Source organism: Halomonas sp. McH1-25 (assembly GCF_022348165.1).
In the GTDB taxonomy this organism is placed as follows: domain Bacteria; phylum Pseudomonadota; class Gammaproteobacteria; order Pseudomonadales; family Halomonadaceae; genus Modicisalibacter.
Window position 1 is genome coordinate 284,526 of sequence record NZ_JAKRFI010000003.1, and the last position, 169,521, is coordinate 454,046.

159 protein-coding genes and 2 tRNA genes (1 of these 161 cut by a window edge) are annotated in these 169,521 nt (G+C 61.5%); 59 read left to right on the plus strand and 102 right to left on the minus strand.

The genetic code is table 11. From position 1 onward, the window contains the following. Positions 1–818: the 3' portion of a RimK family protein gene (locus MHM84_RS10815; RefSeq protein ID WP_239265922.1), read on the plus strand. The gene continues 667 nt to the left of window position 1, outside the view; 818 of the gene's 1,485 nt are visible here — the last part of the coding sequence; its start codon lies off the left edge, out of view; it ends in the stop codon at positions 816–818. A gap of 27 nt (positions 819–845) precedes the next feature. On the opposite strand, the gene MHM84_RS10820 is transcribed toward MHM84_RS10815, so the two are convergent. The 7 genes from MHM84_RS10820 to MHM84_RS10850 all read right to left on the minus strand — a co-directional run bounded on the left by MHM84_RS10820 (position 846) and on the right by MHM84_RS10850 (position 6,403). Continuing rightward, positions 846–1,262, minus strand: a complete 417-nt coding sequence (locus MHM84_RS10820; RefSeq protein ID WP_239265924.1) for a GFA family protein — start codon at positions 1,260–1,262, stop codon at positions 846–848. 112 nt (positions 1,263–1,374) lie between these two features. After that, entirely contained in the window at positions 1,375–2,259 is an 885-nt protein-coding gene (locus tag MHM84_RS10825) for a glycine betaine ABC transporter substrate-binding protein (RefSeq protein WP_239265926.1), read from the minus strand. 52 nt (positions 2,260–2,311) lie between these two features. Beyond that, on the minus strand, positions 2,312–3,109 hold the full coding sequence (locus MHM84_RS10830; RefSeq protein ID WP_239266268.1) for a DUF2797 domain-containing protein: 798 nt from the start codon (positions 3,107–3,109) through the stop codon (positions 2,312–2,314). Between the two features lie 29 nt (positions 3,110–3,138). Beyond that, on the minus strand, positions 3,139–3,402 hold the full coding sequence (locus tag MHM84_RS10835) for a DUF1315 family protein (RefSeq protein WP_239265928.1): 264 nt from the start codon (positions 3,400–3,402) through the stop codon (positions 3,139–3,141). A gap of 24 nt (positions 3,403–3,426) precedes the next feature. Next, complete coding sequence (locus MHM84_RS10840; protein WP_239265930.1) at positions 3,427–4,272, minus strand: rhomboid family intramembrane serine protease; 846 nt, start codon at positions 4,270–4,272, stop codon at positions 3,427–3,429. A 243-nt stretch (positions 4,273–4,515) separates the two neighbouring features. Beyond that, positions 4,516–5,520 (minus strand): metallophosphoesterase, encoded by a 1,005-nt coding sequence (locus tag MHM84_RS10845; RefSeq protein ID WP_239265932.1) that lies wholly within the window; start codon positions 5,518–5,520, stop codon positions 4,516–4,518. Position 5,521: 1 nt separating this feature from the next. Next, positions 5,522–6,403, minus strand: coding sequence for an NAD(+) kinase (locus MHM84_RS10850; protein ID WP_239265935.1), 882 nt, complete (start codon positions 6,401–6,403; stop codon positions 5,522–5,524). 150 nt (positions 6,404–6,553) lie between these two features. Between MHM84_RS10850 and MHM84_RS10855 the strand changes: the two genes are divergently transcribed. After that, positions 6,554–7,516, plus strand: coding sequence for a DUF1853 family protein (locus MHM84_RS10855; protein WP_239265937.1), 963 nt, complete (start codon positions 6,554–6,556; stop codon positions 7,514–7,516). A gap of 16 nt (positions 7,517–7,532) precedes the next feature. Here the strand turns inward: MHM84_RS10855 and MHM84_RS10860 are convergent, their stop codons facing one another. Then, entirely contained in the window at positions 7,533–8,402 is an 870-nt protein-coding gene (locus MHM84_RS10860) for a carboxylate/amino acid/amine transporter (RefSeq protein WP_239265939.1), read from the minus strand. Here MHM84_RS10860 and MHM84_RS10865 point away from each other — a divergent pair. Beyond that, positions 8,401–8,934 carry a DUF6314 family protein gene (locus MHM84_RS10865; protein ID WP_253574125.1) on the plus strand — a complete coding sequence of 178 codons (534 nt, stop codon included), beginning with the start codon at positions 8,401–8,403 and terminating at the stop codon, positions 8,932–8,934. The two genes, MHM84_RS10860 and MHM84_RS10865, sit on opposite strands and share 2 nt — an antisense overlap. Positions 8,935–9,004: 70 nt before the next feature. On the opposite strand, the gene MHM84_RS10870 is transcribed toward MHM84_RS10865, so the two are convergent. Then, complete coding sequence (locus tag MHM84_RS10870; protein WP_239265943.1) at positions 9,005–9,166, minus strand: YqaE/Pmp3 family membrane protein; 162 nt, start codon at positions 9,164–9,166, stop codon at positions 9,005–9,007. 46 nt (positions 9,167–9,212) lie between these two features. Beyond that, positions 9,213–9,461 (minus strand): hypothetical protein, encoded by a 249-nt coding sequence (locus MHM84_RS10875; RefSeq protein ID WP_239265945.1) that lies wholly within the window; start codon positions 9,459–9,461, stop codon positions 9,213–9,215. A gap of 429 nt (positions 9,462–9,890) precedes the next feature. On the opposite strand from MHM84_RS10875, the gene MHM84_RS10880 reads away from it, so the two are divergent. The 3 genes from MHM84_RS10880 to MHM84_RS10890 all read left to right on the plus strand — a co-directional run bounded on the left by MHM84_RS10880 (position 9,891) and on the right by MHM84_RS10890 (position 11,103). Further along, a complete protein-coding gene (locus tag MHM84_RS10880) occupies positions 9,891–10,295 on the plus strand; it encodes a CBS domain-containing protein (protein ID WP_239265947.1) in 405 nt (134 codons plus the stop codon). A 267-nt stretch (positions 10,296–10,562) separates the two neighbouring features. Then, positions 10,563–10,638: transfer RNA gene (locus MHM84_RS10885), tRNA-Gly, on the plus strand. Between the two features lie 168 nt (positions 10,639–10,806). Beyond that, positions 10,807–11,103 (plus strand): hypothetical protein, encoded by a 297-nt coding sequence (locus tag MHM84_RS10890; RefSeq protein WP_239265949.1) that lies wholly within the window; start codon positions 10,807–10,809, stop codon positions 11,101–11,103. 106 nt (positions 11,104–11,209) lie between these two features. Here the strand turns inward: MHM84_RS10890 and MHM84_RS10895 are convergent, their stop codons facing one another. Next, the gene (locus tag MHM84_RS10895; protein ID WP_239265951.1) at positions 11,210–11,416 is read right to left on the minus strand and encodes a hypothetical protein; all 207 of its coding nucleotides are present in this window, start codon (positions 11,414–11,416) and stop codon (positions 11,210–11,212) included. 178 nt (positions 11,417–11,594) lie between these two features. After that, positions 11,595–11,777, minus strand: coding sequence for a hypothetical protein (locus tag MHM84_RS10900; protein WP_239265953.1), 183 nt, complete (start codon positions 11,775–11,777; stop codon positions 11,595–11,597). 207 nt (positions 11,778–11,984) lie between these two features. Between MHM84_RS10900 and MHM84_RS10905 the strand changes: the two genes are divergently transcribed. The 5 genes from MHM84_RS10905 (at position 11,985) to putP (ending at position 19,302) form a co-directional block, all read left to right on the plus strand. Further along, positions 11,985–12,971 carry a tripartite tricarboxylate transporter substrate binding protein gene (locus tag MHM84_RS10905; protein ID WP_239265956.1) on the plus strand — a complete coding sequence of 329 codons (987 nt, stop codon included), beginning with the start codon at positions 11,985–11,987 and terminating at the stop codon, positions 12,969–12,971. Positions 12,972–12,973: 2 nt separating this feature from the next. Further along, complete coding sequence (locus MHM84_RS10910; RefSeq protein WP_239265959.1) at positions 12,974–13,351, plus strand: hypothetical protein; 378 nt, start codon at positions 12,974–12,976, stop codon at positions 13,349–13,351. Positions 13,352–13,438: 87 nt separating this feature from the next. Further along, entirely contained in the window at positions 13,439–14,227 is a 789-nt protein-coding gene (locus MHM84_RS10915) for an AraC family transcriptional regulator (RefSeq protein WP_239265961.1), read from the plus strand. 212 nt (positions 14,228–14,439) lie between these two features. Beyond that, positions 14,440–17,631, plus strand: a complete 3,192-nt coding sequence (gene putA, locus MHM84_RS10920) for a bifunctional proline dehydrogenase/L-glutamate gamma-semialdehyde dehydrogenase PutA (RefSeq protein WP_239265963.1) — start codon at positions 14,440–14,442, stop codon at positions 17,629–17,631. A 180-nt stretch (positions 17,632–17,811) separates the two neighbouring features. After that, positions 17,812–19,302 (plus strand): sodium/proline symporter PutP, encoded by a 1,491-nt coding sequence (gene putP / locus MHM84_RS10925; RefSeq protein WP_239265965.1) that lies wholly within the window; start codon positions 17,812–17,814, stop codon positions 19,300–19,302. A gap of 119 nt (positions 19,303–19,421) precedes the next feature. Here putP and MHM84_RS10930 read toward each other — a convergent pair whose 3' ends face one another. Next, a complete protein-coding gene (locus MHM84_RS10930) occupies positions 19,422–19,706 on the minus strand; it encodes a hypothetical protein (RefSeq protein ID WP_239265967.1) in 285 nt (94 codons plus the stop codon). Positions 19,707–19,945: 239 nt separating this feature from the next. Here MHM84_RS10930 and MHM84_RS10935 point away from each other — a divergent pair, with 239 nt between their 5' ends. Next, positions 19,946–20,527 (plus strand): OmpW family outer membrane protein, encoded by a 582-nt coding sequence (locus MHM84_RS10935; RefSeq protein WP_239265969.1) that lies wholly within the window; start codon positions 19,946–19,948, stop codon positions 20,525–20,527. Between the two features lie 164 nt (positions 20,528–20,691). Beyond that, positions 20,692–21,306 carry an OmpW family outer membrane protein gene (locus MHM84_RS10940; RefSeq protein ID WP_239265971.1) on the plus strand — a complete coding sequence of 205 codons (615 nt, stop codon included), beginning with the start codon at positions 20,692–20,694 and terminating at the stop codon, positions 21,304–21,306. A gap of 76 nt (positions 21,307–21,382) precedes the next feature. Here MHM84_RS10940 and MHM84_RS10945 read toward each other — a convergent pair whose 3' ends face one another. Together MHM84_RS10945 and MHM84_RS10950 are read right to left on the minus strand one after the other, a co-directional pair. Continuing rightward, the gene (locus MHM84_RS10945) at positions 21,383–21,883 is read right to left on the minus strand and encodes a gamma-glutamylcyclotransferase family protein (protein ID WP_239265973.1); all 501 of its coding nucleotides are present in this window, start codon (positions 21,881–21,883) and stop codon (positions 21,383–21,385) included. Then, positions 21,883–22,209 carry a YqcC family protein gene (locus tag MHM84_RS10950; protein WP_239265975.1) on the minus strand — a complete coding sequence of 109 codons (327 nt, stop codon included), beginning with the start codon at positions 22,207–22,209 and terminating at the stop codon, positions 21,883–21,885. The genes MHM84_RS10945 and MHM84_RS10950 overlap by 1 nt, the downstream gene beginning before the upstream one ends. Before the next feature lie 293 nt (positions 22,210–22,502). Between MHM84_RS10950 and MHM84_RS10955 the strand changes: the two genes are divergently transcribed. The 4 genes from MHM84_RS10955 to MHM84_RS10970 all read left to right on the plus strand — a co-directional run bounded on the left by MHM84_RS10955 (position 22,503) and on the right by MHM84_RS10970 (position 25,526). Then, positions 22,503–23,531, plus strand: coding sequence for a DUF3549 family protein (locus MHM84_RS10955; RefSeq protein ID WP_239266270.1), 1,029 nt, complete (start codon positions 22,503–22,505; stop codon positions 23,529–23,531). Positions 23,532–23,555: 24 nt separating this feature from the next. After that, positions 23,556–23,993 (plus strand): RimK/LysX family protein, encoded by a 438-nt coding sequence (locus tag MHM84_RS10960; RefSeq protein ID WP_239265978.1) that lies wholly within the window; start codon positions 23,556–23,558, stop codon positions 23,991–23,993. Between the two features lie 38 nt (positions 23,994–24,031). Then, complete coding sequence (gene rimK, locus MHM84_RS10965) at positions 24,032–24,952, plus strand: 30S ribosomal protein S6--L-glutamate ligase (protein WP_239265980.1); 921 nt, start codon at positions 24,032–24,034, stop codon at positions 24,950–24,952. A 127-nt stretch (positions 24,953–25,079) separates the two neighbouring features. Further along, entirely contained in the window at positions 25,080–25,526 is a 447-nt protein-coding gene (locus MHM84_RS10970; RefSeq protein ID WP_239265983.1) for a hypothetical protein, read from the plus strand. 27 nt (positions 25,527–25,553) lie between these two features. Here the strand turns inward: MHM84_RS10970 and MHM84_RS10975 are convergent, their stop codons facing one another. From MHM84_RS10975 to MHM84_RS11010, 8 genes are all read right to left on the minus strand, one after another. After that, on the minus strand, positions 25,554–26,759 hold the full coding sequence (locus MHM84_RS10975) for an alginate lyase family protein (RefSeq protein ID WP_239265986.1): 1,206 nt from the start codon (positions 26,757–26,759) through the stop codon (positions 25,554–25,556). A 92-nt stretch (positions 26,760–26,851) separates the two neighbouring features. Next, complete coding sequence (locus MHM84_RS10980) at positions 26,852–27,478, minus strand: ElyC/SanA/YdcF family protein (protein WP_239265988.1); 627 nt, start codon at positions 27,476–27,478, stop codon at positions 26,852–26,854. A gap of 184 nt (positions 27,479–27,662) precedes the next feature. Then, positions 27,663–28,232: a putative Fe-S cluster assembly protein SufT gene (gene sufT, locus MHM84_RS10985; protein WP_239266273.1), complete on the minus strand. Its 570-nt coding sequence runs from the start codon at positions 28,230–28,232 to the stop codon at positions 27,663–27,665. Between the two features lie 23 nt (positions 28,233–28,255). Continuing rightward, positions 28,256–29,497, minus strand: a complete 1,242-nt coding sequence (locus MHM84_RS10990) for a cysteine desulfurase (RefSeq protein WP_239265990.1) — start codon at positions 29,495–29,497, stop codon at positions 28,256–28,258. A 3-nt stretch (positions 29,498–29,500) separates the two neighbouring features. Beyond that, positions 29,501–30,877 carry a Fe-S cluster assembly protein SufD gene (sufD, locus tag MHM84_RS10995; RefSeq protein ID WP_239265992.1) on the minus strand — a complete coding sequence of 459 codons (1,377 nt, stop codon included), beginning with the start codon at positions 30,875–30,877 and terminating at the stop codon, positions 29,501–29,503. Then, positions 30,874–31,626, minus strand: coding sequence for a Fe-S cluster assembly ATPase SufC (gene sufC, locus MHM84_RS11000; protein ID WP_239265994.1), 753 nt, complete (start codon positions 31,624–31,626; stop codon positions 30,874–30,876). The genes sufD and sufC overlap by 4 nt, the downstream gene beginning before the upstream one ends. Positions 31,627–31,823: 197 nt before the next feature. Beyond that, positions 31,824–33,266: a Fe-S cluster assembly protein SufB gene (sufB, locus tag MHM84_RS11005; RefSeq protein ID WP_239265996.1), complete on the minus strand. Its 1,443-nt coding sequence runs from the start codon at positions 33,264–33,266 to the stop codon at positions 31,824–31,826. A 57-nt stretch (positions 33,267–33,323) separates the two neighbouring features. Continuing rightward, the gene (locus MHM84_RS11010; protein WP_239265998.1) at positions 33,324–33,791 is read right to left on the minus strand and encodes an SUF system Fe-S cluster assembly regulator; all 468 of its coding nucleotides are present in this window, start codon (positions 33,789–33,791) and stop codon (positions 33,324–33,326) included. Between the two features lie 436 nt (positions 33,792–34,227). On the opposite strand from MHM84_RS11010, the gene MHM84_RS11015 reads away from it, so the two are divergent. The 8 genes from MHM84_RS11015 to MHM84_RS11050 all read left to right on the plus strand — a co-directional run bounded on the left by MHM84_RS11015 (position 34,228) and on the right by MHM84_RS11050 (position 47,073). Beyond that, positions 34,228–35,610 carry a UDP-glucose/GDP-mannose dehydrogenase family protein gene (locus MHM84_RS11015; protein ID WP_239266000.1) on the plus strand — a complete coding sequence of 461 codons (1,383 nt, stop codon included), beginning with the start codon at positions 34,228–34,230 and terminating at the stop codon, positions 35,608–35,610. A gap of 311 nt (positions 35,611–35,921) precedes the next feature. Next, a complete protein-coding gene (locus MHM84_RS11020) occupies positions 35,922–37,850 on the plus strand; it encodes a glycosyltransferase (protein WP_239266003.1) in 1,929 nt (642 codons plus the stop codon). 38 nt (positions 37,851–37,888) lie between these two features. Then, the gene (locus MHM84_RS11025) at positions 37,889–39,427 is read left to right on the plus strand and encodes an alginate biosynthesis protein Alg44 (RefSeq protein ID WP_239266006.1); all 1,539 of its coding nucleotides are present in this window, start codon (positions 37,889–37,891) and stop codon (positions 39,425–39,427) included. A gap of 214 nt (positions 39,428–39,641) precedes the next feature. After that, a complete protein-coding gene (locus tag MHM84_RS11030) occupies positions 39,642–40,508 on the plus strand; it encodes a polysaccharide lyase (protein ID WP_239266009.1) in 867 nt (288 codons plus the stop codon). Positions 40,509–40,569: 61 nt separating this feature from the next. Beyond that, a complete protein-coding gene (locus MHM84_RS11035; RefSeq protein ID WP_239266013.1) occupies positions 40,570–41,847 on the plus strand; it encodes an alginate lyase family protein in 1,278 nt (425 codons plus the stop codon). Positions 41,848–42,013: 166 nt separating this feature from the next. Further along, the gene (locus MHM84_RS11040; protein WP_239266016.1) at positions 42,014–43,255 is read left to right on the plus strand and encodes an alginate lyase family protein; all 1,242 of its coding nucleotides are present in this window, start codon (positions 42,014–42,016) and stop codon (positions 43,253–43,255) included. A 29-nt stretch (positions 43,256–43,284) separates the two neighbouring features. Beyond that, on the plus strand, positions 43,285–44,355 hold the full coding sequence (locus MHM84_RS11045; protein ID WP_239266019.1) for a tetratricopeptide repeat protein: 1,071 nt from the start codon (positions 43,285–43,287) through the stop codon (positions 44,353–44,355). A 60-nt stretch (positions 44,356–44,415) separates the two neighbouring features. After that, positions 44,416–47,073, plus strand: a complete 2,658-nt coding sequence (locus MHM84_RS11050) for a tetratricopeptide repeat protein (protein ID WP_239266022.1) — start codon at positions 44,416–44,418, stop codon at positions 47,071–47,073. A gap of 81 nt (positions 47,074–47,154) precedes the next feature. Here the strand turns inward: MHM84_RS11050 and MHM84_RS11055 are convergent, their stop codons facing one another. The 11 genes from MHM84_RS11055 to MHM84_RS11105 form a co-directional block, all read right to left on the minus strand. Continuing rightward, positions 47,155–48,450 (minus strand): adenylosuccinate synthase, encoded by a 1,296-nt coding sequence (locus MHM84_RS11055; RefSeq protein ID WP_239266024.1) that lies wholly within the window; start codon positions 48,448–48,450, stop codon positions 47,155–47,157. A 71-nt stretch (positions 48,451–48,521) separates the two neighbouring features. Continuing rightward, entirely contained in the window at positions 48,522–49,718 is a 1,197-nt protein-coding gene (locus MHM84_RS11060) for an ATP phosphoribosyltransferase regulatory subunit (RefSeq protein ID WP_239266026.1), read from the minus strand. A gap of 107 nt (positions 49,719–49,825) precedes the next feature. Next, a complete protein-coding gene (gene hflC / locus MHM84_RS11065; RefSeq protein WP_239266028.1) occupies positions 49,826–50,722 on the minus strand; it encodes a protease modulator HflC in 897 nt (298 codons plus the stop codon). After that, positions 50,719–51,951 carry an FtsH protease activity modulator HflK gene (gene hflK, locus MHM84_RS11070; RefSeq protein ID WP_239266030.1) on the minus strand — a complete coding sequence of 411 codons (1,233 nt, stop codon included), beginning with the start codon at positions 51,949–51,951 and terminating at the stop codon, positions 50,719–50,721. The genes hflC and hflK overlap by 4 nt, the downstream gene beginning before the upstream one ends. 80 nt (positions 51,952–52,031) lie before the next feature. Then, positions 52,032–53,363, minus strand: a complete 1,332-nt coding sequence (gene hflX / locus MHM84_RS11075; RefSeq protein WP_239266033.1) for a ribosome rescue GTPase HflX — start codon at positions 53,361–53,363, stop codon at positions 52,032–52,034. Positions 53,364–53,377: 14 nt separating this feature from the next. Next, positions 53,378–53,626: an RNA chaperone Hfq gene (gene hfq / locus MHM84_RS11080; protein WP_019017249.1), complete on the minus strand. Its 249-nt coding sequence runs from the start codon at positions 53,624–53,626 to the stop codon at positions 53,378–53,380. A gap of 125 nt (positions 53,627–53,751) precedes the next feature. After that, positions 53,752–54,693 carry a tRNA (adenosine(37)-N6)-dimethylallyltransferase MiaA gene (gene miaA / locus MHM84_RS11085; RefSeq protein WP_239266035.1) on the minus strand — a complete coding sequence of 314 codons (942 nt, stop codon included), beginning with the start codon at positions 54,691–54,693 and terminating at the stop codon, positions 53,752–53,754. A gap of 14 nt (positions 54,694–54,707) precedes the next feature. Further along, positions 54,708–56,723: a DNA mismatch repair endonuclease MutL gene (gene mutL / locus MHM84_RS11090; protein ID WP_239266037.1), complete on the minus strand. Its 2,016-nt coding sequence runs from the start codon at positions 56,721–56,723 to the stop codon at positions 54,708–54,710. 30 nt (positions 56,724–56,753) lie between these two features. Then, a complete protein-coding gene (locus tag MHM84_RS11095) occupies positions 56,754–58,151 on the minus strand; it encodes an N-acetylmuramoyl-L-alanine amidase (protein WP_239266039.1) in 1,398 nt (465 codons plus the stop codon). Positions 58,152–58,251: 100 nt separating this feature from the next. Further along, positions 58,252–58,728 carry a tRNA (adenosine(37)-N6)-threonylcarbamoyltransferase complex ATPase subunit type 1 TsaE gene (gene tsaE / locus MHM84_RS11100; RefSeq protein ID WP_239266041.1) on the minus strand — a complete coding sequence of 159 codons (477 nt, stop codon included), beginning with the start codon at positions 58,726–58,728 and terminating at the stop codon, positions 58,252–58,254. An 8-nt stretch (positions 58,729–58,736) separates the two neighbouring features. Next, a complete protein-coding gene (locus MHM84_RS11105; RefSeq protein WP_239266044.1) occupies positions 58,737–60,245 on the minus strand; it encodes an NAD(P)H-hydrate dehydratase in 1,509 nt (502 codons plus the stop codon). A 101-nt stretch (positions 60,246–60,346) separates the two neighbouring features. On the opposite strand from MHM84_RS11105, the gene queG reads away from it, so the two are divergent. After that, positions 60,347–61,462, plus strand: a complete 1,116-nt coding sequence (gene queG, locus MHM84_RS11110) for a tRNA epoxyqueuosine(34) reductase QueG (RefSeq protein WP_239266275.1) — start codon at positions 60,347–60,349, stop codon at positions 61,460–61,462. A gap of 17 nt (positions 61,463–61,479) precedes the next feature. On the opposite strand, the gene orn is transcribed toward queG, so the two are convergent. Continuing rightward, a complete protein-coding gene (gene orn, locus MHM84_RS11115; RefSeq protein WP_239266047.1) occupies positions 61,480–62,067 on the minus strand; it encodes an oligoribonuclease in 588 nt (195 codons plus the stop codon). Between the two features lie 113 nt (positions 62,068–62,180). On the opposite strand from orn, the gene rsgA reads away from it, so the two are divergent. The 3 genes from rsgA (at position 62,181) to asd (ending at position 65,073) form a co-directional block, all read left to right on the plus strand. Then, a complete protein-coding gene (gene rsgA / locus MHM84_RS11120; protein ID WP_239266050.1) occupies positions 62,181–63,194 on the plus strand; it encodes a small ribosomal subunit biogenesis GTPase RsgA in 1,014 nt (337 codons plus the stop codon). A gap of 81 nt (positions 63,195–63,275) precedes the next feature. Continuing rightward, entirely contained in the window at positions 63,276–64,106 is an 831-nt protein-coding gene (locus tag MHM84_RS11125) for a rhodanese-like domain-containing protein (protein WP_239266052.1), read from the plus strand. A 121-nt stretch (positions 64,107–64,227) separates the two neighbouring features. After that, positions 64,228–65,073, plus strand: coding sequence for an archaetidylserine decarboxylase (asd, locus tag MHM84_RS11130; protein ID WP_239266054.1), 846 nt, complete (start codon positions 64,228–64,230; stop codon positions 65,071–65,073). Between the two features lie 11 nt (positions 65,074–65,084). On the opposite strand, the gene epmA is transcribed toward asd, so the two are convergent. Further along, the gene (gene epmA, locus MHM84_RS11135) at positions 65,085–66,056 is read right to left on the minus strand and encodes an EF-P lysine aminoacylase EpmA (protein WP_239266056.1); all 972 of its coding nucleotides are present in this window, start codon (positions 66,054–66,056) and stop codon (positions 65,085–65,087) included. Between the two features lie 194 nt (positions 66,057–66,250). After that, a complete protein-coding gene (efp, locus tag MHM84_RS11140) occupies positions 66,251–66,817 on the minus strand; it encodes an elongation factor P (RefSeq protein WP_239266058.1) in 567 nt (188 codons plus the stop codon). 99 nt (positions 66,818–66,916) lie between these two features. On the opposite strand from efp, the gene epmB reads away from it, so the two are divergent. After that, the gene (epmB, locus tag MHM84_RS11145; protein ID WP_239266060.1) at positions 66,917–67,948 is read left to right on the plus strand and encodes an EF-P beta-lysylation protein EpmB; all 1,032 of its coding nucleotides are present in this window, start codon (positions 66,917–66,919) and stop codon (positions 67,946–67,948) included. Between the two features lie 19 nt (positions 67,949–67,967). Here epmB and MHM84_RS11150 read toward each other — a convergent pair whose 3' ends face one another. The 7 genes from MHM84_RS11150 to MHM84_RS11180 all read right to left on the minus strand — a co-directional run bounded on the left by MHM84_RS11150 (position 67,968) and on the right by MHM84_RS11180 (position 76,280). Continuing rightward, on the minus strand, positions 67,968–69,119 hold the full coding sequence (locus MHM84_RS11150; protein ID WP_239266062.1) for an MFS transporter: 1,152 nt from the start codon (positions 69,117–69,119) through the stop codon (positions 67,968–67,970). A gap of 40 nt (positions 69,120–69,159) precedes the next feature. After that, positions 69,160–70,869, minus strand: a complete 1,710-nt coding sequence (leuA, locus tag MHM84_RS11155) for a 2-isopropylmalate synthase (protein WP_239266064.1) — start codon at positions 70,867–70,869, stop codon at positions 69,160–69,162. A 372-nt stretch (positions 70,870–71,241) separates the two neighbouring features. Beyond that, positions 71,242–71,490, minus strand: a complete 249-nt coding sequence (locus MHM84_RS11160; protein WP_239266066.1) for a TIGR02647 family protein — start codon at positions 71,488–71,490, stop codon at positions 71,242–71,244. Positions 71,491–71,705: 215 nt separating this feature from the next. After that, entirely contained in the window at positions 71,706–72,041 is a 336-nt protein-coding gene (locus MHM84_RS11165; protein ID WP_239266069.1) for a protealysin inhibitor emfourin, read from the minus strand. Further along, positions 72,038–73,099 (minus strand): M4 family metallopeptidase, encoded by a 1,062-nt coding sequence (locus MHM84_RS11170; protein WP_239266072.1) that lies wholly within the window; start codon positions 73,097–73,099, stop codon positions 72,038–72,040. Before MHM84_RS11170 ends, MHM84_RS11165 begins: the two co-directional genes overlap by 4 nt. Positions 73,100–73,156: 57 nt before the next feature. Further along, entirely contained in the window at positions 73,157–74,089 is a 933-nt protein-coding gene (locus MHM84_RS11175; RefSeq protein WP_239266074.1) for an alpha/beta hydrolase-fold protein, read from the minus strand. A gap of 16 nt (positions 74,090–74,105) precedes the next feature. Continuing rightward, the gene (locus MHM84_RS11180; RefSeq protein ID WP_239266076.1) at positions 74,106–76,280 is read right to left on the minus strand and encodes a TonB-dependent siderophore receptor; all 2,175 of its coding nucleotides are present in this window, start codon (positions 76,278–76,280) and stop codon (positions 74,106–74,108) included. Between the two features lie 187 nt (positions 76,281–76,467). On the opposite strand from MHM84_RS11180, the gene MHM84_RS11185 reads away from it, so the two are divergent. Continuing rightward, positions 76,468–77,463 (plus strand): AraC family transcriptional regulator, encoded by a 996-nt coding sequence (locus MHM84_RS11185; protein WP_239266078.1) that lies wholly within the window; start codon positions 76,468–76,470, stop codon positions 77,461–77,463. A gap of 13 nt (positions 77,464–77,476) precedes the next feature. Here the strand turns inward: MHM84_RS11185 and MHM84_RS11190 are convergent, their stop codons facing one another. From MHM84_RS11190 to pgi, 6 genes are all read right to left on the minus strand, one after another. Further along, complete coding sequence (locus MHM84_RS11190; RefSeq protein WP_239266080.1) at positions 77,477–79,153, minus strand: HD domain-containing phosphohydrolase; 1,677 nt, start codon at positions 79,151–79,153, stop codon at positions 77,477–77,479. A 93-nt stretch (positions 79,154–79,246) separates the two neighbouring features. Then, positions 79,247–80,452 (minus strand): phosphoserine phosphatase SerB, encoded by a 1,206-nt coding sequence (serB, locus tag MHM84_RS11195; protein ID WP_239266082.1) that lies wholly within the window; start codon positions 80,450–80,452, stop codon positions 79,247–79,249. 86 nt (positions 80,453–80,538) lie between these two features. Then, a complete protein-coding gene (gene parC, locus MHM84_RS11200; protein ID WP_239266084.1) occupies positions 80,539–82,791 on the minus strand; it encodes a DNA topoisomerase IV subunit A in 2,253 nt (750 codons plus the stop codon). A 178-nt stretch (positions 82,792–82,969) separates the two neighbouring features. After that, a complete protein-coding gene (parE, locus tag MHM84_RS11205; protein ID WP_239266086.1) occupies positions 82,970–84,850 on the minus strand; it encodes a DNA topoisomerase IV subunit B in 1,881 nt (626 codons plus the stop codon). Positions 84,851–84,875: 25 nt separating this feature from the next. After that, positions 84,876–85,535 carry a YqiA/YcfP family alpha/beta fold hydrolase gene (locus tag MHM84_RS11210; protein ID WP_239266088.1) on the minus strand — a complete coding sequence of 220 codons (660 nt, stop codon included), beginning with the start codon at positions 85,533–85,535 and terminating at the stop codon, positions 84,876–84,878. 28 nt (positions 85,536–85,563) lie between these two features. After that, entirely contained in the window at positions 85,564–87,231 is a 1,668-nt protein-coding gene (gene pgi, locus MHM84_RS11215) for a glucose-6-phosphate isomerase (protein ID WP_239266091.1), read from the minus strand. 122 nt (positions 87,232–87,353) lie between these two features. Here pgi and cmoA point away from each other — a divergent pair, with 122 nt between their 5' ends. From cmoA to MHM84_RS11230, 3 genes are all read left to right on the plus strand, one after another. Continuing rightward, positions 87,354–88,097 carry a carboxy-S-adenosyl-L-methionine synthase CmoA gene (cmoA, locus tag MHM84_RS11220; protein ID WP_239266093.1) on the plus strand — a complete coding sequence of 248 codons (744 nt, stop codon included), beginning with the start codon at positions 87,354–87,356 and terminating at the stop codon, positions 88,095–88,097. A 1-nt stretch (position 88,098) separates the two neighbouring features. Further along, the gene (gene cmoB, locus MHM84_RS11225; protein ID WP_239266096.1) at positions 88,099–89,091 is read left to right on the plus strand and encodes a tRNA 5-methoxyuridine(34)/uridine 5-oxyacetic acid(34) synthase CmoB; all 993 of its coding nucleotides are present in this window, start codon (positions 88,099–88,101) and stop codon (positions 89,089–89,091) included. A gap of 117 nt (positions 89,092–89,208) precedes the next feature. Then, positions 89,209–90,174: a hypothetical protein gene (locus tag MHM84_RS11230; protein WP_239266099.1), complete on the plus strand. Its 966-nt coding sequence runs from the start codon at positions 89,209–89,211 to the stop codon at positions 90,172–90,174. Positions 90,175–90,259: 85 nt separating this feature from the next. Here MHM84_RS11230 and MHM84_RS11235 read toward each other — a convergent pair whose 3' ends face one another. The 7 genes from MHM84_RS11235 to MHM84_RS11265 all read right to left on the minus strand — a co-directional run bounded on the left by MHM84_RS11235 (position 90,260) and on the right by MHM84_RS11265 (position 96,212). Next, complete coding sequence (locus tag MHM84_RS11235) at positions 90,260–90,748, minus strand: 20S proteasome subunit A/B (RefSeq protein ID WP_239266101.1); 489 nt, start codon at positions 90,746–90,748, stop codon at positions 90,260–90,262. Between the two features lie 233 nt (positions 90,749–90,981). Next, complete coding sequence (cysN, locus tag MHM84_RS11240; protein ID WP_239266103.1) at positions 90,982–92,424, minus strand: sulfate adenylyltransferase subunit CysN; 1,443 nt, start codon at positions 92,422–92,424, stop codon at positions 90,982–90,984. A gap of 76 nt (positions 92,425–92,500) precedes the next feature. Beyond that, complete coding sequence (cysD, locus tag MHM84_RS11245) at positions 92,501–93,412, minus strand: sulfate adenylyltransferase subunit CysD (RefSeq protein ID WP_239266105.1); 912 nt, start codon at positions 93,410–93,412, stop codon at positions 92,501–92,503. Between the two features lie 192 nt (positions 93,413–93,604). After that, the gene (locus tag MHM84_RS11250) at positions 93,605–94,339 is read right to left on the minus strand and encodes a metallophosphoesterase (RefSeq protein WP_239266107.1); all 735 of its coding nucleotides are present in this window, start codon (positions 94,337–94,339) and stop codon (positions 93,605–93,607) included. A gap of 35 nt (positions 94,340–94,374) precedes the next feature. Beyond that, a complete protein-coding gene (locus MHM84_RS11255) occupies positions 94,375–94,818 on the minus strand; it encodes a DUF1249 domain-containing protein (protein WP_239266109.1) in 444 nt (147 codons plus the stop codon). A 3-nt stretch (positions 94,819–94,821) separates the two neighbouring features. Continuing rightward, a complete protein-coding gene (locus MHM84_RS11260; RefSeq protein ID WP_239266111.1) occupies positions 94,822–95,451 on the minus strand; it encodes an NUDIX domain-containing protein in 630 nt (209 codons plus the stop codon). Positions 95,452–95,573: 122 nt separating this feature from the next. After that, on the minus strand, positions 95,574–96,212 hold the full coding sequence (locus MHM84_RS11265) for a hypothetical protein (RefSeq protein WP_239266113.1): 639 nt from the start codon (positions 96,210–96,212) through the stop codon (positions 95,574–95,576). A 127-nt stretch (positions 96,213–96,339) separates the two neighbouring features. Here MHM84_RS11265 and greB point away from each other — a divergent pair, with 127 nt between their 5' ends. Beyond that, entirely contained in the window at positions 96,340–96,873 is a 534-nt protein-coding gene (gene greB / locus MHM84_RS11270) for a transcription elongation factor GreB (protein ID WP_239266115.1), read from the plus strand. 10 nt (positions 96,874–96,883) lie between these two features. Here the strand turns inward: greB and MHM84_RS11275 are convergent, their stop codons facing one another. Both MHM84_RS11275 and MHM84_RS11280 read right to left on the minus strand, forming a co-directional pair. Beyond that, positions 96,884–97,879, minus strand: coding sequence for a class I SAM-dependent methyltransferase (locus tag MHM84_RS11275; protein ID WP_239266118.1), 996 nt, complete (start codon positions 97,877–97,879; stop codon positions 96,884–96,886). Next, entirely contained in the window at positions 97,876–98,655 is a 780-nt protein-coding gene (locus tag MHM84_RS11280) for a methyltransferase domain-containing protein (RefSeq protein WP_239266120.1), read from the minus strand. Before MHM84_RS11280 ends, MHM84_RS11275 begins: the two co-directional genes overlap by 4 nt. A gap of 148 nt (positions 98,656–98,803) precedes the next feature. Here MHM84_RS11280 and MHM84_RS11285 point away from each other — a divergent pair, with 148 nt between their 5' ends. Then, positions 98,804–98,992: a hypothetical protein gene (locus tag MHM84_RS11285; protein WP_239266122.1), complete on the plus strand. Its 189-nt coding sequence runs from the start codon at positions 98,804–98,806 to the stop codon at positions 98,990–98,992. A gap of 67 nt (positions 98,993–99,059) precedes the next feature. Then, positions 99,060–99,136, plus strand: a tRNA-Arg gene (locus MHM84_RS11290). A 394-nt stretch (positions 99,137–99,530) separates the two neighbouring features. Here MHM84_RS11290 and MHM84_RS11295 read toward each other — a convergent pair. Next, positions 99,531–100,547 carry a zinc-binding alcohol dehydrogenase family protein gene (locus tag MHM84_RS11295; RefSeq protein WP_239266124.1) on the minus strand — a complete coding sequence of 339 codons (1,017 nt, stop codon included), beginning with the start codon at positions 100,545–100,547 and terminating at the stop codon, positions 99,531–99,533. A 507-nt stretch (positions 100,548–101,054) separates the two neighbouring features. Between MHM84_RS11295 and MHM84_RS11300 the strand changes: the two genes are divergently transcribed. The 7 genes from MHM84_RS11300 (at position 101,055) to MHM84_RS11335 (ending at position 105,770) form a co-directional block, all read left to right on the plus strand. Then, positions 101,055–101,651, plus strand: coding sequence for an exopolysaccharide biosynthesis protein (locus MHM84_RS11300; RefSeq protein ID WP_239266126.1), 597 nt, complete (start codon positions 101,055–101,057; stop codon positions 101,649–101,651). Between the two features lie 542 nt (positions 101,652–102,193). Further along, positions 102,194–102,547: a general stress protein gene (locus tag MHM84_RS21580; RefSeq protein WP_343218285.1), complete on the plus strand. Its 354-nt coding sequence runs from the start codon at positions 102,194–102,196 to the stop codon at positions 102,545–102,547. 335 nt (positions 102,548–102,882) lie between these two features. Continuing rightward, positions 102,883–103,140, plus strand: coding sequence for a hypothetical protein (locus MHM84_RS11315; protein ID WP_239266128.1), 258 nt, complete (start codon positions 102,883–102,885; stop codon positions 103,138–103,140). A 380-nt stretch (positions 103,141–103,520) separates the two neighbouring features. Beyond that, positions 103,521–103,934, plus strand: coding sequence for a hypothetical protein (locus tag MHM84_RS11320; protein ID WP_239266130.1), 414 nt, complete (start codon positions 103,521–103,523; stop codon positions 103,932–103,934). A gap of 496 nt (positions 103,935–104,430) precedes the next feature. Continuing rightward, complete coding sequence (locus MHM84_RS11325) at positions 104,431–104,934, plus strand: Hsp20 family protein (RefSeq protein ID WP_239266132.1); 504 nt, start codon at positions 104,431–104,433, stop codon at positions 104,932–104,934. Positions 104,935–105,206: 272 nt separating this feature from the next. Further along, positions 105,207–105,476: a hypothetical protein gene (locus MHM84_RS11330; protein ID WP_239266134.1), complete on the plus strand. Its 270-nt coding sequence runs from the start codon at positions 105,207–105,209 to the stop codon at positions 105,474–105,476. 72 nt (positions 105,477–105,548) lie between these two features. Continuing rightward, positions 105,549–105,770 carry a hypothetical protein gene (locus tag MHM84_RS11335; RefSeq protein ID WP_239266136.1) on the plus strand — a complete coding sequence of 74 codons (222 nt, stop codon included), beginning with the start codon at positions 105,549–105,551 and terminating at the stop codon, positions 105,768–105,770. Positions 105,771–105,834: 64 nt separating this feature from the next. On the opposite strand, the gene MHM84_RS11340 is transcribed toward MHM84_RS11335, so the two are convergent. The 13 genes from MHM84_RS11340 to MHM84_RS11400 form a co-directional block, all read right to left on the minus strand. Then, entirely contained in the window at positions 105,835–105,984 is a 150-nt protein-coding gene (locus tag MHM84_RS11340) for a hypothetical protein (protein ID WP_239266138.1), read from the minus strand. A gap of 44 nt (positions 105,985–106,028) precedes the next feature. Further along, the gene (locus tag MHM84_RS11345; RefSeq protein ID WP_239266140.1) at positions 106,029–107,531 is read right to left on the minus strand and encodes an FAD-dependent oxidoreductase; all 1,503 of its coding nucleotides are present in this window, start codon (positions 107,529–107,531) and stop codon (positions 106,029–106,031) included. Positions 107,532–107,611: 80 nt separating this feature from the next. After that, a complete protein-coding gene (locus MHM84_RS11350; RefSeq protein WP_239266142.1) occupies positions 107,612–109,573 on the minus strand; it encodes a diguanylate cyclase in 1,962 nt (653 codons plus the stop codon). A gap of 164 nt (positions 109,574–109,737) precedes the next feature. Next, complete coding sequence (locus tag MHM84_RS11355) at positions 109,738–110,538, minus strand: ABC transporter permease (RefSeq protein WP_239266144.1); 801 nt, start codon at positions 110,536–110,538, stop codon at positions 109,738–109,740. A gap of 12 nt (positions 110,539–110,550) precedes the next feature. After that, positions 110,551–111,438, minus strand: coding sequence for an ABC transporter permease (locus MHM84_RS11360; protein WP_239266146.1), 888 nt, complete (start codon positions 111,436–111,438; stop codon positions 110,551–110,553). Further along, positions 111,422–112,591, minus strand: a complete 1,170-nt coding sequence (locus tag MHM84_RS11365) for an ABC transporter ATP-binding protein (RefSeq protein WP_239266148.1) — start codon at positions 112,589–112,591, stop codon at positions 111,422–111,424. The genes MHM84_RS11360 and MHM84_RS11365 overlap by 17 nt, the downstream gene beginning before the upstream one ends. Before the next feature lie 41 nt (positions 112,592–112,632). Continuing rightward, the gene (locus MHM84_RS11370) at positions 112,633–113,751 is read right to left on the minus strand and encodes a substrate-binding domain-containing protein (protein WP_239266150.1); all 1,119 of its coding nucleotides are present in this window, start codon (positions 113,749–113,751) and stop codon (positions 112,633–112,635) included. 300 nt (positions 113,752–114,051) lie between these two features. Next, positions 114,052–115,206, minus strand: a complete 1,155-nt coding sequence (locus MHM84_RS11375) for a porin (RefSeq protein ID WP_239266152.1) — start codon at positions 115,204–115,206, stop codon at positions 114,052–114,054. Between the two features lie 503 nt (positions 115,207–115,709). Beyond that, positions 115,710–116,465, minus strand: a complete 756-nt coding sequence (locus tag MHM84_RS11380) for a ProQ/FINO family protein (protein WP_239266154.1) — start codon at positions 116,463–116,465, stop codon at positions 115,710–115,712. Between the two features lie 35 nt (positions 116,466–116,500). After that, positions 116,501–117,058, minus strand: a complete 558-nt coding sequence (locus MHM84_RS11385; protein WP_239266156.1) for a dihydrofolate reductase — start codon at positions 117,056–117,058, stop codon at positions 116,501–116,503. Continuing rightward, positions 117,055–117,828, minus strand: coding sequence for a thymidylate synthase (locus MHM84_RS11390; protein ID WP_239266277.1), 774 nt, complete (start codon positions 117,826–117,828; stop codon positions 117,055–117,057). Before MHM84_RS11390 ends, MHM84_RS11385 begins: the two co-directional genes overlap by 4 nt. Before the next feature lie 151 nt (positions 117,829–117,979). Next, positions 117,980–118,789, minus strand: a complete 810-nt coding sequence (lgt, locus tag MHM84_RS11395; protein ID WP_239266158.1) for a prolipoprotein diacylglyceryl transferase — start codon at positions 118,787–118,789, stop codon at positions 117,980–117,982. Between the two features lie 43 nt (positions 118,790–118,832). After that, positions 118,833–121,022 (minus strand): response regulator, encoded by a 2,190-nt coding sequence (locus tag MHM84_RS11400; protein ID WP_239266160.1) that lies wholly within the window; start codon positions 121,020–121,022, stop codon positions 118,833–118,835. A 90-nt stretch (positions 121,023–121,112) separates the two neighbouring features. On the opposite strand from MHM84_RS11400, the gene MHM84_RS11405 reads away from it, so the two are divergent. Continuing rightward, positions 121,113–121,901, plus strand: a complete 789-nt coding sequence (locus MHM84_RS11405; protein WP_239266163.1) for an NRDE family protein — start codon at positions 121,113–121,115, stop codon at positions 121,899–121,901. On the opposite strand, the gene ptsP is transcribed toward MHM84_RS11405, so the two are convergent. Next, positions 121,898–124,165: a phosphoenolpyruvate--protein phosphotransferase gene (gene ptsP, locus MHM84_RS11410; RefSeq protein ID WP_239266165.1), complete on the minus strand. Its 2,268-nt coding sequence runs from the start codon at positions 124,163–124,165 to the stop codon at positions 121,898–121,900. The two genes, MHM84_RS11405 and ptsP, sit on opposite strands and share 4 nt — an antisense overlap. 55 nt (positions 124,166–124,220) lie before the next feature. After that, complete coding sequence (locus tag MHM84_RS11415) at positions 124,221–124,712, minus strand: RNA pyrophosphohydrolase (protein WP_239266167.1); 492 nt, start codon at positions 124,710–124,712, stop codon at positions 124,221–124,223. Between the two features lie 159 nt (positions 124,713–124,871). On the opposite strand from MHM84_RS11415, the gene MHM84_RS11420 reads away from it, so the two are divergent. The 5 genes from MHM84_RS11420 (at position 124,872) to MHM84_RS11440 (ending at position 133,296) form a co-directional block, all read left to right on the plus strand. After that, the gene (locus MHM84_RS11420) at positions 124,872–125,525 is read left to right on the plus strand and encodes an HAD family hydrolase (RefSeq protein ID WP_239266170.1); all 654 of its coding nucleotides are present in this window, start codon (positions 124,872–124,874) and stop codon (positions 125,523–125,525) included. A 281-nt stretch (positions 125,526–125,806) separates the two neighbouring features. Beyond that, positions 125,807–127,300, plus strand: a complete 1,494-nt coding sequence (mqo, locus tag MHM84_RS11425) for a malate dehydrogenase (quinone) (protein WP_239266172.1) — start codon at positions 125,807–125,809, stop codon at positions 127,298–127,300. Between the two features lie 290 nt (positions 127,301–127,590). Further along, entirely contained in the window at positions 127,591–128,985 is a 1,395-nt protein-coding gene (locus MHM84_RS11430; protein WP_239266174.1) for an FAD-dependent oxidoreductase, read from the plus strand. A 133-nt stretch (positions 128,986–129,118) separates the two neighbouring features. Next, positions 129,119–130,210 carry an efflux RND transporter periplasmic adaptor subunit gene (locus tag MHM84_RS11435; protein WP_239266176.1) on the plus strand — a complete coding sequence of 364 codons (1,092 nt, stop codon included), beginning with the start codon at positions 129,119–129,121 and terminating at the stop codon, positions 130,208–130,210. Continuing rightward, the gene (locus tag MHM84_RS11440; protein WP_239266178.1) at positions 130,210–133,296 is read left to right on the plus strand and encodes an efflux RND transporter permease subunit; all 3,087 of its coding nucleotides are present in this window, start codon (positions 130,210–130,212) and stop codon (positions 133,294–133,296) included. Before MHM84_RS11435 ends, MHM84_RS11440 begins: the two co-directional genes overlap by 1 nt. Positions 133,297–133,372: 76 nt before the next feature. Here the strand turns inward: MHM84_RS11440 and rsd are convergent, their stop codons facing one another. From rsd to MHM84_RS11465, 5 genes are all read right to left on the minus strand, one after another. Continuing rightward, positions 133,373–133,876, minus strand: a complete 504-nt coding sequence (gene rsd, locus MHM84_RS11445; RefSeq protein WP_239266180.1) for a sigma D regulator — start codon at positions 133,874–133,876, stop codon at positions 133,373–133,375. An 80-nt stretch (positions 133,877–133,956) separates the two neighbouring features. Then, the gene (locus MHM84_RS11450; protein WP_239266182.1) at positions 133,957–134,490 is read right to left on the minus strand and encodes a disulfide bond formation protein B; all 534 of its coding nucleotides are present in this window, start codon (positions 134,488–134,490) and stop codon (positions 133,957–133,959) included. 59 nt (positions 134,491–134,549) lie between these two features. Beyond that, the gene (gene gshA, locus MHM84_RS11455; RefSeq protein WP_239266184.1) at positions 134,550–136,211 is read right to left on the minus strand and encodes a glutamate--cysteine ligase; all 1,662 of its coding nucleotides are present in this window, start codon (positions 136,209–136,211) and stop codon (positions 134,550–134,552) included. 69 nt (positions 136,212–136,280) lie between these two features. After that, positions 136,281–138,629, minus strand: coding sequence for a Tex family protein (locus tag MHM84_RS11460; protein ID WP_239266186.1), 2,349 nt, complete (start codon positions 138,627–138,629; stop codon positions 136,281–136,283). A gap of 81 nt (positions 138,630–138,710) precedes the next feature. Beyond that, complete coding sequence (locus tag MHM84_RS11465; protein ID WP_239266188.1) at positions 138,711–138,950, minus strand: DUF1127 domain-containing protein; 240 nt, start codon at positions 138,948–138,950, stop codon at positions 138,711–138,713. A 100-nt stretch (positions 138,951–139,050) separates the two neighbouring features. Here MHM84_RS11465 and MHM84_RS11470 point away from each other — a divergent pair, with 100 nt between their 5' ends. Beyond that, positions 139,051–139,911: a LysR substrate-binding domain-containing protein gene (locus MHM84_RS11470; RefSeq protein ID WP_343218286.1), complete on the plus strand. Its 861-nt coding sequence runs from the start codon at positions 139,051–139,053 to the stop codon at positions 139,909–139,911. 62 nt (positions 139,912–139,973) lie between these two features. Here MHM84_RS11470 and MHM84_RS11475 read toward each other — a convergent pair whose 3' ends face one another. From MHM84_RS11475 to yrfG, 4 genes are all read right to left on the minus strand, one after another. Beyond that, positions 139,974–141,557, minus strand: coding sequence for a phosphoenolpyruvate carboxykinase (locus MHM84_RS11475; RefSeq protein WP_239266194.1), 1,584 nt, complete (start codon positions 141,555–141,557; stop codon positions 139,974–139,976). Between the two features lie 230 nt (positions 141,558–141,787). Beyond that, on the minus strand, positions 141,788–142,663 hold the full coding sequence (hslO, locus tag MHM84_RS11480) for an Hsp33 family molecular chaperone HslO (protein WP_239266196.1): 876 nt from the start codon (positions 142,661–142,663) through the stop codon (positions 141,788–141,790). Positions 142,664–142,700: 37 nt separating this feature from the next. Further along, positions 142,701–143,090, minus strand: a complete 390-nt coding sequence (locus MHM84_RS11485; RefSeq protein WP_239266198.1) for a S4 domain-containing protein — start codon at positions 143,088–143,090, stop codon at positions 142,701–142,703. A gap of 9 nt (positions 143,091–143,099) precedes the next feature. Further along, entirely contained in the window at positions 143,100–143,771 is a 672-nt protein-coding gene (yrfG, locus tag MHM84_RS11490; protein WP_239266200.1) for a GMP/IMP nucleotidase, read from the minus strand. A gap of 73 nt (positions 143,772–143,844) precedes the next feature. Between yrfG and nudE the strand changes: the two genes are divergently transcribed. After that, entirely contained in the window at positions 143,845–144,423 is a 579-nt protein-coding gene (gene nudE / locus MHM84_RS11495) for an ADP compounds hydrolase NudE (protein ID WP_239266279.1), read from the plus strand. 78 nt (positions 144,424–144,501) lie between these two features. Here nudE and MHM84_RS11500 read toward each other — a convergent pair whose 3' ends face one another. The 3 genes from MHM84_RS11500 to ilvD all read right to left on the minus strand — a co-directional run bounded on the left by MHM84_RS11500 (position 144,502) and on the right by ilvD (position 148,308). Continuing rightward, positions 144,502–144,903: a hypothetical protein gene (locus tag MHM84_RS11500; RefSeq protein WP_239266202.1), complete on the minus strand. Its 402-nt coding sequence runs from the start codon at positions 144,901–144,903 to the stop codon at positions 144,502–144,504. 170 nt (positions 144,904–145,073) lie between these two features. Next, positions 145,074–146,123, minus strand: a complete 1,050-nt coding sequence (locus MHM84_RS11505) for an oxidoreductase (protein WP_239266204.1) — start codon at positions 146,121–146,123, stop codon at positions 145,074–145,076. A 340-nt stretch (positions 146,124–146,463) separates the two neighbouring features. Then, positions 146,464–148,308 carry a dihydroxy-acid dehydratase gene (ilvD, locus tag MHM84_RS11510; RefSeq protein WP_239266206.1) on the minus strand — a complete coding sequence of 615 codons (1,845 nt, stop codon included), beginning with the start codon at positions 148,306–148,308 and terminating at the stop codon, positions 146,464–146,466. 305 nt (positions 148,309–148,613) lie between these two features. Between ilvD and MHM84_RS11515 the strand changes: the two genes are divergently transcribed. Continuing rightward, positions 148,614–149,024, plus strand: coding sequence for a hypothetical protein (locus tag MHM84_RS11515; protein ID WP_239266208.1), 411 nt, complete (start codon positions 148,614–148,616; stop codon positions 149,022–149,024). A gap of 118 nt (positions 149,025–149,142) precedes the next feature. On the opposite strand, the gene lon is transcribed toward MHM84_RS11515, so the two are convergent. The 9 genes from lon to nrdR form a co-directional block, all read right to left on the minus strand. Further along, positions 149,143–151,512: an endopeptidase La gene (lon, locus tag MHM84_RS11520; RefSeq protein WP_239266281.1), complete on the minus strand. Its 2,370-nt coding sequence runs from the start codon at positions 151,510–151,512 to the stop codon at positions 149,143–149,145. Positions 151,513–151,673: 161 nt separating this feature from the next. After that, positions 151,674–152,939: a DUF945 family protein gene (locus MHM84_RS11525; RefSeq protein ID WP_239266210.1), complete on the minus strand. Its 1,266-nt coding sequence runs from the start codon at positions 152,937–152,939 to the stop codon at positions 151,674–151,676. A 68-nt stretch (positions 152,940–153,007) separates the two neighbouring features. Further along, positions 153,008–153,481, minus strand: coding sequence for a phosphatidylglycerophosphatase A (locus MHM84_RS11530; RefSeq protein WP_239266213.1), 474 nt, complete (start codon positions 153,479–153,481; stop codon positions 153,008–153,010). Next, entirely contained in the window at positions 153,478–154,431 is a 954-nt protein-coding gene (gene thiL, locus MHM84_RS11535) for a thiamine-phosphate kinase (RefSeq protein ID WP_239266215.1), read from the minus strand. Before thiL ends, MHM84_RS11530 begins: the two co-directional genes overlap by 4 nt. A 25-nt stretch (positions 154,432–154,456) precedes the next feature. Further along, positions 154,457–154,957 (minus strand): transcription antitermination factor NusB, encoded by a 501-nt coding sequence (gene nusB / locus MHM84_RS11540; protein ID WP_239266217.1) that lies wholly within the window; start codon positions 154,955–154,957, stop codon positions 154,457–154,459. Beyond that, complete coding sequence (gene ribE / locus MHM84_RS11545) at positions 154,954–155,436, minus strand: 6,7-dimethyl-8-ribityllumazine synthase (protein ID WP_092842966.1); 483 nt, start codon at positions 155,434–155,436, stop codon at positions 154,954–154,956. The genes nusB and ribE overlap by 4 nt, the downstream gene beginning before the upstream one ends. Positions 155,437–155,461: 25 nt before the next feature. Beyond that, positions 155,462–156,736, minus strand: coding sequence for a bifunctional 3,4-dihydroxy-2-butanone-4-phosphate synthase/GTP cyclohydrolase II (ribBA, locus tag MHM84_RS11550; RefSeq protein WP_239266219.1), 1,275 nt, complete (start codon positions 156,734–156,736; stop codon positions 155,462–155,464). A gap of 93 nt (positions 156,737–156,829) precedes the next feature. Then, complete coding sequence (gene ribD, locus MHM84_RS11555; RefSeq protein ID WP_239266221.1) at positions 156,830–157,960, minus strand: bifunctional diaminohydroxyphosphoribosylaminopyrimidine deaminase/5-amino-6-(5-phosphoribosylamino)uracil reductase RibD; 1,131 nt, start codon at positions 157,958–157,960, stop codon at positions 156,830–156,832. A gap of 53 nt (positions 157,961–158,013) precedes the next feature. Next, positions 158,014–158,496: a transcriptional regulator NrdR gene (gene nrdR / locus MHM84_RS11560; protein WP_239266223.1), complete on the minus strand. Its 483-nt coding sequence runs from the start codon at positions 158,494–158,496 to the stop codon at positions 158,014–158,016. Between the two features lie 141 nt (positions 158,497–158,637). Between nrdR and MHM84_RS11565 the strand changes: the two genes are divergently transcribed. The 5 genes from MHM84_RS11565 (at position 158,638) to MHM84_RS11585 (ending at position 163,188) form a co-directional block, all read left to right on the plus strand. Further along, positions 158,638–158,886 carry a GlsB/YeaQ/YmgE family stress response membrane protein gene (locus tag MHM84_RS11565; protein ID WP_239266225.1) on the plus strand — a complete coding sequence of 83 codons (249 nt, stop codon included), beginning with the start codon at positions 158,638–158,640 and terminating at the stop codon, positions 158,884–158,886. Positions 158,887–159,012: 126 nt separating this feature from the next. Continuing rightward, positions 159,013–160,845, plus strand: coding sequence for a sugar phosphorylase (locus MHM84_RS11570; protein WP_239266227.1), 1,833 nt, complete (start codon positions 159,013–159,015; stop codon positions 160,843–160,845). A 113-nt stretch (positions 160,846–160,958) separates the two neighbouring features. Further along, complete coding sequence (locus MHM84_RS11575) at positions 160,959–161,711, plus strand: amino acid ABC transporter substrate-binding protein (protein ID WP_239266229.1); 753 nt, start codon at positions 160,959–160,961, stop codon at positions 161,709–161,711. 59 nt (positions 161,712–161,770) lie between these two features. Beyond that, entirely contained in the window at positions 161,771–162,445 is a 675-nt protein-coding gene (locus tag MHM84_RS11580) for an amino acid ABC transporter permease (RefSeq protein ID WP_239266231.1), read from the plus strand. Then, positions 162,442–163,188 (plus strand): amino acid ABC transporter ATP-binding protein, encoded by a 747-nt coding sequence (locus MHM84_RS11585; RefSeq protein ID WP_239266233.1) that lies wholly within the window; start codon positions 162,442–162,444, stop codon positions 163,186–163,188. Before MHM84_RS11580 ends, MHM84_RS11585 begins: the two co-directional genes overlap by 4 nt. Positions 163,189–163,194: 6 nt before the next feature. Here the strand turns inward: MHM84_RS11585 and MHM84_RS11590 are convergent, their stop codons facing one another. Both MHM84_RS11590 and MHM84_RS11595 read right to left on the minus strand, forming a co-directional pair. Continuing rightward, positions 163,195–164,415, minus strand: coding sequence for a glycosyl transferase (locus tag MHM84_RS11590; protein WP_239266236.1), 1,221 nt, complete (start codon positions 164,413–164,415; stop codon positions 163,195–163,197). Beyond that, complete coding sequence (locus MHM84_RS11595; RefSeq protein WP_239266238.1) at positions 164,412–165,251, minus strand: HAD-IIB family hydrolase; 840 nt, start codon at positions 165,249–165,251, stop codon at positions 164,412–164,414. The genes MHM84_RS11590 and MHM84_RS11595 overlap by 4 nt, the downstream gene beginning before the upstream one ends. 294 nt (positions 165,252–165,545) lie before the next feature. Between MHM84_RS11595 and MHM84_RS11600 the strand changes: the two genes are divergently transcribed. Further along, positions 165,546–166,061: a gluconokinase gene (locus MHM84_RS11600; RefSeq protein WP_239266240.1), complete on the plus strand. Its 516-nt coding sequence runs from the start codon at positions 165,546–165,548 to the stop codon at positions 166,059–166,061. A gap of 59 nt (positions 166,062–166,120) precedes the next feature. Here MHM84_RS11600 and MHM84_RS11605 read toward each other — a convergent pair whose 3' ends face one another. From MHM84_RS11605 to MHM84_RS11620, 4 genes are all read right to left on the minus strand, one after another. Further along, entirely contained in the window at positions 166,121–167,026 is a 906-nt protein-coding gene (locus tag MHM84_RS11605) for a 2-dehydro-3-deoxygalactonokinase (protein ID WP_239266242.1), read from the minus strand. Further along, positions 167,023–167,709, minus strand: coding sequence for a 2-dehydro-3-deoxy-6-phosphogalactonate aldolase (locus tag MHM84_RS11610; RefSeq protein WP_239266245.1), 687 nt, complete (start codon positions 167,707–167,709; stop codon positions 167,023–167,025). The genes MHM84_RS11605 and MHM84_RS11610 overlap by 4 nt, the downstream gene beginning before the upstream one ends. A 9-nt stretch (positions 167,710–167,718) precedes the next feature. After that, positions 167,719–168,867 (minus strand): galactonate dehydratase, encoded by a 1,149-nt coding sequence (dgoD, locus tag MHM84_RS11615; RefSeq protein ID WP_239266247.1) that lies wholly within the window; start codon positions 168,865–168,867, stop codon positions 167,719–167,721. Positions 168,868–168,892: 25 nt separating this feature from the next. Beyond that, positions 168,893–169,521 (minus strand): TRAP transporter large permease subunit (locus MHM84_RS11620; RefSeq protein ID WP_239266249.1); only part of this gene is annotated, 629 nt, incomplete at its 5' end.

A 169,521-nucleotide genomic window follows, 5' to 3' on the forward strand; every position in this document is an offset into this window, starting at 1 on the left:
CCGGTCGGCGCCTGGGCATCGATGTCTCGCTGATCACCAAGCGCGATGAAGGCCGCCTGGCCGAATTCGATGCTCTTTTCATCCGCGAAACCACCAGCCTGGATCACCATACCTACCGTATGGCCAAGCGCGCCGAGCATGAAGGTCTGGTGGTCATCGACGATCCGCGCTCCATCCTACGCTGCACCAACAAGGTCTATCTGCACGAGTTGCTCAATGCCAAGGGCGTACCGGCGCCGGGGGGCATGCTGCTCTATCGCGACGACCTCAAGCGCCTGCCCCAGAAGACGCAAGGCCTGCAGTTTCCAATGGTGCTCAAGGTGCCGGACGGCGCCTTCTCGCGCGGGGTGGTCAAGATCCAGTCCGTGGATCAACTGGCACAGGAAGCCGAGCGCCTGTTCCAATCCTCGGCGCTTCTGCTGCTGCAAGAGTGGCTGCCCACCGAGTTCGATTGGCGAATCGGCGTGCTCGACGGAGAGGTGCTATTCGCCAGCCGCTACTACATGGCACGCGGTCACTGGCAGATCTACGACCATTCGCGTGGCAAAACGCGTAGTGGCGGCTTCACGACCCATGACCCCAAGGACGCGCCCAAGCCGGTGGTCAAGGCAGCGCTCAAGGCCACCCGCCTGATCGGCGACGGCCTGTATGGCGTGGACCTCAAGCAGATCGGCGAACGGGTGGTGGTCATCGAGGTCAACGACAACCCCAACCTGGACGCCGGCGTGGAGGACGTGGTGCTGGGGTCGCGTCTCTATTCGAAAGTGATGGAAGTATTTCTGGCGCGAATGGAAGAACGCCGGCGCCACGCGGGTTGAACGCGACGCGCCGATTGGCGCGTCAATTCAGGACGAAGCGTACTTGGCCAGGAATTCTTCGCCCGTGAGCCGTGGAGTGTCATTGGCGAGTTCGTAATAGGCGGGTTTTTCGTCGACGAATATCTGCTGGCGCAGGGTCAGTGCCTGATCTTCCAGCAGGCCCGCCGGAATCGCATACCAGGGTTTGTCCTTGAGTCGATAGAACAGGTGGGTTCCGCAACGGCTGCAGAAGCCTCTCTGGGCCCATTCCGACGAGTCATAGACGGAGACATGCTCCTCGCCCTGGAATGTCACCTCACCATCGCACTCGACGGCAAACAAGGGACTCCCGGCCCAGGTTCGGCACATGCGGCAGTGGCAGGCATCGACATGCTGCCCTAACCCGTGCGCCACCAGCGTTACAGCACCGCAAAGACAGTGCCCTCTCCCCGTCGCGACTGGCATGGCTCTCTCCCTGGCAATGAAGGTTAAGAGTTAATAGCATCCGGTCCCGAAATGCGTCAATGAACCGGCAGCGCGTTATACGAGACGCGCCGCCGTATTCAGGCTTGTCAGCTTACAGCGGCTGATCCGCAGCTTCCCCGGCCGCAAGCCACTCGTCGACCAGCGGGCGATTTTCATCGATCCATTGGCGTGCGCCTTCCTCCGGCTCACCGGCTTTCTCGATCATCGCCATCAGACTGCCCAGCGAATCATCGTCCATTTGCCAGGCATTGAGTACGGCCGCCAGCCAAGGATCATCCTCGGCGAAGCCCGTACGCGAGAACCAATGAATGGCCTCCTCGTCGCCGTAGACGCCCTTGGGGTCGTCGAGGTACTTGAGATCGTATTCGGCAAACGCCCAATGCGGGCTCCACAGCGTCACGACCATGGGCTCCTGGCGCCGGTAGGCGTCATCCAGCGCCGCCATCATGGCAACCTCGGAGCTACTGAGCTGCTGCATCGGTAACTCATAGGCCTCGATGGCATCTTCAGTGAGCGAGGAGATCGACGAGCCGGGATCGATCCCGACGATGGTGGGTTGTCCCTGGTACTCGAAAGCCTCGCCCTGCCCGGCCAAGTCGGCAATGCTGTCGGCATTCACGTAACTCGGCACGACCAGCCCCATGCCGGCACCCCGGTACCAGACGTCATGAATGGTGAGCCGATCCTTGTAAGGCTCGATATAGCTGGCATCCGTGGCGGGCAGCCAGGTTTCCAGCGAGATATCCATGTCGCCGCTGGCAACGCCGCTGAATGCTACGCTCTTGCCGACGTTGGAAAGCTCGACGTCATAATCGTACGGCGCTTCCTCGAGTACCAACTTCCACATGTTGGCTACAGCGATGTTCTCGGCCCAGTTCAGGGTGCCGATGGTCAGCGACTTGTCGTTCTGCGCCTGCGCGCCCAGGCTGGCCGCAACCAGACCGGCGGCCAAAATGGCCTGCGTTGTCCTTGGCATGATGTCTTCTCGTAGAGGGGTGCTTTTCAAGATACCACGTCCGGTGAAGACGTCATTCCACGGCGATTTCGTAACCGGTGTACTTGCGTAGGTTGATCACGCCGGTATCGAACATAAGGTACTGCCCCTTGAGTCCCATCAGGGTCCCCCCGACCGTCGGTGTCTTGTCGAGATTGTGCGAGACGACCTTGGTTGGCGCTTGGAGTACCGGATAGTCGAGCGTCAGCGGTTCGGCGTCGAGCACGCGCAGGCTGTCCGCCCCGAAGCGCTCGCGTAAACCTTGCAGGCCATTCGACAAGGACGCCAGCAGACGATCGCGCTCGGTGCGCAGATTCATGGGGTCGACCTCGCCCTTGAGCATGGCGCGCCAGTTGGTGCGATCGGCGACCTGCTCCTTGAACAGCATCTCGACGAAACCGGACTGTTGACGGGTGTCGACTTCCAGAATCGGCAGGGCCTGGATCGCGCCCTGATCCAACCAGCGGGTCGGTAGCTGGGTCTTGCGCGTAATGCCGACTTTTAAGCCTGACGAATTGGCCAGATAGACCACATGCGGCTGCAGACAATGGCGCTCGCCCCACTCCGGTTCGCGACAGGTGCCTTGGTCGAAATGGCAAGTCTCGGGCTTGACGATACAGGTGTCGCATTGCGCCAGCCGCTTGAAACAAGGGTAACAGTAGCCCTGACCGAAGCTCTTGCGGGTCGTGCGTCCACAGTGAGTGCAGGCAATCGCCCCGGTATGCGTCAGGCGCAGCGTCTTGCCGAGCCGGGCATTGAGATCGAGCCGATGCTCACCGGCACGTAGCGTATAACGTGCAGGAGCATCGACCGGGCCGGGCTCGATGTGCATCTTGGTCAGGCAACCGCGTAGCGGTGTGATCAGTTCACCCACTTGATGCTGTCCCCCTCGTCCGTCGCCTCCTGGGTGCCGCAGCCTTGATGCTGCAGGTAGCCTACGCGCTGGTCTTCGGGCACGTTGTGCTCGATCTCGTAACGCATCACGGCTTCCAGGCACAACTCGGTCTGCTCGGGCGTCAGGAGGCGGCCGTCGGGCCACTTACGTAGCGCCACCGCCTGCTTGAGGCTCTGGTAGATGTCCGGCGTCATCTGCTGGATCATGCGATCGAACGTCATCTCACTCATCGTTTCTCTCCGGCAATCCAGGGCTTAATGTTTGCGAGCTCGGCTACTGGCAATCCAGCCCGTCAATAAACCGACCAGCAGGCCCCCTAGGTGCGCCTCGTTGGCCACGTTACCGAAGCCGATCGGCTCGGCGAAATCGGTCATGGTGAACACCATCCAACCCAGCATGAACACCACCAGCATCTGCGGTACGAAGAAGCCACTGCGCGGCGCACGACGCGACATCAGCCAAACATAGCCGAGCAACGCGTAGTCTACGCCGGACATGCCACCGAACAGGACCGTTCCCGTGGCGTACTGGGCCAGGTTGGATGTCAGTGCGCTGAGCAACACGATGCCCAATAGGCGCCACGAACCTTGCAACGCTTCTATCTGGCGACCGAAATACCACAGCCACAGCATGTTGAAGATCAGGTGCATCCAGCCGAAGTGCAGGAATGCCGGCGACACCAGGCGCCAGATCTGTCCGGAAGCCAGCGTGTCGCCCAGCGTGCCGACACTCAGGGTATTGCCCACCACGCCGAGTGGCGTAATGGTCATGGCGGCAATCACGAGATCGCCCAAGATAGCCATGATGGCGAACACCGCCAGACACAGGCCGATCAGCATGATCGCCACGGGCGCCTCGGCCAGTGGGCTCTGCTGCCAGTTGCGGCGCGCTCGCCGCTTTCCGTCGGGACTCTGCAACGGCTCGCCGCGTTCCCAACGCGTGAGCAATCGATGCAATTCCTGATGCTGCTTCGGATCGGCGAGCCACAGGACCTGAACGTCTCCCTCTTCGGTGAAGCGGTGGCCGATTCGCTCGGCCCACAGCGCCTTGCGCAGCGCTCGCGTATCGATGTTACGCGGCAGTTCCAGCACCTTATACATGATGACTCCTCATCCCGGCGGAAAGCCGCGCTTCACAAAGCGCACGCAAAGAAAAGTCCGGCGGAGGGGACCGCCGGACAATGAGCAAGGGATCATTCAAGGGAACACCTACTCTGATAGCCAAAACCCACACAAGTTTCACGCCGATGAAAAAAATTGCGTAATGAATTGTAAGAAACAACATCGCCAGGCTGCGACCCCATACTACTCCAGTTGCGACCGCCCCGGCGTTTTCCCAACCGCTCAATCCAGATCGATCTCCCAGGGCCGAGGCCTGGCCAGCTCTTCTCGGGGAACGCGAATCCAGACGAACTTATCAGCATTGAGTTCACACTCGCCGTCCCAGCGGTAGGCCACCAAACGACCGAACTTCACGGCACTATAGTCCAGGCAGGCAATGTTGGGTGCCGGTAGGGCCGGAATCCCCTCGCACCAGTAGTGCCCGATGAACAACGGAGGCTCCTCAGGGCCATAGTAGGACAACCTGGCCCGCTCCCAATCGGACAGCACGCGATCCTCGAGATCATTGGGCAGGTTGTCGGGCTGGAAGATCACGTCGCCGTAGGTGCGTGGCGAGGCCGCCCAGAAATGCGCTCGGAAGGTTCGCCGCGTGAAACCATCGCCGGAATGGATTTCGACATCCTCGGGCAGAGGTATGTGCGTACCTCGGGTCAGGCGCTCGAGCACTTTGAAGGCGAAACTTTCGGGCCGTACGGACTCATGCAAAAAGTCCTCGTCGATGCGTGCGTCGGGATAACGGGCCAGGAACCGTTCGATCAGCGGTGCATCCCAGCAGGCATGCACCACGCGCAAACCATCCCTTTCGAGCACCAGGGGAATGTCCATGAACCAGGCTAGCGTGTCTTCCCATTCGGCAGGATGGTCGCGATACTGCTCGAAGGTTTCCTGAATGATGCGGTTATGACGCGGCGTATGCTCACGCAGCCATTCACAGCCCGAGCCATCGCGACAACGCCGGGTATAGGTCAGTGCGTTGGCTTCGTGATTGCCCATGACGATGAAGGCTTCGCCGGACTCCACCATGCGCCGCGCGATGGTCACCGCCAGCCGGATGCGCGGTCCACGATCGATCAGATCGCCCAGGAAGATGACCTTGCGACGGGGATGCCGGTAGACGCCATCGCGCTGGTGATAGCCCATCTTTTCCAGCAATGCCGCCAGGGTCGCGCCACAACCATGCACGTCGCCGATCAGATCATAGCCTTCGATACCGCCGGTCATGCTCATGTCATTCCCCTAGCCGGCTACTCCAGCCCAGCTTGCTGCGACAGATTTCGAAGTAATTGTGCCCGTGCGGATGAATCAGCTTGAGTCGCTGGGGTTTGCGGCGTACGTAAAGTATATCGCCCGGTTTGGATACTACCTGGGTCTGACCGTCGCAGCTGACGTGAGGATAGGCTTCATTGGTCTCGCCGATATGCACCATGATCTCGCTGGAGGCATCGACGACGATCGGCCGGCTCGACAGCGTATGCGGGAACATCGGCACCAGGGTGATGGCCTCGAGCTTGGGATGCACGATCGGACCTCCCCCGGAAAGAGCGTAGGCCGTCGAGCCGGTGGGCGTGGCGATGATCAGACCGTCCGAGCGCTGGCTATAGACGAACTGGCCGTTGACGAACAGTTCGAACTCGATCATGCGCGCGGCCTTGCCGGGATGAATCACCACGTCATTGAGTCCGTCGGCGGTGCCCACGAGACTGCCATGACGAAAGACCTCGGCATCGAGCAGAAAGCGCTCCTCGACATCGTACTCGCCGGCCAGCACTTCGCCGACCCGCGCCTCGACCTCATCGGGCGAAATGTCGGTGAGAAAACCCAGTCGACCGCGGTTGATGCCCAGCACGGGCGTACCGGTACGGCACAGCGCGCGGCCCGCACCCAGCATGCTGCCGTCGCCACCGACCACGATGACCAGGTCGCAAATGTCACCGAGCAGGCGCCGGCTCGCTTCCTGCTGACCGTGATCGAGCAGCACCGTAGCGGTTCGGTCCTCGAGTATGACATGGTAGTCATTGGCATTGAGGAAACGAATCAGGCGCTTGAGCGTGTCGACGACCTTGGCGCTACCGAGACGGCCAATCAACCCAATGTTCTTGAAGGATGCCATGGGCGCTCCACTCCCCATCTAGGCCGGCCATTATGCGGGCTGAGCCGGGCACGGGCAAACCGACTGGCCATCGATCGTTGCTGCCGCCTGGCCTGGCGATGGAAACATGACATGGCCTGCCGAACCCCGAGGACCTGCCGAGAGAATTGCATGCCTGACAATGACACGCCAGACGGCCATAGCGACCTGGACCTGCTGCGCCATCCTCAGGTTCGCGATCTCGCCTGGCTGCTGCAGACACCGGACCTGCTGGGCACGCCCTTCCCCGGTCGCCCTACCCTGACGGAGCTCGGGCTGGCCGACCCCTGCGTACGGTGCGCCTGGCTGAACGACCTGGAGCGTTATCCCCGAATTCTCGAGAGCGTGACCGGCCCACGCCTCGCCGGTCGCCTGGGCCTGTATCACGAAGCGCTGTGGCATTTCCTGCTGGCTTACGCTCCCGGCACTCACCTGCTGGCGCATAACCTGCCGGTGCGTGACGGCAAGCGCACCCTCGGCGAGATCGATATACTCTACCGCCTTCGCGACGATCCGCACCCGGTCCATCTCGAGCTGGCGATCAAGTACTACCTGGGCCTGCCCCAAGGCCCCGGGGCTGCCTATAGCCAAGCGCGCTGGATCGGCCCGGGATGTGCCGACTCGCTGGCCATCAAACGCCAACGCACGATCGTCAGCCAACTGCCTCTCAGCCGTACGCCGCATGCCCAAGCCGTGCTGACCCCGTATGCCGACCAGCCGCCCCGTCAGCGGCTTGCCATACCGGGCGTTCTCTTCCAGCCATGGTCCCCGGACACGGGGCTTGTCTTACCGCGCCCCCGGGAAGCGAGCCCGGACGCGCTGACTGGCGACTGGCTGCCCATCACTCATTGGCGCGACTATCTGAGGGACAAGCGTCGTCAATGGCGCGGCGCCCTGCTGAACAAGCCTTGCTGGCTGGCCCCGCCTCGGACAGAGACGCTGGACGATACGGCGATACTCACGCAAGCCCTGACAGTGCATTTCTCGCAGCGGCGAACGCCGCGCCAAGTGATTTTGAAAGGACCAGACGGCCGTTGGCGACGCATATTCGTGGTCCACGACGCCTGGCCGACAGCGATACCGCTGCCTGTCTGACGGTAGGCTTGCGAAGCTACGCAGCCGCCACCCGGCGACGCTTGACGAACCACTCGTTGAACAACAGCGAAGCGACGATGATCGCACCGCCCAAGGCAAGGCGCAGCAGATCGGCATCGCGATTCCAGATCAGCAGATTGACCAGCAACCCAGCCGGAATCAGGGCATTGTTCATGATGGCCAGTGCACCGGCATCGACGAGCGTAGCGCCCTTATTCCATAGGAAATAGCCAACGCCCGATGCCGCCAGCCCCAGCCAGGCCAGCACGCCCCACTGGACCGAGGTGGTCGGCAATTTTTCCGTAGAGCCGAAGATCGCAAAGGCGACGATCACCAGCGCCAGCGCACCGAGATAGAACCAGCCGAATACGCTGCGCTGAGGCAACGCGCGGGGCAGCCCCGTAGCCAGATGGCGGTAGGCAACCTGGCCGCCAGCAAAGCACAGGTTGGCTCCCTGCACGACCATAAAGCCCAGCCAGAAATTGCTACTGATGCCTTCGTAGCGAATCACCGCCGCCCCGATCACCGCCAACACCGCCGTGAGCAGATAGAATGGCGAGAAGCGCTTGGCCATGGCATCGTCGATCAGCGTGACGTACAACGGGGTGAAGATGGTGAATAACAATACTTCGGGTACCGATAGCAGCAAGAACGACTGATAGAAGAAAATGTACATCAGCCCAAGCTGGATCGCCCCGATCCCCATCAGGGCCAGCTTCAGGCCGTTGCTGAGCGCAGAAGGCCGCAAGAATGGCAAGAACAGCAGGCTGGCTAGTGCGATGCGCACCAGCACCGCGAAATAGCTATCGACCTGGCCGGCCAGATAGGCACCGATCAACGAGAAGGAAAAGGCCCACAGGGCCGTGACACCAATCAGGTAGGACATGGCAGATCAACCGAGTATTGCTGGAGGGCAGGCGCGCATTTTACAGCTCCGCCGCCACTTGTCATCCCTTGTCAGCGTTAGCTTTCGCTCGCGCTCTGGCCCCCTCTCCCAGTGTCACTGGTCTGGGCTGGGCACGGGCCGGGTCGAAGTGGAGAAAGCCGACGATGACAGCGTTCTCATCCATGAAAGCGGCCACTTCCAACTGGATGCACCACCATCCTCCAGGAGTGTCCCAGTCGCCTCCCCGCCTCGTTCCATCCCGTTTCGCAATGTCTTTCGCTGGCGATTCTTCGAAGACCGGGCATCGCTGTCCCATGAGCGACGCGGCGCCGAGGCAGCAGTTTGGCTGTTCGACCTAGTCGCTGCACCGGCACCTGGAGCGGCCGACCTGATAACGCAACACCCGCACCTGTGCATCGATGACCACTACCAGGCGACGCTAACGTTCCAGCCTGAGGGTATCGACCTCATCTGGACGATAACGGGTCCACGCAAGGACGAGCACATCCATTACCGCTACCGCAGCGTCTAAGTGTCGGCCCCATAACGACACAGCGGCGCTCAAGGCGCCGCTGCTGTCCATGATGCTACCCCCATGCTGACTAGTCGTATTTCACGATGACCCAGATCGCATGGATGATCCCCGGAATGTAGCCCAGGATGGTCAACAGAATATTGATCCAGAAATGCATGCCAAAGCCAACCTGCAGAAATACGCCAACCGGCGGCAGAAGTATGGCGAGAATGATACGAATAACGTCCATCCAACCCTCCTTGTCGTCACGCTAAAAAAATTGCGTTACCCAAACTTCACGACGGCTCGTCATCATCATGACCATGCGCGCGTCGATCGATTTTCTGGGTAATGCTGTCGGAATTTTCGGCTAGCCGGTCGTGATAGCGCTCCCAATCTTCCCAATCGTGAGGCGTTCCACTGCGAGGCCGATGGCTTCCAGCCTCCCTCGCACGAGACCATGCCAACTCCTCCAAAGTCTGGGGTCTGTCCTCGTCGTTGTCCAGCTCGATCCCTTGCTTGGCCAGGTAATCTCGCGCATTCATTTGCCACCTCCCTAAAGCGTCTTTACAAGCCTATCTGTCAATAAGTACTTATAAACAAGGTCTATCGTGGCCTCGAATCTCTTCCGCCCCTTCGGCTGCCCTAGCTACACGATTGCAGCTACGTCATCGTTACATGATCTTTGTGTCTTGGATGTCTTCCGTATCGTGAGGTTCCTGCCATGCGCAAAACGCTCCCGCCCAGGCAACGGTTATGTCACCGGGTGCCGCTGGGTATCGCTACCTGTCTCCATGAATTGCCGGCGTCGAGCTGGGCTATGCTCAACTCGAGAAGCGCTGGTCGTGAAGAAAGGCGTTTACGGCCACTCTCGAGCGCTGCAGGGATGGCAGCCTAGCCTGATGATTGAGCCGATCAACCGATCAAGCCAGGGACGACGGGCTCACGCCAATGTAGGCAGAAGGAGCGCAACCATGAACAAGGCACCGGTAACCGTCAACGAGATCATGTCCAGAGACTGCTTCAGGGTGACGAGAGGCACATCGGTAGCCTCCTTGGTGGCTGGCCTGGCCCTGCATCGATTGCCCGGTGCCCCGGTGGTCGATGAGTATGGCCGCCTGGTGGGCTTCATCTCCGAACAGGATGTCCTCGGCAAGCTGTTGGACAGTACGTATCACTGCGGCGAACCGGCATTGGTTCGCGAACTGATGCGTCACGAGGTACTCACGGTACCGCCCGACAAGAGCATCGTCGACCTGGCTCAAGAAATGCTAGGCCGGAAACCCAAGGTCTATCCGGTCGTCGATCGCGAGCGTCTGGTGGGAATCGTCACACGCCGCGACATCCTAGGGGCGCTTTCCGCGATGCGCGGTAGCTGATTGGCTTTTTCTGTCGGCATAAAAAACTGCCGCATCGTAGGATGCGGCAGTAAAGGATCGAATGCAGTAAGCAAGAACACAACCTCCAGCGACTGCTGAAAAACTGTGCTTGCCTTCATATGACTCCGCTAAACCAAAAATTCTCCCGGCATCGAAAAATTTTTTTCGCCGCTCCTGATTGCGTTCTTTCAACGAGACAAATCCGCATGCGCGCCTATCCAACGACTTGCCAGACCGGCGGACGATTCATTATGATCGCGCTACCGGGCGGGTATAGCTCAGTTGGTAGAGCATCAGCTTCCCAAGCTGAGGGTCGAGGGTTCGAATCCCTTTGCCCGCTCCACGATTTCCCCTCTGCACGCTGTCGTGCTGTCGCAACGCCTTGTGATTCCTGGCTTATAGTGAATTGCCGATTCGTCAGGCACAGCTACACTTTTGCATGTTCCAATCATTTCGTGGTCCATGCCACGCTGTTTTCGTACGCCGGACATCCATTGCAAAGGAGCGCATCATGGAACTGGATATCGTCGATCCCCCTATCGAACGCGCCAAAAAATTGATTCCTGGCGATCAGGCCGAAGCCCGCCACGGCAATCAGACCTTCGATCTGGAAATCGTCGAGAAACGTGCCGATGGCAGCTTCGAGGTCATGGTCAACGAGACGCATGCCGAGCAGGACGACAGGCTGGAAGACATGATCGGCAAGCGCATCACTGCACAGTGGTTCAACTTCATTCGCGTCAAGCCTCAGGGAGAAGCCTGGGATGACGGCCTGTCTTTCCCGGACGAAAAGCCCGACCAGCTCTAGTCCGCAACGTTACCGACGTGACTAAAACAACGAAGGTGGCGATGATGCGCCACCTTCATCGATACTGCCACTTCCTAACTGTACCGCACGCCATGCTGCGTCTCGGTCATTCGGGTCCCGGGTCGGCATCCGCTTCCTTGTTCCAGGTTTCTCGGTTGGATCGCTTCATGCTTTCCACCTCGTATTGGGCATCTTCATAGGAGTCGAAGACCCCGACGGGCATCCCCGTATCGCTGTCGTAGACTTCGTAACGGGTTTCACCGTCGCCATCGGGCTCCCGCACTTCGCGAATTTCCAATGCGCTCTCGATCATGAAGCAACTCCTTGTCTGATTCCTTGCCACCGGTGGCATCTTCATCGTGAGACATCAATGGCAACAGCCTGTTCCAGAGACCGGCCGAACTCGGTAGGCGCGCCCAAAGTCCCCGTCGGGCCAGAACGAAACAGACTCGCACGACGGCACCAAGAAAGCGACCCGGGAAAGCGCGTGGCTACAGAGGTAAACGACTGCAGATCTCGCGATTGGCACGTAGCGCTTCTGGATAGGAAGGATAGCGTTCGATTTCCTTGACCTCGCCGCCCGTCGTCTCGACGAGCGCCCAAGAATCCGGCTGCTTTAAACGGCCATGGCGGGTATCGGCAATCGGCGTAATCTTGAAGCTGCGCTTGGCCATGAAGAATCTCCTTTTCTTTAAAGCCACCCATTCAGCATGGCCAATTCTTCAGCGCAGCGAAACAAGATTTAACTTATCGAAGACAATTCGATAATGAAAAAAAGACATGGCCCACGTCAGACGTTCGGAGCGTTAACGTCATCTCGAAAAATTCGGTAGGCTATGCCCCCTGGACATCAACGACACAACGTATAAGGCAGCACTGCCATGCAAAAAGCGCTTCGCTCACTGGCCTTGGCCAGCCTTCCCTTTCTCACCGCCCTGTCCACTTCCGCATTTGCCCTACCGGAAGGCAAGACCGAATGCATTGCCCCCGCCAAGCCCGGTGGAGGATGGGATTTTACCTGCCGCAGTGTGGCCCGCGCCCTGCAGGAACTCGATCTGATCCCCGCCGGCATGCAGACCATCAATATCGCTGGGGCCAGTGGCGGCGTCGCCTTCAGCCATGTCCTTGCCAAGCGACAGGGCGACGAGGACACGATCGTGGCGGCATCCACCGCCACCACGACACGCCTCGCCCAGCGGCGCTATGCCCAGGGCAATGCCGATCAGGTTCGCTGGGCAGCCGCCCTGGGTGCAGATTACGGCATCATCGCGGTTGCCAAGGACTCGCCCTATGCCACCCTGACCGAGCTGCTCGACGCACTCGAGCAGGACCCCGGCAGCGTCAGCTTCTCCGGGGGCGACGTGGCGGGGGGCTTCGACCACCTGAAAGTTCTCATGTCGGCGCGCAAGGCAGGTGTCGAGGAACTCAGGGACATCAAGTACCTGGCTTTCGACTCGGGCAGTGTCGCCATTACCCAGCTTCTCGGCGGCCATATCGATGCCTTCACCGGCGATCTTTCCGAGGCGCTGGGTTTCGTGGAAAGCGGTGACCTGCGCCTGCTGGCGGTATTTTCCGAAGAGCGCCTGCCCGGCGAATTCGCCGATATCCCCACGGCACGCGAGCAGGGCATCGATGTAGTCGCTCCCAACTGGCGCGGCTTCTACCTGCCAGGGAATGTCTCGGATGCCAGCTATCAGTGGTGGGTCGATAGGTTCGATACCCTTTACGCCTCAGATGAGTGGAAAGAGGTCATGCAGCAGAACGGCCTGCTGCCTTTCCACAAATCGGGCGACGCCATGACCCAGTTCGTTGACCGACAGATACAGGATATCCGCGAATTGTCGGATACCCTGGGCCTGGTCAAGTAACCATGGCGCTGGGTCTGTACCTCGTCGTCGTGCTGATCTGCTTGTTGGTGGTCGGCGGCACCGTGGGGCTGCTGATGATGGTACGGACCCCACGTTACCGCACTGAGCCCGGCCACTTGCTGAAACTCTTCGACCGGGTACTGGCCGGACAGGCAACGGAATCGGAGTGGCACGCGACCGTCGGCTATCCGATTCGTCACGACACTTATCTTGAAGGTGTACGGCGCAAGGCCCAGCAGATCATGGACGAGCATGGCCGCCCCTGGCAGGTCGCTCAAGGCGGCTCGCTGCTGTCACGCAGCGGCCGCGAAGAACTCCAGGCAATACGTGACCAACTGGCATCGCGCGTGATCGACCGAGAGGGCAAGCGAGAATTCTAACCATTTCGCTTTTCGTCTCGGTGGCTGCGTCGTTATAGTAGACTCCTGCCACTACAGCAGAGCCATCTGTCGTCACGAGGTTACGACATGACCAGTGCCATTCGCCTGACACCGCTCGACAACGCCGTCAAGCACCACGATCATGACTTCCATCAGATCGTGATCGGCCTGGATGGCCATGCCGAGTTCGAGATCGAGGGTCTCGGTGGCTGCATCGCTCCCCTGACCGGCTGCATCGTGCCGGCCAACCATGTGCATTACTATGAGGGCATCGGCGCCAACCGGCAGTTGATCTTCGACCTGCCCGATGACGCGCCATCGCTGTCGGGTCCCCAGCGCGAACTGGCCCGGCTCTTCGACGCGCCACGCTTCTTTGCCCTCGACGAGCCACTGCGGGTCTATCTGAACTTTCTGGTTCAGGAGCTTTCCCTGCCCCGGCATGCCCAGGGCGACCTACTATCGGCCACCTTCCTCGGCTGTCTACACTCCCGCCTGCATGTCGCGCCACAGCCCTCGCACCGTCTCGACCTGGATGCACTGGATCGGTTTATCCAGGACAACCTCGCCAGACGTCTGAGTGTCGCCGACCTGGCCAGTCAGGCCTGTCTGAGCGAAGCCCACTTCAGCGAATGTTTCCGTGAGCAGACCGGCCTGACTCCTTATCAGTACCTGTTGCGTCAGCGTCTGGCGGCTGCACGTTACTGGCTTACCAGCTCCTCCCTCCCCCTCAACGAGGTGGCGGCGCGCACCGGTTTCGCCAGTCAGAGCGCCCTTTCGCACGCCTTCCGGCGCGCCTTCGATCATTCGCCGAGCCAACTTCGCCGCAATCCTCGCTTGAGCCTGTCCCAGAACGCCCCTCTCCTGGATAACCAGTAGCAAGACCTAGACCAACGTCGCATTTTTCTTCGGGCTGTCATTAAAATCCGGATTTTTAACAAATCCATCCGGGAAATTGGCGAGACGCAGCGACCTCTCCCACCCTACATTCACGACATTCCGAAAACGCCTTGTATCTTGGGGAAGCGCTGCCTGGGCATTGACCTGCCCTCACCCAACCTCCCCAAGACCTGATTGATGGGGTCGCAACAATGCTAAACGCCAAGACCATGCTGGATGCCAACACCTGGCAGCAGGATCCGGAGGCACTGCTCAAGCAGCTCAGCGAGCATTACATCGTCGATGAAGACGCCTACGTAAGCGAACTCGTCTCCCTGCTGCAGGCCGACGAGGACGATTTCAAGCGCACCGCCGAAAAGACTGCCGAGCTGGTTCGCGAAGTGCGCGAAATGGATACCGCTGTCGACTCCATCGACGAACTGCTCCAACAGTACAGCCTGGATACCCACGAAGGGCTGATGCTGATGTGCCTGGCGGAAGCCATGCTGCGCATCCCCGACAAGTCCACGGCGGATGCCCTGATCGAGGACAAGCTGGGCCCGGCCGACTGGAAATCGCATCTTGGGCAGAGCGAGTCCTGGTTCGTCAATGCCTCGACCTGGGGGCTGCTGATGACCGGCCGTGTCATCCAGATGGACAAGCCGCGAGAAGGTAAGCCGGCCAACTTCATCAATCGCCTGACCAACCGCATGGGCGAGCCGGTCATCCGTAGCGCCATGTACCAGGCAATGAAGATCATGGGGCGTCAGTTCGTCCTTGGGCGCACCATAGATGAGGCGCTCAAGCGCTCCAAGCCGCTGTTCGACAAGGGCTACACCTACTCCTATGACATGCTGGGCGAAGCGGCCCGCACCCGTCCCGATGCCAAACGTTATTTCGACGACTACGCTAGCGCCATCGAGCGAGTCGGTGCCACCAGCCGCTCGCTGGGTGACAGGACGCCCTCTCCCTCCATCTCGATCAAGCTGTCGGCGCTGCATCCCCGCTATGAATTCGGCCGCCGCAGCCAGGTGCTGGAAGAGCTGGTCGGCACCGTCAAGGAACTCGCAGCGTTGGCTCGCAGGAATGACGTCGCCATCACCATCGATGCCGAGGAGGTCGACCGTCTCGAGCTATCGCTGGAAGTCTTCCGCGCCGTCTACGAAAGCGATGTCTGCAAGGGGTGGGGACACTTCGGCCTGGTCGTGCAGGCCTACTCCAAGCGTGCTTTGCCGGCACTGCACTATCTCAACCGCCTGGCCGACATGCAGGGCGATGAGATTCCGCTACGTCTGGTCAAGGGGGCCTACTGGGATACCGAGGTCAAGGAATCCCAGCAGCTCGGCATCGATGGCTATCCGGTTTTCACCCGCAAGGTGAACACCGACGTCGCCTATCTGGTGTGTGCCAACTTTCTATTGTCCGAGAATACACGCGGCCGCATCTTTCCGCAGTTCGCCACCCACAACGCCCACACCATCACGGCAATTCTGGAACTGGCTAACGATGTCGATCGAGCCTTCGAGTTCCAGCGCCTGCATGGCATGGGCGAAGCTCTCTACGATGCAGCCCTCAAGCGCGCGCCCCAGGGCACGTATTGCCGCATCTACGCCCCGGTGGGCGCACATAAGGATCTGCTTCCTTACCTGGTCCGCCGTCTGCTCGAGAACGGCGCGAACTCGTCGTTCGTCCACCAACTCGTCGATCCGCGCGTCCCGGTCGAGTCGCTATGCGTTCATCCCGCGGAGACCCTGAAGCAGTACGCCACTTACACCAACCCGAAGATCCCGCTGCCCAAGGATATCTACGGTCCGACACGCAAGAACTCGAAGGGAGTGAACTTGAACATCCGTAGTCAGTACCAGCCTCTCGTCGACGAGATGGCCAAATTCATGGACAAGGAACACCACGTCAAGCCGCTACTGGCCTTCGAGGTGCCGGACTCCGCACCCGATCGCCAGGAAGTCCGCTGCCCTTACGATACGCGCCAATTGGTGGGCAGCGTACAGTGGACGACCAAGGAGCAGGCGCAGAAGGCCGTGGATGCCGCATGGACCGCGTTCCCGCGCTGGCAAGCCACCCCGGTCGAGGAGCGTGCGCAAATACTCGAGCGCTTCGCCGATGACATGGAAGCGCATCTCGCCGAGCTGATGACGCTGTGCTCCCGGGAAGGCGGCAAGCTGCTGACCGATGGCGTCGACGAAATCCGCGAGGCGGTGGACTTCTGCCGTTACTATGCCAATCGCGCCCGTGACCTTTTCGGCGAAGCGACGCAGTTACCCGGACCGACCGGCGAGTCCAACGAACTCTACATGACCGGCAAGGGCGTATTCGCCTGCATCAGCCCATGGAACTTCCCTGTCGCGATCTTCTGCGGCCAGATGGTCGCCGCAGCAGTGTCTGGCAATTGCGTGCTGGCCAAGCCCGCCGAGCAGACCTCGCTGGTCGCCCATCGGGTCGTCGAACTGCTCTATGCAGCCGGTATGCCGCGCGACGTCGTGCAACTGCTGCCGGGCGACGGTCCCACAGTGGGCAGCGTGCTGTCCTCGGACCGCCGCATTACCGGTGTAGCGTTCACCGGGTCTACCGATACCGCTCACATCATCAACCGGGCCTTGGCGGCTCGTGAACAATCGGCCATCGCCACGCTGATCGCCGAGACTGGCGGCCTCAATGCGATGATCGTCGACTCCACCGCCCTGCCGGAACAAGTTGTTGCGGACGTGGTGCGCTCCTCCTTTCAAAGCGCCGGTCAGCGCTGCTCGGCCCTGCGCATGCTCTATCTCCAGGAAGACGTCGCCGACCGCATCATCGAAGTGCTCAAAGGCGCCATGGCCGAACTTAGTGTCGGCGACCCCCGCGATCTGGGTACCGATGTCGGACCGGTCATCGATGACGATGCCCGCCAGGGCCTTCAGGCGCACATCGAGCGCATGAAGGGAGAAGGCCGCCTGATCGCCGAGACCCAACTCAACCCCGAACAGACCGGCAACGGCACCTTCGTGGCGCCCACCGCGTTCGAGGTCGAGGGCATCCAGGCGCTGGAAACCGAGCAGTTCGGCCCGATCCTGCACATTGCCCGTTACAAGGCCAGCGAACTGGACCAGGTCATCGACACTATCAATGGCAAGGGCTATGGCCTGACATTCGGCGTTCACAGCCGCAACGAATCCTTCGCCAAGGCCATCAGCGAGAAAATTCGTGCGGGCAATGTGTATGTAAACCGTAATATCATCGGCGCCGTTGTCGGCGTGCAGCCTTTCGGGGGGCAGGGCTTGTCGGGTACCGGCCCCAAGGCAGGCGGCCCGCACTACCTGCTGAGCTTTGCCACCGAAAAGACCCGCACCGTCAACACCGCCGCGCTCGGCGGCAACGCATCCCTGCTGGCTCTGGGCGACGAGTGAAACTGACTCACTATCAACGATAACAAACTGAAGGAAGCTTCTCATGGTTGAATACGACGCCACCATAAGCTTTATGTTCGCACTCTCCCTAATCGTGATGCCCGCCACAGGCGTTGTGGCCAGCACGCGTACCAACAACCTGCCGGAGCTACGTCCGGCCTAATAAACTGGAGACGTTTTATGGCTATTGGTGTTTGGATCAGCCTTATTGCTTATTTTGTGCTCATGATTGCCATCGGCTTTTATGCCATGCGCAAGGCAACCTCTACGTCCGAGGACTACATACTGGGTGGCCGAGCCCTAAGCCCACAGGTGGCGGCTCTTTCGGCCGGTGCGTCTGACATGAGCGGCTGGTTGCTGCTGGGCTTGCCTGGGGCCATGTTTGTGTCTGGTTTAGGCTCGGCCTGGATCGGTATCGGCCTGCTCGTGGGTGCACTCTTCAACTGGATCTTGGTCGCACCCCGCCTTCGTGAACAAACGGTTCACTATGGTAACGCGATAACCATTCCGGCATTTCTGGCAAACCGCTTCCCGACCCAGGCTATGTCGCTGAGAACGGTATCCGCTATCGTCATCGTTGTCTTCTTTGCGGTCTATACGGCTTCAGGCCTGGTTGCAGGCGGCAAGTTGTTCGAAAGCGCATTTTCCGAAGTTATCAACATTGGCGGCCTGAGCGACTATGCGGTGGGAGTCATCATTACCTTGGTCGTAGTGCTTGCCTATACCGTTGTTGGCGGCTTTTTGGCTGTGAGCATGACGGACTTCGTGCAAGGCTGCATCATGATGCTGGCACTGGTAATCATGCCGATGGTCGTGATCTTTGGCGAAGGTGGCGGCGGTTTCTCTCAGGCATCACAGACCCTGAATGAAGTCGATCCCACGCTGCTGTCATGGACGGAGGGTCTGACCTTTATCGGTTGGCTGTCTGCGGTGGCCTGGGGGCTAGGCTATTTCGGCCAGCCTCACATCATCGTGCGCTTCATGGCCATCCGTTCACTGAAGGATGTCCCTGTTGCCCGTAACATCGGCATGAGTTGGATGCTCATATCCTTGGTCGGCGCAGTTTCTCTAGGCCTGTTCGGCCGGGCCTATGCGGTCCGTAATGGCCTGGACGTTCAGGATCCCGAGACGATCTTTATCATCCTGGCTAACCTGTTGTTCCACCCGCTGATTACCGGCTTCCTTTATGCCGCACTGCTTGCTGCGATCATGAGCACCATTTCCAGCCAGCTTTTGGTGTCGTCTTCATCACTGACCGAAGACTTCTACCGCTTGTTTCTACGCAAAGAGGCTACGGAAAAGGAATCTGTCCGAGTAGGCCGGATTAGTGTCGTACTGGTTGGTCTGGTTGCAGCCATCATCGCGTCCGATCCGGACTCACAGGTTCTGGGGCTGGTCAGTAACGCCTGGGCAGGTTTTGGTGCGGCGTTCGGCCCAGTAATTATCCTGTCACTAATGTGGTCACGCACGAACGGCGCTGGCGCTATCGCAGGCATGATTGTCGGTGCTGCAACCGTCATGATCTGGATTTTGCTGGGCTGGAACGGAGAGTTCATGGGAGGACCCGGTGTGTACGAAATCATTCCGGGCTTCATCGCCTCATTTATTGCAATCATGGTGGTGAGTAGTGTGACTGAAGATGCTGGTGAATATCGGCATATCTCTCGCTAATCCAGAGTGTGCCAATCTCGGAATGGTCCAAGGGTGCACCAGGCCTGACCGACCGTCCGGCATGAAGCCACTTGCCAGCAAGGCCACCTTCGGGTGGCCTTGCCGCATCCATAGCGTGGCTAGCCGCTGCGGATCAGCAGAACCAGGAACAGCAAGGCCATCAGCCCCCAGCATAACGGCGCGCCGAGCAACCGGGCGGACCAGCCGGGTCTGACCAGGCCCATGCCATGGAAAAACCCGGCGCCTACGGCCCACACCCCGAGCAGCCATACCGGGAGACGCCAGCCCAGTGGCAATGCACTGATCATTTCCGGCACCAGCAGGAGCCACAGTGCCAGCAGCGATGCAGCCCCCAGAGACACGAACTGTGCCCCCATGCCCAATCTCGTATTCGCGTTGTCCATGCCCCGCCTCCCACTGCATTGTTCCTCTAGTAAAGCGCTTGCGGAGCAATAACGCTAAGTCCCGGAGCATTGCGAGTCTCTGCGTCATGCCTAAGCCATTAGGCTGGTAACGAAAATTTACAAGACATATCGAACAGCGTTTCCTATACTTGCCCACACAATAAGAAACAGCGTTTTCTTATCAAACACCGATGTCACCCCACTGCAATGTTCGTCGGGGTACATCCAAGGAGGTTGCCATGATTCGGAACAAACTGCTTATTGCTGCCATCGTTGCTGGTGGTACCGTCACCGTCTCTCAGGCGGCTCTTGCCTACGAGACCGGAGATTTTCTGCTGCGTGGCGATGTCGCCAAGACCAGCCCCGAAGGCGATGCTTCCGATTCGATCGAGTCGGAAAACGGCTTCGTCGGTAGCGTGGGCTACATGGTGCATGACAAGGTGGGCGTGACGCTGGGCAGCAGCGAAGAATTCGAGCATGAATTGTCCGCAGGCACCTATGACGGCTCATTCGAGCAGCAGCCCATCGACCTGATGGTGCAGTACTATCCGCTGGGCGGCCTGGAGGCTCGTGTTCAGCCCTATGTCGGCGTGGGCGCAAACTACACGCGCTTCTCCGGTGAAAGCGATGGTCTGAACATCGACAACACGTGGGCAGCCAAGGGTGAGCTGGGTGTCGATCTGTTCGTGACCAAGAACTTCGCCTTCAACGGCTTTGCTTCCTATACCGATCTCGATGCGGATTACAGCGTCAACGGTGTCAGCGATGAAGCCGATATCGATCCGGTCACCGTGGGTGGCGGTGTCACCTTCCGTTTCTGATCGTCTCGAGAGTTGACCGGCATCAACGCCGGGCCATTTGGCCCGGCGTTGTCGTTTACGAAGTCCTTAACCCCTTGTTCTGGATCAATATCCCGGCGCATAAGCGGCACTAGACTCGAGGCTGTCATCCATCCCCTCCGGTCGAGTCAATAAGGAAGCCCGCCATGCGCAAACCCGTTCTTTCCGCCCTCATCGCCACCGCCACCCTATTGGTCAGTGGCCAGGTCCTGGCCTACGGTGTCGGCGATATCTATACCCGCGTCGGCATCGCCAAGGTCTCGCCCAAGGATGACAATGGGACGCTGGCCGGAACGCTCGATGTCGACGTGCAGGACGATAGCGGCTTTGCCTTCACGCTGGGCTATCGTTTTCACGACAAGCTGGGCGTCGAGCTGCTGGCCGCCGAGCCGTTCGATCACGATATCAAGCTCAACGGCAGCAACCTCGCCTCCACCGAGCACCTTCCTCCGACACTGACATTGCAGTACTACCCGATGGGCGGCACCGCATCGCGCGTGCAACCCTATGCTGGCGTCGGTGTGAACTACACGCACTTCATGGATGAGGAGCTGGACGGCGGGCCCGAACTCAAACTGGACAACTCCTGGGGGGCCGCCGGCCAACTCGGCGTGGACCTGCTGATAGACGAGCATTGGGCACTCAATGCCGCCGCCTGGTACTTGGACATCGACACCGATGCCGAACTGGGCGGCAGCGATATCGGCGAAGTCGAGATCGACCCGATCGTGGTGATGGGCGGCATCAGCTTGCGTTTCTAAGCCCCAGGCTTTTTCCCGCCGGGACGATGCCTTACGACGTCGTCAGGCCGTCCCGGCGCTCACCAGCTGACCGCCATCAGCGCGCAGAAAAGCGCGACAGCCCCAGCACGGCCAGGGTGGCATCGCACAACCCGCTCACGGTGTCGGTTTCGGCAAGGCGGGCATGGTATTCCCTTGACAGGAAGGGCTTGCCGGCCAGCAGATGGTCCAGATACTCGCGGGCCGGCTTGAGTGCCGGACGCGTTCGCTCCGGAACGGCAATGTATACCCAAGCCTCGATCTCTCCCTCCGGCGTATGGACGATTCGCCGTTGGCGAAGATAGTCGTTGGGCACCCCCTCGAACGGATCCATCAGTTCGATCTGGGCGGGGCCGAGCAGCTCGAAAAGCACCCCTTCGACCCGTTCACCGGGGCGAGAAGTGACGTTGGCATGGGCGATACCGGGGATGCCCGATGCCTTGTCGAAGGTCAGTGCATAATCCATGAGCGTCCCGGACAAGGCCCGGCGCGTCTCGCCAATCCGCGCGGCCACGCGCTCGACGTTCATGTTGCTGCCATAGGCGAAGTAATACGCCATCACGCCTCCGTCACGATTCGGTCTACCTCGGCGACGGCCTCGATGACCATTCGACGCGTGCTGGACTTGGCATTCTGCAGGTAAGCTTCGGCAGCAGGAGCGACCTGACAGGTTGCCGGCAGGGGGCCTCGGGCGTCGACCAGCGCCTGCAGGCGCGCCATGAACACGTAGCGCAGCCATTGCGGCAACTCCATGGTGTCGACACAGAACGGTTCACGACTGTCGAAGGCCTCGGCATCGGGGCGCGGCGTATTCCACAGGTCCACGCTACGCAGTGTGGATTCCAACTGCGACAGGGCCTGATCGAGTTCGGCATGGGGAGTCATGAGGATCCTCGGAAAATAATAGGCTACCGTACATTATCCTTGCCCTGCCTGGCACTGGCCAGACGGGTTTCGGCGATACGCGCCTCCTGGCCATCTACAGGTGCGAATGTAGCAGTGCAGCGCATAGTTCACAGAATGGCTGAAAGAGCCTGTGGATATCCTTGGGAAAGATGGCGCGCGCCCATATGTGACGCCAACAAGACAGCAATGCTCAAACTTTAACCAGCCATGACGACAGGCTGGAAAGGCCAAGAGTGACGCGCTACAGTGCGCGACCGGATCTTGAGGAAGACATGCAACCGATTCTCTCGCTTTGTGATTTTTTTGCCCGTACCGGTGCGCAGGCGCTCTTCTACACCATGGGCCGCCAGGTCGCGCCCTGTACGACGGATACCCTGGCGGCATTCGAACGCGGAGAGCTTGCCTGGCCACGCCCCTGGCTGGGACGTGCGCAACTGGCTTGCGTCTTCCGGCTGGGCGACGAACCGCTGATCTGGTTTCTGTCACTCCCTCTCGACGAGCAGGGCATGATCGATCCCGCCCCACGCGATGCGTTCCTCCAGCGCCTGCTGGAGACGCTGGGCCGAACGGCACAGCGGATGGACGCTGACGATAGCCAGCGGGTCGACAATCTCATGCAGGACAATCCGCTGGCGTTTACGCCCGACCTCACCCAGCGTGCCGTATTGCATGCCCGGGCGAGTGCTGACCTGGCATTGCCCGCCAGCGAACATCTGGAGCTGGCCGAAGCCTACCTCTGCGGTCAACTCGACGCCGACCAGTGGCAGGCACTGGGTCTGCAGGGCCTGGCCGATTTCGCCATTCGCCATGACCACGACCAGGCACGCGCTCTCGCCGACTACCTGACGTCGCTACCGGTGGACGTACTGCGCCCGCTGTGCCACTGTCTGGAGCATGTCGTACCGTCTCCCTCCCTGGTCCAGGCTATCATTGCCCGTGGCGAAACTGCCGCCGCCCAGGGAGACGTCGAGACATTCTGCGCTTGCGTGCGTGCCGTCGGGCAGGGCGCGCGAGATAGCGTCGGGCCCTGGTACGACGCACTGCTGAACGACACTGCAGCTTGCGGCCCCGACATGCTGGCCGCCATCGCGGCACGCGGCTGGGCGCAACTGGAAGATGCCGAGCGCTTGCCCCGTTTCATCGACGCTCTAGCTGCCGATGAGCGCACCGGCTTCAGCGCCGTGGTACGCGATCTTGCGCTGATTCCCAGGCTACGCCTGCCGTTGCTGCTGAGCCTGCGCCAGGCTCCCCCGGACTCCGCTACCGGGCGGCGTCTGGCCGCTCTGGCAAAACCGAATTGATTCGCTGAGTCGGGTCTCACTACGATGAAAGCATTGCCTTACCAAGCCAAGGCGGTCATTGGCCGTCGCGAGATGGTCACGCTGCCGGAACTGGGGTTGACCCTTTGCTGCAAAGCCGACACGGGTGCACGCACCTCGGCCCTGCATGCCGAAGAGATCGAAACCTACGAAGAGGACGATCATGTCTGGGTCAGCTTCGTGACACGCGGAGGCGGCCCGAGTAGCCCCGCCCATCCCGTGCGTCTGCATCTTCACGACCGGCGCAAGGTGACCAGCTCCAACGGCCAAGCTCAGTGGCGCTTCGTGATTCGTACCAACTTGCAGCTCGGTGAACTGGCGTTTCCGGTGGAGCTGACGCTCGCGGACCGTAGCAACTTGCGCCACCCCATGCTGCTGGGACGACGTGCCATGCGTCGCCTTCTGGTCGCGCCTGGCGCCGCCTTTCTGCACGGCGAACCCTAACCCATTTCCACTCCCGCATCGCCGGGCCGGAGAACGTAATGCATATCGCTCTGCTGTCGCGTAATCGCAACCTGTACTCCACCCGCCGTCTGATCGAGGCGGGGGAAAGCCGGGGCCACAGCGTACGCGTCGTGGACACCTTGCGCTGTTATATGAACATCGCCTCGCACCGCCCTTCCATTCACTACAAGGGCGAGGAGCTCGAGCACTTCGATGCCGTGATACCGCGCATCGGTGCATCGGTCACATTCTACGGCTGTGCCGTGCTGCGCCAGTTCGAGATGATGGGTACCTATGTCCTCAATGACTCGGTCGCCATTACCCGCTCGCGCGACAAACTCCGCTCCCTTCAACTGTTGTCACGCAAGGGGCTAGGCCTGCCGATCACCGGTTTCGCCCATTCCCCCGACGATATTCCCGATCTCATCACCATGGTCAAAGGAGCACCGTTGGTCATCAAGCTGTTGGAGGGCACGCAGGGTATCGGTGTCGTCCTGGCGGAAACCAACCAGGCAGCCGAATCGGTGATCCAGGCATTCATGGGCATGAAAGCCAACATCATGGTCCAGGAATACATCAAGGAAGCCAAAGGCGCCGATATCCGCTGCCTGGTGGTAGGCGACAAGGTGGTGGCCGCGATGAAGCGTCAGGCTGCCGAAGGTGAGTTTCGCTCCAACCTGCATCGCGGCGGAAGCGCCAGCGTGATCCGCATCACCCCCGAAGAACGCTCCACGGCTACGCGCGCCGCCAAGGCCATGGGACTGACGGTGGCCGGCGTGGATCTGTTGCGCTCCAACCACGGACCGGTGATCATGGAAGTCAACTCATCGCCCGGTCTGCAAGGCATCGAAACCGCCACGGGCAAGGACATCGCCGGGCTGATCATCGAACATCTCGAAAAGCAGGCCAGCGTACCGCGCAAGGCGCCCAACAAGGCACCGCCCAAGCCAAAGGGATGAACTGGACATAGCGGAAAGCACGCAACGAGAACAATAATCAGGGAAACATTATAATTTCTTGCCCTTGGGGGTAGAAAAACACTGTTCTCCCCCGCACAATCTGCGTCACCGGAGGAGGTGACCGCTCATGTTTCTCGATAATCGCCAAGTGGCGATGGATAGCGTACTGGAAGCGCTGGCCGATAGCCTGGACTATTTCCAGGACAATCTCGAACGCCTGCGCCCCTCACTGCGCGACGCCCTGAAGCCGCACTACGAACAGCGCGGCCAGGACATGCGCGAACTCCAGACCTTGGCCAAGCAGCATTTGAACCTGCTGCCCCGAGATGCCGATGTCGAGCGGGACGACTATCTCTGGCTATGGAGCCGTCTGAAGAGCTTCGTGGGTGACGATAGCCAAGTACTGGTCGGTGAACTCCTCGAGCAGGAACGCGTACTCATGCAAGCGTTGGCGACATTGCACACGCATCCCCTGCCCGACCCCATCGAGCCGGTGATCGAGCGCTGCTGGAAAGGCTGTCGCGCCCTGATCCGCGAACTCTACCGCCTGCAGAAGCCCAAGCACCGACGCTAACGGTCATGCCTTGCCTTCCAGCCTCCCTCAGGGTCGCTGGCCGGGTGGAAACAGCAACAGATTGATATCTTCCGGTGACTGGCGTGCCAGTAGCGAAGCCACACGGTCAAGCCGAGGGTCATCATAGGCACGAGCCGCCGCGAGCATGTTGGCCAGCGCATCGCTGGCCTCGAATTCATGCAGCTCCTTGAATGACCACGTGTCCTTGCCCTTGCTGGCGTGGTCGGCAACGAACTCGAAGCCCTCCCTGAGCGAGCGCCCTTTGGCGCCATGTCCCCAGATATCCTCTCCCAGCTTTTCACCGTACCGAGCCAGCAGCTGGTAGGCTTCGAGATTGAAATTGGTGTAATGCCAGGGGCGCGTACGTTCGAGCTCTTCTTTCTGCTTGCCTTGGCCATCGAAGTGCTCGGCGATCCGCTCTCGCGTGACCTGCAACTGCCGACGCGCGATGCCATCCTCGCCGGTAAACAGCGCAAACGCCACCACCTGGGCGTCATACCAGGTGCCATGATTGTTGTCCGCCTTGCCCTCTTCGACGCCATTCTCGCTGGTCAGCAGCCAAGTCAGGAACTCGCGATACCAGTCCTGGATTCGGGCAGATTCCGAGGCAGTCAGCACATCTGCCGGACGAATCAGCTCGATAGCATCCGCAACGCGGATCAACATACGACTATCGATGATGCCGATGTCGCGCCCATCCACCCGACCGGGGATGGCCTGGGCATAGCGCATGTTCGGGTTCATTCGGGTGTCGGGGTCGACGAACCAGTTGACCACCTGCCGCGCAGCCTTCTCGGCGTAGGCACGTTGGCCGGTGTAGTAATATGCCAGGCCCAATGCATGAACGTCCTTGGCAAAGTCGATCATGCGTTGCTTGTCGGTCGCGTCGCTCTTGGTAGCCTCGTTGTACTCCCCATCGCGGCGGACATAGGGCAGACCGTCCTCGGTGTCGGGATTGGGCCACCAATAGGGCGCGAAACTGAAATAGTCGTGCCGATCGCCGCTGGCCGGTAGCTGGGTCTTGTCGACGACCGAGTACAAGGGCGCTCGCAACGCTTCGTCGGCTTCCTCGACCAGTGCCCGATAGGCCGGCATGATCTCGGGCCGCTGACGCTCGACCGCGTCGCGTCCGGCTGCCAGGGAGTCGGGCGAGTAGGTCAGCCACCCGGAGTCGGACGCCCATGCCGGGACGCAGAGATAGGCGAGCAGGACTGCAGTGAAACGTGTGCGCATTACGGACTCCTTTCCTGGCGCTTGCGGCAGGGCATTCGACCTCATGCCGGCCGTGTACTGGTAGGCTCACGTTTTCTGAACGCAATGCCTGATTATCGTTCCGCCGGTGCGATGTGCAGAGGCTCCCGTGGGCCAAGGAAGTATGGCTCGCGCCTCCAGAGATACAGATCTCCCAGCGTTGCCACCCGCGCCAGCCACTCCCTGACATGCAATTGCCAGACACCGCTAACGGCGGGCGTCGGTGCCGCACACCCTTTCGCCTCGATGTCCAGGGCATCGGCAATGAATAGCGCACGCGGCAAATGCCAGTCCTGGGTGATGAGCAACGCGTTCGAGACACCGAATATCTCCCGCGCCCGGACTAGCGTATCGAAGGTACTGAAACCGGCATAATCGAGCGTCATATCGATGTCGCGCACGTTGTTGGCGCGCAAGTCCCGCCACATGGTCACGGGCTCGTTATAGAAACGCGTGCGGTTATCGCCGGAGAGCAAAAGATGCTGGACCCGTTGGGTCCGAAGTAATTGAGACGCAGCACTCAGACGCGCCGAGTACAGCGGGTTACGACCACCGCCTCGGGCCCAATAGGAGGTACCGAAGACGACACCCACAGGCTCGGCGACGCAGAGCAGCAAGTCGCTCTCGATGCGATCCTGAGTTTTTGCCAGAATCCATGCATTGGCCGCCACGACGACGCTGGTGGCGAGCAGTAGAAGCATGCTCAGGAGTACGATCAGTCTTTTAGCAAAAAAAATCACGGCCGGCCGCATCGCAACATTCGCTCCTGCATGCGGCTCGTATCGATGAGGAGCCGGGAATGTCTGGGATTAGTGTTTCGTGCCAGCAGGCAAATCGCCAAGAGGCCATGATACAGAAAGGCCGGAATGGCGGACACTGCCCTACCTAGAACATGCCCAGTTCCAGGCGCGCTTCCTCAGTCATCATTTCGCGACTCCACGGCGGGTCGAACACCGTCTCGACGTGAACCTTGGCAATTTGTGGCGCGCCCAGTATCTTGCGCCGTGCATCTTCTGCAATGACATCGCCCATGCCGCACCCCGGCGCCGTCAACGTCATGCGAATGGTGACGATACGTTCCCCGGAGAGCAGGCGCTCGATACGGCAGCCGTAAACCAAACCCAGGTCGACGATATTGACCGGAATCTCAGGGTCGAAGCAGGTCCGCAACTGGTCCCAGACAAACTGCTCGATTTCTTCTTCGCTGGCCTCCTCGTGCAGCGTCGGTCGTGGCAAAGACTCGAGCCCAAGGGCATCCAGGTCACTGCCTTCGATCAGGAACAGGCGGCCTTCGAACGCCACACTGACCGTACTGCCCTTGGCCTGCATGATCGAAACGACGCTATCTTCCGTCAACGTCACGCTTTTGCCGAAAGGAATCGAAATGGCATCGACATCTCGCTGAAGGGGCATTTCCTGCCCCTTGTAAAGCCCATCAAGTTGCTGCATTGGTATCCTTTGCCTCGTCTTGCCGGCACTTATCGGACCATCGTCACGACACGCTGTAATGCCTCGACGAAAGTATCGATTTCTTCTCGCGTATTGTAGGCGGCGAACGATGCCCGGCAGGTCGCATCGACACCAAAATGATGCAGTAGCGGCTGAGCACAGTGATTGCCCGTACGAATCGCCACGCCGAGCTGATCGATCAGCAGACCGACGTCCTGGGCATGTGCGCCCTCGACCACAAAGGAAATGACGCCGGCCTTACGGGGTGCCGTTCCCAGAATACGTAGCCCCTCGACCTCTGCCAGACGCTCATTGGCATGCGCCAGCAACTGCTGCTCCCAGGCGCCGATACGCGCAATGCCGATATCCGTCACCCACTCCAGAGCGCGGCCCATGGCGATGACGTTGGCGATCGGCGGCGTGCCGGCCTCGAACTTGTGAGGAATATCGGCATAGGTCGTACCGGCATCGAAAGACACCGTCTTGATCATTTCGCCGCCGCCCTGCCAGGGTGGCATGGCCTCGAGCAATGCCGCCTTGCCATAGAGAGCACCGACCCCGGTGGGTCCATAGACCTTATGACCCGAGAAGGCGTAGAAGTCGGCGTCGATAGCCTGTACGTCGACCGGCTCGTGAGGGATGGCCTGTGCGCCGTCGACCAGAATCAGCGCCCCGTGTTCGTGCGCAATGGCGGCCATTTCCTTGACGGGATTGATGGTGCCGAACGCGTTGGAGATATGATTGACGGCTACCAGACGAGTTCGCTCATTGAACAGACCGCGATAAGCCGCCATGTCCAGTGCACCACGCTCGTCGACCGGGATCATGCGAATGCGGAAGCCGAGCTGTTCGGCCAACAGCTGCCAAGGCACGATGTTGGAGTGATGCTCGAGTTGCGACACCAGAATCTCGTCATCGGGCTTGAGGTTACATCGCCCCCAACTGTTGGCTACCAGATTGATGGCCTCGGTCGTGCCCCGTGTAAAGACGATCTCGCGCCGATCCGCCGCCCCGGTGAAGTTGCGCACGATTTCGCGCGCCTGCTCGAAGGCCGCTGTCGCCTCGTCCGCCAGGGTATGCAACCCGCGATGAATGTTGGCGTTATAGTGCCGGTAATAATGATCCAGCGTCTCGATGACCTGCCGTGGCGTCTGGCTCGTCGCCGCGTTATCGAGATAGACGAGCGGCTTGCCATGCACTTGGCGGGCCAGGATCGGAAAATCCCGGCGCACCTGTTCGACATCTAGAGAAAGATCGGCCAACACGGTCATGGTTCACGCCTCCCCGAGGCCGGGATCATGCACCTCGTTGAGTGACGCATCGACCAGCTCGGCGAGATTGAAGCGCTCCGGCAACTTGCCGGCCACGGTCCGTTCGACCCGCTCGGCAATCGCATCCACGCTCACTTGCTCCATGACCTCGCCAGCAAACGCCAGCGTCAGCAGGCCACGCGCCGTCTGTTCATCGATACCCCGCGTACGCAGGGCAAAGACTGCATCCTCGTCGAGCTGACCGGTAGTGGTGCCATGCGAGCATTTGACGTCGTCGGCATAGATTTCCAGTTCTGGCTTGGCATCGATCTCGGCACGGTCGGACAGCAACAAGTTGGCGTTGCTCTGATACGCCTCGATCTTCTGACTGTCTCGCTTGACGATGACCTTGCCATTGAACACGCCACGCGCCCGGTCGCCCAGAATGCCCTTGTAGTTCTCGTTGGAGAACGTCAGCGGTGCGTTATGGTTGACCAGGGTGTGGTTATCCACATGCTGACGACCCTGCGCGAAGAACAGCCCCAGATAACTGGCCTCGGCCCCCTGGGCATTCAGATCCGCCACCAGGTCGTTACGCACCAGGGCGCCGCCCAAGTTGATATTGAACGAAGTGAAGCGGCTATCGCGTCCCTGATCCACATGCAGGCTGGCAATGTGGAAGTCGCCCAACGGGGCTTCCTGCAGCTTGTAATGGTTGACGATGGCACCGCGATCGAGCAGGACCTCACCGACCACATTGGTGAAATTGGCAGCGTCTGCTTCACCCACGTAGTGTTCCACCACCGTGGCCTGGCTGCGCGCGCCCGCTTCGATGAGCACTCGCGGATGGCTCATGACCGCTGCGTCATTGGCACGTGACAGGAACTGCAGGATGATCGGCAGCTCGACGACGGTGCCCGGCGCCAAACGGATTACGGCCCCTTCTTCGGTAAAGGCGGTATTCAACGCCGCAAACGGTGAAAATTCCACGCCGCTCAGACGGCCCAGCGCGCCCCCCACGGCTTCGTGGTTATCGGCCAAGGCCTGCGACAATGGCTCGACGGTGGCTCCGGACGGAAGCGCCGACAGGTCGGAAAGCTCGGCGGAGAACAAACCGTCGACGAAGGTCAGGCGAATGGCCTCGATCGGCAGGGTCAAGGTAGCCGCTGCCGCCTTGGAGAACGCGGCATCGCGAGCGAGAGCGAAATCGCCCTCGCCGATACGCCTGACGTCAGTGTATTTCCAGGCTTCGTCACGGCGAGTGGGAAAACCCAGCGCTTCAAAGCGTGCCGCAGCGGCTTGGCGACGCGCTGCAATCCACGTCGGTTCCGGCAACGATGCCGCCTGACGCTCGCTGATGCGCTCCTCGAGACGGTCCAAAAAGGCTTGGGCTGAACTCATGCTGCAGATTCCTCCGTTACCCATTCGTAGCCGCGCGACTCCAGTTCCTGAGCCAGATGCTTGTCGCCGGACTTGACGATGCGACCGTCGACCAGCACATGGACATAATCGGGCTCGATGTATTCGAGCAGACGCTGATAGTGCGTCACCATGAGAATGGCGCGTTCGGCGTCGCGTAGGGAATTGACGCCCTCCGCAACGACTTTCATGGCATCGATATCGAGACCGGAGTCGATCTCGTCGAGCATGGCCAGCTTCGGCTGCAGCACCAGCATCTGCAGGATCTCGTTACGCTTCTTCTCGCCGCCCGAAAAACCTTCGTTGACGGCACGCTGCAGGAAGCTGGGATCCATCTTCATGAAGGCCATTTTTTCCCTGACCAGCTTCATGAATTCCGGCGCCGGCATCTCGCCCTCGCCACGCGCTTCACGCTGAGCGTTGAGGGCGGCCTTGAGCAGGTAGACGTTCTTGACCCCTGGAATCTCGACCGGGTATTGGAAACCGAGCAACAGCCCGGCCTGGGCGCGCTCCTCGATTTCCATTTCCAATACGTCCTGCCCCTCGAAAGTGATCGATCCGGAAGTCACTTCATAACCTTCGTTACCGGCAATGACCGCCGACAAGGTCGATTTGCCCGCCCCGTTGGGCCCCATGATGGCATGCACCTCACCGGGATTGACGGTCAGATTGAGTCCCTTGAGGATTTCCTTGCCTTCCACCGTGACGTGCAGATCTTTGACTTCGAGCATGTTGTTGCCACCTTTGAATTCTGGTTTCGTGAGGCCGACAGCGCGTCCTCTCTAAAACTTTTTTCGCGCCTACCTGGCGCGCGTCATGAGCGAAGGTCAATCAAGGCGGAAGACTGACGAGACAGCGCAGTTGACTGCTGCTCAATGAGCATGCCGAGTCAGGCTTCCAACACAGAGTGACCGAGCGCAATAGCGCGTTACCCTACAGCGCCTTCGAGCGTCACATTCAGCAAGGCCTCTGCCTCCACGGCGAACTCCATCGGCAGTTCCTGGAAGACGTCCTTGCAGAAGCCGTTGACGATCATGTTTACCGCGTCTTCCTCGGAGATCCCGCGCTGACGGCAGTAGAACAATTGGTCCTCACCGATCTTGGATGTCGTCGCCTCGTGCTCGACGGTAGCGCTGCTGTTGCCGATCTCCTGGTACGGGAAGGTGTGGGCCCCGCAACGGTCGCCGATCAGCAGCGAGTCGCACTGGGTGAAATTGCGCGCGCCCTTGGCCCGCGGCCCGATCTTGACCAACCCGCGATACGCCTGATCGCTGTTGCCGGCGGCGATGCCCTTGGAAACGATGGTCGACTTGGTACCTTCGCCGATGTGGATCATCTTGGTTCCGGTATCGGCCTGCTGGCGACCGTTGGTCACGGCGACGGAGTAGAATTCGCCAACGCTGTCCTTGCCGCGCAGGACGCAGGACGGATATTTCCAGGTAATGGCTGAGCCGGTCTCGACTTGGGTCCAGGACACCTTGGAGCGATCGCCACGGCAGTCGGCACGTTTGGTGACGAAGTTATAGATGCCGCCACGCCCCTGCTCGTCGCCGGGATACCAGTTCTGCACGGTAGAATACTTGATATAGGCATCTTCCAGTGCCACCAGCTCGACCACGGCGGCATGCAGCTGGTTCTCGTCGCGCATGGGCGCCGTACAGCCTTCCAGATAGGAAACCTGAGCCTGTTTGTCGCAGATGATCAAGGTGCGCTCGAACTGGCCCGTGTTGGCGGCATTGATGCGGAAGTAGGTCGACAGCTCCATCGGGCAGGTCACGCCTTCCGGCACATAGACGAACGAGCCGTCGGTGAAGACTGCCGAATTGAGTGCGGCAAAATAATTGTCCGCCTTTGGCACCACCGTACCCAAGTACTGCTTGATCAGTTCCGGATAGTCGCGGATGGCCTCGGAGATCGAGCAGAAGATGACGCCAGCCTCACCCAGCTTCTCCTTGAAAGTCGTGGTTACCGATACCGAGTCGAATACCGCATCGACGGCAACCCCGGCCAGTGCGGCGCGCTCATGTAGGGGGATGCCCAGCTTCTCGTAGGTTTCGAGCAGCTTCGGGTCGACTTCATCGAGACTCTGCGGCCGATCTTCAGGCTTTTTCGGCGCACTGAAATAGGAGATCGCCTGATAATCGATCGGGGGGTAATTGAGATGCGCCCAGGAAGGCTCTTTCATCTTCAGCCACTGGTGATAGGCATCGAGACGCCACTCGAGCATCCACTCCGGCTCGCCTTTCTTCTGGGAGATGAAGGCGATCACGCTCTCGTCCAGGCCGGGCGGTACGGTCTCGCTTTCGATGTCGGTCACGAACCCTTGGGTATATTCGCGACGGACGAGCTGTTCCATTTCCTCGGTAGCCATGGTCTCTTCCTCCGGGCCGTATGTCGAAGGCCCTTTAATCAAGCTGAATGACGGCGCTCACCCCTCGGCCGAAGCGGCCAGAGAAACGCTCTGTATAGGTAATTGCACAGGCAACTTGATCGGCGCTGTCTGTGCCAGGTGCGCCAAGGTGACACTATCGAGCAGCGTACGAATCGCCAGAGAGACGCGCTGCCAGTTGTCGGACACGCCGCAACTACTCACCAAATCGCACCCGCCTCCCGCATGACTGCAGTCGGTCATGGCCACGGGGCCTTCGATGGCAGCGATGATGTCGCTCGCCGTAATCTGGCTCGCCGGACGAGCCAGGCGATACCCGCCCTGTACGCCTCGATGGGACACTAACAACCCTGCCCGCACGAGCATCTTCAACGTCTTGCTGACCGTGGGATGGGGCAGGTTAACGGCTTCCGCCAACTCGGCCGCGGCGTACGATTGCTCCGGATGCCTGGCAATCTTCGCCATCACCACTGCGGCATAATCAGTTAGCTTGGACAGCTTCAACATGCCTGTACTCCAGCCAACGAACGAATGAGGACCATTTTAGTCCTCATTAAAAACATTGTGAAGAGACATCACTGATTGGAGTTTTCTAGCCGGCGCATAGGCAATAACGATCGCCGCTAATGCAGCGAAGCCCTCCTGTTACACTGCTGCATCGCAGCAGAAAAACAATGTCGCCAAAAAGAGACACTCAAGTTACTGATGAGTCGGCTAAATAAGACGTTTGACGTATGGAGCCAGGGTCTCTAGGCTAAGCTTCAAAGTTATAGGCAAAAACGCGAACGTAACCGCTTTGAAACCAGATGCAATAATCCTGTAAGATTCTATATTCCTTGAGCTTTACCTATCGAGAACGGATCACTGCATAGGTAGCTTCAGGCATAGATAGCGAACACTGTTAAAAAACAGTTCACCTCCCCAATACCAAGGAGTGGTATTCATGAAAATCACCATTTTCGGTTCTGGCTATGTTGGTCTCGTCACTGGCACTTGTCTGGCGGATGTTGGCCATGAAGTCATGTGCGTGGATGTCGATGAGGGCAAGATCGCCCGGCTCAACAATGGTGAAGTGCCCATTTACGAGCCCGGACTGGAACCCATGCTCAAGAAGAACATGGAAGCCGGGCGCCTCCATTTCACCACCGATGCTGCCAAGGCCGTCAAGTTTGGCAGGCTGCAGTTCGTTGCCGTCGGCACACCGCCCGACGAAGATGGCAGCGCCGATCTGAAATATGTACTCAAGGTGGCCGAAACCATTGCCACGCACATGGATGAGTACAAGGTGATCGTGGACAAGTCCACTGTCCCCGTGGGCACCGCCGACAAGGTCACTGCCACCGTGCGCAACACCCTCAAGGAACGAGGGGCCGACTTCGAGTTCGACGTCTGCTCGAATCCGGAATTCCTCAAGGAAGGCGCGGCGGTCGAGGACTTCTCCAAGGGAGCGCGCATCATCGTCGGCACCGATTCCGAGCGCGTCAAGAAGGCGATGCGGGAGTGCTACGCGCCCTACAACCGCAATCATGAAAAGCTGATGTTCATGGACGTGCGCAGTGCGGAGCTGACCAAGTATGCCGCCAACGCCATGCTTGCGACCAAGATCAGCTTCATGAACGAGGTCGCCAACCTGGCGGAAAATCTCGGCGCCGACATCGAGCAGGTACGTCACGGTATCGGTAGCGATCCGCGGATCGGTTACCACTTCATCTATCCGGGCTGCGGTTATGGCGGCTCCTGCTTCCCCAAGGACGTTCAGGCATTGGCGCGTACCGCCGGCGACGTCGGCTATGAGGCAGAATTGTTGAATGCCGTCGAGGCGGTCAACAAGCGCCAGAAAGGCAAGCTGTTCCAAAAGCTTTCCCAGGCATTCGACGGCGACCTCAAGGGCAAGACCATCGCCCTGTGGGGCCTAGCCTTCAAACCGAATACGGACGACATGCGTGAGGCCCCCAGCCGCACATTGATGGAAGCGTTGTGGGAAGCCGGAGCCAAGGTCCAGGCTTTCGACCCGGAAGCCTCCAGGGAGTGCCACCGTATCTACGGCGAACGTGATGACCTGGTACTTACCGAGAAACGCGACGACACTCTGGAAGGTGCCGATGCCCTGGTCATCTGTACGGAATGGAAAGCGTTCCGAGCCGTCGACTTCGATCACATCAAGCAGAAGTTGAGCACCCCTGTCATTGTCGATGGCAGGAACCTGTTCGACCCTGAAAGTGTCAAAGCGGCAGGTTTCCTCTATTACGCCATGGGACGTGGCGACTCGCTCAAACAGGACACCACGTCCAAGCAGGCCGAGTCCACGCTCAAGCGCACTGCCTAGTCGCCAAGCTGATATAGCCACATGGCGACGATACGCAAGCCGGGATCCGATATATAAGCTTGTTTCTCGCAGAGCAATGCTCGGCTTGCGTATTTTTCATTGTTCGTCACATAGGGTACATCCTGTTGCCTTATAAATGGCTATCGCTAGTACAAGTAGGTTATTGACTAAACGACCTGAAAGTTACGTCGTTCGATAACTAACTGACATGCAGATGAGGTGGAACTTCATCTGCTGGCATTCAACGATGTCGATATCGGCGCGTGGAAAACCCCGTGTTTTCCCTCTGTCGCGATCAAGGATGGTTCGACATGCAAAACTTTCAATCCGAGGCTTCCAAGGCCAGTTGGGTCACGGAGCTGACGACATTTCTGTTCGGCGCAGCACTGTTGACCATTCTGGTCTTCGAATTGCCGGCAGAAGTGTTCTCTCCGGAATCGAAGAGCTTCATTCTGGCTATCGGCTTTATCGGGGCTTGGCGCTATTCCTGGTGGTTCGTGCAGGCAATACGCTCCGTCTGGTACAACCGTAAGGTCTTTCCGAAACTGCGCGCTCAGGCCGACGCCGTCGCTGCCGTGGAGAAGCCGGATCACCTGTATATATTGTGCACCTCCTTTCGCATCGAACCCGAGGTAAGCTTCGCGGTTTACGATGCACTGGTCAGGGATGTGCACGCCTACGGTGTTCCCACCACCATCTTCGCCGCGATTTCCGATCGCAGCGATGTCGATATCATCGACCATGTCATGGCCGAGAATGGCTGGCCAGGCAATGTCGAGATCAGTTACATGTTCCAGAAAGGCGATGGCAAGCGCTCGGCCATGGCCGAAGTATTGCGTGCCATTTCCCGTCGCCTGCCCTCTCACCGCTCGCTTCTCGTTTCGATGGACGGCGACATTCAAATAGAGCCGGGCACACTGGAGCATTCACTATCGTTCTTCCTGGCCAATGATGAGCTAGGCGCACTGACCACCAACAATCGGGCCATCGTCAATGGTGGCGATGTGACCAAGGAGTGGTATGACCTGCGTTATGCGCAGCGCCACCTGGTCATGAGTTCGATGTCCGTATCGGAAAGGTTGTTGGTGTTGACCGGCCGTTACAGCGCTTTTCGTGCCGAGCTGGCCACCGACCCCGGGTTCATCGACCTGGTCGAGAACGACCATGTCGAGCATTGGCGCTTCGGTAACTTCAAGTTCCTATCCGGCGACGACAAGTCGACCTGGTACTGGCTGATAAAGAACAACTGGAAGATGCTCTACATTCCGGATGTCTACGTTTCCGGGTTCGAGGAGCTGCCCGATCGCGACCGTTTCTTCAAGTCCAGCATCGACCTCATGCGCCGCTGGTTCGGCAACATGCTACGCACCAGTGGGCGCGCCATTGGCTTGGGGCCGCGTTCAATGGGTTTCTTTACCTGGTGGAGCCTGGTCGACCAGCGCCTTTCCATGTGGACGACGCTGATTGGCCCCTCCGTCGCGATCATGCTCACGCTTTTCGTGCGCCCCTCGTTCATTTTCGCCTACGCGCTCTGGATCATCTTCACCCGCAGCATTGCTACGACGGTGCTGGCATTGCAGCGAGGCCGTTTCAGTCTCTTGTGGGTTCCCTTGCTTTACTACAATCAGGTGGGCGGCGCCTTACTCAAGACGTACGTCAGCTTCCGTTTCAACCGCCAGAAGTGGTCGCGTCAGGGTATCTCCGCCGGTGAACCTGACGACCCCAAAGCCGTACGCAGGCAGCGCATGATGGGCCATTTCATGCATGGCGTGTATTACGGCGGCATGTTGATGGTGCTGATCATTGCCGTTGGCGTTCTTGCTCCCCCCGACCGGCTATCCATGGCTGCCTGGAAGGATGAGTCCGAACTCTGGGGAGACGCGCAGAACGCTAGCGAAAACGACAGCTACTGGATCGCGCTTTCCCTGGCGGACGTGCCTGCAGGCGACTCGGTTCAGCTGCCGGCGGAGGATCTCATGCTCGACGCGACGCTGAACGAGGAGTTGAGCAAGCTCGATGCGATCCACGCCACACGGATGAACGGGTACGACGCAAACATGTCGACGGTGCTTCTGGTCGCTCCCGATCTCGCCGATAAGCTACGCAATGCAGAGCAACGCCCCTTGAGCGAGGTCCAGCAAATGACCTGTACACAAGACAACGCTTGCACGCTGATGACGCAGCAAGGTCCGATAGTGCTGACCGACATGGAAGTCAGATTACGTTCCGCACAAGCGTGACGTACTTGGGTCAGAATTTTCATAGGAGATAGAAACACATGGCCGACGAACATATTCCCAACGATGAGCCTCAGCGTAACGAGCCGACGCTCGGAAGTGCGCGTTCTTCGGGAACAAGCGAGAAAAACACCCAACAAAGCGAGCCAACGGGCCAAATACAGCATGAGAGACGCGACGAGCGTCAGCATGTCCGTGTAGAAGCTCCTTTTCAGGTCAGGCACGAAGATGGCCACACGCTACCCGGCCACGACCTTTCTTTGGGTGGGTTCTCTTACCACAGCGACAAGGCCGTCGAGCCGGGAACGGTCTTGTCCGTTTCCTTGCTATTGATGGCTGGCTCGGCAGAATTGATCGTCCCTGTGACGGCAAAAGCCCTGCGTAGCGATTCCGAGCGGGCGGGAAACAGCTATGAAGTGGCTTTCGAAATCACCAAGATCGATCAGCGCCATCGTGAGTTGCTGCGCAGAATCATCCGCTCGCATTTGAGCGGTCGCTATGCTGCCGTCGAGGATCTCATCGAAAAGGAAGATCCCCAGACGCCACGCAAGCGCGCTCCTCGCGGCGCGGCGGCGATGCCGGCGGGTTCCAAGAGCCGCAAGCCATGGGGACGATACGCCCTGTTGATGCTGGCAGCGCTGACCTTGGTCGCCGTGGCAGGCGCGACCGCTTATCGCAACTTCATGCTGATCGAGCCCAGCTTCGCGGCGGTGACGGCCCCGCGCATCGACATACTCTCGCCGGGTGCTGGCCAGCTGAGCGAGCATTCGCTGCAGCCAGGCGATCGGGTCGAGCGCGACCAGCCACTGGCCAAGGTCAGTAACAGCGACCTGGAGACCGATCTCATCCTGGCGCGCGCAGCGCATGCGTACAACTCGCAACTGATCGACAACATGCGCGAACGCTTCAACGATCCCAGTGTCCAGAAAGTCAGCATGGCTCAGTCCACGACACCGACCGACGGACGTCCGCCGAGTTTCGAAACCGTCACTCCGGATATTGCCAAGGTGCGCATCGAGCAGTTCGAAACGGCACGCGGCTACGAGAATGCGCGTATCGATGCACTCGAGTCCCGTATGGCTGCAAACACCATGTACAGTCCCTGCGACTGCGTGGTGGCCTGGGCCCTGAGTAGCGGCGGCGGGACGTACATCAACGAGAGCGACCGCATCATGACGCTCATCCGCACCGGCCCCAACGACATCATGGTCGAGGCCCTGGTGCATATGAGCAAGATCGGCAGCATCGAGCCCCACCAGCGCGCTTACATCGCTCTGCCCAATGCGTCCGAGCCTATCGAAGCCCGCGTGCGCTCGGTGGCGCTAGACGTCGAGCGTCAGCCACGTGCCGGCTTCCCCGAGTGGGTACGCCAACAGCAGAACGTTGCGAGCGTCCTGTTGGTACCCGAGACCCCGCTCCCGGCCAGCACCGTCGGTGTGCCGGTGGATGTCCGGTTCTCGGAAGCGCCGATCATCGACCAGACGGCGGAATGGATTTGGCAAGGCGGTCGTGCAATAGCCCAGCAGACCGAGCAGCTGGCCAGCGCCGCCTGGAACAAAGTCAACGAAATCACCCAGTAACGCCTCATTCCATACCGGCTCCGAGGCATGAGCTTTGCGGAGCCGGTATCACTCGAACGACAACTACATAACAGGGATCAGCGGGGAGCCAATTCAAACCAGTAACGCCAAGGCGCTGGCGTTACCGAGACGCAATCAGGAGGCAGCAATGCCAAGCAAACGTTCCCCAGTATTTTCTGCTCTCGCAGCAACCCCGAGAGCCTTCAAGCCAACGATGCTGCGTACCTCTCTCATGGGCGTAGTCGTGTCGAGCTTGCTGGCCAGCGCCCCCTCCTCGGCTCTCGCTGATGACGACGATGATTCCAAGCTCAGCCAGCCTAGCGTTGCACCATGTTCCACCCGCTATCCCATGGCGGCGGCTCCCGTTCCCGAGATCAACGTGAACGGCGTGGAGCGGGCCATCGAGCAGGGTTTCATGGCAAAGAAGAACTGGGGCCTCGACAATGTCTCACTGCTTTCACCCAATGAGACGGGGCTTGGCGAACAAGGCTTTCGCGTGCTCTATCCCGAAGGCAGTTCGGCACCTAGCGACAATGTCGAGGGCGGGGCTGGGTTCTACGCCCATACGCCGGGGCTACAGGGTGCCGAACGTGCCTGCCTGAGTTACAAGGTGCGCTTCGAGCCGGGCTTCGACTTCGTCAAGGGCGGCAAGCTTCCTGGGCTTTATGGTGGATCGGGCCCAACGGGAGGCGAAGAAGTCACCGGTACCAACGGGTTCTCCATGCGCTTCATGTGGCGCGAGGATGGCCAGGGCGAGCTTTACGAATACGTCGTCAACAAAGACAGCGAGTATGGCGAATCGGTGGGACGTGGAAAGTGGGTCTTTCCTACCGGGCAATGGGTCAACGTCGAGCAGGAAATCGTTCTTAACGATCCCCAGTCATCCAACGGCATTGCACGCGTTTGGATTGATGGTCAACCCATGCTCGAGCAGCAGGGCATCGTCTATCGTACAACGGACGACGTCACTATCGATGGCGTGATGTTCTCTTCGTTTTTTGGTGGGCACGGCAAGGAGTGGCGAAGCCCACGCGACCAGGTGGCCGATTTCGGCGATTTCCGAGTCTATGTACCACGCTGAGTTCGACAGGACGACTGCACTGTCCAATCGCGCTTCCACGGCCTCTACTATCGAGAGGTCGATGACGTTTGACAAAGGATGTGTCACCTCAATGCGATCCCCGATGTTTGTAGGCATTCTCTCGTTGCAGCGGCGGCTTGTGTCGGCCGCTTTGCTTGCCCTTCTGCTGCCTGCGGTGACAGGACAGGCATGGGCACTGAGCTACCAGGCGCGCCAGGAACTGGACCTCAGCGAGTATGTCGTCACCGACCCCAACGCGTCTTACTTCGACGTACAGGCACGTCTCGACACTCTACAAGAGACTGACAATTCGCTGCTCATCTCTCAGATGGACCAGTTGGAAATCGAAGACAGTTGCCGGCAGCTCCTGGCGATCCCTCCATTGACGGGCGAGATCCGCATTCCCGGTTTCTACCCGAGTCCAGACGCATGGCGCCTGGCGTCCGAGCCGCTTTTCAATTTCGAGGAGAATGTCAGCGGCTTGGCTGGCTCCTATGTCGCCACTGGCGATGTTTACTACGGCGAATGCCTGGTTCGATTCCTGGACAGCTGGGCCCAGGCCGATGCACTCATGGACTTTTACCATGCTCCGGAAGAACGGCAGGCCTGGTATGCCACCGAGTCCATGCTGTTCGGTGCAGCCATGGCCTACTCGATCGTCAGACCGAGCGTCGAGGGCATGGAAGAAGAGAAAGCGCGTATCGACGACTGGCTCAACCGCCTCGCCCATAAGCATTCCGATATCGTCGGCGGTCTCGATTCGAGTTGTTGCAACAACCATTTCTACCGGCGCGCGCTTTATGCCTCGATGATCGGTGTGCTGACGGACGATAACGAACTCTTTCGTTTTGGCGTGAGCGCACTGTATTCAGCGCTACACGACCTCACGCCTGAAGGCGGCTTACCGCTAGAGCTAGCCCGTGGACGTCGGGCAACGCACTACCAGAATTATGCCCTGCTTTATCTTGTAACGAACATGCAGGTCATTTCCCGGCAAGGTTATGATGTATTCGATCTGGAGATCAACGGAAATACGATTCATGAACCGGTAGATTACTTAATGCAAATCATCGAAGATCCGAGCAACCTCAAGGAATATGCGCCACATGAGCAGTACCGAGGGTTCTTGGATGATGAGCAGTATTTCTCCTGGATGGAGATCTATCTCTCCCATTTCAATGACGCAAGACTGGAAAACTTCATCAAGGACTATCGTCCTATAGACAATCGCAGTGCTGGCGGTTACATTACTTTATATTTCATGAATCCAGATGCCCAAGTACAAACCACTAATAAAAAGAGCATTAAAGAAAAGGCGGAAATAATCGAGCCGGATTAAACTCGCCCAATCAGTACGCAGAGGAACTATGTATCCACCCCATCGACGCATAGCATGTTGCCGGGCGACTTAGCCCGGCTCCTACTCATACAGGAGTATTAGTGCTCACTACACGGCTAGCCACCGTGATGAGCAACAATTAATAATGATCAAGGATTGATCAGTTATGTACGCAACAACACACCGCAAAAAGCCATTCTTTTCTTATCTTACGATCTTCCTGCTGGGGATCATCAGTATCCCGCAGGCACAGGCCCTAAGCTACGAAGCGCGCCAGAAACTCGACCTGAGTCATTACGAAGTTACCGATCCCGACGCTTCCTATTTCGATGTCGATGCACGCCTCGACGAGCTAGAGAGCACCCGTAACTCTCTGCTCATCGGCCAAATGGATCGGCTGCGCATCGGAGAGAGCTGCCAGAACCTGCTATCCATTCCTCCGCTGGAAGATCAGATCAGAATCCCGGGTTTTTATCCTAGCCCAGAAGCCTGGCGCCTGGCATCGGAGCCGATGTTCCAGTTCGAAGAGAAGATGAGCAGTTTGGCTGGAAGCTACATGGCCAGCGGGGGCGATGAATATTATGGGGAGTGTATCGTCAAGTTCCTGGATCGCTGGGCCCAGGCGGATGCCTTGATCGACTTCTACTATTCAGGTCAGGATCGCCAAGCCTGGTATGCCACGGAATCGATGATCTTTTCGGCTGCCATGGCCTACTCCATCGTCCGCCCTCGTATCGAAGGGATGGAAGAGGAAAAGGCACGGGTCGATGACTGGTTGAATCGGCTTGCCCACAACCACTCGTCGATTGTGGGTGGTCTGGACGGAAGTTGCTGTAACAATCACTTCTATCGCCGCGCCATTTATGCCTCGATGATTGGCATTCTGACTGAAGACAACGAACTTTTCCGCTATGGCGTCAGTTCCATCTACTCTGCACTCTCCGATATGACCGAGGATGGCGCTTTCCCTCTGGAAATGGAACGTGGACGCAGGGCTACCCACTACCAGAACTATGCCCTCCTCTACCTAGTGACGAATATGCAGATCGTTTCCCGGCAAGGTTATGACGTTTTCAACATGGAGATAGACGGCCGTAGCATCAGTGACGCGATCGACTTTTTCTTGACGGTCGTCGAGGACCCTGACGAACTCAAAGACTATGCACCTCACGAGCAGTACCGTGGATTTTTGGAGGATGGCCAGTACTTTACCTGGATGGAAATGTATCTTTCCCACCATGACGACCCACGTGTCGACGAATTTCTGCACAGATACCGCCCGATCGACAACCGTGGTGCCGGTGGATATATCAGCCTTTATTTCATGGACCCCGAGGCCCAGCATCACGTTGTAATTCAGGATAGCGTCAGAGAGAAAGCCGAAGTGATCGTACCTGATGCCGAGTAGTTTCAGTCGATAGACAACGGAGACTCACCATGTATGCTACGCTGCCCTCGGCTTCCATGACGGACTATGCCAGAGTCGCTGTCGTCGTCCCCCTGACCTCGCTATGGTTAGCAGGCTGCGTAGCCCCCAATACGCCGCATATGCAGGAGATGTCTCGGCAGCTTTCTGAGGGGGACCATGGCCGGTTCGCTGGAGGGGAATCGTTCGAAGCGCGCGCACTTGCCCGCGCCTCTGGTCAATCGGCGCAGCCAGCCTCTAGTGAGGCGGATGCAGTGGTCCTGGGCGTCCCGGCGACGCTAGCGGCCCGGCCATCCCCGCCGGAACGCCAGAAACCGAGCCGGGGCCAGGCAGAGAGCCCGGCAAGCATGCCATCGCCTGCACGAATCGTGTCTCCCGACCTGACAGGGGCCGGCGAGGCATTCATCGGCGCCGGCAAGCCCCAGGAAGGCAGGGCACTGCTCGTACAGGCGGCCGAAGCCGGCAATGTCGCGGCGCAACGGGCGCTGGGCCGCGCCCACCTGGAAGGCAGCGCTCTGCCCCATGACAGCGAGCTCGCCGCCACCTATCTGGCAAAAGCCGCTGACCGGGACGATGCTTATGCAGCACAACTGCTCGGCGAGGCCTACCTGACCGGAGAGGGAATGGAACAGGATCCCCAGAAAGCCGACGCCTGGCTCACCAGGGCTGCGGAGGCGGGAAGACTCTCGGCCCAGGCAACCTTGGGACGCGCGCTTCTACGCGGTGATCACCACTTTTCCCAGGATACGACTCGTGGCCGAAAGCTGCTGCTCAGTGCGGCGATCAAAGGGCATGCAGGAGCGCAAGCCACCCTGGGCAGGGAGCTTATCCGAGGCGAACACATCCAGCCCGATATCGACCAGGGCGTCGAGTATCTCATCAAGGCTGCGCAACAAGGCCACCCTACCGCTCGCCTTGCCCTGGCCAAAGCCTACTTATGGGCCAACGGACTCGAAAACGCCAGCCAACAACAGGCACTATTATGGTTGGATAACGTCATCGACGGGGATAGCGAGATGGCCTTGGAAACGATGCGCCAGCTACTGACGGGTCAGGATAAAGCAACGTTCACGATCTTGTGATGACGCTCTTAAAAAAACCAATAACCTGAGCCATCCATACCAACCAAGGAAGGAGCAGCAATGTTCACAGACAGCATTAACGAGCGCCGCCGGCCAAGCCACGGAACGATACGCTCCCTTGCGGTGGTCACGGCAGTTGCATGGCTGGGTGGTTGTGCGGTCAATACCAGCAAGCACATGGACGAGATCCAGGCCCAACTGGATCCCAAATATCATGATTGGTTCGATGGCGGTACGCCGGCCGACATGAGTTCCTTCGACTGGAACCACATCGATTTCGCCCGTCAGGCCCTCGACAATGGCAATGTCAGCGAGGCCCTCGGCATCCTCGAGTCGCTGCAGAATCAAGGCTACCCGCCGGGCTACTACGAGATGGCGGTCATGTATGACGACGGGCTTGGTGTCGCCCGCGACCCATCCAAGGCAGCCCAGCTCTACGGAGAATCGCTGCGCAAGCCTTCGTCGGTACTCGACAATGCCTCGCTGAGACTGGCACGGCTGTATGCAGAAGGTGACGGTGTCGAGCGTAACGATACCTTGGCTTACTATCTGCTTCGCCAAGCCGTCGAGGAAGGCGACATGGCCAGCGCCAGACTGGATCTTGCCGACATGCTGCTGGCCGGCCGTGCCGGACAAGCCGCCCCCCAGGAGATCGCCGCCCTTTACAAGGAAGCCGTGGAACTTGGCGGTACTCGCGGATTGTACGAACTTGCCCAAGCCCATGCGCCCGGGGGTTGGCTGGAAGAAAATCGTGGGCTGGCCGAAAAATATGCCCGTGACTACGCCCAGACCCTGCAGGAACCTGCACAGGCCGGCGACACCCAGGCCATGGTCAATCTCGCACGACTTTATGCCGATGATGGCCTGCTAGGCCCCCAGCCCCAACTGCAACAGAAGTGGCTACTCCAAGCTGCAGAATCCGGCAACCCCGACGCCCTGGGAGAAGCGGGCGAGCTTCTGCTGGCGCAAGGCAACCAGGAACGCGGCCTGTCCATGCTTCATCGGGCTGCCGAGGCCGGGGACGTCGAATCCATGACCCACCTGGGCAAGGCCTACCTTGGCGAGAACGGTGTGGCGCCCGATCCCATCCAGGCGACACGCTGGCTGGAAGCCGCTTCAGAGAATGGCGACACCAATGCCGCCATTTCACTCGGCCGAGCGTATCTACAGGGCGACGTCCTCGAGCACAACCCCACTCGGGGCATCGAGTTGCTGGAGCGTGGCGCGGAGCGTGGCGATGCATTGGCCTATGCCGTTCTCGGTAGTGCCTACATGCAAGGCAATGGGGTTCCTGCACAACCTACCCGGGCAGTCGATTATCTGCAGAAAGGCCATGAAGCCGGCCATCCCTACGCCACGGCTCAGTTGGGTGAAGCCTACCTGAACGGCCTGGGTGTCGCCCCCAATCCGTCACGCGCCGAAACGCTCCTTCGCAACGCCGCGGATCAGGGCCAGACGACAGCGGCACGCGTGCTTGGCGAAGGTTACCTGGAAGGCGGCAATCTTCCCTTTCAACCCCAGGAGGCCGAGCGCTGGTTACGCCAGGCAGCCGATGCCGGCGACGTGACCGCAGCGACCAAGCTCGCCGATGCCTACCTGAGCGGCAATCTCACCGGTGGCGATCCGCAGCAGGCTGTCACCATGCTGGAAGAAGCGGCCAATGAAGGCGACGCGTATGCCATGGTCGTGCTCGGCCGCGCCTACCGCGAAGGCACCGGCGTACCCAGAGACTTCGAGCAGGCGGAATACTGGCTCGAACGCGCTCGTGAAGCGGATCATCCTTCGGCACGTGCGGCTCTGGCGCGAACCTATCGCGCCCGGGGCGAGCAAGGCGATATCGGCGCGCTTAGAAAGGCTGCCGAAATGGGCGACGTGCCGGCCATGGCCGACCTCGGTCGTATCTACCTGAACGGTTCGGGCGTCAGCCGCAACACCAGTCAGGCGCGCGTCTGGCTCAATCGTGCCGCCGATGAAGGACACGCAGGCGCGACAGCGACGTTGGGCCGCATGTATATCGACGGCAATGGCGTGACCAGGAATACCGAGCGAGGCGTCGGGCTTCTGGAAACGGCGATCGCACGTGGGCACAGCGGGGCAAAAGCCGACCTTGGTGAACTCCTTCTTACCGGCAATGGCGTGGCTGCCGACCCCGAGCGCGGCGTCGAACTTCTTCGCAGTGCAGCCAACGCGGGCAACACTTCGGCCAGGATGACCCTCGGCCATGCCTACCTGACGGGGGAGGGTGTCGCTCAAGACACCCAGCAGGGTCTGGATCTGCTGCGTCAAGCCATGGCCTCTGGCGATCTGACATCGAAGTATTACCTGGGCCGGGCCTACCTCTACGGTGAGAATGGCGTCACTCAGGATATCGAACAGGGCCGCCAACTGCTGACCGAAGCCGCCGATGCAGGACACGGCGCATCGATGGCGACGCTGGGCCGGGAATACCTGAGAGGCGATATCTTTGCGATAAATCGCAACCAGGGCGCGGAATACCTCTTCCAGGCGGCACGCCAAGGCCACCCCACGGCGCGGCTGGCATTGGCCAAGGCCTATCTCTGGGCGAATGGGCTCGAGAACGCCAGCCAAGAGCAAGCCATGATCTGGCTGAACAAAGTCATCGATGGAGATAGCCAGAACGCGCTGGAAATCATGCGCGAGCTGTTGACGGATGAGGAAGCCTTGCAAGCGGCGGCCGAACAGACGAACACCATCTGAGTCGCAACTCAGCAATTCAATCCATGCAAGCAAACAGCCGGCCTTCTTGGCCGGCTGTTTTGCGTGACGCTAAAGAGTGGCTTACTCGGTGAACGGGTTGCGCAGCACGATCGTCTCGTTGCGGTCAGGGCCGGTGGAGATGATATCGATGGAGGTGCCGGTCTGCTCTTCGAGGAAACTGATGTAGGCCCGGGCGTTCTTGGGCAGGTCCTCGACGCGCTTGATGCCCAGCGTCGACTCGCTCCAGCCCGGCAGATCCTCGTAGATCGGCTCGACGGCCTCGTAGCCTTCGGAATCCACGGGCGTATCCAAGCGTTCGCCATCCTTGCTGCGATACCCGACACAGACCCGAATGTTCTCCAGACCATCGAGCACGTCCAGCTTGGTCAGGCAGATACCGGAAACCGAGTTGATCTGTACGGCATGACGCAGGGCCACGGCATCGAACCAACCGCAGCGACGCGGCCGCCCGGTCGTGGCGCCAAACTCATGGCCGCGTTCGGCCAGATGACGGCCGAACTCGTCGAACAGCTCGGTGGGAAACGGCCCGGAGCCGACACGCGTCGTATAGGCCTTGGTGATACCGAGTACGTAGTCCAGGTACAGCGGCCCGACACCGGAGCCGGTGGCCGTTCCGCCTGCCGTAGTGTTGGAGCTGGTCACGTAGGGGTAGGTGCCGTGGTCGATGTCCAACAGCGAACCCTGCGCGCCTTCGAACAGGATGTTCTCGCCGCGCTTGCGAATATCGTGGACCAGGCTGACGGCATCGCAGACCATCGGGCGCAGTTCTTCGGCCATTTCCATGGCTTCATCGAAGACCTTCTGAAAGTCTACCGGTTCCTCGCGATGGTATTCCTTCAATACGAAGTTGTGGTATTGAAGCACCTCGCCCAGCTTGGACGCGAAGCGTTCGCGATGCAGCAGGTCGCCCAGGCGCAGGCCGCGGCGTGCAACCTTGTCTTCGTAGGCCGGTCCGATGCCGCGCCCGGTGGTGCCGATCTTGGCCACGCCACGCTCCTTTTCACGCGCCTGGTCGAGGCGAACGTGGTAGGAGAGGATCAGCGGGCAAGCCGGCGATAGACGCAAGCGCTTGCGTACCGGCACGCCCTTGGCCTCGAGCTCGCGGATTTCCTTGATCAGCGCCTCGGGGGACAGCACTACGCCGTTGCCGATCACACAGATCTTGTCTTCGCGCAGGATGCCCGAGGGAATCAGGTGCAGTACGGTCTTCTCACCGTCGATGACCAGTGTATGGCCGGCATTGTGCCCACCCTGGAAACGTACGACCGCCGATGCCGACTCGGTCAGCAGATCGACGACCTTCCCCTTGCCTTCGTCACCCCACTGGGTGCCCAGTACGACTACGTTCTTGCCCATTACTCTCGTCTCTTGAACTAGAAAACCGCCAATCGAGCCCTACGGGCGGAGCATCGGCGCCGCTCGCCATGTCATGTCAGTGGTGAAACCTGCCAGTCGTCGCCCATGCGCACGAGCTGACGATTGCAGCGATGCTCCGTGGGGCCCGTGTGCTGATCGGGCAACGCCTGCACGACACGCTCCCCGGCATTGCGTAGTCGAGCGATCAACGCGTTGAGCTGCTGCACTTCACTATCCGAGGCTGCCATGGTCGGGACCCAGATGCCATCATTGTGAGGCGCCTGCTCCACCAAGGTAGCCAGCAGTTTGAGATCCATCGAGAAGCCAGTGGCCGGCCGGGCACGGCCAAAGGCCCGCCCGGTATCGTCGTAGCGTCCACCTTTGGCCAACGCCTGCCCATAGCCTGGCACATAAGCGGCGAACATCATGCCCGTATGGTACTGATAGCCACGCAGGTCGGCGAGATCCACATACAGTGTGACCTCGGGATACTCCCGCTTGACCCCTTGGCACAACGCCTGCAGTTGATCCAGCGCTTCAGCCACCGCTGCCGGCGCTGCGATCAGTGCGGCGCGAGCCGCCTCCAGCACGTCGCCTCCGCCGTGCAGATTCACCAGGGCGGAAAACATGGCGGCCAGCTCCGCATCGTCGACATGCGTCGCCACCAGCGCATTCACCTCGCTGGGCGACTTGCGTTCGATAGCCTCGAACATGGCCCGCCGGGCATCGCCCTGTAGGTCGGCAGCCTGAACCAAGGTACGGTAGATGCCGATATGGCCAAGTGCCAGATGAACCTCTGAGGCGCCGGCCGTGGTCAAGCTGGACAGGGCCAGGCGCAGGATTTCCAGGTCGGCCTCGAGGCCGGCATGACCGAACAACTCTACGCCCACCTGCACGGGACTACGCCCGCCTTGATGCTGGTCGGCCTTGGCCCGCAGCACATGGCTGCAATAGCATAACCGTGCCGGCCCTTGGCGTTTCAGGGAATGCGCGTCCATGCGCGCAACCTGCGGCGTCACGTCGGCACTGGCGCCCATCAGGCGGCCGGTGAGCTGGTCGGTGAGCTTGAAGGTTTGAAGATCGAGATCGGTTCCGGTCCCGGTCAGCAGGGAATCCAGAAACTCCACCGGCGGCGGCATTACCAGATCGTAGCCCCAGCGATAGTACAGATCGAGTAGTGCGCGACGTAGTGCCTCCATGCGGGTCGCCTGCGGGGGAAGCACCTCGTCCATGCCGTCGGGAAGCAGCCAGCGGTCTGCGATGGTCATTTGCCTGTCCTGCCAGAAATGAATGGCGCACAAAAAAACCGGGCCACGCCCGGTTGAAGGATTCTATCACGTTTGCTCTCCGGGTGTACCCCGGAGAGCTTTCGGCGTCACTCGCCTGCGTTCTGCCCCTGCTCCGGACGTGCGCTTTCCAGATAACGGAAGAAATCGCTATCCGGCTCCAGAACCAGCAGGTCGTCCTTGCCATCGAAGCTGTCACGGTAAGCGTTCAGGCTGCGATAGAAGCGGAAGAACTCGGCATCCTGCTCGTATGACTGCGAGTAGATCGCCGCCGCTTCGGCGTCGCCCTGCCCGCGCAGAGTCTCGGCTCTGGCCTGGGCTTCGGCGATCAGGACCTGTCGACGCCGATCGGCATTGGCGCGAATCTTCTCGGCCTGCTCCTGACCTTGGGCACGATACTCACGGGCCTCACGCTGGCGCTCGGTACGCATGCGATCGTAAACCGCCTGGGTTACCTGGTCCGGCAAATCGATCCGCTTGATACGGATATCGATGATGGCCACCCCCAGTTCCTCGCGCAGCAGCTCGTTGAGCTCTTCGGTGGGTTCCGCCATCAAGGCGTCCCGCTTCTCGGCAATGATTTCCTGAAGCTCGAGACGGCCGAACTGGTTACGCAGACTCTCGTCAACACGCGGAATGATCAGCCGCTCGGCGGTCTGTTCGTTACCGGTCGTCGCCTCGTAGTAACGGGTAGGATTGACCACCTTCCACATCACGTACGAATCGACGATCACCGCTTTCTGCTCTTCGGTCAAATAGCGGCTAGTGTCGGTATCCAGCGTAAGCACCCGGGTATCGAACGTCCGTACCGTCTGGATGAACGGAATCTTGAAGTGCAGCCCCGGCTGGATATTCTCCTCGATGATCTCGCCGAAACGCAGCTTCACGGCACGCTCGGTCTCGTCGACGATGTAGAGACTGCTGCTGCCAACCCAGGCGACCACGGCAAGGCCGGCGACGATGACCAGGGAACGATTGTTGATCATTGACGGCCCTCCCTACGGATACCACTGTTGTTCTGCTGCTGACTGCTACCGTTGGCCATGCGTTCGAGGATGCGCGGATCCATGCCCGCCTGACTCTGGGCCTGACCGCCATTGCCGTCGTCCGCTTCCTGACTGCCCTGGCGCAATCCCATCTGCTCCAGTGGCAACACCATCAGTGGACTGTTTGCACCGGTATCGATCAGCACCTTGCTGGTATTGCCGTACACGTCGGACAGCGCCTCGATATACATGCGATCACGCATGATTTGCGGCGAGTTCTGGTACTCGGACAGCAGTGAGTTGAAACGGTTGGTATTACCCTGAGCCTCGGCAACCACCGATTCCCGATACCCCTGCGCCTGCTCGATCATGCGCTGCGCTTCACCCTGAGCGACCGGAATGATGGCGTTGGCGTAACCGATGGCCTCGTTGATGGAACGCTGACGGTCCTCACGCGCCTTGATGACGTCGTCAAAGGCCTCTTGAACGGCATCCGGTGCTGACGTCGATTCCACGTTGACGGCCTGGACGGACACCCCTGCCCCATAGGCGTTGAGGTAGTTCTGCAAGCGTGTCGATACCGTGTCCGCCAGCAATTCACGACCCGATGTCAGGATCTGCTGCATCTCGGTCCCTCCGACCACATGACGCAGCGCTGAGTCCAGGGCATTCTCGATGCTGAGCTCAGGATTACGCACGTTGAGGACATACTCGCCAGGATCGGTCACCCGATATTGCACCGACATGTCGACCTCGACGATGTTCTCGTCCTGGGTCAGCATCGACTTGGTCTGCGCAATGGAGCGTACGCGCGTGACGTTGACCATGCGCACGTCATCGATGAACGGCGGGTTCCAGTGCAGGCCAGGATTCACTACATTCTGCAGCTTGCCGAAGCGCAGCACGACACCGCGCTCGGACTGGTCGACCAGATAGAAACCCGATGCGGCCCAGATCGCCACGACAACGATGATCAGCAGTGCCGGTAGCGTGAAGGTGTTGCGCTTGCCGCCACCGCTCCCACTGCCATTGCCGCCACCCCGCTTGCCACGGCCGCCACCGAGCATGTTGTTGAGCTTGTCCTGAAATTTTTTCAGGGCTTCATCGAGATCGGGCGGGCCCTGGTTATTGCCACCGCCACCGCTCCCATTGCCGCCGCTACCGCGACGGCCACCACCACTCCAAGGGTCGTGCTGGTTGCCACCACCACCAGGCTCATTCCAAGCCATACGTCGTCTCCACTCAGCATTGATTGCGATATGCGTTGATCAGGTGCGCACGGCCCATCGATGTCGCCAGCATCGATCGGTCATCGCCGGGCCTCGTCGGCCCATACCGGCGACGTATCCATGTCCTCCGGCGAGAGATAATTTTCTGCTTTCTCACCCAGACGAGCGAGCAACTGCATGAAATCACGCCGCGGCAGACGAACGTTAAGCAGGGAATTGCCCTGGTCGTCGAACGCCTCTTCACGAACGGCGCCCAGCTCGTGCAGGCCGGCACGTAGTCTACCCTGCTCGGGAGACAACGTCAGACGGGCCTCGATCACGTTCTCGGCGAGACGCTCCGAGAGCGCTTCGGCCAGCAAGTCGAGTCCTCGCCCCTGCTGAGCCGAGAGCCAGACGACCTCGGGCACGCCGTTGCCGTCGCGCTCGATACGTGGCGCGCTGTCGAGCAGATCGATCTTGTTCATGACCCGCAGGCAAGGCACCTCATCGGCGCCGATTTCCTCGAGCACCCCCTCGACCTCGCCGATATTCAGCTCGCGGTCGGGATCGGCGGCATCGATGACATGCACCAGCAGCGAGGCTTCGGCCGCCTCCTGCAGGGTGGCCTGGAAGGCCTCCACCAGCTTGTGCGGCAAATGGCGAATGAAACCGACCGTGTCGGCCAGCACGACCGGGCCGACATCGGTGATTTCCAGGCGTCGCAGCGTGGGGTCTAGGGTGGCGAAGAGTTGATTCGCGGCATAGACCTCTGACGCCGTCAGTGCATTGAACAGCGTCGACTTGCCGGCATTGGTATAGCCGACCAGCGAGACACTGGGGATTTCGGCGCGCGAACGAGCGCGACGGTTCTGCTCGCGCTGGCTGCGAACCTTGTCGAGACGCTTGTGAATCGACTTGATGCGTGCGCGCAACAGTCGACGGTCGGTCTCGAGCTGGGTTTCCCCGGGCCCGCGCAGGCCGATGCCGCCTTTCTGTCGTTCGAGGTGAGTCCAGCCGCGCACCAGACGGGTAGACATGTATTCGAGCTGGGCCAGTTCGACCTGCAGCTTACCCTCATGAGTACGCGCACGCTGTGCGAAGATGTCCAGGATCAGCCCGGTGCGGTCAAGGACGCGGCATTTTAGCGAGCGTTCGAGATTGCGCTCCTGGGATGGGCTGAGCGCATGGTTGAAAATGACCAACTCGGCCTGATGGATAGCCAACAGTTCACGCAGCTCTTCCACCTTGCCGCTGCCTATGAAGGCGCGTGGATCGGGCTTGCGCCGGCTCCCCTGCATGAGGGTCGCCGGCTCAGCCCCAGCGGAGCGCACCAATTCCAGGAACTCGCCCGGATCTTCGCGCTCCTGTTCGTCCTGAAAATCGATGTGGACGAGTACCGCCGTCTCTCCGGCGTCGGGACGTTCAAAAAACAATCAAGGCCTCTTAATCAGCTTTCCTGTGAAGCTGCATTGGGGTCCTGTGCCGGCAACCGTACATTACGCGACGGCACCACAGTCGAAATGGCATGCTTGTACACCATTTGGCTGACGGTATTGCGCAACAGGATCACGAACTGGTCGAAGGATTCGATCTGTCCCTGCAGCTTGATCCCGTTGACCAGGAAAATGGAAACCGGGATGCGCTCCTTGCGCAGGATGTTCAGATACGGGTCTTGAAGGGACTGCCCTTTGGACATTTTGCTCTCCCTAACTGTCTCTTTGATGTTGAGGTCTTTTTATCGATTCGCCTGGGGCATGTGCCCTTAGGGTCACGTATGCGCAGCGTAGCATTCGTGCTGCCACACGAAGCCCTTATCTTACGCTAAGAGCGCCAGTGGCGCACGAGATTCAGGATTTCTTCGAGTGGAGCGTTTCCCAGAGAATCAATCCAGTGGAGCGCCGGCCAGCGGCGCAACCAAGTGATTTGCCGCTTGGCCAACTGTCTAGTGGCGGCGATTCCCTTGAACTTCAAGTCCTGCTCGTCAAAGACGCCGTCCAGATGCTGCCACACCTGGCGATAGCCCACGCTTTTCATCGACGGCAGCCCCAAGTGCAGGTCTCCCCGCTGCCTGAGTCCGGCAACCTCGTCGATGAAACCTGCCTCGAGCATCGCCGTGAAACGCCGAGCGATGCGCTCATGCAGTACATGGCGATCGGCCGGAGCCAGTCCTATGGACAACGTGCGCCATGGAAAGGTTTCACGCGGCTGCTCACGCCACAACTCGCTCATGGCACGCCCCGTGATGCGGTGGATTTCCAGCGCTCGCATCAAGCGTTGCGGATCGTTGGGGTGAATGCGCAAGGCAGACTCGGGATCGACCCGCTGCAACTCGTCGTGCAGAGCCTGCAACCCTTCACTTCCTGCCCAGGCCTCGAGCTCCGCACGCACTTCGCCATTGGCCTCGGGCAGGCTGCCGACGCCGCCCACCAGGCTTTTATAGTAAAGCATGGTGCCGCCGACCAGCAGCGGGATGTTGCCACGCGCACTGATGCGGCGCATTTCGTCGCGTGCATCGTCACGGAACTGCGCCGCCGAATAGGGTTCGGCAGGGTCGCGGATATCGATCAGTCGATGCGGTGCCCGCACCAGTTCTTCGGGCGACGGTTTGGCGGTGCCGATATCCATGCCGCGATAGACCATGGCCGAGTCGACACTGATCAGCTCAGCGCCTAGCCGCTCATGCAGCGCCATGGCCAGATCGGTCTTGCCGGAGGCCGTTGGGCCCATGAGAAAGATGGCCAGGGGCCGGTTATCCGTAGGCATCGTATTCTCGACACTCATTGGCCGCGCAGGAACAGCTTGTCGAGTTGCTGCATCGACATCTCGGTCCAGGTGGGTCGTCCGTGGTTGCACTGGCCACTGCGTTCGGTACGCTCCATGTCGCGCAGCAGGGCATTCATCTCCGCCAGGGTCAGGCGACGATTGGCGCGCACGCTGCCATGGCAGGCCATGGTGGACAATAGCTCGTTGATGTGCGCCTCGATACGGTCGGAGTGGCCGTAGCGCTCCAGATCGGCAAGCATGTCGCGGATCAGCGGCTCGACATCGGCCTGCGCCAGCAACACCGGCACCTGGCGAACCAACAGCGTCTCGGGGCCGGCCACGTCGAGTTCCACCCCCAGACGCGTGAACGCCTCACGGCAGCGTTCGGCGGTTTCCACCTCGCCGGGGCTGGCCGCCAACGACACCGGCACCAGCAGGGGCTGGGCTTCCAAATGCCCTTCGCCATGGGCATCGCCATGCACCTGCTGCTTCATGCCCTCGTAGGTGATGCGCTCGTGCGCGGCGTGCATGTCGACCACCACCAGGCCACGCACCGTTTGCGACAGGATGTAGACCCCATGCAACTGGGCAATCGCGTAACCCAGCGGAGGTGCCTGGGTCGGATCCTCCTCGGGCATGGCGAGAGCGCTTGCGGAGGGCAACGTGGCGACCGACGCCTTCCCATCACGCCGCTCCCGCCAGGCCATGGCGGCTTCCTCCCCGCCGGGTGCCTGGGGCTGCGGCGTCAACAGAGCCTCATCATGGTCAGGATGCAGCGCACGGTAGCCGGCCATGAACTCTCGAACCCGAGCGGCACCAGGGCGGGAGCCACCATCGCTCCCAGCGCCGTCACGGCCGGGATACAGCGCCATGGGCTGCTGTTGCCAACGGGACTGATCGGACGCTTCCTGACCCGCCGTCGATTCCGCCTGCCTTGCTGTCGCCTCGTCCCCGGCCTCGCCGATCGCGTCGTCGCCTCGCTGGCCACCCGCAGTGTCGCGAGGGGCCTCGTTGGGGCGAACCTCGGCCAGGGCCCGGTGCAGGCTCGAGAACAGGAAGTCGTGAACCAGCCGGCCATCGCGAAAGCGCACTTCGTGCTTGGTCGGGTGGACATTGACATCGACCACGGTGGGATCGAGCTCAAGGTACAGCACGAAGGCCGGATGACGACCGTGAAAAAGCACGTCGCGATAGGCCTGGCGTATGGCGTGCGCGACCAGGCGATCGCGCACCACACGGCCGTTGACGAAAAAATATTGCTGGTCGGCCTGGGCCCGCGAATGGTTCGGCAATCCAACCCAGCCCCATAGCCGCAACCCAGACGCCTCGATATCCAGATGCAACGCATTGTCGAGGAACTTGCCGCCCAGCAAGGCACTGATGCGCCGCTCGCCGGATGCGGTATCCATGGCCGGGCGCAACTGATGAACGGTCTTCTGATTGTGCCTGAGTGTCCAGCCAATGTCGTAGCGTGACAGAGCAAGACGCCGAAACGCCTCTTCGACGTGCCCGAACTCGGTCTTCTCGGTGCGTAGGAACTTGCGTCTCGCCGGGGTATTGAAGAACAGATCGCGCACACATACCGACGTGCCGCGCGGATGCGGAGCCGGCGAGACGCGCGGCTCCATCTGGCGACCTTCGGCCACCACGCGCCAGCCGGCGGTGGGGTCATCGTCGATATTGGAGATCAGTTCCAGGCGCGATACCGAACTGATCGACGCCAGCGCCTCGCCCCGAAACCCCAGGCTGGCCACGCCCTCCAGGTCTTCCAGCGATTCGATCTTGCTGGTGGCATGACGCGACAGGGCCAATGGCAGGTCTTGCTCGGCGATGCCGCTGCCATCGTCGCGAATCTTGATCAGCCGCGCCCCGCCGGCTTCCAGCTCCACCTCGATCCGCCGACTGCCGGCATCGATGGCGTTCTCGATCAGCTCCTTGACCACCGAAGACGGCCGCTCGACCACCTCGCCGGCAGCGATCTGGTTGGCCAGGCGCGGATTGAGTATCTGTATGCGTCGCGTCTGCGTCATATCTACCATTGTCGTTACCCTTGGGCGGGCTTAGCCGCGGGGAATGCGCAATACCTGGCCGACCCGGATCACGTCACCGTTGAGCTCATTGGCCTGCTTGAGGGTCTGCAGCGGCACCTCGTGACGCGAAGCGATTTCCGAGAGAGTGTCGCCGGGCTGGATGCGATACTCATTGGCCTGTCTGCCGCGCTGCTGATCGCGTTGCCAGGCCAGCAGGCTGGCCGGCGGCGGATTGCGCTGGAAGTGAGCATTGATGCCGGTGAAGATCGCCTTGGCCAGCGATTGCTGGTAACTCGAATCGCGCAGCCGCTTCTCCTCCTGTGGATTGGAAATGAACCCCGTCTCCACCAACAGTGAAGGAATGTCCGGCGACTTGAGCACCACGAACCCCGCCTGCTCGACCCGCGATTTGTGCAGATGATTGATCTGGCCCAGCTGGTCGAGCACCTGGCCGCCCACAGCCAGCGAATCGTTGAGGGTGGCCGTCATGGTCAGGTCGAGCAGTACGCCGCGCAGCACTTCGTCCTTGTCGGCCAGGTTGAGGCTGCCATCCACGCCGCCGATCAGGTCCGAACGATTCTCGCTGGCGGCCAGCCACTTGGCGGTCTCGGACGTGGCGCCGCTCTGTGACAGCGCGAATACCGAACTCCCCTTGGGACGCGGACTCTTGAAGGCATCGGCATGAATCGAGACGAAGAAATCCGCCTTCTGGTCACGCGCTAGCAAGGTACGCTGGCGTAGACCGACGTAGTAGTCGCCGTCGCGAATCATGACCGCCTTGTAACCGGGCGTCCCTTGGATGAGCGATTCCAGTCGTCGGGCGATCTGCAGCACCACATCCTTCTCGCGGATGCCGCTGGGGCCGATGGCCCCCGGGTCTTCGCCACCATGGCCGGCGTCGACGGCGATGATGATGTCCCGCTTGGGATGCGGCTGAGCCTTCTCACGGGCAAGCGACACCTGGGCCTGGGCGGCATTGCCGCTGACCTGGGCCTCGGCAAGCGCTCGGTCCACCGCCAGTTCCCGCTCGCGGATCTTGGCCTCGATAGGGTCGATGGGGTTCTCGACCGCGCTCGCCCCGGGATACTCCAGATCCACTACCAGACGATGGCCGTACTGATCGTTGGGCGCCAGCGTGAAGTGCTTGGGTTCCACTTGCCGGCTGAGATCGAGTACGACACGCAGATCGTCTCCGTGGCGTGTTCCCGTACGGATCTTGCTGACGGCGCTTCCGCCCAGGTCCAGCGTGTCGGGATCCAGAATCATCCTGCTATCGGCCAGATCGATGACCAGGCGATCGGGATTGTCCAAAGAAAAAACCTTGGCATCGGCCGGCGAGGAAAGGTCGAAGACCAACCGGGCATGGTCGGGTGCGGCCCAGATGCGCAAATTCTGGACATCGGTGGCCATCCCCAGCACAGGAAGCATTGCCGCCGTCACCCCGAGAAGCAGCGTGGCTAGCCGTCGCAGTGGCCGGTAAGACACACGACGCAGGCGGCACGTTAGCCGATTCACACACATCATAACGTTAGCAGCCGTCCTTTTCGGCAAGAATGCCGTTCAATCGGGAAAGGACATGATCGCCATGCGGGGTGCCGGCCACCACGTTGGCCTCACGTCCGGTACCCACTACCGATAGCGTCACCGTCAGGTCGGCCAGGGGAAGCCAGCCCTCGCCCCGACTCGGCCATTCGACCAGACATAGGCTATCTTCGGTAAACAAGTCGCGGGCGCCGATGAATTCGAGTTCCTCGGGATCGCCCAGGCGATAAAGGTCGAAATGGTGAACCTGCGTCCCGCCCAGTTCATAGGGCTCCACCAGGGTATAGGTCGGACTCTTCACGGCCCCCTGATAGCCGTAGGCACGCAGGATGCCGCGTGACAGTGTCGTCTTGCCCGCTCCCAGCTCTCCCTGAAGAAAGACGCAACCGCGCCCCTCCAGGGCATGGCCCAGTGCCTCGCCAAAGGCGACCTGCGAGGCTTCGTCACGCAAAGATAGGTGCATGCTTTCGCTCAAGAAGAGTGGCGGTTATCGGGATTCATCAACATACGCGCATAGGATGCCAGATCGCCCGCCAGCAGGCCACGCTCCCCTTCCCTTTCCGCCGCCCGGTCACCGGCCAAGGCATGCAATGTGACCCCGACCCGCCCCGCTTGCTCCATGCTCAGCCCTTGGGCAATGAGCGCACCCAGCATACCCGACAGGACATCCCCGGTTCCGCCACTAGCCATGCCCGGGTTGCCGTAGGGACAGACGCCGATACCCGTAGCTCCCGCCACCAGCGTGCCCGCCCCCTTGAGCACGATCGTCCCATGCCGGCGCTGTCGCAAGTCGCGCACGGCACTCAACCTGTCGCTTTCCACCTCGCCGCCGCTACTGTCGAGCAGACGCCCCGCTTCACCGGGGTGCGGAGTCAACAGCCAGTCGTCACGCTGCAGGTCGGGCCAGCACAGGGCCAGCAGATTGAGACCATCGGCATCGATCACCAGTGGCTTGCCGGCATCCAGCGCCGCCTGAAGCATGGCCTGTCCCCAGGCATCCTTGCCGAGCCCCGGGCCGACCACAATGACATCGGCCATGTCGATCAGTGGCCGGGCATCGGAGACACCCCTGACGCCACGCGCCATGATCTCGGGAGTGCGTATCAGGCTCGCACCGACATTCTCCGGCGCCGTTGCCAAGCTGATCTTGCCGGCGCCCAGTCGCGCCCCCGCCTCGCTGGCCAGTAGGGCGGCGCCGCCAAAGCCGGGCGCTCCACCGATCACCAGCAGATGGCCAAAATTGCCCTTGTGACTCGTGCGACGCCGTGGCGGCAATGCCTCATGGATCAGCCCGGCGTCGAGCAATTCGGCAGGCGGTTCGATATCGGCCTGTGCCTGTGGCTCGATGCCCAGTCCACAATACACGACACGCCCGACATGATCGGCCGCCTTGCCGGTGTGCAAGCCGAACTTGTCGGCAATGAAAGTCACCGTGAGATCGGCCTCGACGGCCTTTCCAAGCACCCTGCCGGTATCCGCCGCCAAGCCGGAGGGCACATCCACGGCCAGCACCGGCAAGCCGCTGGCGTTGATGGCCGCGATGGCCGACGCAAACGGCTCGCGCACGTCACCGCCGAGACCGGTGCCCAGCAAGGCATCGACCACGACGTCGCCCGAGAGGGGCATGGCATCCTGCCAGGGCCGGGCTTGCAGGGATTCCGCTTGCGCCATGGCATGGGCGCGCGCCGCATCGCCCTTGAGTTCGTCCGGCGAGCGAACGGCAATCAGTGACACATCGAGCCCATCGCGCGCTGCCAGCGCGGCAATCACGTAACCGTCGCCGGCATTGTTGCCCGCGCCGCACACGACACATACATGCCGGGCCTGGGGCCAGCGCTGGCGTAACTGCTGGTAGGCGGCCAAGGCTGCCCGCTGCATCAAGGCAAAGCCGTCGCCCGCTTCCTGCGAGTCGATGGTGCGCCGATCGATCTCCCTGACCTGGTCGGCCAGATAGAGAGGGTGACGATAACCTCGCGACATGCGCTCCTCCGGTGTGACGTAAGCTGAGATCTAGTGTAGTGTGGCGCCTCTTCACTACGCGCCTTTCCTGCTTCCGCTTGCTGCGTTTTTCCACGCTCATGATGACACGTCAATCCGTTCAACACGGCGACGCCCTCGATCTTCACGGCCTGGCCGAGCGTATCCGCCAATGGGGCCGTGAGTTGGGCTTTCAGCAGATCGGTATCACCGACACCGATCTGGCCACGCATGAGCGCTATCTGGAGCGCTGGCTGGCGGCGGGTCATCACGGCGAGATGGACTTCATGGCCAAGCATGGCAACAAACGCACGCGGCCGGACGAACTGGTGCCGGGCACCTTGCGGGTGATCAGCGCACGCATGGACTATCTGCCTCCCGAGGTCGAAACCACCAAAGTTCTCGGCCAGGCTGACAAGGCCTACGTGTCACGCTACGCATTGGGACGCGATTACCACAAGCTGATTCGCAAGCGTCTGGCATCGCTTGCCAAGCGCATCGAAGACGAGGTCGGCCCCTTCGGCTATCGCGCGTTCGTCGACTCCGCGCCGGTCATGGAACGCGCCCTGGCGCAGAAGGCCGGCCTGGGCTGGTTCGGCAAGAACTCGATGCTATTGCACCCCAAGGCCGGCTCGCTGTTCTTTCTCGGCGAGCTCTATACCGACCTGCCCTTGCCCGTCGACGCCCCCTTCGATAGCGAGCATTGTGGCAAGTGCGAGCAGTGCCGCACCGCCTGCCCGACGGGGGCGATCATTGACGACAAGGTCGTCGATTCGCGGCGCTGCATTTCCTACCTGACCATCGAACTTCACGGCAGCATTCCCGAGGAATATCGCGAGGCGATGGGCAATCGCGTGTATGGCTGCGACGACTGCCAGCTCGTCTGCCCTTTTACACGTTTCACCCGTGCCAGCCATGAGGAAGACTTCGCGCCGCGCCACGACCTGGATCGCGCGGAGCTGGTACGCCTGTTCGGCTGGAGCGAGGAAGAATTCCTGATGCGCACCGCAGGCAGCGCCATTCGCCGCATCGGCTACGAGCGCTGGCTGCGCAACCTGGCCGTCGGGCTGGGCAATGCGCCGTGGAGCGCAACGCTGGAAGCCGCGCTGCATGCCCGTCTGGCCTATCCCTCCGACCTGGTTCGAGAACATGTGCGCTGGGCGCTGGCCAGGCAGCACGCCAAGCGTCAGCGATTGATCGCGATCAGCCCTGAGCACTAAGCGCCGGGCTGCGGAAATTACTCTGCGCCACCGCTCTTGCCTTCCTCCAGACGCAGGAAGGTGCGCCGGTAATGTGCCAGCTCGCTCACCGACTCGTGGATGTCGTCCAGAGCGCGGTGGGTATTGCGCTTCTCGAAACCCTTGAGCGCACCGGGATTCCAGCGCTTGGCCAGTTCCTTGACAGTGGATACGTCGAGGTTGCGGTAGTGGAAGAAATCATGCAGGGCCGGCATTTCACGTTCGAGGAAGCGGCGGTCCTGATGCACGCTGTTGCCGCATACCGGTGAGCTTCCCGGGACTGCGTAGCGGGTCAGAAACTCCAGCGTCCGACGCTCGGCCTCGGCGGTGTCGATCTTGCTGGCCTTGACGCGATCGATCAGCCCCGACTCGCCGTGGGTACGGGTGTTCCACTCGTCCATGGCCGCCAGCAGGCTGTCGGCCTGCTTGACTGCCAGTACCGGGCCCTCGGCGATCAGATTCAGCTCACCGTCGGTGATCAGCGTGGCCACCTCGATGATGCGCTCCTTGTTCGGATCGAGGCCGGTCATTTCCAGGTCGATCCAGACCAGCAGATCCTTGCGTGGCGCGTCGGGCTGTTCGGGCATGCGTGACTCCTGAGGTAATGAAGCAAAAAATACCAGTGCCGACCGCCGTCTCAAGCGGACATGGCGGATCGCGCTGGGTACAATGTGCCCATTGTACGCCCAGCCGAGGTTGCATGAGCAAACGTAAGCTGTCGCGCCAACAGCGTTGGCGTGTCGAAAAGGTCCAGGCCGAGCGCGCCGCACGCGCGGAAAAGCAGGCCGCACGCGAAGACCATGCCCTGGAAGCCGGTGAGTACGGCCCGGAGATGCCGGGGCGGGTTATCGCTCACTTCGGCCGCACTCTCGACGTCCAGGCGCTCGACGACACCGTGAATCACCGCTGCCACCTGCGCGCCAATCTCGAGGGCCTGGTGACCGGGGACCGGGTGATCTGGCGCCGAGCGCAAGATGGCAGCGGGGTGGTCGTGGCCCGCGATACACGCGACAACGTACTCGAGCGCCCCGATCCACGCGGACAACTGAAGCCGGTCGCCGCCAATATCGACCAGATATTGATCGTCTTCGCGGCGGAACCCGCTCCCTTCGCCAACCTGATCGACCGTTACCTGGTCGCGGCCGAGGCCACCGGCATCACGCCGGTACTGGTGCTCAACAAGGTCGACCTGCTGCCCGGGGATGGCGGTGAACTGGGCGTTTTGCTCGAGCGCTATGCCGCCCTGGGCTATGCCGTGGTGCGTGCCACGACCCGGACGGCGTCGGGCCTGGATGAACTGCATGCCAAGCTACGGGACAAGACCTCGGTATTCGTCGGCCAGAGCGGGGTAGGTAAGTCTTCACTCATCGATCGACTGTTGCCGGATGAAGCCCTGCGTATCGGTGCGCTTTCCGAGGATTCGCGCAAGGGCACGCATACCACCACCACGGCCCGTCTCTACCGGCTTCCCGCCGGTGGCGAGCTGATCGACTCACCGGGAATCCGTGAGTTTGGGCTAACTCACCTCGACGAGCGGCAAGTGACCGAAGGCTTCGTCGAGTTCCGCGACGTGCTGGGGCATTGTCGCTTTCGCGACTGCCGCCATAGGGACGAGCCGGGCTGCGCTCTGCTCGAGGCCGTGGATCGGGGCGACATCGCCGAACAACGCTTTGTCAGCTACCGACGCATTCTGGATAGCCTGAAGCCGACTTGAATCGCGCCTCATTCGCAGGAACCGACTGGGGTGTGCCATGATCGATGCCAATACCGAGTGCCTGCGCAAGGAGAGCCATCCATGAGTTCAGAATCCAACCTCCTGCCGCTGATCGTCGAGCCGGATCAGCTGGCCGAATTCATCGACGATCCCCAGCTATTGATCGTCGATGTGCCACTCAAGGCGGAAAGCTATACGGCAGGCCACGTGCCCGGTGCCGTCTACCTCGACCATCGGCGCCTGTTGCGTGGCGAGGGCCAGGTTCCCAACGACGTTCCCGACGAGCAGGCTCTCTCAGCGCTGTTTTCCGCGCTCGGCCTGACCCGGGATACCCATGTGGTAGCCTATGACGACGAGGGCGGAGGCTGGGCCGGGCGGTTGTTGTGGACACTCGAATTGATCGGTCATACGCGTTATTCCTACCTGAATGGCGGTATCCATGCCTGGCGCGCCGATGGATTGCCCGTATCAACGGAAAACATTGCGCCGCAGCCCAGCGATTACCAGGCGGAACTCTTGCATCGTCAGGTGCTTATCGAACGCGAGGAACTGGCAGAGCGCCTGGATGAGAAGAATTTCGCCGTCTGGGATGCACGTTCCCCCGAGGAATACCGGGGAGAAAGAGGCCAGAACAAGCATCTGGGCCATATTCCCGGCGCCATCAACATGGAATGGACCGATGCCATGGATCGCGAACGCCAACTGCGCATTCGCGACTATGCCGAGCTAATCACCGAACTCGAGACCCAGGGGCTCACGCCCGACATGGAAGTGATCACTCACTGTCAGAGCCATCATCGCAGCGGGTTCACTTGGCTGGTGGGTAAGGCGCTGGGCTTCGAGAAGATGCGCGCCTATGCCGGCTCATGGCAGGAATGGGGCAATCGCGACGATACGCCGATCGAGAAATGACGATACCCTTCCCTTGCGGGAAGGTGCCTAACCTGCAACCGGCAAGCGCCATAGCAACTTGCCTCCCAGGCCCGCTGCGACTATGGTGGCGGGCTCTCTTCGTTGCCGTGGATGTCGAACCGTGGATCGCGATCAACTGTTTTCCCTCATCCAGTACCCCTTGCCGCATCACCTGATTTCCCGCCTGGTGGGACAGCTTGCCGAGTGCCGTACCCCCTGGCTGAAGAATCTGTTGATCGAGCAATTCATCCGGGTTTTCGATGTCGACATGAGCCAGGCTCGCGAACCCAACCCGCACGCCTACGATTGCTTCAATGCGTTCTTTACCCGCGCCATGCGCGACGATGCCCGCCCCATCGGCGACGGTTTGGTATCGCCCACCGACGGTGTGCTGTCGCAATCCGGACGTATCGAGCATGGCACCCTGATCCAGGCCAAAGGACAGGCGTATTCGCTGACCGCTCTGCTGGGTGGCGATTCCCGGCGCGCCGAGCCGTTTCGCAACGGCAGTTTCGCCACCATCTACCTGTCACCGCGGGACTATCACCGCGTGCACATGCCGCTAGGCGGCACGCTGCGCGAAATGGCCTACGTCCCGGGGCGTCTGTTCTCGGTCAATCTGGCCACCGCCGCCAATGTCCCCGGCCTGTTCGCCCGCAACGAACGCCTGGTATGCATCTTCGATACCGAATTCGGCCCGATGGCCATGGTCCTGGTCGGGGCGATGATCGTGGCGGCCATCGAGACGGTATGGGCAGGGCAGATCACGCCCAAATCGGGCCAGGTTCAGACGACCCGCTACAACGAGGTCATCGAATTGGCCAAGGGCGCCGAGATGGGGCGTTTCAAGCTCGGTTCCACCGTGATCCTGTGTTTTCCGCACGCCGTCGACTTCCGCGAGGAACTGTCCATCAACGACAGCATGGTCAGCATGGGCCAGCCACTCGGACAGGTCCACGCCACCTGAGCATGCCGGGGTCAGGCGTTGGGCGTGGCAAAGGCCATCACCTCGGCCACGCTGTCCTTGCCCAGCGCCAGCTGAATCAAGCGATCCAGCCCCAGCGCCACGCCGCACCCTTCCGGCATGCCGGCCTGCAACGCCGCCACTAATTGCCGGTCGCTATCCACCATCGGTTTGCCAAGACGCTCACGCTCGCGATTGTCCGCGTCGAAGCGCCTGGCCTGCTCGCCGGCATCGGTCAGTTCGTGATAGCCATTGGCCAGTTCCAGCCCGTTGACATAGACCTCGAAGCGCGCCGCCACCTCGACACCATCCTCCGGGTCGCAACGCCGCTTCGCCAGAGCTGCCTGACTGGCCGGGTAATCGACGACCACATCGATGCCGCCACGGCCCAGTCCGGGCTCGATCACCAGGCTCATCAGCAGATCCAGACAGGCGTCGCGCTCGCTCTCGCCCATGTCGATCTGGCCATGCTGGGTCGCCAGCCGGCGCAGTGCATCAAGGGGCGTCGTGAAAGGATCGACCTGCAGGGCCTCGCGAAACAGATCGCGATAACGACGCTGGCGACACGGTCCGACATCCGGCAGAGCATGGCGTATCAGGGCATCGGTCTCGCCAATCAGCGTGTCCAAGGTGAATCCCGGGCGATACCACTCGAGCATGGTGAACTCGATGTTATGCCGCCGCCCCACCTCGCCGTCACGGAAGCTGCGCGCGAGCTGGAAGATCGGCCCGCTGCCGGCCGCCAGCAAGCGCTTCATATGGAATTCCGGCGAGGTCTGCAACCACAATCGTTCGTGTCCCGCCGGCGTTGTCGCCGTCAGGCACAGCGAATCGAGATGCACGTCGGTACTCCCGCCATGCCCCAGTACCGGCGTTTCCACCTCCAGCACGTCGCGCTCGGCAAAGAATGCCCTTACCCGCGCCAACAGACGCGCCCGCTCGCGCAGGGTCTCGATGCTCGCGGAAGGCCGCCAGTCGTCAGCCATGGGTCACTCCTCTCGAAACCAAAAGGCCACGCTCTCAGCGTGGCCAATCATGCTAATGCAGGTTCACTTCGTCCCAACCCTCTCCGAGCGAAGCTCAGGCAAGACGAATCCTGGTGAGGCGGCGGTTTAGCAACGCTAAATGAGCATAGCCGAGCCTGTTTTTAACGCCGTATCGCCGAGCGCAACAGCACCAGTTAGGCCCGGGAGACGTACTCGCCAGAGCGGGTATCCACCTTCAACACTTCGCCCTGGTTGATGAACAGCGGCACACGCACCACCGCCCCGGACGACAGCGTTGCCGGCTTGGAGCCACCCTGGGCGGTATCGCCTTTCAGGCCGGGATCGGTCTCGACCACTTCCAGCTCGATGAAGTTGGGCGGCGTCACGCTGATGGCATTGTCGTTCCACAGGGTGACGGTGTAGGCCACCTGCTCCTTGAGCCACTTCTCGGTATCACCAAGCGCCTTCTTGTCGACCGCGTACTGCTCGAAGGAGCCATCGGTCTTCATGAAGTGCCACATGTCGCCGTCGGTGTAGAGATATTCCATCTCCAGGTCCATGACGTCAGCGCCTTCCAGCGACTCGCCGGACTTGAACGTGCGTTCCCAGACGCGCCCGGTAATCAGGTTGCGCAGCTTGACGCGGTTGAAGGCCTGGCCTTTGCCCGGCTTGACGAATTCGTTCTCGACGATGTTGCAAGGATCGCCGTCCAGCATGACTTTCAGACCGCCCTTGAATTCGTTGGTAGAATAGTTCGCCATGATTCCTCGCTGATGATTCCTTCGCCCGGCCTAACGACCGGACGTGCATGAACTGACCCGCGAAGCGCTCATCGCCTTCGCATTGATATAGTGTGGCGCATGATAACCCGAAGCCCCGACCTTTTGCAGAGCGTTATCCCCACCGTAGTGGACGAGACTCGAGACTGGCAGACACAGCTCGCCGGAGCGATTCGTGACCCACGCGATCTACTCGCCCGGCTGGGCCTTGACGAGCGCTGGCTGCCAGGGGCCAGCCAGGGGCACGCGCTGTTCGAAATTCGCGTGCCCGAAGCGTACCTGGCGCGAATGCGCCCGAATGATCCCCACGACCCCTTGCTGCGTCAGGTACTGCCCGTCAGCGCCGAAACCGATAGCGTGACGGGTTTCGTCAGCGATCCGCTGGAAGAGGCCGCACACACGCCCCGCCGCGGACTGATTCACAAATACCACGGTCGGGTGCTGCTGATCGGCAGTCCGACCTGCGCCATCAATTGTCGTTACTGTTTCCGGCGTCACTTCCCGTATGCCGAGAACTCGCCATCCCGTGCCCAATGGGAGGAAACGCTGGCGTACCTACGACACGACCCGAGCATTCAGGAAGCGATCCTGTCCGGCGGCGACCCGCTGGCGTCCAGCGACAAGCGTCTGGCCTGGCTGGTCGAGCGTCTCGCCGAGATTATGCATCTGCGTCGGCTGCGCATTCACACCCGGTTGCCGGTAGTGATTCCCGACCGGGTGGACGACGCCCTGCTCGCCTGGCTAAAGGCCACCCGCCTACAGACCGTGATGGTGTTGCACATCAACCATCCCAACGAGCTCGACGCTGCCGTCGTCGACGCCTGCACGCGCCTGCGTGGCGCGGGGGTGACCCTGCTCAACCAGAGCGTACTGCTGCGTGGCGTCAACGACGACGTCGAGACGTTGGCGGAACTCTCAGAACGGCTGTTTTCCGCCGGGGTCCTGCCCTATTACCTGCATGTCCTCGATCCGGTAGCCGGTGCGGCGCACTTCGATGTGCCTGACAGCGAGGCGCTCGCCTTGGTCGATGAGCTCCGCACCCGCCTGGCCGGCTTCCTGATGCCGCGCCTGGTTCGCGAAGTACCCGGGGAGGCCAGCAAGACACCGCTGTGAGCGTGCCCCGTTACCCTGCTCAGGTATGCCGAATGATCGAGGCGCAGGCGATCACCGACAGCATGGCCACGACCAGCATCGCCAGCGCCGTCGTCAGGTTCGTCAGCTGTGCCACGAACCCGATCAGCGGCGGCCCGGTGAGCAACCCGGCGTAGCCCAGCGTTGCCACGGCGGCGATCGCCGGGCCGCGGCGCATGGTCCGGGAGTTGCCCGCGGCGCTGAACAGGATGGGGATCATGTTGGCCAGCCCCAGGCCGATGATGCCGAAGCCGACCAGCGCCACCCAGAACGAGGGCGCCAGCAGGGTCAGCGCCATGCCACTGGCCGCAAGAGCGGCGCTCAGCCGGGCAGCCAGGACCCTGCCAACACGCGCCACGACGCGGTCGCCGGATAGCCGGCCCAGGGTCATGGTCAGTGAAAAGCTGGCGTAGCCCATCGCCGCCAGCCCCGGCCCTATCGAGAAGGCATCGCGCAGGTAGATGGCGCTCCAGTCGTTCATTGCCCCTTCGCAGAACAGCGTGAACAACGCCAGCACGCCGACGCCCAGCAAGGCACCACGCGGCAATACCAACTGGGGGCCGCTCGCCTCGCCCTGGCCGCGTAGCGACACCCGCAGCGCCGGGACGCAGGCCACCAGCAGCACCGCCGCCAATAAAGTGGCATGGGCCCACGGCGCCACGCCCACCTCCAGCAGCAGCCCGCCTCCCCCGGCCCCGACCAGCCCGCCCAGGCTGAAGAAACCATGAAACGAGGACATGATCGGCCGACCGTAGCGTTTCTCGATATCCACCGCCTGGGCATTCATGGCCACGTCCATGCTGCCATTGCCCAGGCCGAACAACACCAACGCCACGAACAGCGTAGGCAGGGAGGGGGCGACGATCGGCCCGATCAGCGCCAGGCAGTAGATCGGCGTAGCCACCGTGACGACGGCACGACTGGTATACCGCTCGATGAGCTGCGCGGTGATGGGCATGCTGACGATAGCACCGATGGCCACCCCCAGCAGGGCAATGCCCAGCCACCCCGGACTCAGGTCCAGGCGCGTCTGAAAAAGCGGAATATGCGGCACCAGGCTGGCCGTGATCAGCCCGTTGATCAGGAACAGGCCGAGCACGCCGCGGCGCGCCAGGCGCGCGGCGCGGTCGTCGTTATTAGCTGACTCAGGCAAGATTCGGCATCCTTTCCGAAAAGCAAACAACCTATCGCGGTTACTTGAGGGTGTCGGCGGTGACGTTGGGCGCCGCTTCCCGGTGGGTTGCCAAGTGACGGTTGAGCGCGCCCATCACGGCCTTCATCGAGGCGCTGGTGATGCTCTCGTCGATGCCGACGCCGAACACCGCCTGGTCATCGATGCGCACCTCGACGTAGGCGATGGCTTCCGCCTCGGCGCCCTGCCCTCGCGAATGCTCATGATAGTCGATGATCTCGATGTTCAGCCCGTGGGCGCCGAGCGCCTTGATGAACGCAGCCAGCGGACCGTTGGCGGTCCCCTGCAGGGTCGCGCGGCTGCCGTTCTCCTCGATGACCGCCTCGAGATGCACTCGCGGGCTGTCCGGCTCGGAGGACAGGCGATGATTGATCAGCGCATACGGCGACGTGCTGTCCAGGTACTCGTCGGCGAACGCCTGGTAGATCATCTGCGAGGTGATTTCCTTGCCGGTGCGTTCGGCGACCTCCTGGACCACCTGGCTGAACTCGATGGACAGCCGGCGCGGCAACTCGATGCCGTGCTCCTCTTCGAGCAGGTAGGCGACCCCGCCCTTGCCGGACTGGCTGTTGACTCGGATCACCGCCTCGTAGCTGCGCCCCACGTCGAGCGGATCGATGGGCAGATACGGTACCGCCCACATGGCGTCGGGGTGCTTACGTCGCTCGGCCATGCCCTTCTTGATGGCATCCTGGTGCGATCCGGAAAACGCCGTGAACACCAGGTCGCCGACGTAGGGATGACGCGGATGCACCGGCAACTGATTGCAGTGTTCCACCTCGCGCATGATCGGCGTGATGTTGGAAAAATCGAGCTGCGGGTGCACGCCCTGGGTATAGAGATTCATCGCCAGTGTGACGATATCGACGTTGCCGGTGCGCTCGCCGTTGCCGAACAGCGTACCCTCGACGCGGTCGGCGCCGGCCATCACCGCCAGCTCGGCTGCCGCCACCCCGGTACCGCGATCGTTATGCGGGTGCACGCTGACGATCAGGCTGTCGCGGTTGGCGACATGCCGACAGAACCATTCGATCTGATCGGCATAGTGATTGGGCGTGGCAATCTCCACCGTGGCAGGCAGATTGACGATCATCGGCTTGTCGGAGGTCGGCCCGTAGGTGGCCGCCACGGCATCGACGATTTCCACGGCGAAATCGAGCTCGGTGGAGGTGAACAGCTCCGGCGAGTACTGGAAGGTCCAGTCGGTCTCGGGATGCTCCGCCATGCGCTGCTTGATGAGCGCGGTGGCATCGGTGGCGATCTCGATGCACTGCGGCTTGTCGACGTTGAACACCACGCGGCGGAATACCGGATCGGTGGCGTTGTAGACGTGCACGATGGCCTTCTTGGCGCCCTTGAGCGCCTCGAAAGTGCGCTCGATGAGGTGCGGGCGGGCCTGGGTCAGCACCTGGATGCTCACGCCGTCCGGCACCAGGTCGTTGTCGATCAGCTCGCGCACGTAATCGAAGTCGATTTGCGAGGCCGAGGGAAAGCCCACCTCGATCTCCTTGAAACCGATCTTCACCAGCATGTCGAAGAAGCGACGCTTGCGCTCGAGATCCATGGGATCGATCAGCGCCTGGTTGCCGTCGCGCATGTCGACGCTGCACCACACCGGCGGGTGAGTGAGGCGCTGGTTCGGCCACTGGCGATCGGGCAGATCGACGGCAACGAAGGGACGATATTTGGCGGAAGGATCAGGCAACATCATGACGAAAGCTCCTCGGCTGGCGGTGCGGATCAGGATATTCGGAACGAGTAACTAAATGCCCCGCTGGACCGAGGTTCAGCGGGGCAACATGGCGATATATCGGACGTGTCTTGTCAGTGGCAGCCACCCATCGTGCAGCGTTGCTGCCCTGGTGGCGGACGACCACCGCAAGCGATGGAGAATGAGGCTGAAAAGGGATGACCGGCATTGGATCGACTCGCGTAGCTCGACGGAAAGGACACAGTGCGCAAGGGCATGGCGGCGCAATCAGAGCGCGCCGGGTAGTCGTAGCGATAGCGTGAGAGTGCAGGTGCCGGTATTCATCTTTCAAGAAAATCAATTCGCCCAGAGCTTGTCAACTCCAGCCAGCCCTCAGGTGGTGACCGGAGCCGTCGACAGGATGGTCAAAAGATTCTGCGCCTGTATTGCCGCGTCGCGGCCAAGGCCGGTCAGATAACCGCCGTCGGGCTGGGTCACCAAGCCTCGCTCGTGGAGGCGTCTGGTGGCGGCGACCTTCTCCGGCCTTGCCGATGAATGCACCTTGATGCCCTCCTGGGTCGTCGCCAGATTGAACAGGCACAGGACGTTGAGTTCTTCGAGTATGTCTGGCGTGTAGGACATGAATCACCTCGGGTTGTTGTTATGACGCTCTTCACTTTAGGTCAGAAAAAGCCGTTTCTGCCATGCATGGTTGTTAGGTGCTGTCTGAAAAGTCGACGAGCGACGGCAAGACAAGGCGAAAGTCGGCGAAAGAGCGGAGTTTACGCGGTGTAAATGAGCATCTTGAGCCGATTTTTAACGCCGTATCGCCGAGCGCAGTACTTCTCGGACAGTGCCTAGTCGTTCAGCATGCCATGACGCCAGAGCCTCAACAGAGCCTCAGGCGCCCGTGATTCGTCGAGTGACAACGTCCAGGCCGGCGATGCCGTAGCCGTTGGCGAGTCGTTCTCGGCGATCTCGATACACAAGCGCCGTCGATCGGCGCCGCCATCGATATCCGGGTACTGCCTCGCCTGCTCGAGCAGCCCCTGCAGCCATTGACGTTGTTCCTCGGAGCATTGATCGCAGTGGATACGGCGAGGCGCCGCCAAGCCCGGAAAATGCGCAATGCCCCCCTCACGCCGAAGGAGCAGCACACTATGCGACCCCAGCCGGGGCATGGACTGGTTCATGACGTCACCCCCACGCCTCGCCAGGCATCGCGAACGGCCACCACTTCGCGACTGTGCCTGCCGAAGCGTCGGTCGGCGTTGTCTTCGGTCAGCCGGGCAAAGGTGACGAAATCGCAATCGGGATTCAGACGTGGGTCACGCAGGGTGTCGTACCAGATGTGCCCTGGTGCCAGCCAGGCATAGCCTCCCAAGGCCGCCGACACGAGATAGAAGGCACGATTGGGAATGCCTGAGTTGATGTGGACACCGCCATTGTCGGCCTGAGTCTCGACATAGTCGCGCATGTGGCCGGGCTGGGGATCGCGACCGAGCACCGGGTCGTCATAGGCCGTTCCGGGTTCGGCCAGCGAGCGCATGGCGCGGCCAGCGACCCGATCGGTCAACAGCTCGGTACCGATCAGCCAGTCAGCCTGTGCCGCCGTCCTGTTCAGGTAGTGCTGCCTGACCAGGCTGCCGAACACATCCGAAAACGACTCGTTGAGCGCCCCGGACTGGTAGGCATAGACCAGGCCAGCCTCGCGCTCGGTCACGCCATGGGCAAGTTCGTGGGCAACCACGTCGAGCGACGCGGTGAAGCGATTGAACAGTTCGCCGTCGCCATCGCCGAAGACCATCTGCGCCCCGTTCCAGAAGGCGTTATCGTAATCCTGGCCAAAATGCACCGTGCCGATCAGCGGCATGCCTTGACCATCGATGGCATCGCGCGCAAACACCTCCCAGAAAAACCGATAGGTCGCTCCTAACCAACGGTAGGCCTCGTCCACCGCGGGATCACCGCTGGCCTCCTGCCCCTCTGCCCGCACCAGCCGGCCGGGCAGCACCTGGCCATGATCGGCGCTATGGATGTATCGCATGGGCTGTCCGGGCGCCGTTCGCATCGGTGGAGCCGTCGTTTCCTCGACAACATGCGGCCCGCGCCGGGCGCGAAACGTCCGGTCGGTGGTTAGCGTGTGGCGCGCCACGGCCCGAAGCCGCCCGGTATCATGTGCGGCAATCCGCTCCAGCACATAGGGCGGCATGAAACCGTGGCGACGCAAACGGTGATGCAATGACCTCATTCCAAGCCTCTCCTGGCGAACGCTATGATTCGCTGTCTGCCTGGCTTTCAGTGTGGCTCAAGATGCGCCGTTCGTGTCCTGTTCCGCGGTATCCCACCCCTTGAGAAAGTCGATGGCTTCTTGCGCAGCCGGCCACATGACGTTGCCATGATCCTCGTCGGGATAGACATCGAAGCGGGTTACCCATTGTGGGCGAAGACGCTGCAGAACCTGGGCGGCACGGCGGGCATTGTCGACCATGGCATGGGTGCGCTTGTGCTGCGCTCGAGGCGTATCCGCCTCTTCCGCCGCCGGTGTCTGTTCGAGTTCACCGACACCGATCAGGACGTGTCGCACCGGCGCGTCGCCCGATGAATCGAGTTGCGACGTCAGTGCATCGAGTACCTGCCGATGCTGCCACCAGAGCGACGGACTGATGGCAATGTAACGCTCGAAGCTTTGCGGTGCCGTGTGCAGGACATGCATCACGAACAGGCCGCCATAGGAGTGGCCCATCAGCGCCTCACGCGATGCATCGATCGGAAAGCGCTCGGCCATGGCCGGCTTTAGCGTCTGCTCGATGAACGCCAGGAAGCGCTCGGCCCCACCCTGTTCGCGGCCTTCCCCGGCCGGGCCGGAGGTCGGCGGCGTATAGTCGAGCGCCCGACGTGAAACGTCGAAGCGCTCGGTGTCCGGATATCCGATCCCAACGATCAACAACGGGCTTCCACCGCCGTAGGGGCCTTGCCGGGTCAGGGTGTCCCTCGCCATGTGCAGCAGCGGCAACCGGGCATTGCCGTCCAGCACGTAGAGTACGGCATAGCCCTGCTTGGGGGCAGGCGTGCCGGGCACCGACACTTGAATGAGATAATCGCCCCCTGTCTGGGGCGATTGCAACGTGAACGCCTGCGTTCCCGGCAGGGTAACGGCAGGCGTGTCCTGACTGTGAGCCATGGCCGATACCAGTAGCAGGCAATAGAGAAGGCGCGAAAGAAAACGGGAGCGCGACATGCGCTCCCGGGACGGCTTAGAAGTCATAACGCAGCGAGGCGACGATATTGGAAGGGGCCCCTACCATATTGAACGTGTTCGTCCCTCCCACGCGGTTGTAATACTCCCGATCGAAAACGTTGTTGAAATTCAACTGGCCGCTGGCTTGTGATGTGAAATCGTATCCGAGCATGGCGTCGACCACCGCATAACCGGGTGCTTCGACATCGTTGCTGGAACTGAAGTCGCTCAGCGCCGTTATACCGCCACCCACATGCAGCCCTTGCAGGGCGCTACCCGCGAAACTGTACTGGGTCCACAGATTGACGATGTTGTTGGGCATCAGCAGGAAGACACCGTCGTCGCGAGCCGTCGAGGCTTCCTGAACCTCGGTATCGAGATAGGTGTAGCCTGCGATCACGTCCCACTGATCGGTGAGGCTGCCCACCAGCTCGACTTCGGCGCCCTGGATACGCATCTCGCCGACCGGCACTACGTAATCGGCGCCCGTGTCGTCCGGCGTCGCTGCGCGGTTTTCGTCATACAGACGGAAGGCACTGAGACGTGCATTGAGATCGCCGCCGAAATAGCTGCCCTTGATGCCCACTTCGTACTGTTCGCCATCGCGCGGCTCGAGCAGTCCGCCATCGGCAGCGTAACTGGTTTGCGGCTTGAATACCTGCGAGTAGCTGGCATAAAGCGAGTGATTCGCGCCGATGTCGTAGACCAGACCGGCATAGGGCGTGAACTCGCTATCGCTGCGGCTGTCTTCGTCACCGTCCGCCTGTTCGGTGTAGTCGACATCGTAGCGACTCAACCGGCCGCCGGCGATCAGCGCCAACGACTGCACGGGACGCAGGGTCAACTTGGAATACAGCCCCGTTTCCTCGAGCGTGGTATCGGCATAACTATAGCCTCGCCCACTGCTACGCGCGGCGCCCAGGATATCCACGTAATCGAGATCGTTGAGCTCACCGAGGGTCACCCGACCATTGGCCAGGCTCCGCGAACGGCCCGATTCGATCTCCGTCTCGTAGCGCTTGTAATCGCTGCCAATGACGAATTCGCTGACATTGCCGAAAGTCTCGAACGGCTGGCTGTAGCTGGCATCCAGCGATAGCGCCTGCTGGTCGACCCGGCTGCCGATACCCGCCACGCTCAGTGTGCCTGCATCGTCTAGGGCGCTGCCGCCGAAGGCATAATTGTAAGAGGCATTGCGATCGGAGTAACGCGCCGCGATGCGCCCATACCCCCCGTTGGCGAAGCGATGAGTCAATTCGGCAATCCAGTCGTTGGCTTGACTCTGGAAATCGTTCCACTCGGCACCATAGAACGCCGAGCGACGGCTATAGAGCAGACCGCCGTCGCTGCCGACCGGCTGCCCATTGTTGACGACGATATCCTTGGCGTTGCGGATAAAGCCCAGCCCCAGCGTCGTGGCTTCGTCGAGATCGATATCCACCGCCGCATAAACGTCGTTTTGTTCGTTATCGTTACGATCGACGAATTGGGGATGGTCAGTATGATCGATCACGAGCCGGCCGCGAATACGGCCCTCGGCGTCGATCGGCCCCGACAGGTCGGTTTCCACCGAGCCCTGATCGTAGCTGCCGATACTGCCGCTGATATGCCCCTGGAACTCGTCGGTAGGCCGCTTGCGTACCAGATTGACGATACCGCCCATTTCGCTGGTGCTGTTGAACAGGCCGGACGGGCCGCGCATGATCTCGACGCGGTCGAAGGCCACCAATGACGGCACCGACCCGTTGATGCTGGTCATCGGGGCTGGCAGACCGTCGATATTGTACTCGTCGTACTCGTAGCCACGCGCATATATCGACGAGCGTCCATTGTCGTTGCTGAGTACGCGCATGCCCGGCGTGCGGCGTCCCAGCTCGTCGAGGGTCGTGAAATTCTGATCCTCGATGGCATCGCGCGTGACGACCGTGATCGACTGGGGAATGTCGCGCAGCGCCGCGGGCACCTTGGTGCCTACGGTCGCGGCATCGACGTCGTACCCTGCGGTTTGCTCCGAGGGCAGCATTTCATAGAGCCGGTTGCCTTCGACGGTAATCGTGGCGAGACGATCGTTAGAGCTGGCCGTCTGCGTTTCTTGTGCCCAACCGTAGGGGGATGCACTCATCAACAAGGCGCCGCCAATCGCCAGGGACAGCGGCGTTCTTTTCATGTCGCTCAACGTGTTCGTTCCCATGTGTACCTGCCTGCTCAAGTGGCAATGATAATCTATTGCAACAACTGCCAATGCCGAGCATTATTCCAGCTACACGATCGCTTCGCCTTTGCGAAACCGGCGAAATGCTTTGCGAAATCGGCGAACGCCGTCCACGTGAGGAACCTTTTCCACGCCAGGCGCTTTCAGTGACACGAGAATCCGTACCATGCTTGCCTCCTCCCCGCCGATGATCGATCAACAGCGACTCCGCGACATGGCCTCCCAGCTCGTGGCGCATCATGAACTGCACGCCCCGAACTGGGACCAACGCGCGCCCTTGCTCGAAGGCAGCATGCGCATGATCCAGCCACAGCCCGGCATGTACGTCAGGTTGGCGGATGTCAGGGATCGCTACGATCTGATCAGCGAGGCCGAGTTGCCGCCTGGCATTCGACTGGCCCTGGTCCTGTCCGGACAGGCCCGGGTCAGATTCGGCCATCATCAGCTCACGCTGGGACCGGCAAACCGGGAAGGACCTGCGATACAGGCCATGTTGCTCTCGCTCAGGGAAAAGACCGATTTCCAACGCATCGGACGCGCGCACGGGCACGAGCGAACCCTGACGATCACGCTGACACCGGATTGGCTACATCGCCATCAGGCGTCGCATGCCGCCGAGCGGTCGTTGTGGCAGGCGTTGGGGCAGCATCTGGGATTGGCGACGTGGACCCCCTCGGCCGCCGTACTGGAACTGGCGCAACGCCTCTTTTCCGCCCCACAAACGGGAGCGGTGTCCGAACTGAGCGAGCGCTTGACCGTCGAGGGCTGCGCACTGGCGTTGATCGGAGAAGGTTTGTCGGCCACGCGCTTCCCGCCCTCAAGCCATAACGAGCCGCCCCGGCTCGGCAAGGACAGGCGACTGCTACGCCTTCGCGAAATGATCGATAGCGGTGAGGCCCATCACCTTCCCCAGGAGATTCTGGCCGCGCGACTCAACATGAGTTACAGCAGTCTGCAACGTCAGTTCCGGGCAAGGTTCGGTGTCAGCCTGGGGCGTTATCTGCGTGAGCGCCGCCTGCAGGCATCGCGCGAGGCATTGAGCAATGAGGGCATCAGTGTGGAAGCGGCGGCGGCACTGGCCGGTTACACCAGCGCCGCCAATTTCGCCACGGCTTTCAAGCGTCAGTTCGGCATCAACCCCAGCACCTGCCGCCAGCCGTAGGACAGGCACCGCCTCACTGCCTCGGCAGCAACTCCGGCAATGGCGCTCGCAGAATCTCCTCTATCGCGCCCAGCGACCTCACTTCGCCATCCAGGCGTAACTGTGACGTGGGGCTGATGACGGCGATCTGGCGAGGCTGTCCCTTGCTGTCCAGCCGTTGGACCCAACCCTGCGCTCCGCTCGAAAAGCGCACCAAGCTGCCGATCGGATAACGACCGAAGTGGCGAATATAGTGTTGTACCCATTCGCGATCGAACATGCCGGGCCGTCCCAGCATATGCCGATAGGTATCCTCCAGCGACCAGGCCGGTCGATCCGGACGCTGACGCGTCATGGCGTCGACGACATCGACCACCATGGCCATGCGGCTCAGCTCCGGCAGGTCGCTATCCTGCAAGCCGTTGGGATAGCCACTGCCATCGAGGCGTTCGTTGATCTCTCCGGCAACGCTGCGGACCACCTGGGGCGACAGCCAGCGACACGCTTCCAGCTTATCGCGAATCAGTGCGACATGGCCGCTTAGCCGTTCGCGCTGTGCCGCATCGAAGGCAGAGCTGTTGCGCAGCGCGTCGTCCAGCATCGCCTTGCCCAGGTCGTGCACCATGGCGGTCGCCACGATGGCCTTGAGCAACTCCCGCGGTGCCCTGCGCGCCTTGGCCAGGTCGGCCAGGCGAATCGCCACGGCCAAACCGTGCTGAACCAGTTGCGGCTCGTGATGGAGGCAGACACTGGCGAACACCAGTGCCTCGCGGTCTTCCTCGAGCAGCCCCAGCAGCATGTCGCTGTAGCGTGACAACTGTGCACGGTCCAGGGCGCCGTCGTGCTGCAACTGTACCAACTGGGCATTGAGAAAGTCGGCGATCTTGGCCAGCCGGCGCGCCATCGGCGTGGCATAGTCGGCACGCAGCCGGCGGGCGGGCAGTGCCTGCGATGCTGCGGACGCTGCCCGGAACAGCTCCGAGGGGTCCAACGGTTTCTCGCCCTGCGCCGCCTTGCGAACCGCCTCGCGCTCGATCTCCTTGACCAAAAACCAGATCCAGCGCTCCAGCTTGGGTGACGGCGTATCGAACTCGCAGCCCACCAGAGCGCGCTGCCACTTCTCATCGATGCGCACATGGCGCACCCTACCCTGCGCCGCCAAACGCTGTCCGCTGGGGAAAACGGCCTCCAGGCGCGTCAGTCGCTGACCCGACTTCAGCTCGGCGGCTTTGTTCAACGGCAACTGTGCGAGGCAACCTCCCAGTGAAAGGTTGACCAACTCGCCGTAGACCGTCTCGCGCTCGGCGTCGAGTTCCAGCTCCACCGCTACGGTCATGCCAGGGCCAAGTTCGGCCCGGAATGCATTGCGCCGATGCCAGACGTCGAGGCGCGACGGGTATCCACAACTGAACTGCAGGCGCCCCGGCGTGCCGCTCAACGGCAATGCCGTGAGCGGCTCCGTCGATATCATGGCGCCATGCGCCTGACCGGTCAGGCGAAACGGGCGCTCGGCCATCAGCGCACCGGCAATTTCCGGGACGGCACTGATATCGAGCACCAATTGCCGATCTTCCAACACCTCGACGAGGAGCACCGACACCGGTGTCCCATGCTCTTCGAAGCTCAGCGACACGCCACCGGGCTGGCTCATCGCCTCCACCAACTTGGCGATTTCCCCCGCATGCTCGACGGTCGAAGGCGACTCGTTCATCTCGTTCCCTACGCTACGTTCGCTAAGAACGGGGGGCGATGGCCCCCAGCCCGTTATGTTGTCGTTGGCTAGCACGGCCAGCCAAGCGCCGGCTCATGCTTCCAGATCGCCCTGTCGGTAGCCGATCAGATACAGCACGGCATCCAGACCCAACGTGGAGATGGATTGACGTGCCCGACTACGCACCAGGGGCTTGGCCCGGTAGGCAATGCCGAGTCCGGCGGTCGCCAGCATCTTGAGGTCGTTGGCGCCATCGCCCACGGCAATGGTCTGCTCCAGACACAGCCCCTCACGCTCGGCGATCTCGCACAGCAGGGCCGCCTTGCGATCGGCATCGACGATCGGTTCACGCACCTCGCCGGTCACCTTGCCATTCTCGATCACCAGCTCGTTGGCATGGATTTCGTCAAACCCCAGGTGTTTCTGAAGGTGCCGGGCAAAATACGTGAAGCCACCCGAGAGAATCACCGTACGATAGCCCAGGCGCTTGAGATGTTTCATCAAGCGCTCGACGCCATCCATCAACGGAAGCGACTCGGCTATCTCGTTGAGCACACTCTCGTCGAGGCCCTTGAGCTTGCTCATGCGTTCGCGAAAGCTCTGCTGGAAGTCCAGCTCGCCGCGCATGGCCCGCTCGGTGACCGCCGCCACCTCTTCGTAGACGCCATGGCGACGCGCCAATTCATCGATGACCTCGGCCTGGATCAAGGTCGAGTCCATGTCGAAACAGACCAGGCGGCGATGCCGGCGCCAGATGGAATCTTCCTGAATGGCGATATCCACGCCGTGCATGGCCCCCAGCGCCAGGGCCTTTTCACGCAGCGATTCGAGATCGGTCTCCTCGCCGCGTAGCCAGCACTCGACGCACGCACCGTACTCGGGCGCCTCGCCGTCCAGCGGCTCGCGTCCGGACAGTCGGTGGATCAATTCAACGGTCAGGCCGTGCTCGGCGGTCAGTGTGCCCACCTCGGCGAGAATGCCTGCCGGCAAGCGGGGTGCCAGTAGCGTCAGAATCAAGCGTGGCTGGCCTGCCTGGCTGGTCCAGCGTTGGTAGTCGTCGGCACTGACCTGGATCGCCTGGACGTCGAGCCCCAATTCGTCGCCGGCGTCGTTCAGGGTCGCTTCCAGTGCCGCATCCTCATCGAGTCCGACCAGGGCTTCCAGCGACACGATGCCGAACGTCACGCTCTGGTTGATGTCGAGCAGACGGGCACCGCAGCGCTCCAGCGCGCGTCCAAGACCAGCCAGCTGGCCGGGGCGTGCCGTGCCGGTGGCACGGATCAGAATGCGTCGAGTCATGACATTCTCGAATCAGATGAATGGCAGCGGATCGTGGCATGCAGCCACGATCCATGAGGTAACCTGCGTTAAGCCGAAGCCCGAGGTCAGGATTCTACCTCAAGCCGATCGACTTTCTGGAAGCCGCGCGGCAACTTGCTGCCCCGTCGGCCACGCTCACCCACGTAATAATCGAGATCCGTCGCCTTGATGGTCAGCTTGCGCTTGCCGGCATGCACGACCAAGGCCGCGCCTTCGGGCAGAATCTGCAGATCGCGCACGAATTCCTCGCGACGCGAAGCCCGCGTGCCGGGGATGTCGAGCATCTTGTTGCCCTTGCCCTTGGCCATTTCCGGCAACTGATCGACATCGAACAGCAGCAGGCGGCCTTCGTTGGACACCACGGCAACCCTGGCTGCGCTCCCCCCGGGTACCGGTTGCGGTGGCAACACATTGCATCCCTTGGGCACCGACAGTACCGCCTTGCCCGACTTGTTCTTGCCAATCAACTCCTCGAGGCGGGCGATGAACCCGTAGCCGCCATCCGAGGCCAACAAGTAACGGGTATCGGGCGGGGCCAGCATCAAGCCGACCATGTGCGCCCCGGCGGCGGGGTTGATCCGTCCGGTCACCGGTTCGCCCTGGCTACGCGCACTGGGCAGGTTGTGTGCGGCCAGCGTGTAGGTGCGCCCACTGTCGTCGAGCAACACCAGCGGCTGGTTGGTCTTGCCACGCGCCGCCAGATGAAAGCGGTCCCCGGCCTTGAAGGCCAGGCCCGCCGGATCGATCTCGTGGCCCTTGGCACTGCGGATCCAGCCTTTTTCCGAAAGCACCACGGTGACCGGGTCGGCGCCCATCAGCTCGACTTCGGAGAGTGCCTTGGCCTCCTCGCGCTCGACGATCGGCGAGCGCCGGGGGTCGCCATGCTCGCGAGCGGCCTCGCGCAGTTCTTCCTCGATCAGGTCGGTCAGCGCCGCATCGTTGCCGAGCAGCTCCTGCAGGCGCTTGCGCTCGGCCAGCAGCTCGTCCTGCTCGCCGCGAATCTTGAATTCCTCGAGCTTGGCCAGGTGACGCAGGCGCAGCTCCAGAATCGCCTCGGCCTGCCGCTCGGTAAGACCGAAGTCCTGCATCAACGCGGACTTGGGCTCGTCCTCCTCGCGGATGATGCGGATGACCTCGTCGATATTGAGATAGGCGGTCAGCAAGCCCTCGAGAATATGCAGGCGATCCTCGACCTTGCCCAGGCGATGCTCGAGACGCCGGCGCACCGTGGCGCGACGATAGGCCAGCCATTCGCCGAGCATGTCGTTGAGCGGCATGACCCGCGGCCGCCCATCGAGACCGATGATGTTGAGGTTGACGCGGATGTTCTTCTCGAGGTCGGTGGTGGCGAACAGGTGCGCCATCAATGATTCGACATCGACACGGTTGGAACGCGGCTCGATCACCAGCCGGGTCGGCGTCTCGTGGGTCGATTCGTCGCGCAGGTCGGAGACCATCGGCAGCTTCTTGGCCTGCATCTGCGCGGCGATCTGCTCGAGCACCTTGGAACCGCTGACCTGATAAGGCAGCGCAGTGATCACTATGCTGCTCTCTTCCAGCGTGTAGCGCGCGCGAAGCTTGACCGAGCCACGCCCGCTCTCGTAGAGCTTGCGCAGGTCGCTGCGCGAGGTAATGATCTCGGCCTCGGTGGGGAAATCCGGCGCCGGCACGTACTTGACCAGGTCGGTGACCGTCGCCTCGGGATGGCGCAGCAGGTGACAGGTCGCCTCGACGACCTCGTTGACGTTGTGCGGTGGAATGTCGGTGGCCATGCCCACCGCGATCCCCGTGGCGCCATTGAGCAGCACGTGCGGCAAACGCGCCGGCAGCACCGCCGGCTCGTTCATGGTGCCGTCGAAATTGGGCATCCAGTCGACGGTGCCCTGCCCCAGCTCGGCGAGCAACAGCTCGGAAAACTTCGACAGCCGCGCCTCGGTATAGCGCATTGCCGCGAACGACTTGGGATCGTCGGGACTCCCCCAGTTGCCCTGGCCGTCGACCAGCGGATAGCGGTAACTGAACGGCTGCGCCATCAGCACCATGGCTTCGTAGCAGGCGCTGTCGCCATGCGGGTGGAACTTGCCCAGCACGTCGCCGACGGTGCGCGCCGACTTCTTGTACTTGGCGTTGGCGGTCAAGGACAACTCGCGCATGGCATAGACGATGCGTCGCTGTACCGGCTTCATGCCGTCGCCGATATGCGGCAATGCGCGATCGAGAATCACGTACATCGAATAGTCGAGGTACGCCTTTTCGGTGTATTCACGGAGCGACAGGCGTTCGACGTCGCCTTCCGCTACCTGGATATCCATGGTCATTTATCGATTCCTATTCAACGATTCGATCGACCGATCATTGCCTGTCGACATCCCTCGAGGGCATCGCCGAGCGTGACTCAGACAAGGCGAACGATGAGCGGCGAAGCGGAGTTGACTGGCTGTCAATGAGCATTCGGCGCTCAGCGTTCAACGCCGTATGAGCCGCGCGCAGGCATGCTCATACTTCGATGTCGGCCAGGTTGCCGTAGTCTTCCAGCCAGCTCTTGCGATCGCCGGCGCGCTTCTTGGCCAGCAGCATGTCGAGCATCTCGCTGGTGCCATCGCCCTCGACCCGGGTCAGTTGCACCAGGCGCCGCGTATCCACCGCCATGGTGGTCTCGCGCAACTGCAGCGGGCTCATCTCGCCGAGGCCCTTGAAGCGCTGCACGTTGGGTGTCCCGCGCTTGCCCTCGAGGCGCTTGAGGATCGCCGCTTTCTCGCTCTCGTCGAGGGCATAGTGCACCTCCTTGCCGAGATCGATGCGATACAGCGGCGGCATCGCCACGTAGACATGACCGGCATCGACCAGCGCGGGAAAGTGACGCACGAACAGCGCGCACAGCAGGGTGGCTATGTGCAGACCGTCGGAGTCGGCATCGGCGAGGATGCAAACCTTGTGGTAGCGCAGCTTGGACAGATCGTCGCTGGCCGGATCGGTGCCGATGGCCACGGCAATGTCGTGCACTTCCTGGGAACCGTAGATATCGTGGGAGTCGACTTCCCAGGTATTGAGAATCTTGCCGCGCAGCGGCAGGATCGCCTGGGTCTCGCGGTCGCGGGCCTGCTTGGCGCTGCCACCCGCGGAGTCACCCTCGACCAGAAACAGCTCGCTCGCCACCGGGTCCTGTCCCGAGCAATCGGCCAGTTTGCCGGGCAGTGCCGGCCCGGCGGTGACCTTCTTGCGCGCCACCTTCTTGGCGCTCTTCTGGCGTCGCTGGGCAGCGCTGATGACCATGTCGGCCAGCGCCTCGGCCTGATCGACGTGATGATTGAGCCACAGCGAGAAGGCGTCCTTGACCACGCCGGAAACGAACCCGGCTACGGTGCGTGACGACAGGCGCTCCTTGGTCTGGCCGGCGAACTGCGGATCGAGCATCTTCACCGACAGCACGAAGGAGACGCGCTCCCACAGGTCGTCGGGTGTGAGCTTGACGCCCCGCGGCAGCAGGCTGCGGTAGTCGCAGAATTCGCGCAGCGCCTCGAGCAGCCCCGAACGCAGGCCATTGACGTGCGTGCCGCCCAATGGCGTGGGGATCAGGTTGACGTAGCTTTCCATCAGCGGCTCGCCGCCCTCCGGCAACCACTGGATCGCCCAATCGACGGCCTGCTCGTCATCGGCAAAGTGGCCGATGAACGGCGATGGCGGCAAAACCTCGTAGCCGTCGGTGGCCTGGGCCAGGTAATCGCGCAGGCCATCCTCGTACTGCCAGGTGCTCTGGGTGCCGTCGGTCTCGGTCAATACCACCTTGAGCCCGGGGCACAGTACCGCCTTGGCACGCAACAAATGTTTCAGTCGCGGTAGCGACAGCTTGGGCGAGTCGAAGTATTCCACCTCGGGCCAGAAGCGCACCACGGTTCCTGTCGCGCGCTTGGGGCAGGCCCCGATGACGGACAGCTCTTCGACCTTCTCGCCCTTCTCGAAGGCGATGGCGTGACGCTGACCGTCACGGCACACCTCCACCTCCAGCCGCTGCGACAACGCGTTGACGACCGAGACGCCAACGCCGTGCAGGCCACCGGAGAAGCGGTAGCTGGACTGCGAGAATTTGCCGCCCGCATGCAGTTTGGTGAGAATCAGCTCGACCCCCGACAGTCCATGCTCGGGGTGGAGGTCGATGGGCATGCCACGCCCATCGTCGGTCACCTCGATGCCGCCGTCATCGAGCAGGCGCACCTGGATCTCGCGGGCATGCCCGGCCAAGGCCTCGTCGACGCTGTTGTCGATGACTTCCTGAGCCAGATGATTGGGGCGGGTCGTATCGGTATACATGCCGGGGCGCTTGCGCACCGGCTCGAGGCCGGAAAGGACCTCGATCGAAGTGGCGCTGTATTGCGTCATGCGTTGTCCATGATGCTGTATTGTCTCAGGGAGCGGTGCCGGACACCTCGTCGACGGCGGATGGTACATCGTCCAGCCGATGTCCACCGTGAGCCAGCACGGCGGGCAGAAATTCACGCAAACGACTGAAGCCGTGATCGCCACCGGGCAGGAGGAGCGTACGGCACCCTGCATATGCCTGGAAGGCCTCGCGACAGTCAAGCGTCTCATCGGCCGTGCCGAGCAGCAGCAGGTAGCGCTGCGGCGTCAGGCTCGCCGGCGTCAAGGCCTGCAACTCGTCCCGATGGGACGCCTCGATGACGAAGCGTTCGCCGGTATAGTCATTGACGAACGCCATGCCCCGCCACTCGCTGACCAGCCGGGCCGGCTCCACGGCCGGATTGATCACCACCGCCGGCAGCGCGAAACGCTCCGCCAGGCAGGTCGCCAGGAAACCGCCCATCGAACTACCCACCAACAGCGTATTGTCTCCCAGACTTCGTAATACCTTTTCGGCCGTTTCGTAGGCCGCTTGAGGGTGGTGCGGCAATTGTGGCGTCAGGCAGGCCAGTGGCCTGCCTCGATGGTCGATGCGCGCACAGGCGGCGCGCATCAGTCTGGCCTTGGGCGACTCGCTGCCGCTGTTGAAGCCATGCAGATAGAGCACGCCATCGACGGGCGACACTGCCGACGCTAGGCTCAGCATACCTCAAAACCTGGACAAATAAACAGTATCAATAGTCACTTTCCCGCCATACCGCCTCGATCAGGCCACGACTGGAATCGTCCAGCGACTCGATACCCTCGTGAGAGGTAAGGATCTGCTCGGTCTGAGTGGCGATCTTCTTGCCCAGCTCGACCCCCCACTGATCGAAGGGATTGATGTCCCAGATGGTCGCCTGGACGAACACCTTATGTTCGTAGAGTGCGACCAACGCGCCCAACGTTTCCGGGGTCAGGCGGTCGAGCAGCAGCGTGGTCGACGGCTGGTTGCCGCGATAGCGCTTGTGGCTGGGGCGCGGGCCGTCGTCCTCGATGGCGTCGTCACCCAGCATCAGCACGCGCGACTGGGCGAAGCAGTTGGCCAGGGTCAGGCGGTGCTGGCCCTTGAGGTGCTTGCGCGTCGCTTCGTCCTCGACGCGGTCGTAACGTCGAATGGGCGCGATGAAATCGCACTCGACGGGTTGCGTGCCCTGATGCAGCAACTGATAGAAAGCGTGCTGGGCATTGGGGCCCAACTGCCCCCAGAGCACCGGGCAGGTGGAGTAGGTGACGCTGTCGCCTTCGTTGGTGACCGATTTGCCGTTGGACTCCATCTCCAGCTGCTCGAGGTAACTGGCGAAATATTCCAGGCGCCCATCGTAGGGCAGGATCGAGTGGGCGCGAATATCGAGGAAATTGACGTTCCATATCCCCGCCAGCGCCAGCAGTACCGGCAGGTTGTCGGCCAGCTCCGCCGTGGCGAAATGACGGTCCATGGCATGCGCCCCGTCGAGTAGCGCACGGAAATTGTCCATACCCACGGCCAGGGCGATCGGCAGGCCGATAGCCCCCCACAGCGAATAGCGCCCCCCGACCCACTCCCAGAACTCCAGCTGGTTGCACTCGCTGATCCCCCATTCGCTCATCTTCTCGCGACTGGCGGAGACGCCGATGAAGTGCTGGCGCATCACCAGCCCGTCGACGTCGTCACCGTCGGCCAGATGGGAAAACAGCCAGTCGCGGGCGGTCAACGCGTTGGACAGGGTATCGATGGTCGTGAACGACTTCGACGAGATCACGAACAGCGTGGTCTCGGGATTGAGGCGCGCCAGATAGTCGGCGAGCTGCGAGCCGTCCATGGTCGAGGCGAAGTGCACTTCCACGGGATGCACGTCGCGCGGACGATAGTCGGCCAGCGCATGAGTCACCATCAGCGGCCCCAGGTCGGAGCCGCCGACACCCAGGTTGACCACGTCGGTAATCGCTCGCCCCGTTGCGCCCCGCCACTGCCCGGCGTGGAATTTGGCCACCATGGTCGCCATGTGATCGAGGGTACGATGCACGCCAGGCACCACGTCTTCGCCATCCACCTCGAGCTTGGCATCCGCCGGCAGGCGCAACGCGGTATGCAATGCAGGACGATCCTCGGACAGGTTGACCCGCGCCCCGGAGAGCAGCCGATCGATCGCCGCCGGCACGTCGGCGGCACGTGCCAGTTCGAGCAGCATCTCCAGCGTTTCGTCCCGCCAGCGCTGCTTGGACAGGTCGAGCATCATGCCGGCAGCGCGCCGGGCATAGCGTTCATGCCGTCCATCCTGCTCCTGGAACAGGTCCTTGAGATGGACCTTGCGCATGGCTTCGGCATGCTGGCTCAACGCTTGCCAGGCCTGCTGCTGATCGATCGGTTCACGTGTCGTCATCGACTATCTCTCCTTGAACGCGGGTGGGTTCCGTCCTGGCCTGCGGGTGCAAGCCCGGCTGCAGGCACGTAAAATGACGTTTTGCGCCATCATCGCGCCCCATAGACCGTTTGCGAATATCCATGAGTGATTCATCTTACCGTGACGCGATCTTTACGACACCCCTGGATCGTGTCGCGTCGTTTTCTTTCGACGAACAGGTCGTCGCCTGCTTTCCCGACATGATTCGCCGCTCGGTACCCGGCTACGGCCAGATACTTGGCATGCTCGGCGTCCTCGCCGAGCGTCACCTGCGGCATGGCGGCCATGTCTACGATCTCGGCTGTTCGCTTGGCGCTGTAGGTCTGGCGCTGGCCGGCAGGCTGCCACCGGACGCCTTCACCCTGACCGGTATCGACCTGTCACCCGCCATGGTCAGTCGAGCGCGCACCCTCCTGGCCGAGGAATGCCCCGAGCACCGTATCGATATCGTCGAGGGGGATATCCGCCAGGTCGATTACCGGCCAGCCAGCATGATCGTGCTCAACTTCACGCTGCAGTTCCTGTCGCCGAGCGATCGCGACGGGGTGATTGCGCGACTCCACGAGGCGCTGGAACCCGGTGGCGTGCTGATTCTATCGGAAAAGATCGTCGCCGCGGACGAGCAGGAGAATGCCTGGCTAGTGGAGCGCTACCACGACTTCAAGCGGGCCAATGGCTATAGCGACCTGGAAATCAGCCAGAAACGCACGGCGCTGGAGAACGTGTTGATCCCCGATACGCTGGACGCGCATCATGCGCGCCTGGCGAGCGCTGGCTTCAGCCGGGTGACGACCTGGTTCCAGTATCTCAATTTCGCTTCGATGATCGCCTTCAAGGATGCCTGACGTGCCAACGCCCGATGCCGCCCAGCAGGCGCTCTATCACGCTTTCGTGGATCACGGCCTGACCCGCTGGCTAGCGCGCCTGCCCGAACAGTTGGCCAGCGGTCTCGACCGCAAGCGTTACGGCGACCTTCCGGCCTGGGAGAAAGCCGTGGCCAAGCTGCCCGTACTGCCCGAAACGCGCCAGGTTTTCCTCGATCGCGACCGGGTCAGCGTCGATGTCGAGCTGAGCGATGCTCAGCGTCGCCAGTCGGAGAACCTGCTGCGCAAGCTGATGCCGTGGCGCAAGGGCCCGTTCGCGTTGGGCGGTATCGAGATCGATACCGAGTGGCGTTCGGACTGGAAGTGGCAGCGCGTCGCCCCCCACCTAGCCCCACTGGCAGGACGCAAGGTGCTCGACGTGGGCGGTGGCAGCGGGTATCACGCCTGGCGCATGGCCGGTGCCGGCGCCGCCTTCGTGCTGGTGATCGATCCTTCGCCGCGCTTCTATTACCAGTTCCAGGCAGTCAGGCATTTCGTCGGCAAGGCCGACGACGGGCGTACGCATTTCCTGCCGGTGGGCATCGAAGACGTTCCCGACAATCTCGAAGCCTTCGACACGGTGTTCTCGATGGGCGTGCTCTATCATCGTCCGTCGCCACTCGATCATCTGCTGCAGCTCAGGGGCGCCCTGCGCCCTGGCGGCGAGCTGGTGCTGGAGACCCTCGTCGTCGAGGGCGATAGCGCTACCGTGTTCATGCCCGGCGAACGCTACGCCGCCATGCCCAACGTGTACTTTCTGCCCTCCTCGGCCGCGCTGGCGCAGTGGCTCGAACGCTGCGGCTTCAGCAACGTGCGCGTCGTCGACGAAGCCGCAACCAGTCTCGACGAACAGCGCTCGACAGACTGGATGACCTTCCAATCGCTGGCCGATTTCCTCCACCCTGCAGACCGCACGCGGACCCTCGAAGGCTATCCGGCGCCGCGCCGCGCCGTGGTCATTGCCGAGCGCTCCTGAGCGCGGCGATTGCATCGACAGCGACTTTCGTGCTGGCCCGCCATTTGGCCTTGACCTCAGGCGATGCGCAAATAAAAATTATTCGCACATAAGTTGCTCCGCGTTCGGGAGAACGTCATGGTACAGGCCGATACGTTGTTCGAAGTCTACCAAGAGGCACGCCAACGCGCGCCGCACATCGACAGTCGCAGCTTGGCACGACTACTGGATACCAGCGAGGGAGACATACAAGCCGCCCGGCTGGGTCGCGGCGTGACCACGCTGGCGATAACCCCCTGCGATCTGGTGATGCTACTGCCCAGGTTGGGGCCGCTGGAGGTCATCAGCCAGGCCCCCCATGCAGTGCTGGCTAGCCGCCTCGACGCCTGCCGAGTGACCGGCAACCGGCACCACGCCAGCCTTGGCGACGACCATGCGTTGGCCGTACAGCTATTGCTGCCATCCTGGTACTGGGTCGCCCTTTCACGTGAGCAGCCCCAGGAGCGCGACGAGGTGCTGCCCTGCGTGCAGATCTTCGATCGTTTCGGCCGCGTGCTGCATCGGCTCTACCTGCGTGAGCCGAGCCGCGCTCGGCTCACGTTGCTCGACTGCTATCGCACCGATCGGATTCCGAGCTTTGCCCGCTGCATCGAGACGACGACAGAGCCCAATCTGCCGGCCGATCGGCAGCTGTTGACCGAGTGGCGCGCCATGAGCTGCGACGACGATTTCGCCGCCTTGCTGCACCGCCACCAGCTGAGCCGGCTAGACGCCTGCCGTGCGGTAGCCGGCCACTTCAGTCAGCCGATCACCACGCAACATTTCGTTCTCGCCCTGGAGCGCTTATGCGTCCATCGCCAGCACACCGAGGTCAGCCTGCTCAACGGCGCCGGCATGCACGCTCACTGTGAGTGTTTCGAACGTTTTCAACGTCGCTGCCCGGATAGCCTGTCACTGCAGAGCAACGCCTTGACGCTGACACTGGACAGCGACTCGCTGGCAGAAGCCTGGCTAGTAACCCGCCCAAGCGCGCGTGGGCTAACGTCTCACCTGGAGGCGTTCGATGCTCAGGGGCGGCTGATGGTGTCACTGGGTTCTGCCTGAAACACGTCGACCCGCCGGAAATGAACCGTCCTCTGCATGACGTCGGTTCACAAGGCGGGTCGACGGGGCAATACGCTGGGTGGGGTTATTCCACGCTGGCCGTGTCGGCTTCGCGCATCAGGGCATCGAACGACATCCCGGCCCTGGTCGGCACACTCGGCACCGTGACTGCTTGTACGTCACCCCCCGTGTCATGGTCGCGGGTCGCTGCATATTTGACCGCCTCTACCGCACTCCTGCCATGGTCGATGGCGGCCAAAGCCCATTTCCAGCCGGTGCCGTAAGCGACCGGCCCTGTCACCGGCATTCTGACCAGACGATCGAACATCTCGAACACCCCGTTGGGCCCGGCAATGATCATCTCGAGTCGCGAGACATGCGGCTTGGCATCGCGTGGCGCACCGGCATTCAGCCATTCCATGACTTCCCACCATCCCTGCTGCTCTCCGGCGAAGGCGACCCATTCACCGTTATCGAGCTTGAAGAGCTTCTGTGCATGGTTGTACGTCGAACCATTGACGCTGATCAGCGAATCCGTCGCCAGTGTCGTTCCGTCCCATACGATGGTAGTCATCTGCATACCTCTAGTTATAGGAATGGCCTACTGCGGCTCCGACCTTTCTCGCTTGCCTAACGTTACGATATAGACAAAAAAAGGAGGGATTCGTCACCAATGATGCCGTTTTGTTTCCGCGCTCATCGTCGAAATAACGCCCTCCCTGCCCGCCTAATCCGATCATTGTTCGTAAAGACAGCGGGCCCTGCCGATGTCTCGACAGGGCCCGCAGCGCTTCATCCCAACGGGTGTTACCTGTTCAGCAGCTCGCGTACGTCCTTGGCTTCCCAGTGCGGGAAATACTTGCGCACCAGCGCATTGAGCTCGACCTCGAAGGCCTGCCAGTCGACCTCATGGGTCGCTCCGCCCTGGCCTTCGGCCACGCTGCGGATCATTCCGGCACCCACGGTGACGTTGCTCAGTCGATCGATGACGATGAAGCTGCCCGTGCCCGGGCTGGTGCGGTAGTCGTCGACCGGCACCGGCGCGGTCAGTTCGACCCGGCAGCGGCCAATGGCGTTCAGGCCCAATCGTTCGGCGGCGTGGTGTTCCAGCGCGTTGACGTCGATCTGGTAGTCGATGGCGCTGACCTGGCCCGCCAGGTCGCGGGTGGCGAGCTTGAGATCGTAGAGTTTGCCGGGCGCGAGCGCGTCCTCGTGCATCCACACGATATCCGCCGCGAACGCGTTCGACAGCGGCACCTCGGCGTCCGCCGCGACCAGCCAGTCGCCGCGCGAGATGTCGATCTCGTCATGCAGGGTCACGGTGATCGCCTGGCCCGGGTAGGCGGCGTCGAGATCGCCGTCGAAGGTGACGATGCGCTCCACCGTGGAGGTCTTGCCCGAGGGCAGCGCCTTGACCTGTTGCCCGGGACGCAGAATACCGGCGGCCAGGGTGCCGCAGTAGCCGCGAAAATCCAGATTGGGGCGGTTGACGTACTGCACCGGCAGGCGCAGGTCGGTGAGGTTCTGGTCGTGGCTGATCTCGACATTCTCGAGCAACTCGAGCAGCGCCGGCCCCTGCTCACCGTTTACCTGGTACCACGGCGTATGCTCGCTCTTGTTGACGACGTTGTCGCCTTCCAGTGCCGAAAGCGGCACGAAGCGGATGTCGCGGGCATCGAGTTTCTCGGCGAATTGGCGGTACTCGGCGACGATCTCGTCGAAGCGCGCCTGCGAATAATCGACCAGATCCATCTTGTTGACCGCGATCACCAGGTGCTGGATGCCCAGCAGGTCGGCGATGAAGCTGTGCCGGCGGGTCTGGGTCTGCACCCCGTAACGAGCGTCGATCAGAATCACCGCCAGGCTGGCCGTGGAAGCGCCGGTGGCCATGTTGCGGGTGTACTGCTCGTGCCCCGGGGTGTCGGCGATGATGAACTTGCGCTTGTCGGTGGAGAAGAAGCGATAGGCGACATCGATGGTGATGCCCTGCTCGCGCTCCGACTGCAACCCGTCGACCAGCAGCGCCAGGTCGACCTTGTCGCCGGTGGTGCCGCTCTTCTTCGAGTCACGGGTGATCGCGGCGAGCTGGTCCTCGTAGATCATCTTCGAGTCGTGCAGCAACCGCCCGATCAGGGTCGACTTGCCGTCGTCGACGCTGCCGCAGGTGATGAAGCGCAGCAGGTCCTTGTTCTCGTGCTCGTGCAGGTACTGCTCGATATTGTCTGCGATTAGAGAAGACTGATGGGCCATGATGGAATCCCGAAAAACAATGATCAGACGCTGAGCGAAACGTCAGCGAGCGATGGCCAGACTAGGCGAACAGCGGCTAGAAATATCCCTCGCGCTTCTTGCGCTCCATGCTGCCCGCCTGGTCATGATCGATGGCCCGGCCGCTGCGCTCGCTGGTGCGGGTCAACAGCATTTCCTGAATGATCTCGGGCAGCGTGGCGGCCTTGGATTCCACCGCGCCGGTCAGCGGGTAACAACCCAGCGTGCGGAAACGCACCCACTTTTCCTGCGGCACTTCGCCGGCTTCCAGCGGCAGGCGCTCGTCGTCGACCATGATCTGCATGCCGTCGCGCTCGACCACCGGGCGCGGCGCGGCGTAATACAGCGGCACGATGGGAATCGACTCGAGGTAGATGTACTGCCAGATGTCCAGCTCGGTCCAGTTGGAGAGCGGGAACACGCGGATCGATTCGCCCTTGTTGACCTTGGCGTTGTAGACGTTCCACAGCTCGGGGCGCTGATTCTTGGGGTCCCAGCGGTGGTAGCGGTCGCGAAACGAGTAGACGCGTTCCTTGGCCCGCGAGGCTTCCTCGTCGCGGCGTGCCCCGCCGAAGGCGGCGTCGAAGCCGTACTTGTCCAGCGCCTGCTTGAGCGACTGGGTCTTCATGATATCGGTGTACTTGGCGCTGCCGTGCTCGAACGGGTTGATGTTCGCGGCGCGACCTTCCTCGTTGATATGCTCGATCAGTTCCATCCCGGCATCCGCGGCCATGCGATCACGGAACTCGATCATCTCGCGGAACTTCCAGGTGGTGTTGACGTGCATCAGGGGGAACGGTGGCGTGCCCGGATAGAAGGCCTTGCGCGCCAGGTGCAGCATCACCGAGGAGTCCTTGCCGATGGAGTACAGCATCACCGGGTTGCGGAACTCGGCGGCGACTTCACGGATGATATGGATCGACTCCGCCTCGAGCTGCTTGAGGTGAGTCTGGCGTTCAGGGGAAAGCATTGCGCGTGCAACCTCTCGATGACAACGGCGCCTTGGCATGGCAAGGCGCCTTGAAAACGTGGTCAGCATAGGCGCCGGGACGCGACGCTGGTCATGGAGGCTACGTTACCGATCCTGCAACGATAACGTCAAAGAATTAAGAACTATTCCTTAAGCATTACAAGCTATAAGGGCCGGGCGTCGCCACGTCGATCATACATCGACGCGCTCGACCCAGGTCGAGAAGCGATCTCCCTCCAGGTCGACGACGCGCAAGCCCGGACGTGACGCTTCGTCGACGGCAAACTCCGGGGAACCGCCCAGAAATTGATCCGAAGTGGAAGGGCAGCCATAGACGGCAATCTCGCCGAACGGCGACGCATGGCGTGCCGCAAAGGCCTGATGAATATGCCCGAAGACGATCCCTCTCACCTGGCCGTAGGCCGCCAGGGTCTGCCACAGGGCTTCCCTGTCGGTGAGTCCAATGGCGTCCATCCATGCCGACCCGACCTCGACCGGCGGATGGTGCATGGCCAGCAGGGTCGGGCGGTCGTCCTCTTCCAGACGCCACGCCAGTTCCTGCAATTGGGTTTGACCGAGTTCGCCATGTACCTGTCCGGGCACTTGCGTGTCGAGGATCAGCAGCCGCCAATGATCGAGATCGACTTCATCATGGATTTCATGCAAGTCCGTCATGAGCTGCGCCCGGTCATGGTTGCCGGTAAACCAGAACCACGGACAGTCGAAGCCGGAAAAGGCCTCGAAGGCATGACGGTACGAGGCCGATGTCTCGTCCTGACTGACGTCGCCCGTCACCAGCACCACGTCGGGGCGCAGTGCACGCGCTCTCTCAAGCACGGCATGTAGCTGACGCAGCGGAAGCCCCTTGCGCGACTGCGCATCGGGATTGGCGTATAGATGACAATCGGTAATCTGGACCAGCCGCATCAGGCCACGGCTCCATCTGTCGTCGCTGGCATGGATCAGCGCAGCTCCTGAAGAGCGGCATGGCCGTGGGCGAGCCCATGATCCAGCCACTCGCCGAGAAAACGATTGAGCTGCAGCTTCTCGTCGGGCTGATGCATACGCGGATTGGGATAGCGATACCGGCCACTGAAATGGCGCTGACGCTGAAAATCGGTGACTTCGGCCATGCGCACGTCGTGATAGAGGTGCACGACCATGCGCGGCGTGTCGACGATACCGTCGAGCACACCGGTCTGACACACGCGGACGATGGTGGTATAGGGCGCACGCTCGACGACTTCGAGCCATAGCGTACCGAAACGCCCCGAGTTGCCGGAAAGTGGCACTTCTCGCACATCGCCCGCCTCCAGCGAGCCCAGCAGACGGGACATGCGCACGTAATTGGCCGTGCCCTCCGCCTGCAGACTCTTGAGATCGGTTACATAAGCGGTTCTTGCCACAGACTATCTCCTTGCTCGCAATGATGCCCGTTCGCGTGCCAGCCAGTAAAACGCGATCAGGCACATGGCGTTGTCGAGTCGTCCGGCGTCGAGAAGTTCCCAAGCGCGAGCGAAAGGTATCACATGAACCAGGATATCCTCATTTTCGTCTTCCAGCCCATGAACGCCGCCCAGGCCACACGAGTCGACCAGGCCCAGAAACAGGGTGACCTGCTCGTCACAGGCGCCGGGGCTGGGGTAGTAGGTATGCAGCTCGATCAATTCCCCAATGGTACAGCCCGCTTCCTCGACGGCTTCACGACGCGCCACATCCGCAGGATTTTCGCCCTGCTCGACCAGCCCTGCCACTGGCTCCAGCTTCCATGGGCTTCGGGCATCGTCGAGGGCACCGGCACGTACCTGCTCGACCAGCACCACACTGTCCCGTTCGACGTCATAGAGCAGCACGCCCACGGCATCGCGACGCACATGGACTTCGCGCGTTATCACATCGCTCCAGCCGCCATTGAACAGGCGATGCCGCAACTGGCGCTTCTCGAGGCGAAAGAACCCCTGTTGCAGCGTCTGCGTTTCCACCCGCTCGACATCGTCGCGGCCAAAGCGTGGCGTGTCGTGCAACGTCTCCTCTGCCATGGCAGCCTCCCTGGCGGTCGTCGATCGGCGTACCGGTACTACCGTACGCATGAACCGTCATTATCCCGACCCGCTTGATGGATTCCAACCACGGCAGAGGTTTTCATTAGCCGTTGAAGGATCTATCCCAGCTTATCAGCCAACGCTCTGGCCTCTTCCCGCAATTCCTCGTCGGAGGCCTCACGTCCTTGGCGCGGCATGCCTTCGATGGCGCGCCTGGCATGGGTCAGTGCCTCTGACTCGCGCCCCTCATCGGCGAGGAACTCAGCGTAATAGTAATTGACGTCGATACCGTTGGGACGCACCTCCAGGGCCTGACGGAACATGGACTCGGCCTTGTCGCTGTCGCCGAACCCGATCGGCCAGCCTGGCACCTTGTCGTATAACGCCCCCAGCGTGACATAGGCCGATGCATCGCTGCCGCGTGCGTCGAGCTGGATAGCGCGCTCAAGCGACGCACGCGCCTGCTTGGCCAGGCTCAGTGCCCCCATGCCGCCTTCGGCTCGTGCCGCAGAGGCCTGAACGATACCCAACCAAGTGAACGTTTCGGCACTGTCGGGATAGCGATCCGCCAGGACCTCCAACTCGCCGGCCAGCGATGACAGCGCCTTGGCTCGTGCATCCTCGGGTGTCTGGGTAGTGATGTGCTCCCAGCGATTCTTGATGGCGAAGAGTTCGCTGTCCTGAGCCAGAGCGGGGGGTGCAGTCAGCAACGTGGCCAGGCTCAACAGACAGGCCGGCAACAGACGATAACGGAACATGGCGACTCCTTGAGATACGTTATGCTTGTTTGTCGGCTGCCGGCGTCTTTCGCCGCGCGTTTCGGCAGCCTCGAAGAGAATGTAACGAACGTTTGAATCATTCGCTAGCCAAGAGAAGCAATCGACGATGAAAGGCCGCAACATGACGCGCTGGCGGGACCCGGCCAAGGATCCACGCCAGGAAAAGAAGAGCAACCTGATCACACCGCAGGGCTATGCGCGACTCAAGGGCATTCACGACCACCTGTCGCGGGTACGCCGCCCCGAAATCTCCGCCAAGGTCGGCGAAGCCGCCGCGCTCGGCGATCGTAGCGAAAATGCCGATTACACCTACAACAAGAAAGAGCTCAACCGCGTGATTGCCCGTATCCGCTACCTGGGCAAGCGGCTCGATGAGCTGCAGGTGGTCGACCGGTTACCGGCCGACACCGATCGCGTCTATTTCGGCGCCTTCGTCACACTCGAAGACGAGGATGGCGAGGAGATGCGCATTCGCATCGTCGGTCACGACGAGACCGATACCGGCAAGCGCTGGATCAGCGTCGACGCTCCGTTGGCCCGCGCCCTACTCGGCAAGACGCTTGACGACGACGTGAGCGTCGCCGCACCGGGCGGGGAAACCACTTATATCGTCACCGACATCGAGTATCACGAACCTTGATTGGCAGCATTCACCGCTGGACGGCATGGTAGACACGAAAGCGCCGATCGTCGGCCAGCACCGTGAACGACCCGAAGGCGGCCTCGAGCAAATCGGGATAGGGCAGGAAGGCATTGGCCACCAGTGTCAGGCTGCCCCCGGTCATCAGGCGCTCGGGCGCTTCGCGAATCAGCCGTGCGGCCGGGCCGTAGTCGATATCTCGTTCCTGATGGAACGGCGGATTGCTGACGATGGCCGCGAAGCGCTCGCCGTCGGGCAGGCCCGAATAGACGTCGCCCTGCACTACCCTGCCCTCGAGCCCGTTAGCCTGCAGCGTGCGTCGCGTGGCTTCCACGGCAAAGACATTGATATCCGTGGCGGCGACTTTCGCGCCTTGCCTGGCCAGACTGGCAGCGATGACCCCATCGCCACAGCCGACATCGAGTACGCCCCGCTCGGCAGCACCCGGCAGGCTCGGCAGATGATCGAGTAACAGGCGCGTTCCCTCATCGAGCTTGCCATGCCCAAACACGCCGGGATGGCTGACCAGGCGCAAGCCCAACGCCTCGAACGTCGTCCAGACTTCATCCGGCGAAAGCGGCACGGCAGCCGTCGTCGTCTCCAGCAGCAGGCAGCGCCTGGCATTGTCGACCCTGCGACACCCCAAGCCCAGTGCAGCCAGCACTTTCAGGACACGCTTGATCCCGCCCTGGTTTTCGCCCACCACCTGAAGCCGGGTTCCCATTGGCAGGCAAGAGCACAACGCCAGCAACCACCATTCGCCCAGCGCATGCGCCTTGGGCCAGAACAGCACCGCTCCCGGTACACCCCCGATTTCCGGCGACAAGCTGTCGAACACCACGCGACCACGTTCACGCCATGCCTGACAGACGCCCATGTCGGCGCTCCACAACTGGCCCTGAGCGCTTTCCAGCCAGGGATCGCGGGGCGGCGCCACCCATAGCCAGCCGCGATAGTCCGCATCCTGTCGTTCCAGCAATTGGCATGGCGGAGTGACGGCGGTCATACCAGGGCCTCCGGAGTCAGGGGTTTGTAAACGCTGTACAGCAGGTAACGGCCAAGCCGCCAATGCGGATCGACGTCGCAGTAGCGACGCTCGAGTTCGAGCAGGCGAGCCAGCGTCGCCTCGTCCGGGTCACGCTCACGCAGGTAATCGTGAAAGATGCGGATCCCGGCGACATGCTGAATCACCAGCCCGTGTTCACCCAGCCAATCGCTGACCTGAGCGTGGGTCAGCGGCGAAATGGGCGTCAAACGCTGACGCTTGCCGGTCCCTTCCAGCCGATCGTCGAGCGCCTTGTTCAGGTTGCCCTTGATCACGTTGGAAAAGCGCAGCGCATCGCGGTTGAACACCATCAACGACAGGTGCCCACCCGGCGACAATAGCGACGCCAGCGTGGCTATCGCCGCCCTCGGATCGGCCAGCCATTCCAGCACGGCATGGCAGACGATCAATGGCCAGGGACCGGGCCCCTGTGTCGGCAATGCCTGCAGCGGCGTGTGCAGAAACTTCACCTCAAGGCCGGCCAAGGCATCGCGGGCCTGCGCCAGCATGTCGGCGGAGGGCTCGGCAAGGGTGACGGCATGACCGCGACGTGCCAACCAAGCGCTCATCTGCCCCAGTCCGCCTCCCACATCCAGGGCGGGCTGCGCCTGCAGCGGTAATGTGCGAGGCAGCAATTCATCCAGCAAGGCCAGGCGAAACCGCCCGCGAGATGCCCCATACAGGCTAGTGGCGAACTTATCGGCCAGCCCGTCGAAGACCCGGTCGTTGTCGCTCACGTCGCCCTCCGCGGAAAAGCGCCCAGTCTAGCGCCGCCGGACGGGACGCTCCAGTCGGGAAACGACATCGGAAACATTAAAGATCGTAACGCAATGGCCGATAATGCCCGGTTGGCCAGATTTGCCGCAGAACAACAGGAGTACCCACGTGCATTATTTGCCGCCCCTGCTCCATTCGGTCGCCAAAGCGCTGGATATCATCGAACTGCGCAAGCTGGGCTGCGACCTGGCTCAAGGCTTCCTATTCGGCAAACCAATGTCGGCAACCAGCGTGCTGGAGCGCTATGCGGGGGCACGCGTTTCTGCCGACTATCCCATGCGGCGCCTGGCCAGCTAGGCCGGAACCTTGGCATGGGTTTATCTCGTTCGGTCAACGGCTTATAATGCGCTCCATCTCGCATGCGGCCCCCGTAGCTCAGCTGGATAGAGCAGCCCCCTCCTAAGGGGCAGGTCATAGGTTCGAATCCTATCGGGGGCGCCAATCGAATCAACGACTTAAATAGCCAACAAGCTTCAGCTTGTCTCATCTCCCGCTTCGCCCACAACTTAAATGGCTGAGCGCTATGGATAACGCTCGCCAACAAGTCTCAGAAGCATGTGCCGAGCATCCTTGGGGACAGAAGCAGGCAGTCGATATCGAGCCGACGCCCCTGCCCCCTGCTTGGCTCTTACTTGTGCAATCAAGCCTTTACGCAACATGGGCATATTCCAACGCTGATAATCGAAGTCAACGCTAGGCACTGTCCGAAAAGTGCTGCGCTCGGCAATATTGTGTTAAAAATCGGCTCAAGATGCTCACTTACACCGCGTAAACTCCGCTCTTTCGCCGATTTTTGCCTTGTCTTACCGTCACTCGTCGACTTTTCAGACAGCGCCTAGGGCATTGCCGTCAGCACGAGCTTGCCGGTGACGTGGCCTTCTTCAAGCTTGCGGTGTGCCTGGCCGAGGTTTTCGGGTGTCAGTGGGCCGATAACCTCGCTCAGCGTCGAGCGCAGGAGTCCAGCATCGAAGTACTCGGCCATTCTTGCCAGAGCCTGCCCCTGATGCTCGATATGGTAGCCATGCAGCGGGCGGGAGAACATGAACTCCCAGCTGAACGTCACGGCCTTGCCCTGTAGCTGGTTGAGGTCGACGGTCTTCTTCGTCTCGGCGATCGCCACGATATGGCCGAGGGGACGAATAAGCGCATTCATGTTATCCCAATGATCGCCAATATCGTGGCAGTTGAAGATGTAGTCGACTTGTGGATAGCCAGCACGTTGCATGGTATCGATCAGGTCGTGATGGTCGACAACCTCATGGGCCCCCATGGTGCGGCACCACTCGATGGAATCTTCACGTGACGCGGTGGCGATGACTTTGATGCCGGTCAGCTGACGAGCAAGTTGGATAGCGATCGAACCCACGCCGCCGGCGCCGTTAATGATCAGCAGGGTCTCGTCGCGATGCGTATCGTCGCCCTGCGACAGTTTCAACTTATCGAACAGCGCTTCCCAAGCGGTCAGTGCCGTCAGCGGCATGGCTGCCGCCTCTTCAGGCTTGAGCTTCTGCGGCGCCTTGGCAGCCAGCCGTGCATCAACGAGCTGATACTGGGCGTTGCAGCCGGGACGCTCGACCTCGCCGGAATAATACACCGGATCTCCCTTGGCAAACCCGGTCACCCTGTCGCCTACAGCTTCCACCTGGCCTGCAACGTCCCAGCCAAGTACATGGTGTTGATCGCTAGGGAGGAAAGCTCCTTGGCGGATCTTGGTATCGACAGGGTTGACCGAAACCGCGTCTATACGTACCAGCAGGTCCCATTCGCCGGGCTGTGGTGTTTCACGCTCAATGATCTGAAAGGCGTTCTCAGGCGCGGCTTCCGGGCGGCCGGCGGTGGCAATGGCTTTCATCTCACGCTCCGTGTGAATAAGTAAAAAAGAATTCGGGCTTCCGGGGCTGTTGGCGTTTCACCAGAAGGCCGTGGCTAAATAGGATGCACCCGCAGAATCGGGAGCTTTCACACCGGCAATCTGCGAGTCTGCAACGCCTCGACCGATGAACTCTGGTCGAAGCTGGAGCAAATTCTGGTTCAGCCGGCTATCTGCTGCAAGCCCGGTCCATGGATGGCGGCAGAGGGCATCCTTTGACCGGATGCGTGTAGGCTGCCATGGCAGCTTCGTCCATAAGCGGACTTCCAGCAGGAGAAACGAACCGATGACCACCGACAGGTAAAGCGGCTCCCGCAGGTCCTGATGGATTTTACAGTATCCATACGCACCACTACCCTATGGTGCATCTTTGCCACTCTTACCCTACCGGAAGTGGATGGTAGCCAAGCTTGGGCAACCAAGAAATCATTGAGCCATGAACCTTGAAACGAGGGCTATGGCTCGGTGCAACCCTAAGTGGTGTTATTTATGAGTGAGCGGCAAGAACCCGTTGATCTGCAGCAAATGTTGGAACGTATCAACCAAGCCAAGCACCACAAGGGCGATCAAGTCTCTGTCGGCGATGTTGTGTCAGAAGTAGGAAGTAGATCGTTTGGTCCGCTTCTAGTCGTGGCCGGTATCATTACTGCAATGCCTATCGTTGGTGATATTCCGGGCGTGCCCACGATAATGGCACTGTTCGTCCTGATAGTAGCCGGCCAGTTACTCTTCCGCCGCGAATTCTTCTGGCTGCCGGACTCGCTGCTCAAACGATCTGTGGCGCAGGATAAGCTCGACAAGGCCCTAAAGTGGATGCGCCCGCCAGCGCGGTTCATTGATCGCTTTCTTAGGCCACGCCTGACGGCTTTCACCCATGGGGCGGGCACCTACGCCGTTGCTGCCGTATGTATTGTCATAGCGCTTTCGATGCCGCCAATGGAAGTGGTGCCTTTCACTGCCAATGGAGCAGGACTGGCCCTCACTCTGTTTGGCCTTTCTCTAATGGCCAATGATGGCTTGTTGGCATTGCTGGCTTTCGTTTCTACAGCCGTCACGCTTGGATTCGTATTTTATGGCTTGGCTTAAGCCTGTCCTGAGGCGCACCGTGGAGAATTAGTTACTCTGAAGTGATAGGGGCCTTTCGGAGGTTCACTCTAGCCTCGATGGTGTGCCACCGAGTGGGAGCAATTGCCGCCTGTTTCGAACCCTGGATTGAACCATAGCTCGGCGCCTGAAATCTGGACGAGACCGGCACAGCATGAAATCCAGCAGTGATCTGCCAGGCAGATGTTGAAGAATCCAACACATTGCAAGATAACCAGTAACGCATAAAAGGCTCCGGCGTTCGCCGGAGCAAGGCGGACAAAGGATGTTTCATGGCTATTTAAAGCTAGCCCTACAAGCCTGCTCTTAATGTATCATTTTTAACGCCCCTTGTTGTTTTAAGTAAAAAACAAACAGCTCAATCGTCTGATACAAACGCATAAAACGGGAAAACTATTTTAACTTGCCAGCCATCTAGCTCGTGCCTAGGTTAAGCAATACGCCTTTGGTATATCGGCGTTAGGCAATACAAGGATATATTGCCTTCCATGCATGCAGAAACCCCTAGGATAAGGAGAGTTTCAATGGCAGACGATAAGCGTAACCAAGGAAACATGAGCGTAAATGAAGCTGGCAAGAAAGGCGGTGAAGCCACTTCAGAGACTCATGGCAAGGAATTCTACGAAGATATCGGCCATAAAGGTGGCCAAAACAGCGGCGGCAACTTCAAGAACGATCCCGAGCGGGCCGCCGAAGCGGGCCACAAGGGTGGTCAGAACAGTGGCGGCAACTTTGCCAACGACCCCGAAAAAGCCTCCGAGGCTGGCCAGAAAGGTGGTAAGCATAGCGGTGGCAACTTTGCAGAGGACCGCGAGAAGGCCTCCGAAGCCGGTAAAAAAGGCGGCGAGCATAGCCATGGTGGAGGCCGTAAAACCTAATTTTTTAGTGAGCCAAGGAAGGTAAGCAAAGAAGGAAAGGATCCCTTATCGCTGCCAACGGCAACAGTCGTTGGCAGTTGACGTTCTGGAGTAGCTGAGCCCATCCCAATGAGGCCGAGCCGTGCAGAACCGTTGCTCACTGAGTTGAGCGGATCCAAGCACAACAGCCAGACTTCATCCTAGAATCGATTCCCCTCCCCGTGCCATCACAAACCGCAAACGTGCAGAAGCAGGCCACCTCCACGCCATGTCCTGGCGGTCAGGTAAACGATGCCCTACGTTGGAGGAGCAGGATGCCACGGACGCGCATCCGGGTTTTTGAATGGAGAGTATCGATGACTGAAAGAATGACCATTGATGAGGCTGCACGTATCGCTCAGGAGGCTTTCGCCCCGTATGAGTGTAAAACGAAGGAAGTGGACGACGGAGACCTCCTCAAGGTCGCAGTCGACGTTAATGGCCACTGGGTGGATGTGAATGACCTACACCGAGACATTTACTCGGACAAGGAGACGTTCCTCTCCAAACTGGAGATTGCCAGGCAGCGCATGACCGACATCGGCGCTGAATTCGAACAGTGGCGCTCGAATTGACGCATGAAGAAAGACCACGCCGGGCTCCGGCAATACAAAAACAGCCCGACCACATGGGTCGGGCTGTATAGTGCTGCGATTCCTTGCTTCTCTCACGGGCATCCTGCCCGTACATCCTTGGCGCGTGAGCCTTCCCTGTGCTCGTCTTCCTTGTTTGGGCTTCCTGCCCAATGACGACCAGTGTGACAGGCCTTGCTCTCCCTTACAGTAATCTATGTGTGTCGTGGCTGTAGGAGATCACTGACAATGTTTGTGCGAACGAATGACGGGTTTCGCTACCAGCGCAAACACGAACCGGCGCACCTCCAGCAATCACGGTAGCTCGTGCCCATAGGGATTACACTGAACAAGCTGACCCATGAGCGACAAAGAGAGACCCCATGAGCGATTTCGACAGGTTGATCAGAAACCTTTCCCGGGCCGGCGCGCTTGCGGCTCGAGCACGGCAAGGAGACAAGCAAGTCATCGACGAGCTCATCGACTCCCTGCGAGCCTACGCCGGTGCTGACGCCGAAACCTACGAAGGCGAGGCCTCGACTGCACAGCACGCAAAGCAACCCGGTGAGTCGCCACAGGCAGGCGTCGACAAGACCATCGCCGACTATCGGGCCACCAAGGAAGCCATGGCCTCGATCATCGACAAGCACATGCTGGCGGCGCTAGAGGAAATCGAAGCGCTGTACGGCACGACACCGACCGATGTCACGCTGCATATCAATCAAAATCAGCCATTGAACGAGCAGTATCCGCGCGGAACGTATGCAGGAAGCGACGTACGCCTAGGCGGGGAGTGATCGGCACGGAGCATACCGAAACCCTAGCGCTCCCGATCGGTTACTACCGGGAAACGACACCGGGTTTACGGTTTCCTATCGTAATCCCCATTGACTCACCGCGCACCAACCTCCATAACTGAGTGGTTGACGCTTTGTCTGACACAGACAGGGAGGTAGATATGAGAAAGTTCCTAGGGATGGCTGTCGCCAACTGGCTGCGCAAGCCGGAAAATCAGGAGAAGGTCAAGCGTACGGCAAAACGATTTTGGCAAAAGCGACAAAGTGGCAAGCAAACGACGAGTCGCCATGACCAGAACCCGCCCCGATAACGCAAGCGCCCCGGCTTTGACCGGGGCGCTTGCGTTACGCTAAAAAATTTCCTCACTCCCTCTTGAACCGGTTGAAAGCGACCCTATTTTATGTTTCGCCAACCGGCAAGATCCTTACCAGAGATGCCGCCAAGCGGGTCTCGTGGCGTAAGGGTCCACTTCGCTAGACATTAGGGAGTACTATCATGACCACGACTTCATTCTCACTGGCACCGCTGTTCCGTCACTCCATCGGTTTCGACCGCTTCAACGACCTGTTCGAGCGGGCTTTCGAAGGAGATGCCTCGACCAGCTATCCTCCGTACAACATCGAAAAGCACGGCGAGAACGAGTACCGAATCGTTCTGGCTGTGGCCGGCTTCACCGAACAGGATCTGAGCATCAGCCTGGAAAGCGGCGTGCTGAGCGTCTCCGGTGCCAAGCCGAGCAATACCGAGGAAGCCAAGACTATCGGCTACATGCACCAGGGCATCGCCCAGCGCTCCTTCAAGCTTTCCTATCGCCTGGAGGATCATATCGAGGTGCATGGCGCCAAGCTCGAGAACGGTTTGCTGACCATCGACCTGCTGCGCGTCGTTCCGGAGGCGGAAAAGCCCCGTCAGATTCCGATCGATTCCGCAAGTGGAAGCCAGCCGCAGATGCGTCAGCTCGAGGCCAGCAAGGGCGAGACTACGTTCGAATCCGCGTAAACGGCAACTTGACCCCGGCATGACCGGGAAGTCAACGAAGACCCTGCTCCGGCGGGGTCTTCGCGTTTCAGGTCGGCGCCCAGAGGGTACGGGGTGGCGTGTCAGTCACGAGGATTAACGTAACACTACGTAACAGAATGAGAAGAATAGCCCAGCAGTCCAACGTCACCCGGCTAAACTCAAGGGAGCTGCTACGCTTACTTAATCATGGAATGACGAGGTGTATCATGGCACAGGGACATGTATCTTGTGGACACAGCTTTGACAAGCTAATGGCGTCCTTGCGCGGCGCCAAGCGTGAGACGGAACCGGCAACGCCAACATCAGCGGCCAACGCCAGTGCCGTCGATTCGCGCAGTTCCGTCGAGCGTATGCAAGAAGCCAACCGTCGGCTTCAGGAAGCCACCGCTCGCTTGAAGCAATCCAGTACCCGGCTCGAGTACAGTGTTTCCAACCTGCAGGCTGCCGTGGCCCAATTGCTGGAGAAGTATCCTGAGCTACGTCACGAGCCTCCCGCAGACAAGCTGAAAGCAAAAAAGTAGTCCACATTGCTCGCCCGAGCCTCGGTCGCGGCCGAGGCTTTCGGTACTCAGCATGCTAGCCGGAGCCCCCTCATGATGCGAACCGACCATCGCTCTATGCAAGATCAAAACGCCAAGCACAGCGTAGAAGCGCAACAGCAGCCGCCACCGGAAGAGCCGCCGCTTCACGATCCGCCCTCCCCGGAGCCGCCGGAAGAGGAACCGAACCAACCTCCCAGGCCCGAGGATCAACCCGGGGATACGCCACCGGAAGAAGTCCCGCCGTATCCCGAGCCGCCGTTACCTCCGGGCTGAGCGGCTTTTGGGTCATCAACGCCATGACGAAAGAGGCCGCTCGACATGAGCGGCCTCACTCCGATCAGGCGGACCCTCCACCCGTCGAGTCCTGGAACGACTCTTCATCCGGCGTAGGGTTTACCGCTTCCTCTTCGCCGCAGGCCGTCATGGCCAACGCCGTGAATATCGTCAGGACAATCAGCAAGGTCTTGCTGCGTTTAGTGGTTTGCATCGCTTCTCTCCATGAAGACGTGAACGAAAGTGGCCCTACCGACATCAGTCACTCGTATGTCGTTGGGCCAAGGGATGATAGGACGGCCCCTCGATGACCTCGCCCCGGGTATCGAAGCGGCTGCCATGGCAGGAACAGTCCCATGTGGACTCGATGCCGTTCCAGTGCACCAGGCATTTCATGTGCGGACATACTGCAGAGAGTACCGATACCGTACCGTCGGCATCACGATAGATGGCGACTTTCTCCCCTTCCAGCGTAGCCACCTTTCCCTGCCCCGGGGCAACTTCATCGAGGCTTCCCAGCTTGTCTACACTCAGATAGCCAGGGATGAAATGGCTTGCAACCGACACGTTCTCCTTGGCCCACTGCTTGGCGGATTTGACCGGCGTGAAGCGTCTGGCATCGAACCGCTCGTGCCAACGGTTGTCCCGGCCCAAAATGAGATCGCCCAGAATCGTTCCGCCCAGCGCTCCCCAGACCAGGCCATCGGCAGCAAACCCCGTCGCCAGGTAGACGTTGTCCCGGCCGTGCCATCGGCCGATATAGGGTAGCTCATCGGCAGGACTGTACTGCTGGGCCGACCAGACGTGCGTGAAGTCCTGGACGTCGAAATTGTCGTTCAAGTAGTCGCGTAACCGCCGTGGATAGACGTCATCGACTTCGCCCTCGCCCACCTTGTGCTTTTCGCCGATGACCATCAGGTAATCCTCATCGCCGTGGCGATAGCTGCGCAGCGAGTGAAAACCATCGAGAACCCAGAAGATTCCCTGGGGATACGCCGAACCGGGCTTGAGCCTGGCGCTGACCCCATATTCACGCGAAGGAATCATCACGGACTGCAACAGGTTGATGCCCTTGGGCGTATGCGTGGCATGCACGATATGCGCCGCCTCGACCTCTCCCGCCTCGGTCTTGACGATGCCGGCCTGATAGTCCACGTCTCTTACCGGGCTATGTTCGTGGATGGCGACACCCAGGCGAACGAGTTCGCGGGCCAGCCCCCTGGCATAGGCCAGCGGGTTGAACTGAGCCTGCCCTTCCAGCTTGAGCCCTTCACGAATCGGCAAGGGTAATGCGTCGCTCTCCGCCGCCTGTACTGTCAGGCCACCGGCCTGCATGGCCTGCCGCTCCTTGTCCAGGCTCTTCAGCGAGGCTTCGTCGTACTGGCTTACCAGGCGATATAGCGGGCGGCGATGAAAATCGCAGTCGATAGCCAAACGGGTTACCGTTGCCTCGATGAAATCGATGGCCTGGCTGCGCGAGTCGACGACATCGCGCACGACTTCATCGCCCCATTTGCTACGTACGGGGGCCAATCCCGAGGCTAACGTACTATAGAGGTTTCCCGTCGAACCGCCGGTGCAGCCCTCACCGACGGCATGGGCGTCCAGCACCGTCACGCGCTTACCCGCTTCGGCAAGCACCAACGCCGTCGTAAGCCCGGTGATTCCCGCGCCGATGACGACCACATCGCTCTGGGTGTGCCCGGCCAAGGAGGAATGCTGTTCCGGGGGCGAGCTGCCGAGTGTCCAGATGGCTTCCATAACGTCTCCCTAATCACGGTGTGCCTACTAGTTATAGAAGGCATCACCGCCGCCGCAAAGCGATAGGGAGCGTCAGCGCTTCATCCAACCATCGTGCGGTTGCGCCCTTCCGCCTTGGCCCGGTAACTGGCCTGGTCGGCACGCTGCATGAGACTGTCGACATCATGGTCGTCTGGTTGAAACGACGTGACGCCAAGACTCAGGGTCACTCGGTAGCTTTTGCCCTGGTGCTCGACGCAGACCGCTTCGATGGCCTCGCGCAACGCCTCCGCTGTGTTCATCGCCTGTTCCCGCCTGCAACCGGACATCAGCAGCGCGAACTCGTCGCCACCATAGCGCGCCAAGCTATCGCTCTTGCGTATCCGCGTAGAGGCGGCATCGGCTACCCGCTGGAGCATGTCGTCGCCCAGGGCGTGCCCCCCTTCGTCATTGATCGGCTTGAAACGATCCAGGTCGAAAAACACCAGTGCCGATGGCTTGCCGCACTTCAGCCAGTCGGCCAACGCTTCCTCCATGCGGCGTTCGAACCCACGCCGATTGAGCAGGCCCGTCAGCGGATCGTGCTCCGCCTCCCAGCGCTGCAAGGCTTCCATCTCGCGCGTGTGGGTAATGTCCTTCAGCGTGCCCACGAAACCGAGGGGACGACCGTCGGCCAGGCGGACCAGACTGGCCTGCGACTCGACCCAGATCGTTTCACCGTTTGCCGTGAGGTAACGATACTGACGCTGAAAATCCCGTCCGGTCGCCAGCGTATCCTTCCAGTGATCCCTGACATCCTCTCTGTCGCTGGGGTGGATATGCGCCCCGAAACTGCGCTGACGGTACGTCGCGAGATCGTAGCCGGTCAGTGCCGTCATGGCCGGGTTGATGTATCGCAAGTGGCCGTCGAGATCGTAGATGAACATGCTCACCGGCGAAGATGCCAGCACGGCATCCAGGAAGGCCTGACGATCGAGCAGCTCGCTCTCGGCCAGACGCTGCTTTTCGACGACTCGATTGAACGTTTCCGTGACCCGGGTCAGTTCGGTGGAACGGGTACGCAGATCGACACGCTCGCGCAGCCCCTGCCCCACGGCATGGATCTGCCGCTCCAGGCGCGTCAATGGCCACAGGGCCAGGCGCAACAGCCACCACAGCAGCCCCAGCATGACCACGACGGTCAGCGTCCCGACCAGCCACATGCGACGGACGAACCACTGCAGCGGCGCGAACGCCTGCTCGCGGGGCACCATGACCCCGACGATCCAGCTTGCCGACCAGACCTGGCGATAGGCCTGCAATGCCATCTGGCCGCCGGCCAGCGGACCGACGGCATTGCCCTGCCATCCGGAGAGTGCCAAATCCAGCCAGGGATTCTGTTCGGGTGCGGGCACGTCGCGCAATATCCAGCGCAGGTCGGGATGAACCAGCACCTTGCCGGAAGACGACATCAGCGTGGCGAAGCCCTGCTCGCCGATGCGGATACGCCGCAACTTCTCGAAGAAGCGCCCCTGCAGGATATTGACGGCGCCGCCCAGCAGCCCCGCGAACTCCCCGTCACTTCCGGTGAGCGGCACACTGAACAGGAGCATGGGCGTCTGGCTGGCACGGCCGAAGAACGGTTCGCTGACGTAAGGGCCGCCCACCTGGCGTTGGAAGGAAAAATAATCCTTATCCGATTCGCTAAGCCCCTGGCGGCCGGCGACCCGTGGCCAGTCGGCTACGATCCGGCCCTCGCGGTCCATGACGACCAGTCCGTCGAACAAGGCCAGCAGGGCATCGTTATGGCGAAGTTCGGTGCGCAGCAGCGCCGCACTCTGTGCGCGTGGTGCAGGCAACTGCACAGCCAAGCGCCTGAGTGTCTCGAAACGCAGCTGAACTTCCTGCTCGATCATTTCAGCGATGGCTCGCGCCTCGTATTCGAGGTGTTCGTCGCTGACTTCGCGAATCAGGCGTTGCCCTGAATTCCAGGTCGACAGGAGAATGGCGGCGACGACCACGATCCAACCAATGGCCAGCCCTAGCAGCAATCGTTTGTGCAGCGAGCGGACGCCCAGCGTCAAGAAACGACCGATTCGTTGGAGCCCTGCAGAACGCCACCCGTCCAAACGTTTTCCTCAGCCAAAAAAGCAAAAGGGGCTAGGATATAAGCCTGGGGCCTGGCCTGGCTATTGTACGAGTGGTGAAAGTCATGCTTTCGTTCAACGCTGATCAATGCACCAAGCATCTAGACGCCCTTGGGTTTCAGCTCATGACGTCGCTTCAACTCATAAACGCTAGCGATCAGGATCGTTATCAGGATCAGCACCAGCCCCAGCGCATTGACGGCGGGTGTCAGCCCGGTACGCACCTTGGAGGCCAGATAGACGGTCAGGGTCGTATCGTAGCCGACCACGAAGAGAGAGGTATTGTAATTCTCGAAGGACTGCAGAAAGGCAATCGCCGCGGCCGACAGAATGGCCGGCTTGAGAAACGGCAGCAGCACCCGTCGAAACGCCTGCCAGGGTGTGGCGCCAAGGTCCAGCGCCGCCCGTTCCAGAGTACGATCGAAGCGCTGCAGGCGGGCCATGACCATCAGCATTACATAGGCCGAAATGAACGTGGCCTGCCCCAGCACGGTCAGGAAGGTGCCGCCGTTGATGCCGAATTCGCGCCAGAAGATCAACGTCGATATACCGATGATGACCCCCGGCGTCAGCAACGGCGACAGGATCAGCCCATAGACGAACGGCTTGGCCCGACTTTCCACCGTGGTCAGGAACAGTGCACTGGCGACCCCGATGGGTACGGCCAGGCACAGGACGCCGCCGGCCACCAATAAGCTGTTGCCCAACGCCGCCCACATTCTGCCATCGGCCCATAGCTCGGCGAACCATTTCAGGGTCGTTCCATTCCAGGGTGTGATGGTCGGAAAACGGCTGTCATTGAAAGTGGCCACCGCCATGATCGCCAGCGGCAGGAACAGATAAACGAAGAACAGGCCGATGTACAGCCGCAACCCCCAGTCGAAGAAGCGCTGCGCGCTCATTTGCCGTTTTCCTTATTTTGCGATGTCCGCCAGGCCCACCTTGAACAGGCGCATGACCAGTGCCATGAAGCCGATACACAGGATCAGCAGCAGAAATGCGTAAGCGGCCCCCTGATTCCAGTCACCGCCCTCGAAGAACCAGTTGTAGATGATCTGCGTGAACCAGCGGCTGCCCGGCGAACCGAGCAGAGCCGGAACGGCATAACTGCCCGCGGCCAGCATGAAGGTCATGATGCAGCCCGTGGCGATGCCGGGCTTGGCGTGCGGAATGACGATGCGCCAATGGGTTCGCAGACTACCAGCGCCCAAGTCTCGGGCAGCGCGGATCTGGTTGCCGTCGAGGCTCTCGATGGCGTTATAGAGCGGGAACACCATGAACAGGAGATAGGCATAGACCATGCCGACCAACACCCCGGTGTCGCCGTTCAGAAAGCGGATGGGGCGCTCGATCAGACCCAGCGACAGCAGAATTTCATTCAGCGGCCCGCGAAACGCCAGCAGAATGAACCACGAAAAGGTGCGCAGGATCTCGTTGATCCAGAACGGAACGATCAACAGCAGCAGGCATAGGGCCGCCTGTCCCGGCGTGGCGATCTTGGCCAGGTAATAGGCCAGCGGATAACTGACCAGCAGCGTCAGCAAGGTGACGAACACGCTCGACCACAGCGTCTTGAAAAAGATCGAGAGATGGATGTCGTTATTGAACAGGGTGACGTAGTTGGCCAGGGTCCAGCCATCCTTGGGCCCACCGATTTCCGCGGGCAACAGACTGGGGCGAAACGAATAATCGATCATCTGCAACTGGGGCAACGTGACCATGGCGATCAGCCAGACGCCCAGAATACCGACGATGGCCATGGCCACCGGGACACCGAACCGCGCCTTAAGCTGACGGAACATGCCGATTCTCCTGGGCAGGCTGTGAAGACGCGCGTGGAGTCTCGCCCATCTCGGCATCGTGCGTGGGCGCCCCGTCATCGGCCAGAACGATGGCGTTGTCCGGATCGTAACCGAAGCGCGCGGTCTGCCCCGGCTGCAAGACATCGCCCGCCCCTTGGCCCACCAGGATACGCACTGTTTCTCGCGTCGCAATCAGGCGCGCCTCGAGCATGCGCCAGGCTCCTTCGAAACTGACCGTCTCGATATGCGCCTCCAGCATCGACGCTGCGGCACTCCCTACCGCGTCGCTGAGCGACAGAGATTCGGGACGCACGAACAGCGCCGCCGGTCGACCAGGGGACAGCTCACTCCCGGATCGTCCGGACAAACGACCCAACCCGGGGATATCGAGTGTGGCCCGCCCGTCACGACACTCGATCACCCGCCCCGCCAGACGATTGTTTTCACCGACGAAGGTCGCCACGAAACCGGTCTGTGGCCGGTGATACAGCGTTTCGGGATCGGCGACCTGCTGGATACGACCGGCCGACATGACGGCCACCCGATCCGACATGGCCAGCGCTTCGCCCTGGTCGTGAGTGATGTAGATGAAGGTGATTCCCGTCTTGCGCTGGATCGCCTTGAGCTCGTTGCGCATATGCTGGCGCAACTTGAGGTCCAGCGCCGACAATGGCTCGTCCAACAGCAGCACCCGGGGCTCCACCGCCAGCGCCCGAGCAATGGCGACCCGCTGCTTCTGGCCACCCGATAGCGCCGACACCGGCTTGCCGCCGCTGCCGCCCAGCGCGACCAGTTCCAGCAATTCGTCCGCCTTGCGCCGCCGGGTGGCACGATCCACACCACGCACTTCCAGGCCGAACTCGATGTTCTGGTACACGCTCATCAAGGGGAACAGGGCCAGATTCTGGAAGATCATCGCCGTGGGACGATGATTCACCGGCACACCGCGCATCGATGCATTGCCGATGCGCACGTCGCCGTCGGTCGGGGAAAGAAAACCGCTGATGATATTCAGCAAGGTCGTCTTTCCACATCCCGATGGCCCCAGGAAGCTGAAGAATTCCCCCGAGCGAATCTCCAGAGAGGTGGGTTCGATGGCCGTAAAATCGTCAAAGCGCATGACGACGTTATCAAGAATGACGCTACCGTCCATTCATAGTCCTGTGGTTATTGTTTGTTAGCGAGCAGTCGGTGCTAGGCGGACAGGTAGCGATCCTGATACTCGTTGCGTAACGCCACGTACCAGGGTTCCTGAATCGGCCACCACCACAGGTTGGCGAGATCCTGCTGGGAATAGGACTGCTCGAAGAAACGGCGCGTCTCCTCGGGCAGCAACGTTTCTGCCCCTACCGAGGTGGAGTTGTAGCCGGTGGACTTGACGAACATGGCACCCGCCTCGGGCGTGTAGTACCAGTTGATCAGTTCATAGACGGCATCGACATTCCGGGCATTGCGCGGAATCACGAAGCCTTCCATCCACGCCAGCGCGCCCTCCTTGGGGGCGGCATAGCCGATATCCATGCCTTCGCCCTGCAGCCGGAACGCGGTACTGTCCCAAGTCTGGCCGATGACGGCCCCATTGGTACGGAACGCGGCCTGGGCCTCGTTTTCGGTGTTCCAGTACTGGGCAACCAGTCCCTTGTGCTTGATCGCCTCCTCCAGAATCACATCGAAGTTAGCGCGCATTGCCTCTTCGGACTGGTAGGACTCAAGCAACGGGCGCGGCAGCTTGCCCTGGGCCTGCAACCACAGGCCGATGCCGACCAGGGCGGAATGGCCACGCACGGTTACGCCCTGCCCGTTCTCCGGATTCCACAGGTCGCCATAGCTCAGGTTGGCAGGGTCGACGGCGGCATACTTGCGGTCGAAAGCGATCGCCTCGGTGCCCCAGTCGCTGGGCGCAAAATAGCGCTTGCCGTCGACCACGCCACCGACCCGTGAGCCTTCGATCGCACTCTCCAGGCAACCGGCCCACTTGATGCGCGCCTCATCGAGCGGCTGCACCAGTTCGTGATCGAGGTAGCCAGGTACGCGATCCACCGTGGGCATGATTACGTCGAAGCCGCTGCCGTCGCTGGCCCGCAGCGAGTTCATCAGTTCATCGTTGGTGCCATACGGGGTAAAAGTCGCGTTGATCCCGGTCTTCTCGCGAAAATCGGCCAGCATTTCGTCGGTGAAGTACCCCGCCCAGGCATAGATACGCAGGTTCTGTTCCTGAGCCAGTGCCTTGTTGATATAGAAATTCGGCAGGCTGGCGACAGCCCCTGCAGCCAAGGTGCCCTGCAGGAAACGACGACGCGAGATCGACGACATGGAAGTGTTCCTCGTTCTTCTGATTATGTTCGGGTGGGGCGATCAGCCCAACGCCGCCAATGATGGCTGGCGTAACACGACAGTCCAATGACAATTGGATGACAGTTCGATTATGGCCGGGTTGGGGGAAATTGCCGCTTGGACCAAGGCAGGGGGTGTTCAACGCTGGGTCAGCGAAAGAACAGAAAGGTGAAAGGAAGAGACGATAAACAGCCAAGTAAGTCGTTGACCAACAATAGAAAGCCGGCCACAAAGGGCCGGCTTCGATATCACGAAAGTCGTGAAGGGTGTTCTGTCCGCTTAGAACGCGTAGACAGCACCAACGGCAACGCCGTTGTCTTCATCGTTATCACGATCGTACCATCCACCTTCGATGAAGGTGTACATGGCAGAAGAGATGTTGTAGGTAGCGCCCAGAACGACTTCGTTGTAAGACTCGTCGCTGGTGTCGGTCGGCAGGTCGGCGTCGTTGACAGCATCGCTGAAGGTGTCGCCGAAGTCGGAGCCACCTACGTCAACGTACTGATAGGCGCCATAGACGTCACCGAAGCCGTAGCCGTAGCGTGCACCGACTGCGTAGCGATTCTGGTCAGCGAACAGGTCTGTGTCGCCAGACTCATAACGCTCATACTTGGCAGCCAGACGCAGAGCGTCGATAGTGTACTGGAACGTGATACCGAACTGGTCACCGGCGTCGAACTCTTGGTCACCGGGAACGAGTTCGCCATCAGCTCCTTCCTCAAGGTAGTAGGAGCCAGACACGTCACCATCATAGATGGAAAGGTTGTCGTAAACGGCTGCCACAGAGAAGGCGCCAACTTCGTACTTCACACCACCGAAGAAGGAAGCACTGCCGGAACTGTCAACGTTCTCAGCTTCGGCATCGCCCTTGTATTGAGTACCAACAGCGAACTGCAGACCATTGAAGGAGGGTGACAGGTACTGAAGCTTGTCGCCTTCGCGGTCACTATCAGAGTTCTGAGTATTGGCACCAGCATCGCCAGTCACGAGGCTGTTGCTGTCAGTAACGTCAAAATACTCATTGTTGGAGATCGGATCCTGAACCCAGTCATCGATCAGCGGATCCCAGGAACCCAGGCGAACGTCACCGAAGTTGCCCTTCGCACCCATGTAGGCTTGGTCACCGTTACCAACACCGTCGCTGCCCTTGGCTTCGTCAGCGTCGTATTCCCACTCGGCCTTGAAGTAGCCGGTCAGGCCAGAATTGATTACGTGCTGACCAGTGACACCAAAGGTAGAACCGTTATCGAAGATATCGTCCTGAGACTCTACAGATCCGTCGTCTTGTGCAGTTTCAATGCTGCGGTAAGCAATCTGGACGTTACCGTAAATGTCGAGCTGAGTGCCGTCCTGGTTGTAGACAGTCGCGGCCTGAGCAGCGGCGGAGGCACCCAGGGCACCGGCAATAGCAGTCGCTAAGAGCGTCTTTTTCATCGCGATAGTTCCTTAACTAGCTTACTGTTCGATCGTTTTCTGCATTATGCAGCCGGCTTGCCAGGCGCCCTCGACAGAAGTTAGGAAGGACTGCCTTAGCGAAGCCTTGTTATTGTCCAATGCTCGCAGGAGAAACCTTATACCGGGTCTATCCGGAACGCAACAAGAAAAAAACACTGTTTTTAATCCTTGTGTACGAAAGTCGAATAGCGCCCTATCGCTAGTGTTGCCCTGCGCGCCAGGCCATGACCGTCGTGATGCAGCCACGCCTTGCTCGCACCGTAATCCGCCTCTATGACAGCAAGATGACGATTGCGAACGCCGTTCATGATGAGCAGCCACCGTCCGAGTTGCAAGGGCTAGCCAAGGGCTAGTAAATGCAAGCTGACCAACGCCCAGCCAACGCACCCCCAATCGGAAGGGTAACCAGCTGATTATTAGATAATTTATATAAAAAAGCCCAGCGAAATCGCTGGGCTTTTTTACTCAACTGAACCAAATGATTATTGTCGGCCACTGTGCTTGGCCAACAACTCGCCCAGTTTCTGATCGAGTCGTGCATGACGCTTGGCCTCTGACTTGGCCTTGCGGCCCTTGTCGCGCTCGCGCTGGCGGGCCTGGAGTCCCTCGAGCTTCTGACGGGCGTGCTGGGCCTCTTCGTCGTTCACCGTCCCCGCCGGCTGGCCATCCAGATCGACACGTTCAATGCCGGGCCTTACGGCCTTGAGGTAGCGCGGCAGATGGACATAACAGGCCAGCGCCCGGCGCACCAGTTTCTCGGGCCAGGGCTCCCGTGCCAGCAAGTCCTCATGAATACCGACCTTGAGCGGCCGCGTATGGCCCTTGAAAAAGGTATTCGTGTAGCGACGGTACCATTCGTTGAGCAGCGCCTGGGGAGACGGCAGTTCATCCTCGGCTTGTGGCGCGACATCGGCCGGTGGCTCGGGCTTGGAGGTGTCCGACACCGGCGGTTCAGGCGCTTCGGCTTGGGTTTGGGCCTCGATAACGTTAGCGTCATCGCTGCTGCCTGTAGCTACCGCTGCCCCTCGCTGGGGTGATGGATAGTCACGCACTGCGGGCGTTGGCGGTTCTTCGACCGATGAGACCAAGGCCTGCTGGGATTCCAGAGCCTCGCGCAGGCGCCGGTTTTCCGCTTCCAACGTGGCGACACGCTGACGTAACGAGGCAATTTCACTGAGGCCCAGGCGGGCCTGCGCCTCCAGCAAATCGAATAGCGCGGTGGTGCGTTCGTTAATCAAAGCTCGGTCTCCCCCTGAAACCCGCCCGGATGAACTTATGACTGGCGTCGCTCATAAGCCACGAAGGCATACTCGGGACGGCATCTGCCCTGTGAATCGCCGGTACCGCTCTCCTCGCCCACGACACGCTGGACTTCCTGCCATGCTTGCGAATCGAACGCCGGAAAGTAGGCATCACCTGCGATATCCACCTCGACTTCGGTCAGGTAGAGGCGTGAGGCACTCGGCAGTGCCTGACGGAAGATCTCTCCTCCACCGATTACGGCAATTTCCTCGGCGCCATCGATCGTCGCCTGCTGGTCGGCCAGCGCCAATGCACTTGCCAGATCATGACAGACACGCACGCCCTCGTGGTGGAATTCGCGGCTGCGGGTAACGACGATATTCAAACGCCCCGGCAAGGGCCGCCCAATCGACTCGAAGGTCTTGCGCCCCATGACCAGCGGCTTGCCCAATGTGATGCGCTTGAAGAATTTGAGATCCTCGGGCAGATACCAGGGTAACTGGTTGTCCATGCCGATCACGCGATTGCGCGACATGGCCGCGACCAGGGCCACCGGCACCAGGGTATCGATCGTCTCGTGCTCGTTCATACAGCGACCTCGGCCTTGATGTGCGGGTGAGGGTCGTAGCCTTCGATGGCAATATCCTCGAAGCGAAAAGCGAACAGATCCGTGACATCGGGATTCAAGCGCAATTGCGGCTCCGACTGCGGCGTTCGCGACAGCTGCAACTCGGCCTGCGCGAGATGGTTGAGGTAGAGATGGGCATCGCCCAGCGTATGTACGAATTCGCCCGGCGCCAGCCCACAAACCTGAGCGACCATACGAGTCAACAGGGCGTAGCTGGCAATGTTGAAGGGCACGCCGAGGAAGATGTCCGCGCTACGCTGATAAAGCTGGCAGGACAGGCGGCCTTCCGCCACATAGAACTGAAACAGGGCATGACAGGGTGGCAACGCCATCTCATCGATCAACGCCGGATTCCAGGCCGAGACGATCAATCGCCGCGAGTCGGGATTGTGACGAATCTGCTCGACGACACCGGCAATCTGATCGACATGGCCACCGTCAGGGCGTGGCCAGCTACGCCATTGATAACCGTAGACCGGGCCCAGCTCGCCCTCTTCGTCCGCCCATTCGTCCCAGATGCGGACCCCGTTCTCCTTGAGATAGGCGATATTGGTCTCGCCACGCAGGAACCACAGCAGCTCGTGAATGATCGAGCGCAGGTGCAGTTTCTTGGTGGTCACCAGGGGAAAGCCCCGCCCCAGGTCGAAGCGCATCTGGTGACCGAACACGCTACGGGTACCCACGCCGGTACGATCGTGCTTGGTCACGCCATGCTCGAGAACATGATGCATCAGGTCGAGGTAGGGCTGCTCCAGCGCAGGGCGGGAGGTCGCCGTTGCGGAAGCTGTCGGTGCGGAGGAAATCAAGGACACGGTATCGTCGGGCATCGAACAAGTGGACCCACAGTGTAGCGATACGCTCCTTCCAGGACTAGGCCCCGTCTCATGTCGTGGCCTCCGACTCGATGCGGCCGCCATCCACCGGCTGGCTGCGCGCCCAGGCCATCAGCGCCAGCCCCGCCGCGATCATGGGCAGGGACAGCAGCATTCCCATGGTCAGCCAGTCGAAGGCGATGAAACCCAGTTGCGGGTCGGGCATTCTGACGAACTCGATGGCGAAGCGGAAGATACCGTAAAGCAGCAGGAACAGGCCGGATATCATGCCGCGATGACGTGGCCGGCGCGATACGAACCAGAGAATGGCGAAAAGCACGACACCCTCGAGCAGAAACTCGTACAGCGACGAGGGATGACGCGGCTCGGGGCCCATGCCGGGGAATGGCATGGCCCAAGGCAGATCGCTCACCCGCCCCGGCAATTCGGCGTTGATGAAATTGCCGATACGCCCGGCCCCCAGGCCGACCGGGACCAATGGAGCGATGAAATCGGTCAGCTGGAAAAACGCCAACCGATGCTTGCGCGCGAACAGCCAGGCAGCGATCAGCACGCCGAGCAGGCCGCCATGGAAACTCATGCCGCCATCCCAGACCTGGAAGATCCACAACGGCTCGGCCAGCAGGCGCTCGAATCCGTAAAACAGGGCGTAGCCGATGCGCCCGCCCAGCACGACCCCCAGCGCGCCGTAGAACAGCATGTCACCGATGTCGTCCTTGGTCAGGCCCAGGCGATGCGCGCGTTTGCGGCCTAGCCACCAGGCGCCGAGGAACCCCACCACATACATCAACCCATACCAGTGAATCTTAAACGGTCCCAGGGCAATGGCTATCGGGTCGATTTGCGGGTAGTCAAGCATGGCTCTCTCGGTGCGGCTAGGAAGAAAGGATACGCGATGCCCGTCAGGTCGGCTCGGGCAAGGCGTCGGGCAACCAGCGATGGATCATATCGATCAGCGCCTGGGGGCGATAGGGTTTGGCCAGGTAATCGTCCATGCCGACGGCAATGAACTGCTCGCGATACGCTTCACTGGCGTTGGCGCTCAGGGCAATCAGTATACTGCGCTGGCCGGCACCTTGAGATTCGCGCTCGCGCCAACGCCGACTGGTCTCGATACCGTCGGGTGCCGGCATGAAGATATCCATGAAAACCAGATCGTAAAAATGCCGATCCGCCAACGCCAGCGCCTCTTCCCCACTCCCCGCCGTGTCCACGTTCAGGCCCTGCTGCGAAAGCACGTTATGGGCCAGCGCCGTATTGACCGGACCGTCGTCGACGATCAATACGCGTGGCGGCGAGGGGCTGGCGGACGTTGGCGTCCGGTCGCCGGCGATGTTGGGTGCCGTGGCCTGAGGCGCATCGCTCAGGCTATCGAGCACCTCCATCAATCCCCAGAAACGTTCGCGGAACCTCTCACCGACATCGACGTTCTGCTGACGCATTTGCAAGGCCAATGACTCGAACTCCCCACGCAGCATTTTCATGTAGCGGGACTTGAGCTGGGACTCCTGGCGGGCCCGATTGCGGGCCTGCGTCAGTTGCTGCATGCGATAGAGGTTATCGGACTCATCGATCAGCAGGGTCAATTCATAGCCTTGCCCGTCACCGCCACGTATGACGCGCAGGCTGCGCCAGTGGCCACTGCCGTCACGTACACGCACGTGCGGCTCGCCCCTGCCATCGCCGGTCAGGATGACGCCCTCGCTGGCTACACCCAGCAGCTCCGCGCGCGGGCGCCCGACGAGTTGCTCGAAAGCGGTATTGACCGAGGTCAACAACCCATCATGGGCCAGTGCCGCCGGTACGCCAAGTGCATCGAGCAGTGCTGGCAGATGAGGACGCTTCTCCAGACGCTGGGAGGCCTCCTCCAGTGAGTCGAGCGAATGCTCGAACCGGGCAAGAGAGGCACTGCCAAGGGCACCGCCTGCTCCCCCAACGTTTTCGCGCACGGCCGAGCCGACCGGCGCCTCGGCCTCGAGGCGCTGGCGGATACGCGCCATCCTCTCCATCGGCACACGCATGTCGCCCTCCCAACGCTGCCTCCGATAGCGCGACTGCAACTGGAGCATGAAGAACATCATCAGGCTTCCGGCAGCCCATATCAGGACGACCCAGCCCAACGAGGGCAATGCCCAAGGGGGTGGCGAGTCCGACAACTCACCGACCAAGCGCCAACCCACGGTGGGCAGCGTGACCCAGGCCAGCAAGCCGGCCTCTTTCTGTGCGCCAGGCAAGGCACGCATGCCCCGCTGCCCGGCATCGTCAGGCAATGCCACCAGGGCATTGCCGACCAGCACATCCCCCCTGGGATTGACCAACCAGACATGCCGGCTGGTCCTGACATAGTCCTGCATCAGGCGTAAAAGCCGATTTTCATCGAGCTTGACTCCCAGCAATGCCTGCCGGTCGGTCTCGAAAATATTGAAGCGCAGCTCGACTTTCGGCACCACCCCACTGTCCTCCTCGGAGAGCCAGGGCAATGGCACGTCGGGGGGTAACTCGCCAGTTCCCAGCCAATGCGTTTCCAACTCGGGCATCGCATGGGTAACGTCGCTCCCCGAACCCGGCAGCACCGCCGCCACCCCTTGGGGCAGCACGATATACAAGCGCTGGATGAGCGCATCGCTCTGATAGAGGTCGCTCATTAACGGCTCCAGCCAGTGAATCTGGCGGGTGAGCGTATCGTCCTCACGCTCGGACGCCGTCAATGCCGGATCGAGCATTCCATTGTCTGCAGGCTGGGGTAGCGGACTTGCACCGGACAACGGGGAAGCGAAGGTGACCGCAGAAGGCGGCCCCTCGCCTTGGAACAGGCGACGTGTCGCATAGCCCAACTGTCTGAGGTACTGCTGCTGGTCGGCGAGGCGTTGATCGAGTAGCCTCGATTGAAGCCGGAACGTTTCGAACTGCTCCTGGCGGTATTCCTGTATCTGGTTGTCGTAGTCGTTACGCCAGACCCAGCCACCCACGCCAAGGCAGAGTAGCGTGAAGCCGATTTCGGCTAGCAGGACCGGCAAGACACTGCGCTTGGCCAGACGGCGCCAGCGCCCGCCTTGCTCCCTTTTTTTCCCCGGCATGTCTTGCATCGGCATCCTGGCATCATGAATACGAAAGTTTACGCCTCAGGTCATGATGATGTCATGCCATGCCATCCAAAACGAGAAACATCGGGAAAGTAGATTATGTGTCTCATCGTTTTTGACTGGCGGCCCGGTAGTCCGACACCGCTGCGCTTGGCGGCCAATCGGGATGAATTCTACGACCGGCCGACGGCTCCTCTCGCTCGCTGGCAGGATGCCCCGGAGATCGTCGCCGGTCGCGACCTGCGAGCCGGTGGGAGCTGGCTCGGCGTTCACCGCCAAGGCAGGATGGCCGCCGTGACCAACGTGCGCGCCCCCGAGTTCCGCGCCCCGGCCGACGGCCCCAGTCGCGGCGAACTGGTCCGCAATGCCTTGGAATGCCAGTCGCTGCCAACCTGGCTGGAGCGGCTGTGCAAACGGGGAGCGCATGATTATGCGGGGTTCAACCTGCTGGCCAGCGATGGTCTCACCCTGTGGCACCTGCACCATGGCCGCGACGGAACCCGGCTGCAACGGGTCGCGCCGGGGCTGCATGGGCTGTCCAATGCCACCCTGGACACGCCGTGGCCCAAACTGCTGCACAGTCGTCGGGCCCTGGAAAGCACACTGGCCATACCGACGGCCGCCTTTGCCGACGCTGCCTGGTCGTTGCTGGCCGACGATTGGCGGCCCAATGACGCGGACCTGCCGGAAACCGGAGTCGGCCTGGATCTGGAACGGTTACTGTCCGCCCCTTTCATCGCCAGCCGCGACTACGGCACCCGCGCCAGTACCTGGCTGGCCTGGCATGCCGAGGGCCGGATCGACATGGGCGAGCGCAGCTTCGGCCCCCATGGCCGGCCGCTGGACGAGCGGTGGCTCACTCAGGAAACCCCTCGTCTGCCGGGTTAGCTCTCATCCTTGGGCGGCAATAGATGCTCCAACTGCCATGCCGTGAAACATTTGCCAAGATGGGAGCGGACATCCTTCGAGGTGGGCATGGACAGGGTCTGGCTCACCAGTTCGCGCGCCGAGACCAGCGAGACCCGACGAATCGCCGCGCGCACCCGCGGCAGACTGGGCGCATTCATCGACAAGGCATCGAAGCCCATGCCCATCAACAGCAATGCTCCCGCCGGATCACCGGCCAGTTCGCCGCACACCGAGGTGGGGACGCGCAACCGCGACGCCTCCTCTGCCAGGCGTGCCAAGGCGGCCAGCACTGCCGGATGGCAGGCGTCATAGAGGTCAGCCACGCGAGGATTGTTACGGTCCACCGCCAGCAAGTACTGAGTCAGATCGTTACTGCCGACCGAGAAGAAGTCGACACGTGCCGCCAGTGCCTCGAGCTGGTAAAGGGTCGCCGGCACTTCGATCATCACACCGACACGCGGCCGTTCGAGATGTATGCCGTCCTCGGCGAGCTCGACGAGGGCCCGGTCGAGTAGCCGCAGGGCGGTGTCGACCTCGTCGATGTTGGTCACCATGGGCAGCAGTATCTGGAGATTGTTGAGCCCATGGGAGGCTCTCAGCATGGCACGCAACTGCACCATCAACACTTCGGGATGGTCCAGGGTGACTCGGATGCCTCGCCACCCCAGGAACGGATTGGCCTCGTTGATGGGAAAATACGGCAAGTCCTTGTCGCCACCGATGTCCAGGGTGCGCATGACCACCGGCAGCGGTGCGAATCCCTCGAGCTGCTCGCGATAGAGTCGCGCCTGTTCCTGCTCGCTGGGAAAGCGCTCGGTGATCATGAACGGCACTTCGGTTCGATACAGACCGACGCCACTGATGCGCGGCTTGAGCAGCCCCACGGAATCCACCGCCAGGCCGGTATTGACCATCAACGGCATGTCATGACCATCGGGCGTGCAGCTGGGCAGGTCCTGCTCATGCTCCAGCACCTCGGCCAGGGCCCGCTCTTCGGCGATCAGGCTTCGGTAGCGCTTGATCAACTCCTCATCGGGACGCACGAACAGGCGGCCACGATAACCATCCAGAATCACCCGGGCGCTGTTCAGGCGCGGCAGCGGTAGATCGACCATCCCCAACACGGTCGGAATGCCCATCGCCCTGGCCAGAATCGCCACGTGCGACGTGCTCGAGCCGCGAATCGAGACCAGGCCCGCCAGCTTCTCGCGCGGCACCTCGCCGAGCATGGTCACACTGATCTCGTCACCGACGAGAATGCAACACTCAGGGTAAGTGTCGGGCGTGAGCGGATTCTCCTCCTGGAGATGCGCCAGCACCCGCCGCCCCAGGTCACGGATGTCCGCGGCACGTTCACGCAGGTAGTCGTCATCGACGCGCTCCAGGTACTTGACGTGGCGACGCACGACATCCGCCAACGCACCGGGCGCCCATTGGCCCTCTCGGATACGCTTTTCCACTTCCTGGCCCAGCGAGGCGTCCGCCAGCATCTGTTCGTAGACATCGAACAGCGCCAGTTCCTGGGTCGAGATGCGGCTGGCCAGTCGAGCGCCGGCGCTACGTATCTCGTTGCGCACGCGAGCGATCGCCTCGCTCAGACGACGCACTTCGTAGTCGACATCGGTGGGTATCAGGTCCGGCACACTGTCCAGGTCGGCCGGCGGAGCAATGACCACGGCCTCGCCGATGATCACACCGGGCGATGCAGCCACGCCCTTGAACATGGCCATGTCATCGGCGCGCGTCGGCCGGTTGAGCGTCCCGGTGGCCAGGGCATGCGCCAATACCCCCGCCAATTGGGCCGCCATGGTCACCAGGAAGGCTTCGTCACCTTCATCGTAACGGCGCTTGTCCTTCTGCTGCACGACCAGCACGCCGAGCATGCGTCGCTGGTGGATGATGGGCACGCCAAGGAAGCTGGAAAAGCGCTCTTCGCCGGTCTCCTTGAAATAACGGAAGTGCGGATGCGATGGCGCATCCTCGAGATTGAGCGGTTCCTCGCGCTGGCCGACCAGACCGACCAGGCCCTCGCCCAGGCGCAACGTGACCTGCCCCACCGCCTGAGTGTGCAGGCCGATGGTATCCATGAGCACCAGGCGTTCCTGGACAGGGTCGAAAAGGTAGACCGAGCAGACATCGGTCTGCATCGCCTTGCGAATGCGGCGCACCATGGTAGCCAACGCCGCATCGAGGCTGCGTGCTCCGTTAACCTCTTGAACGATGCGGCGTAGAACTTCGAGCATGGGCATTCTTCTTGTGTAAGGGGTGTCACATGCCGTTGCGAGGCGAACCCCGCAATCAGCCGCCTCCCTGGGCCAGGCGCTGAACGCGTGGCGCCAGCTCCCTCAAGGCACGACGATAGACTTCGCGCTTGAACGGCACCACCTGTCCCAACGGGTACCAGTAACTCACCCAGCGCCAGCCATCGAACTCCGGCTTGGGCGTGGTGTCCATGCAGATTCGGTTATCCTGGCATCGAATGCGCAGTAAAAACCACTTCTGCTTCTGGCCGATACATACCGGCCGTGATTGGGTTCGTATCATGCGCCGTGGCAGACGGTAGCGCAGCCACCCCCGGGTACAGGCCAGCACCTCGACATCGTCCGGAGTCAGGCCGATCTCTTCTTCGAGTTCGCGATAGAGTGCCTGTTGCGGAGTCTCGTGCGCCTTGATGCCTCCCTGGGGAAATTGCCATGCATTCTGTCCCACCCGACGCGCCCATAGCAGTTGCCCTTCATGGTTGGTAATGATGATACCAACGTTGGGGCGGAAGCCGTCAGCGTCGATCACGGGCTTCACCTTATGAAAACCAGTATTGAAGCCATTCTTCCACAAAGCCGGAAAGCGCATCAATACAGGGATGCCAAGCGGTGTGAATGACCCGGCGGTTCTGCAATAATCGGCGCCGTTCTCGCCAACCGTCATCGCACACGCACCGGGGAGTCACCTTTGAGCCTGGCCATATTCGATCTCGACAATACACTCATCTCCACCGACAGCGATCACGCCTGGGGACAGTTCCTGGTCGAGCAGGGCGCCGTCGACCCCGTCAGCTATCGCGAAGCCAACGAACGCTTTCTCGAGGACTACAAGAACGGCACTCTGGACATCCATGCCTACCTGGAATTGGCGCTAAAGCCGCTGGCCGAATACAGTCGTGAGCAGCTCAACGCCTGGCATCAGCAATTCATGGCGAGCAAGATCGAACCGCACATCCTGTCCAAGGGCGAGGAACTGTTGGCTCGTCACCGCGAACGCGGCGATACCCTGCTGATCATCACGGCGACCAACCGCTTCGTGACCGGCCCCATCGCCGCACGCCTGGGCGTCGACAACCTGATCGCCGTCGAGCCGGAGTTCGTGGGCGGTCGCTACACCGGCCGGGTGAGCGGCATTCCCAGCTTCCGTGAAGGCAAGGTCGAGCGCCTGAATGAATGGCTGGCGCAAAGCTCGGCCTCGCTGCATGACGCGTGGTTCTACAGCGACTCCCATAACGATCTGCCACTGCTGGAAAACGTCGACCATCCGGTAGCCGTCGACCCCGACGACACCTTGCGTCGCGAAGCCGAACGTCGCGATTGGCGTATCATTAGCTTGCGATAGATAACTTTTATCGGCGCCTCGATATTGCGCTGCACCATCCCAAATCGCTTAAAAAGCAACCCAACCCACTGGTTTGGTTGCTTTTTTTCTTTTTCCGCATCGCTAAGCTTTTCCTTATGGCCAATCACATAACCATAAAGTACACCTTTGGCATAGGTCGTTTTTAACGCCAAAGGGTCTATAATGGACGCCATTCGACGTTTATCGGGCCACCGCTTTCAAAGCGCATGACGCTCCGCAAAACGACTCCCTGATGACTACCGCCAATGGTTGATAACGTTATGGATGAGACAGTCGATGTCTTGCTGGTTGGCGCGGGGGTGATGAGCGCAACACTCGCCACCCTTCTCCATGAACTGGAACCGGACGCACGCATCGAGGTCCTCGAGCGGCTCGATTCCACGGCCAGCGAGAGTTCGTTCGCCTGGAACAATGCCGGCACCGGGCACGCCGGCCTGTGCGAGCTCAACTACACGCCGCAGACAGCCGACGGTTCGGTCGACATCCAGAAAGCCATCAAGATCAATACCATGTTCGAGGAGTCCAAGCAGTTTTGGACCTACCTGGTGGAACATGGCAATCTCGGCGACCCATCCCGTTTCGTCTACCCGGTGCCGCACATGAGCTTCGTGCGCGGACAACAGGACGTGCGTTTTCTGCGTGCCCGCCACGAGGTAATGCAGTCCCATCCCTGCTTCGAGGCGATGAAGTACACCGAGTCGCCGGAAACCATCGCACAGTGGGCTCCGCTGCTGATGGATGGGCGTCAGGCGGGCGAGCCACTGGCGGCCACACGAGTCGAGTCCGGCACCGACGTCGACTTCGGCGCCCTCACACGCCAGCTCCTGGCGCGCCTCGAGGCCGAACCGGACGAGCAGGTTCGCATCAGCACCGGCCAGAAGGTCAGCGATCTGGAACGCAACGGCGACGGCAGCTGGACCGTCAAGGTCGATACCAATGACGGCGAGCGTCGGGTCATTCGCGCGCGTTTCGTGTTCCTCGGTGCCGGTGGCGCCTCCCTGCACCTGCTGCAGAAGAGCGGTATTCCCGAAGCCAAGGGCTACGCGGGCTTCCCCGTCAGCGGCCAGTGGCTGCGCTGCGACAAGCCGGAAATCGTTTCCCAGCACAACGCCAAGGTCTACAGCAAGGCGCCCATCGGCGCGCCACCGATGTCGGTCCCGCACCTGGATACGCGCAACGTCGACGGCACGCCTTCACTGCTGTTCGGTCCGTTTGCCGGCTTCACGACCAAATTCCTGAAGACGGGATCGGTCTTCGATCTGGCCAGGTCGGTACGCTCCTCGAACCTGAGCCCGATGCTGGCCGTCGCACGCGACAATTTCAGCCTGGTCAAGTATCTTCTCGATCAGGTGCGTCTCTCGCATGACGAGCGCGTCGAGGAACTTCAGGATTTCTATCCGGCGGCAGCCGTCGACGACTGGCGGCTCGAGGTAGCCGGCCAGCGCGTCCAGGTGATCAAGAAGGACCCGAAGAAGGGCGGCATCCTGCAGTTCGGCACCGAGGTCGTGGCGTCGAGCGACGGCTCCATCGCCGCCTTGCTTGGTGCCTCGCCAGGCGCCTCGACGGCCACGTCGATCATGCTCGGACTGGTCGAGCGCTGTTTCCCCGAGAAGTTTGCCTCCGCCGCCTGGCAGGCACGCCTGGAACAGCTGGTCCCAGCCCGCGCCGACACGCTTGCCGCGCAGGGAGCCCTCCTTCGTGACATTCGCGAGCACACCCATCGCACGCTCAAGCTGAGCGATCCGTCTGCCTGAAGCGAGCCTTGACCGCTAGCCCGGCCTTTCCTGAAGGATTGGTCGGGATCGGTGTTCCTGCTTACACTAGCCAATATTGTGCACTGCAGTGAAAGTCACCACTCACCTCCCTTGTCGCCAGCAGGGGCGTATGGCACTAACCTGTAGTCTTAATCGTCTACTCAAGTGACTTTCTAAGCTCGTTAACGAGTGACTGCGATCCGCCTCATCATAACGCGGCGCTCGGTAGACCAGGCTCGGTCCCTACGCGGGACCGGAGCGTTCTCCTGCACCAACCAGAGCGTATAGCCATGCCTGAAGCGACTTACGATGTGCTGATCATTGGCGGTGGCGTATCCGGCACCGCCCTGCTCTACGAACTGGCGCGTTATACCGACCTCGAATCGATTGGCCTGGTGGAAAAGTACGATCATGTGGCGGTCGTCAATTCTCACGGTCGCAACAACAGCCAGACCATTCATTACGGCGACATCGAGACCAACTATTCTCTCGACAAAGCCCGCGTCACCAAGCGCACGGCCGGCATGGTGGTCAACTTCGCGACCAAACTACCTACCGAGCAGCGCGATCGCGTCATCTTCAGATATCCCAAGATGGTGCTGGGCGTAGGCGACAAGGAGTGCGAGTTCCTGCGCACCCGGCATAGCCGATTCCGTGAGCTGTTCCCCAACCTCCGCCTGCTCGAGCGCGAGGAAATCGCCAAGCTCGAGCCCAACCTGGTCGAAGGCCGCAGAAGAGAGGAAGCGATCGTCGCGCTGGGTGCACTCGATGAGTACTCGGCGGTCAACTACACCACGCTGTCCGAGGCATTCGTCGACCAGGCGCAGTACAGCGCCGCAGAAAAGGACATGCGCTGCGATGTGTTTCTTTCCACCGCCGTCGAGCGGATCGCCGAGGAAGACGGCATCTTCAAGGTCGCAACACCCAACCGGGGCACGCTGACGGCACGCTATGTCGTGGTCAGCGCCGGCGGGCACTCGCTGCTGTTCGCGCATCAGATGGGCTATGGCCTGGACAAGTCCTGCCTGCCCATGGCCGGCTCCTTCTACTTCACGCCGCAGGTACTCAACGGCAAGGTGTATACCGTCCAGAACGAGAACTTGCCGTTTGCCGCCGTGCATGGGGACCCCGACGTGCTCGTCGAGGGCAAGACCCGCTTCGGCCCGACGGCGCTCATGCTGCCATTGCTGGAGCGTTACAATGGCAAGACGTTCTTCGATTTCCTGAAGGTGTTGCGTCTCGACCAGAACGTCATCAAGGCACTCTGGGAATTGCTCAAGGTACGCGATATCCGCAACTACATCTTCAAGAATTTCCTCTACGAGGTCCCTATCCTGCGCGAGCGGCTTTTTCTCAAGGATATCCAGAAGATCGTGCCCAGCCTGACGGCCAAGGAGGTCTCTTTCGCCAAGGGATTCGGTGGGGTGCGCCCGCAACTGATCGACAAGAGCAAGCACAAGCTCGTCATGGGCGAGGCGAAGATCAATCCGGGTACCGGCATCGTCTTCAACATGACCCCTTCCCCCGGCGGCACCAGTTGTCTGGGCAACGCCGAAAAGGACATGTACCTGGCCAGGGATTTCCTGGGCTTCACCATCGATACCGAGTCCTTCGAACGCGACCTGCTGAACGGCGAGATGGCGCTCACCGAACTCGAGCGGCCGGAAGCCACTTCGTTGATGTAAGCTACCCAGGGCTTGCACCGCTGCCCCGGCCTCGTGCCGGGGCCTTGCGTTGACAGCGCCCTTGCTGTGCATCGACTATCACGGTCGAACAGCTCCATCAGCGTCCCCTTATCTCTTCGTTTCGGATGGCACGATGCGCCATAGACTTGCTATTTCTCCAGCCCTAGTCGCGCTGGTTCTGGGTATCGCTCTGCTCGCCTGGCTGGCATTCGGCGATATGCAGGGCTTTCGCGACACAGCTCCGCCCGCCGACGAACAAGCCGGCCAGGACCTGCCACGCGTCGAAGTCACAACCTCCCATGCCGAGGCACACACCCCGCTCCTCACGCTGCAAGGGCAACTCGAGCCGTATCGCGACGTCACCCTGCGTCCGAGTCTGTCGGGCACCGTCGCCCGCCTGCCTCAGGCACAGGGCGCACGTGTCGAGCAAGGCGAGGTGCTGGTCGAACTCGAACAGGAAGATCTGGAGGCCCAACTGGCTCGCGCCGAGGCAGAACTCGAACTGCGCGAGGCGGAGCTCGAGGCCGGCCAGCGCCTGCGCAACCGCGATCTGGTCGCCAGCAACGAACTGCTGCGTCTGCAGAGCGCCCTGGCGACGGCCCGGGCGGAATTGGCCAGCCTGCGCGAACGGCAAGCCGACCTGAGCATCGTCGCGCCGTTCACCGGCACCCTCGACCGGCTGGATATCGAAGAAGGCGATTATCTCCAGGCCGGCGAGGAGATCGGTCGACTGATCGAGATCGATCGACTGACGGCGGAAGCCTGGGCGCCCCAACGTCGCGCCCTGGCCCTGCAGGAAGGCCTGCCGGTAACCGCCACTCTGCTCGACGGTAGCACGCTGCACGGTGAACTCAGCTACGTCGCCAGTGGCGCCGATGCGGCGACCCGCAGCTATGCCCTGGAAGCCAACATCGCCAATCCCGAGCGGCGGCGTATCGCCGGCGCCAGCGCCACGCTGGAAATCGCCCTGCCCGAGCGGCAGGCGCATCGCCTCTCGCCGGCCCGGTTGGTCCTCGATGAGCAGGGTCGCCTGGGCGTCAAGCATCTGACGTCGGACGACACGGTCGAATTCACGCCGGTGAGCCTGCTCACCGCCAATGCCGCCCAAGCCTGGGTGACCGGCCTGCCTGGCGAGGTACGCCTGATCACCCTGGGCGGCGGTTTCGTCGCTGACGGCGACGCGGTCATCCCAGTGCCGGCCGATGCCGAAGAAGAGCGGAACTGATGCGCACTCTGATCTACGCCGCACTGAACCGGACACGCACCACCTTGCTGCTGCTGATTTTCCTGCTGTTGGCGGGGATGGTGGCCTACCAGGCGATACCCAAGGAATCCAACCCCGACGTGGCGATTCCGATGATCTACGTGTCGCTGAGTCTCGAAGGCGTCAGTCCAGAGGACGCCGAGCGCCTGTTGGTTCGGCCCATGGAGCAGGAGCTGCGCGCCATCGAGGGCCTCGAGAAGATGACCTCCCAGTCCAGCGAAGGGCATGCCTCGATCACTCTCGAGTTCGATGCCGGCTTCGATGCGCGCCAGGCGCTGGCCGACGTCCGCGAACGGGTCGACATCGCACGCAGTTCGCTGCCCGACGAAGCCGAGGAACCGCGCGTCATGGAGGTCAACGTGTCGCTGTTTCCGGTGATGTCGGTGGGCCTGTCGGGACCGCTGTCGGCTGCCGAGCTGATGACCGTGGCTCGCGAACTCAAGCTGGCCATCGAGGGCATACCCCAGGTACTGGAAGTGGATATCGCCGGCGAGCGCGAAAACCTGCTGGAAATCGTCGTCGATCCGCTGGTCCTCGACAGTTACGGGGTCGATTTCGACACGTTGTTCAACCTGGTGTCGCGCAACAACCGCCTGGTCGCGGCCGGCAGCATCGACAACGGCGCCGGTCGGCTGACCATCAAGGTGCCCGGGGTGATCGAGGATATCGAGGACGTACTGGCGACACCGGTCAAGGTCGAGGGCGACCGTGTAGTCACCTTCGGCGACGTGGCAATGGTTCAGCGCACGCTGAAGGACCCCGCCGGCTATGCGCGCATCGATGGCCAGCCGGCAGTGGTGCTGGAAATCTCCAAGCGCACCGGCGCCAACATCATCGCCACCGTGGATGCCGTCAACGCCATGCTGGCACAGGCCGAGTCGCGCCTGCCGGAGACGCTGGACGTCAGCGTCATCATGGACCAGTCGACCGACGTCGAGAACATGCTCGACGAGCTGCTGAACAACGTACTCACCGCCGTGGTTCTGGTGCTGATCGTGATCCTCGCCACCATGGGGCCGCGCTCCGCCCTGCTGGTCGGCACGACCATTCCCGGCGCCTTTCTCACCGGCATTCTGCTGATCTGGGCGGTCGGCTACACGCTGAATATCGTCGTGCTGTTCGCCCTGATCCTGGTCGCCGGCATGCTGGTCGACGGCGCCATCGTGGTCGGTGAGCAGGCCGAGCGTTTTCTCGCCGAAGGACTCACGCCTCACGATGCCTGGGCGGGCGCGGCCAGCCGCATGGCCTGGCCGGTCATCTCGTCCACGGCCACCACATTGGTGGTGTTTTTGCCGCTGCTGTTCTGGCCGGGGGTGGTCGGCGAATTCATGAAATACCTGCCAGCCACGGTGATTCTGTGCCTGCTGGCCTCGCTGGCCATGGCCCTGGTCTTTCTGCCTACCCTGGGCAACCTGTTCAGCCGCCGCCGCACGACCCAAAGCGACGCCATAAGCGCCGGTGGACGACTCTATCGTCGTAGCCTGGCCAGTCTGCTGCGGCATCCCGGCCTCACGCTGGCCGGGGCGCTACTGGTCATGGCGCTGATCTATATGGGCTATGCGCGCTTCAATCATGGCGTGGAGTTCTTCCCCTCGGTCGAACCGGACAGCGCCCAGGTGCTCGTACACGCCCGCGGCGATCTGTCGGTCGACGAGAAGGATGCCATCGTGCAGCGCGTGGAGGCTCGCCTGGATGGCATGAGCGAGATCGAGGCCCTCTATGCGCGCTCCTTCGCAGTGCCCAACGAGCAGCTCGGTGTCGATGTCATCGGCCAGCTTACCTTCCAGCTGATCGACTGGGACCAGCGCCGTCCGGCGGGCGAGATCCTCGCCGACATGGCCGAACGCACCGAGGGCATCCCCGGCATTCAACTGGAGTTTCGCGAGCAGGAACAAGGGCCGACCAGCGGCAAGCCGATCCAGATCGAACTGAGCGGCGATGACCCGGCCGCCATCGAGCGCGCCGTGGAACAGCTGCGTGCCGCCATGCAGCGTCTCGGCGGCTTTCGCGACATCGAGGACAACCGCAGTCTGCCCGGTGTGGAATGGCGGCTCCAGGTCGACCGCGAGGCCGCGGCCCGCTTCGGCGCCGACGTGACCACCATCGGCAGCGCCGTGCAACTGGTGACCACGGGCCTGCAGATCGCTACCTACCGTCCCCAGGATGCCACGGATGAAGTCGATATCCGCGTGCGCCTGCCCGGCGCCCGGCGCAGCCTCGACCAGCTGCAGCGCATGACAATCAACACCACGCGCGGCCAGGTGCCGATCAGCCATTTCGTGACCCTGGAGCCAGCGCCCAAGGTCGGCACGTTGCACCGGGTCGATAGCCAGCGCACCCTGACCCTCGCTGCCGATGTCGCCCCCGGTCGCCAGGTCGACGAGCGCATCAATGCGCTGAGCGGCGAACTGGACGCACTACCCGACGGCGTGCGGGTCGGCTTCGCCGGGGAACAGCAGGACCAGGCCGAGACCACCCGTTTCCTGGGCATGGCGTTCGGCGTGGCGATCTTTCTGATGGCGATCATCCTGGTCACCCAGTTCAACAGCCTCTACCAGGCGGGCCTGGTGCTCTCGGCGATCGTGTTCTCCACCGCCGGGGTGCTGCTCGGCCTGCTGCTCAACGCTCAACCCTTCGGCATCGTCATGGTGGGGATGGGAATCATCGCCCTGGCCGGCATCGTGGTGAACAACAACATCGTACTGATCGACACCTACAATCAGTTGCGCGACGAGGGCCTGAACGCCGACGAAGCAGCCCTGGAGGCAGGTGGCCGCCGCCTGCGGCCCGTCCTGCTCACGGCCGTCACCACGATTCTCGGACTGATGCCGATGGTGCTGGGCGTGAATGTCGATCTGCTCGGCCCGAGCCTGGGCTGGGGCGCTCCCTCGACACAGTGGTGGACGCAGCTGTCCAGCGCCATCGCCGGCGGACTGGGCTTCGCCACCGGCCTGACCCTGCTGCTTACGCCGTGCATGCTGTTGCTGGGTGCGCGCCTGGGAGAGCGCCTGTCACGCCGCCGCATTGGCCGAACCGTTTCGCACTGAAGGCAGAAAAAGACAAGGCCCGCCAACGAGGCGGGCCTGTGTAGCGGGCTGGCGAGAGTGTTCGGGCGATTGTGGGTCAGAGGGTCGCGCTGGGCGCCGCTTCCGACGCCGGCGGTGGCGAATGCGATGCATGGAGACGTTCGATGAACTCGTCTTCCAGGGCAAAGCGTTCGGTCATCGCCTTCCGCAGCCGCGTCAGCCAGGCCGGCAGCCGCGATGCAAAGTGCTGGCAGCGCACCGGTGTGGAAAACTCGTTCTCGAACTCCAGCGCCATCTCGGTAGACTTCTCCAACCGAGCCAGTAGTTTCTCGGCGACGGCCAGGGCTTCGCGATCGTCGAAGGCCTTGGCCTCCTCGCGCAGTTGCGGGTAAATCTCGAAGTGGCCGGCGCTGATGTAGTCCATCAGCAGCTCATTGAAGCGGTCGATCCGTTCCTTGGGTACCGACTCGCAATCGATTTCGCAAGCTTCATTGAGATCCATGAAAGCCACTAGCATGTCATGGCGCTCTTCCAGCCAGTGATCGATGAGGCGGTGTACGCCACCCCAGCGTTCCAGAGCCGTTTTGCAATCCTCTAGCATGGACCGTCTCCCTTCGTCCTTGTCCCAAGCGGGACACCCAGCGTCGCCTCAAGCCACGCTGGTGTCAATCCTGCTTTGCCCTAAAGTCGTGACGGGCTAACGTCACGTTGCAAAACGCTACGAAACGTCATGAAGAGCGGGACGACCGCCAAGATCGCGAATCCGATCAACGTCCACTGCGGCAGGCTCAGACCCAACCAGATGCCATCGATCTCGGCACATTCGCCGGAGCCCGAGAGAACACGCGAGAGCACGTCCCACAGGGGCAGCACTTCCATCATGTAATCGAGACCGGGGCCGCAGCTCGGTACCTGATCCGGCGGCAGGGACTGCAACCAGACATGCCGCCCGGCCACGGCAATCCCTCCACCGACCGCAGCCAGACCCAGGACGCCATAGATGCTACCGCCCCAGCCGCGCGGATTATGGATCGCCGCGACCAGGAACACGGCCGCCGCCGACAGCACCGCGACGCGCTGGAAAATGCACAAGGGGCAGGGTTCGAGGCCCACACCATATTGCAACCACAGCGCAACGCCCATCATCAGGGCACAAAAGGCCAGTCCCACCACGCTCCACTGGCGAATGCTCGCCCTGGACAGGACATTCCACATCGCGTCATTCTCCCTCGCAAGGAAACGGCCCACAGAGGTGGGCCGCCGGTTTCGGTAGGTCAGACTGCGGTCTTTCGCCGTGGTTCACGCGCCCGGGCGAAATAGGCATCCAGAAATTCATTGAAGCCGTCCGCGTCGGCCGCCTCGATGTCGCTCTGCTGCTGATGGGATGTCTCGGTCAGCTGGGTGAACAGCGTGTCGCGCGCCCGATCCATGGGATGACTGCGGAAAAATTCCGCTTGGGTGCGGGCCTGCTCGAGAGTGTACTCGACGAACTCGCTACCGGTTTCTTCGAGCGCAGCCAGCAAGCGGCCCGACGGCGTCTGCTCGGGGTGACCGAGCAAGGGGCGCAACGCATCGAGCGCCTCGACATGCTGGGCGGCATTGCCCTTGATGGTGTCGAGCAGGGCCGCGACCTCGCGCATCTCGTCGAAGATGTAACCGGCGCGTTCGGCGAGGCGCTGCTCGCGGCCATCGACCGCTAGCGTCAATGCCGGATCGCGACCGGCATCGACCACCGCACGGCGATTGTCGTCGAGCCGGTCGCACTCCTCGTCGGGTATCCACGGGCTCTCGGAAAGCAGGCACCACATCAGGAACGTATCGATGAAGCGCATCTGGGGCTCGTCGATGCCCAGCGGCAGGAACGGATTGAGGTCCAGGCAGCGCACCTCGATGTACTCGACGCCACGCGCTTCCAGGGCCTGGGTCGGTGTCTCGTCATGGCGCGCGACGCGCTTGGGGCGGATGTCGCTGTAGTACTCGTTCTCGATCTGCAGGATATTGGCATTGAGTTGTTGCCAGTCACCCGCGCGGTTGACGCCCAGGCGCTCGTAGGCCGGCCACGGCGTGGTGATCGCATGGCGCAGCGTACCCACGTAGTTGGACAGCGAATTGAAGCAGATCTTCAACTGCGCCTGAACCTTGTTCTGGTAGCCCAGATCGGACATGCGCAGGCTGGTGGCATAGGGCGAGACCAACGTATCGCGGGCATGGGCCCGCAGCTTGTCGGGAACCGCCCCGGTCAGGAAACTGCGATCCAGCGCCGGCGAGGCGCCGAACAGGTACAGCAGCAACCAGCTGTTGCGCCGGAAATTGCGGATCAGATCGAAATAGCGCCCGGAGCGGTAGGCATCGAGCGGCTTGTCCTCGGCCCCCTCCAGCTCGCGCAGCAGCGGCCACATGCTTTCGGGCAGCGAGATATTGTAGTGTACCCCGGCGATGGCCTGCATGATGCGCCCGTAACGCACGTCCAGCCCCTTGCGATAGACATGCTTCATGGTGCCGACGTTGGAACTGCCGTAGTCGGCGATCGGCACGCTGTCATTGCCCTGCAAGCGCGCCGGCATGCTCGCCGGCCAGATCAGCTCGTCGCCCAGGTGGCGATAGCTGAAGCGATGCAGGTCGGTCAGGAAATCCAGCGCGTCCTTGGGCCGACAGTACACCGGCGTGATGTACTCGAGCAGCGCTTCGGAATAGTCGGTGGTGACGTGCGGATGGGTCAGTTTCGACCCCAAGGCATGCGGATGTGGCGTCTGGGCGATGCTGCCCTCGGCATCCACCCGCAGCCCTTCCTTCTCGATACCGCGTCGCAGCCGGCCCAGCAGACCCTGGCGTGCCGGCCCCTTGAGCCGCGCAATGGCGTTGTCTAGTTGCTCGGACAAGATCACTACCCCTCGTTGAAGCCGGTACGCCGGCGCGCGGCACGGCAAGCTAAACATCAGATTATGGTGCCGCGACGGGCCCTTTCAAGGCGCTTGTCGTTTTCAGGCTAACCAAAGACGTGCATCTTAGCGGTTCTTGCGGGCTTTCAGTAACGCTTCGCCCAACGCCCCCATCTGTCCACCGCTGGATGCACCGCCCTGCCCTTGACCATTGCGCCGTGCAGGCTTGTTGCGTGAGGCAGCGTTGTTGCCACCGGCGCTCTTGCGTGACGCTGCCTCGCCGGGCTGATCGTGCATGCGCATCGACAGGCCGATGCGTGCACGCTCGATATCCACGTCCATGACCTTGACCTTGACGATGTCGCCGGCCTTGACCACCTGACGCGGGTCATCGACGAAGCTGTCGGAGAGTGCCGAGATGTGCACCAGGCCGTCCTGATGCACGCCGATATCGACGAAGGCCCCGAAGTGAGTGACGTTGGTCACCGTGCCCTCGAGGATCATGCCCGGCTCGAGGTCCTTGAGCGTCTCCACCCCTTCGCGGAATTCGGCGGCCTTGAACTCGGGTCGCGGATCGCGTCCGGGCTTGTCGAGTTCCTTGAGGATGTCGGTCACCGTGGGCACACCGAAGCTGTCGTCGACGTAATCGGCGGGTTTCACCGACTTGAGAAAGGCACTGTCGCCGATCAGGCTGGCCAGCTCGCGTCCGCCCTGCTTGGCGATACGGTTTACCACCGGGTAGGCCTCGGGGTGCACGGCACTGGCATCCAGCGGGTTGTCGCCGTTCATGATGCGCAGGAAACCGGCGCACTGTTCGAAGGTACGCGGCCCCAGACGGCTTACCTCGAGCAGATCGCGACGATTGCGGAACGGGCCCTCGGTATTGCGGCGCATGACGATGTTCTCGGCCAGGCCAGGGTTGAGCCCCGACACGCGCGAAAGCAGCGCGCTGGATGCCATGTTGAGGTCGACACCCACCGCGTTGACGCAATCCTCGATCACCGCCTCCAGGCTGCGCGAGAGCTGCACCTGCGAAACGTCGTGCTGGTACTGGCCGACCCCGATCGACTTGGGCTCGATCTTGACCAGCTCGGCCAGCGGATCCTGCAGGCGCCGGGCGATGGATATCGCGCCACGGATGGTGACATCGAGGTCGGGAAATTCCCGCGAGGCATATTCGGATGCCGAGTAGACGGAGGCGCCGGCTTCGCTGACCATGACCTTGGACAGGCGGCGCTTATCGGCCAGGCGCTTGACCAGCTCGGCAGCCAGCTTGTCGGTCTCGCGGCTGGCGGTGCCATTGCCGATGGCGACCAGTTCCACGTCATGCTTGTCGACCAGTGCGGCGAGCGTGTCCAGCGACTCGCGCCAGCGGTTCTGCGGCGCGTGCGGGTAGATCACCGCCTGGTCGAGAAACTGACCGGTAGCATCGACCACCGCCACCTTGCAGCCGGTACGCAGGCCGGGGTCCAGCGCCAGGGTGGCCTTGGGCCCGGCCGGTGCGGCAAGCAGCAGATCCTTGAGGTTAGCGGCGAACACCTCGATGGCCTCGGTCTCGGCGCGCTCGCGCAGACGGCCCATCAGCTCGGTCTCGAGATGGGTGTAGAGCTTGACCCGCCAGGTCCAGCGCACCACTTCACGCAACCAGCGATCGGCGGCACGGCCGTCGTCGTGAATGGCGAAGTGTTTTGCGATGGCGACCTCGGCGGGATGCACCGGCGCCTCGTCTTCTCCGGGCAGCTTGATGGACAGGCCCAGCACGCCTTCGTTGCGCCCACGGAACATTGCCAGGGCACGATGCGAAGGCACCTTGGCCAGGCGTTCGTCGTGTTCGAAGTAGTCGGAGAACTTGGCGCCCTCCTTCTGCTTGCCGTCGATCACCCGGGCGCTGAGCTCGCCCTCTTCCCACAGGCGGTCACGCAGGCGGCCGACCAGCTCGGCATCCTCGGCGAAGCGCTCCATGAGGATCTGCTTGGCGCCGTCGAGGGCCGCCTTGGTGTCCTCGACAGCCGGCGTGTCACCGTCCGCCGCACGCAGATAACCTTGAGCTTCGGCCTCCGGATCGAGTGCCGGATTGGCCAGTAGTGCATCGGCCAGCGGTTCGAGCCCCGCCTCACGCGCAATCTGCGCCTTGGTGCGGCGCTTCTTCTTATAGGGCAGATAAAGGTCTTCGAGACGCTGCTTGGTATCCGCCTCACGAACCTGGGCAGCCAGCGCATCGGTCAGCTTGCCCTGTTCGTCGATGCTGGCCAGCACCGACTCGCGACGTTCTTCCAGCTCGCGCAGATAGCGCAGGCGCTCCTCCAGGCTACGCAACTGGCCATCGTCGAGACCGCCGGTGACTTCCTTGCGATAGCGGGAGATGAACGGCACGGTGGCACCGCCGTCGAGCAGCTCCACGGCGGCTGCTACCTGAGCGGGGCGGACGGCGAGTTCGTCGGCGAGACGGGCGATGATCTTGGCTTGGGCGTCCATGAAATTCCTTGGCGAACCAACGACGAAAAAGTTCGCGACAAGGTACCACAAAGCGTCCCAAGGGCGCAGAGTCCGACACGATCAATCGCGGCTCACCCCGTCATCGTCCCAGAACGGCCGGCTGGCTTCGCGCTCGACGTCGGCCCGGGTCAGGCCGATGTCCTTGAGCGTCGCATCGCTCAGCCGCCAGAGCTGCTGGCGTTCATGGCGCAACTGTTGCCAGCGCCGCAAGCGCTTGAGCAGCCGGCGCCAGCCTGGCGTTCTGGAGAGTTGCATATCGCCTAGCCCGGCAGCGCCAAGGGGCTCGTTGGAACGTGCCATGAGCGTATCCTCCTATGGAATGGTGGAGGAAGTGTCGGCGGCGGAGTAAAATCAATCCAACGAATGTTAATGATGCCAGGCATCAAGCTTTCTGATGGATATCTCCATGCTTCAGACTATCGATCATGAACTGCTGCGCACCTTCGTCGCCATCGTCGACCACGGCGGCTTCACGCGTGCCGCCGAGGCGGTCAACCGCACCCAGTCGGCCGTGAGCATGCAGATCAAGCGTCTTGAGGAAGATGTCATTCGTCGTCCGCTGTTCGAGCGCGACGGTCGCCAGATCCGCCTGACCAGCGAGGGCAACACCCTGCTCGGCTACGCCCGGCGCATTCTCGATCTGCACGGCGAGGCCCTGAACGTGCTGCGTCAGCCCGACATGGTCGGGCGCGTGAAGATCGGCGTACCCGACGATTATGTGATGCGCTTTTTGCCGGGCATTCTCAAGTCGTTCTCCCAGTCCTGGCCCCTGGTCGACGTGGAGGTGCACTGCGAACCCTCGGCGCAGTTGCTGTCACGTCAGGACGGCAGCCTCGACCTATGCATCGTGACCCGCGAGCCAGGACATGAGATGGGCGAGCTACTGCGTCAGGAACCGATGGTCTGGGTAGTGGCCGACAGTCACTCGCCGCATAGGCAGGAACCGATTCCCCTGGCCCTGTTCGACGAGGACTGCTTCTGCCGCAAGCGTGCCTGTGCGGCCTTGGGACGTAACGGCAAACGCTTTCGTGTCGCCTACAGCAGCCCCAGTCTGGCGACGCTCCAGGCCGTGGTGAACGCCGGATTGGCGGTATCGGCTTTGATGCAGAGCCTGGTCACGCCGAACATGCGCATTCTCGGCGAGGCGGAGGGTTTCCCCGCCCTGCCGAGCGCGTCGATCATGCTCCTGCGGACCTCACAGACGCATTCACCGATCGTCGATGGGCTGGCGCGCTACATCGCCGAGGGCTTCAAACATTAGACGAAAAAAGGGAAGCCGGATGGCTCCCCTTGTCCGCCAGCGGCGTAAAGGCTTTCGTCGTCTCAGTCGAGCGACGGCCCCGCCGCGACGATGGCGTCATCGACACCGGAGAACTTCTTGAAGTTCTCGTTGAACTTGACCACCAGGTCGCGCATCCGGGCATCGTAGGCGTCGCCGTCTTCCCAGGTATTGCGCGGCACGAGCAGCGACGAATCGACGCCCGGCACGCTAACCGGCACGTCCAGATTGAGACCGTCGATATGCTGTGTCTCGGCATCCTTCAATGCCCCCGACTGGATGGCGCTGATTACGCTACGTGTCGTGGGAATGCTGAAACGGCTGCCGCCCTGTCCGAAACTGCCGCCTGTCCAACCGGTATTGACCAGGTAGACGCGCGAATCGAAGGCCTCGACGCGCTTGATCAGCAGGTCGGCGTACTCGCGAGCCGGACGCGGGAAGAATGGCGCGCCAAAACAGGTCGAGAATGTCGCTTCAAGGCCGGACGACGACCCCATCTCGGTGGAGCCGACCTTGGCGGTATACCCGGACAGGAAATGGTAGGCCGCAGCTTCCTTGGAGAGGATAGACACCGGCGGCAAGACACCGCTCATGTCGCAGGTCAGGAAGATGATCGCATTGGGTTCGCCGGCACGATTCTCGGCGACGCGCTTCTCGACGTGCTCGAGCGGATAGGCGGCGCGGGAATTCTGGGTCAGACCATCGTCGGCATAATCGGCATGGCGCCGCTCGTCGAGCACGACGTTTTCGAGGACGGCACCGAACTGGATGGCTTTCCAGATGATCGGCTCGTTCTTCTCGGAGAGATCGATGCATTTGGCATAGCAACCGCCTTCGATGTTGAAGACCGTTCCCTCGCCCCAGCCATGCTCATCGTCCCCGATCAGGTAGCGTTCGGGATCGGCGGACAGCGTGGTCTTGCCAGTGCCGGACAGGCCGAAGAACAGCGTGGTTTCGCCATCCTCACCGACGTTGGCACTGCAGTGCATGGGCAGCACGTCTTTCTCGGGCAGCAGGAAGTTCTGTACCGAGAACATGGCCTTCTTCATTTCGCCGGCATAGCGCATACCGGCGATGAGTACACGACGACGGGCGAAGTTGATGATTACCGTACCGTCGGAGTTGGTGCCATCGCGTTCGGGCTCACAGACGAAATGCGGCGCATTGAGAATAGTCCATTCGCTCTTGCCCTTGGGGTTGTACCCTTCGGGACGTACGAACATCGTATGGGCGAACAGATTGTGCCAGGCCGTCTCGGTAGTGACCCGAATCGGCAGGTAGTGCTCGGGATCGGCGCCCACATGCAATTCGGATACGAAGCTGTCGTCTTCGGCCAGGTAATCCTCGACACGCTCCCATAATGCATCGAAACGTTCACCGTCGAAGGGACGGTTCACGCTTCCCCAATCGATCAGTTCCGAGGTGGAGGGCTCATCGACGATGAAGCGATCCGCCGGAGAGCGCCCGGTGCGCACGCCGGTATTCACCACCAGGGCACCGGTATCGGCAAGCCGACCCTCGCCACGTGAAATGGCACTTTCGATCAGCTCGGCGGCACTCAGATTGGTGTGAATCTTCACGGCGCGACGCTCTGTCGCTACCTGAGGAGCAGCTTGGGTAGTGGTCATTATGGTGTCCTGGGCCCGTGGGCCGATTCTCTCTCGTTAACCAAAGCGTTTTTCTTCCTTGCGCTCGGCGGTTTCCCCGCTTCTGTGTTGAGCACAACTATCCTTCTTGAACGCAGCGCGTCCTGGGCCGTCATTATGGCAAAAAAGCGACAATCCGGAAAACGCTGCTTTTTCTCCCCCCGGCATCGCTGAAATGGCTCAGCCGGAGGGCGTCAAAAAGGATGAAACGATCAGTGCAGCGTGGGTGAATCGGCGTCGGGCGAACCGAGCATCGCTTCGATCTCGGCAGCACTGAAATGGTAGCGAGTGTGGCAGAAGTGGCACTGGGTATCGATGGCCTGCTGTTCGGCCAGGATGTCGCGCAGCTCCGACTCGCCCAAGGTAAGCAGGGCATCGGCGATACGCTCCCGGGAACAGGTGCAGCCGAAATGCAGCGGCTTGGGCTCGAAGACCCGCGTGGTCTCTTCGTGAAAGAGGCGATAAAGCAGATCGCGCTGATCGAGAGCCAGCATCTCTTCGGCCGATACGGTACTGGCCAGCGAGATCAGCCGGTCCCAGGCGTCGGGATCGAGGTTGCTGGCGTCGTCGGGTAATTGCTGGAGTAGCAGGCCGGCCGCTCGACGTCCGTTCGCAGTCAGCCACAGCCGCGTGGCCAACTGCTCGGAGCGGTAGAAGTATTCTTCGAGACAACTGGCCAGATCCTCGGCCTCCAGGGCGACGATACCCTGGTAACGGTTACCCTCACGCGGATCGAGCGTGATCACCAGTTGGCCGTCACCGACCAGCTGCTTGAACGAGGCATCCTCGGCCGGAACGGCCGCGTCTTCGGCGAGTCGCGCAATGGCCCGCAACTCGCCCCCTGGGTTGGACTCGGCCATCAGCAGGCTAAGCACGCCCTGGCCACGCACTTCCAGACTCAGGGTACCGTCGAGCTTGACGGTCTCGGTGAGCAGCGCCACGGCGGCAAGCATCTCACCGAGCTGGCGCTCGACGGCAGGTGGATAGGCCTGCTTGTCGAGCACCTCGGCGTAGGTGGATTCCAACGTGACGATTTCGCCGCGCACGTTGGTGTCATCGAAGATGAAACGTTGAATCTGATCGTTCATGAGTCACTATCAATCTTGAAAGGTGAGAGCCTGTCCCTCATTCCTCGGGACGTTGGCGCTGGAAGCGCTGTATGTCGCGGCGCTGTTTCTTGTCCGGGCGGCCCTGCGGGGCGCTCATGGCCTGATTCGCCAGCCGTCGGCTTTCGGTTTCCCGCTCGCGCCGCGTCTGGCTTTCGGGGGTTTCACGGTAAAGTTCGCGGGCTTCGGGAGCGCCACGGCGTTGATCGGAAACCGCCAACACCTCGACTTCCCACAAGTCCCATCCCTGCGGCACCTTGATCAGGGCGCCCGGCTCGACGGTCTTGCTGGTCTTCACCCGAGCCCCGTTGTAATGGACCTTGCCACCTTCGATGGCTTTCTTGGCCAGGGCACGCGTCTTGAAGAAACGCGCGGCCCACAGCCACTTGTCGATACGTACTCCAGTCATGGGACTCCGTCAGGATCCGGCCCGGAGCGGTGCGTCAGGGAGTAGTGACGCAAACCGATCCAGGGCAATGAACTCTTCCAACTCTTTTTCGGGACGCTTGCTGTCAGGCTGCTTGATACCCAGCAAATGGCGTATGCCGTATTCGCGGGCGCTTTCGAGCACCGCCGGATTGTCATCGATGAACAGCGTACGAGACGGGTCGAAAGGCTCGACATCCTGCAGGGCGAACCAGAATTCCGGGGCCTCCTTGGGCATGCCCAGATCGGCCGAGGAGACGATGGCATCCAGATAGGCCTCGAGCCCGGTCAGGGGCAGCTTGAGCGCCAGACTTTCCCGATCGGCATTGGTCGCCAGCACCACACGAGGGTGGGCTTGCTTGAGCCACTGCAGAAAGTCCAGGGCATCGCTGCGCAGGCCGATGAGATGCTGGACTTCGCGCTTGAGCGCCACGATGTCCACGCCGAGCTCGCGACTCCAGTAGGCCAGACTGTACCAGTTCAGGGTGCCCTGCTCGCGAACGATGCGGGCCCGCACCTCTTCCTGGGTGGCCTCGTCGAGTCGATGCAATTCGACATAACGACGCGGCAAATGTTCCAGCCAGAAATGACTGTCGAAGTGCAGGTCCAGCAAGGTACCGTCCATGTCCAGCAGTACGGTATCGATGGCACGCCAGTCGATCATTGGCCAGGGACTCCACAGCGATGGTAAAAGGAAGGGAGATAGCTACGTTTTCATTGTACTGGATACCTTTGCCATGCCGCCAACGCCTCCCCGCAAACCCAGCATTCTTTCCCGAGAAGACGTGGCTCGCAGCCAGATGTTCACCATCGAACGCCTGGATCTACGCTTCTCCAACGGCGCCGAACGCACCTTCGAGCGTCTCAAGGGCAGCGGACACGGTGCCGTGATGATCGTCGCCATGCCCGACCCGGACCATGTGCTGCTGATTCGGGAATATGCCGCCGGCTTCGATGACTACGCCCTGACCCTGCCCAAGGGACTGGTCGACCCCGGCGAGGACATCATCACTGCCGCCAATCGCGAGCTGATGGAAGAATGCGGCATGGGCGCGCGCAACATCGAGCCACTGGTCGAACTTTCCCTGGCCCCCAACTACATGAATCATCGCATGCATGTGCTGCTGGCCAGCGACCTCTACGAAAAGCGTCTGCCCGGTGACGAGCCGGAGCCCTTGATCGTCGAGACCCATGCCTTTCGAGAGTTACCGGCGCTACTCGCGCGCGAGGATTTTCACGAGGCACGCGCCATTGCCGCGCTGTTCATTGCCCGGGAAAAGCTGCGTAGCGATCGCGACCAGGGCGACTGGTGGTGAACTGGGGGAAACGGGAACGATAAAAAAACGCCGCCACGCGAACGTGGCGGCATCATGCAGATCGTTAGACAAGAAGGTTTAGTTGGTCACGCCTTCCTGGGTCGCAGTATCGCCAGCCTGGGTATTGGCTGAGCCGGTTTGCGTGCTCAGATCGTCGCTGGGACCGCTAGGAATGTCGTCATCGGCACGAGGCTCCTCGGTCTCGATACGATACTCCTCGTCGTCTTTCTTCATGGCGTCGCCATGGCTCTTGGTATTATCGCCTCCGACCAACCCAGGCTCTTCCGGGTTCTTGGCAGTGCCACCCTTGACGGCGGTATCGCCAGCCTGGGTATTGGCGGAACCGGTCTGGGTGCTCAGGTTTTCGGTGGGACCGGAGGGTATATCATCGTCGGCACGCGGGACATCGTCGTTGGCCAGTGCCGCGCCGGCGGAACCGAACAGGACAGCTGCAATCAGAGCGCTATAAATTCCTTTCATGCTTCTCCTCCTCATTCCTTGGTGGCAGCGTCTCGCTTAGGAAAACGTTTTCCGAATCGCTAAGCTTGTCTAGAAGCTAGAAACGATACGCGGGTTTTGCAAATGTTGTATGGCTTCAAACTGTAACTGTACGATAACAACGTCGTTATCGACGGGCCGGATGACTCGACCTACTTGAGACGTACCCAACGCTGCTGGCGCGAGCTGTCGAGCCCGGCTTCCAGGAGCTGCATCACGGCCAGCGCTTCCTCCGCGGGGACCGGGTTTTCGGCTTCGCCGCGCAGCGCATCGCGCACACCGACATAGTAGGCCAGGTAATCGCCAGGCCGTGTCGGATAGCTCGACGACACCAAGGGTGCCTGCTCCCCTTCTCCCTCCCTGACGGTCAACTGCCCATGACGCTCGTCCTCGCCCCAGCTCGGGGCAGGCGCTTCGCCGGCCTTGAGCCGATCCTCCTGCGGATCCAGGCCGAACTTGACGTAACTGCCCCGCGTCCCGTGCAGGGTGAAACGCGGCGACTCGGCAGCCACCAGAGCGGCGGCGTGCAGTACCACACGCATGTCGCCATAGTCGAGCAACGCATGAAAGTCATCGTCGATCCGGGCACCATCGCGGCGTGCGGATAAATCGAGCAGAATCGCCTGTGGCATGCCGAACAACACGCGGGCCTGATCGAGCAGATGGGGCCCCAGGTCGTACCAGATACCGCCACCCGGCTTGGCCTGCTCCCGCCAGCGATCGCGCACTTCGGGACGGAAACGATCGAAGTGGGATTCGAAATGCACCAGACGTCCCAAGCGTCCAGCCTCGAGCAGCTCGCTAACGGTCAGGAAGTCACTGTCCCAGCGGCGGTTGTGGAATACCGACAGCAACTTGCCACTGGCATCGGCCAGGCTCTTGAGCAGCCGCCCTTCGCGCAGGGTCACCGTGAACGGCTTGTCGAGCACGACGTGCTTGCCGGCATTCAGGGCCGCCTTGGCCAGGGGATAATGCGTTTCGTTGGGTGTAGGAATCACGACCAGGTCGATATCCGGTCGGGCGAAAAGTGCGTGAGGGTCGGACTCGACCGCCACGTCCGGCAGGTCGGCATGCACCTTCGGGGCATCGCTGCTGGAGACGGCGATCAGGTCCAGGCCGGGCGTCGCGGCAATCAGTGGTGCGTGAAACGTCTTGCTGGCGAAACCATAGCCCACCAGCCCGACCTTGAACGATTCCTTCATGCGGTCCTCCTTGTCTCATGAATATCGCCCTGAGATACACAGAGTCATCTTATGACCCATGTCAAACAGGCGAGAGAAAAACCCTGTCGACCTTCGTCTAACCGACCATACTTTTCACGGTCAGTTTCCATCCACCGAGCGGGAGAAAACAGTGATGTGCTGTTCGGAAGAAAGTCTCGACATGCTGATGATCTGGTTTACGTTGGAGTGCGAGCAGGAAATGCTTGCAGAACTCGAAAGCGAGGCATTCAGAGAAGCTGCCTGAGCTTCCGTTCCGATACCGACAGGGACGCCAATTCATCGAGGCCCGGCCAAGTGCCGGGCCTCGTTCTTGCCGCGCTCAGTCCAGCTTGGACAGGTCGCGTACCGCGCCCTTGTCTGCCGAGGTTGCCAGCAATGCATAGGCCTTGAGTGCAGCGGATACCTTGCGCACCCGCTCGATGCTGGGTTTCCAGGCCTGGTTGCCACGAGCCTCCATCGCCTCGCGCCGGCTGGCCAGTTCGGCATCGCTGAGTTGGACATCGATGCGGCGATTGGGAATGTCGATACGGATGATATCGCCGTTTTCCACCAGTCCGATGGCGCCACCGGCAGCCGCTTCGGGCGACACGTGTCCGATCGATAGGCCCGAACTGCCACCCGAGAAACGCCCGTCGGTCATCAGTGCGCAGACCTTGCCGAGTCCCTTGGACTTGAGATACGAGGTGGGATAGAGCATTTCCTGCATGCCCGGCCCGCCACGCGGGCCTTCGTAGCGAACCACCACGACCTCGCCGGGCTTCACCATGCCTTCCAGCACATGCTCCACCGCCTGATCCTGGGACTCGACCACGTGGGCCGGGCCTTCGAAGACCAGGATCGATTCATCGACGCCGGCCGTCTTCACCACGCAGCCATCCTGGGCGATATTGCCGAACAGAACGGCCAATCCCCCCTCCTTCGAGAAGGCGTGTTCGAGATCCCGTATGCAGCCATTGGCACGATCGCCGTCCAGGCTCGGCCAGCGGGCACTCTGCGAGAAGGCCTGCTGGGTGGGAACGCCGCCCGGGCCGGCCTTGTAGAACTCCACGACGTCGGACGAGGGATTGCGCATGATGTCCCACTCGTCGAGCGCCGCCTCGAGCGTATCACCGTAGACGGTAGGCACCGTGGTATCGAGCACGTGGGCCCGATCGAGTTCGCCGAGGATCGCCATGATGCCGCCGGCTCGGTGGCAGTCCTCGATGTGGTACTGCTGGGTGTTGGGGGCCAGCTTGCACAGCTGCGGCACCTCCCGCGACAAACGATCGATGTCGGCCATGGTGAAGTCGATTTCGGCTTCCTGGGCGGCGGCCAGCAGGTGCAGGATGGTATTGGTCGAGCCCCCCATGGCGATATCCAGGGTCATGGCATTCTTGAACGCCGCCTTACTGGCAATGGCCCGCGGTAGCAGGTGCACCTCGTCACCTTCGTAGTAGCGCTTGGCCAACTCGACGATGCGCCGGCCCGCCTCCTCGAACAGGCGGCGACGGTCGGCATGGGTGGCCAGCAGCGTGCCATTGCCGGGCAGCGCCAGCCCCAGCGCCTCGGCAAGACAATTCATCGAGTTGGCGGTGAACATGCCCGAGCAGCTGCCGCAGGTCGGACAGGCGCTACGCTCGATCTCGGCGATGTCCTCGTCGCTGTACTTGTCGTCGGCGGCATAGATCATCGCATCGATAAGGTCGATGCCATGGTCGAGCAGCTTGGTCTTGCCGGCCTCCATCGGCCCGCCCGAGACGAAGATCACGGGGATATTGAGGCGCATGGCCGCCATCAGCATGCCGGGAGTGATCTTGTCGCAGTTGGAGATACACACCAATGCATCGGCACAGTGCGCATTGACCATGTACTCGACGCTGTCGGCAATGATGTCGCGACTGGGCAACGAGTAGAGCATGCCGTCATGCCCCATGGCGATGCCGTCGTCCACGGCAATGGTATTGAACTCCTTGGCCACCCCACCGACCTTCTCGATCTCGCGCGCCACCAGTTGGCCCATGTCCTTGAGATGGACGTGGCCGGGCACGAACTGGGTGAAGGAGTTGGCCACGGCAATGATCGGCTTATGAAAATCCTCGTCCTTCATCCCGGTGGCACGCCAAAGCGCGCGGGCGCCCGCCATATTGCGGCCGGCGGTGGTAGTGCGTGAGCGATACTGGGGCATGGTTTCCTCGTTGTCTGCTAGCCAACTTCACGCCACCGGGCGATCGTCTGGGATACGATAGCCATCGGCGTGGCGCCGCTGGTCTGTAGGGTGTCCAGGGTGGGCGATAATTCTGGCACGGCATGCCGGCGTTGCCTAGCGACACGCCATGGCGAGGTAAATTTTTGTGAAGGATATGGACGGCGCGCTGCGCTGGGCTAACGTGAAAATAGGCGCATGCAACGCTGCGCCAGAATCAGGCAATCCCGCACGGGCTCGCCTAGTCCCTCGGATCCTTTTTGTCCCAGAGACAAGGAGATGGATCGATGAACGTTCTACATCTTACCCTGCCCAAGCTCTCTGCACTTGGCGCTGGCCTGCTGCTTGCCGGCATGCTGGTCGGCAATCCCGTCATGGCCAACGAGTCGACCGGCGGCTCGGCCACAGGCAGCAGTCATGGCACGACCTCCAACGGCGGCTCATCGAGCCACGGCGGCGTGCGCATGGACTGTCCCGACGATCTCAAAGAAGGCGATGAATGTCCCGAAGGCTGGGAGCCCAAGGGCAACCAGCAGAACATGCCCGAACAGGACGGCGGCCCCGCCGAAGGCGCAGGTAGCTCAGGCGGCATGGGAACGGGTAGTGATGCGGGTAGCGGAACCACGGGAGGCGGTTCGATGGGCGGCGGAAGCGGCACGTCGGGCGATACCGGAACCAGCACGGGTACGGCACAATAGCTGCGCGGCACCCGTTAGTACCGGGAGCCCATCTCTCACTAGCCGTTCTCTTGACCTCGAGTACGCCAATCGCTGCCAAACCCATCGACAAGCCCCGCACAAGCGGGGCTTTCCGAGATCAGCGGAAGACGATCTTCGCCACGTCATTGTAGTGCCGGGCAAAATGCACGCTGACACCCTCCTTGAGATAGTCGGGTAGTTCCTCGTAATCGCGCCGGTTGGCCTCGGGCAGGATCAATTCGAAGATGTCGCTGCGTCGCGCCGCGATCACCTTCTCGCGGATGCCGCCTACCGGCAGCACCTGTCCGGTCAGCGTCACCTCGCCGGTCATCGCCAGGGGCCGATCGATGGCCTGATGGCGAGCCAGCGAGATCAGCGCCGTGGTCATGGTCACCCCGGCGGAAGGGCCATCCTTGGGCGTGGCGCCTTCAGGAACGTGCAGGTGGATGAATGCCTCGTTGAAGAAGTCGGCATCGGCACCGTATTCGGCCAGGTGGCCCAGCGTATAGCTGTAGGCGATGTTGGCCGATTCCTGCATTACGTCGCCGAGCTTGCCGGTCAGCTTCAGGCCCCGGGTCAGCGCGTGCACCTTGGTCGCCTCGATGGGCAATGTCGCCCCGCCCATGCTGGTCCAGGCCAGGCCGGTCACTACCCCGACCCCCTTGAGTACCTTCTCCCTGCGGAATATCGGCGCTCCCAGATACTCCTCGAGATTGTTGATCGATACCTTGACGCTCTTCTGATCGCTCTCCAGCAACTTGACGGCCGCCTTGCGCACGATACGGTGCAGCTGCTTCTCAAGCTGTCGCACTCCGGCCTCGCGGGCATAGCCCTCGATGACCTGGCGCAACGCTGCATCGGTCAGATTGATGCATTTCCTGGGAATGTTGTCGCGCTTGAGCAGCTTGGGCCACAGATGGTCCTTGGCGATCGCCATTTTCTCTTCGGCGATGTAGCCGGACAGACGGATCTGCTCCATGCGGTCGAACAGCGGCCCGGGAATCGTATCGGGCTGGTTGGCGGTACACACGAACAGCACCTTGGACAGGTCCAGACGCACATCGAGGTAATGATCGAGAAAATCGCTGTTCTGCTCCGGATCGAGCACTTCGAGCAGCGCCGAGGCGGGATCGCCCTGAAACGACTGGCCCATCTTGTCGATCTCGTCGAGCATGATCACCGGATTCTCGACATCGACTTCCTTGAGCGCCTGGACCAGCTTGCCGGGCATGGCACCGATGTAGGTCCGCCGGTGTCCCTTGATCTCGGCCTCGTCGCGCATGCCGCCCACCGAGAAGCGATAGAACTTGCGTCCCAGCGCCTCGGCGATGGAGCGTCCGACGGAGGTCTTGCCGACCCCGGGCGGGCCCACGAGCAGCACGATGGAACCGCCGACATCCCCCTTGAAGGTGCCCTCGGCGAGAAACTCGATGATGCGTTCCTTGACGTCGCCAAGCCCGTTGTGGTCACGATCCAGCACCGTACGGGCATGCGCCAGGTCGAGCTGATCCTCCGAAGTCACCCCCCACGGCATCGACGTCAGCCAGTCCAGGTAGTTGCGTGTGGTGCCATACTCCGGCGAGCCGGTCTCGAGCACCGCCAGCTTGTCGAGTTCGTCATCGATGCGCTGCATGACCCGCTCGGGCACGACACGCCCTTCCAGGCGAGCGCGGAAAGTATCGACATCGTTTTCGCGATCGTCCTTGGAAATCCCCAGTTCTTTCTGGATGATCTTGAGCTGCTCGCGCAGGAAGAATTCACGCTGGCGCTCCTGCATTTGCGCATTGACCTGCTCGCTGATCTCGCTTTGCAGTTGGGCGACCTCGATCTCCTTGCGCAGCAGCGGCAGCACTTTCTGCATGCGCGTCATGATCGGCAGAGTTTCGAGAATGCCCTGCAGCTCGCGCCCTTTGGCCGACGTGATGGCGGCGGCGAAGTCGGTCAGCGGACCGGGCTCGTGAGGGCTGAAGCGATTGAGGTAGTGCTTGAGCTCCTCGCCATACAATGGATTGATCGGCAGAAGTTCCTTGATCCCATTGATCAGCGCCATCGCATAGGCGCGTGCCTCGTCGGCCTCGTCGTCAACCGGCTCCTTGGGATAGGTGACCTCGACCAAGTATGGGGGCTTCTTCGATAGCCAGCGTACGATGCGAAAACGCCGCATGCCCTGGGCAATGAACTGGATCTGCTGATCCTCGCCCTGGACCTTGTGGACCTTGACTGCAGTGCCGATCTCGGGGAAGTGCTCGTAGTCTAGCTCGCTGACCCCCACATCGCCGACATAGGCCACCCCCACGGTATGATGCGGCGTATCGGAAACGCGCTGCATGGTTTCTTCCCAGCGCTGACGATGGATTACCAACGGCTGGACCTGGGCAGGGAAGAAGGGACGGTTGTGGATAGGCAGTAGATAGATGCGTTCAGGCAAGTATTCCCGGGTCGGAACCATCGCGCCGGCATGTTCCTGACGCTCTTCCTGACCATCCATGAAGACTTCCGGTGCATCTTGGTCACGTTCGCTCATCGTTCACCTTGCATCAGTTGGGCCTGTTGCCCGTTATATGCAGAGGAATGTGGGCAACTTGACGAAAGTTCAAGTCGCGTCCTGTACGGTAACGGGCATCGCGTGGGATTCAGCCTAGAACAGAATCACAGGAGTGATGGCAAGGGACGGTCATTGATCCGGACTCGCCCTGCCTCGATAGAGATCACGAGTTCACGGGTACTCACTGGCAAGCCCAGTTGCAAGGCGACGAGCGGCGGAATGCCATTCCAGGTAAAACGGCCATTGAGGCGCTCACGCCAGGCCGGTGCATCGCTATCGAGCAGGTCGAGAACATTCAGTGCATCGACATCCCGGCCCGAGAAGATCAGTTCGCCATGGCCGCGAGTATCGACCCCGAACAACGGGCTCGACAGGGTCGCTCCTTCGAGAATGAAGCGCGGGGAATCTTCCAGCATGGCCAGAATGGCCGGCTCGAGACGTTGTAGAAGTCGGCGTTGCCCGGCCTCATCGAGCCCTGACAGGTCGCCGCCCTGTTCCTCGATTACGGCTTCAACCTCGCGGGCCAAGTGCCGGGCAGCCTGGCCATCGATACGGTCGAGGCTGGCATCCACGCGTCCGGTAAGCAGTGGCTCGCTGCCCACCTGGGCCTGCTCGAGCGACAGCGATATGTCGAGACGCAGCTGCTCGTCGAGGCGCGTCTCGTCGCTGTAGCGCAGCCCAGTCAGCGTCACCGGGGGACGCTGGGAAGCCTGGTAATCGAGGCGGTTGAGAATCAGCTCATTACGCTGATGATAGTAATAGTCTTCGGAGGCTTGATAGCGGCTATTGAGATGCACGGGCCCGGTAGCCAGCTCCCCCCGATCGTACTGCCAGCGCATTGGCGCGATCTGCCCCTGGACCGCGACATCGCCGACCCTTCCCTCCGCAGTAAACTCCGCCCCTGTGAAGGTAAGCTGCGCTCCGTTGCGGGATAGCTCGAACCCAGCCACGTCCAGGCGACCCTCGGCCTGCCGGTCGAGGGTGTGGAACGTGGCCGTCCAGCGTGGCTCGGCGGAAGGCAGCACATCGCCAAACAGCATGCGCGGCGATGCGCTATCCGCGTCTTCGGCCAGCACGCCCTGTATCGCGCCGCTCAGACGGGTGGAAAGCACCCCATGACGGGCGTCGTAAGGAATCTCCGCCTGCCAGCGGTCGTCACCGACAGGCGAAAGATGCAGGCGGCCCTGAGAGTGGAACCATCCTTGCTCCACCTCCTGGCGTTCGACCTGCCATTGCCCCTCTTTGCGCAGCGCCTCGAGCGTACGCGTCAACTCCTGCTCGAAAACGTGGCTGGCATAGGCCAGCGCACCTAGGTAGCCGACCACGCCGAGTACCGCCACTACGATGACCGCCCACCACGTCCTGCGCATAGTGTTCCCCTGCCCGTGTGAACTTGTCTTGGAGTAGCATTATCGAGCGCTGCCGCTGTTCAGCAACACTAGTGCAACCAGAACCACAGGTGCATCGCCCCCCAGGCATACACCCCCGCCAGGATATCGTCGAACATGATGCCGAAACCACCGGCTACCCGTCGATCGACCCAGCGGATCGGCCAGGGCTTGATGATATCGAAGACCCGGAACACCACGAAGCCCCAGAGCGCCGATTCCCAGGAGAAGGGTACCGCCGCCATGGTCAGCCAATATCCGACGAACTCATCCCAGACGATCCCGGAATGGTCGTGGACGCCAAGATCGCGGGATGTCTTGTCGCACAGCCAGATGCCGATCAAGCTGGCAACCAGCACCAGCCCCAGATACCAGGAAAGTGGCAGCCCCGACATCAACCAGTAAAAAGGAATAGCAGCCAGTGTGCCGAACGTTCCGGGCGCGAACGGCACCGCCCCGGAGCCCAGGCCAAAGGCAAAGAAATGCGTAGGACGCCGCCAGACGCTGGAAGGCGCGCGATTCATTCGGCTCCTCCCGGAAAGTGCTGCCAGCCGTTGACGGCAACTGCATCCACCCCGGCGATGCCAGCGCCCTCATGCAGTCGTCCGATCGGCCACAGGCCGAGGCCGCACTCATGCAGTCGGCGTTGAGCTTCGGCCAAGGATGCTTCCGGCAGGCTGAACAGCAACTCGTAGTCGTCGCCACCACACAGGGCGGCATGGCGAGCGCCCTCCACGCCCAGCATGTCTTCGAGTCCCACTGCCAGAGGCAGCTGCGCCATGTCCAGCTCGGCGCCGAGGTGTGAAGCTGCGCAAAGATGGTCGAGGTCGGCCAGCAGGCCATCCGAGATATCGATGGCGCAGTTGGCCAGACCACGCAGGGCCAGGCCGGCGGCCAGACGCGGCTTGGGCAACAGGTAGCGGGACAGCAGCGGATCGGCCAGATCGCGCACGCCCCGCTGCCAGGCTCGAAGCCCGCCATGGCCACCGCCCAATGGGCCAGTCACCGCCACGATATCATCGGCCTTGCCTCCGCTTCGGTACAGAGCCGCTCCGGCCGGCACCTCGCCATGCACGGTGACGCTGATACTCAGATTGCCTCGGGTCACGTCCCCTCCGACCAGCGCGACACCGCACTCCCGGCACAGGGTGTGAAAGCCTTGACTGAACGCCTCGAGCCATGTCTCGTCGGCCTCGGGCAGCGTCACCGCCATGGTGCACCAGCGCGCCCTGGCTCCCATGGCGGCCAGATCGCTCAGCGACACGGCCAGCGCACGATAGCCTACGGCCCAGGCGGGAGCCTGGGCGGGAAAATGCACGTCGACCACGGACGTGTCGACGCTGACCGCCAGTCGTTGGCCCGGTGAAGGAACCAACAACGCGCAGTCGTCTCCCGCGCCCAGCGCGATACCGGCCGGCTCGCCTTCGTTACGCTGCACGAAGTAGCGGGCGATGAGTTCGAACTCGCTCGGCATGTGACTAGCCATCCGCCCCGGCGCGTCAGCGACGGCGGGCGTTGACCTCGGCATTTCGCAGCCGCCCGGCGAGCTTGTCGAGAATGCCGTTGACGTACTTGTGACCGTCGGTAGCGCCAAACGACTTGGCCAGATCGATCCCTTCGTTGATGACAACGCGGTAGGGCACCTCGGGACGCTTGGCCAATTCGTAGGCCCCCAGGCGCAGGATAGCCAGTTCGATAGGGTCGAGATCGTCGAGGCGACGATCGAGCAGCGGCGCGATACTGGCATCGAGAGACTCGCGCTCGCGCACCACGTTGTGAAGCAAATCATGAAACAGCGCCAGATCGGCGATTTCCATGACCTTGTGCCAGTTTTCGTGATCCTCGAGATCCTCGTCGGCCACCTGGCTGCGGAACTCGGCCTCGAGCGTGGAGACCGCTTTACCGGTCAACTGCCATTGATAGAGTCCCTGCACGGCAAGCTCGCGCGCGGCATGCCGTGCCTGGCGGGCATCCGACGTAGCGGGTTTCCTGGCATTCATCCTTCACCCCCGAAACGCTTCATCAGCGATACCATTTCCATGGCGGCCATGGCGGCCTCAGCCCCCTTGTTGCCGGCCTTGGTTCCCGAACGCTCGATGGCCTGCTCGATGGAGTTGACGGTCAGCACGCCATTGGCGATGGGCGTGTCGAACTCCAACTGCAAATTACCCAGCGCCGCATTGCAGCCACCGGCAACGTATTCGAAATGCGGCGTACCGCCCCGAATCACCGCGCCGAGCGCGATCACTGCATCGGGCTTGACCACACGCAGTGCGCGCTTGACCGCCAGAGGCAGTTCCCAGGCGCCGGGCACGTGGACGATATCGATATTGTCCTCGTCGACGCCATGCCGTACCAGGCTGTCGACGGCGCCTTCCACCAGGCTATCCACCACATGGTGGTTGAAACGACCGACGACGATCACGTAACGGCCATCGACGTCGGTGAAGGACCCTTCGACTTGGGAGATCGGTTGCATAGTCTTTCCTGGCAAAAAAAGGGGCTTATTCTAACGAGTCGTCGGCATCTGCGATATCGCCGCCCAGACGCTCCACCACTTCCAGGTCGAAACCCGAAAGTGCCGAGAATTTCCATGGGGAACTGAGTAGGCGCATCTGCCCGACCCCGAGCTGACGCAGTATCTGCGACCCGGTGCCGATCATCAGGTAATTTCCCGCCCCATCGGAATCGCTAGTGCGCGGCACCCGCTTGCGCTCGAGGAAAACATCGAGCTGACTCTTGAAATCGAGTGCCGTGCGGCCATCGTCGAGCAACACGAACACACCGGCGTCGGCCTGTGCGACCTGGGCCAAGGCTCCTTGAGCCGTCCAGCTCTGGCTGCCCGGCTTCTGCAATGCCAGGAGATCGCGCAGGCTGTCGGCCAAGTGGACGCGAACCGTGGTGGGCCGCTCGGGTTGCGGCTGTCCCTTGACCAGGGCCAGATGATGCGAGCCCTGAATACGATCGCGGAACACATGCAGCGTCAGCTCGCCGAACGAGGTATGCACCGGCACGCATTCCTCGAGTTCGACGGTCCGTTCGTTGTGAATGCGGTAATGGATCAGATCGGCAATCGTGCCGATCTTGATGTCGTGCTCGGCGGCGAAGCGCTCGAGTTCGGGGCGCCGCGCCATGCTGCCGTCGTCATTCATCACTTCGCAGATCACGCCGCAAGGCTCGAAGCCGGCCATCTCCGCCAGGTCGCAGGCCGCCTCGGTGTGACCGGCGCGTCGTAACACCCCACCCGGCTCCGCCATCAGCGGGAAAATGTGCCCGGGTTGCACGATGTCCGACGGTCGGGCGTCACGCGCTACGGCGGCGCGCACGGTACGCGCGCGATCGGCAGCGGAAATCCCGGTGGTCACGCCATGCGCAGCTTCGATCGACAGCGTGAACTTGGTGCCGAAACCCGAGCCATTGTCGCGCACCATCAGCGGCAAGTTGAGCCGCTCGCAGCGCTCGCGGGTCATCGGCAGGCAGATGAGACCACGGGCATGACGGGCCATGAAGTTGATGTGCTCGGCTTCGACACACTCAGCCGCCATGATGATGTCGCCTTCGTTTTCGCGGTCTTCATCATCCATCAGGATGACCATCTTGCCCTGGCGAATGTCTTCGACCAGGTCCTCGATGCGGGCCAGCGTCTGCTGGGAAGGCGTATCCTGGCCAAGCGACTGTGACGCACTTTGGGAAGTGGGCTGGGAAGAGGAAGCCACCATCGATTCTCCGGATTCGTAACGTGCGGGACTGTCGACGGAAAGCGACAGGATCGGGCCCATTGGCCATGGTTCCGCGTTAGGTCGGCGGTCAGGGTACCTGTCTGCGCGCGTGCGCGCTAGTCCCGTAACGGGCCCTCGACAAGCCTCCGGAAATCAGGCAATACGCTGCGGGCGAGCGATGATCCGCCAGTCGCGGCCCACGGCACGGATGTCGTCGATCTGCAACGGTCGCTGTTGGGCCATGCGTTCGAGACCGGGCAGCGCAAATAGCGGACGCGCCTCGCCGCCCAGCAGAGTCGGCGCCACGAACAGGTGCATTTCGTCGATCAGTTCGGCGTCGAGCATGCTGCCGGCCAGTGTTGCCCCGGTCTCGAGCAACACTTCGTTGCAGCTTTCCTGAGTGGCCAGGTAGGTCAATAGCGCCGTCAGGTCGACCCGACCATTGAGATCGCAGGCCAGCACGAGCACTTCCGCCCCGGCCTCCTCGAGCTTGCGGCGTCTCGGCGACTCGGCGGCACAGGTCGCGATCAGGGTGCGCCCGGGCTCACTCAGGCAGGCCGCCGCCAGAGGCATACGCAACCGGGTATCCACCACGACACGCAGCGGCTGGCGTGCGCCGATGCTGTCGGCGTCATCGAGGCCCAACTGCCCGGCACGTACCGTCAGGCGTGAGTTATCGAAGATGATCGACTCGACGCCGGTCATGATCGCACTGGAGCGGGCCCGCAGACGCTGCACTTCGGTGCGTGCCGACGGACCGGTGATCCACTGCGATTCCCCGCTGGCCATGGCGGTGCGCGCATCCAGGCTCATGGCCATTTTCAGGCGCACGAAGGGACGCTTGCGACTCATGCGCGCTATGAAGCCTGGATTGAGCGCCCGCGCCTGATCTTCGAGCAGGCCCACCTCCACGTCGATGCCGGCCTCGCGCAGCATGGCGATGCCTTGTCCTGCCACCAGCGGATTGGGATCCTGCATGGCGACGACCACGGCCTTCACCCCGGCGTCGATGAGCGCCTGAGCGCACGGCCCGGTGCGCCCTTGGTGCGAGCAGGGCTCCAACGTCACGTAGGCCGTCGCCCCTCTGGCGGCCTCGCCCGCCTCGTGCAGGGCATTGACCTCGGCATGCGCTTCGCCGGCCCGCCGATGCCAGCCCTCACCGACCTTGTGACGGTTCTTGACCAGCACGCAGCCGACGCGCGGATTGGGATCGGTGGTATACAGACCGCGCCGCGCCAGTACCAGCGCACGCGCCATCCAGGTTTCGGGAGTCACCTTGGCCATGGGCATCCTCGGATCTGAAGAAAAACGCCAACCGGGTACACCGTGCCCGTGGTCTATCGCTCGTCTTCCTGCGGTGGAAAGGAGGGCTCTTGGGCCAGGCGATCGATCTCGGCACGGAACTCGTCGATATCCTGAAAGCGCCGGTACACCGAAGCAAAGCGAATATAGGCGACCTGATCGAGACGCTTGAGGGCATTCATGACCTCTTCGCCGATCTCGCGCGCCTCGACTTCCCGGTCGCCACGCGCACGCAATCGCTGACGAATACGTTCGATAGCCGCCTCGGTGGATTCGGCGCTGACCGGGCGCTTTTCCAGTGCGCGTAGCATGCCGTCGCGCAGCTTGCGCTCGTCGAAGGTCTCGCGCGAACCGTCGGCCTTGACCACACGCGGCATGACCAGTTCGGCGGTTTCGTAGGTAGTGAAACGTTCGCTGCATGCAGTGCATTGTCGCCGCCGGCGAACCTGATCGCCGTCTGCGACCAGGCGTGAGTCGGTCACTTTGGTCTCGTGCGTACCACAGAAAGGACAGTGCATCAGTCGGCATCCGTGAGCGTGTTCATGACATTGTAACGGTTTGCCATGAAAGGCGGAAATGACGATTCCCCTTGCCCAATCCCAGCCATACCGACCATGCTCATGAATACACATCAACTTTCTATGTATTAAGGAGACGTCATGGGGTTTTTCGCCTGGATCATCTTCGGTCTGATTGCCGGCATCGTAGCCAAGCTCATCATGCCCGGTAAGGACCCCGGTGGCTTCATCGTGACGATCATCATCGGTATCCTCGGGGCGCTGGTCGGGGGCTGGATCGGCACGGCTCTGGGATTCGGCTCGGTGGACGGCTTCAATCTCGGCAGCTTCGTCATCGCCGTGCTGGGCGCCATCGTGTTGCTGGTCGTTTATCGTCTCGTCAAACGCTGATGTAGGTAAGCGCGGATCGGGCCCGTTCCGATCCGCGCTGCGACAGGCCACTGCCCGCCACGTGCCTTGGCACGTCTGATGCAAGAGATGGGTGGAGATGGACGCAGACGAACGAGGATTTCTTGCATGCCCTCAACCCCAAACCTTCACCGACACGCCTTGCCCCCGACCCCGAGCAACCCGCTAGACGAGACCGAATTCATCGCCCGCGCCGAAACCCGACTGCGGGAAATCTACGGTCCGCGTGCCGAAGAAGTGCTGCGGCGTCTGCTGACCCTGCTAACGCACCAACGCAGTGCGCACGACCCTACGCCACGTCCATTGTGGAGCGAGCGCGACCAGTGGCTGATCACCTATGGAGATACCCTGCTGGACGGCGACCGTCCGCCCCTGGAAGTCCTCGACGAGTTTCTCGACGAGCGCCTGCCGGATACGTTCAGTGGCGTGCATATCCTGCCGTTCTTTCCCTGGAGCAGCGACGACGGCTTCTCGGTGATTCATTACCGTGAAGTGAACCCCGCCCTGGGCGACTGGGAGCACATCCGGCGCTTGGCCAGCAAGCGCGGCCTGATGGCCGATCTGGTCATCAATCACGTCTCGCGCGAATCGCTGTGGTTCGTCGACTACCTGACAGGCAGTCAACCGGGGCGCGACTATTTCATCGAAATGGACCCCGATACCGATGTTTCGCAGGTCACCCGGCCCCGCAATACGCCACTGCTGGTGCCCGTGGCTACGCGTCGCGGTACCCGCCATGTCTGGGCGACCTTCTCCGAGGACCAGATCGACCTCAACTTCGCCAACCCCGACGTGCTGCTGGAGTTCGTCGGCATCATGCTCTACTACGTCGAGCAGGGCGCGCGCATGATCCGTCTCGATGCCATCGCCTACCTGTGGAAGGAAGTCGGCACGTCCTGCATTCACTTGCCGCAGACGCATGCCGTGGTGCGCCTGCTGCGTGCCGTCCTCGACTTCGTCGCGCCGGGCACGTTGTTGATCACCGAGACCAACGTGCCCCACAGGGAGAACATGAGCTACTTCGGCCTGGAGCGCATGGGCCCGGCGGGCCATGATCCGGTGAGCGAGACCTCCGCCGAATACGCCACGCCCGACGAGGCCCATCTGATTTACCAGTTCACGCTGCCGCCACTGCTGGTGCATACGTTCACCAGCGGCGATGCCACGGTACTCAGCGACTGGGCACGTTCGTTGCCCACCCTTCCGCCGGGCTGCAGTTACTTCAACTTCACCGCCAGCCATGACGGCATCGGCGTACGCGCCCTCGAGGGGCTGTTACCTCCCCATGAGGTCGAAAAGCTGTTGGAGGTGATGCATCGCTTCGGCGGGTACGTGAGCATGAAGGCCAACCCCGACGGCAGCGATTCGCCCTACGAGATCAACATCGCTTACTACGACGCCATGAAAGGCACGCGGCGCGGCCCCGATGCCTGGCAAGTGGAGCGATTCCTGTGCAGCCAGAACCTGTTGCTGGCGCTGCAAGGGATACCCGGACTCTACTTTCACTCGCTGACCGCCACGCTCAACGATCACGAAGGCGTCGAGCGCAGCGGACATCTACGGGCGATCAATCGCCGACGCTGGAACAAGGAAGAACTCGAAGAGCTATTGGACAGCCGCAGCACGCCGACGCGCGAAGCGTTCATGTCGCTCAAGCGTCGCCTCGCCCTGCGCGCCAACGAGCCCTGCTTTCATCCCGAGGCCGCCCAGACGGTGCTCGACACCCCACCCGGCATGTTTGCCATCCAGCGTGGCCCCTTGCCGGACGGGCGGCGACTGCTGGCCATCTACAACATCAGCGACAAGCGCCAGCCACTCGACCTGGCGGCGCTAAAGGAAAACACCTGGTACGACGTGCTCGAGGACGGCGCCCCCTGGCAACCCGACGAGCCGGATATCCTGCGCCCCTATCGCAGCCTTTGGCTGGTTTCCCAGCCGTAGCGCAGATGACCGGTACCTATTCGGCAAAACTTTATGGAATATTAAACACTCCTATTATTCCGCACCGGCAGCTTACGCTACACTTGTGTCAGTTTTCCTCTCAGGAGCCAATCATGACCCTCCCTCGTCTGCTCTCCTCAGCCGTGGCCGCGCTCGCCCTCACCATGGGTACGGCGTACGCCGAAACCTTAAGAGTCGGCATGTCCGGCAGCTACTATCCCTTCACCTTTGTCGAGCAGGATCAGTTGAAAGGCTTCGAGATCGATGTAATGAACGCCATCGCCGAGGCCACCGGCGACGATGTCGAATTCGTTACCGCCAGTTTTTCCGGTCTGGCCGGCATGCTCGATTCCGGACGCATCGACACCATTGCCAACCAGATCACCATTACGCCCGAGCGCCAGGCAAAGTACGCCTTCACTGAGCCTTACGTCTATGACGGTGCCCAAGTGGTCGTACGCGAAGGCAACGACAGCATCCAGGGTGTCGAGGATCTCAAGGGCAAGACCGTGGCGGTCAATCTGGGCTCCAACTATGAAGAGCTGCTGCGCGAGCTTCCCTATTCCGACCAGATCGACATCAAGACCTACGAATCCAATGTCGAGCAGGACGTCGCCCTGGGACGCGCCGATGCCTTCGTCATGGACCGGATCAGCGCCTCTCAGGTGATCAAGGACAAACCCCTGCCGCTGCAGCTTGCAGGCAAGCCCTTCTCACGCATCGAAAACGCGCTTCCCTTCCGCGACGACGAGGCTGGCCGAGCGATGCGCGACCGCGTCGATGCCGCGCTCGACACGCTCCGCGACAATGGCACGCTCGCGCAGATCTCCGAAAAGTGGTTCGGTACCGATGTCACCCAACCGTAATCTGCTGGCGGCCGGGTAATCCGGCCGTCGTGCCTCTTCACCTTTCAGGCTGACCGCCAATGCACGCGCTCGATGTCGACTACATGCTGGGCCTCGTGCCCATCCTGCTGGGCTATCTGCCGCTTACCCTGGAGATGGCCGTGGCCGGCATGATCTGCGCCCTGGTCCTGGCCTGTCTGCTGGCCATCGTGCGCGTTCGCCGGTTGCGTTTCCTCAATGCGCTGGCGATGTTGTTCATTTCCTTCTTTCGTGGCACCCCGCTGCTGGTCCAACTCTTCCTGTTCTATTACGGCCTGCCCCAGCTACTGGCCTTTCTGGTGGCGATCAATGGCATCACGGCGACCATCATGGGACTGACGTTGCATTTTTCGGCCTACATGGCCGAGTCCATTCGTGCCGCCATTGTCGGCGTCGACCGCAGCCAGACAGAAGCGGCGCTGTCGATCGGCATGACACAGGGCCAACTGATGCGGCGTATCGTCTTGCCCCAGGCAACCCGTATCGCTACGCCGACGCTGATGAACTACTTCATCGACATGATCAAGGCAACTTCGCTGGCATTTACGCTTGGCGTCACCGAACTCATGGGAGCGACCCAGAAAGAGGCCGCCAGCAGTTTTCTCTACTTCGAGGCCTTTCTCGTCGTGGCGATCATCTATTGGATCATCGTCGAAGCGCTTTCCTGGCTGCAGCGGCGACTGGAAATCCGACTCAACCGAGCCTATCAGCGATGATCGAACTCAAAGGCATCACCAAGCGCTTCGACGGCCAGACGGTATTCGAGAACATCGACCTCTCGCTTGCACGGGGGGAAATCATCGTGGTCATTGGGCCCTCGGGGACTGGCAAGTCGACCCTGCTACGCTGCATCAACTTCCTCGAACGCCCCGATGCCGGGCATCTCACGGTCGGCAACATTTCCATCGACGTGACTCGCGCCACCACGCGCGACATTCTCGCCCTGCGTCGCCGCACCGCCTTCGTCTTCCAGAACTATGCGCTGTTTGCCAACAAGACGGCGCTCGAAAACATCAGCGAGGGCATGATCGTGGTTGACGGTCTCCCCAAGGCGAAGGCCCACGCACGAGCGCGTGAAATCCTCGAGCGTATCGGCCTGGCCGACAAGGCCGACGCTTATCCTGCCTCGCTATCCGGCGGTCAACAGCAACGGGTAGGCATCGGCCGGGCGATGGCCGCCAACGCCGAGGTCATTCTCTTCGACGAGCCGACGTCGGCACTCGACCCGGAGTGGGTCGACGAGGTGCTGGGCCTGATGAAACAGCTCGCCGCCGAGCGCCAGACGATGGTCGTGGTGACCCATGAAATGCAGTTCGCCCGCGACGTGGCCGATCGCGTGATATTCATGGATGAGGGGCGAATCGTCGAGCAAGCCCCGCCGAGCGAGCTGTTCCATCATCCTCGCGATGAACGCACCCAACGTTTTCTGCGCAAGGTGCTGCCCCAGAGCGCGATCTAAGCGCTCCTACACCTTGCCCTGATTATCCAGTTCGACCGCCTCGTGCATACGCTCGAGCAGATCGGGAAACGCCGCCTGCACGCGGTTCCAACTGGGAATGAACGGCTTGTCGCGCGGGTACTCGAGAAACGCCTTGCCGGCTTCCATGATGTTGCTGGCGAACAGCTCGACGGCCTGTTCCTCGCTGTGCCGGTCGAGTTTCAGACCGTTCATGATGGCGTCGTTGTCATAGGTCTCGATCAGATCCAGCGCGATGCGATAGTAGGTCGCCTTGATGGTACGGAAGCTCTCGGCGCTGATCTGCACGCCAAGGGTGGCCAGCTTGCGATAGAGCGCCTTGGCGATATCCAGGCTCATGCGGTTGAGGCCGCCGCTGGCGTCCTCCTCGGAGACCGGTTGGTGCTTGTGGTCGTAGATGTCGGCGATATCCACCTGGCACAGACGCTTGGTGGAGTAGTTGCGATGCACTTCGGAGAGCACCCCGATTTCCAGCCCCCAGTCGCTGGGAATGCGAATACCGTCGAGCACGTCGGTACGCATCGAGAACTCTCCCGAGAGCGGATAACGGTAACTGTCCAGATAGTCGAGATATGGCAGTGGCCCATAGATCGTTTTCAGCGCCCGGATCATGGGAATCACCATCAGGCGGGCCACGCGTCCATTGAGCTTGCCATTGGCGATGCGCGAGTAATAGCCCTTGCAGAACTCGTAATTGAATTGCGGATGCGCCACCGGATAGATCAAGCGCGCCAGCAGGCCACGATCATAGGTAACGATATCGCAATCGTGCAGCGCCACCGCTTCGGTACGTCGCGAGGCCTGGACGTAGCCGGCGCAGTACCAGACGTTGCGCCCCTTGCCCGGTTCCTGAGGCGAAATGCCTTCGGCGTCGAGTTCGGCGTCCAGCGCCTTCAGGCGCGGACCGTCATTCCACAGGATACGGTGGTGCTGAGGCAGCTTCGCGAAGAATTCCCGGGCACGCAGGAACTGGTCTCGGTCGGCCCGGTCGAGGCCGATGACGATCTCATTGAGATACGGCACGCGCGTCAGCTCGTCGACAATATTGGCCAGTGCCGGCCCCTCCAACTCGGAATAGAGCGAGGGCAGAATCAGGCCCATGGGACGACGCTTGGCGAAACGCACCAAGTCCGCCTCGAGCTCTTCCACCGGGCGGCGGGTCAGGTTGTGAAAGTTGGTGATGATGCCGTTCTGGTAGAAATCGCTCATGCCAGCTCCTGTCCAAGCCAGTGTTCCATGCCTTCGGCCCAGCCCTGCGGGCCCGCTTCCTGCGTTCGGTAGAGGCAAGGATGGTGTATCTCGACGGGGTGCGAATGCGCCCCGCGTATCAATACGGCTGCATCGGTGGCGTTCAGCAGGGTCACGTCATTGGGACCGTCGCCCAGGCCCAGCGACCAGGGAGCGCCGCCGCGCAGCGCGGTAAAGCGTGCCACGAGCCACGTCACCGCCCTGCCCTTGTCGGCGTTGCCCATCACGTGCCAGAAGCGTCCGCCCTGGGTCAACACCAGATCGTCGTTGGTCAGCATCTCCCGGAATGCCTCGAGTTTTGCCCCGCTATCGTTCCAGAGCAGGGGAATGCTGCCCTCGCGAGCCCGCGCCAGCCCGGCCCGGGCCGCATCCAGGCCGGTCTCTTCGATGACCTCTTCGATAGACATATCGGGAAGGCAACGAAAATCGACGCCCAGGCGTTCGCGGATCACCGCGAGTCGACGCTTGAGAAAATCGGTATCCACGCTCAGGGCCTTGACCCGCAGCCCATCGACATTGGCGGGATCGCGATCCAGACGCGCATGCTGCCAGGCTGCGGGCAAGCCGATGATGGCGCCGTTCTCGGCGATGAAGGGGGTCTGCTCGAGGCCCAACTCCTGGCGCAATGGAAGCAGTTCCGCCCGGGTCTTGCTGGTCACGGGAATGACCGGTACGTCGGCAGCGGCCAGCCGATTCAACCAGGGCCTGGCCGGTTCCCAGCCATAGTCGTAATGGTCGAGCAACGATCCATCCAGGTCCGTGAATACCAGACGCGGCGGCGAAATGGTCTCCTGCATTGCAAACCCTCTCGCTTGCTTGGCGACTCACCCGATGTCATCGCCCCATGAGTGTCCATAAGCACGTAACATGCCAACCTAGCAGGAGTTGCCGTCATTTAACGGCTTCGCTCTTCTCGTCACGCAGCGTCGCCCCGACTTGGTTCATGGCAAAAACCCGATAGCACGTTATTGGTGCATCCCGATAAAATTACGTATTACTACGTACATTTGCTGGCAATAATCGCAAAATCACCCAACACAAATGATATCCTTGCCGCGTTGTGGAGAGCTTCATTTCAGGAACAATAGCAGATGCAAACGTCACCCACGTGTATTCTTGTCATGGGCGTTTCAGGCTCGGGCAAATCGCATATCGGCCGAGCCTTGGCCAGGAAGTTAGGCTGTCATTTCATTGATGGGGACGATCATCACAGCGCGAACAACATTGCCAAGATGGCGCGTGGTGAGCCACTCAGTGACGACGATAGAAAGGATTGGCTACTGACGCTATCAAGCCTTTATCGCGACCACCATCAACGCGGTGAACCGGTGATCATTGGCTGTTCCGCACTGAAGAAACGTTATCGCGATGTGCTACGCCAAGGCGCACCGGAACTGCGGATTCTTTACCTTCACGGTAGTCGCGAGACACTGATGGAACGGCTGATGTCACGCGCATCGCATTTCTTTCACGGTGAGCACATGCTGGACAGTCAACTCGAGGCACTGGAAGCCCCCGAAGCGACCGAGGCCATACAGATCGATATCCGTTGCGCCCCGGAAGAGATCGTCGAAAGTTGCATCGTTCATTTGCACAAAAGCCGCTAGGTTTTGTGCCTAACCATGAAAAATGCCAGCCTATCGGCTGGCATGGAAACAAGACGATGTCAGCGATGCTTTTCGGCAAGGGCAACCAGCCCCGCCAGCGTCGCCCGATCACTATCCACCTCGACGATATCGTCGAAACCCGCCTGCTGCATGGCCAGCCGATACAATGCATTGAGAGCGCTGGAACCAACCAGAGTGACGCGATGGGTCTCGGGATGGAGCGAACGCTGGGTACGGACTTCGCTGCCGATCATTACGCCTGAAATGAAACTGCCTACCTGCTCGCCGGCCAGGTCGGCATACAGATGACGGCTGCGTGCCTCGAACAGTGCATGCAACAGTCCAGCCGGATGGGCCGCAGTCTCGAGCCCTTGGCGGAACGCTGCTGCATCGAACTCGGCCGACTCCCGGGCCGGCTCGCCGGGCAGGGTGTGAAAGCGCACCGCATGGTAGAGCTCACCGGTCATCGCCGTGACGAAGTCCACCAGGCGCCCTTCCTCCAGCCGCGCCCACTTGCTGTGGGTCCCCGGCAGGCAGCACAGCCCCTCGCGGGAGTCGGCGATGGATAAGGCGCCGAATGCCTGGATCTCCTCGCCGCGCATGACGTCGACGTGACCGGGACTCACCACCTTGACGCCTGGCACGATCCAGGCGTTGTCCAATCCCGGCGCCGCCACGACATGCTCGGCCAGGGCATTCGCGTCGATCGGCAGATCCAGTTGCGGCGCCTCGCTCCAGCCGCGCTTGGACCCCACCATCCCGGCCAGGTAGACCGGGACCCGCCCTTCTTCCCGCCACTCCCCGACCTGGGCGGCACAGTAATGCGGAAACTCGGCACTGCTCAGCGAACGTAGACCGGCATCGGAACGTCGACTGTCCAGCACCTCGCCAGTGTCTCGATCGACCAGAAAGGCGCGGAAGTTGCTGGTCCCCCAGTCGATGGCGATGAGTCTCGACGATGTCATGCGTCCGCCTCACGTTCGAGGCCTTCGGCCTGGGCCAGCCCCTCCTTGACGCGGCACCACTCGGCGACCAGACCGCGTGCGCAACGTTCCACTTCCTGCGCCGACCAGCCCGGACGATACACGCTGCCACCGAAGCCGAAACCGTCGATGCCGGCAGTGATCCACTCGCTCATGTTGGACTGATCGATGCCACCCACGGCAAAGATCGGCAGGCCGGCTGGCAACACCGCCTTCATGTCCCGGTAGTAGCCGGTCCCCAGACGCGCCGCGGGGAACAGCTTGAGCGCACTGGCGCCTGCGCGCGCCGCTGTCAACGCCTCGGTGGGCGTCATGCAGCCGATCATTGGCGCCAGGTCCTGCGCCACGGCTTCGCCAATGACGGCGGGATCGGTATTCGGCGTGATGACCAGTGGCGCGTCCAGATCGGCAAGCCGACGACAGGCCTCGGGATCGAGCACCGTACCGGCCCCGATCACCACGTCATCGGGGCAGCGCTTGGCCACCCGCTCGATGCTTTCCCAAGGACGGGGCGAATTGAGGGGAATCTCGATCAGCTTGAAGCCCGACGCGACGAGCGCATCGAAGATGCTATCGATCTCGTCCGGCCTCACCCCACGCAGGATCGCCGCCAACGGCAGCTTCTTCATGGCCGCGTCCAGCGCGGCCCGGCGTGTCTCATTCATAGCGCCTCCTTACCATTCGGCAATGCTGCCATCCTCATGCGTCCATACCGGATTGCGCCAGCGGTGCCCCACCTTGGCGCGCTCCTCCACGAACGCCTCGTCGATCTCGACGCCCAGGCCCGGCCCCTGCGGAATCTCGCAGAACCCGTCCTTGATGGTCAGCGCCGACTTGTCGACCAGATAATCGAGGACGTCGTTGTCCCGATTGTAGTGGATGCCCATGCTCTGTTCTTGGATGAAGGCATTATGACTGACGGCATCGACGTGCAGCGAGGCCGCCAGCGTCAGCGGACCGAGCGGGCAATGCGGCGCCAGTGCCACGTCATGGCAGGAGGCCAGCGATGCGATCTTCAGCCCTTCACTGATGCCGCCGCAGTGCGACAGGTCGGGCTGAACGATATCCACCATGCCCTCGGCCAGCAGATCGCGGAACTGGAACCGCGTGTGCAGGCGCTCGCCGGTGGCAATGGGATAGCCCAGGCCGGTGGCGATGTGCTTGAGGCTCGGCAGATGCTCCGGTGCGACCGGCTCCTCGACGAACATCGGATGGTACGGTTCGAGTTCGCGCAGCAGCGCCTTGGCCATCGGTCGGTGGACGCGACCATGAAAGTCGATGGCAATGCCCACGTCTGGACCGACTGCCTCACGCGCCTCGGCAACCCGCGCCACCGCCTCGTCGACCTTGCGATGGGAGTCGACGATCTGCAGCTCCGGCGTGCCGTTCATCTTGAACGCCGTGAAGCCCTGCTCGACCAGCGCCTTGGCGCCGGCACCCACGTCGCTGGGACGATCACCCCCGGTCCAGGCGTACATGCGCATCCTGTCGCGTACCTTACCGCCCAGCAGCTGATAGACCGGCACGCCGAGGTCGCGCCCCTTGAGATCCCATAGCGCCTGGTCGATACCGGCAATGGCACTCATCAGGATCGGCCCACCGCGGTAGAAACCGGCGCGATAGAGCGTATTCCACAGGTGCTCGATACGGTGCGGGTCCTGGCCGATCAGATAATCGGCCAACTCATGTACCGCCGCCTCGACGGTTGCTGCACGGCCTTCCACGACCGGCTCGCCCCAGCCGTAGCAGCCTTCATCGGTCTCGATCTTGAGAAACAACCAGCGCGGCGGTACCTGCCAGGTCTTCAGTTGGGTAATTTTCATGGGAATCCTTTTACGTTCTTTCCTACTAGACCAGCCACATGGCGAGATTCGGCCAGAACAGCAAAGCGAACAGCACGCACAGCTGAATGGCGATGAACGGCAGCAGCGACACGAAGATGTCCTTGAGGCTGATCTCCGGCGGCGCCACCCCCTTGAGGTAGAACGCGGCCGGCCCGAACGGCGGCGACAGGAACGACACCTGCATGTTCACCGCGAACAGGATGCCGAACCAGATCGGGCTGTAGCCCAGCTGCTCGATGATCGGCACGAAGATCGGCAGGGTCAGCATCGCCACCCCGATCCAGTCGAGGAACATCCCCAGCACCAGCAGGATCGCCATCATCACCAGAATGATCACGATCGGCGCCACGTCGAGCCCCAGGATCATGCCCGAGATGAAGCGGTTGCCGCCCATCAGGTTGTAGACCCCGACCAGCGCCGCCGCGCCGATGCCGATCCAGATGATCATGCCGCAGGTCATCAGCGTCTGGCCCAGGCTCTCGTGCATGGTCTTGAACGAGAACTCACCGCGCAGCACCACCGCCAGCAGCACGCCGAACACGCCCATCGCCGCCGCCTCGGTGACCGAGGCCACGCCGCCGTAGATCGAGCCCAGCACCAGCACCGCGATCAGCGCCGGCACGATGATCGCCT

Excerpts from the sequence above, each read along its gene's own strand:
- MHM84_RS11565 (WP_239266225.1), top strand. The coding sequence starts at position 158,638 with ATGGGGTTTTTCGCCTGGATCATCTTCGGTCTGATTGCCGGCATCGTA.
- MHM84_RS11610 (WP_239266245.1), bottom strand. The coding sequence starts at position 167,709 with ATGAATGAGACACGCCGGGCCGCGCTGGACGCGGCCATGAAGAAGCTG.
- MHM84_RS10980 (WP_239265988.1), bottom strand. The coding sequence starts at position 27,478 with ATGCTTCTACTGCTCGCCACCAGCGTCGTCGTGGCGGCCAATGCATGG.
- MHM84_RS10880 (WP_239265947.1), top strand. The coding sequence starts at position 9,891 with ATGAACAAGGCACCGGTAACCGTCAACGAGATCATGTCCAGAGACTGC.
- MHM84_RS21580 (WP_343218285.1), top strand. The coding sequence starts at position 102,194 with ATGGCAGACGATAAGCGTAACCAAGGAAACATGAGCGTAAATGAAGCT.
- MHM84_RS11125 (WP_239266052.1), top strand. The coding sequence starts at position 63,276 with ATGAGTTCAGAATCCAACCTCCTGCCGCTGATCGTCGAGCCGGATCAG.
- MHM84_RS10895 (WP_239265951.1), bottom strand. The coding sequence starts at position 11,416 with ATGATCGAGAGCGCATTGGAAATTCGCGAAGTGCGGGAGCCCGATGGC.
- greB (WP_239266115.1), top strand. The coding sequence starts at position 96,340 with ATGAAAGGCCGCAACATGACGCGCTGGCGGGACCCGGCCAAGGATCCA.
- MHM84_RS11400 (WP_239266160.1), bottom strand. The coding sequence starts at position 121,022 with ATGCCGATGCAAGACATGCCGGGGAAAAAAAGGGAGCAAGGCGGGCGC.
- MHM84_RS10840 (WP_239265930.1), bottom strand. The coding sequence starts at position 4,272 with ATGTATAAGGTGCTGGAACTGCCGCGTAACATCGATACGCGAGCGCTG.
- nusB (WP_239266217.1), bottom strand. The coding sequence starts at position 154,957 with ATGAATGCCAGGAAACCCGCTACGTCGGATGCCCGCCAGGCACGGCAT.
- MHM84_RS10905 (WP_239265956.1), top strand. The coding sequence starts at position 11,985 with ATGCAAAAAGCGCTTCGCTCACTGGCCTTGGCCAGCCTTCCCTTTCTC.
- MHM84_RS11585 (WP_239266233.1), top strand. The coding sequence starts at position 162,442 with ATGATCGAACTCAAAGGCATCACCAAGCGCTTCGACGGCCAGACGGTA.
- MHM84_RS11385 (WP_239266156.1), bottom strand. The coding sequence starts at position 117,058 with ATGAACGAGCACGAGACGATCGATACCCTGGTGCCGGTGGCCCTGGTC.
- cysN (WP_239266103.1), bottom strand. The coding sequence starts at position 92,424 with ATGGCCCATCAGTCTTCTCTAATCGCAGACAATATCGAGCAGTACCTG.
- MHM84_RS10835 (WP_239265928.1), bottom strand. The coding sequence starts at position 3,402 with ATGAGTGAGATGACGTTCGATCGCATGATCCAGCAGATGACGCCGGAC.
- MHM84_RS10865 (WP_253574125.1), top strand. The coding sequence starts at position 8,401 with ATGGCAGATCAACCGAGTATTGCTGGAGGGCAGGCGCGCATTTTACAG.
- lon (WP_239266281.1), bottom strand. The coding sequence starts at position 151,512 with ATGGATGGTCAGGAAGAGCGTCAGGAACATGCCGGCGCGATGGTTCCG.
- MHM84_RS11010 (WP_239265998.1), bottom strand. The coding sequence starts at position 33,791 with ATGTTGAAGCTGTCCAAGCTAACTGATTATGCCGCAGTGGTGATGGCG.
- MHM84_RS11015 (WP_239266000.1), top strand. The coding sequence starts at position 34,228 with ATGAAAATCACCATTTTCGGTTCTGGCTATGTTGGTCTCGTCACTGGC.
- MHM84_RS11335 (WP_239266136.1), top strand. The coding sequence starts at position 105,549 with ATGATGCGAACCGACCATCGCTCTATGCAAGATCAAAACGCCAAGCAC.
- MHM84_RS11525 (WP_239266210.1), bottom strand. The coding sequence starts at position 152,939 with ATGCGCAGGACGTGGTGGGCGGTCATCGTAGTGGCGGTACTCGGCGTG.
- leuA (WP_239266064.1), bottom strand. The coding sequence starts at position 70,869 with ATGATGTTGCCTGATCCTTCCGCCAAATATCGTCCCTTCGTTGCCGTC.
- rsgA (WP_239266050.1), top strand. The coding sequence starts at position 62,181 with ATGAGCAAACGTAAGCTGTCGCGCCAACAGCGTTGGCGTGTCGAAAAG.
- MHM84_RS11515 (WP_239266208.1), top strand. The coding sequence starts at position 148,614 with ATGAACGTTCTACATCTTACCCTGCCCAAGCTCTCTGCACTTGGCGCT.
- MHM84_RS11360 (WP_239266146.1), bottom strand. The coding sequence starts at position 111,438 with ATGTTCCGTCAGCTTAAGGCGCGGTTCGGTGTCCCGGTGGCCATGGCC.
- MHM84_RS11375 (WP_239266152.1), bottom strand. The coding sequence starts at position 115,206 with ATGAAAAAGACGCTCTTAGCGACTGCTATTGCCGGTGCCCTGGGTGCC.
- MHM84_RS11060 (WP_239266026.1), bottom strand. The coding sequence starts at position 49,718 with ATGACCATCGCAGACCGCTGGCTGCTTCCCGACGGCATGGACGAGGTG.
- dgoD (WP_239266247.1), bottom strand. The coding sequence starts at position 168,867 with ATGAAAATTACCCAACTGAAGACCTGGCAGGTACCGCCGCGCTGGTTG.
- MHM84_RS10845 (WP_239265932.1), bottom strand. The coding sequence starts at position 5,520 with ATGAGCATGACCGGCGGTATCGAAGGCTATGATCTGATCGGCGACGTG.
- pgi (WP_239266091.1), bottom strand. The coding sequence starts at position 87,231 with ATGACGACACGTGAACCGATCGATCAGCAGCAGGCCTGGCAAGCGTTG.
- MHM84_RS10825 (WP_239265926.1), bottom strand. The coding sequence starts at position 2,259 with ATGCCAAGGACAACGCAGGCCATTTTGGCCGCCGGTCTGGTTGCGGCC.
- cysD (WP_239266105.1), bottom strand. The coding sequence starts at position 93,412 with ATGCTTTCCCCTGAACGCCAGACTCACCTCAAGCAGCTCGAGGCGGAG.
- MHM84_RS11320 (WP_239266130.1), top strand. The coding sequence starts at position 103,521 with ATGAGCGATTTCGACAGGTTGATCAGAAACCTTTCCCGGGCCGGCGCG.
- MHM84_RS11190 (WP_239266080.1), bottom strand. The coding sequence starts at position 79,153 with ATGAACGAGTCGCCTTCGACCGTCGAGCATGCGGGGGAAATCGCCAAG.
- MHM84_RS11035 (WP_239266013.1), top strand. The coding sequence starts at position 40,570 with ATGACGTTTGACAAAGGATGTGTCACCTCAATGCGATCCCCGATGTTT.
- MHM84_RS11575 (WP_239266229.1), top strand. The coding sequence starts at position 160,959 with ATGACCCTCCCTCGTCTGCTCTCCTCAGCCGTGGCCGCGCTCGCCCTC.
- MHM84_RS11185 (WP_239266078.1), top strand. The coding sequence starts at position 76,468 with ATGCTTGCCTCCTCCCCGCCGATGATCGATCAACAGCGACTCCGCGAC.
- MHM84_RS11465 (WP_239266188.1), bottom strand. The coding sequence starts at position 138,950 with ATGGCACGTTCCAACGAGCCCCTTGGCGCTGCCGGGCTAGGCGATATG.
- MHM84_RS11045 (WP_239266019.1), top strand. The coding sequence starts at position 43,285 with ATGTATGCTACGCTGCCCTCGGCTTCCATGACGGACTATGCCAGAGTC.
- epmB (WP_239266060.1), top strand. The coding sequence starts at position 66,917 with ATGATAACCCGAAGCCCCGACCTTTTGCAGAGCGTTATCCCCACCGTA.
- MHM84_RS11025 (WP_239266006.1), top strand. The coding sequence starts at position 37,889 with ATGGCCGACGAACATATTCCCAACGATGAGCCTCAGCGTAACGAGCCG.
- queG (WP_239266275.1), top strand. The coding sequence starts at position 60,347 with ATGACACGTCAATCCGTTCAACACGGCGACGCCCTCGATCTTCACGGC.
- MHM84_RS11315 (WP_239266128.1), top strand. The coding sequence starts at position 102,883 with ATGACTGAAAGAATGACCATTGATGAGGCTGCACGTATCGCTCAGGAG.
- MHM84_RS10890 (WP_239265949.1), top strand. The coding sequence starts at position 10,807 with ATGGAACTGGATATCGTCGATCCCCCTATCGAACGCGCCAAAAAATTG.
- putP (WP_239265965.1), top strand. The coding sequence starts at position 17,812 with ATGGCTATTGGTGTTTGGATCAGCCTTATTGCTTATTTTGTGCTCATG.
- MHM84_RS11210 (WP_239266088.1), bottom strand. The coding sequence starts at position 85,535 with ATGCTGAGCCTAGCGTCGGCAGTGTCGCCCGTCGATGGCGTGCTCTAT.
- MHM84_RS11595 (WP_239266238.1), bottom strand. The coding sequence starts at position 165,251 with ATGCAGGAGACCATTTCGCCGCCGCGTCTGGTATTCACGGACCTGGAT.
- tsaE (WP_239266041.1), bottom strand. The coding sequence starts at position 58,728 with ATGCACCTATCTTTGCGTGACGAAGCCTCGCAGGTCGCCTTTGGCGAG.
- MHM84_RS10875 (WP_239265945.1), bottom strand. The coding sequence starts at position 9,461 with ATGAATGCGCGAGATTACCTGGCCAAGCAAGGGATCGAGCTGGACAAC.
- ribE (WP_092842966.1), bottom strand. The coding sequence starts at position 155,436 with ATGCAACCGATCTCCCAAGTCGAAGGGTCCTTCACCGACGTCGATGGC.
- ribBA (WP_239266219.1), bottom strand. The coding sequence starts at position 156,736 with ATGGGCCCGATCCTGTCGCTTTCCGTCGACAGTCCCGCACGTTACGAA.
- MHM84_RS11275 (WP_239266118.1), bottom strand. The coding sequence starts at position 97,879 with ATGACCGCCGTCACTCCGCCATGCCAATTGCTGGAACGACAGGATGCG.
- MHM84_RS11330 (WP_239266134.1), top strand. The coding sequence starts at position 105,207 with ATGGCGTCCTTGCGCGGCGCCAAGCGTGAGACGGAACCGGCAACGCCA.
- MHM84_RS11235 (WP_239266101.1), bottom strand. The coding sequence starts at position 90,748 with ATGACTACCATCGTATGGGACGGAACGACACTGGCGACGGATTCGCTG.
- MHM84_RS11345 (WP_239266140.1), bottom strand. The coding sequence starts at position 107,531 with ATGGAAGCCATCTGGACACTCGGCAGCTCGCCCCCGGAACAGCATTCC.
- MHM84_RS11450 (WP_239266182.1), bottom strand. The coding sequence starts at position 134,490 with ATGTGGAATGTCCTGTCCAGGGCGAGCATTCGCCAGTGGAGCGTGGTG.
- MHM84_RS11175 (WP_239266074.1), bottom strand. The coding sequence starts at position 74,089 with ATGTCGCGCTCCCGTTTTCTTTCGCGCCTTCTCTATTGCCTGCTACTG.
- parE (WP_239266086.1), bottom strand. The coding sequence starts at position 84,850 with ATGACGCAATACAGCGCCACTTCGATCGAGGTCCTTTCCGGCCTCGAG.
- MHM84_RS11095 (WP_239266039.1), bottom strand. The coding sequence starts at position 58,151 with ATGCTTCCTGTGCTGGGGATGGCCACCGATGTCCAGAATTTGCGCATC.
- MHM84_RS11055 (WP_239266024.1), bottom strand. The coding sequence starts at position 48,450 with ATGGGCAAGAACGTAGTCGTACTGGGCACCCAGTGGGGTGACGAAGGC.
- MHM84_RS10975 (WP_239265986.1), bottom strand. The coding sequence starts at position 26,759 with ATGCGCACACGTTTCACTGCAGTCCTGCTCGCCTATCTCTGCGTCCCG.
- MHM84_RS11370 (WP_239266150.1), bottom strand. The coding sequence starts at position 113,751 with ATGTCGTCGATCTCGCGTCGTCGTTTCCTGCAGGGCACCTTGGCTGCA.
- MHM84_RS10855 (WP_239265937.1), top strand. The coding sequence starts at position 6,554 with ATGCCTGACAATGACACGCCAGACGGCCATAGCGACCTGGACCTGCTG.
- putA (WP_239265963.1), top strand. The coding sequence starts at position 14,440 with ATGCTAAACGCCAAGACCATGCTGGATGCCAACACCTGGCAGCAGGAT.
- ribD (WP_239266221.1), bottom strand. The coding sequence starts at position 157,960 with ATGGCCAAGGTGACTCCCGAAACCTGGATGGCGCGTGCGCTGGTACTG.
- MHM84_RS11570 (WP_239266227.1), top strand. The coding sequence starts at position 159,013 with ATGCCCTCAACCCCAAACCTTCACCGACACGCCTTGCCCCCGACCCCG.
- ptsP (WP_239266165.1), bottom strand. The coding sequence starts at position 124,165 with ATGCTCGAAGTTCTACGCCGCATCGTTCAAGAGGTTAACGGAGCACGC.
- MHM84_RS11170 (WP_239266072.1), bottom strand. The coding sequence starts at position 73,099 with ATGAGGTCATTGCATCACCGTTTGCGTCGCCACGGTTTCATGCCGCCC.
- MHM84_RS11050 (WP_239266022.1), top strand. The coding sequence starts at position 44,416 with ATGTTCACAGACAGCATTAACGAGCGCCGCCGGCCAAGCCACGGAACG.
- MHM84_RS11430 (WP_239266174.1), top strand. The coding sequence starts at position 127,591 with ATGCCTGAAGCGACTTACGATGTGCTGATCATTGGCGGTGGCGTATCC.
- sufC (WP_239265994.1), bottom strand. The coding sequence starts at position 31,626 with ATGCTCGAAGTCAAAGATCTGCACGTCACGGTGGAAGGCAAGGAAATC.
- mutL (WP_239266037.1), bottom strand. The coding sequence starts at position 56,723 with ATGACGCAGACGCGACGCATACAGATACTCAATCCGCGCCTGGCCAAC.
- MHM84_RS11440 (WP_239266178.1), top strand. The coding sequence starts at position 130,210 with ATGCGCACTCTGATCTACGCCGCACTGAACCGGACACGCACCACCTTG.
- MHM84_RS11505 (WP_239266204.1), bottom strand. The coding sequence starts at position 146,123 with ATGAAGGAATCGTTCAAGGTCGGGCTGGTGGGCTATGGTTTCGCCAGC.
- orn (WP_239266047.1), bottom strand. The coding sequence starts at position 62,067 with ATGCCCGAACAGCCCGACGCGCCACGCAAGGATCTGCTGGTCTGGATC.
- hflC (WP_239266028.1), bottom strand. The coding sequence starts at position 50,722 with ATGATCAACAATCGTTCCCTGGTCATCGTCGCCGGCCTTGCCGTGGTC.
- MHM84_RS11300 (WP_239266126.1), top strand. The coding sequence starts at position 101,055 with ATGAGTGAGCGGCAAGAACCCGTTGATCTGCAGCAAATGTTGGAACGT.
- MHM84_RS11500 (WP_239266202.1), bottom strand. The coding sequence starts at position 144,903 with ATGAAAGGAATTTATAGCGCTCTGATTGCAGCTGTCCTGTTCGGTTCC.
- MHM84_RS11405 (WP_239266163.1), top strand. The coding sequence starts at position 121,113 with ATGTGTCTCATCGTTTTTGACTGGCGGCCCGGTAGTCCGACACCGCTG.
- MHM84_RS11590 (WP_239266236.1), bottom strand. The coding sequence starts at position 164,415 with ATGAGCGATTTCTACCAGAACGGCATCATCACCAACTTTCACAACCTG.
- MHM84_RS10990 (WP_239265990.1), bottom strand. The coding sequence starts at position 29,497 with ATGACCGTGTTGGCCGATCTTTCTCTAGATGTCGAACAGGTGCGCCGG.
- MHM84_RS11605 (WP_239266242.1), bottom strand. The coding sequence starts at position 167,026 with ATGACATCGTCGAGACTCATCGCCATCGACTGGGGGACCAGCAACTTC.
- sufD (WP_239265992.1), bottom strand. The coding sequence starts at position 30,877 with ATGAGTTCAGCCCAAGCCTTTTTGGACCGTCTCGAGGAGCGCATCAGC.
- cmoA (WP_239266093.1), top strand. The coding sequence starts at position 87,354 with ATGAGTGATTCATCTTACCGTGACGCGATCTTTACGACACCCCTGGAT.
- MHM84_RS11325 (WP_239266132.1), top strand. The coding sequence starts at position 104,431 with ATGACCACGACTTCATTCTCACTGGCACCGCTGTTCCGTCACTCCATC.
- MHM84_RS11165 (WP_239266069.1), bottom strand. The coding sequence starts at position 72,041 with ATGAACCAGTCCATGCCCCGGCTGGGGTCGCATAGTGTGCTGCTCCTT.
- MHM84_RS11230 (WP_239266099.1), top strand. The coding sequence starts at position 89,209 with ATGGTACAGGCCGATACGTTGTTCGAAGTCTACCAAGAGGCACGCCAA.
- MHM84_RS11580 (WP_239266231.1), top strand. The coding sequence starts at position 161,771 with ATGCACGCGCTCGATGTCGACTACATGCTGGGCCTCGTGCCCATCCTG.
- ilvD (WP_239266206.1), bottom strand. The coding sequence starts at position 148,308 with ATGCCCCAGTATCGCTCACGCACTACCACCGCCGGCCGCAATATGGCG.
- MHM84_RS11435 (WP_239266176.1), top strand. The coding sequence starts at position 129,119 with ATGCGCCATAGACTTGCTATTTCTCCAGCCCTAGTCGCGCTGGTTCTG.
- MHM84_RS11355 (WP_239266144.1), bottom strand. The coding sequence starts at position 110,538 with ATGAGCGCGCAGCGCTTCTTCGACTGGGGGTTGCGGCTGTACATCGGC.
- MHM84_RS10950 (WP_239265975.1), bottom strand. The coding sequence starts at position 22,209 with ATGACTCCCCATGCCGAACTCGATCAGGCCCTGTCGCAGTTGGAATCC.
- MHM84_RS10900 (WP_239265953.1), bottom strand. The coding sequence starts at position 11,777 with ATGGCCAAGCGCAGCTTCAAGATTACGCCGATTGCCGATACCCGCCAT.
- MHM84_RS10850 (WP_239265935.1), bottom strand. The coding sequence starts at position 6,403 with ATGGCATCCTTCAAGAACATTGGGTTGATTGGCCGTCTCGGTAGCGCC.
- MHM84_RS11460 (WP_239266186.1), bottom strand. The coding sequence starts at position 138,629 with ATGGACGCCCAAGCCAAGATCATCGCCCGTCTCGCCGACGAACTCGCC.
- MHM84_RS11485 (WP_239266198.1), bottom strand. The coding sequence starts at position 143,090 with ATGACTGGAGTACGTATCGACAAGTGGCTGTGGGCCGCGCGTTTCTTC.
- MHM84_RS11600 (WP_239266240.1), top strand. The coding sequence starts at position 165,546 with ATGCAAACGTCACCCACGTGTATTCTTGTCATGGGCGTTTCAGGCTCG.
- MHM84_RS10860 (WP_239265939.1), bottom strand. The coding sequence starts at position 8,402 with ATGTCCTACCTGATTGGTGTCACGGCCCTGTGGGCCTTTTCCTTCTCG.
- MHM84_RS10910 (WP_239265959.1), top strand. The coding sequence starts at position 12,974 with ATGGCGCTGGGTCTGTACCTCGTCGTCGTGCTGATCTGCTTGTTGGTG.
- MHM84_RS11530 (WP_239266213.1), bottom strand. The coding sequence starts at position 153,481 with ATGAATCGCGCGCCTTCCAGCGTCTGGCGGCGTCCTACGCATTTCTTT.
- MHM84_RS10960 (WP_239265978.1), top strand. The coding sequence starts at position 23,556 with ATGAAAGCATTGCCTTACCAAGCCAAGGCGGTCATTGGCCGTCGCGAG.
- MHM84_RS11160 (WP_239266066.1), bottom strand. The coding sequence starts at position 71,490 with ATGTCCTACACGCCAGACATACTCGAAGAACTCAACGTCCTGTGCCTG.
- MHM84_RS11105 (WP_239266044.1), bottom strand. The coding sequence starts at position 60,245 with ATGTCGCGAGGTTATCGTCACCCTCTCTATCTGGCCGACCAGGTCAGG.
- efp (WP_239266058.1), bottom strand. The coding sequence starts at position 66,817 with ATGGCGAACTATTCTACCAACGAATTCAAGGGCGGTCTGAAAGTCATG.
- MHM84_RS10945 (WP_239265973.1), bottom strand. The coding sequence starts at position 21,883 with ATGGCGTATTACTTCGCCTATGGCAGCAACATGAACGTCGAGCGCGTG.
- serB (WP_239266082.1), bottom strand. The coding sequence starts at position 80,452 with ATGACTCGACGCATTCTGATCCGTGCCACCGGCACGGCACGCCCCGGC.
- nrdR (WP_239266223.1), bottom strand. The coding sequence starts at position 158,496 with ATGCACTGTCCTTTCTGTGGTACGCACGAGACCAAAGTGACCGACTCA.
- MHM84_RS10930 (WP_239265967.1), bottom strand. The coding sequence starts at position 19,706 with ATGGACAACGCGAATACGAGATTGGGCATGGGGGCACAGTTCGTGTCT.
- MHM84_RS11040 (WP_239266016.1), top strand. The coding sequence starts at position 42,014 with ATGTACGCAACAACACACCGCAAAAAGCCATTCTTTTCTTATCTTACG.
- lgt (WP_239266158.1), bottom strand. The coding sequence starts at position 118,789 with ATGCTTGACTACCCGCAAATCGACCCGATAGCCATTGCCCTGGGACCG.
- rimK (WP_239265980.1), top strand. The coding sequence starts at position 24,032 with ATGCATATCGCTCTGCTGTCGCGTAATCGCAACCTGTACTCCACCCGC.
- MHM84_RS11020 (WP_239266003.1), top strand. The coding sequence starts at position 35,922 with ATGCAAAACTTTCAATCCGAGGCTTCCAAGGCCAGTTGGGTCACGGAG.
- MHM84_RS10935 (WP_239265969.1), top strand. The coding sequence starts at position 19,946 with ATGATTCGGAACAAACTGCTTATTGCTGCCATCGTTGCTGGTGGTACC.
- mqo (WP_239266172.1), top strand. The coding sequence starts at position 125,807 with ATGGATGAGACAGTCGATGTCTTGCTGGTTGGCGCGGGGGTGATGAGC.
- thiL (WP_239266215.1), bottom strand. The coding sequence starts at position 154,431 with ATGCCGAGCGAGTTCGAACTCATCGCCCGCTACTTCGTGCAGCGTAAC.
- MHM84_RS10870 (WP_239265943.1), bottom strand. The coding sequence starts at position 9,166 with ATGGACGTTATTCGTATCATTCTCGCCATACTTCTGCCGCCGGTTGGC.
- miaA (WP_239266035.1), bottom strand. The coding sequence starts at position 54,693 with ATGCCTACGGATAACCGGCCCCTGGCCATCTTTCTCATGGGCCCAACG.
- MHM84_RS11295 (WP_239266124.1), bottom strand. The coding sequence starts at position 100,547 with ATGAAAGCCATTGCCACCGCCGGCCGCCCGGAAGCCGCGCCTGAGAAC.
- MHM84_RS11250 (WP_239266107.1), bottom strand. The coding sequence starts at position 94,339 with ATGCGGCTGGTCCAGATTACCGATTGTCATCTATACGCCAATCCCGAT.
- yrfG (WP_239266200.1), bottom strand. The coding sequence starts at position 143,771 with ATGATCGACTGGCGTGCCATCGATACCGTACTGCTGGACATGGACGGT.
- sufB (WP_239265996.1), bottom strand. The coding sequence starts at position 33,266 with ATGGCTACCGAGGAAATGGAACAGCTCGTCCGTCGCGAATATACCCAA.
- MHM84_RS10820 (WP_239265924.1), bottom strand. The coding sequence starts at position 1,262 with ATGCCAGTCGCGACGGGGAGAGGGCACTGTCTTTGCGGTGCTGTAACG.
- MHM84_RS10940 (WP_239265971.1), top strand. The coding sequence starts at position 20,692 with ATGCGCAAACCCGTTCTTTCCGCCCTCATCGCCACCGCCACCCTATTG.
- rsd (WP_239266180.1), bottom strand. The coding sequence starts at position 133,876 with ATGCTAGAGGATTGCAAAACGGCTCTGGAACGCTGGGGTGGCGTACAC.
- gshA (WP_239266184.1), bottom strand. The coding sequence starts at position 136,211 with ATGTTTAGCTTGCCGTGCCGCGCGCCGGCGTACCGGCTTCAACGAGGG.
- MHM84_RS11365 (WP_239266148.1), bottom strand. The coding sequence starts at position 112,591 with ATGGACGGTAGCGTCATTCTTGATAACGTCGTCATGCGCTTTGACGAT.
- MHM84_RS10830 (WP_239266268.1), bottom strand. The coding sequence starts at position 3,109 with ATGCACATCGAGCCCGGCCCGGTCGATGCTCCTGCACGTTATACGCTA.
- MHM84_RS11340 (WP_239266138.1), bottom strand. The coding sequence starts at position 105,984 with ATGCAAACCACTAAACGCAGCAAGACCTTGCTGATTGTCCTGACGATA.
- MHM84_RS11180 (WP_239266076.1), bottom strand. The coding sequence starts at position 76,280 with ATGGGAACGAACACGTTGAGCGACATGAAAAGAACGCCGCTGTCCCTG.
- MHM84_RS10915 (WP_239265961.1), top strand. The coding sequence starts at position 13,439 with ATGACCAGTGCCATTCGCCTGACACCGCTCGACAACGCCGTCAAGCAC.
- MHM84_RS11260 (WP_239266111.1), bottom strand. The coding sequence starts at position 95,451 with ATGGCAGAGGAGACGTTGCACGACACGCCACGCTTTGGCCGCGACGAT.
- MHM84_RS11390 (WP_239266277.1), bottom strand. The coding sequence starts at position 117,828 with ATGCATCATGTTCTCGAGCATGGCGTGACCAAGCACGATCGTACCGGC.
- MHM84_RS11265 (WP_239266113.1), bottom strand. The coding sequence starts at position 96,212 with ATGTTCCGTTATCGTCTGTTGCCGGCCTGTCTGTTGAGCCTGGCCACG.
- MHM84_RS11030 (WP_239266009.1), top strand. The coding sequence starts at position 39,642 with ATGCTGCGTACCTCTCTCATGGGCGTAGTCGTGTCGAGCTTGCTGGCC.
- nudE (WP_239266279.1), top strand. The coding sequence starts at position 143,845 with ATGCCGCCAACGCCTCCCCGCAAACCCAGCATTCTTTCCCGAGAAGAC.
- MHM84_RS10970 (WP_239265983.1), top strand. The coding sequence starts at position 25,080 with ATGTTTCTCGATAATCGCCAAGTGGCGATGGATAGCGTACTGGAAGCG.
- hslO (WP_239266196.1), bottom strand. The coding sequence starts at position 142,663 with ATGAACGATCAGATTCAACGTTTCATCTTCGATGACACCAACGTGCGC.
- epmA (WP_239266056.1), bottom strand. The coding sequence starts at position 66,056 with ATGGCTGACGACTGGCGGCCTTCCGCGAGCATCGAGACCCTGCGCGAG.
- MHM84_RS11475 (WP_239266194.1), bottom strand. The coding sequence starts at position 141,557 with ATGACCACTACCCAAGCTGCTCCTCAGGTAGCGACAGAGCGTCGCGCC.
- hfq (WP_019017249.1), bottom strand. The coding sequence starts at position 53,626 with ATGTCCAAAGGGCAGTCCCTTCAAGACCCGTATCTGAACATCCTGCGC.
- MHM84_RS10955 (WP_239266270.1), top strand. The coding sequence starts at position 22,503 with ATGCAACCGATTCTCTCGCTTTGTGATTTTTTTGCCCGTACCGGTGCG.
- parC (WP_239266084.1), bottom strand. The coding sequence starts at position 82,791 with ATGACCATGGATATCCAGGTAGCGGAAGGCGACGTCGAACGCCTGTCG.
- hflK (WP_239266030.1), bottom strand. The coding sequence starts at position 51,951 with ATGGCTTGGAATGAGCCTGGTGGTGGTGGCAACCAGCACGACCCTTGG.